The sequence below is a fragment of the Streptomyces sp. TAA040 genome, assembly GCF_000424845.1.
In genome coordinates this window covers 1-191752 of record NZ_AUKR01000013.1, presented here as the reverse complement: position 1 = coordinate 191752, position 191752 = coordinate 1, and the positions used below count along the sequence as shown (strand labels likewise).

General features: G+C 72.4%; 175 protein-coding genes, 3 tRNA genes, 2 pseudogenes and 1 riboswitch. Of the genes and pseudogenes, 85 read left to right on the top strand and 95 right to left on the bottom strand.

The window, feature by feature from the left end:
• Positions 1-142 precede the first annotated feature (142 nt).
• Genes H300_RS0113945 through H300_RS31065 form a run of 3 tightly spaced genes read left to right on the top strand, consistent with a single transcriptional unit; the run spans position 143 to position 1168 of the window.
• Positions 143-550 (top strand): hypothetical protein, encoded by a 408-nt coding sequence (locus H300_RS0113945; RefSeq protein WP_486583814.1) that lies wholly within the window; start codon positions 143-145, stop codon positions 548-550.
• Positions 540-827, top strand: a complete 288-nt coding sequence (locus H300_RS26815; protein ID WP_051270032.1) for a hypothetical protein — start codon at positions 540-542, stop codon at positions 825-827. The genes H300_RS0113945 and H300_RS26815 overlap by 11 nt, the downstream gene beginning before the upstream one ends.
• Positions 824-1168 (top strand): hypothetical protein, encoded by a 345-nt coding sequence (locus tag H300_RS31065; RefSeq protein WP_078515976.1) that lies wholly within the window; start codon positions 824-826, stop codon positions 1166-1168. Before H300_RS26815 ends, H300_RS31065 begins: the two co-directional genes overlap by 4 nt.
• 379 nt (positions 1169-1547) lie before the next feature.
• Here H300_RS31065 and H300_RS31510 read toward each other — a convergent pair whose 3' ends face one another.
• From H300_RS31510 to H300_RS0113930, 3 genes are all read right to left on the bottom strand, one after another.
• Complete coding sequence (locus H300_RS31510) at positions 1548-2999, bottom strand: P-loop ATPase, Sll1717 family (protein ID WP_158678368.1); 1452 nt, start codon at positions 2997-2999, stop codon at positions 1548-1550.
• A 73-nt stretch (positions 3000-3072) separates the two neighbouring features.
• Entirely contained in the window at positions 3073-3465 is a 393-nt protein-coding gene (locus H300_RS30170; protein ID WP_199779184.1) for a DUF4145 domain-containing protein, read from the bottom strand.
• Between the two features lie 460 nt (positions 3466-3925).
• Positions 3926-4666, bottom strand: a complete 741-nt coding sequence (locus H300_RS0113930) for a GntR family transcriptional regulator (protein WP_028427926.1) — start codon at positions 4664-4666, stop codon at positions 3926-3928.
• 205 nt (positions 4667-4871) lie between these two features.
• On the opposite strand from H300_RS0113930, the gene H300_RS0113925 reads away from it, so the two are divergent.
• The 6 genes from H300_RS0113925 (at position 4872) to H300_RS0113895 (ending at position 10154) form a co-directional block, all read left to right on the top strand.
• Positions 4872-5222, top strand: coding sequence for an SCO3933 family regulatory protein (locus H300_RS0113925; RefSeq protein WP_028427925.1), 351 nt, complete (start codon positions 4872-4874; stop codon positions 5220-5222).
• Between the two features lie 272 nt (positions 5223-5494).
• Complete coding sequence (locus H300_RS0113920) at positions 5495-6613, top strand: FtsK/SpoIIIE domain-containing protein (RefSeq protein WP_486583811.1); 1119 nt, start codon at positions 5495-5497, stop codon at positions 6611-6613.
• Positions 6604-6798, top strand: a complete 195-nt coding sequence (locus H300_RS0113915; protein ID WP_028427923.1) for a hypothetical protein — start codon at positions 6604-6606, stop codon at positions 6796-6798. The genes H300_RS0113920 and H300_RS0113915 overlap by 10 nt, the downstream gene beginning before the upstream one ends.
• A 422-nt stretch (positions 6799-7220) precedes the next feature.
• Positions 7221-8582 (top strand): replication initiator, encoded by a 1362-nt coding sequence (locus H300_RS0113905; RefSeq protein WP_028427921.1) that lies wholly within the window; start codon positions 7221-7223, stop codon positions 8580-8582.
• Positions 8572-8772, top strand: a complete 201-nt coding sequence (locus tag H300_RS0113900) for a helix-turn-helix domain-containing protein (protein WP_028427920.1) — start codon at positions 8572-8574, stop codon at positions 8770-8772. The genes H300_RS0113905 and H300_RS0113900 overlap by 11 nt, the downstream gene beginning before the upstream one ends.
• Positions 8769-10154, top strand: coding sequence for a site-specific integrase (locus H300_RS0113895; protein ID WP_028427919.1), 1386 nt, complete (start codon positions 8769-8771; stop codon positions 10152-10154). The genes H300_RS0113900 and H300_RS0113895 overlap by 4 nt, the downstream gene beginning before the upstream one ends.
• 251 nt (positions 10155-10405) lie before the next feature.
• On the opposite strand, the gene H300_RS0113890 is transcribed toward H300_RS0113895, so the two are convergent.
• Positions 10406-10477 (bottom strand) — tRNA-Arg (locus H300_RS0113890).
• A 443-nt stretch (positions 10478-10920) separates the two neighbouring features.
• Between H300_RS0113890 and H300_RS0113885 the strand changes: the two genes are divergently transcribed.
• From H300_RS0113885 to H300_RS26805, 4 genes are all read left to right on the top strand, one after another.
• Positions 10921-11886: an AurF N-oxygenase family protein gene (locus H300_RS0113885; protein WP_028427918.1), complete on the top strand. Its 966-nt coding sequence runs from the start codon at positions 10921-10923 to the stop codon at positions 11884-11886.
• A gap of 114 nt (positions 11887-12000) precedes the next feature.
• Positions 12001-12714, top strand: coding sequence for a TetR/AcrR family transcriptional regulator (locus H300_RS0113880; RefSeq protein ID WP_028427917.1), 714 nt, complete (start codon positions 12001-12003; stop codon positions 12712-12714).
• 103 nt (positions 12715-12817) lie between these two features.
• Positions 12818-13096: a hypothetical protein gene (locus tag H300_RS0113875; RefSeq protein WP_028427916.1), complete on the top strand. Its 279-nt coding sequence runs from the start codon at positions 12818-12820 to the stop codon at positions 13094-13096.
• Positions 13097-13829: 733 nt separating this feature from the next.
• Positions 13830-15050, top strand: coding sequence for a C40 family peptidase (locus H300_RS26805; RefSeq protein ID WP_158678367.1), 1221 nt, complete (start codon positions 13830-13832; stop codon positions 15048-15050).
• Positions 15051-15253: 203 nt separating this feature from the next.
• On the opposite strand, the gene H300_RS29310 is transcribed toward H300_RS26805, so the two are convergent.
• The 6 genes from H300_RS29310 to H300_RS26795 all read right to left on the bottom strand — a co-directional run bounded on the left by H300_RS29310 (position 15254) and on the right by H300_RS26795 (position 21939).
• Positions 15254-15697: a peptidoglycan-binding domain-containing protein gene (locus tag H300_RS29310; protein ID WP_028427915.1), complete on the bottom strand. Its 444-nt coding sequence runs from the start codon at positions 15695-15697 to the stop codon at positions 15254-15256.
• Positions 15698-16047: 350 nt separating this feature from the next.
• Complete coding sequence (locus H300_RS0113860; protein ID WP_028427914.1) at positions 16048-17280, bottom strand: styrene monooxygenase/indole monooxygenase family protein; 1233 nt, start codon at positions 17278-17280, stop codon at positions 16048-16050.
• A gap of 52 nt (positions 17281-17332) precedes the next feature.
• A complete protein-coding gene (locus tag H300_RS0113855; protein ID WP_028427913.1) occupies positions 17333-17938 on the bottom strand; it encodes a GTP-binding protein in 606 nt (201 codons plus the stop codon).
• Positions 17919-18347, bottom strand: coding sequence for a DUF742 domain-containing protein (locus H300_RS0113850; RefSeq protein WP_028427912.1), 429 nt, complete (start codon positions 18345-18347; stop codon positions 17919-17921). Before H300_RS0113850 ends, H300_RS0113855 begins: the two co-directional genes overlap by 20 nt.
• A complete protein-coding gene (locus H300_RS0113845; protein WP_028427911.1) occupies positions 18344-18853 on the bottom strand; it encodes a roadblock/LC7 domain-containing protein in 510 nt (169 codons plus the stop codon). Before H300_RS0113845 ends, H300_RS0113850 begins: the two co-directional genes overlap by 4 nt.
• Complete coding sequence (locus H300_RS26795) at positions 18850-21939, bottom strand: nitrate- and nitrite sensing domain-containing protein (RefSeq protein WP_051270030.1); 3090 nt, start codon at positions 21937-21939, stop codon at positions 18850-18852. The genes H300_RS0113845 and H300_RS26795 overlap by 4 nt, the downstream gene beginning before the upstream one ends.
• 1033 nt (positions 21940-22972) lie before the next feature.
• Between H300_RS26795 and H300_RS32390 the strand changes: the two genes are divergently transcribed.
• Positions 22973-23455, top strand: coding sequence for a hypothetical protein (locus H300_RS32390; protein ID WP_486583807.1), 483 nt, complete (start codon positions 22973-22975; stop codon positions 23453-23455).
• 133 nt (positions 23456-23588) lie between these two features.
• Here the strand turns inward: H300_RS32390 and H300_RS26790 are convergent, their stop codons facing one another.
• The 3 genes from H300_RS26790 to H300_RS26785 all read right to left on the bottom strand — a co-directional run bounded on the left by H300_RS26790 (position 23589) and on the right by H300_RS26785 (position 27792).
• Entirely contained in the window at positions 23589-24005 is a 417-nt protein-coding gene (locus tag H300_RS26790) for a MarR family transcriptional regulator (RefSeq protein ID WP_037980318.1), read from the bottom strand.
• Between the two features lie 307 nt (positions 24006-24312).
• Positions 24313-26874, bottom strand: coding sequence for an endopeptidase La (lon, locus tag H300_RS0113825; RefSeq protein WP_028427908.1), 2562 nt, complete (start codon positions 26872-26874; stop codon positions 24313-24315).
• A gap of 270 nt (positions 26875-27144) precedes the next feature.
• Positions 27145-27792, bottom strand: a complete 648-nt coding sequence (locus tag H300_RS26785) for a rhomboid-like protein (protein WP_051270029.1) — start codon at positions 27790-27792, stop codon at positions 27145-27147.
• A 270-nt stretch (positions 27793-28062) separates the two neighbouring features.
• Here H300_RS26785 and H300_RS0113815 point away from each other — a divergent pair, with 270 nt between their 5' ends.
• The 7 genes from H300_RS0113815 to H300_RS0113785 all read left to right on the top strand — a co-directional run bounded on the left by H300_RS0113815 (position 28063) and on the right by H300_RS0113785 (position 37403).
• Complete coding sequence (locus tag H300_RS0113815; RefSeq protein ID WP_028427907.1) at positions 28063-28791, top strand: spermidine synthase; 729 nt, start codon at positions 28063-28065, stop codon at positions 28789-28791.
• A gap of 65 nt (positions 28792-28856) precedes the next feature.
• Entirely contained in the window at positions 28857-29615 is a 759-nt protein-coding gene (locus H300_RS0113810) for a response regulator transcription factor (protein ID WP_028427906.1), read from the top strand.
• A gap of 61 nt (positions 29616-29676) precedes the next feature.
• A complete protein-coding gene (locus H300_RS26780) occupies positions 29677-30726 on the top strand; it encodes an ATP-binding protein (protein WP_037980313.1) in 1050 nt (349 codons plus the stop codon).
• A 271-nt stretch (positions 30727-30997) separates the two neighbouring features.
• A complete protein-coding gene (locus H300_RS0113800) occupies positions 30998-34879 on the top strand; it encodes a multifunctional oxoglutarate decarboxylase/oxoglutarate dehydrogenase thiamine pyrophosphate-binding subunit/dihydrolipoyllysine-residue succinyltransferase subunit (RefSeq protein ID WP_028427905.1) in 3882 nt (1293 codons plus the stop codon).
• Between the two features lie 161 nt (positions 34880-35040).
• The gene (locus H300_RS0113795; RefSeq protein ID WP_028427904.1) at positions 35041-35220 is read left to right on the top strand and encodes a DUF6104 family protein; all 180 of its coding nucleotides are present in this window, start codon (positions 35041-35043) and stop codon (positions 35218-35220) included.
• A 145-nt stretch (positions 35221-35365) separates the two neighbouring features.
• Entirely contained in the window at positions 35366-36256 is an 891-nt protein-coding gene (locus H300_RS0113790; protein ID WP_037980242.1) for a hypothetical protein, read from the top strand.
• Position 36257: 1 nt separating this feature from the next.
• The gene (locus H300_RS0113785; protein WP_028427902.1) at positions 36258-37403 is read left to right on the top strand and encodes a PadR family transcriptional regulator; all 1146 of its coding nucleotides are present in this window, start codon (positions 36258-36260) and stop codon (positions 37401-37403) included.
• Between the two features lie 93 nt (positions 37404-37496).
• Here H300_RS0113785 and H300_RS0113780 read toward each other — a convergent pair whose 3' ends face one another.
• The 4 genes from H300_RS0113780 to H300_RS0113765 form a co-directional block, all read right to left on the bottom strand.
• On the bottom strand, positions 37497-38459 hold the full coding sequence (locus H300_RS0113780) for a zinc-binding dehydrogenase (protein ID WP_028427901.1): 963 nt from the start codon (positions 38457-38459) through the stop codon (positions 37497-37499).
• Between the two features lie 118 nt (positions 38460-38577).
• The gene (locus H300_RS0113775) at positions 38578-39339 is read right to left on the bottom strand and encodes an amino acid ABC transporter ATP-binding protein (protein ID WP_028427900.1); all 762 of its coding nucleotides are present in this window, start codon (positions 39337-39339) and stop codon (positions 38578-38580) included.
• Positions 39336-40328, bottom strand: coding sequence for an amino acid ABC transporter permease (locus H300_RS26775; RefSeq protein ID WP_078515974.1), 993 nt, complete (start codon positions 40326-40328; stop codon positions 39336-39338). Before H300_RS26775 ends, H300_RS0113775 begins: the two co-directional genes overlap by 4 nt.
• Positions 40329-40420: 92 nt before the next feature.
• Positions 40421-41368 carry an ABC transporter substrate-binding protein gene (locus tag H300_RS0113765; protein ID WP_028427899.1) on the bottom strand — a complete coding sequence of 316 codons (948 nt, stop codon included), beginning with the start codon at positions 41366-41368 and terminating at the stop codon, positions 40421-40423.
• 554 nt (positions 41369-41922) lie between these two features.
• On the opposite strand from H300_RS0113765, the gene H300_RS0113760 reads away from it, so the two are divergent.
• Positions 41923-43119, top strand: a complete 1197-nt coding sequence (locus tag H300_RS0113760; protein ID WP_028427898.1) for an NAD(P)-dependent malic enzyme — start codon at positions 41923-41925, stop codon at positions 43117-43119.
• Positions 43120-43192: 73 nt separating this feature from the next.
• Here the strand turns inward: H300_RS0113760 and H300_RS0113755 are convergent, their stop codons facing one another.
• Complete coding sequence (locus tag H300_RS0113755) at positions 43193-43987, bottom strand: class I SAM-dependent methyltransferase (RefSeq protein WP_051270027.1); 795 nt, start codon at positions 43985-43987, stop codon at positions 43193-43195.
• Positions 43988-44086: 99 nt separating this feature from the next.
• Between H300_RS0113755 and H300_RS0113750 the strand changes: the two genes are divergently transcribed.
• Entirely contained in the window at positions 44087-44698 is a 612-nt protein-coding gene (locus tag H300_RS0113750) for a CGNR zinc finger domain-containing protein (protein WP_028427896.1), read from the top strand.
• Here the strand turns inward: H300_RS0113750 and sodX are convergent.
• Positions 44620-45006 (bottom strand): nickel-type superoxide dismutase maturation protease, encoded by a 387-nt coding sequence (gene sodX / locus H300_RS0113745; protein ID WP_028427895.1) that lies wholly within the window; start codon positions 45004-45006, stop codon positions 44620-44622. The genes H300_RS0113750 and sodX overlap by 79 nt on opposite strands.
• 140 nt (positions 45007-45146) lie before the next feature.
• Here sodX and sodN point away from each other — a divergent pair, with 140 nt between their 5' ends.
• Positions 45147-45542: a superoxide dismutase, Ni gene (gene sodN / locus H300_RS0113740; protein WP_028427894.1), complete on the top strand. Its 396-nt coding sequence runs from the start codon at positions 45147-45149 to the stop codon at positions 45540-45542.
• Positions 45543-45549: 7 nt separating this feature from the next.
• On the opposite strand, the gene H300_RS0113735 is transcribed toward sodN, so the two are convergent.
• Complete coding sequence (locus H300_RS0113735; protein ID WP_028427893.1) at positions 45550-46704, bottom strand: site-specific integrase; 1155 nt, start codon at positions 46702-46704, stop codon at positions 45550-45552.
• Positions 46705-46725: 21 nt separating this feature from the next.
• The gene (locus H300_RS0113730) at positions 46726-47229 is read right to left on the bottom strand and encodes a helix-turn-helix domain-containing protein (protein WP_028427892.1); all 504 of its coding nucleotides are present in this window, start codon (positions 47227-47229) and stop codon (positions 46726-46728) included.
• Between the two features lie 118 nt (positions 47230-47347).
• Here H300_RS0113730 and H300_RS0113725 point away from each other — a divergent pair, with 118 nt between their 5' ends.
• From H300_RS0113725 to H300_RS26770, 4 genes are all read left to right on the top strand, one after another.
• Positions 47348-47542: a helix-turn-helix domain-containing protein gene (locus tag H300_RS0113725; RefSeq protein ID WP_028427891.1), complete on the top strand. Its 195-nt coding sequence runs from the start codon at positions 47348-47350 to the stop codon at positions 47540-47542.
• A gap of 444 nt (positions 47543-47986) precedes the next feature.
• Positions 47987-49345 carry a DUF3631 domain-containing protein gene (locus H300_RS0113715; protein WP_078515982.1) on the top strand — a complete coding sequence of 453 codons (1359 nt, stop codon included), beginning with the start codon at positions 47987-47989 and terminating at the stop codon, positions 49343-49345.
• Positions 49346-49534: 189 nt separating this feature from the next.
• Positions 49535-50233, top strand: a complete 699-nt coding sequence (locus H300_RS32385) for a hypothetical protein (RefSeq protein WP_028427889.1) — start codon at positions 49535-49537, stop codon at positions 50231-50233.
• Complete coding sequence (locus H300_RS26770) at positions 50223-51938, top strand: relaxase/mobilization nuclease domain-containing protein (RefSeq protein ID WP_051270026.1); 1716 nt, start codon at positions 50223-50225, stop codon at positions 51936-51938. The genes H300_RS32385 and H300_RS26770 overlap by 11 nt, the downstream gene beginning before the upstream one ends.
• A 46-nt stretch (positions 51939-51984) precedes the next feature.
• Here the strand turns inward: H300_RS26770 and H300_RS0113700 are convergent, their stop codons facing one another.
• Entirely contained in the window at positions 51985-52350 is a 366-nt protein-coding gene (locus H300_RS0113700) for a hypothetical protein (protein WP_028427888.1), read from the bottom strand.
• Positions 52351-52487: 137 nt separating this feature from the next.
• On the opposite strand from H300_RS0113700, the gene H300_RS26765 reads away from it, so the two are divergent.
• From H300_RS26765 to H300_RS29300, 6 genes are all read left to right on the top strand, one after another.
• Positions 52488-53123, top strand: a complete 636-nt coding sequence (locus tag H300_RS26765) for an aldo-keto reductase family protein (RefSeq protein WP_486583799.1) — start codon at positions 52488-52490, stop codon at positions 53121-53123.
• Positions 53124-53139: 16 nt separating this feature from the next.
• On the top strand, positions 53140-53958 hold the full coding sequence (locus tag H300_RS0113685) for a hypothetical protein (RefSeq protein ID WP_486583797.1): 819 nt from the start codon (positions 53140-53142) through the stop codon (positions 53956-53958).
• Between the two features lie 276 nt (positions 53959-54234).
• Positions 54235-55320, top strand: coding sequence for a hypothetical protein (locus H300_RS0113680; RefSeq protein ID WP_028427886.1), 1086 nt, complete (start codon positions 54235-54237; stop codon positions 55318-55320).
• Between the two features lie 89 nt (positions 55321-55409).
• On the top strand, positions 55410-56099 hold the full coding sequence (locus H300_RS26760) for a hypothetical protein (RefSeq protein ID WP_158678366.1): 690 nt from the start codon (positions 55410-55412) through the stop codon (positions 56097-56099).
• Positions 56092-57216 (top strand): DNA glycosylase AlkZ-like family protein, encoded by a 1125-nt coding sequence (locus H300_RS26755; RefSeq protein WP_051270023.1) that lies wholly within the window; start codon positions 56092-56094, stop codon positions 57214-57216. The genes H300_RS26760 and H300_RS26755 overlap by 8 nt, the downstream gene beginning before the upstream one ends.
• Positions 57213-58472, top strand: a complete 1260-nt coding sequence (locus H300_RS29300) for an MFS transporter (RefSeq protein WP_028427885.1) — start codon at positions 57213-57215, stop codon at positions 58470-58472. The genes H300_RS26755 and H300_RS29300 overlap by 4 nt, the downstream gene beginning before the upstream one ends.
• Positions 58473-58877: 405 nt before the next feature.
• On the opposite strand, the gene H300_RS0113660 is transcribed toward H300_RS29300, so the two are convergent.
• Entirely contained in the window at positions 58878-59609 is a 732-nt protein-coding gene (locus H300_RS0113660) for an SDR family oxidoreductase (RefSeq protein WP_028427884.1), read from the bottom strand.
• Positions 59610-59779: 170 nt separating this feature from the next.
• Here H300_RS0113660 and H300_RS0113655 point away from each other — a divergent pair, with 170 nt between their 5' ends.
• A complete protein-coding gene (locus H300_RS0113655; RefSeq protein WP_037980236.1) occupies positions 59780-60262 on the top strand; it encodes an RrF2 family transcriptional regulator in 483 nt (160 codons plus the stop codon).
• A 149-nt stretch (positions 60263-60411) separates the two neighbouring features.
• The gene (locus tag H300_RS26745) at positions 60412-60906 is read left to right on the top strand and encodes an SRPBCC family protein (protein WP_051270022.1); all 495 of its coding nucleotides are present in this window, start codon (positions 60412-60414) and stop codon (positions 60904-60906) included.
• A gap of 10 nt (positions 60907-60916) precedes the next feature.
• On the opposite strand, the gene H300_RS0113645 is transcribed toward H300_RS26745, so the two are convergent.
• Positions 60917-61930 (bottom strand): LysR family transcriptional regulator, encoded by a 1014-nt coding sequence (locus H300_RS0113645; RefSeq protein ID WP_028427882.1) that lies wholly within the window; start codon positions 61928-61930, stop codon positions 60917-60919.
• A gap of 227 nt (positions 61931-62157) precedes the next feature.
• Between H300_RS0113645 and snpA the strand changes: the two genes are divergently transcribed.
• Positions 62158-62829, top strand: a complete 672-nt coding sequence (snpA, locus tag H300_RS0113640) for a snapalysin (protein WP_028427881.1) — start codon at positions 62158-62160, stop codon at positions 62827-62829.
• A 271-nt stretch (positions 62830-63100) separates the two neighbouring features.
• Positions 63101-63568 (top strand): NUDIX domain-containing protein, encoded by a 468-nt coding sequence (locus tag H300_RS0113635; RefSeq protein ID WP_028427880.1) that lies wholly within the window; start codon positions 63101-63103, stop codon positions 63566-63568.
• Between the two features lie 120 nt (positions 63569-63688).
• On the opposite strand, the gene H300_RS26740 is transcribed toward H300_RS0113635, so the two are convergent.
• Positions 63689-64945 carry a N5-glutamine methyltransferase family protein gene (locus H300_RS26740; RefSeq protein ID WP_078515972.1) on the bottom strand — a complete coding sequence of 419 codons (1257 nt, stop codon included), beginning with the start codon at positions 64943-64945 and terminating at the stop codon, positions 63689-63691.
• A 160-nt stretch (positions 64946-65105) separates the two neighbouring features.
• Between H300_RS26740 and H300_RS0113625 the strand changes: the two genes are divergently transcribed.
• The 5 genes from H300_RS0113625 (at position 65106) to H300_RS0113605 (ending at position 68947) form a co-directional block, all read left to right on the top strand.
• Positions 65106-65696: a peptidoglycan recognition protein family protein gene (locus H300_RS0113625; RefSeq protein ID WP_078515971.1), complete on the top strand. Its 591-nt coding sequence runs from the start codon at positions 65106-65108 to the stop codon at positions 65694-65696.
• Positions 65697-65730: 34 nt separating this feature from the next.
• Positions 65731-66636 carry a pyridoxal-phosphate dependent enzyme gene (locus tag H300_RS0113620; RefSeq protein WP_028427878.1) on the top strand — a complete coding sequence of 302 codons (906 nt, stop codon included), beginning with the start codon at positions 65731-65733 and terminating at the stop codon, positions 66634-66636.
• An 86-nt stretch (positions 66637-66722) separates the two neighbouring features.
• A complete protein-coding gene (locus H300_RS0113615; protein ID WP_028427877.1) occupies positions 66723-67298 on the top strand; it encodes a GNAT family N-acetyltransferase in 576 nt (191 codons plus the stop codon).
• 234 nt (positions 67299-67532) lie between these two features.
• Positions 67533-67940 carry an anti-sigma regulatory factor gene (locus H300_RS0113610; RefSeq protein ID WP_028427876.1) on the top strand — a complete coding sequence of 136 codons (408 nt, stop codon included), beginning with the start codon at positions 67533-67535 and terminating at the stop codon, positions 67938-67940.
• A gap of 38 nt (positions 67941-67978) precedes the next feature.
• A complete protein-coding gene (locus H300_RS0113605; protein ID WP_078515970.1) occupies positions 67979-68947 on the top strand; it encodes an RNA polymerase sigma factor SigF in 969 nt (322 codons plus the stop codon).
• Positions 68948-69002: 55 nt separating this feature from the next.
• Here H300_RS0113605 and H300_RS26735 read toward each other — a convergent pair whose 3' ends face one another.
• On the bottom strand, positions 69003-69503 hold the full coding sequence (locus H300_RS26735) for a hypothetical protein (protein ID WP_037980234.1): 501 nt from the start codon (positions 69501-69503) through the stop codon (positions 69003-69005).
• Between the two features lie 118 nt (positions 69504-69621).
• Between H300_RS26735 and H300_RS0113595 the strand changes: the two genes are divergently transcribed.
• Entirely contained in the window at positions 69622-70590 is a 969-nt protein-coding gene (locus tag H300_RS0113595; RefSeq protein ID WP_028427874.1) for a diacylglycerol kinase family protein, read from the top strand.
• Positions 70591-70907: 317 nt separating this feature from the next.
• Positions 70908-71165, top strand: a complete 258-nt coding sequence (locus H300_RS0113590; RefSeq protein ID WP_028427873.1) for a WhiB family transcriptional regulator — start codon at positions 70908-70910, stop codon at positions 71163-71165.
• A gap of 195 nt (positions 71166-71360) precedes the next feature.
• On the opposite strand, the gene H300_RS0113585 is transcribed toward H300_RS0113590, so the two are convergent.
• Together H300_RS0113585 and H300_RS0113580 are read right to left on the bottom strand one after the other, a co-directional pair.
• Complete coding sequence (locus tag H300_RS0113585; RefSeq protein ID WP_051270021.1) at positions 71361-72440, bottom strand: NAD(P)/FAD-dependent oxidoreductase; 1080 nt, start codon at positions 72438-72440, stop codon at positions 71361-71363.
• 96 nt (positions 72441-72536) lie between these two features.
• Entirely contained in the window at positions 72537-74021 is a 1485-nt protein-coding gene (locus H300_RS0113580) for a PAS domain-containing sensor histidine kinase (RefSeq protein WP_028427871.1), read from the bottom strand.
• Between the two features lie 292 nt (positions 74022-74313).
• On the opposite strand from H300_RS0113580, the gene H300_RS0113575 reads away from it, so the two are divergent.
• Positions 74314-75111 (top strand): putative protein N(5)-glutamine methyltransferase, encoded by a 798-nt coding sequence (locus tag H300_RS0113575; RefSeq protein WP_028427870.1) that lies wholly within the window; start codon positions 74314-74316, stop codon positions 75109-75111.
• Between the two features lie 507 nt (positions 75112-75618).
• On the opposite strand, the gene H300_RS0113570 is transcribed toward H300_RS0113575, so the two are convergent.
• The 5 genes from H300_RS0113570 to H300_RS0113550 form a co-directional block, all read right to left on the bottom strand.
• Positions 75619-76668, bottom strand: coding sequence for an SIS domain-containing protein (locus H300_RS0113570; RefSeq protein WP_028427869.1), 1050 nt, complete (start codon positions 76666-76668; stop codon positions 75619-75621).
• Between the two features lie 42 nt (positions 76669-76710).
• Positions 76711-78273 (bottom strand): glycoside hydrolase family 3 protein, encoded by a 1563-nt coding sequence (locus tag H300_RS0113565; protein WP_028427868.1) that lies wholly within the window; start codon positions 78271-78273, stop codon positions 76711-76713.
• A 7-nt stretch (positions 78274-78280) separates the two neighbouring features.
• Complete coding sequence (locus H300_RS0113560) at positions 78281-79144, bottom strand: carbohydrate ABC transporter permease (protein ID WP_106966835.1); 864 nt, start codon at positions 79142-79144, stop codon at positions 78281-78283.
• A 38-nt stretch (positions 79145-79182) separates the two neighbouring features.
• Positions 79183-80196 (bottom strand): carbohydrate ABC transporter permease, encoded by a 1014-nt coding sequence (locus tag H300_RS0113555; RefSeq protein WP_028427866.1) that lies wholly within the window; start codon positions 80194-80196, stop codon positions 79183-79185.
• Between the two features lie 91 nt (positions 80197-80287).
• A complete protein-coding gene (locus H300_RS0113550; protein ID WP_028427865.1) occupies positions 80288-81586 on the bottom strand; it encodes a sugar ABC transporter substrate-binding protein in 1299 nt (432 codons plus the stop codon).
• 312 nt (positions 81587-81898) lie between these two features.
• Between H300_RS0113550 and H300_RS0113545 the strand changes: the two genes are divergently transcribed.
• The 9 genes from H300_RS0113545 to H300_RS0113505 all read left to right on the top strand — a co-directional run bounded on the left by H300_RS0113545 (position 81899) and on the right by H300_RS0113505 (position 92500).
• Positions 81899-82675: a GntR family transcriptional regulator gene (locus tag H300_RS0113545; protein WP_028427864.1), complete on the top strand. Its 777-nt coding sequence runs from the start codon at positions 81899-81901 to the stop codon at positions 82673-82675.
• Between the two features lie 196 nt (positions 82676-82871).
• The gene (locus tag H300_RS0113540) at positions 82872-85160 is read left to right on the top strand and encodes a carbon starvation CstA family protein (protein WP_078515969.1); all 2289 of its coding nucleotides are present in this window, start codon (positions 82872-82874) and stop codon (positions 85158-85160) included.
• The gene (locus H300_RS0113535) at positions 85157-85372 is read left to right on the top strand and encodes a YbdD/YjiX family protein (protein ID WP_037980233.1); all 216 of its coding nucleotides are present in this window, start codon (positions 85157-85159) and stop codon (positions 85370-85372) included. The genes H300_RS0113540 and H300_RS0113535 overlap by 4 nt, the downstream gene beginning before the upstream one ends.
• 60 nt (positions 85373-85432) lie before the next feature.
• A complete protein-coding gene (locus tag H300_RS0113530) occupies positions 85433-85933 on the top strand; it encodes a GNAT family N-acetyltransferase (RefSeq protein WP_028427861.1) in 501 nt (166 codons plus the stop codon).
• 62 nt (positions 85934-85995) lie between these two features.
• Positions 85996-86970, top strand: coding sequence for a sulfotransferase family protein (locus tag H300_RS31860; RefSeq protein ID WP_051270020.1), 975 nt, complete (start codon positions 85996-85998; stop codon positions 86968-86970).
• A complete protein-coding gene (locus tag H300_RS31855; protein WP_199779183.1) occupies positions 86967-87497 on the top strand; it encodes a hypothetical protein in 531 nt (176 codons plus the stop codon). Before H300_RS31860 ends, H300_RS31855 begins: the two co-directional genes overlap by 4 nt.
• Entirely contained in the window at positions 87494-88660 is a 1167-nt protein-coding gene (locus tag H300_RS0113515; RefSeq protein ID WP_028427859.1) for a glycosyltransferase family 4 protein, read from the top strand. The genes H300_RS31855 and H300_RS0113515 overlap by 4 nt, the downstream gene beginning before the upstream one ends.
• Positions 88661-88793: 133 nt before the next feature.
• A riboswitch (cobalamin riboswitch) is annotated at positions 88794-88928 on the top strand.
• A gap of 123 nt (positions 88929-89051) precedes the next feature.
• Positions 89052-91457, top strand: a complete 2406-nt coding sequence (locus H300_RS0113510; protein ID WP_028427858.1) for a ribonucleoside-diphosphate reductase subunit alpha — start codon at positions 89052-89054, stop codon at positions 91455-91457.
• A complete protein-coding gene (locus H300_RS0113505) occupies positions 91448-92500 on the top strand; it encodes a ribonucleotide-diphosphate reductase subunit beta (protein WP_051270019.1) in 1053 nt (350 codons plus the stop codon). Before H300_RS0113510 ends, H300_RS0113505 begins: the two co-directional genes overlap by 10 nt.
• Before the next feature lie 70 nt (positions 92501-92570).
• Here the strand turns inward: H300_RS0113505 and H300_RS0113500 are convergent, their stop codons facing one another.
• The 9 genes from H300_RS0113500 to H300_RS0113460 all read right to left on the bottom strand — a co-directional run bounded on the left by H300_RS0113500 (position 92571) and on the right by H300_RS0113460 (position 101453).
• The gene (locus tag H300_RS0113500; RefSeq protein WP_037980231.1) at positions 92571-93308 is read right to left on the bottom strand and encodes a D-Ala-D-Ala carboxypeptidase family metallohydrolase; all 738 of its coding nucleotides are present in this window, start codon (positions 93306-93308) and stop codon (positions 92571-92573) included.
• 173 nt (positions 93309-93481) lie between these two features.
• Positions 93482-94114, bottom strand: a complete 633-nt coding sequence (def, locus tag H300_RS0113495) for a peptide deformylase (protein WP_028427855.1) — start codon at positions 94112-94114, stop codon at positions 93482-93484.
• 226 nt (positions 94115-94340) lie between these two features.
• Positions 94341-95369 (bottom strand): hypothetical protein, encoded by a 1029-nt coding sequence (locus H300_RS0113490; RefSeq protein WP_028427854.1) that lies wholly within the window; start codon positions 95367-95369, stop codon positions 94341-94343.
• A gap of 179 nt (positions 95370-95548) precedes the next feature.
• Positions 95549-96790, bottom strand: coding sequence for an HD-GYP domain-containing protein (locus H300_RS0113485; RefSeq protein ID WP_486583786.1), 1242 nt, complete (start codon positions 96788-96790; stop codon positions 95549-95551).
• 8 nt (positions 96791-96798) lie between these two features.
• Positions 96799-98277: an HD domain-containing phosphohydrolase gene (locus H300_RS26725; RefSeq protein WP_078515968.1), complete on the bottom strand. Its 1479-nt coding sequence runs from the start codon at positions 98275-98277 to the stop codon at positions 96799-96801.
• Positions 98278-98489: 212 nt separating this feature from the next.
• Positions 98490-98882, bottom strand: coding sequence for a mycothiol system anti-sigma-R factor (rsrA, locus tag H300_RS0113475; RefSeq protein ID WP_028427852.1), 393 nt, complete (start codon positions 98880-98882; stop codon positions 98490-98492).
• Positions 98879-99712: a sigma-70 family RNA polymerase sigma factor gene (locus H300_RS0113470; RefSeq protein ID WP_078515967.1), complete on the bottom strand. Its 834-nt coding sequence runs from the start codon at positions 99710-99712 to the stop codon at positions 98879-98881. Before H300_RS0113470 ends, rsrA begins: the two co-directional genes overlap by 4 nt.
• Before the next feature lie 225 nt (positions 99713-99937).
• The gene (locus H300_RS0113465; RefSeq protein WP_486583784.1) at positions 99938-100624 is read right to left on the bottom strand and encodes an alpha/beta hydrolase family protein; all 687 of its coding nucleotides are present in this window, start codon (positions 100622-100624) and stop codon (positions 99938-99940) included.
• A gap of 13 nt (positions 100625-100637) precedes the next feature.
• The gene (locus H300_RS0113460; protein ID WP_028427849.1) at positions 100638-101453 is read right to left on the bottom strand and encodes an SOS response-associated peptidase; all 816 of its coding nucleotides are present in this window, start codon (positions 101451-101453) and stop codon (positions 100638-100640) included.
• A gap of 175 nt (positions 101454-101628) precedes the next feature.
• Between H300_RS0113460 and H300_RS0113455 the strand changes: the two genes are divergently transcribed.
• Complete coding sequence (locus H300_RS0113455; protein WP_028427848.1) at positions 101629-102342, top strand: M50 family metallopeptidase; 714 nt, start codon at positions 101629-101631, stop codon at positions 102340-102342.
• A 52-nt stretch (positions 102343-102394) separates the two neighbouring features.
• On the opposite strand, the gene H300_RS31505 is transcribed toward H300_RS0113455, so the two are convergent.
• Positions 102395-102757: a hypothetical protein gene (locus tag H300_RS31505; protein WP_028427847.1), complete on the bottom strand. Its 363-nt coding sequence runs from the start codon at positions 102755-102757 to the stop codon at positions 102395-102397.
• Between the two features lie 457 nt (positions 102758-103214).
• Between H300_RS31505 and aroA the strand changes: the two genes are divergently transcribed.
• The 4 genes from aroA to H300_RS0113425 all read left to right on the top strand — a co-directional run bounded on the left by aroA (position 103215) and on the right by H300_RS0113425 (position 107469).
• On the top strand, positions 103215-104528 hold the full coding sequence (aroA, locus tag H300_RS0113440; RefSeq protein ID WP_028427845.1) for a 3-phosphoshikimate 1-carboxyvinyltransferase: 1314 nt from the start codon (positions 103215-103217) through the stop codon (positions 104526-104528).
• 10 nt (positions 104529-104538) lie between these two features.
• Positions 104539-105531 (top strand): ribosome small subunit-dependent GTPase A, encoded by a 993-nt coding sequence (gene rsgA / locus H300_RS0113435; RefSeq protein ID WP_028427844.1) that lies wholly within the window; start codon positions 104539-104541, stop codon positions 105529-105531.
• Positions 105532-105951: 420 nt separating this feature from the next.
• Positions 105952-106752, top strand: a complete 801-nt coding sequence (gene hisN, locus H300_RS0113430) for a histidinol-phosphatase (protein ID WP_028427843.1) — start codon at positions 105952-105954, stop codon at positions 106750-106752.
• Positions 106753-107049: 297 nt separating this feature from the next.
• On the top strand, positions 107050-107469 hold the full coding sequence (locus H300_RS0113425) for a CBS domain-containing protein (RefSeq protein WP_028427842.1): 420 nt from the start codon (positions 107050-107052) through the stop codon (positions 107467-107469).
• Between the two features lie 108 nt (positions 107470-107577).
• Here H300_RS0113425 and H300_RS0113420 read toward each other — a convergent pair whose 3' ends face one another.
• Positions 107578-109044 carry a catalase gene (locus H300_RS0113420; protein ID WP_028427841.1) on the bottom strand — a complete coding sequence of 489 codons (1467 nt, stop codon included), beginning with the start codon at positions 109042-109044 and terminating at the stop codon, positions 107578-107580.
• Between the two features lie 158 nt (positions 109045-109202).
• Between H300_RS0113420 and H300_RS0113415 the strand changes: the two genes are divergently transcribed.
• Positions 109203-109619 (top strand): Fur family transcriptional regulator, encoded by a 417-nt coding sequence (locus H300_RS0113415; RefSeq protein ID WP_028427840.1) that lies wholly within the window; start codon positions 109203-109205, stop codon positions 109617-109619.
• Positions 109620-109797: 178 nt separating this feature from the next.
• On the opposite strand, the gene H300_RS0113410 is transcribed toward H300_RS0113415, so the two are convergent.
• The 4 genes from H300_RS0113410 to H300_RS26715 form a co-directional block, all read right to left on the bottom strand.
• Positions 109798-109871 (bottom strand) — tRNA-Met (locus H300_RS0113410).
• Between the two features lie 94 nt (positions 109872-109965).
• A complete protein-coding gene (locus H300_RS26720; protein ID WP_051270018.1) occupies positions 109966-111651 on the bottom strand; it encodes a tetratricopeptide repeat protein in 1686 nt (561 codons plus the stop codon).
• 278 nt (positions 111652-111929) lie between these two features.
• Positions 111930-112003: transfer RNA gene (locus H300_RS0113400), tRNA-Met, on the bottom strand.
• 59 nt (positions 112004-112062) lie between these two features.
• Positions 112063-114981, bottom strand: a complete 2919-nt coding sequence (locus tag H300_RS26715; protein ID WP_486583780.1) for a UPF0182 family membrane protein — start codon at positions 114979-114981, stop codon at positions 112063-112065.
• Between the two features lie 112 nt (positions 114982-115093).
• Between H300_RS26715 and H300_RS0113390 the strand changes: the two genes are divergently transcribed.
• Complete coding sequence (locus H300_RS0113390; RefSeq protein WP_028427839.1) at positions 115094-115672, top strand: PPA1309 family protein; 579 nt, start codon at positions 115094-115096, stop codon at positions 115670-115672.
• Between the two features lie 37 nt (positions 115673-115709).
• On the opposite strand, the gene H300_RS0113385 is transcribed toward H300_RS0113390, so the two are convergent.
• The 4 genes from H300_RS0113385 to H300_RS0113370 form a co-directional block, all read right to left on the bottom strand.
• On the bottom strand, positions 115710-116804 hold the full coding sequence (locus tag H300_RS0113385) for a PDZ domain-containing protein (protein ID WP_028427838.1): 1095 nt from the start codon (positions 116802-116804) through the stop codon (positions 115710-115712).
• 25 nt (positions 116805-116829) lie between these two features.
• On the bottom strand, positions 116830-117045 hold the full coding sequence (locus tag H300_RS0113380; RefSeq protein WP_028427837.1) for a hypothetical protein: 216 nt from the start codon (positions 117043-117045) through the stop codon (positions 116830-116832).
• Positions 117046-117235: 190 nt separating this feature from the next.
• Positions 117236-117697: a molybdopterin synthase catalytic subunit gene (locus H300_RS0113375; protein ID WP_028427836.1), complete on the bottom strand. Its 462-nt coding sequence runs from the start codon at positions 117695-117697 to the stop codon at positions 117236-117238.
• A 97-nt stretch (positions 117698-117794) separates the two neighbouring features.
• Entirely contained in the window at positions 117795-118904 is a 1110-nt protein-coding gene (locus H300_RS0113370) for an SDR family oxidoreductase (protein ID WP_028427835.1), read from the bottom strand.
• A 214-nt stretch (positions 118905-119118) separates the two neighbouring features.
• Between H300_RS0113370 and H300_RS0113365 the strand changes: the two genes are divergently transcribed.
• On the top strand, positions 119119-120600 hold the full coding sequence (locus tag H300_RS0113365) for a zinc-dependent metalloprotease (protein WP_028427834.1): 1482 nt from the start codon (positions 119119-119121) through the stop codon (positions 120598-120600).
• On the top strand, positions 120597-121127 hold the full coding sequence (locus tag H300_RS0113360) for an NUDIX hydrolase (protein ID WP_028427833.1): 531 nt from the start codon (positions 120597-120599) through the stop codon (positions 121125-121127). Before H300_RS0113365 ends, H300_RS0113360 begins: the two co-directional genes overlap by 4 nt.
• A gap of 41 nt (positions 121128-121168) precedes the next feature.
• Here the strand turns inward: H300_RS0113360 and H300_RS0113355 are convergent, their stop codons facing one another.
• The 4 genes from H300_RS0113355 to H300_RS0113340 form a co-directional block, all read right to left on the bottom strand.
• Entirely contained in the window at positions 121169-121915 is a 747-nt protein-coding gene (locus H300_RS0113355) for an AIM24 family protein (protein ID WP_028427832.1), read from the bottom strand.
• A 15-nt stretch (positions 121916-121930) separates the two neighbouring features.
• On the bottom strand, positions 121931-122614 hold the full coding sequence (locus H300_RS0113350) for an AIM24 family protein (RefSeq protein ID WP_028427831.1): 684 nt from the start codon (positions 122612-122614) through the stop codon (positions 121931-121933).
• A gap of 10 nt (positions 122615-122624) precedes the next feature.
• Positions 122625-124211, bottom strand: a complete 1587-nt coding sequence (locus H300_RS0113345) for a TerD family protein (protein WP_028427830.1) — start codon at positions 124209-124211, stop codon at positions 122625-122627.
• Positions 124212-124317: 106 nt separating this feature from the next.
• Complete coding sequence (locus H300_RS0113340) at positions 124318-124908, bottom strand: M48 metallopeptidase family protein (RefSeq protein ID WP_028427829.1); 591 nt, start codon at positions 124906-124908, stop codon at positions 124318-124320.
• A 286-nt stretch (positions 124909-125194) separates the two neighbouring features.
• Here H300_RS0113340 and H300_RS0113335 point away from each other — a divergent pair, with 286 nt between their 5' ends.
• Positions 125195-126301 (top strand): ThiF family adenylyltransferase, encoded by a 1107-nt coding sequence (locus H300_RS0113335; RefSeq protein ID WP_106966833.1) that lies wholly within the window; start codon positions 125195-125197, stop codon positions 126299-126301.
• A gap of 33 nt (positions 126302-126334) precedes the next feature.
• Positions 126335-127654, top strand: a pseudogene (locus tag H300_RS26710) (ABC1 kinase family protein); the annotation flags it as partial.
• A gap of 496 nt (positions 127655-128150) precedes the next feature.
• On the opposite strand, the gene H300_RS0113320 reads toward H300_RS26710, so the two are convergent.
• From H300_RS0113320 to H300_RS26705, 4 genes are all read right to left on the bottom strand, one after another.
• Positions 128151-128405 (bottom strand): hypothetical protein, encoded by a 255-nt coding sequence (locus tag H300_RS0113320; RefSeq protein WP_486583818.1) that lies wholly within the window; start codon positions 128403-128405, stop codon positions 128151-128153.
• Positions 128406-128461: 56 nt separating this feature from the next.
• Complete coding sequence (locus H300_RS0113315) at positions 128462-128821, bottom strand: WhiB family transcriptional regulator (RefSeq protein ID WP_028427826.1); 360 nt, start codon at positions 128819-128821, stop codon at positions 128462-128464.
• A gap of 127 nt (positions 128822-128948) precedes the next feature.
• Positions 128949-129221, bottom strand: a complete 273-nt coding sequence (locus H300_RS0113310) for a hypothetical protein (protein ID WP_028427825.1) — start codon at positions 129219-129221, stop codon at positions 128949-128951.
• A gap of 201 nt (positions 129222-129422) precedes the next feature.
• Positions 129423-131606: an ATP-dependent DNA helicase UvrD2 gene (locus H300_RS26705; RefSeq protein WP_051270015.1), complete on the bottom strand. Its 2184-nt coding sequence runs from the start codon at positions 131604-131606 to the stop codon at positions 129423-129425.
• 257 nt (positions 131607-131863) lie between these two features.
• Here H300_RS26705 and H300_RS26700 point away from each other — a divergent pair, with 257 nt between their 5' ends.
• Entirely contained in the window at positions 131864-132121 is a 258-nt protein-coding gene (locus tag H300_RS26700) for an NrdH-redoxin (RefSeq protein ID WP_037980227.1), read from the top strand.
• A 132-nt stretch (positions 132122-132253) separates the two neighbouring features.
• Here H300_RS26700 and nudC read toward each other — a convergent pair whose 3' ends face one another.
• From nudC to H300_RS0113280, 4 genes are all read right to left on the bottom strand, one after another.
• Positions 132254-133195, bottom strand: a complete 942-nt coding sequence (gene nudC / locus H300_RS0113295; RefSeq protein ID WP_028427824.1) for an NAD(+) diphosphatase — start codon at positions 133193-133195, stop codon at positions 132254-132256.
• Positions 133196-133537: 342 nt separating this feature from the next.
• A complete protein-coding gene (locus tag H300_RS26695; RefSeq protein WP_078515964.1) occupies positions 133538-137011 on the bottom strand; it encodes a UvrD-helicase domain-containing protein in 3474 nt (1157 codons plus the stop codon).
• Between the two features lie 60 nt (positions 137012-137071).
• Entirely contained in the window at positions 137072-140485 is a 3414-nt protein-coding gene (locus tag H300_RS0113285) for an ATP-dependent DNA helicase (RefSeq protein WP_051270033.1), read from the bottom strand.
• Between the two features lie 242 nt (positions 140486-140727).
• On the bottom strand, positions 140728-141129 hold the full coding sequence (locus H300_RS0113280; RefSeq protein WP_037980225.1) for an MGMT family protein: 402 nt from the start codon (positions 141127-141129) through the stop codon (positions 140728-140730).
• Positions 141130-141248: 119 nt separating this feature from the next.
• Here H300_RS0113280 and H300_RS26690 point away from each other — a divergent pair, with 119 nt between their 5' ends.
• Complete coding sequence (locus tag H300_RS26690; protein ID WP_051270014.1) at positions 141249-143936, top strand: lysylphosphatidylglycerol synthetase family protein; 2688 nt, start codon at positions 141249-141251, stop codon at positions 143934-143936.
• Between the two features lie 111 nt (positions 143937-144047).
• Here H300_RS26690 and moeZ read toward each other — a convergent pair whose 3' ends face one another.
• The 7 genes from moeZ to H300_RS26670 form a co-directional block, all read right to left on the bottom strand.
• Positions 144048-145226, bottom strand: coding sequence for an adenylyltransferase/sulfurtransferase MoeZ (gene moeZ / locus H300_RS0113270; protein ID WP_028427821.1), 1179 nt, complete (start codon positions 145224-145226; stop codon positions 144048-144050).
• 67 nt (positions 145227-145293) lie between these two features.
• Positions 145294-146046, bottom strand: coding sequence for a spherulation-specific family 4 protein (locus H300_RS0113265; protein ID WP_028427820.1), 753 nt, complete (start codon positions 146044-146046; stop codon positions 145294-145296).
• Positions 146034-146951 (bottom strand): NAD-dependent epimerase/dehydratase family protein, encoded by a 918-nt coding sequence (locus H300_RS0113260; protein WP_028427819.1) that lies wholly within the window; start codon positions 146949-146951, stop codon positions 146034-146036. The genes H300_RS0113265 and H300_RS0113260 overlap by 13 nt, the downstream gene beginning before the upstream one ends.
• 253 nt (positions 146952-147204) lie before the next feature.
• Positions 147205-148452 carry a hypothetical protein gene (locus tag H300_RS26685; protein WP_051270013.1) on the bottom strand — a complete coding sequence of 416 codons (1248 nt, stop codon included), beginning with the start codon at positions 148450-148452 and terminating at the stop codon, positions 147205-147207.
• Complete coding sequence (locus H300_RS26680; protein WP_078515962.1) at positions 148449-150353, bottom strand: DUF3492 domain-containing protein; 1905 nt, start codon at positions 150351-150353, stop codon at positions 148449-148451. The genes H300_RS26685 and H300_RS26680 overlap by 4 nt, the downstream gene beginning before the upstream one ends.
• Positions 150354-150605: 252 nt before the next feature.
• Positions 150606-151793 carry a DUF3152 domain-containing protein gene (locus H300_RS26675; protein ID WP_051270012.1) on the bottom strand — a complete coding sequence of 396 codons (1188 nt, stop codon included), beginning with the start codon at positions 151791-151793 and terminating at the stop codon, positions 150606-150608.
• 184 nt (positions 151794-151977) lie between these two features.
• Complete coding sequence (locus tag H300_RS26670; protein ID WP_051270011.1) at positions 151978-152982, bottom strand: alpha/beta hydrolase; 1005 nt, start codon at positions 152980-152982, stop codon at positions 151978-151980.
• Between the two features lie 148 nt (positions 152983-153130).
• Between H300_RS26670 and H300_RS0113235 the strand changes: the two genes are divergently transcribed.
• From H300_RS0113235 to H300_RS0113220, 4 genes are all read left to right on the top strand, one after another.
• Positions 153131-153394 (top strand): hypothetical protein, encoded by a 264-nt coding sequence (locus H300_RS0113235; RefSeq protein ID WP_028427818.1) that lies wholly within the window; start codon positions 153131-153133, stop codon positions 153392-153394.
• A gap of 119 nt (positions 153395-153513) precedes the next feature.
• Positions 153514-154140, top strand: a complete 627-nt coding sequence (locus H300_RS0113230; protein WP_028427817.1) for a TetR/AcrR family transcriptional regulator — start codon at positions 153514-153516, stop codon at positions 154138-154140.
• A gap of 132 nt (positions 154141-154272) precedes the next feature.
• Positions 154273-154500: a DUF3107 domain-containing protein gene (locus H300_RS0113225; protein WP_028427816.1), complete on the top strand. Its 228-nt coding sequence runs from the start codon at positions 154273-154275 to the stop codon at positions 154498-154500.
• A gap of 157 nt (positions 154501-154657) precedes the next feature.
• A complete protein-coding gene (locus H300_RS0113220; protein ID WP_486583778.1) occupies positions 154658-154906 on the top strand; it encodes a hypothetical protein in 249 nt (82 codons plus the stop codon).
• 31 nt (positions 154907-154937) lie between these two features.
• Here H300_RS0113220 and H300_RS0113215 read toward each other — a convergent pair whose 3' ends face one another.
• Positions 154938-155738, bottom strand: coding sequence for a ferritin-like fold-containing protein (locus H300_RS0113215; protein WP_028427814.1), 801 nt, complete (start codon positions 155736-155738; stop codon positions 154938-154940).
• A 467-nt stretch (positions 155739-156205) separates the two neighbouring features.
• On the opposite strand from H300_RS0113215, the gene H300_RS26665 reads away from it, so the two are divergent.
• Complete coding sequence (locus H300_RS26665; protein ID WP_486583816.1) at positions 156206-157774, top strand: DEAD/DEAH box helicase; 1569 nt, start codon at positions 156206-156208, stop codon at positions 157772-157774.
• Positions 157775-157964: 190 nt separating this feature from the next.
• The gene (locus H300_RS0113205; RefSeq protein WP_028427813.1) at positions 157965-158816 is read left to right on the top strand and encodes an alpha/beta fold hydrolase; all 852 of its coding nucleotides are present in this window, start codon (positions 157965-157967) and stop codon (positions 158814-158816) included.
• A gap of 119 nt (positions 158817-158935) precedes the next feature.
• Here the strand turns inward: H300_RS0113205 and H300_RS0113200 are convergent, their stop codons facing one another.
• From H300_RS0113200 to H300_RS0113185, 4 genes are all read right to left on the bottom strand, one after another.
• Complete coding sequence (locus H300_RS0113200; protein ID WP_028427812.1) at positions 158936-159541, bottom strand: MarC family protein; 606 nt, start codon at positions 159539-159541, stop codon at positions 158936-158938.
• Positions 159542-159705: 164 nt separating this feature from the next.
• Positions 159706-160551 carry a PHP domain-containing protein gene (locus tag H300_RS0113195; protein WP_028427811.1) on the bottom strand — a complete coding sequence of 282 codons (846 nt, stop codon included), beginning with the start codon at positions 160549-160551 and terminating at the stop codon, positions 159706-159708.
• A 148-nt stretch (positions 160552-160699) separates the two neighbouring features.
• Entirely contained in the window at positions 160700-161338 is a 639-nt protein-coding gene (locus H300_RS0113190; protein ID WP_028427810.1) for a DUF6758 family protein, read from the bottom strand.
• 43 nt (positions 161339-161381) lie between these two features.
• Positions 161382-161990: a suppressor of fused domain protein gene (locus H300_RS0113185; protein ID WP_028427809.1), complete on the bottom strand. Its 609-nt coding sequence runs from the start codon at positions 161988-161990 to the stop codon at positions 161382-161384.
• A 354-nt stretch (positions 161991-162344) separates the two neighbouring features.
• On the opposite strand from H300_RS0113185, the gene H300_RS0113180 reads away from it, so the two are divergent.
• Positions 162345-163466 (top strand): magnesium and cobalt transport protein CorA, encoded by a 1122-nt coding sequence (locus H300_RS0113180; protein ID WP_028427808.1) that lies wholly within the window; start codon positions 162345-162347, stop codon positions 163464-163466.
• A gap of 87 nt (positions 163467-163553) precedes the next feature.
• Here H300_RS0113180 and H300_RS26660 read toward each other — a convergent pair whose 3' ends face one another.
• A complete protein-coding gene (locus H300_RS26660) occupies positions 163554-164591 on the bottom strand; it encodes a DMT family transporter (protein ID WP_486583776.1) in 1038 nt (345 codons plus the stop codon).
• A 144-nt stretch (positions 164592-164735) separates the two neighbouring features.
• On the opposite strand from H300_RS26660, the gene H300_RS0113170 reads away from it, so the two are divergent.
• Positions 164736-165317 (top strand): hypothetical protein, encoded by a 582-nt coding sequence (locus tag H300_RS0113170; protein ID WP_028427807.1) that lies wholly within the window; start codon positions 164736-164738, stop codon positions 165315-165317.
• Between the two features lie 60 nt (positions 165318-165377).
• Here the strand turns inward: H300_RS0113170 and H300_RS0113165 are convergent, their stop codons facing one another.
• Positions 165378-166127, bottom strand: coding sequence for a hypothetical protein (locus H300_RS0113165; RefSeq protein WP_028427806.1), 750 nt, complete (start codon positions 166125-166127; stop codon positions 165378-165380).
• Between the two features lie 126 nt (positions 166128-166253).
• On the opposite strand from H300_RS0113165, the gene H300_RS0113160 reads away from it, so the two are divergent.
• Positions 166254-167411: an Mrp/NBP35 family ATP-binding protein gene (locus H300_RS0113160; protein WP_078515957.1), complete on the top strand. Its 1158-nt coding sequence runs from the start codon at positions 166254-166256 to the stop codon at positions 167409-167411.
• Between the two features lie 137 nt (positions 167412-167548).
• Here H300_RS0113160 and H300_RS0113155 read toward each other — a convergent pair whose 3' ends face one another.
• The 5 genes from H300_RS0113155 to sigE form a co-directional block, all read right to left on the bottom strand.
• Entirely contained in the window at positions 167549-168196 is a 648-nt protein-coding gene (locus H300_RS0113155) for a hypothetical protein (RefSeq protein ID WP_028427804.1), read from the bottom strand.
• A 160-nt stretch (positions 168197-168356) separates the two neighbouring features.
• The gene (locus H300_RS0113150) at positions 168357-168806 is read right to left on the bottom strand and encodes a sec-independent translocase (RefSeq protein WP_028427803.1); all 450 of its coding nucleotides are present in this window, start codon (positions 168804-168806) and stop codon (positions 168357-168359) included.
• Positions 168807-168975: 169 nt separating this feature from the next.
• A complete protein-coding gene (locus H300_RS0113145; protein WP_028427802.1) occupies positions 168976-170619 on the bottom strand; it encodes a trypsin-like peptidase domain-containing protein in 1644 nt (547 codons plus the stop codon).
• A gap of 205 nt (positions 170620-170824) precedes the next feature.
• The gene (locus H300_RS0113140) at positions 170825-171661 is read right to left on the bottom strand and encodes a zf-HC2 domain-containing protein (RefSeq protein WP_028427801.1); all 837 of its coding nucleotides are present in this window, start codon (positions 171659-171661) and stop codon (positions 170825-170827) included.
• A complete protein-coding gene (gene sigE, locus H300_RS0113135; protein WP_078515956.1) occupies positions 171658-172452 on the bottom strand; it encodes an RNA polymerase sigma factor SigE in 795 nt (264 codons plus the stop codon). The genes H300_RS0113140 and sigE overlap by 4 nt, the downstream gene beginning before the upstream one ends.
• A gap of 163 nt (positions 172453-172615) precedes the next feature.
• Here sigE and H300_RS0113130 point away from each other — a divergent pair.
• Positions 172616-173304: pseudogene (locus tag H300_RS0113130) on the top strand (O-methyltransferase).
• A gap of 96 nt (positions 173305-173400) precedes the next feature.
• On the opposite strand, the gene H300_RS30160 reads toward H300_RS0113130, so the two are convergent.
• A complete protein-coding gene (locus H300_RS30160; RefSeq protein ID WP_199779182.1) occupies positions 173401-173568 on the bottom strand; it encodes a DUF3117 domain-containing protein in 168 nt (55 codons plus the stop codon).
• A gap of 277 nt (positions 173569-173845) precedes the next feature.
• Here H300_RS30160 and H300_RS0113120 point away from each other — a divergent pair, with 277 nt between their 5' ends.
• Entirely contained in the window at positions 173846-174634 is a 789-nt protein-coding gene (locus H300_RS0113120; RefSeq protein ID WP_028427798.1) for an enoyl-CoA hydratase-related protein, read from the top strand.
• A gap of 72 nt (positions 174635-174706) precedes the next feature.
• Here the strand turns inward: H300_RS0113120 and H300_RS0113115 are convergent, their stop codons facing one another.
• Positions 174707-175318 carry a DNA-3-methyladenine glycosylase I gene (locus H300_RS0113115; protein WP_028427797.1) on the bottom strand — a complete coding sequence of 204 codons (612 nt, stop codon included), beginning with the start codon at positions 175316-175318 and terminating at the stop codon, positions 174707-174709.
• Positions 175315-175899: a cell division protein DivIVA gene (locus H300_RS32380; protein ID WP_486583772.1), complete on the bottom strand. Its 585-nt coding sequence runs from the start codon at positions 175897-175899 to the stop codon at positions 175315-175317. The genes H300_RS0113115 and H300_RS32380 overlap by 4 nt, the downstream gene beginning before the upstream one ends.
• Positions 175900-176147: 248 nt before the next feature.
• Between H300_RS32380 and folP the strand changes: the two genes are divergently transcribed.
• Positions 176148-177008, top strand: a complete 861-nt coding sequence (gene folP / locus H300_RS0113105) for a dihydropteroate synthase (RefSeq protein ID WP_028427796.1) — start codon at positions 176148-176150, stop codon at positions 177006-177008.
• Between the two features lie 43 nt (positions 177009-177051).
• Here folP and H300_RS0113100 read toward each other — a convergent pair whose 3' ends face one another.
• Complete coding sequence (locus tag H300_RS0113100) at positions 177052-177789, bottom strand: LOG family protein (RefSeq protein ID WP_028427795.1); 738 nt, start codon at positions 177787-177789, stop codon at positions 177052-177054.
• A gap of 96 nt (positions 177790-177885) precedes the next feature.
• Positions 177886-178980: a succinyl-diaminopimelate desuccinylase gene (dapE, locus tag H300_RS0113095; RefSeq protein ID WP_028427794.1), complete on the bottom strand. Its 1095-nt coding sequence runs from the start codon at positions 178978-178980 to the stop codon at positions 177886-177888.
• An 82-nt stretch (positions 178981-179062) separates the two neighbouring features.
• Between dapE and H300_RS0113090 the strand changes: the two genes are divergently transcribed.
• Together H300_RS0113090 and H300_RS0113080 are read left to right on the top strand one after the other, a co-directional pair.
• Positions 179063-179974 (top strand): hypothetical protein, encoded by a 912-nt coding sequence (locus H300_RS0113090; protein ID WP_028427793.1) that lies wholly within the window; start codon positions 179063-179065, stop codon positions 179972-179974.
• Between the two features lie 362 nt (positions 179975-180336).
• The gene (locus H300_RS0113080) at positions 180337-180810 is read left to right on the top strand and encodes a hypothetical protein (RefSeq protein ID WP_037980221.1); all 474 of its coding nucleotides are present in this window, start codon (positions 180337-180339) and stop codon (positions 180808-180810) included.
• A gap of 76 nt (positions 180811-180886) precedes the next feature.
• Here the strand turns inward: H300_RS0113080 and dapC are convergent, their stop codons facing one another.
• Together dapC and fdxA are read right to left on the bottom strand one after the other, a co-directional pair.
• Positions 180887-181984: a succinyldiaminopimelate transaminase gene (dapC, locus tag H300_RS0113075; RefSeq protein WP_028427791.1), complete on the bottom strand. Its 1098-nt coding sequence runs from the start codon at positions 181982-181984 to the stop codon at positions 180887-180889.
• 191 nt (positions 181985-182175) lie between these two features.
• The gene (gene fdxA / locus H300_RS0113070; protein ID WP_028427790.1) at positions 182176-182502 is read right to left on the bottom strand and encodes a ferredoxin; all 327 of its coding nucleotides are present in this window, start codon (positions 182500-182502) and stop codon (positions 182176-182178) included.
• A gap of 114 nt (positions 182503-182616) precedes the next feature.
• Between fdxA and H300_RS0113065 the strand changes: the two genes are divergently transcribed.
• Entirely contained in the window at positions 182617-183624 is a 1008-nt protein-coding gene (locus tag H300_RS0113065) for a GNAT family N-acetyltransferase (RefSeq protein ID WP_028427789.1), read from the top strand.
• A gap of 33 nt (positions 183625-183657) precedes the next feature.
• Positions 183658-184554 (top strand): transglutaminase-like and tetratricopeptide repeat-containing protein, encoded by an 897-nt coding sequence (locus H300_RS0113060; protein ID WP_028427788.1) that lies wholly within the window; start codon positions 183658-183660, stop codon positions 184552-184554.
• A 78-nt stretch (positions 184555-184632) separates the two neighbouring features.
• Here the strand turns inward: H300_RS0113060 and H300_RS26650 are convergent, their stop codons facing one another.
• The 4 genes from H300_RS26650 to H300_RS0113040 form a co-directional block, all read right to left on the bottom strand.
• Positions 184633-186351 carry a hypothetical protein gene (locus H300_RS26650; protein WP_199779181.1) on the bottom strand — a complete coding sequence of 573 codons (1719 nt, stop codon included), beginning with the start codon at positions 186349-186351 and terminating at the stop codon, positions 184633-184635.
• Positions 186352-186576: 225 nt separating this feature from the next.
• The gene (locus H300_RS26645; RefSeq protein WP_051270008.1) at positions 186577-186960 is read right to left on the bottom strand and encodes a DUF6113 family protein; all 384 of its coding nucleotides are present in this window, start codon (positions 186958-186960) and stop codon (positions 186577-186579) included.
• On the bottom strand, positions 186957-187865 hold the full coding sequence (gene mshB / locus H300_RS0113045; RefSeq protein ID WP_037980219.1) for an N-acetyl-1-D-myo-inositol-2-amino-2-deoxy-alpha-D-glucopyranoside deacetylase: 909 nt from the start codon (positions 187863-187865) through the stop codon (positions 186957-186959). Before mshB ends, H300_RS26645 begins: the two co-directional genes overlap by 4 nt.
• A 27-nt stretch (positions 187866-187892) precedes the next feature.
• Entirely contained in the window at positions 187893-188087 is a 195-nt protein-coding gene (locus H300_RS0113040; RefSeq protein ID WP_028427786.1) for a hypothetical protein, read from the bottom strand.
• Between the two features lie 462 nt (positions 188088-188549).
• Between H300_RS0113040 and H300_RS0113035 the strand changes: the two genes are divergently transcribed.
• Positions 188550-190721, top strand: a complete 2172-nt coding sequence (locus H300_RS0113035) for an alpha/beta fold hydrolase (RefSeq protein ID WP_028427785.1) — start codon at positions 188550-188552, stop codon at positions 190719-190721.
• A gap of 118 nt (positions 190722-190839) precedes the next feature.
• Here H300_RS0113035 and H300_RS26640 read toward each other — a convergent pair.
• Positions 190840-191752: oligopeptide/dipeptide ABC transporter ATP-binding protein (locus H300_RS26640; RefSeq protein WP_037980216.1), on the bottom strand; the 913-nt coding region annotated here is incomplete at its 5' end.

The following is a 191752-nucleotide window of genomic DNA, read 5'->3' as shown; positions in this document are numbered from 1 at the left end:
CTCCGGCACACCGGCCGCGACCACCGGCGGCCTCTGACAGCTCTGGGCCTTACGTGATCAACCCGGACAGATCGCGATCACGCAATGACCTTGCCGCCGCCCCTACACGCTGCCGACCGGACGGCTATTTGATGTCGTGGTCGTGGAACAGCGCGTCGGCCTGGAGACGTTCGACCAGCTCGACCGACGCAGCATGCCTCTGGGCCCGGTGGCAGTCGACTGGGGATCACGATGCGTCGGATTCTTCCTGCCGTCCAAGTCCCTGGGCAGGTTCCGAGGCATGGTCCAAGGGGAGACCCACGACCCCCCGCAGTACCGCTACCTCACCGAGGGATCCTTCCTCGTCGTGCCGGGACCGATGCCGCTGAACGGAGACCGACACACCTGGCTGCGGGCCCCGATGCGCCGACCGGAGGCCAACCCCGCGCGTGTTGCCGCCCTGGCAGCCATGTTCGTGGCAGCTTCCGCCCTTGTCTCCCGCGCTGACCGGTACGGGCAGGAACACGCGCGACCCGAGTACCTCGGGCCGGAGGCGACCCGTGCCCGGTGATCACGAGCCAACGTCGGATGCCGCAAGCTGGTCCCCCATCGACAGCCGCGAATGGTACGCAGCGCGCAACGCCGTCGTCTCCCTGCGGAACGTCCTGACGGCAGCCGGCCTGCAAGACCAGTTCCCGTACCTGCGGGCAGATCTCAACGCCTTCGGACAGGGCTTCATCGACCTCGGCCGCGTGTCACCGGACACGGCAGAACGACTCGCAGAACTGCTCCGCTTCGCCCTGACGAAAGCACTCAACGAGATCCCCCCGGAGAGTGAGTCACCATGACGGACCCCCGCGGCGTCTGCCGCAAGCGCGCCGAACACCTTTCCCCCGACGTGCCGTACGTACGAGGCTGGGCGGAAGGCAGGCGAGCAGCGTCCACACTCGCGGCCACGCTCGAAGATCTGGGTCTCGCGGCCGACTTCCCCGCCCTCCGGGCAGACGTCAACGTCGATGGTGAGGGAGTCGTCACGCTCGGCACGATCACCAACGAAGCCGCCGCCCTCCTCGCCCGGCTCGTCGCAACAGGCCTGGTGGCAGAACTACGGGCGGAGGTACCGGGAGCGCGGGTGCCACATCGTGCAGCGATTTCCAGCGATCAGCCCTGCGACCGAGCACCGCTTTAGGAGAGCGGCTGGGGAGGAGTGCCGCTGAGCTGGCGCTTCAATGACTGGTGAGCTGCCCACCAACTCGAACATCAGTCACCCTCGTTGACCGTGGCTAACCGCTGCATCTGGCACGGTAATGGCACGAACCTCGTCCGACGACAGCCAGCCACAACGGCGGGTGCGCTGGCAAACCAGGCGCGCGTATGCCCCGCTGTACCCCCACCGGCCTCAGCCACGCTACTGGCTTCTGGGCCACGACCAAGGCTGGACGTGTCGGCTGATCCGTAACGAGAGTGTCGGACGTGCGGCGCATATCTGGAGCTTGGAAGCAAGAGACAGCCTCGTTCCGGGCTGTCGACTGGCTATCGAATCCTGACACAACTTCGGAGAGTGGCGATTAAGCTACGTTGAAGGTCTTCCAAAGACCTGGATGCAGCTGCATTCCATCGTCATAGACCAAGGCGGCTTGAGGGTTACGGAATTTGAACCTAAAGTATTGCTCATATCCACCCGCGGGACCGCCGGAAGTTACGTTTCCCAGAAACCCGCTATCGAACATGGCGGACAGAGTCTTCTCCGGGTCAATTTTCCCCCTGAAACGATGATCTCGCTCCACCACTCCGGTGAGTTCTTGATGCGAGAATTGCCGCTTTCGCAATGTTCCGAGCAATTCTTCGATGCGCCGAATCTCTTCCTGTTGAAAGTAGGTAGAGAGCGCATCCCGCATCTCTCCGATGAAGTAACTGCCGGAATATTCGGCGACGCCTGCCAAGACAACAGCATTCGGAATTTTTCCAGCCTGCTCTACGTGGCCCTGGATAACCTTCAGAAGCTGGAGGAGATCCCTCGGAGTGTGGCGTGTCTGAAGCAATAGAAATTCAGTTGCGGCCCTGCCGGAGATTCGTTCGGGAAAAAACGCATCGAAAACATTGGAGCAGCTAGGGTCGACTAGCCTTGCCCTCAGATTCGCTAGTCGTACGAGGTGCGTCGCTCGAAAATCTCGCGTGTTCTGGTACCAGTTCAATTCTAGCCCATCATCCCGCCGGATCTTTCCTGCTCGTGGAAGGGATAGGCGGGTGTAGAGATCGGTCCGGCAGCAGACAATGATCTTGACTGGGCTCTCGGTTGAAACGAACGAATCGTTTAGGTCGGCTGCGGCCTGAATTAGACCACCAAGCAGTGCCGACCTGCCTTCCTGGACAATGGATACGTCATCCAGCCCGTCAATAAAGATGTAATGCTGACGCGAACTTCTGAAGGATGAAACTTCGTGCTTTAGATACAAGATCCAGTCTTCGAGCCTGCTCGCATCGGTACTTCGGGTGGTACCGGAAGATTGCAGGGAACTATCAAGAGTTTCGACATTGCTCATGCGCAGCCGTTTCATGGCTGCGGGACTTTGGGGTGTGACTCCTGCTCTCTGGAGCTGCTCATGTGCGGCGCTGATACTTTCTCTGCGTACCTTATCCGCCTGGGCATCTCGCGCCAATTGGGAGACGATATGAATCAGTAGGTGGAGCTCCCAGACCCATTGATGGCGAATATGAGGATCAATGGCCTCCGGGATGATCCCCCGGAATTCTTTCAAAGAAAGTCGATCTACATGAATAGGGGCTGGAGCGGAGTAGCACCCTGGGGAGTCCTGTGCGATCAACTGTAGCCGTCCGCCAATAGCAGATTTCCCGGATCCCTTATAGCCGAGAATCAAAAACTCGTGCGAACTGAGTACACTTTCTTCGATCCTGCCGAGATCGTAGAATCCTTCCCGCAGTAGCCGCGGGGATCGAGTGTACTCGCGCCCTGAATCAGAGTATCCGAAGTCGAATTTACGAAAGTCGCCGGTTACCATGACAAGATGCTCCTGGGTGGACTGTATGGAGTAAGGATGCATAGTGATTGAGGCCTGCGGATCGACTCCAGGTTTACGGATTTACCGAGCCCTGTTGGCGATTGAGGCGTTGCTGGCGGGCGCGTTCTACGCGGGCTGGCGATTGATAGACTTCAAGAAGCACTTCGTCCATCAGTGTTAGAATTTCTGCCGTTTCCTCGTAAGAGAACGGGCCGCTCAGGATGTCGCCATGCGCCACGTCATTTCCGCCCAATCGAACCTCATGCGCTGCCTCTTTTATGTGCTCTCGAATAAGCCCGTTAGTATGCAGCTGGTCGATCTTTGCGTAAAGGTTCCCACTCGTAATTCCCTTGTCCTTGGCTGTGGCCTCAATCACCGCGCGGGCAAGAATCACTGCGCCTCTTCCTGCATTTACAGACAGGCTGTCGTGCGCCTCAATGGCGAGCGATGCGATCTCGACAGGCACGTCGGGGAATTCTTTCTGAGCCCCTGCTCTAGGAAGCCATTGCTCAGGTTCCTCTTCGTATCCGTAGCGGATAAGAAGCTTTCCACAGTGATCGCATCGGTGCGCTTGAGAGTACGCTTCTCGCTCAAAGTCTCCTCCTCCCTGGAAGGCGGTTTCGCTCCACCGACTCATGTTGGCCACTCGGCCGCACCATCCACACGTCGTGCTCGTCATGGAATGAGGCTATCGACCTGTGTCGAATGGGACCTGGCATATGTCGAAAGTTTCGCCGACCGCCGTAGCCACGACGCAGTTCTTCTCGGCCAACAGGCGTCTGTGCCGTGAGCGCGGCCCGGGCACCGGCCGGGCTGGAGCGGGGCGGAGACAGGAGCGCAGGCCCGGCCGGGGGCCGGGCCTGCGCGGTGAGCGAAGCGAGCCGCCTTGAAGACGTAGAGAAGGTTTGAGCCAGGAAGCCCGGCTGTCACAGGGGGTACGAGAGCTCCAGGTCGTCGCCCGGTACGCGGAACTCCTCCAGGGCGAGCGGCCTGTCGTCCGCGTTGAGCGTGACGCGGAGAATGTGCAGGAGCGGGACGCCGTCCGGTAGGCGAAGGGCCTGGGCCTGGTCCGGGAGGGGCATCCGAGTGCGGACGTACTCCGTGAAGTGCAGCTCGTGGCCGAGGTCGCTCAGGGCCTCGTAGAGGAACGGGGCTGCCGGCGGGGCCTTCTCCTCGAACGGCGTGTCGATGAGCACCGAGAACGGGATGTAGGTGCGCCGGAGTTGGCGTAGGCGTCCGCGGTCGGCTGTCTGGAGCGCGTCGTAGGTGTACATCGGTTCGCCTGGTGGGATGCGCAGCAGGTCAGCCAGTGCGAGTGGCGCGTCTGTACGCGTCGCAACGGGCTCTTCGGCGTCCTCCCAGCGCATGCCGTCCGCCTCGGTGTAGCGCCCATCTGCTGCCCGGCGTACACCGCGTCGCTGGGTGAGGCTGGGCCGCCCGTGGGGCGACCGGACGAACATGCCGCGCCCCATCATCACTTCGACCAGACCACTCGCCCGGAGTTCCGCGATGCCCTGGCGCACGGTGGGGCGTGTGACGCCGAACCGCTTGGCCAACGACTCTTCGGACGGGAGCGGCTGCCCTGTGGGATACGTGCCGTCCAGGATGCCTTGGCGCAAGCTCTCCGCGATCTGCCTGTATCGGGGCTTGGGCTTGTCGATGGGCATCGCGTGGCCTCCGTGACGCGCTGACGGCTTTGCCTGGCCGGACTTGGCCAGTCTGTCCACCCTCGTGGACAGCTCACAGCGTCCCCCACTTCAAGGCGCTTGACAACCCGTACTTCGGGACTCACTCTTGGACGCACCCGTACTACGGGTGGAAGCCAGTCCGTAGGAGGTGCCTACGGGCTCACAGACACAGAGGAGTTCATCAGTGGTAGCCCTACCGATCGACACCGCGAAGTTCACCGGGATCATCTGCGCAGTGCCGCCCAAGCCGCGTGTCGCGAACCGGGAGACCGGCCAACTGCGCATCGACCGTGAGACCGGCCAGACTCTCTACCAGGTTGGCCTGTGCTTGATGGCCGGTACGTCGGCGGACGTGGTCACCGTCAGCGTTCCGGGCGAGCCGGTCGGCGTGCAGAACGGCATGCCGGTCCAGGTTCGCGACCTGTACGCCACCCCGTGGGAGACGGACGGACGGCATGGCGTCGCCTTCCGCGCCACCGAGATCAAGCCGCTTTCCGCTCCGCCGTCGTCCGGTGGCAAGGGAGTCGGCCAGTGATACCGGCGGCGTCCGCTTCCTCTACCGGGGCACCCTGGCTCGGCTGGACACTGCTGCTGCTGGTTGCGGCGGTGTCCAACCTGATGCTGGCAGGCCCTGCGCTGCGGCGACGCTCACCGCTTCTCTGGTGGCGCTGGCTCGGCTTTCCGATCGCCTGCTTACGTGTCCTTCGTACCTGGCGGCCTCTCATGGCCGGCTGCGGTCTGGCCATGAGTCGAAAGGCGGCGCTGACCGTCGTTTCCAGGCTCGCCCTCAACGGCTCCCCTCCTCCGATGCCTCGCGTCCCGAGACGCGGCGCGATGCGGCGAACTCGGCACGGCTTCTGGTTGCCGGTTCGGCTGCTGCCCGGCCAAGTCCCGCAGGACTTCGTTGACGCGGCGACTGCGTTGGCACAGGAGTGGGGCGCACACGCCGTCCGGATCACGCTCGTGAAGCCCGGCACGGTTCGCGTCACCGCTCTGGTCCTGGATCCGCTCCAGCAGCAGACCGCTCCGCGTCGCCTACATCCGCCACGCCTGCTCGCCACGTCCGTGGGCGTTCTGGAGTCTGGTGCCCGTTGGGTCGTCGACCTGCGACGCGTCCCGCACTGGCTGATCGTCGGGGCGACACGTTCCGGTAAGTCGACGCTGCTGAACGCGCTCGTCGCCGGACTCGCTCCGCAACGCGTCGCGCTGGTTGGCATCGACTGCAAGGGCGGGATGGAACTGTCCCTGTACGGGCCGCGCCTGTCCGCCCTCGCCACCGACCGCGTTGGTGCAGTACGCCTTCTCAACGCGTTGATGGATCTCACGCTCGACCGGATGGCGGTGTGCCGACGCAATCGTGTCCGCAACGTGTGGGCCCTGCCGGAGGAACTGCGGCCGGTACCCATCGTCGTCCTGGTGGACGAGATCGCGGAACTGTTCCTCGTCGCCAACCGGGCTGAGCGTGACGAAGTGCAGGCTGCGGCAACGGCTCTTGTACGGCTCGCTCAACTCGGTGCGGCACTGGGCGTCCACCTGGTCGTGGCCGGCCAGCGGGTCGGCTCGGATCTCGGAACCGGCGTGACCACCCTGCGAGCCCAACTGGGAGGACGCGTCTGCCACCGCGTCGCGGATTCCGGAACGGCGGAGATGGCGCTCGGCGATCTGAATCCCGACGCGACGGAAGCCGCACAGACGATCTCCCCGGACCAGGCGGGCACAGCCGTCCTCGCCTCCGCTGACGGCTGGGAGCTGGCCCGCTCGCACCTGATCACCGAGCAGCGGGCTGAGGAGATCGCGGCGGCCTTCGCACACCTCACGCCGGACCTGCCGACGCTGGCAGAGGCGGCCTACGACCCGTCGGGGCCAGCACGGGTGCACCTCGAACGCCTCGACGGCACGCCCAGGGAGGAACCGCCGTGCTCGTGACCGTATCCGCCGTACTGCTGCTGGGCCTGCTGATCGGCTTCCTGCTCAAGATCCGCTACCTGCGGTGGCTGGAAGCCCTGCTCTGCGGAGCCTTCGGGTTCCTCATCGCACAGACCGCCGCAGCACCGTTCGTACAGACCGCGATCGACGGCGTGAACGCGCTGCTCGGTCAACTGCGCTTCTGATCCACATCCGGAGAGGAGATGCCTCACATGCCCGCTCGACGCACCAGGGGCCAACCCGAAAGCGCCCGATCGACGGGCATCCAGCGGGGCGCGAAGTCGCCAAACCCGACCCCGCCGGAGCCCTACTCCATCCGCCACATCAGCAGTGAAAGGAGCAAGCCCACCTTGTCGAACGCGTCCCGCACGCGCAAATCACCACGGCCGGACTGTGAACTTCATGAGGAGTCCCGACCCACTTGCTCTGGCCGAGAACACGTCGTGCTCGTCAACTCGGACGGCCGTGAACAGCATGTCTGTCCCGGTCACGGAGCCGCGCTCTGGTTGACGGATCCGACGCTCCGCTTCAGCGCCAAGACCCGGACGGAAGCCATCGCCGCGGTGATGAGCGAGGCGTTCGGAGGCGGCCGGTGAGCAACTCGCAGATTCCCACCGTGCTGCCGCCGGGCGTCAGCACCCTCGTAGAGCGCGGATCGCGCCCGGACTTCCATTCCTGGCAGCGCCGCATCGTCCGACTCGGAGGATGTACGAACCCGGTGCGCCTCATCGGCACCACTGCTCTGGTCGACGGTGCCACCGGTGAAGTGCTGCATAGCCACGGTTCGGAGCAGGCCGGTGATCGGCTGCTGGTCGCCTGTGGAAACCGGCGCCACGTCGTTTGTCCGTCCTGCTCGGCGGTCTACCGCGCGGACACCTTCCAACTCCTGCGGGCCGGGCTCGTCGGCGGTAAGGGAGTGAGTCAGCGCGTCGTCACTCATCCGCAAGTGTTCGCGACGCTCACCGCCCCGGGCTTCGGCCCGGTGCACACCCGGCGCGAACGGTCCGGGCAGGTCCAGCCCTGCCGCCCCCGAAAGGGCGGCGAGTCCTGTCCTCACGGCGTCGCGCTCGGCTGCCACCTGCGGCACCTCCGCGACGATCCGCGGCTCGGTGAGCCGCTCTGCCCGCACTGCTACGACTACGCGGGAGCGGTCCTGTGGCAGGCGCAGTCGGGTCAGCTCTGGCACCGGTTCACCCTGGAACTGCGCAGGGAGCTGGCCCGCCGCATCGGACTGAGCCGCGCCGGGTTCTCCGAGGCTGCCCGACTGAGCTTCGCCAAGGTTGCCGAGTACCAGCGTCGCGGCCTGGTTCACTTCCATGCCGTCATCCGCCTCGACGGCCCGGAGGGGCCGGCCACGCCTCCCCCGTGCTGGGCGACTCCGTCGCTGTTGGCTGACGCTGTCATCCGTGCAGCAGGTCTCGTCGCTGTCCAGGCGGCGGGGGAAGACATCCTGGGCCCTCGGGTGCTGTGCTTCGGGCGGCAGGTGGATGTGCGACCGATCGCAGGAGCGGACGACGTTGACCTGGTCACCTCGCAAGCCGTAGCGGCGTACATCGCCAAGTACGCGACCAAGGGAGCAGAGGCAGCCGGCGCGTCCTCCGTACGGCTTCGGCACGGTTCGGACCTCGCTCTGCTTCCCGTCCGGAGGCATACGCTTCGCATGCTCGCCACATGTTGGTGGCTCGGCGGGCTCCCGCCCTTCGGGCATCTGCGACTGCGGCGCTGGGCCCACATGCTCGGCTACCGCGGCCACTTCTCCACCAAGTCACGGCGGTGCTCGACCACACTCACCGCTCTGCGCAACGCCCGCACGGAGCACCAGGCCGCCCAGCTGCGCGACTCCCTCGGCCTCGACGGTCGACCCACCTTCGCGGTCGGCCAGTGGCGCTACGCCGGGCGTGGATACACCCCTGCCGAAGCACTGATCGCCGCATCCGTACGGGAAGGTGGTGAGCACCGTGGCGCGTAGTCGTACCGAACTGCTCACCGTGCGCCAAGTGCTCGACGAGCTCGGCGGCGTCTCCCGGCGCACCTTCTACCGCTGGCGAGAACTGCGCCTCGCACCGGCCTGCATCCGGTTGCCGAACGGTGAGCTGCGGGTCAGGCGTGACGTGCTCAACGACTGGTTGGAGGACCGGGCGGAGGAGCCGGCCTCATGAAGTCCTACAAGGTCTCCGTCTGGAAGCTGTCGGTCAACAGAACTACCAAGAAGCCGACGTACCTTGTGCGCTGGGTGGTCGACGGTCAGCCCTTCAGCGAGTCGCACAAGACCAAAGCGCTGGCCGACCGGTTCCGCGCCAAGCTCATGCGGGCGCTCGACAAGGGCGAATCGTTCGACACCGTGACGGGTCTGCCTGACTCCCTGCGCGGTGGGAAGGCGGCGCTGTCCTTTCTCGACCTGGCCGTCAAGTACGTCGATGCCCGCTGGCCGGAGGCGTCAGCCAAGCAGCGGGACAGCATGACGGATGCCCTGGCGACGGTCGTGCCTGTCCTCGTCAAGCCCGGACGGGGGCGACCCGACCCGCAGGTACTGCGTCGGGCCCTGCGCTCCCACATCCTGCCCGTCCCGCGCAGGGAGCAGGAGCGGCCAGCGGACATCGGCTCTGCCGTGCAGTGGATCGAGAAAGCCTCCCTTCCGGTGGGCGAGCTACAGGAGATCGCTCGTGTGCATGAGCTGATCGACGGGCTGGGGAGGAAGCTGGACGGCAAGCCAGCCGCCACTCAGACCTACCGGCGTCGACGGGCGGTTGTCTTCAACGCTCTCGACTTCGCCGTGGAGTTGGAGCACCTCACGTCCAACCCACTCAGCCGGGTCCGGCGCAAGCGGGGCAAACGGGCGGTGCAGGAGGTCGACCGCCGGGTGGTGGTCAACCCGCGGCAGGCTCGGGAGCTGCTGACCGCGCTCACCTACGTGGGCGGCTATGAGCGGGCAAGCGGTCGACGGCTGCGGGCCTTCTTCGGGTGCCTGTACTACGCGGCCATGCGGCCGGGTGAGGCACTCGGCCTTCGCCGCTCCGACTGCACCCTTCCGGCCGCGGGCTGGGGCCGCATCGACTTGGCGGAGACCCGTCCCACGGCCGGGAAGGCGTGGACCGACTCCGGTGAGGCGCACGACCGGCGCGGGCTGAAGCAGCGGGCTCAGGGGGAGGTCCGCATCGTTCCCGTCCCGCCTCCGCTCGTGAAGCTGCTCCGAGACCACCTGGTCGAGTTCGGTACGGCGACGGACGGGCGGCTGTTCTCCAGCGAACGGGGCAACGTGATCGCGGCCTCGTCGTACTCGCGGGCGTGGAAGCAGGCTCGGGAACTCGCGCTCACCCCGGCTCAGGTGTCGTCGGTCCTCGCCCTCCGACCGTACGACCTCCGTCATGCCGGCGTCTCCCAATGGCTCAACTCGGGAGTGCCGGCCCCGGAGGTCGCCGCTCGCGCGGGCCACTCGGTGGACGTCCTCCTGAAGATCTACGCCAAGTGCATAGACGGCCAGGAGCAGGAGATGAACGACCGCATCATGCTGGGGCTCGGGGAGGGCGACACCGCTAGCTGAAGAGAGCCACACGGACGGACGGAGGCCCCGTATCTCGCTGGGCCTCCGTCCGTCCGCGCATGCTCCGGGGCATCGCTGAGGCCCGGTGAAAACGCCTGGTGACCTGCTGCGGAGCCCTCCAAGATCAACACGCTATTACAACGTGATCACTGGCAAACGCCCGCTTAGAGCGGCACCCGCCTGCACATACGCGAAGACCCCGACCACAGCGTTTCCGCTGGTGACGGGGTCTTTGGGCACCTCATACAGGGTGCCCCCGGCAGGATTCGAACCTGCGCACACGGCTCCGGAGGCCGTTGCTCTATCCCCTGAGCTACGGGGGCGCGTCCGCCACTCTCGGTGGCGACGAGTAGAACACTACCAGCTCTCCAGGGGTGTCTCGGAACGGGTTTCCCGCCCCGGGGCAACCGGGGCGGTGAAAGTACCCGCGGACCTCCGTGAGCAGCGCAGACGTCGCCACGCCGAGCGCTTGGATCATGGAGCGGGACAGGCCCGAAGCGCCGCGTGGACGCACTGCGAGCAGGCGCCCGGAGCCGACGCCGGGTGAGGCCCCCGGGCGGCCCGCTGCGGACAGGGAGGGCCCACACGTCCGGCCCGGAACACCCCCGGGCGGGCACGGGGGCGACAAGGGGCGCGGGGCGATGCGACGTTACCGGTGGGTCAAGTTCTCCCCCACAGGGGATTGACTACCTTGCTGACACAGAGTCCCATAAGTGGGGTGCTCCCTGTGACCACCGGTAACCCCCAGCAGCGAGGTACCTCAGCCATGACGACGACCCCCGCGACCGGCACCCCCTCCGCAGACTCGTCCGCCACCGAGGAAGCGGCCCTCCGGGATGCGCTCGGACTCCTCAAGGACCGCGAGCAGGTGGCCGAGCGGCTGCTCGCCTCGTCGCGCAAGCATTCCTTCGACCCCGACACCGAGCTGGACTGGGACGCGCCCTTCGAGGAGGGCAAGTGGTTCTGGCCGCCGGAGCTGGTCTCGCTCTACGACACGCCGATGTGGAAGCGCATGTCGGAGGAGCAGCGGATGGACCTGGCCCGGCACGAGGCAGCCTCGCTCGCCTCGCTGGGCATCTGGTTCGAGATCATCCTGATGCAGCTGCTGGTCCGGCACATCTACGACAAGTCGCTGACCAGCTCGCACGTCCGGTACGCGCTCACCGAGATCGCCGACGAGTGCCGGCACTCGATGATGTTCGCGCGGATGATCAGTACCGGCGGCACCCCCGCATACCCGGTCACGCGGTTCCACCACAACCTGGCACGGGTCCTCAAGACCGTCTCGACCACCCCGGGGTCGTTCGCCGCCACTCTCCTCGGCGAGGAGATCCTGGACTGGATGCAGCGGCTCACCTTCCCCGACGAGCGCGTCCAGCCGCTGGTGCGCGGCGTGACGCGCATCCACGTCATCGAGGAGGCGCGTCATGTGCGCTACGCCCGGGAGGAGTTGCGCCGTCAGATGAAGACGGCGCCGCGCTGGGAGCGACAACTGACGAGGATCAGCTCGGGTGAGGCCGCCCGGGTCTTCTCGGTCTCGTTCGTGAACCCGGACGTGTACACCAACGTCGGGCTGGATCGCCGGGAGGCGGTGGCGCAGGTCAAGGCGAGCGGTCACCGGCGCGAGGTGATGCAGAGCGGCGCCAGGCGGCTCACCGACTTCTTCGACGAGATCGGTGTGCTCGAGGGCGTCGGGCGCCGGTTGTGGCGCAGTTCGGGCCTGCTGGCCTGACACGCTCCACCCCGCGACACCCCCGGCGGCCCGGTGGCCCGGTGGCCCCCGCCCCGCCAGCCCGGCCACCGGCGGCTTGGGGCACGGGGCGGGTCGGCGGCTACGCTGCCACACATGACTGCCCCGGCGTACCGACGACTGAGCGTGGAAGCACGCCGCAGCCAACTGATCGCCAGCGCCCTCGGGCTGTTCGCCCGGCGGGCGCCCGAGGACGTGTCGCTGGACGACGTGGCGACGGCCGCCGGGGTGTCACGGCCGCTGGTCTACCGCTACTTCCCGGGGGGAAAGCAGCAGCTCTACGAGACGGCACTGCGGGCGGCGGCGGACGAGTTGGAGCGCTGCTTCGCCGAACCGCGCTCCGGTCCGCTGACTGTCCGGCTGTCGCACGCCCTCGACCGCTACCTGGCTTTCGTCGACGAGCACGACGCCGGGTTCACCGCGCTGCTGCGCGGCGGTCGCGTGGTGGGCACCTCGCGCACCACGGCGATCGTGGACGGGGTCCGCAGCGCCGCCGCCGACCGGATCCTGTCGCACCTCGGGGTGGCGGAACCGGGGCTGCGGCTGCGCATGACCATCCGTACCTGGATCTCGGCCGTGGAGGCCGGTTCGCTGATCTGGCTGGACGAGGGCAAGCAGCCCGCGTTGGACGAGTTGCGGGACGGGATGCTGGACCACTTCATCGCGATGCTGACCGCCACCGCAGCCCGGGACCCGGACGCCGCCGCGGCGCTGCGCGGCGCGCTGGAGCTGGAGGAGGCGGACGGCCCGGCGGGGCGGCTGGCCCGCGGGGTGGCACCGGTGGTGAGCGGGGCCGGCCACCTCCTGTGACGCGATGCCCACCGGCGCCACGGTGTCCGCCGGGTGCGGAGCCCAGGGGCTCCGACGACCCCGCGCGCGGCCCCGGGGTGGGAGCCTGCGCGACACTGGACGGGTGAGAAGCGAAGAGACGCCGTTCGTGGGCGGCCCGATGGACGGCCGGTCGCTGCCGGTGCTGCTGGGCCCGACCGGCCGCCCCCCGAAGCGCTACGAGATCCCCGTACCGGACGCGGACGGCGGCGCGCCGCTGGTGTACGTGTACGTACTGGAGCCCGCCGGGATGAACCGGCTCGGGCTGCCGCGCGGGTGGAAGTACGTGTACGACCCGGACGGCGCTCCACGGCGCGGCGTCAAGTGGCCCTGGAGCCGGCCCACTCCCCCGCAGCCGCGCTGAGGAGGAACAGGGCCGCCCCGGTCAGGGCCCGGGCCCTCGCGCCGTCACGCACCCGTCGGGACTGGTCCGGACTATTGACAGCACTGGTCTAGTCCTCTCTACTTTCCCCTGAGGGTGATCTCCTGCGCCCTGGCGGTCGTCCGGTCCTCCCTGCCGGCGACCCGCCCCCACGCCCGGGGAGAGACCCGCGCCCGACACGCGGCGTCGCACGGACCGGAGACCCGCGGTCCGGCAGCGGTGCGTACGGCACGTCAGCCGCTGCCCGCTCGCCCCGGTGGACGGTCTTCCGGTACGGGGCCCGCATGCACTGCGGAGCTCCGGGGCTGTACGGGCAGCCCCCGCAGCACCTGCCCCCCGGGCCCTGGAGAGCGCGTCGGGGGGCAGGCCTCCACTCCGTCTGCCCCGATCAGGCCCGGCGACGGCCCCGAGGCCCGCCCGGTCGCAACCTCGCCGCCTCACGACCCCACAGTCCAGCCGACCCCAACGCCTTGCGGCCGGGCTGCCCCGTGGCCGGGCGGAACGGCGACGGGCGGAACGGCGACGGGCGGCGCACGCTCCGGCACCTGCGCGGGGCCCGGCCCCCACACACGGGCGGGTGGGAGGCGAGCCCCCACGCCGAACGGTGGGAGATCGGCCACCTGCGAGTGAGCTTGTTGGGCGATTCCGCCCAACACCACTCGTACCATACGACCGCACGCTGTCACGATCACCTGGACCGACAGGAGGTGATGGTGTGTCAGCTCGATCGAGCGGGCAGTACGGTGAACCGGAACCCGGAGCGCTGCGCCCGGGCCCCTCGGCGCCACTCGGTGGTGCCGCACGGCAGGGTGCGCCGTACGAGGCGCCGCGACGGACACCGCACCGCAGCCGCGGGGCCGGGAGCAACCGCACCGGGGGGCGGGGGCGTTGGTGCGCCGGGGCGGCGACGGCGGTGGTCCTGGCGCTGGCGGCTCCGTCGGCCGCGGGGGCGCCGCTGCCGCCGCGGCAGCGGCCGGTGGGCGAGCTGCTCACCGAACTGCGCGGGCTCTACCGGGACGCGGGCGCGGCGACGCAGGCGTTCAACGCCGCCGACGAGAAACTCGCCCGGCAGCGGGCGACGGTGGCCGCGCTCGACGCGCGGCTGGCCGGCGCCCGGACCCGGCTGGACGCGGAACGGGTGGACGCCGGCCGGCTGGCCCGTCGGCAGTACCGGGACGGCAGCAGCGCCTCGCTCACGCCGTTCCTGCGGCTGCTGCTGCACCGTGATCCGCAGCGGGCGCTGGCGCAGCAGCGGCTGCTCGAGCGGACGGCGGGCGGTCAGGCACTGACCGTGCGCCGGCTCGCGGGCGGCGAACGGCGGTTGGACCGGACGACGGCCCGGGCGCAGCGTGCCGTGGACCGGCAGCGCGAGCTCACCGAGGAGCGGAAGGAGCAGCAGGACACCGTCCGGGCACGGATGGACGAGGTGGCCGGGCTGCTGGCCTCCCTGGACGAGGAGGAGCTCCTCCGGCTGCGGCGGATGGAGGAGCGGGAGACGGAGGCGTCCCAGCGCAGGTTCCTCGCGACGGAGACGCTGAACGGCACCCTGACGGCGTCCGAGCCCGGGGACCGGGCGCTGCGGTACGCGCTGGACCAGGTGGGCAAGCCCTACCGCTGGGGCGCGGAGGGGCCCGACTCCTTCGACTGCTCGGGGCTGACGCAGCAGGCCTGGCGACGGGCGGGGCGCGCGCTGCCGCGGACCAGCCAGGAGCAGTGGCGGCAGCTCCCCCGGGTGCCGATGGACGAGCTGCGGCCGGGCGACCTGGTGGTCTACTTCGAGGAGGCCACCCATGTGGCGGTCTACCTCGGTGACGGCCGGGTGGTGCACGCCCCGCGGCCGGGAACACGGGTGAAGGTGTCGCCGATCGCGGCCAACCCGGTGCTGGGAGCCGTCCGTCCCGACCCGTCGGAGCGGACGGCCGCCGACCCGGCCTGAGCGCCGGGCAGGCGGCGTGCCCCCGCGCGGCCCCCTTCGCCCCCTTCCCCGGGGGGCCCGGCGAAGGGGGCGAAGGGGGCGGAACGGTTCAGGCCGAACCGCCGTAGGTGCAGCCGGCGGCACCGTTCGTCGCGCCGTACATGTGACATACCGGGGCCGGGACCGTGCGGCCGCGCCAGGGGCGGTGCGGACGGGTGTGCCGTTCAGCCGCGGCAGGCGTAGCCGCCGGCGCTGCCGTAGTTCTGCGACCACCAGCGCATGGCGTCCCGGGTGTCGGGGCCGTAGACGCCGTCCACCGCGGACCCGTACGTGGCCTGGGCGTACCGCACGGCCTGCGCGGTCTTCGGCCCGTAGATGCCGTCCACCGCCACGTTGTTCCGCGTCCAGCCGTTCACGCACTGCTTCAGCGACCGCTGGAGGGCCTCCACCGCGAAGCCCTGATTGCCCTGCGCGAGGACGCAGTTCGTCGACCAGCTGTTGGTCGACGGCTGCTGCCCGTAGTAGTGGCTGCCCATGTTCACCGACACCGCGGTGGTGCAGGTCGCGGCGGCGTGCGCCTGGGGCGCGGTGACCAGATCCGCGCCGAGCAGCCCCGCGGACACCGCGAGGACGCCGGCGGCACCGGTGAGCTTCTTCCTGAGGTTCATCGTCTCTCCCGTTTCCTGGACCGATTCGGTCGGGCCCGACCGAATCGTGGTCCTGCCGACGGCCTGGTCCGGCCTTGCGACATCGATCCTGTGCCCGCGCCGGCGGAAGGGCGAGGTCTGCGGGACGTCCCGGGAAGACCTGGGGCGTCCCACCCGCTTGCCTGCATGGACGGACTCGGAGCTGGGATGGCGGGAAGGCCTTGCGGTCACGGTGCCCTCGTCGGGGCCGTACCGCGCACCAACGCCCCGGTCCGGGCGCCCCGGGAGGGGCGCGCCCGGACCGGGGCGTCCTGGCCGGCGAGCGGAGTCCGGGGGCGCGGGGAACGCGGCCCTCGGGCGCGCCCGAGGGGTCAGCCGGTGAGCTGCGCCAGGTAGGCGGCGGCCATCTCCGGTTCGTAGAACCAGTGCGCGAAGTCGGACGGGTCGTCGAAGCCGTTGGCGAACCGGTCCGCGACGGGCTGGAGCTCCCCGCCCGCACCGATCAGGTCGAGCACGTGCGCGGGCGGCGGGGCCAGCATGGCGTTGGTCCACTTCGTGGTGTGCTGGACGGTGTCCCAGTAGCGGTCGAAGGCACCCTGCATCCACTCCTCGTCGAAGGGCAGGCCGCCGCGCTCGACGATCGCGTCGAGGTAGGCCGCTGCGCACTTGGACGCGGAGTTGGAACCCTGCCCGGTGATCGGGTCGTTCGCGACGACGACGTCGGCCACCCCCAGCACCGCAGCGCCACCGGGCAGCCGGCCGACCGGCTTGCGGACGGTGGGGGCGTAGCGGCCCGCGAGAGTCGCGTTGTCGTCGGTGAGTTCGACGTTGGTCGCGCGGGCGTACTCCCAGGGCGTGAACCGCTCCATCAGCTCCAGCGTCTTCGCCAGGTGCTCCGCGGGGTCCTTGATGCCCCGGAAGGCGTCCACCGGCCCCCCGGGCACGCCCTCCCAGAAGAGGATGTCGCAGCGTCCGGTCGTGGTCAGGCCGGGGATGACGAACAGTTCGCCGACACCGGGGACGAGGTTGCAGCGAACGGCGTCGGTCTCCGGGTGCTCGGGACGCGGCGCGAGGCCGTGCACGTAGGAGACGGCGAGGGCGCGCTGCGGGGTGTCGTAGGGCGAGCGGGAGGCGTCCCGCTCGAACATGGAGACGAGTTCGCCCTTGCCCGCCGAGACCAGGACGAGGTCGTAGGTGCGGGCGAAGAAGTCCAGGTCGGAGACCGCCGCGCCGTGTATGACCAGTTGGCCGCCGCGCTGGGCGAAGGTCTCCATCCACCCGGCCATCTTGACCCGCTGGTCGACCGACTGGGCATAGCCGTCGAGCGTGCCGAGCCAGTCGACGGCCCGTCCGCCGTCCGGGCCCGCCACCGAGACGCCGAGGCCCTCGCAGCGCGGTGCCTGGTTCTCCCAGAAGTTGAGCTCGAGGTCCCGCTCGTGCTGCAGCGCCCGGTCGAACATGCACTGGGTGGACATCACCCGGCCGCCGCGGATCTCGTCGGCGGTCCGGTTGGACATCACAGTGACCTCGTACCCGCGGGACTGGAGTCCGAGGGCGAGTTGCAGGCCGGACTGGCCGGCCCCGACGACGAGTATCTTCCGCACGGCGGATCTCCTCAGGGATTGATCGGGCGGGTTGCGGGCAGGGGCGGGCGGTTCAGGCCGGGGTGAGGTCGACGGCGTGCCGGACCAGCGACATCAGCGCGTCCACCACGGTGGCCCGTCGCCGCGCGTCGATGACCACCACGGGGACCCGCTCGGGGACGGACAGCGCGTCCCGGACGTCCTCGGCGTCGTAGGGGGTGGTGCCCTCGAAGTGGTTGACCGCCACGACGTAGGGCAGTCCGCAGCTCTCGAAGTAGTCGAGCGCCGGGAAGCAGTCCTCCAGCCGTCCGGTGTCGGCCATCACGATCGCGCCGATGGCGCCGCGCACCAGGTCGTCCCACATGAACCAGAAGCGCCGCTGCCCGGGCGTGCCGAAGAGGTACAGCACGAGGTCGGCGTCGAGAGTGATCCGCCCGAAGTCCATGGCGACGGTGGTGGTGGTCTTGTCCGGGGTGGCGCTGAGGTCGTCGGTCTCCTCGCTCGCCCGCGTCATCAGCGCCTCGGTGGTGAGCGGCTCGATCTCCGAGACCGCGCCCACAAAGGTCGTCTTGCCGACACCGAAGCCGCCGGCCACCACGATCTTCGTCGCGATCGGCGCTCGACCGGTGTCCTTCTGCCATTCCTGGAGCGTTTCGGTGTCAGAGCCTGCGAAGTCCACCCAGCACCCTTTCCAACAGCGCGTGGTCGGGTCGTGCGGCCGTCTCGCGGCCGGTTCCGTAGACGCGGATCCTGCCCTGGTCCGCCAGATCGCTCAGCAGCACCCGGACCACCCCGAGCGGCATCCGCAGCAGGGCGGCGACCTCGGCGACCGAGCGCATCCGCCGGCACACGTCGACGATGGCCCGCATCTCCGGCATCACCCGGTCCCGCAGACCGGTGCCGTTGCCCGGCAACTCGCGGCGGTCGTCCGGGCCTGCGAGAGCCTGCGGTTCCACGGCTGCCACGAAGGTTTCCACGAGCAGCACGTGTCCGAAGTGGGTCCGGCCCCCGGTGAGCGAGTACGGGCGGACCCGCGCGGGTTTGCGGTCGCCCGCGGAGCGGAAGGGCAGCGGCGGAGGGGAGGTCACTGGGCCGGCTCCATCGACTTGCGCAGTTCGGTGCGGAGTTCGGGGGTGAGCACGTGTCCGGCGCGGCCGACGAACAGGGCCATGTGGTAGCCGACGACGCTCATGTCGCTGTCCGGCGCGGCGTACACGCCGAGCAGCGAGCCGTCGCTGATGGCCATGACGAAGGCCGAGCCGTGCTCCATGGCGACGACGGTCTGCTTGATCCTGCCGCCGTCCATGACCTTGGCGGCACCCGCGGTCAGCGAGCCGATGCCGGAGACGATCGTCGCGAGGTCGGCGCTCGACCCCTTCGGTCCGCCTCTGGGCCGGGCGGCGGGTTCTCCCTGCGGTGCGTCGGCGTCCTGCTCCGCGGTGAGCGCCGGGTCGGAGGAGAGCAGCAGCAGGCCGTCCGAGGAGACCACGGCGACGGAGCGCACACCGGGCACCTCCTCGACCAGGTTGGCGAGCAGCCACTGGAGGTTCCGGGCCTCGCTGCTGATGGTGTGGTCGGTGGTGGACGCGTTCACTGACGTGCCTCCTCGGCGGTACCGCCGTTGTCTTCCGCCCCCGGTTGCCGCTGCCGTCCCGCGTCCGCCGCGGAGTTGCCCGCCAGGGCGTCGTCGGTCGGGGCGCCCGCCCGCGCGACCGGTTCCGCCCTTGCCCTTTGCGCGGCCTGCTGCGTCCCGGAGCCGGGGTGCGAAGGCACGCTCCGGGTCGTCGCGGCATCGCGGTCCGGGTCGTCGTCCCGGGGCGGGGTGTCCTCCTCACGGGGCGGGGCGTCCCCGCGGGACGGCGGGGCCACGTGATCGCTGCGCGCGGGCTGCTGCTCACCGTCCGGAACGCTGCCGTGGGCCGGGAGCACCTCGGCGGTGCCCTGCTCGGGCTCCTCCGCGGACCGGGCCTCCGGGAACGTCTCGGGCACGCCCGCCGGAGCGTCGGTCGACGCCGGGCCGGATATCGCGGCCTCGACCTCCAGGTGCCCCTTGCGGGAACCCTGCTGGAACCCGCCGAGACGGCGGCGCAGTTCCTCCGCGTGCGCGCTGCGGGGCCGGTCGGGGCCGGCCGGTGGCGACACCTCGGCCGGCTCGGTGAGGTGCGGAGTGCGCTTCGGCAGCCCCTTGCCGGTGACCCGCGGTGCCGGGACGCCGGGTGACGTCCCGGCACCGGCGGCCTCGTCGGCGGCCGCTGCCGCGTCGTCCTCCCCTGCGGTGCCGCCGGGACCGGAGTCCGCCAGTGCCGACACCTCGGGCGTGGCGGTCCCGGCGCTCCCGCGACCCGAGGCGAGGACGGTCTCCGCCTTCGCCTTCGCCTTCGCCTCCTCGGGTTCCGCCACCGGTGCGTGGGCCGGTCCGGCGGAGCCGGAAGCAGCCGGGACATCCTCGGCGGCACCCGGGCCGCCGGCGGCCTCGGACGCACCGGCGGCCTGGGCCACGGCCGGGTCGACGACGTCGACGGGGCCAGGGGCAGCTGCGTCGTCGTTGCCCCGGCGGGCGGGCAGGCTGGGGGAGTTCACCTCCGCCATCGAGCCCGGGAGCGCGGAGACGGTGCCGCCGGAGGTACCGGCTGCCGGAGTGGGCGCGGGGCGGTCCGGGAGCAGTGTCCGCGGCAGGACGACCACGGCCGCGACACCACCGTGCTTCTGCTCGCGCAACTGGACGCGCATACCGTGGCGGACAGCGAGCCGGGCGACCACGTACAGGCCCATGCCGAGCCCGCCCTCGCTCTCGGCGGCGGGCGGCTCCTGGGCCGCCGGGTCGTCCAGCCGCTGGTTGAGCTCGGCGAGGCGCTCCTGCGTCATGCCGATGCCCTCGTCCTGCACGGAGAGCATCACTTCACCGTTCTCCAGCATCCAGCCGGACACCCGCACTTCGGAGTCGGGCGGTGAGAATGCCGTCGCGTTGTCGAGGAGCTCGGCGACGAGATGGCTGACGTCATCGGCAGCGAACCCGGCGACCTGGGCGTGCGGCGGCAGGGAGGCCAACTCCACCCGCTCGTACCGCTCGATCTCGCTGACCGCCGCGCGCAGAACGTCCAGCAGCGGCACCCGGCCCTGATGGTGGCCGGTCGCGGCGTGCTCCGCCCCGGCCATCAGAAGCAGGTTCTCGCCGTGCCGCCGCATCCGGGTGGCCATGTGGTCGAGCCGGAACAGGGTGGCCAACTGCTCGGGTTCGGGCTCCTTCTGCTCCAGCGACTCGATGAGGGCGAGCTGCCGCTCTACGAGTCCGAGGTTGCGGAGCGCGAGTTGCACGCAGGTCCCGTGCACGGCACCGTTCAGCGACTTCAGTTCGGCACTGAGGGACTGCTGCTCCTCGCGGAGGCGTTCCCGCTCGCCGCTCAGGGTCTTCTTCGCCGAGGCCAGTTGCACGCTGTCGGTCTCCGCCTCCCCGGCCCGCTGGTCGAGACGCAGGGAGGTCTCGCGGAGGGCGTTCACGGCCCGGATGACGTCGGCGTACTCGTCGTTGCGGCCGGTGAACCGCACCGGCTCCTGGTTCACCGGGTCGGCGGCCACCCGCTGCGCGCCCAGGCGCAGCGCGGCCAGCGGCCGGGCCATCGACCGGGCCGCGTGCACACTCGCTCCCAGGGAGAGGAGGAGCGCGGCGCCGAGCAGGGCGAGGGCCAACTGGAGCTCGGTGACGGCCTCGTTGCGCAGTTGCTCCATGCGCGCGAGTTCGGCTTCGGCCAGCGAGGACTGCACCCCGCGCATCCGGTCGATCCGTGCGGAGAGGGCGGAATCGACCCGCTCCTGGTTCACCGACTGTGCTTCCGGGCTCAGCTCGGGCCGGGCGGCGAGCAGGTCGAGGTACTGCTCCGCGGTGTCGACCTCGCCGCCGGTGACGGTCGTGTCGTACGACTCGCGCGCTGTGTCACCGGCGAGTTGCTCGAAGTCGGCGAGGGCGGCCTGCTCCCGGGCGCGCACCTGCTGGGCGGTGGAGGTCAGTTCGGTCTGCGGCCCGCCGGCGGCCAGGGCGGCGAGCAGCAGTCCGCGCTCGGCGGCGGCGAATCCGGCGGCGCGACCGAGGAAGGGCAGCGCGGCGGCGGTCTCGGGGTCGGCGGTACCGGTGGTGAGCTCGGCGGACCGGGAGGGCAGCGCACGGGCGTTCGCCTCGGCGACGCCGCCGAGTGCATGGACGACGGCGGTGTACGCGGTGTAGGCCCCCAACGCGGTGCTGTCGCCGGTCAGCGCCTCCTGCCGGGTGACAGGCACGTTGTCCAGCAGTCGGCGCACGTCGGTGGGCAGTCGGTCGCGGAGTTCGGACGCCTTGCGGTCGACCCGGGACATCACGGCCTCGTCCTCGGGACCGGTGGAGCCCTCCGTGTCCGCCGCGGACCCGCCGCCCTCCGGGTCGGTGAGGTCGGCGGCCGGGTCGTTCGGATCGGTCGACTGTCCCGCCGGGGCGGTGGGTTGTGCGACGGGGTCGGCGGGTTGTGCGACGGGGGCGGCGGCCGAGCCGTTCGTCCCGGCGAGGTGGCGGACCATCAGGTCGCGCTCCTCGGCCACCGCGTGCGCGAGCGACACCGCTTCGCGGCTCGTGCCGGCGCCGTCGGCGAGGTCCTGCGATGCGGAGAGGTCCCGGGAGACCGCCAGCACGCCGGGGGCGCCTGCGGCGAGCACCGCCGCCGCGCACAGGACGACGGAGACCAGGAGTCGGTTGCGTACTCTCGCCCGGCGTCGCGGGGAACCAGCGGTGGCTTCCGGCTCTTGCCCACCGGCGCCCCGAAGTCGCTTCTTGCCCACCCGCACTCGCAATCTCGCTCCGGCGCCCGGAAGATTGCCCGGACGGCGCCTCCAACCTGCCCGACAGAAGACCTGCCCCGACCCGTTCCCATGACGGCCACCGACCCTCTCAGTGCCGTGTGGGGACGGACGGTGATCCTCCGCCGGGCCACTCGAAGGAGTGAACAACACTCGGTAGTCCGGGAACAACTCCGGGAGCACGGCGCCCCGCCCGGCCGCAGAGCCGGGGGGTTGGAAACGACGGCCACCGCGTGGAATGATGCCGACCCGCAACGATCACGGACAGGCGTATTCCGGCAGAACCCGGCCCACTCCGTGCGCTTTCGTTCCGTCGGCCGTTTCCACGTCTCTCCGACACCTCCCGCCCATCCCGCTCGGCGCCGCTCGCGTCCGTCCGGAGCGGGGCCGCTCGACCCCCCGGACCGCCCCGCCGCCCGCCGCTCCGCGCCCACCTGCGCATGCGACCGACGGCCGCCGGTCCACGTCCCGCGGTCCGTGCCGCGGCCGGCGGGCCCGGTCGGTGTTCCGCTTCCACCGGTCCGCGGTCGGCGCACCGGGACGGCGTTCGCACGGGTCCTCGGGCAGACTCGGCGGCATGCGCATCGAGCTCGTTTCGGTTCCGGGCGACCCCCGGAAAGCCAATGAGGACTTCGCCTCGGCGGCCGTACCGGCCTCCGGGGCCGGCGGAGCGCTCGTCGTCCTCGACGGGGTGACACCGCCAGCGGGACCGGACGGGTGCGAGCACGGGCTCCCCTGGTTCGTGGCACGGCTGGGCGGCACGCTACTCGAACACTGCGGCGCACACAGGGAACTGACGCTGTGTCAGTGCCTGGCGGAGTCCCTCTCCCTTACCTCTGCGACTCACTCCTCAATCTGTGATCTTTCTCACCCTCGAACGCCGCAGGCAACCGTGGTGCTCGCCCGGTGGGACGAGGAGTCGGTCGAGCACCTGGTGCTCTCCGATTCGGTGTTGCTCCTGGAGTCCCCCACCGGCTCGGTGACTGCGGTGCGGGACACCCGGCTGGACCTGGCACGCGCCTCCCTGGACGGCTGCCCGCCCGGCGAACGCCGTCCGCGCATCGAGGCGCTGCGCAACACCGAGGGCGGCTTCCACACCGCGGCCGCCGATCCGGCGGTGGCCGCGCTGGCGGTCACCGGGCGCACCCCCCGGGAGGAGGTCCGCGGCCTCGCCGCACTGACCGACGGCGCCACCCGCTGGACGGAGATCTTCCGGCTGGGCGGCTGGGCGGAGCTGAGTGCACTGCTGCGCAGGGAAGGCGCCGATGCGCTCGTCGCGCGCGTACGCGGCGCGGAGGACGCCGATCCGTCGGGGACCGCGTTCCCGCGCGGCAAGCAGCACGACGACGCATCGGTGGTGCTGGTGGAGCTCTGACCCGGCCCCGGACCACGGCCCACGCCCCGGGCCGCACCGCGAGGTCCGGCCCCGACGGTGTCCAGCCGCGCGAGCGGCTCCGGCCGGGACGGCCCGGCCACACCAAGAAACCCGGCCACGACGACGTTCCGGGTCAGCCGCCCGCGGGGTTGTTCAGTCGGTGGAGCAAGCGGGCGAGTTCGGCGACCTCCTCACGGTCCCAGTCGGCAAGGTTCCGTACGTACCGGGCGCGGCGGGCCCGGCGGACCCGGGCGAAGCGCGCGTGCCCCTCCTCGGTGAGCTCCACCAGCCACGCCCGGCCGTCGTCCGGGTCCGGGCACCGGGTGAGGAGCCCGAGCGACTCCAGGGTGCGCAGCTGGCGGCTCACCGTGGCCTTGCCGACCCCGAAGTACGCCGCGAGGACGGTGGCCCGCTGCGGTCCACCGTCCTCCAGGCGGAGCATCAGGCCGTAGGCGGCGGGTTCGAGGTCCGGGTGCACCGCGCGCGCAAGCTCCCCCGAGAAGGCCCGGGCCCGGCGCAGGAAGACAGCCACCTCGCGCTCCAGCGCCAGGACCTCGGGGCCGGCGGCCGAGAGGTCCGGCCCGGCGGGGTCCGCGCCGTCGGCCGCACCCTGCTCCACTTCCCCGGAGCCGTCCGGTCCGGTCCCGCTCTCCTGCACGTGCCTGCCCCTCTCGACGGAGTGTGGCGCGGGGCCCTTCTCCCGCGTCCTCGCCCGGTCGACAGTATTTCGCAGCGGTGCCCGGACACGCCCCACCGGCTCCGGCGCTCCGCCCCGCGAAGGGGGCCGGTGCCGGAGCCGGTGGGGCGTCCGCCGTTCGGGCCGTGCCGCCCCGCGCCGGGGCGGCACGGCGCGGCCCTCACGCGGCCAGCGGCACCTCCGGGGAGGCGGCCGCGGACGCCGGGGTCAGGGCCAGCTCCAGCACGGTCCGCACGTCGGAGACCGGGTGCACGTCGAGGGCGCCGAGCACCTCTTCGGGCACGTCGTCCAGGTCGGGCTCGTTGCGCTTGGGGATGACCACCGTGGTGATCCCCGCGCGGTGCGCGGCGAGCAGCTTCTGCTTCACCCCGCCGACCGGAAGCACCCGCCCGGTGAGCGAGACCTCGCCCGTCATCGCCACGTCGGGACGCACCTGACGTCCGCTGAGCAGCGAGGCCAGCGCCGTCGTCATGGTGACGCCCGCGCTGGGGCCGTCCTTGGGCACCGCCCCGGCCGGCACGTGCAGGTGGATGGCGCGGTCCTTGAGGTCGCCGACCGGGAGTTCCAGTTCGGCACCGCGGGAGCGCAGGTAGGAGAGGGCGATCCGGCCCGACTCCTTCATCACGTCCCCCAGCTGGCCGGTCAGGTGCAGCCCGGCCCCGCCGGTCTCCGGATCGGCGAGGGACGCCTCAACGTGGAGCACGTCACCACCCACCCCCGTCACGGCCAGTCCGGTGGCCACACCGGGCACCGCCGTGCGCCGCTCCGCCGGGTCCTGGGCGGACTCCGGGGTGTGGTGCGGACGTCCGATCAGCTCCCGCAGGCGGTCGGGGCCGATGGTGTACGGCAGACCGCCGCCGTCCGGTGCGTCGCCCAGTTCCGTACGGGCGACGACCTTCCGCAGCACCCGTGCCACGGTCCGCTCCAGGGACCGCACGCCCGCCTCGCGGGTGTACTCCGCCGCCAGCTTGCGCAGGGCGTCGTCGGTGACGGCGACCTCGTCGGCGGTGAGCCCGGCGTGTTCCAGCTGGCGGGGCAGCAGGTGGTCACGGGCGATGGTGATCTTCTCGTCCTCGGTGTAGCCGTCGAGCTGGACCACCTCCATGCGGTCCAGCAGCGGCTGCGGCACGGAGTCCAGGACGTTGGCGGTGGCCAGGAAGACCACGTCGCTCAGGTCGAGCTCGATCTCCAGGTAGTGGTCGCGGAAGGTGTGGTTCTGCGCCGGGTCGAGGACTTCGAGGAGGGCCGCCGCGGGGTCGCCGCGGAAGTCGGATCCGACCTTGTCCACCTCGTCGAGGAGGACGACCGGGTTCATCGACCCGGCCTCCTTGACCGCCCGGACGATCCGGCCGGGCAGCGCGCCGACGTAGGTGCGCCGGTGCCCGCGGATCTCGGCCTCGTCCCGGACACCGCCGAGAGCGACCCGGACGAACCGGCGCCCCATGGCCCGGGCGACGCTCTCGCCGAGCGAGGTCTTCCCGACACCGGGCGGCCCGACCAGGGCCAGCACCGCGCCGCCGGCGCGGCGTCCCGAGGAGGGCGTACCGGCGGTGCCGGGGCGTCCGTCGCCGTCCTCCTCCGCGTCCGCCGCGGCCCCGTCTCCGGCCCCGCGTCCGGCACCGGCCTCGGCGAGGCCGCGGTCGATGCGGCGCTTGCGCACCGCCAGGTACTCGGTGATGCGCTCCTTGACGTCCCCGAGGCCGGCGTGGTCGGCGTCCAGGATCTCCTTGGCGCCCGGGATGTCGTACGCGTCCTGGGTCCGGACGCTCCAGGGCAGTTCCAGGACGGTGTCCAACCAGGTCCGGATCCAGCTCCCCTCGGGGTTCTGGTCGGAGGACCGCTCCAGCTTGTCGACCTCCTTGAGCGCGGCCCTGCGGACCTCCGCCGGGAGGTCGGCCGCCTCCACGCGGGCGCGGTAGTCGTCGCCCTCGTCCCCCGGCTCCCCGGAGAGCTCGGCCAGCTCCTTGCGCACCGCCTCCAGCTGCCGGCGGAGCAGGAACTCGCGCTGCTGCTTGTCCACACCCTCCTGCACGTCCTTGGCGATGGACTCGGCGACGTCCTGCTCGGCGAGGTGCTCGCCCAGCCGGCGCACCGCGAGGCGCAGCCGGGCCACCGGGTCGGTGGTCTCCAGGAGTTCGAGCCGCTGGGCGGCGGTGAGGAACGGCGAGTACCCGGCGTTGTCGGCGAGTGCGCCGACCCCCTCGATCTGCTGGACCCGGTCGACGACCTCCCAGGCTCCGCGCTTGCGCAGCCAGTCGGTGGCCAGCGCCTTGTACTCCCTGACGAGCTCGGCCACCGCGCCGGGCAGCGGGTCGGGGTCCTCCTCGGCGACCCGGGTGCCCTCCACCCACAGCGCGGCACCGGGCCCGCCGGTTCCGGCGCCGATGCGGACCCGGGCCAGGCCGCGGATGAGCGCACCGGGATCGCCGTCGGCGAGCCGCCCGACCTGCTCCACCCGGCCGATGACACCGAGGGAGGCGTACTTGCCGTCCACGCGCGGCACCAGCAGCACCTGCGGCTTCTCGGCGGCCCCCGACACCCCGGAGGTGCCGGACGGCCGGACGTTCTTCTCGGGGACCGGGCGCGCCGCTGACCTGGCGGCCTCGACCGCAGCACGGACCTCGGACTCCGACAGGTCGAGCGGGACCACCATGCCCGGTAGTACCACCTCGTCGTCCAGCGGCAGCACGGGCAGGGTGAACGTTTCCTGCAACACAGCCATGACGTCTCCCTCGGCAAGCAAGTTGAGTCGCGCTGACTCAATACGTATGCCGGGTTCAATGCGCGAACGGCCGCCGATGTTCCCGCCGCACCGCCCGTTCGCTGTGAGCGAGACCCGGCGGGCAGGTCACGCCGAGACCGAGGGCAGGAGGACACCCGTCGGCCGGGGCAGGGGGGACGGGGCCGCCACAGGAAAAAGCGAAGCCCCGGCCGTCCGGCGGCCCGGCCGGAGACCGCAGAGGCCCGCGGGACGAGTGGCAGGATTCGGCGTCTACGCCTTGCGCGGAGCCGCGGAGCCGCGTTCCTGGTAGCGGCGGAGCAGCGGCCAGAGCGCGACGCCGATGAGCAGGGCCAGGAAGTGCCCCCAGTTGGTCACCGGGTCCTTGAGGGAGACCAGGTCGGAGACGACGAAGGTGGCCAGGGCAGCGAGCAGCGTCCAGCGCAGCCAGGTGACCCGCAGGACGCCGGCGAGGGCTGCCGCGCAGGCGAGCACCCCGTAGCTGATGCCGTAGTCGAAGCGGCTGAGGGAGGACTCGGGCAGGTGGCCCAGCGCCACCGCTGCCGCCACCGTCAGCTGCGTGGCCAGGGTGGCGACCACGTGACCGGCTGTGAAGACCGCCGCGGTGCGCCAGCCGCCGATCCGGCGCTCCAGCGCGGTGAGCACCAGGACGAAACCGATCGCGAACGGGGAGAGCAGCGGACCCGAGTAGAAGAGCGCGCTGGCCACCAGTACGAACAGCGGCTCGTCCGCGAGGTTCGCGGCGTCCGCGCTGGAGCCCGCCAGCAGCCGGGTCACCACGGTGGGGTCGCCGAACTGGATGAGCAGGGTGGTGGCCACCAGCAGCAGCCCGAAGCAGAACGTGAACGGGGTACCGAACGGGGTTGGCAGCAGACGCAGCAGGTGGGTGTGCGGGGGCATGTGCTCCGTTGCCTGCCGGCGGGCGGCAGGGGATGCGGGTTGCCGGGGGACGGCGGGGCGCGCCGCCGCAGGTGCTGCCGGTCCGACCGACCGTGCCCGGGTACGCATGCGCGCCTCCTTCCCTGCTCGGACGGGGTTCGCCCGACGCGGTCGGGCCACGCCCGTGTTCCGCGGCCTTACGATGCGAAACGCCCCTTCATTGAACCACCCGGAGCAGCTCGGTGTCAGTGCGGCAACGGGCGGCCGTCGCGGCTGCGCAAGGATGGGGGCATGCACGACTTGTTCGACACGCACACACCGGAGGTCCTCGACCGCCGGGACGGCCCCTTCGGCGAAGTGGTGCTGCGGCGCCACGGGGAACTGCTCCAGATCGTCGCCAACGGCTGCTTCCTGATGGACACCTCGGACGGCAGGTCGGAGCGCCGGCTGGTCCGCGCGGCCCTGGACGCGCTGGAACCCCCGAAGACGGCGCGGCCGGCGGAGCGCGGGGCCGCGACCGGATCGCACGGCGGGCCCTCGGTGCTCATCGGCGGGCTCGGCGTCGGCTTCTCGCTGGCCGAGGCGGCGGCGGAACCGCGGTGGGGCCGGATCACCGTGGTGGAGCGGGAGCCCGCGATCGTCGAGTGGCACCGGTCGGGCCCGCTGGGTCCGCTGTCCGCCGGGGCGCGGTCCGATCCCCGTACCGAGCTCGTCGGGGACGACCTCCTGGCCCACCTGCGGCGGCCCGGTCGGCAGTACGACGCCCTGTGCCTCGACATCGACAACGGCCCCGACTGGACGGTCACCGAGGACAACGACTCGCTCTACTCCCCCGCCGGTCTTGCGCTGTGCGCCGGCCGACTGGCGCCGGGCGGAGTGTTCGCGGTGTGGTCCGCCCGGCCCTCCGCCGCGTTCGAGACGGCGCTGGAGGCGGCCGGCTTCTCCTCGGTGCGCACCGAGGAGATCCCCGTGGCGCGCGGCGTGCCCGACGTGGTGCATCTCGCGGTCCGGCCGACGTAGCCGCTGCGGACACCGGCCCTCTACGCTGCTGCCAGTCAATGGCGTGGATGGCACAGGGCGGGCGTATGGAGCACAGGAGCACGGCGCGGACCCACAACGGCGCGGGATCGGCGACCCCGGGTGCGCAGCGGCGGATCCTGGTGGTCGAGGACGACCCCACCATCGTCGAGGCCCTCGCCGCCCGGCTGCGGGCGGAGGGTTTCGTGGTGCAGACCGCCGGGGACGGCCCCGCGGCCGTCCAGGCGGCGGAGAGCTGGCATCCGGAGCTGCTGGTGCTGGACGTGATGCTGCCCGGCTTCGACGGGCTGGAGGTCTGCCGCCGGGTGCAGGCCAGGCGGCCGGTGCCGGTGCTGATGCTGACCGCGCGCGACGACGAGACGGACATGCTGGTCGGGCTCGGGGTCGGGGCGGACGACTACATGACGAAGCCCTTCTCCATGCGCGAGGTGGTGGCCCGGGTGCACGTGCTGCTGCGCCGGGTGGAGCGGGCCGCGATGGCCGCCGCCTCACCGGAGGCGGGCTCGCTGCGGTTCGGCGAGCTGGAGGTGGACCACGCGCAGCGGCGGGTGCGGGTCGCCGGCCAGGACGTGCATCTGACGCCGACCGAGTTCGACCTGCTGGTGTGCCTGGCGAACTCGCCGCGGGCGGTGCTCTCCCGCGAGCAGTTGCTGGCGGAGGTGTGGGACTGGGCGGACGCCTCCGGGACCCGCACGGTGGACAGCCACATCAAGGCACTCCGGCGGAAGATCGGCGCCGAGCGCATCCGCACCGTGCACGGGGTGGGCTACGCACTGGAGACGCCGGCCACCGCCGACGGCGGGTGAGGGCGGCGTGACCTCCGGGGCGGGCCGCGGGCCGGGGCCGTGGTGGAGGTTCGCGGTACGGCTGCGGAAGCGGGCCTGGGACGGTCTGCGGCCGATCGACCCGTACCGTTCGGTGAAGGCGGCCCTGGGGGCGCTGGTGATCGCCTCGGTGGGCATCACCACCTTCCTGATCCTCGTGGCGTTCCACTCGGCGATCGAGTTGCAGCTGATCGCGGTGTTCGCGGTGATCTCCTCGCTGCTGGTGACCCAGTTCGTGGCACACGGCCTGGTGGCGCCGCTGGACGAGCTGACGGACGCGGCGCGCGGGATGGCCGCCGGCGACTACACCCGCCGGGTGCGTTTCGACCGCCGGGACGAGCTGGGCGAGCTGGGGTCGACCTTCAATCGGATGGCGGCGGACCTGGAGGCGGTGGAGCGGCACCGCAAGGAGCTGGTCGCGAACGTCTCGCACGAGCTGCGGACGCCCATCGCGGCCCTGAGGGCGGTGATGGAGAACGTCGTGGACGGCGTGTCGGAGCCGGACCCGGAGACGATGCGCACCGCGCTGCGGCAGACGGAGCGGCTGAGCGGGCTGGTCGCGCACCTGCTGGACCTCTCGCGCCTGGACCACGGCGCGGTACCGCTGCACGCGCAGCGGTTCGAGGTGTGGCCGTATCTGGCCAACGTCCTCAAGGAGGCGAACATCAGCAAGGGGCCGGGGCACAGCCGTACGGACGTCCATCTGCACCTGGACGTGTCGCCGCCCGAGCTGACCGCCCACGCGGACGTGGAGCGGCTGCACCAGGTGGTGGCGAACCTGATCGACAACGCGGTGAAGCACAGCCCTCCGCACGGCCGGGTCACCCTGCGGGCGCGGGGCGGCGGCGGTGCGGAATCGTTGGTGCTGGAGGTGCAGGACGAGGGTCCCGGGATACCGGAGGGTGACCGGGCGCGGGTGTTCGAGCGGTTCAGCCGGACGGCGGACTCCGCCCAGGACGGCGGAACCGGTCTGGGGCTCGCGATCGCCAGCTGGGCGGTGGAACTGCACGGCGGGCGGATCGGGATGGCCGAATCGACTCAAGGCTGCCACATGCGTGTCACTCTTCCGGGGCTGGGAAGAGTGACCGATTGACGTAGGGTCGAAGGTGCAGGCCACCGGTCCGTCGGGTGACAGCCCGATGAACTGGGAACGACTGCGGCACCCGGTCGCCGCAGTCGCGCTGCCGCGAACCCGGACGGCGCGGAACCTGGGTTGTTTCCCGCCAAACTGTGTGCTGAAACACCCGCTTGGATGTGACTTGCGCGACGACAAGCGGGTGCGGACTGCAATGAACGGCTTGGGGGGCGTAGCCTTTATTCCCGCTGTCCACCACCATGTGAAGCGGAAGAGGGCGGTTGCCGCCGTGTCGTCACAGTCCCCGAACACCTCGAGCGTCTCTGCAGACCAGGACGGCCAAGGGAGCACTCCCGCGGCCGGCTTCGGACCCAATGAGTGGCTCGTCGACGAGATCTACCAGCAGTACCTCCAGGACCCGAACTCGGTAGACCGGGCCTGGTGGGATTTCTTCGCCGACTACAAGCCCGGGGAGACAACGAGCGCCGCGCCGCCGATGCCCGCCGCGGAGTCGACGGGTTCCCCCGGGCGGGCTGCGCCGCGAACCGGCACGGCCGCGCCGGAGGCGCCCGCGGAGTCCGGCGCCGAGGCTGTTCCGCGGTCCCTCGCCGAGCAGCCGGAGGCCGGCAAGCCCGCCGCAGCGCCGGCGAAGCCGCAGCCCAAGCCCGCCGCGAAGGCCGCTCCGAAGCCGGAGCCCGCCCCGCAGACCGCGCCCGCCAAGGCCAAGCCGAAGCCGGCGCAGGCCGAGGCGCCCGCGAAGCAGACGGACGCGGAAGCCACGGACGCGGGGCCGGAGTACGTGGCGCTGCGCGGCCCGGGTGCCGCGGTGGCCAAGAACATGAACGCCTCGCTGGAGCTGCCCACCGCCACCTCGGTGCGCGCGGTCCCGGTGAAGCTGCTGTTCGACAACCGCATCGTCATCAACAACCACCTCAAGCGCGCCCGCGGCGGCAAGGTCTCCTTCACGCACCTCATCGGCTACGCCATGGTGCAGGCGCTGAAGGCCATGCCGACGATGAACCACTCGTTCACGGAGAAGGACGGCAAGCCGACGCTGGTCAAGCCGGACCACGTGAACCTGGGCCTGGCGATCGACCTGGTGAAGTCCAACGGTGACCGGCAGCTCGTCGTCGCGGCGATCAAGAAAGCCGAGACCCTCAGCTTCTTCGAGTTCTGGCAGGCCTACGAGGACATCGTCCGGCGGGCCCGCAACGGCAAGCTGACGATGGACGACTTCTCCGGTGTCACCGCCTCGCTCACCAACCCGGGCGGGATCGGCACCGTGCACTCGGTGCCGCGGCTGATGCCCGGCCAGGGCCTGATCGTCGGCGTCGGCGCGATGGAGTACCCGGCGGAGTTCCAGGGCACCTCGCAGGACACCCTGAACAAGCTCGGCATCGCCAAGGTCATGACGCTGACCAGCACCTACGACCACCGGGTCATCCAGGGCGCGGCGTCCGGCGAGTTCCTGCGCCGGATGCACCAGCTCCTGCTCGGCGCGAACGGCTTCTACGACGAGATCTTCGAAGCCCTGCGCATCCCCTACGAGCCGGTGCGCTGGAACCAGGACATCGACGTCAGCCACGACGACGAGGTCACCAAGGCCGCCCGGGTCTTCGACCTGATCCACTCCTACCGGGTCCGCGGCCACGTCATGGCCGACACGGACCCGCTGGAGTACAAGCAGCGCAAGCACCCCGACCTGGACATCGCCTCGCACGGCCTCACCCTGTGGGACCTGGAGCGGGAGTTCGCGGTCGGCGGCTTCGCCGGCAAGTCGATGCTGAAGCTGCGGGACATCCTCGGCGTGCTGCGCGACTCGTACTGCCGCACCACCGGCATCGAGTACATGCACATCCAGGACCCCAAGCAGCGTCGCTGGATCCAGGACCGGGTGGAGCGTCCGCACTCCAACCCGGAGCGCGAGGAGCAGCTGCGCATCCTGCGCCGGCTGAACTCCGCCGAGGCCTTCGAAACCTTCCTGCAGACGAAGTACGTCGGCCAGAAGCGCTTCTCGCTGGAGGGCAGCGAGTCGGTGATCCCGCTGCTGGACGCGGTCATCGACTCCGCCGCCGAGTCCCGGCTGGACGAGGTCGTCATCGGGATGGCGCACCGCGGCCGGCTGAACGTGCTGGCCAACATCGTCGGCAAGTCGTACGCGCAGATCTTCCGGGAGTTCGAGGGCAACCTCGACCCGAAGTCGATGCACGGCTCCGGCGACGTGAAGTACCACCTGGGCGCCGAGGGCACCTTCACCGGGCTGGACGGCGAGCAGATCAAGGTCTCGCTCACCGCCAACCCCTCGCACCTGGAGGCCGTCGACCCGGTCGTCGAGGGCGTGGCGCGGGCGAAGCAGGACATCATCGGCAAGGGCGGCACCGACTTCACGGTGCTCCCGCTCCAGTTGCACGGCGACGCGGCGTTCGCGGGCCAGGGCGTGGTGGCGGAGACGCTGAACATGTCCCAGCTGCGCGGCTACCGCACCGGCGGCACCGTGCACATCGTGATCAACAACCAGGTCGGGTTCACGGCGGCCCCCGAGTCGGCGCGCTCGTCGATGTACTCCACCGACGTGGCGCGGATGATCGAGGCCCCGATCTTCCACGTCAACGGCGACGACCCCGAAGCCGTGGTGCGTGTCGCCCGGCTGGCCTTCGAGTTCCGCCAGGCGTTCAACAAGGACGTCGTGATCGACCTCGTCTGCTACCGCCGCCGCGGCCACAACGAGACGGACAACCCGTCCTTCACCCAGCCCCGGATGTACAACCTGATCGACAAGAAGCGCTCGGTGCGCAAGCTCTACACCGAGTCGCTGATCGGTCGCGGTGACATCACCATGGAGGAGGCGGAGCAGGCGCTCCAGGACTTCCAGGGGCAGCTGGAGAAGGTGTTCACCGAGGTCCGCGAGGTGACGGTCGCCCCGACACCCGCCGAGGTGCCGGCCCCGACCGCGGAGTTCCCGGTCGCCCTGGACACCGCGGTGAGCCAGGAGGTCGTCAAGCGGATCGCCGAGTCGCAGGTGAACATCCCCGACCGGATCACCGTGCACCCGCGTCTGCTGCCGCAGTTGCAGCGCCGGGCCGCGATGATCGAGGACGGCACCATCGACTGGGGCATGGGCGAGACCCTCGCGGTCGGCTCGCTGCTGATGGAGGGCACCCCGGTGCGGCTCGCCGGCCAGGACTCCCGGCGCGGCACCTTCGGGCAGCGGCACGCGGTGCTCATCGACCAGGACACCGGCAACGACTACACCCCGCTGCTGTACCTCTCCGACGACCAGGCCCGCTACAACGTCTACGACTCGCTGCTCAGCGAGTACGCGGCGATGGGCTTCGAGTACGGCTACTCGCTGGCCCGCCCCGAGGCGCTGGTGATGTGGGAGGCGCAGTTCGGCGACTTCGTCAACGGTGCGCAGACGGTCGTGGACGAGTTCATCTCCTCCGCCGAGCAGAAGTGGGACCAGACCTCCGGGGTCACCCTGCTCCTGCCGCACGGCTACGAGGGCCAGGGCCCGGACCACTCCTCGGCCCGGATCGAGCGCTTCCTCCAGCTGTGCGCGCAGAACAGCATGACCGTGGCCGCGCCGTCGCTGCCGTCGAACTACTTCCACCTGCTGCGCTGGCAGGTGCACAACCCGCACCACAAGCCGCTGATCGTCTTCACCCCGAAGTCGATGCTCCGGCTCAAGGCCGCGGCGTCCACGGTGGACGAGTTCACCACCGGCGGCTTCCGGCCGGTCATCGGCGACGCGCTCGTCGAGTCCGGCGAGGTGGAGCCCTCGCAGATCCGCAAGGTGGTCTTCTGCTCCGGCAAGGTCTACTACGACTTGGACGCCGAGCGGGTCAAGCGCGGGCTCAAGGACACCGCGATCGTCCGGCTGGAGCGGCTCTACCCGCTGCCCAGCAAGGAGATCCAGGCCGAGATGGCCAAGTACGGCGGTGCCGAGAAGTTCGTCTGGGCCCAGGAGGAGCCGGCGAACCAGGGCGCGTGGCCGTTCATCGCCCTGAACCTGGTGGACCACCTGGACCTGATCATCGGTTCGGAGCCGGTGCCGAACGCGGACCGGCTGCGCCGGGTCTCGCGTCCGTCGTCCTCCTCGCCGGCGGTCGGTTCGGCCAAGCGCCACCAGGCCGAGCAGCAGGGGCTGATCAGCGAGGTCTTCGACCTCTGACCGCCCCGACCCGACGCACGTGACCCGACGTGACGTCCTGACGGCCCCGGGCCCCCGCCGGAACCCTCTTCCGGCGGGGGCCCGACGCCGTCCCCGGCGGGCGAGCCAGGGGCCGGACTTATCCTGAGCGGCACCGAACGAGACCCCCGACGGAGTGCACCGTGTATTTCACCGACCGCGGTATCGAGGAACTGGAGAACCGGCGCGGAGAGGAGGAGGTGTCCCTCGCCTGGCTGGCCGAGCAGTTGCGCGCCTTCGTGGACCTCAACCCCGACTTCGAGGTGCCGGTGGAGCGGCTGGCGACCTGGCTGGCCCGCCTGGAGGACGAGGACGAGGAGTGAACCGCCGGGCCGGTGCCGCGGCACCGGCCCGGAACGGCCGTCCCGGGCTCTTTGACGGACCCCACTCGCGATGTATCGTGTTCAGGGAACGCGATACACAGTGTCGTGCGCCCAGCGGGGGCGCGCGAACGATCGGGAGGCCGTTGTGCCCAACAGGTCCGAATGGCCCGTCGGGGAGCCGCAGGAACTCGACTTCGACCCCGTCACCCACCTGGAGGTCCGGGTGGTGAGCGGCACGGTCAACATCGTCGGCACCGATCCCGCCGCCGGCACCGGCGCCCGGCTGGAGGTGACCGCGATCAAGGGGCCGCCGCTGCGGGTCACCCTGGCGGACGGCGCTCTCACCGTGGCCTACGAGGACCTCGGGTGGCAGGGCTTCCGGGAGTGGCTGGACCACGGCCGGCCGTCTCGCAGCGTCGACCTCACCCTCGCCGTCCCGGCGGGCACCGAGGTGGCGGTCGGCTCGGTCGCCGCGGCGACGGTGGTCTCCGGCGTCGAGGGCGGCACCCGGGTACGCGGGGTCACCGGCGACACCACCCTCGTCGGCCTCGCCGGCCCGGTGCGGACGGACACCGTCTCGGGCAGCGTGGAGGCCCAGGGCGTCACCGGGACGCTCCGCTTCACCTCCGTCTCCGGCGATCTGACGGTCGTCGACGGCGGCCCGGCGGTCAGCGGCAACTCGGTCAGCGGCAGCATGGTCGTCGACCTCGCGGCACCGGACGCGTCGTCCCCCGCCGGACCGCCCACCGCTCTCACCCTGAACAGCGTCTCGGGGGACCTCGCGGTCCGGATCCCCGAACCCGCCGACACGACCGTCGAGGTCAACACCACCGGCGGGGCGGTGTCCTGCGCCTTCGACGGCCTCCGGCGCCACCGCCGGTGGGGCGCCAACCGCCTCACCGGCAGCCTCGGACCGGGCAGCGGCAGCCTGCGGGCCACCACCGTCTCCGGAGCGGTCGCCCTGCTGCGCAGGCCTCCGGCACCGGACGGGACCACCGCCCCGGCCGAAGCCACTTCGCTGCGTAAGGACGTCTGACATGCCTCCGGTCTTCGCCCACGGCCGCCTGCGGCTGTACCTTCTCACCCTCCTCGACGAGGCACCGCGCCACGGATACGAGGTGATCAGGCTCCTGGAGGAGCGTTTCCAGGGTCTGTACGCGCCCTCCGCCGGCACCGTCTACCCGCGGCTGGCGAAGCTCGCCGCCGAGGGGCTGGTCGACCACACCACCGAGGGCGGCCGCAAGGTCTACTCGATCACCGAGGAGGGCCGCGCGGAGCTCGCCCGTCGCCAGGAGGAACTGACCGCGCTGGAGCAGGAGATCCACCGGTCGCTGGCCGCCCTCGCCACCGAGATCCGGGAGAACGTCCGGGGCTCCGCCGACGAGTTGCGCAAGGAGATGCGCGAGGAGATGCGCGAGACCGCCCAGCGCGCCGACGACGGCTCCTCCGGGCCCGCGGACGGCTGCGGCACCGGGGAGGAGCACGCCCGCCCCGGAACGGGCTGGGGCGGTCCCGGCTGGGAAGGCGTCCCGTGGGGCGACCGGGACTCCTGGCGCAAGGCCAAGGAGGAGATGCGCCGGGCGAAGCAGCAGTGGCGGGAGCAGGCCCAGCACGCCAGGGACGAGAGCCGCCGCGCCGAGCAGGCCAGGAAGGACGCCGCACGGGCGCAGGAGCGTGCACAGCGCGAGGCGCAGGAGGCGGCCCAGGAAGAAGTGCGGCGCATCGCGCGGCAGGTGCAGGAACAGGTCCAGTCCCGCGCCCAGGCGGGCGACTGGCAGGGAGCGGTGCGCGAGGGCATGGCCGAACTCGCCAAGGAGATGGGCACCCTCGGACGACTCACCGGCCAGGCCGGCGTCTGGCCGCCGCACTTCCGGCCCGCCCCTCCCTCCGCGACCGAGGACGGCGCCGAGGGCGCCGCGCGGACCGGAGCGACGGACACCGGGGCCGCGCACGACGACCCGGCCGCAGCGGCGTCCGAGGTGCCCGCGTGGGCCGCCGAGCCCGCCGAGGAGCCGCAGGACGGGGCACGGGAGCTGGAGCGGCTGCTCGACCGGTTCCGGGACGACCTCCGGGACGCGGCGCGGGACGGCGGCGTCACCCGGGAGCAGTTGCGGGAGGTCCGCACCCTGCTGGGCACGGCCGCCGCGCGGGCCGGTGCCGTGCTGCGCCCGCCGCACGGCTGACGCGCCGGGTGCCGCGTCCCCGGGCGGCCGCCTCCGGCCGGGCCGCCCGGGGACGCGGCTGACTCGGTCCCGGCCCGGCTCAGGCCGTCCGGCTCAGACGGTGAGGACGACCTTGCCGAAGAGGCTTCCCCCGGCCATCCGCGCGAAGCCCTCGCGCGCCCGGTCGAGCGGCAGTGTGGAGTCGATGACCGGCCGGACACCCTTGGCCGCGCACAGGCTCAGCAGTCCGGCCAGCTCCTCCTTCGTCCCCATGGTCGCGCCGACCACGTTGAGTTCCAGGAAGAAGATCCGGTTCAACTCGGTGGCCGGAGGGTTCGGACCGCTGGTGGCTCCGGAGAGCACCAGGGTCCCGCCCGGCTTGAGCGACTTCAGCGAGTGCGACCAGGTGGCGGCGCCCACCGTCTCGACGACCGCGTCCACCCGGTGCGGAAGCCGCTCCCCGCTCTCGAACACGCCCTCGGCGCCCAGTTCCCGCGCCCGCGCCCGCTTGGCCGCGTCCCGGCTGGTCGCGAAGACGCGCAGGCCGGCCGCCGCGCCCAGCACGATCGCCGCGGTGGCGACGCCGCCACCCGCACCCTGCACCAGCACGCTGTCCCCCGGCCGCACGCCGGCCTTGGTGAACAGCATCCGGTAGGCGGTGAGCCAGGCGGTGGGCAGGCAGGCGGCCTCCGCGAAGGACAGCTCGGGGGGCTTGGGGAGCACGTTCCACTGCGGCACGGCCACCCGCTCGGCGAAGGTGCCCTGGTACTTCTCGGTGAGGATCGACGGACGCTCGCGCGGGCCGACGCCGTGGCCGGTCTGCCCGACGACGGAGTAGAGCACCACCTCGTTGCCGTCGGCGTCCACTCCGGCCGCGTCGCAGCCCAGGATCATCGGCAGCGACTCCTCGCCCAGGCCGATGCCGCGCAGCGACCACAGGTCGTGGTGGTTCAGCGAGGCGGCCCTGACGTCCACCGTCATCCAGCCGGGCGGTACGTCCGGCTCCGGCCGTTCCCCCAGCTCCAGTCCGTTCAGCGGCTCTTCCCGGTCGATGCGGGCGGCGTAGGCAGCAAACATGATCCTCAAGCTACGCCGCCCGTCCGCCGGGGGGAACCGCGCCGCGCTGTGACACGCGCCGCGGTTACCCGCCGGTATCCGCTCGGCCCGCGAACGCCCCCGCACCGGGCGAGGGGCGCTAGAGCACCTTGGAGAGGAAGCCCCGGGTGCGCTCGTGCTGCGGGTTGCCCAGCACCTCGCGCGGGCTCCCCGACTCGACGACCACGCCGTCGTCCATGAAGACGAGGGAGTCGCCGACCTCGCGGGCGAAGCCCATCTCGTGGGTGACGACGATCATCGTCATCCCGGACTCCGCGAGGTCCCGCATCACGTCCAGCACCTCGCCCACCAGCTCGGGGTCGAGTGCGGAGGTCGGCTCGTCGAAGAGCATCAGCTTGGGCTCCATGGCCAGCGCCCGGGCGATCGCCACCCGCTGCTGCTGGCCGCCGGAGAGCTGGGCGGGGTAGCTGTTCTTCTTGCCCCCCAGCCCGACCCGGTCGAGCAGCTTCGCCGCGCGCTCCCTGGCCGCCGAGCGCGCCTCGCGCTTGACCTGGACCGGCGCCTCCATGACGTTCTCGACCGCGGTCATGTGGGGGAAGAGGTTGAAGCGCTGGAACACCATGCCGATGTCCTTGCGCTGCTCGGCGACCTCACGGTCCTTCAGCTCGTAGAGCCGGTCGCCCTTCTCCCGGTAGCCGACCAGACGGCCGTCCACCGAGAGCCGGCCCGCGTTGATCTGCTCCAGGTGGTTGATGCACCGCAGGAAGGTCGACTTGCCCGAGCCGGACGGTCCGACCAGGCAGAACACCTCGCGCGGCGCCACCTCCAGGTCGATGCCCTTCAGCACCTCGACGTGGCCGAAGGACTTGTGGACGGCCTCCGCCTTCACCATGGGGGTCATACGACCTTCCCTCCGACCTTGCTCGGGTTGCGCAGCGAGAGCACCTGCGCCCGGATCTTCTGGAGCGGCGTCGGCGGCAGGTTCCGGGACGCACCGCGGGCGAAGTGCCGCTCCAGGTAGTACTGGCCGATGCTGAACACCGTGGTGAGGATCAGATACCAGATGGTCGCCACCAGCAGCAGCTCCATGACGGCCAGGTTTCTGGAGTAGATGGTCACCGAGGCGTTCATCAGCTCCCCGAAGGTGATCGCGTACGCCAGCGACGAGGTCTTGAGCATGTTGATGAACTCGTTGCCGGTCGGCGGGATGATCACCCGCATGGCCTGCGGCAGCACGATACGGCGCATCGTGCGGGAGCTGGACATGCCCAGCGCGTGCGCCGCCTCGGTCTGCCCCTCGTCGACCGACTGGATGCCGGCCCGGCTGATCTCCGCCATGTAGGCGGCCTCGTTCAGCCCGAGGCCGAGCAGCGCCGCCAGGAACGGCGTCATCACGTCCGTCATCTCGTCCCGGTAGAACCCGAGGTTCAGGATCGGGAAGAGGTAGGCGAGGTTGTACCAGAGGAAGAGCTGCACCAGCACCGGCGTACCGCGGAAGAACCAGATGTAGCCCCAGGAGACGGTGCTGAGCACCGGGTTCCTCGACAGCCGCATCACCGCCAGCACCGTGCCGAGGGCCACACCGATGACCATGGACAGCAGGGTGATCCACAGGGTGTTGGCGGCGCCCTTCAGGATCGTCTCGAAGGTGAGGTACTCACCCACGGTCCCCCAGGTGAAGTCGCCGTTGACGAAGGCGAGTACGAGCACGGCGAGGAGGGCGAGGACCACCGCGGCACCCGCCCACCGCCCGTAGTGCCGGACCGGGATCGCCTTGATGGCCTCGGGCGGGAGCTTCCCGCCGCCAGCCGCCCCCTTGCGGAGGGAGGCCGGCAGCGGGACCCGGTCCTCGGGCGCGTGGCTGTCGCGAGGGTCGCGGGGATCGGACACGGAGAACTACCTTTGCTGAGGGGAGGCGGGCCCGGCGTTGCGGTCGCTGCACGACCGGGACTGCTCCGGCCGGTTTCGGGTACCGGTCCGCGTCAGGTGCCGGCGTTGACGGTGGCCTCCTCGACGGCCCCGTCCTCGGAGTTCCACTTTGCCAGCACCTTCTCGTACTCGCCGTTGTCGATGATCGCCTGGAGCGCGGCCTGGAGCGCGTCCCGCAGTTCGGTGTTCTCCTTGTTCACCGCGATCCCGTACGGCGCGGCGTCGATCTGCTCGCCGACGACCTCGAAGTCCCCGCCGCCGCCCGCGGTCTTCGCGTTGTACGCCGCCACCGGGTAGTCGTTGATGTCGGCGACCGCGCGGCCCTGCTTGAGCTGGGTCAGCGCGTCGGAGTCCTTGTCGAAGGGGAGTACCTCGATCGGCTCGTCGCACTCCTCGTTCTGCGCCTTGGCCAGGTCCTCGTTGGCGGTCCCCCGCTGGAGCGCGATCGTCCGGCCGCAGAGGTCGTCCAGGCCCTGGAGGTCCTCCGGGTTGCCCTTCTGGACCAGGATCGCCGAGCCGGCCTGGAAGTAGTTGACGAAGTCCGCGCCGTCACCGACCTTCTTGCCGTCGTCGCGTCCCTCCTGGCGGTCCTTGGTGTCGGTCATCGCCGACATGATGATGTCGTGGCGGCCGGAGTTCATGCCCAGGACGAGGCCGTCGAAGGTGCCGTTCTCGAACGCGAACTCCACGCCGAGCTGCTCGCCCATGGCGTCGGCGATGTCCGGGTCGATGCCCGCGACCTCGTTGTTCTCGTCCATGAACTCGACCGGCGCGTAGGCGATGTCCGAGCCCACCTTGATGACGCCGGCGTCCTGGATCTTCTTCGGCAGCTGGTCGAAGAGCGGCGCGTCGGAGCTCGCCGACTCCTTCGTGTCCTCGTCGCCCCCGCCGTCGGTCTGGTCGCCACAGGCGGTCAACAGCAGCGCGCCCGCGACCGCCACGGTTCCGGCTGCGCCCAGCCGGCGACGAGCAGACGGACGGCGGGTGGTACGTGCGGTCATGGTGGGTCCTCCTGCGGATGCGGGGCCGGCCGGTGGGTCAAGCACGCGCCTTCGAGTGTCGCGACCCTGTGTAATGGGGGAATCCTGCCATCCGGACACCCCTTCTCAGGGCGTCAACGATGTCAAAATCGGATAACGGAGAACGCTGAACGAACATCCGGCGACCGAAGAGCGCCGTTCGGCACCCCGCTTGCGGCGGCTGCGAGAGCTTGGTCGCCCTGCCTTCGCGGCCTGTCGCCCGGCCTGCCCCCGGCCCGGCGCCCGGGAGCGGCGCACCGGCGATCCGCGCGGCCCGGCCCGGGTGCCCGGACGCGCCTGCCGGCCTGCCGTCGCACGAGGTGGCGAAAGCGACTCGTACGCGGCGGCCACCATCCGGTACAAAGGTCAGTTACACCCCTCACCCGGGGACACAGGGCGCGTGTGCGGCGCGCCCGGCGTTCGAACCTGCCCCTGCCGGTGGCCATCCGCCGGCAGACCAGCGAACGCGGTGCCCGCCCGCTCCGCAACCAGGCAGCGGTAACCCTCGGCATACACACGAATAAGGGGTCAAAAAAGTGGCAGCGGAGATCGTCAATCCGCAGAGCGAACTGGACGAGGAGGCCCTGGATCCGGCCTTCGCCCTCCACCGGGGCGGCAAGATGGCGGTCCGTTCGACCGTCCCCGTCCGGAACGAGGAAGACCTGTCCCTGGCCTACACGCCAGGGGTGGCCAAGGTGTGCAGCGCGATCGCGGACCGGCCGGAGCTGGTCCATGACTACACCTGGAAGTCGCAGGTGGTCGCCGTCGTGACGGACGGCAGCGCGGTCCTCGGCCTGGGCGACATCGGCCCGGAGGCCTCCCTCCCGGTGATGGAGGGCAAGGCCATCCTCTTCAAGCAGTTCGGCGGGGTGGACGCCGTCCCGATCGCACTGAGCACCCAGGACACCGACGAGATCGTCGAGACCGTGGTCCGGATGGCGCCGTCCTTCGGCGGCATCAACCTGGAGGACATCTCCGCCCCGCGCTGCTTCGAGATCGAGCGCAGGCTCCAGGAGCGGCTCGACATCCCGATCTTCCACGACGACCAGCACGGCACCGCCGTGGTCACGCTGGCCGCGCTGCGCAACGCCGCCCTGCTCTCCGGGCGGTCGCTCGGCGAGCTGCGCGCGGTGATCTCCGGGGCGGGGGCGGCCGGCGTGGCGATCGCCCGGATCCTGGTCGAGGCCGGCATCGGGGACGTGGCGGTCGGCGACCGCAAGGGCATCGTCTCCGCGGACCGCGGGGACCTCACCGACGTCAAGCGCCAGCTGGCCGGATTCACCAACAAGACGGGGCTCAGCGGCTCGCTGGAGTCCGCGATGGACGGGGCGGACGTGTTCATCGGCGTCAGCGGCGGCACCGTGGCCGACGCGGCGGTCTCGCGGATGGCTCCCGGCGCGTTCGTCTTCGCCATGGCCAACCCGACGCCGGAGATCGACCCCGAGGTGGCGCGCAAGCACGCCGCGGTGGTCGCCACCGGCCGGAGCGACTACCCGAACCAGATCAACAACGTGCTGGCCTTCCCCGGCATCTTCGCCGGCGCGCTCCAGGTCAGGGCCTCGCGGATCACCGAGGGGATGAAGATCGCCGCCGCCGAGGCGCTGGCCGCCGTGGTGGCCGACGAGCTGAGCGCGGACAAGGTGATCCCCTCGCCGTTCGACGAGCGGGTCGCCCCCGCGGTGACCGCCGCGGTGGCCGCCGCGGCCCGCGCCGAGGGCGTCGCCCGGCGCTGACCGCCTCGTGGCGCCGCCCAGCGCGGAGGGCGGCGCCACGGGCCGCGCGTTCCGGCCGGCAAACAGGGCGCGTTCAGCGCAGCCCGAGGACCATCGCGTCCTGCGGGGAGGCCCAGATCGCGCGGGCCTCGGCGAAGCCGGCCTCCCGCAGCGACCGCACGTGCCACCCGACCGGCTGGGTCTGCCCGTCGCTGTGGTCACCCCGGGCCGGGTCGCCGAAGATGCGGTAGCGCTCGGTGACCGCGTCGGCCATCACCGGGTCGGCGGCGAGCTGCTGCCACCAGTCGACCCAGTCCTGGGTACCCGCGGCCTTCTCCCGGCTGCGGCGCTCCTTGTCGAAGGCGTGCAGCGCCTCGTCGATCCGCGGCGTTCCGGCGTCGGGCATGTGGTCGGCGTTGAGGAAGACCCCGCCCTCCCCGAGCACCCCGGCGAGTCGGCCGTGCAGTTCCCCGTGCTCCTCGGTGCGCAGCCAGTGCAGGGCCGTCGCGGTGAGCACGGCGTCGTAGGAACGGTGCGGCAGCGACTCCGTCCAGCGCGCGTCGCGCAGGTCGGCGGAGACGAACTCCGCCCGCCGGTCCTCGGCGAAGTACCCGCGCGCGATGGTCAGCAGCGCCGGGTCGAGGTCGACACCGGTGGTGCGCGCACCCGGGAAGCGGGTCAGGACCCGGTCGGAGATGCTGCCGGTGCCGCAGGCCAGGTCGAGCACCCGGGGCTCGTCGCCGACCAGGGCCTCGACGGTGTCGAGCATGACGCGGAACCGCTCCTCGCGGTCGGGCAGGTACCACTCCTGCTGCCGGTCCCAGCTCCGCTGGAGGCTGCGGAAGTGCCCCCCGGCTGCCCCGTCCGTCCGTCGCACGGCCTCGGTCATCACGCTCTCCCCTTGTACGCCAGTAATAGACTCGTTTCGAAAACGACCCTTACCTCTCTTTCGCGACCGAGCCTAGCCCCGGGCACGTAAGGATCACAAGTGGAACTGACCTATTACGCAGATTTCGCCGTCCGCCTGGTCAACACCGAGCAGCCCGCCCGCTCCCAGGACGCGCTGACCACCGTCGACGCCGTCCGGGAACTCTTCGGTGAGAGCAGGCAGGCCGCGAGGAAGGCGGGCGAGTCCGACGTGGCGCGGCTGCGTGCGGTCCGCACCCGACTGCGCGCCGTCTTCGTCGCCGCGGCCGAGGGCGACGAGGTACGGGCGGTCGACCTGCTGAACGCTCTGCTGATGGAGTACCCCGCGAGTCCGCAGATCGCCGGCCACGAGTTCCGCGACGACGTGGGCAACCCGAAGTGGCACATGCACCTCGCCGAGTCCCCGGCCAACGCCGGAGCCGGCTACGCGGCCATCGCCTGCATGGGGCTCGCCTTCAGCCTGACCGACCTCGGCGTCGAGCGCCTGGGCGTCTGCGAGTCCGGCTCCTGCCGCAACGCCTACCTGGACACCTCGACGAACCGCTCCCGGCGCTACTGCTCGGACCGGTGCGCGACCCGGGCCAACGTCGCCGCCTACCGGGCACGCAAACGGCGCGGCAGCATCCGTACCGCCCCCAGCGCCCAGCGCAGCACCGCAACCGGCGAGGACTGAAGCTCCCGTGGGGGGCGCAGCCGCAGCGCCGCTCTGGCCATCACCAGCTCGTCGGGCACGGCCCCGAACTCGCGGCTGTCGTTGCCCGCGTACGGGTTGTCGCCCCGCACCCACCAGCCGTCCGCCCCGTGCCGCACCGCCCGCTTCACGATCAGCAGGTCGCGCTGGAACGGGTGGCGCACCACCACGACATGCCCGGCACGCACCGGCACGTCGTACCGGAGGAGCAGCCGGTCCCCGGGGCGCAGCGTCGGCAGCATCGACGGGTTGTACACCTCGGCCAGCCCGAACCTGCCCAGCACCCGCACCGGCCCTCCGAGTCTCCCGCGGCGCCCGAGCCGAAACGGCCTCGGACTTTGGTCCTCATCACCCGGGCCCGTCCACGAAATGCGGGCCCGCAAGGAGTAATGTCGCACGTGAGAAGACGATCACGAGGAAGGACTGCACTATGCTTTCCCGCCTGTTCGCCCCGAAGGTGGAGGTCAGCGCGCACTGCGACCTTCCCTGCGGTGTCTACGACCCGGCACAGGCCCGTATCGAGGCCGAGTCGGTCAAGGCCGTCCAGGAGAAGTACCAGGCCAACGAGGACCCGCAGTTCCGCGCCCGCGCCATCGTCATCAAGGAGCAGCGCGCGGAGCTGGCCAAGCACCACGTCTCGGTGCTGTGGAGCGACTACTTCAAGCCGCCGCACTTCGAGAAGTACCCGGAGCTGCACCAGCTGGTCAACGACACGCTGAAGGCCCTCTCGGCGGCCAAGGGCTCCTCCGACCCGGCCACCGGGCAGAAGGCGCTCGACCACATCGCTCGCATCGACGAGATCTTCTGGGAGACCAAGAAGGGTTGATCTTCGATCAAGCCTTTTGACCTGCGATTTCCTTGATCGTTTGGTCATCCTGTCCGCACCCGGTCCGCAGGCCGCCGAGCACGGCGTCCATGACGGATCGGGTGCGGTCTTCTTCGCCCGGCCACAGGTGCGCGTAGATCCGCAGCGTGATGACAGCGGACGCGTGGCCGAGTACGAGCTGCACCTGCTTGACGCTGGCTCCGCCGGCTATGAGCGCGGAGGCGTAGAAGTGCCGCAGGTCGTGGGTCACCATGTGCGGTAGCTCGACGGACTTGCGCCCCGCTCGCTCGGCCGCCTCGTCCTCCTCCGCTTGCAGCGTCCTGCGAGCGCAGTTCCACTCCGTCTTCCAGCGGGTGTACTTGAGCGGTTCACCCTCCTCCATGGTGAACAACCACTCCTTGGACGGACGCGCGGCGAGGTGCGCCAGGAGCGCGTCGGTGACGACCTCGCCGACGGGAACGGTGCGCCGGGACTTCGCTGTCTTGGGCGGGCCGATCTTCCGGGACTGCAGGCGCTGACGCTCGACGCGAAGACCGCCCGCCTTGAAGTCGACGTCCGACACCTTGAGTCCCAGCAGCTCGCCAACGCGCAACCCGGAGCCGGCGAGCGTCACGATGGCCGCCCGCAGGTACGGCGGCATGACGCGAGACATGGCCTCGACCTGATCGACCGTGGGCGGGGCGACCTCCTCTTCCGCCATGGGCGGGAGGGTGATCCGGCGGCACGGGCTGGCGGCTATGACCTTGTCCTCGACAGCCGCGGTCATGACGCGCACGAGGACGTCGTAGACGTTGCGCACGCTGCCGGGGCCGAGCTGTTCGGACAGGCTCTTGAAGAGCACCTGTATGTCGTTGCGACGTATCGCTGCCATGGCGCGGGAGCCCAGCGCCGGGACGAGGTGCAGCCTCAGCGCGTTGTCGGTGATGCGCTCGGCCGCCTCGCCTGCGATCAGCGACTCCTCCCACCGCCTCGCGTACTTCTCGAACGACGTCCGCCCGGCGCGTGGATCGACGTACTGGCCGGTGACGATGCTCGTCGTGACCTCATCGAGCCAGCGTTGGGCATCGAGCTTGCGGTCGAAGTGCCGGGCGTGCTCCTTGCCGTCGAGGTCTCGGTAGCGCGCCCGCCACCTGCCGTTGGGGCGCTTCTGAACGTTGGCCAAGTGACTTCGCCTCTGGCTCGGTTATCGGTAGTAGCCGCCGCCCTCGATGTCCTCGCTGAGGGCGCGGGCGTCGCGTTCATCGCCCATGAGGCGGAGGGCCTGCTCGTGGATGGCGCGAGCGCTGTCCGGGTGGGTCTGGATGTGGTCGGCGATGCCCGTGACGGCATGATGCAGGCGGTCCTGCGCCTCGCGCGCCTCGTAGAACGCCTCGACGGCCTCCTGTACGAGCCGTCGGCCGTCGACGTCGAGACCCTCCAGGGGCGGGGCCATCAACTCCTCGAGGGGCAACTCGAAGACACGCGCGAAGGCGAGGGCTTCATCGAGGTTGATGCGCCGACGAGGGGAGCCGTTCTCGATGCGCCAAATCGCCGTCTGGTTCATCTTCACGCCGGCCCCGGTCACTCGGTCCGCCAGCTCGGTCGTACTCCACCCCCTGACCTCACGCTCCAGGGCCACGCGCGCAGCCGCGTTCCCCTCGCTGTAGAGCAGCGGCACTTCGCCGCCGCCCGTCCTGTCGCCTGTCATCGGTCCTCCATCACGACACTCGCTATCCCAATTGAAACACACACTATCCGTTTTGGTTGACCGGCGATCGTCGTACTACTTATGCGGATCGAATCGCCACCTAGCCGAAACGGAACGTATGCGATACCTGACGACCTCCGAGGTAGCCGAGCGCTACCGCACCGCCGAGAGCACCGTCCGCTACTGGCGCCAGATCAAGAAGGGGCCGCGCGGCATCAAGGTCGGCAAGAGGGTGCTGTACCCCGAGGCCGAGCTGCTGCGCTACGAGCGCGCGCTGACCGAAGGCCGGGATGAGTGGGGCCTGGCGTCGTGACACGCCGACTGCGCCGGATACGGCAGCGGCCCCCGGCGAACAACCGCCGAGGGCCGAGGATCCCCCAACTCGTCGCCCATACCTGAACGTCAAGTCGGTGGAGCGGGCTCTAGCCCAGCCCGCTCCACCGGGAGAGGAACGTCTATGACGGACTCTACGTCCTCACATACTTCACGTGCATCGGACAGTCTGGCGTCACGGCTCAAGGACGCCTGGCCTCCGGTGGCGGTCCCCGGCCAGATGTCACTGCCAAGCGAATCTGACCGGGCTGGGGACCGTCCCGGGGGCCAGGCCGATCACGCCGGGACCGGTCCCCGAGAACAGGTCGGTCCCCACGTGCCAGGGGACGGGGACTGGTCCCCTGAGATGGCGGGGACCGAGGCCCTGTCCGCCGACCAGATATCCCCACCGCCCGGGGATGATGCGCAGGTCAGCGCGGTCAAGATGGACCCCGGGGACGGGGACGGTCCCCAGAGCGGGGACGCAGTCGGGGACCGGCTCCGCCGTGTAGTGGCAGGGGACCGTGGCGCAAAGGTCGGGGACCCTCCTACCGGGACTGCCCCGGGGACCGGCGGTGCAGCGCCGGCTGCTGGGGACCGGGAGACCGACGAAGGAGCGGGACTGCTGGATGACCTGCGGGCGGCAGTCGGCAAGTACGTCGTACTACCGAGCCCCGAAGCGCTGACGGCAGTGACGTTGTGGGTGGCGGCCTCCCACACCCAGCCCGCGCTGCAGCACGCGCCGCGTCTGGCGGTGGTGGGGCCGACCAAGGGCTGTGGCAAGTCGCGCGTCCTGGATGTGCTCCACGAGACCGTGCATCAGCCGATGATGACGGTGAACACCTCCCCCTCGGTGGTCTTCCGCGTCATCGGCAAGAAACCACCGACGCTACTGGTAGACGAGGCCGACACCATCTTCGGCCCCAAGGCGGGCGACAAGGAGGACCTGCGCGGCCTGCTCAACGCCGGACACCAGCGCAACCGGCCCGCCTGGCGGATCTCCGGCCCCGAACACAAGCCGACGGCGTTCCCGACCTTCGCGATGGCCGCGTTGGCCGGGATCGGCGACCTTCCCGACACGATCATGGACCGGGCGGTCGTCCTCCGTATGCAGAAGCGCAAGCCCGGCGAGCGGATCGCCCAGTTCCGCTCGCGGTACTCCGTGCCCGAACTGAACGCGCTGCGCGACCGGCTGACCGCCTGGCTGGGCCCGCTCCACCGCGCGGCCGCCGGTCTGGTGCCGAGCATGCCGGTCGAGGACCGCGCCGCAGACACGTGGGAGCCGCTGGTCATCGTCGCCGACCTGGCCGGCGGCCACTGGCCCGACAGCGCCCGCGCCGCCTGCCGGGCGATGACCGGGCACGAGGCCGTCCAGGACGAGCAGACGACCCTGAAGACGCGGCTGCTGCGCGACATCCGCCGTGTCTTCGAACAGGAGGACAACAGAGAGGCCCTGCGCACACAGGACCTGCTCGCCGCCCTCCTGGCGGACGCCGAATCGCCGTGGCCGGACTACGGCACCAAAGGGCTCAACGCCTACCACCTGTCGGCGCTGCTCAGGGACTTCGATATCCGCCCGGCCAACTACCGCTTCGAGCAGGGCCGCCAGGCCAAGGCGTACATGCGCAACCAATTCCTCGACGCCTGGGCCCGCTACTGCCCCGAACCCGCCCAGCCGACCCCCGCAGCAGGGCACGAGAACGCGCCCGCACCTCCCACCCAGGGCAAGCCGCCCTCCCCCCTCACCAGGTCACTGCCTGTCGGCCCGCCCGGCGCCGCCGCCGGCCCCACACGCACCCGCTGACCACTTCCCCCTGGGTCCGTATCAGTGCGTCGCATCCGTCCCGGTGCAGGTCAGCGCAGGGACGGACTTCCCGGCCGGGACGGAGTCATCCGTACCTGCGCACCCATCCGTACCTGTTCTGACCAGCCACGGGACGGATGCGACGGACGTGACGAAGTCCTGCCCCACACACACAGTCGGAGCACCACCATGCACGACAACAAAGCGGGCAACGCCCGCTCCCACCGCCGCAAGGGCTTGTTCGGCCTGGCCCGTCGAACAGCAGCAAGCTGGAGCGAACGAGCCTCTAACGAGGCTTCGTCCGCGCTTCCCCCCGCCCCAGGGGCGGCGGCGGAGGAGGAGGCCGGGCGCCAGGGGGCGCCCGAGCCGGGGGTAGGGGCGACCGCCGCACACGCGGCCGCCGCTGTCCCGTACGCCGAGCCACGCGTCGAGACGCAAGTACCGGTCGAGCAGCCTTCCTGGCGCGAACTGGACGACCCAGCGCTGCCCGCCCTGCTGAACCGCAAGCGCACCCGGGAGACGCGCGACCAGGTCAAGAACATCCGCTTCACCCCGACCGCGGTCCGCGTCATCGCCCAGGCGGCCGAGCAGCGTGGTCAGAAGTTCGCTGGGTTCGTCGGCGACGCCGCGCTCGCCGTCGCGCTCGGCAGGGGCCTCGTCGGCAGCCCGGAGGACGACCCTGTCCGCCCGCTCGTCGAGGCCATCGAGGAGCACACCGTGGCGTTGAACCGAGTAGGCCGCAACCTCAACCAGATCACCGGAGCCATCCACCGGGGCACAATCCCTGACCACGCTGAACTCGTACTCGACCGCGTCGACCAGGCCGCCGAGCACAGTTACCGGCTGATGGACCAGCTCCTGGCGGAAGGTCTCCCTCATGGTGCCTGACGTCTCCACCGGCTCCGACACCCGTGGCCTGATCACCTACCTCTTCGGCCCCGGCCGCCGCGACGAGCACACCAACCCGCACATCGTCGCCGCCTGGGACATGGCCGGCGCCCCCGACCCCGGCCGCAACCCGGACGCCACCTACACACAGCTCGCCAAGCGCCTCGACCACCACGTCGACCTCCGCACCCGCGAACTGGGCGGCAAGAAGCCACCCCAGCACGTCTGGCACTGCCCAGTCCGCACCGCACCCGGCGACCGCTACCTCACCGACACCGAGTGGGCCGAAGTCGCCCGCCGCATCGTTCACACCACCGGCATCGCCCCCGACGGCGACGAGAAGGCATGCCGGTGGATCGCCGTACGGCACGCCGACGACCACATCCACATCCTCGCCACCACCATCCGCGCCGACGGCCGCCGCCCCCGCACCCGCCGCGACGGCCAGCGAGCCCAAGCCGAATGCCGAGAAATCGAAGCCGAATACGGGCTGCGCCGCCTGAAACCCGGCGACCACACTGCACCACGCACCCCCACCGGCGCCGAACGCGCCAAAGCCCAGCGCCCGGGCCAGCAGGTCGCCGCCCGCCGGTGGCTGCGCGAACAGGCATACGCGGTCGCCGCCGCGGTAAGCACTGAAACCGACTACTTCACCGTGCTGCAGTCCCTGGGAATCAAGGTCAAGACCCGGCTCGGCCCCGAGACCGGCGAAGTGATCGGCTACAGCCTCGCCGCCCCTGGCGACACCAACGCAGCAGGCGAGCCCGTCCGGTACGGCGGCTCCAAGCTCGCCCCCGACCTGTCCATCAACCGCCTCCGCGAACGACTCCCCACTCAGGACATCGCCGACCGCACCACGCATGTGGCGGACTCCGCCCAACCGTGGCGCCACACCGCCACCGCACTGGACACAGCCCGCAAAGTCCTCAACTCCGGTGACGAGGCCACCGCCCAGGGATACCTCGCTGCATTCGGCGACACCCTCTACAACATCGCCACCGCCACCTCCAGCCCGCACCACGACGAACTACAGGCGGCAGCGACGGCATTCAACCGTGCCCGCCGCTCCAGCGTCCGCGCCGACCACCAGGCCGCCAACGCCCTTCGAAAAGCCGCCAAGGAACTCGCCTACGCCCCCAATGACCCGGGCGGGCTCGCCATTGCGGTGCTCTTCGCGACCCTGCACGTGGCCCGCGCCGCCGCCAAGTGGCACGAGCAACGCGGCCACCAGCAGCAGGCGGCGGCAGCCGAGGAATCCTTCCGCCACCTGCAGACGGGCTACCAGCAGGCGGCCGAGCCGGTCCTGTCAGACCTCGCCCGCCGCGCACCACGCGCCGCAACCGCCAACCGATTCGAGCAGGACCTTCGCGCGGCCCTGCCCGACGACGCCGACCGGGTCCTCGCCGATCCCGCATGGGCTGCCCTGACAACCATGCTCGCCCGCGCCGAGGCGGCCGGCCACAACCCCCGGCGCCTCCTCACCGAGGTCGGCGCCCAGCGGGAACTCGACAGCGCCGAGCGCCCCGCCGAGGTCCTGACCTGGCGCATCACCGCTCAACCGAACAGGCGTGTTCAGGCTGCGCGCAGGCGAAGCGCAGTCAACAGTGCTTCCACTCCGGCGTCCGTGCCACACTCCGGACCAGCCGTGGCTCATCCCGAACGAGCCCGAGGCCACACGCGTGGCGGCTCGGGCTCAGCTCGGTGACGACGCGCCGGGCGCCGTGGGCCCCGGGGGCACGTTGGGCTCCTGCTCAGCTCAACGCCTTCTCGATCGCCTCGAAGATGTCGGCGTCGGTCTCCTGCTGCCATGCCGGAAGGTCAGGCCAGTCGGCCACGTAGCCCGGTTTCGGGTCTTCGAAGTGCTTGAACATCTGCACCGTCCAGCAGGTCGCGACGAAGCGGCTCTTCTGCTCGCGGGACAGCCTCGATGTGTGACCGCCGCTGACCTCGATGAGCTGGCGTACTTGCTCGTAGACGGAGCCTGCGGCCTCGCGCTCCCACTGCGGCGTGTCGTCCCACGGAGTGACGTACCCGGGCTTGGGCTCTCCGGGGAAGTGCTGGTGCACCCCTGCGATCCAGGTCTCTCGGAACAGTCGTGCACCTTCGGTCTGCGACATGCCAACCTCTCTCGTCACGGCGCGTTCAACGTGGCGATCTCCGAGCCCAGCTCCGCCACGCGCTGATCGCGGCTCAACGGGCCGAAGTCGCTGCACAGAGATTTGAGTCTACGGGCGACGTACCCCGAAGATGAGGCTTGGGCCAGCTGGAAGGCTTCCCGGCCGTAGCTGTGACCCTGCTCGGCAGGGCGGACGTAGTGTTCGTACACAATCCCGAACGAGCCGGCCACGAATCCGACAGGGCAACGCTGCACCGGAGGTTGCGAGAGGCTTTCACGGTTCTGGAAGAGCTGGTGCAGCGGCGTCGGATCGGTGGTTACGGCGTCGCCACCTGGTCCGGCCTCACCGAGGGAGCGTTCCAGGTGCCCGAGCTGGTGACGCTCGCCAGGGAAGCGGCCGGCTCGGATGGTCACCACCTGATTGGCCTCCAGATGCCCGTCAGCCTGATCATGGACACCCCGATCAGGCAGGCACTCCAGGACACCGGCCCGCTGGTACAGGCGAAAGACGCCGGAATGATCACCTACGGCTCGGCGCCACTGCACGGCGGCGAGCTGTTGAGTGCCATGACACCCGAACTGGTGAACTTCATCCGGCCCGGGGCGTCGGCTGCCGCCGCGGCGCTCCTGGCCGCCGGGGCATGCCCGGCTCTGGACGTCGTACTGACATCGGCCAGCAGCCGTGAGCACTGGGAAGATGACGCCAAAGTCCTTACCTCGCCACTCGCCCCCGCCCAGCTCAGAAGGGTGACTGATGCACTCGCCACCGGATGAAGCCACGCGGACCCTGATGGAAGCTGCGCACGAACACGCCGCCAAGGCCCTCGGGCTGACCTGCACCGGGCCGCCCGCATGGGGATTCGCCGGCTTCACCCTGGGCCGCCAGTCGGGCCGACACTGGCTCCGGGTCAGCCGCAGCAAGGCGAAGAACGCCGGACGGAAGAACGGGGAAGGCACCGTCGGAGCCTCGGTCCTGGTGCCACACGAGGTGCCGCGCCCTGCCCTGCACCGGGTCTACGACTGGGTCGAAGGCGAGTGGTCATTCGAATCGGAGTTGTCGGACCTCGTGCCGCGACCCGTGATCTCCCCTACGCAGCCGGACCTTACCCAGAACCCGGACCTCCCGGACGAGTGGTGGGAACGTCTACGGCACGCTCTCGACCAACTGACCAGTGTGGAGGGCGTCAAGGAGACCGTGCGGGACACATGGATCGACCGGGCCTTCCCCCAGTTCCTCGGCATTCCCGCTCCGGCCAAGATCGAGCGTGCCACCAGCCACGGTGACCTCCACTGGGGCAACATCACCGGGCCACCCCTGACCCTCCTGGACTGGGAGCGCTGGGGCCGCGTCCCTGTCGGCTACGACCCAGGGCTCCTCCACGCCAACAGCCTGCTCGTCCCCGATGTCGCGGCACGCGTCCGCATCGAGTTCGCCTCCGTCCTCGCCACGCCAGCCGGCAGAATCGGTGAGCTGTGTGCCCTCGCCGAGATGCTCCAGGCCGTCGCGCGGGGCCACTACCCGCAACTCGCCCCGCGCCTATTGGACCGCAGCGAAGAACTGACCGGGGTGCGTCCTCCCGCCTCCTCCCCGGCCGAGATCACTGCCTGACGTTCTTCGGCTTCGGGCCAGGTGCATGGCCACGCACCGGGCCTCGCGGTCCGCACAGCCCCCAGGGGCCCAACGCCCCGCGGGCTTCGTCGCTGTGGACCCGCCCGCCCGCGCTGAAGGCCACTGGGCGGGTCGCCCGCTTGCGCCCTGTCAAGATCACCTTCTCAGCCAACTTGAACGTCAGGCATAGACCGCACGCACATGCGTTGCATAGCGTCGGTTGAGTAACGCAGCCGCCACGGAAGGTGACGGAAGCCGACAGTTGGAGACAACAACGTGAGCGTTGAGATCTACTCGACCGACACCGACTCCGGACAGATCACCGTCATCCGCAAGGACGGGCCGTCTTCCCACACCGTCCACAAGGAGATCTCCGTCGGCAACGCTCCGCGCGGTAGCGTGAAGTTCACCCGTGATGGTCGCGGATTCGTGTCCAACACCAGCACCAACACCGTCTCCGAGCTCGACGCCCTGACGCGTCGAGAGGTGGCGCGGATCACGGTCGGCTCGGGCCCTCGTGGCCTTGGCATCGTGGCCGGCGAGCGGTACATGCTGGTGTCCAACTCGGGTTCGAACACCGTGTCCGTCGTGGACCTGGAGTCGCGTACGGAGGTCACCCAGGTCGCAGTGGCTCGCGACCCGCGACACATGGCCATCAGCAAGGACGGCCGGTCTGCGTACGTGTGCATCTGGGGATCGGGCTACGTTTCTAAGCTCGACCTAAGCGGCCTTGTGGACGGGGGGCGTCCGGAGTCTATCCGTGAGGTCGCCCGCATCCACATCGGCGAAGACTCCTTCCCCTACAGCCTGAACATCGACCGCGCCGGCAAGCGCGCCTACGTGGCGTGCAACGCCATCGCGGCGATGCCCGTCATCGACCTGGAGACGGACAAGGTCATAGCCAAGGTGCCGGTCATGGGGGATGGTGGTCGGGCGGTCGCCTTCACCACCGACGACCAGTACGCCCTGCTCACCCTGGAGCGCAACTCCGTGGTGGCGGTGATCGACACCGAGGAGCTGAAGGCGACGCGCTACATCCCCGTGGGCCCGGGCCCGCGCGGCATCGCGGTCGACGAGCAGGACAACACCGTCTATTGCGGCCTCTTCGCCCGGACCGTGCCCGACGACGACGACAAGATCGAGTTCAAGTTCAGCCCTCACAGCCTGTCTGTCGTCCACCTCGACGGTGTCGACCTCTCCCTGCCCGCGGAGGAAGGCGGAGACGTGCAGTACGACCAGATCAGGGTCGGCTACGGCCCCTGCAGCGTCTCGGTGTTCGACTCTTCGCAGGTCTCCTACGAGGACAGCAAGCTCAATCAGGCCGCAGCACAGCTGAGCGCCAGCACCAAGGCCAGCGCGTAGCCAGCCTGTAGCTACAGATCGTCCACTAGGCCCCCGCGAGCAGCAGCCCGCGGGGGCCGCCCCCCGTCATGAAAGGTGCAGGTCCTCCCTTGCCCATTGAAGTGCCGTTCCGCCAGATCCACCCATGGGCAGTCATGCCGAGCAAGTACCAGGTCGACCGCGCTCACAGCAGAAAAGACGCGGCAGTTTACCGGGAGCACTTCCGCTTCGTCCGGGCCGAGAGGCGCCCCGAGCACTGTGCTCCCTGGGTGATGGGGCGTGAACTGGGCTGGCAAGTGCACAGCCCGATAGACGTCACCTTCTCCCCGCTGGACCAGATCGAACTTGACGGGGCATCGGAACCAGAGGCAGCCGGGCGGGCGGCGAATCGTACAGAGTTGTGGCAGCGGGAGAAGACGCACCTAGCAGTGGAGAAGAGTAGCTGGCTCCACCTGCACCAGTTCCGTACCACGCGTGGCTGGGAGAACATGTTCCTGGTCAACGGCGCAGGAACGGTCGAGTGGCGCATGGGCTGGACGGCGGACGTGCCCCGCGGCTACTTTCTTCTCATCCTGCCCCTGGAGGGCACCACGGGCCTAGAAGTCCCAGTCGGGATCTTGAGCAGCTCCATCACAGCCCGCATGGCCAAGGACGACGGCTTGAGCATCGCGGTGCGACCCACCGCCACCACCACCGTGCACCGCGGCCAGCCGATCGCCCGCATCGTCTTGCTGCACGCCGACTCACTCCAGGCACGCGGAACATTCGAAGAAACCACGTCGGAGGAAGGCGTTGATTGAGCTGTCGGCGGAGCAGGCCCGCTCCATCGCAGTGGCCGCCCAAGGGCTACACACCGCTGACAGCCCCCGCCATCCCACCGACATTCTCCGCCACCTGGGCTGCATCCAACTCGACACGATCAACGTAATACGCCGCTCCCACGAACTAGTACAGCTAGCCCGCGGTGCCACTCCTGAAGACGCCCGTCACCTGATCGACGAGTCGGCACCGCCCATACTGTTCGAGTACTGGGCGCACGCGGCGTCACTGGTTCCTCTCGCCCTCTGGCCGCTGTTCGCGTTCCGCCGGCGCGCCTTCGCCACAAAGGGATGGAGGGGCCCAACGGTCGACTCAAAAGCAGTAGACCATGTGCGCACCGTCATCGCCGACCAGGAAACTGTCACCATCAGCGACCTCGGTGGTGCCCAGGGCAGTGGCTGGGAACGCTCCTCGGCTAACAAGTGGGCTCTGGAGTGGCTGTTGGCCACCGGCGAACTGGTCTGTGTACACCGGCGAAGCTGGCAGCGCGTGTACCAAGCGGCGCAAAGCGTGCTTCCGGATCATCTACTCAGCAACGCTCTCACCGATGACGAGTGTCTCCGTGCGCTCACCCGCCTCGCGATTGAAGCGCTCGGCATCGGCACTGCAGGAGACGTCGCTGACTACTTCCGTCTCCCGCCCCGCGCGGTCACCTCATTTCTGAGGGAACTCGACAACGCGGAAGAATGCCATGTTGAGGGCTGGCGAGAACCCACATGGGTCGCCAACTCCGCGATGGACGGGCCGCAACCGAACCAGGAGGCGTGCACCCCTCTTTCTCCGTTCGACTCGCTGGTGTGGCACCGGCCACGCATGAAGCGGCTATTCGGCGTCGAGTACCTGCTGGAGGCATACAAGCCGGCGGCCAGGCGAGAGTGCGGCTACTTCGGCATGCCCGTGCTCGTGGGAACCGCCCTCGCTGGACGCATCGCAGCACGAGTCAGCAAAGGCACTGCCACGCTCGAAGGGCATCAACTCCTCGACGGCCACGACCCGGCATGCCTCGACAGCGCCCTGGCGACCGTGTGCCGATGGGCCGAAGCCACGCACACCCTCAGCATTTCTCGACCGAACCTCCACACGGGAGCTACCACTTGAGCGACACCGCCGCCCCCGGCTACCGCACCACGCTCACCACGCCGAGAGCCAAAACGGGCCTTGCCCTCGGTGTCCTGAGCCGGCTCCCGGCTGGCCTCATACCCTTCGCGGTGCTCATCTCCTTCGCCCAGCACTATGGAATCGGCATCGCCGGCCTGGCCTCCGGAGCCTTGATGCTCGCCATTGCCGTGCCCGGCCCGGCACGCGCACGCTGGTGCGAGCACCGCGGACCGGTGGCCCTGATCCTTATGGCAGCGCTCAGCGTCCTGCTGTTCGGTGCAGCCGCCACCGCGACCGGCATGAAGTACTGGCAGGTGCCGCTGGCACTCACAGCGGCAGCGGGCGCCTTCTTCCCACCGCTCTCGCCCAGTCTGAGAGCTCTCTGGTCCCGCGTAATGCCAGACAAGCAACACCTTCAGAGCATCCACGCGCTCGATTCGACGATTGAAGAACTGACCTTCGTAGCCACCCCGCTGCTGGGGTCCGCAGCCATGGCGCTGATCGACACTCGCTGGGTAACCGTCGGCGGAGCCGTCATCCTCCTACCCGCCGCGGTGGGTCTCGTGGCAGTGCTTCGCACTCTCCCGGCCGCCGAGGACACTGAGAGCGACACCTCCGATGCCGCCAAGACCGCGCGGAGGCGTTCGCTGATACTCACCCGCGACGGGCGAGGCATCACCGTCCCAGTGATCGTCCTTGGCCTCTGCGGCGGCGGACTCACGGTCATCATCCCGGCGGCCACCGCCAACTTCGCCGACATCATCTCGTCCGGCTATGCCTTCGCGTCCTTCTCTCTCGGCGGCGCAGTCGGCGGCCTGGCCTATGGGCGCAAGAAGTGGAACTCTTCCCTGCGGACGCGCTACGCCGTCGCCACCGCCGCGCTTGTCGTCGGCGCCCTCCTCGTGGCCGCCCTCTCTTCCTCCCCCTGGCTGATTCTTGCCGTCTTCTGCTTCGGCGTGCCCATGACGCCGATATTCGTCATCGCATACCTGCTCGTCGACGAACGCATCGCCGCGCCGCGACACACGGAAGCCAACGCCTGGCTCGGCTCCGGGTTCAACCTTGGGTCCGCGGCCGGCTCAGCGCTCGGCGGCCCGCTGCTGGCACTCACAGGCCCTCGTGTAGTCGGCCTCGCGCTTGCTGGCGTCGCAGCGATCGCCGCAGTCATCGCTCAACGGCTGCCCACCACTCCCTCACTCTCTGACAAGGCCGCCACGCCGAACGCGACCGCTGACGACGCCGAAGTCGCCACATAGCTGTACAGGATTCACACGGCTCGAACCCACGCCAGTACGAGGCAGAGTGTGCTCGACCGCCGCAGCTGAAGCGCCGAGGCAGCCCCGCGCGGCTCACAGCGGAGCAGTCCGCACACAGTCCGCAGGACACCCGATGACGACCATCACGCACCATCGCTGGTCAACCGGAAAAGGCCAGGTCAGCGGCCCGCAGCGAACGACTCCGCAGGTCACCGACCTGGCCGGTTACTAGGAGACCAAGAAGGCCTGATCTCCGGTCAGGCCTTCTGACCTGCGGTCTTCTTGATCGCTTGGCCGTTCCCCCGCACCCGGCCCGCAGGCCGCCGCCCCAGCGGCGGCCTCCGCGGCCGGGCGCGGTCGCGTGGAGCCGCCGCCCGGGCTCCACGGGATGCGGACGGGAAGAGGTCAGGAGAGCCAGTCCCGGTAGTGGGTGGGGGCGATCCGGGCGCCGTCCTTCGCGATGAGCGCGTCGCCGCGGACGGCGGCGAACAGACCGGCGGAGTCGTCCGTGACGACGGTGCGGGCGTCGGCCCGCGCGGCGAGGGCGATCCGGCCGAGCTCGTCCAACGGGTACACCTCCGGACCTGCGAGGTCGAGGGTGCCGTTCAGCGGGGCACCCGCCGCGACCTCGGCGACGAGGGCCGCGACGTCCGCCACCGCGATCGGCTGGATCGGAGTGGCGGGCAGCCGGACGGTGTCCCCGTCCGCCGTCCAGGACAGGACGTCTTCGACGAACTCCATGAACTGGGTGGCCCGGACGATCGAGTACGGCAGCGGACCCGCTTTGAGGACATCCTCCTGGAGCACCTTGGCGCGGTAGTAGTCCAGCTCGGGCACCCGGTCGACGCCGACGATCGAGAGTGCGACGACGTGGCGCACCGCGGCCTTGCGCGCGGCGGTCAGCAAGGCGTCCGTCGCGGCGCGGAAGAAAGCGAGGGAAGCCTCGTCGGAGGTCGGCGAGTTGGTCACGTCGACCACCACCTCGGCACCCACCAGCGCTTCGTCCAGGCCCTTGCCGGTGGCGACGTCGACGCCGGTGGAGCGGGAATGGGGCGTCGCCTCGTGGCCCGCCGCGTTCAGCGCCTCGACGACCCGGGCACCGGCCAGTCCGGTGCCGCCGACTACCGAGATCCTCATGTCATGCCTTCCGTCCGGGGGCGGCGTCCGTCCCGACGGGGAGGGGCGGGGCGGGCTGGACGGCCCGCCCGACCGTCCAGCCGACCATCACGGGAACTCGGACACTCGACATCCGGGATAATACCCGGATACTCGGCATCCGAGTCAAGGTCCGGCGTTAGAGTGTCCGGGTGAGGCTGTCCGGAGGAGTGGAGTGGGCGCTGCACTGCTGTGTCGTGCTCACCTCGGTCGACGAACCGGTTCCGGCGGCCCGGCTGGCGGAGTTGCACGACGTCTCCCCCAGCTACCTCGCCAAGCAGCTCCAGGCCCTCTCGCGTGCCGGGCTCGTCCACTCCGTACAGGGGAAGGCCGGCGGCTACGCACTGACCCGGGACCCGGCGGCCGTCACCGTGCTCGACGTGGTCCGCGCCGTCGACGGGAGCGGTCCCGCCTTCGTGTGCACGGAGATCCGCCAACGCGGCCCGCTGGCCACGCCGCCCGAGTCCTGCACCGCCGCCTGCGGCATCGCCCGCGTGATGGCGGACGCGGAGACCGCCTGGCGCGAGTCGCTGCGCGCCGTCTCGATCGCCGACCTCGCGCGGAGCCTCGGCTCCAACGGCCCACCGGGCGCGCTGGACGCGTTCAGGGCGTGGCTCACCGCCCCGGGGGACTGAACGTCCGCGGCCACCGGAGGGACCGGGGCCCCGGGAGGTCGGTTCCGACTCCTTCCGGCCCGGCGACCTGGACGTCCGTGCTTCCCGGCGGGTCGCGCACGGCGGGTTAGGCTGATCGACCGACCGCACCGGAGACAGAGAGAGGGAACGTGGCGACGACGACCCTGCACAGTAAAGGCGACCGGCACACGCTGCGCTTCGAGCGCACCTACCGGCACCCGGTGACGGAGGTCTGGGCCGCTCTCACCGAACCGGACCGGATGGCCGGCTGGTTCCCGGCCCGGGTCGACTACCGGGGGCCGTCCACCGGTGCGGAGATGACGTTCACCTTCGAGGGCGACGACGATCCCCCGACGAAGGGCGAGGTGACCGAGGCGGTCCCGGAGCGGGTGTTCGCCTTCGTCTGGGACGGCGACCCGATCCGGATCGAGCTGGCGCCCGACGAGGAGAAGCCGGACCGGACCGCGCTGGTCCTCACCAGCATCTTCGAGGGACGCGACTGGGCGGTGCGGAACGCGGCGGGCTGGCACATCTGCCTGGACATGCTGAAGTCCGCGCTGGCCGGCGAGTCCCCGAAGACACCGGTGGGCAAGCGCCAGTCGCAACTGCTGAAGGAGTACGCCGCCCAGTTCGACCGGAGCTGAGCCCGGGGGTTCAGGCGACCAGCGGGCTGTCGTTCCGGTGCAGCCACCGGAGGTAGACCGTGTTCGCGCGGGCGATCCGTTCGTACGCGGTGCGCAGGTCGGTGAAGACGGCCTCCATCTCGGCGTCCGCACCGGCGTCCGCACCCTCCGGCGCCGATTCCCCGCCCTCCGGTCCGGGGGCACCGTCCCCGGCGCGGGAGGCCATCAGCAGCCGCACCGCCAGCGGGTCCCCGCGCAGGGGGCGGATGACCATACCGGGCCTGGGGTGCGCGGTCGGCTGGCACGGCAGCACCACCTCGCCCGCGGTGACCAGTTCGGCCGCGGTCAGGTAGTCCCCGAGCACCATCCGGGGATCGACCCCGGCCGCGGCGAACACCCGCCGCAGCCCGTCCCATTCACCGTCGGCCGCGGGGTCCACCATCCAGCGGTCCCCGGCCAGGTCGGCGATGTCGAGCACCGGCTTGCGCGCGGCGGGGTGGGCCGCCGCCACGGCGACGAACTGGGGTTCGCGCGCGACGAGTACCCGGGTGCCGACCCCGGGCGGCAGGCGCAGCGGCGAGCCCACCACCTCGTGGACGAAGGCCGCGTCGAGCTGGTCGGCGGCGAGCATCTGGAGCAGGGCGTTCGCGGAGACGTCGATGTGGATGGTGGTGTCCCGGTCCGGGTAGCGCAGGTGCAGCAGTTGGAGCCAGCCGGCGACCGCCCGGCTTCCGGTGCTGCCGGTGCTGCCGATCCGCAGCCCGGTCCCGGCTGTGCGGCGTGCGGTGCTCCTGGCCTCGCTCACCAGGGCGGTCATCTCGGCCACAAGCGGCCGGGCGCGGCTGAGCACGGTGCATCCCAGCGGGGTCGGCCGGCTCCCGCTGCGGGCGCGGACGAAGAGCGGGCCGCCCACCGCGTTCTCGATCCGCCGCAACTGGGTGGTCAACGAGGGCTGGGTCATGCCGAGTTGGCGGGCGGCTTTGCGCACGCTGCCGGTGTCGGCGATGGCGCACAGTGCCCGGAGGTGCCTGACTTCGAGCTCCACGCCCGGAGCATAGACGCAGGCCTGTCATGTACACCAGGGCGCGGATTCCCGGTGAACCGGGCGTTTCCGACGGGGGTATGGGCCGAAGCTATCGCCGACTGACATCATCCGCCGCCCCCGTTCCGTCCCGGAGACTCGGCTCGACCGAACGTTCAGCCGGTTCACTCCGGCCGCCGCCCCACTCCCGGCGGACCGGCAGTCACCCGGCGGAAGGGAAGGAACCCCCCATGCAGCACAACAAGTCGGCACTCTCGGCCGTCCTCGGCCTCGGCCTCGCCGCCGCACTCGCGGCCGTCCCCACCACCTCGGCCTCGGCCACCCCCGCGCCGGACACCGCCGGGTTCAGCACCCTCGCCTACTCCGGGTCCCCCGCCGAGGACGCAGCCGGCAACCGGGCGTTCTTCCGCGCCGTGATGAAGTCCGCGCTGGAGAAACAGGCGGACAACCCGCAGGCGGCGGCCGTCACCGTGACCTACGACGCCGGCGGCGCACCCAGCTTCCGCAGCGAGATAGCGGCGAGCACCCGGATCTGGAACTCGTCCGTCAGCAACGTGCGGCTCCAGGAGGGAGGCAACGCGGACTTCCGGTACTACGAGGGCGACGACCCGCGCGGTTCGTTCGCCTACACCGACGGGCGGGGCAACGGCTACATATTCCTCGACTACCAGCAGAACCTGACCTACGACTCCACCCGGGTCACCACGCACGAGACCGGCCACGTGCTGGGCCTGCCGGACAACTACCTGGGGCCGTGCAGCGAGTTGATGTCCGGTGGCGGCCCCGGCCCCTCGTGCACCAACGCCAACCCGAACCGGACGGAGATCAACCGGGTGAACCAGCTCTGGGCGAACGGGCTGAGCGCCTTCGAGAAGCAGGACGCGCTGACCAAGGTCCGCTGACCGGCGCCCGCACGACTGACGGACCGTCGCGCCCCCACACGGCTCCCGGTCCGTCGGTACCCGCATCGACAGGCTGCGCAGGCGTACGTCGGTGCAGGAGCCCCGTTGCCCGTCCGCCGTTCGGCGGACGGGCAACGGCGTGCGGGACGGGGAAAGCGGGTGCAGGGCCGGAGGCCGGGATGGGACACTGTCCGGGCACGCCCGCAACGGGCGCACCCGCCGGGGTCCGCCGGGGTCCGCCGGGGCCGAACGATCCGAGAGGTGCCGCCGCGTGCCACCGTCCACCGCCCATGCTTCCGCGCTGCTCGTCGCCGCCGTCCTCGTGCACGACCCCGCGACCGACCGGGTGGTGCTGCTGCAACGTGGCCCGGAGTCCCGTTTCTCACCGGGCTGTTGGGACCTCCCGGTCGGCAAGTGCGAGGCGGGCGAACCGCTGCCGTCCGCGGCCGTGCGCGAGCTGCGCGAGGAGACGGGGCTCGTGGTCGAGCCCGACGACCTGCACCTGGCGCACGTGGTGCACGGCGCCCACGGCGTGGACGCGCCAAACGGTTTCCTCACGGTCGTCCTCGCCACCCGGCGCTGGTCCGGAACCCTGCGCAACGCAGAACCGGCGAAGCACTCCGCTGTCCGCTGGACACCGGTCGACAGCCTGCCCGCAGACACTGTGCCACCTGCGGCCGAGGCGCTGGCCCACTACCGGGAGGGACGCTCGCGAGTGCTGCTGACCGGCTGGACGTGACCTCCGGACCCCCTGACCGCCCCGGCCTCCGCGAACTCCTCGGACCCCCTGGCTGCCCCGGCCCCCTCCGGACTCCCCCGGACGAGCGGCGGGGCGGTGCAGTGGCGGGGCGGCAGGCGGTCAGACCGCGGCGAGCCGCCAGAGCGAGGTCACCTCGGCGGCGCGGGCCTTGTACAGCGGGTCCTCGGTGTCGCTCGCCCGCGGGTGCGTGGGACGGGCGTCGTGCCGCTCCAGCACCCGCAGTCCCGACGCGGCGAACAGATCCAGCAGTTCGGTCCGAGTCCGCAGTCCCAGGTGCTCCGCGAGGTCGGAAAGGACGAGCCAGCCCTCTCCCCCGGGTGTCAGCCGCGCCGGCAGTCCGACCAGGAACCCGCGGAGCATCCGGCTGCCGGGGTCGTAGACGGACCGCTCCAGCGCGGAGGCGGGCTTGGCCGGTACCCAGGGCGGGTTGCAGACGACGAGCGGCGCGCGTCCCGCCGGGAAGAGGTCGGCGGACTCCACCACGACCCGGTCGGCCGCCCCGAGCCGTTCGACGTTCTCCGTCGCACAGGCCAGTGCCCGCGCGTCGAGGTCGGTCGCCACCACGCGCCCGACGCCGCGGCGGGCCAGCAGGACCGCGAGCACCCCGGTCCCGGTGCCGATGTCGAAGGCCGAGGAGCGGTCCTCGGGCAGCGGCGCCCCGGCGACCAGGTCCACGTACTCGCCGCGCACCGGCGCGAAGACCCCGTGGTGCGGGTGGACGCGGTCGCTGTCGAGCGCGGGCACCGGCACGCCCTTGCGCCGCCACTCGTACGCGCCGACGACTCCCGTCAGTTCGCGCAGCGGAACGCACAGCGGACCGCCGTGGGCGGGGTAGGGCCCGTACGCCGCCTCGCAGGCCTCCCGCACCTCGGGGGCGCGACCCAGCGGGACGCGGTAGCCGTCCTCCAGCGGCACCAGCAGCATGCCGAGCAGCCGCGCCCGGCGGCCCTGTGCGCGACGGTGCAGGTGGAAGGCCTCCCGCGCGGCCCCGGCCGGTGCGGGGCGGCTGCGGTCGGCCCGCCGGCCCATCGCGGTCAGCAACTGCCGGGCACCGGGGTGGTCGCCGCGCCAGAGCAGCGCCGTCCCCTCGCAGACCAGCTTGAAGGCGGCGTCCGCCGTCAGCCGGTCGTCCACCTCGACCAGCCGCTTCGGCACCGGCGCGGCCGAGGCGGGGTGGAGCGCGGGCAGGGGCCCGGCCGCGTTCCCCGCCGACACGGCCAGGCGCTCGGGGTCCGCGTCCGCGCCCTCGGCACCGGAAGCCGGTACGGGGGGAGCGGGGTGCGCTGCGGTTCCCGAAGGCTTCGCGGGTCCTGCGGGGCGGGGCGCGTCGGACGCGCCGGGCGGCAGGACATCCATACCAGGCATGTCGCCAAACCTACTCCCCCGTGCGCACCCTCCCGGCCCGTGAGTCCGTCCGGCGCGCGGCGACCGCACGCGCCGTTCGGCGCACCCCGGCGCGCACATCGAGGATGACTACCCCCTGTCATTCCATGGTCGCACTGGGTAAAAGTAGAGTATGGCACCACCGATCACCGCGAAGAGTCTGCTGTCCGCGTTGAACCGAGAAGACCTGACCGTCGTCCAGTACGACGGCTGGCGCACCCACAACCGCAACCGGCAGGGAGCCTGGGGCCCCCTGAACGGTGTGATGATCCACCACACCGTCACCAGCGGGTCGCGGCACACCGTCGAGCTGTGCCGCAACGGCTACCCGGGACTGCCGGGCCCACTGTGCCACGGCGTGATCACCAAGGACGGCCGCGTGCACCTGATCGGACACGGCCGGGCCAACCACGCCGGGCTGGGCGACTCCGACGTACTGCGGGCGGTCATCGCCGAGCGGCGGACCCCGCCTCCCAACGATCACAACACCGACGGCAACAGCCGGTTCTACGGCTTCGAGTGCGAGAACCTCGGCAACGGCCGCGACCCGTGGCCCGAGGTCCAGCTGGAGGCCATCGAGCGCGCCGCCGCGGCGATCTGCCGGCACCACGGGTGGAACGAGCGCTCGGTGATCGGCCATCTGGAGTGGACGAACCGCAAGATCGATCCGCGTGGCTTCTCCATGGACGCGATGCGGGAGCGCATCGGCAAGCGGCTGAGGTGAGCACCGGCCGCCGCGGGCGGCGACAATCGCGGGCATGACCACACGTCCCGGCCCGCCGTCGCACCCGGCGCTCCCTCCGCCACGGCTCCCCTCTCCGCTCCAGGAGGCGTCCGACGCGCGGTTCACCGCACGTGGACTGCGGCTGCTGCTCAAACGGGACGACCTGATCCACCCCGCGCTCCCCGGGAACAAGTGGCGCAAGCTCGTGCCGAACCTGCGGGACGCGGGGGCAGCCGGGCACCGCACCCTGCTCACCTTCGGCGGTGCGTACTCCAACCACCTGCGCGCGACGGCCGCGGCCGGGCGGTTGCTGGGGCTGCGCACGATCGGCGTGGTCCGGGGCGAGGAACTGGCCGACCGGCCGCTGAACCCCTCGCTGGCGCGCTGCCGGGCGGACGGCATGCGGTTGCACTTCGTCTCCCGGGCGCAGTACCGGCGCAGGTCGGGGCCTGGACGGACAGCCTGGGAGGACGAGTTGCGGAAACGGTTCGGGCCGTTCTTCGCCGTGCCGGAGGGCGGCAGCAACGCGGCCGCGGTGCGGGGCTGCGCGGAGCTGGGACGTGAGCTGCACGGCCGGGCCGACCTGGTCGCGGTGGCCTGCGGCACCGGCGGGACCCTGGCCGGGGCGGCGGCCGAGGGGCCCGAGGTGCTCGGCTTCCCGGTGGTGAGGGGCGGCTTCCTGGCCGCGGAGATCGTGCGCCTGCAACGGGAGGCCTTCGGCGGCCCCCGGGGCACCTGGTCGCTGGAGGAGCGCTTCCACGGCGGCGGTTACGGGCGGCGGACCGAGGAGCTGGACCGCTTCGCCGCGGACTTCGCCCGGCGCCACGCGGTGGCGCCGGAGCCGGTGCACGTCGCGAAGATGCTGCTCGGGTTGACGGTGCTCGCCGAGGAGGGCGCGTTCCGGCCCGGTAGCGTGCTCGCCGCCGTCATCACCGGCTGAACCCGCTCCCGCCCACCAGGCACGGGCGTGCCGCACGCGCGGCGGGCGGGCGCCATGGGCGCCGGGGCGGGCCGTAGGCTCTCCCCATGATCCGAGCCGCCACCCCGGCCGACGTGCCGGTCCTCAGTGCCATGATCCGCGAACTCGCCGCGTACGAACGCGCGGAGGAGGAGGCAAGGGCGACCGAGGAGCAACTGCACGAGGCCCTGTTCGGGCCGCAGCCAGCCGTCTTCGCCCTGCTCGCCGAGGCGCCGGCCGGGGCCGCGGAGACAGGAGCCGACGAGGGTGCGGAGGCAGCGGTGGAGCCGGTGGGGTTCGCCCTGTGGTTCCGGAACTTCTCCACCTGGACCGGGGCGCACGGCATCTACCTGGAGGACCTCTACGTGCGTCCGGCCGCACGCGGCGGCGGCCACGGCCGCGCCCTGCTCGCGGCGCTGGCCCGGATCTGTGTGGAGCGGGGGTACGCGCGGTTCGAGTGGTCGGTCCTCGACTGGAACGAGCCGTCGATCGGGTTCTACCGGGCACTGGGGGCCGAGTCGATGGACGGATGGACCGTGCAGCGGATGACGGGGGAACCGCTGCACCTACTGGCCCGCACGGCCGACGGCGGGCCGGGGACCGACGGCGCGTCCGAGGGCGACAGCCGAAGCAACGCTGCGTAATATTCTCGGAATTGATGCCGGACAGACCCTAGCCACGGACAGTACCCATGTGTTTACTATGGGTTACGTTCGCAGTGTGAGACGCCCCGCCCCATCCGGGCGACAGCATGCCACAGATCGCGATAGCGTCGCAGATGAACCGACTGCCGCGCCGACACCCGCCGCCCGCCGAGGGCGGGCCCCGGGAAGGCGGTTCCGGCAGCCAGACCGGATTGTGTCACCTTGGAGGTGAGGGTGTCCCAGATCGTAGGTGGGGAGCAGGACTTCGTCGAGGTCCGACTGCCCGCGGCGGGTGCCTATCTGTCGGTGCTGCGGACGGCTACGGCCGGCCTCGCGGCCCGCTTGGACTTCACCCTCGACGAGATCGAGGATCTGCGCATCGCGGTCGACGAGGCCTGCGCGATCCTTCTCCAGCAAGCCGTTCCCGGGAGTGTGCTCAGTTGCGTCTTCAAGCTCGTCGGTGACTCACTGAGAGTGACGGTGTCGGCGCCCACCACGGACGGACGTGCGCCGGAACGCGACACCTTCGCCTGGACGGTGCTCTCCGCGCTGGCCGGCGAGGTCGACTCCACGGTGGCCGACGACCGCACGGTCAGCATCAGCCTGCACAAGAAGCGTGGCGCTGATCCCGGAGCATCGTGACGGATGCCGACGGGCCAGCACGGGAGGAGGGGGCCGGTATGAACGACCTGGAGCGCGACACACCGGTCGGCCGCCACGAAATGGCGGCGGACGCGGCTATCCCGGAACAGCATGCCCGGCCCCACCCGGCCGACCCGGACCACCCGGCGGACCCCGCCCCATCGGCCGAGCACGGCCGGACGGCGGAGCGGGCCGGGAGGCAGGAGGGGCCCGTGGAGACCGCGCACCAGCAAGGCCGGCACGCCGCCGACCCGCACGATCGCAGTGGCGCCCGTGCGCTCTTCGTCGAACTGCGCGGGCTCCCCGACGGTTCCCCGGAGCGTGCCGAGCTCCGCAACGCGCTGGTGCGCATGCACCTGCCGCTGGTCGAGCACCTGGCCCGCCGTTTCCGCAACCGCGGCGAGCCGCTGGACGACCTCACCCAGGTCGCCACCATCGGCCTGATCAAGTCGGTGGATCGCTTCGACCCGGAGCGCGGCGTCGAGTTCTCCACCTACGCGACACCGACGGTGGTCGGCGAGATCAAACGTCACTTCCGCGACAAGGGCTGGGCGGTCCGGGTGCCGCGGCGGCTCCAGGAGCTGCGGCTCTCGCTCTCCACCGCGACGGCCGAACTGTCCCAGCAGCACGGCCGCGCCCCGACGGTGCACGAGCTCGCGCAGCGGCTCTCCGTCTCGGAGGAGGACGTGCTGGAGGGCCTGGAGTCAGCCAACGCCTACAGCACTCTCTCGCTGGACGTGCCGGACACCGACGACGAGTCGCCGGCCGTCGCGGACACCCTGGGCGCCGAGGACGACGCCCTGGCGGGGGTGGAGTACCGCGAGTCGCTGAAACCGCTGCTGGAAGAGCTGCCACCGCGGGAGAAGAAGATCCTGCTGCTCCGTTTCTTCGGCAACATGACCCAGTCGCAGATCGCCGAGGAGGTCGGCATCTCGCAGATGCACGTCTCCCGGCTGCTCGCCCGCACGCTGGCCCAGTTGCGGGCCCGTCTGCTCGTCGAGGAGTGAGCCCGCGGGGAGCGGGCCGGGCCGCTGCGGGGCCCGGCCGCCGACGCCTCGGTGGTCAGGCGTCGTCCGCGCCCGGGCGCCCGGTGGCCGGCCGCGCCGCCTCCGGCCGCCCCACGTCCAGGGCGGCGTGGGTGCGCGGGTGGAAGAGGCAGACCAGCACCGTCACGGCGACGGCGGCCAGCGTGAGCCCGGCCGCCACCCACCATCCCTGGCTGCTGCCCATCTGCCATCCCACGGGGAGGGCGAGGAGCTGCACCAGCACGGCCGGACTGCGGCTCCAGCGGCGCGACCGCCACAGCCCCCGGGCCGTGACGAGGGGCAGCACCGCGAGGAGCAGGACGGTCACCGCTCCGGCGACCGCCTGCGTCATACTGTCCGGCCGGTCGCCGAAGGCGAGCAGCACCAGCATCCCGGCGCCGCCGGCCGCCACCACCAGGCCCTCCAGTCCGACCAGTGCGGCCGCCAGCGCGACCCGGCGGGGACGCGGGTGCCGCGCTTCGGGAGCGGCGGCGCCGGAGGTGTGCTCGGGCGAGGGGCCACGGGAGTCCGTACTCACCCGGCCAGGGTAGCCGTGGCGGCGCGGGCGGCACGGGGGCGCAGGGACGCGTTTCTGCCGTGCCCGGGCAGCGGGACGGGTTACGTCCGCACTCGTTCCGGTCTGTACTCTGCACAGCATGCGCGCGCTTCTCGTGGTCAACCCCAAGGCAACCACCACCAGTGCCCGCACCCGGGACGTCCTCGCCCACGCGCTGGCCAGCGACCTCAAGCTGGAGGTCGCCACCACCGAGAGGCGCGGCCACGCCCGCGAGCTCGCCCGGGAGGCCGCGCAGGACGGAGGGACCGAGCTGGTGATCGCCCTCGGCGGTGACGGCACGGTGAACGAGATCGTCAACGGCCTGCTGCACGACGGGCCCGATCCGGAGGGGCTGCCGAGCATGGCGGTGGTCCCCGGCGGCTCCACCAACGTCTTCGCTCGGGCGCTCGGGATGCCGAACCACGCGGTGGAGGCCACCGGTGCACTGCTGGACGCGCTCGCCGCCGGCCGGAGCCGCACGGTGGGCCTCGGCCGCGCCAGGGGTGCGCCGGGGACCGAGGACGAGGCCCTGCCGGCCCGCTGGTTCACCTTCTGCGCCGGGTTCGGTTTCGACGCCGGTGTCGTCGGCCGGGTCGAACAGCAGCGGGAACTCGGGCGGCGTTCCACCCACGCGCTGTACGTGCGGCAGGCGATGCGCCAGTTCTTCGGTGACTCCCACCGCAGGGAGGGCACCATCACACTGGAGCGCCCCGGTGCGGACCCGCTCACCGGCATGGTGCTCTCCATAGTCTGCAACACCTCGCCGTGGACCTACCTGGGCAATCGTCCGGTGTACGCCACCCCGCGGGCGTCCTTCGACACCGCGCTCGACGTGCTGGGCCTGGCCCGGCTCTCACCGGCCGCGGTGACCCGCTACGGCACCCAGCTGCTCACCTCGGGGCCGCGTCGGGGACCGCACGGCAAGCACGCGGTCACGCTCCATGACGAAACCGACTTCACCTTGCATTCGCAGGTTCCGCTGCCGTTTCAGATGGATGGTGACCACCTGGGACTGCGTTTTGGTGTGGCCTTCACAGGCGTACGGCGTGCACTGCGTGTGATTGTGTAAGCGGAACGGCCGAAAGTCCTTCCAGTCGAACGTTTAGGCCAGCCTCCACCCACTAGAAGTACGGCTGTGAGTGAGTAGACACCAAGGATTCAAAAAAAACTTGGCGGAAGGGGTTGTATCCGCCGCCCAGGTTTGCGAGTCTCTTCATGGCGATCGGGACAGCCCTTCAATGGGCCCCTTGAGAGCCGGAACCCCCTCCGCATCCTCATGCGACCCGCATCACATTTTCAGGGTCAGCCCTTCAGTTGCGGAGGGATTCGTGAAAGCGTTCACATTCACAAGCAACAAGCCCGAAACGCGTAGGAGATGGAGCAGCCATGGACTGGCGTCACAACGCCGTTTGCCGCGAGGAAGACCCCGAGCTCTTCTTCCCCATCGGCAACACCGGTCCTGCGCTGCTGCAGATCGAGGAAGCCAAGGCCGTCTGTCGCCGCTGCCCCGTCATGGAGCAGTGCCTGCAGTGGGCCCTGGAGTCCGGCCAGGACTCCGGTGTATGGGGTGGCCTCAGCGAGGATGAGCGCCGCGCGATGAAGCGCCGTGCCGCCCGCAACCGTGCCCGCAAGGCCACCGCCTGACGCCCAGCCAGCCGAGCTGAACCGAGCCGCAGCGCGCAGTTCCCCCGGTGCGCACTCGCACACTGTCAACAACGAGCCCCGTTTATTCACTCTCAAGTGGTGAGTAAACGGGGCTCGTTGCGTGCTACGCAGGAGGAAGTCCGTCCGCCGGGCCGTGCGTTCTGCGGGGGCGCGCTACCGGAACGCGAGCGGGGCTCACATTCCGTGCCGGCGCTCGCCGAGAACCGCTGCGCTCACCTCGCTCTCCTGTTCCGGGGAGAAGGCCGGAGCGCCGGCCCGGGGAATCCGCCGGGCGGCAACCGAGCGCGCCGCGTCCTCGGCGATCAGTTCCGCGTTGAGCGCCCCGGCCACCCGTACCCCGGCCGCGGCCGCACCGATCAGCGTCTCCGTCAGGCTGGTGGCGTTGCCCGCGGCACGGACGCCGGGCACCCCGGTCGCCCCGGCGGCATCCGCGTCGATGCGGCTGCCCAGCACGTGGCCGCCGCTCTCCTCCGCCACCACACGGAGCCCGAGGCCGGCCAGGTGGCCGACCCCGGCGACGGCGCGCGGCAGGACGACGAGCGCATCGCAGGGCAGCGTCCGCCCCCCGGCGAGCACCACACCCGTCAGCCGGTCCCCGGTGACGGCGAGCCGGGCCACCTCGCCGTCCACCACCGCGACGTCCAGCGCGGCCAGCTGCTCGTACTCCTCGTCGCCCGGCTCGGGCGCGGTGTGCAGGAAGAGGGCCACCCGCGGGGTCCACTGCCGCCACAGCAGCGCCTGATGTGCGGCGAGCGGGCCCGTGGCCAGGACGCCGACGGCCTGGTCGCGGAACTCCCAGCCGTGGCAGTACGGGCAATGCAGGACGTCCCGACCCCATCGCTCGGCGACCCCGGGCACGGCCGGCAGCTCGTCGGCCAGCCCGGTCGTCACCAGAAGCCGCCGCCCCCGGACGGCGGACCCGTCGGCGAGGCGCACCCGGAAGCCGTCCCCGGCCGGCGCGGGCTCGGCCCCGACGACCTCCGCGTCGAGGAACGCACCGCCGTAGCCGGCGACCTCGGTACGGCCGGTCGCGAGCAGCCGCTCCGGCGGGGTGCCCTCGGCTGCCAGGTAGTTGTGGACGTGCGAGGCGGGCGCGTTGCGCGGGCTGCCGCTGTCGACCACAAGCACCGTGCGCCGGGCCCGCGAGAGGGTCAGCGCCGCGCTCAGTCCCGCCGCCCCGCCCCCGATGACGACCACGTCGTAGTGCCGCTCGGCGGGGGCCGCCGGATTCCGTTCCGTGTTCCGTGCTGTCATGCGAAGCACCTCCGTTCACGGCGATACTCCGCCCGCCCGCACCGTGCGGCAAGTTGCCTTGCTGATTCAGCAAGCCCCGAGCGCTCGCGCAGGAGGTCAGCGCTTCTGCGGGACGACGGGGAGGTCCAGCACCACCTTGGTGCCCCCCGCCTCGACCGGGAGCATGTCGAAGGTGCCGCCCAGCTCACCCTCCACCAGGGTGCGGACGATCTGGAGGCCGAGATTGCCCGCGGTACGCGGGTCGAAGCCCTCCGGCAGCCCCCGCCCGTCGTCCGACACGGTGACCAGCAGCCGCGGCGCCTGCCCGCCCACTCCCCCGCCCCGGACGGCCCCCACCTCCACCGAGCCGCGCTCTCCCGGGCCGAAGCCGTGCTCCAGCGCGTTCTGGAGCACCTCCGTCAACACCATCGACAGCGGAGTGGCGACCTCGGCGTCCAGAATCCCGAACCGGCCGGTGCGCCGGCCGGTCACCCGGCCGGGCGAGATCTCCGCGACCATGGCCAGCACCCGGTCGGCGATCTCGTCGAACTCGACCCGCTCGTCGAGGTTCTGGGACAGAGTCTCGTGGACGATGGCGATCGAGCCGACCCGACGGACGGCCTCCTCCAGCGCCTCCCGGGCGCTGCTCTCCCCTGCGGCGCCGATCCGGCGGGCCTGGAGGCGCAGCAGCGCCGCCACCGTCTGGAGGTTGTTCTTCACCCGGTGGTGGATCTCCCGGATGGTGGCGTCCTTGGTGATCAGCTCGCGTTCCCTGCGGCGCAGTTCGGTGACGTCCCGGAGCAGCACGAGCGAACCGATGCGCGTGCCCTTCGGTTTGAGGGGGATGGCCCGCAACTGCACCACGCAGTCGTTGCCCTCGATCTCCGCCTCCCGGGGGGCCCAGCCGCTGGCCAGCTTGACCAGCGACTCGTCCACCGCTCCGCGGGTGGGGGCCAGTTCGGCGGTCGCATGACCGAGGTGCATGCCCACCAGGTCGGCGGCGAGTCCGAGCCGGTGGTACGCGGAGAGCGCGTTGGGGCTCGCGTACTGGACCAGGCCGTCCACGTCGAGCCGGAGCAGCCCGTCCCCCACCCGGGGAGAGGCGTCCATGTCCACCTGCTGGCCCAGAAACGGAAAGGTCCCGGCGGCGATCATCTGGGCCAGGTCGGAGGCGCTCTGCAGGTAGGTCAGCTCCAGCCGGCTGGGTGTGCGCACGGTCAGCAGGTTGGTGTTCCGGGCGATGACGCCCAGCACCCGGCTCTCGCGCCGGACGGGGATCGACTCCACCCGCACCGGCACCTCCTCGCGCCACTCGGGATCGCCCTCGCGGACGATCCGGCCCTCGTCGAGCGCGGCGTCGAGCAGCGGACGCCGCCCGCGCGGCACCAGGTGCCCGACCATGTCGTTCTGGTAGGAGGTCGGCCCGGTGTTGGGACGCATCTGGGCGACCGAGACGTACCGGGTGCCGTCCCGGGTGGGCACCCAGAGCACCAGGTCAGCGAAGGAGAGGTCCGACAGCAGTTGCCACTCGGAGACCAGCAGGTGCAGCCATTCGAGGTCGCTCTCCCCGAGGGCGGTGTGCTGGCGTACGAGATCGTTCATGGAGGGCACCCGGGGAGCCTAACCGGCGCGGGCACCCCGGTACCGGGGCGGACCTGCCCGAAGGGCACCGCGCCTCCGGTCACCGAGCCCCGCCACCTGCGGAGAGCCGTTCGGTAGGGTGGCCGGGTCGACCGGTCCGGACCCGTGGCGTCCGGGCCCCGATGGTCCCGGACGCCGAAGGAGGTGGCCCGATGTCCGCGGTGTCAGGTCGGGCGTCCTCTCCGCACCGCCGGGCGGCTCCGTCCCGGGGCCGAGCGCGGGAGCGCCCGTCGGTGCTCCCGAAAGGCTCGCCATGTGCCCCTCCCCCGCTCCGCCACCCCCCGACGTCGTCGCCGCGCTGCGCGCCGCCGGCTGCGTCTTCGCCGAGGACGAGGCCCGGTTGCTCGTCGCCGAGGCCCCCTCCCCGTCCCGCCTGACCACCATGGTCGAGCGCCGCGCCGCCGGCCTCCCGCTGGAGCACGTCCTGGGCTGGGCCGCGTTCCACGGGCTGCGGATCGGCGTCGAGGAAGGGGTCTTCGTACCCCGCCGCCGCACCGAGTTCCTGGTCCGGCAGGCCGCGCTGCTCGCGGACCCCGCCCCGGTGGTGGTGGACCTCTGCTGCGGCTCGGGGGCGCTCGGCGCCGCACTGGCCGCAGCCCTCGGCCCGGAGCGGCCGCCCGCCGCCCTGCACGCCGCCGACATCGATCCGGTCGCGGTGCGCTGCGCCCGGCGCAACCTCGCCGCCGCCGGTGGCGAGGTGCACGAGGGCGACCTCTACGCGGCGCTCCCCGGCGGGCTGCGCGGCCGGGTCGGACTGCTGCTGGCGAACGTGCCGTACGTGCCCAGCGACGAGGTGGAGCTGCTCCCGGCCGAGGCCAGGGTGCACGAGCCACGGGTGGCGCTCGACGGCGGAGCGGACGGGCTCGACGTCCTGCGCAGGGTGACGTCCGGTGCCGGCGGCTGGCTGGCGTCCGGCGGGTCGCTGCTGTTCGAGACGAGCGGGCGCCAGGCCCGGGCCGCCGTCGCGGCCGTCACCGCGGGCGGCCTGGTGCCCCGGCTGGTCACCTGCGAGGAGGCGGACGCGACGGTCGTCGTGGGCACTGCCCGCTGAGCACACCCCGGCGGCTCGGGGCCGCCGCGGGTCCGTCGCCGGGCCGGGGACGGACCCGCGGCGGCGGGCTCCGTGCCGGACGCGTCGGTGCGCGGCTCTGTCCCTGCGGCGCGTGGTGCGCGAGAATCGACGGCACCTCGGCATCACCGCCCCCGCGCCGAGAAGTTCCTTCGGGGCATGGACAGACAGATTGGTCTAGTCCACAATGGAGGCAGCTAACTTCTGCTCTCCCCGCACAGGAGGGCGGAACCGGGACCCGAGGCGCTCTCTGCCCTGACTGCGCCGGGGTCTTCGATCGCTCCGGGCTGCGGTGTCGGACGGGCTGAGGGTCCCGTCCCGGCGCCGCGGCCCGAAGTGCTCTCCGCCCCCGTGAGCCGGCGCCCCACCCGCGTGAGCCCCTCCCCTGCCCCTTGCCGCTGTCCTGCTCCTGCTCCTGCTCCTGCTCCGACGAACGGGCCGGCTGCCGCAACGCGCGTTGCGGCAGCCGGCCCGTCGGCCGTGACGTCGTCAACGGGTCTCGGTGACCTTCGCCAGCGCCCGGGGCGCGTCCGGGTCCTGGCCGCGGGCGATGGTGACCTCGTAGGCCAGCATCTGGAGCGGGAGGATCTCCAGGATCGGCTGCAGCTCCTCGGTCACGCCCTCCACCGGGAGGACGAAACCCGCGGAGGCCCCGTCGACCTGCGGCTTGGGACCGATCACCACCAGGTCGGCCCCGCGGTCCCGAAGTCGGTCCAGCACCGGCTGGAGCGCCTCGCCGCCCTTGCCCTCGGTGACGATCGCGATCACCGGGGAGACGTTGTCGACCATGGCCAGCGGTCCGTGCAGCAGGTCCGCGCCGGAGTAGGACAGTGCCGGGATGTAGCTGGTCTCCATCAGCTTCAGCGCGGCCTCCTTGGCGGTCGGGTAACCGTAGCCGCGCGAGGTGAGCACCATCCGCTCCGCGAACCGGTAACGGCCGGCCAGCTCCTTGACCTCGGCCTGCCGGGCCAGGATCTGCTCGGCCAGCTCCGGCAGTGCCCGCGCCCGTGCGGCCCCGTCCACCCCGCGCAGCCCCTCGACGAAGAGGTACAGCGCGAGCAGCTCGGCAGTGTACGTCTTCGTGGCCGGAAGCGCCTTCTCCGAACCGGCGAGCACGTCGATGTGGAACTCGCTGACCTCCGCGAGCGGGGAGTCGGAGTTGTTCGTCACCGCCAGGGTGATCGCACCGGCCTCCCGGGCGGCGCGGGTGCTGGCGACGAGGTCGGGCGAGCCGCCGGACTGGCTGACCGTGACGACCAGGCAGTCGGTGAGGTCGGGCGTGGCACCGTAGGCGGTCGTGGTGGACATGGAGGTGAGGCCGCAGGGCTTGCCCAGCAGGATCTCCAGCAGGTACTTCGCGTACAGCGCCGCGTTGTCGGACGTGCCGCGCGCGGTGAGCAGGACGAAGCGGGGGTTCCGCGCCGCGACCTGCTCGGCGACCTCGCGGATTCTCGGTGCCCCCTCGTCGAGGATGCGGCGCAGAACGGCGGGCTGCTCGGCCATTTCGCCGGACATGATCCGACCGGTCGTGGCGGACATGCTGGGTGCCTCCAGTTGGCTTGCTGTGCTTCTGTGCGGCGGTCAGGCCCCGGCGCCCTTGCCGGCCCCGGCCTCCGCCCTGCCGGCGATGATCTCCGCGGCGGCCCGACCGCAGACGCGGGCGGCGCCGTGGGTGGCGATGTGCAGGGCTCCGGCGGGCGGCGCCTGCGGGACGCCCATCTCGACGACGGCCGTATCCGGCCGCGCGGCGACGAGGGCGTCCAGCGCGTCGGCCATCCAGCGGTGCCGGTGGACGTCGCGCACCACCGCGACGATCCTACGGCCGGCCGAGGCTTCGAGCACGTTTGCGATCAGTGCTCCGGTTCCGTCCGCTTCCGCCTGCTGCCGGCCGAAGGACCCGGTGCCGCTGCCGGGCAGCAGCGCCTCCAGCTCCGGCCCCAGGCCCCACGGGGTCTCGTCCCCGACGGCGATGTTGGCGACCGGGGTGAAGGCGGCCGTGTAGACCGGCTCGGTAACCGGCCGGAGTGCGACGGCACCGGTGACGGACAGGGCCCGGCGGGCGGCGGTCAGCCCGATGTCGCGGGCGGGGGCACCGCCGTCGACGGGAGCGCCCGGTCCGGCGGCCGTCCACTGGGCCAGGGACCTGACCCGGCCCGCCGCGGAGGCCAGCCGTTCCTCGGTCAGTTCGCCGTCCCGGACGGCCCGCACCAGCGCGTCGCGGAGCAGCAGCACGGTCTCCTCGTCGGCGAGTCCGCCGCCGACGCAGATCGCGTCGGCACCCGCGGCGAGCGCCAGCACGGTGCCGCGCTCGATCCCGTGGGTGCCGGCGATGGCCTGCATCTCCACGGCGTCGGTGACGATCAGGCCGTCGAAGCCGAGACCGCCCTCCTCCGCCGGGGCGCGGAGCAGCCCGGTGAGCGCGGAGGGGCTCAGGGTGGCGGGCAACGCGGCGTCGAGCGCGGGCAGCAGGATGTGCGCGCTCATGATCACCTTGGTGCCGGCCATGACCGCGGCGCGGAACGGCACCAGTTCGCGCGAGCTGAGGGTGCCGAGGTCGGCGTCGATGCGCGGCAGCGCGTGGTGCGAGTCGACGTTGGTGTCGCCGTGGCCGGGGAAGTGCTTGGTGCAGGCGGCCACGCCCGCCGCCTGCATCCCCTCGACGTAGGCGGCGGTGTGCCGGGCCACCAGCGCCGGGTCGGCTCCGAAGGAGCGGACGCCGATGACCGGGTTGCCGGGGTTGGAGTTGACGTCGGCGGACGGCGCCCAGTTCAGGTTCACACCGCAGTCGGCGAGCCGCCGGCCGAGTTCCGCGGCCACCTCGCGCGTCAGTGCGGGGTCGTCGATCGCGCCGAGGGCCAGGTTGCCGGGGAAGGAGGAGCCGTTCCGCGCCTCCAGGCGCGTGACGTCCCCGCCCTCCTCGTCGATGGCGACCAGGACGTCCGGGCGTGCCTCGCGCAGTTGCGCGGTGAGCGCGGCCAGCTGGCCGGCCGACTCGATGTTGCGGCCGAAGAGGCCCACCGAGGTGAGGCCCTCGCGGAGCCGGCGCAGCAGCCAGTCGGGCGCGGTGGTGCCGGTGAAGCCCGGCTGGAGCACGGCCAGTGCGTCCCGGGTGACCGTGTCGGTCTCGTGCACGAGTGTCGTCATGCGTGCGCTATCCCTTCACTGCGCCGGAGGTGAGGCCGGCCGCCATCTTCTTCTGCACGATCATGAAGAAGATGACCACGGGTACCGAGATCATCACCGATCCGGCCATCAGTCCGCCGTAGTCGGTGCCGCGGTCGGTGGTGAAGTTCATCAGCCACACGTTGAGCGTGTACTTGTCGTTGTCCTGCATCAGGATGTAGGCGAACAGGTACTCGTTCCAGGCGGTGATCAGGGCGAAGATGGAGGCCGCGGCGAGGCCGGGGGCGAGCAGCGGGAAGATCACCCGCCAGAACGCGCCCATCCGGGTGCAGCCGTCCACCATGGCGGACTCCTCCAGCTCCCGCGGCACGTTGATCACGAAACCGCGGATCATCCAGGTGGTGAACGGCAGCACCGACACCAGGTAGACGACGATGACGCCCCAGTACTCGTTGAGCGCGCCCATCGCGTTGAGCTGCACGTAGATCGGGATGAGCATGGCCGTCGGAGGCAGCATCTGCACCATGATCAGGACCATCATGAACGCCTTGCGGCCGGCGAAGTTGAACCGTCCGATGGCGAAGGCCGCGATGGTGCCGATGATCATCGCACCCAGCACCGAGGTGACGCAGATGATCAGGCTGGACTTGATGGCGGTCCAGAAGAAGCCGGTCTCGGTCGCTCGTACGAAGTTGTCGAAGGTGAACGAGGTCGGCAGCAGCGACTGGTCGTAGCTGCGGATCTCGTGGTTCGGCCGGAAGGCGCTGACGAGCAGCCAGTAGACCGGGAAGGCCATCACGACGAAGGCGGCGAGGCCGACGATGTCGTAGCCGAGCGGGCTCTTCTTCCGGTCCCGTCGGAGCTTGGGCTGTCCGTCCGGCGCGGCGGCGATGCCCGCCCGGTCGTCCGGGGCGGTGGGGGCGGAGGTCGTCACTCGACTTCTCCCGTCTTGAGAAGCTGGCGCAGGTAGTACAGGGCCACACCCGAGAGCATCAGCACGGTGATGAGGGCGATGGCGGTGCCCTGACTGAACGAGGAGCTCGAGAAGGCCTTCTGGAAGGAGTAGATGCCCAGCAGCTCGTACTCCGGCTCCGGCTTGTTGCCGCGCATCAGGAAGACCTGGCCGAAGATGTTGAAGTCCCAGATGATCGAGAGCGTGGCGACCATCTGGAAGACCGGTTTGATGACCGGGAAGACCACGTGCTGGAAGACGCCGAAGGAGTTGGCGCCGTCCAGCTGGGCCGCCTCCTCCAGTTCCTTGGGCACCTGGGTGAGCGCCGCGTAGAGCGTGACGACCACGAAGGGGATGGCGCCCCAGATGACGACCGCGCCGACGACGCTGAAGCCCTGTGCGGTGTCGAGGAACCAGTTGTGGCCCTGGAAGTCCACGCCGGGGATCTTGCTGAGGGTGCTGTTGGCGACGCCGTAGTCGGAGTCGGCGAACCAGCGGAAGATCGAGGTGGCGACCAGCAGCGGCATCGACCAGGCCGCGACCAGGGCGCCGGTGAGCAGCAGCCGCACCCAGGTGGACATCCGCTGCATCATCATGGCCAGCAGTAGCCCGAAGCCCATGGTGAGGGTGACGCAGGCGACCATGAAGAGCACGGTCCGGTAGGTCACGGCCCAGAACTGCGGGTCGGTCAGGATGTTGCTGAACTGCTCGAAACCGACCCACGGCGGAGTCTCCCCCGTCCACAGCTCGCGTCTGCCCATGTCCTGGAAGGACATGAGCACGGTCTGGACGAGAGGCCAGGCGAACACCGCGCCGATGGCGACGATCGCCGGGCCGATCAGCAGGTACGGGAGCAGGTTCACGGGACGCTTGCGTCCCGGCTGCTTGCCCGGGACGGGGCCGTGCGCCGGTGGGGGTTCGGAGCCGGGGCCCCCGGGCCGGCGTGGCGCGGTGACCGGCGGGTCGGCTGGTTTCGTGTCGGCGGCAGTCACAGTGCTGACCTTCCGTTAGTTCTGGGCGCCAGAAGGGCGCACGGGCGGGGACCTGCGGCCGAGCCCCCGCCCGTGCATGTCAACCCGTGGGTCAGGCTTCGCTGTTGATCAGCTCGTCGATCTGCTCGTCGGCCTTCTTCGTGGCGTCCTCGACCGAGGTGCCCTTGATGATGTCCAGGAGCATGTTCGGCAGGATGAGCTGCTTCTCGATCGCGGTCCAGCCCGGGGCGATCGGGGTGAACCAGGCGTCCGGCACCGCGTTGGCGATCGGCGCGGTCTCCGGCTTCTCCTTCAACGGTTCGAGCTGCTTGGTGTTGTTGGGGAGGATGTTCTTGGAGGCGAGCACCTCCATGGACTTCTCGCTGGTGAAGAGCGAGATCCACTCCTCGCCCAGGTCCCTGACCTCGGACTTCTCGATCACCGCGAGGTCGGACCCGCCGATGAAGGAGGGCAGTGCCTCACCGTTCGGGCCGGGCATGCCGGCCGTGGCGATCTTGCCCTCCAGCTCCGGGTTGCCGCTCTCGCCCTCGACGACCGAGCCGGCCTCCCAGCCGTTGCCGTAGAGGAGGGCGGCCTTCTCGTTCGCCATGACGTTGGCGTGGTCCTGCTCGTCCTTGGTCTTGTCCGCGTTGTTGTACTCGTCGACCAGGTCGACGAAGTGCTGGACACCCTTCTGGGCCTCCGGCGTGCTCAGCGTGGACTTCCACTCCTCGCTGTCCTCGTTGTACTCGGCGATCTGGCCGCCGTATGCGGCGACGTAGGACATCGCGGCGTACCAGTACTTGCCGGGGAGGTAGAGGGAGGAGAAGGCCTTGTCGGAGCCGTACTCGTCGCCGACCCGGTCGAGCGCCTCCTTGAGGTCGTCCTCGGTCTGCGGCAGCTCCGCGGAGCCGGTGGCCTTCTCGAACATCTCGGTGTTGTAGACGGCGACGCGGGCGCCGGCGTAGTAGGGCACGCAGTACTGGGCGCCCTCGAAGGTGCAGGTGTCCTTCAGGCCGCCGATCCAGGTGTCCGAGTTCTCGTACTTCGCGGGGTCGATCTCGGCGAGGGCGCCGTTGAGGATGTAGGTCATGGTCTCGGTGTTGCCGAGTTCCACCACGTCCGGGAACTTGGTGCCACCGAGGGCGGTGTCCAGCTTCTTGGCCTTGTCGCCCCACTGCTGGAACTGCACCTTGACGTCGACCTTGGGGTACTTCTTCTTGAACTGCGCGTTGACGTCCTCGACCAACTCCGGCCAGGTGCTCTCGGCGTCGTTCATCAGCCAGACGGTCAGTGTCTCGCTGCGCTCCTTCGGGTCCTGCGAAGAGCTGTCGCTCTCCGACGAACCGCAGGCCGCGACTCCGGCCATCATCGCTGTGACACCAACAGCTGCTATGAGCTTGCGCTTCACGTCACCCTCCTCGGGGTTGGCAGAAACCCCCCGCCCACCGCGAGGACATACGACGAGGTACTGCCCGTGGGGCTGGGATTGGTCTTTAATGGTTTAGACCAGTGCCCAGAGCTTGGCCTAGACCTATAGGGGTGTCAAGGGTGTACAAGAAGGGCAGTACGGCCCGTTACCGGAACGACACCTGAGCCGCGCGCACCCGTCGAGCGGGGCTCGTGCCACGATGTGAGCAGCAACGTACACAGTCGGAGGAAGCCGGTGACGGCAGCAGCGGGACAGGAGCCGGAAGGGCGTGCGACAGGGGGTGGAGGGGGCGTGACCCGGCCGGTCACGGTCGGGCACGGCGGCGGCACCAGGGCGTCGAATCCCGCCGCGCGGACCGCGCGCGTCCCCAAGTATTACCGCTTGAAGCGGCACCTGCTGGAGATGACGGAGACCATGCCCCCCGGCACCCCGGTGCCCCCCGAGCGGACCCTCGCCGCGGAGTTCGACACCTCCCGGACCACCGTCAGGCAGGCCCTGCAGGAACTGGTGGTGGAGGGCCGGCTGGAACGGATCCAGGGCAAGGGCACCTTCGTCGCCAAGCCCAAGGTCTCGCAGGCGCTGCAACTGACCTCCTACACCGAGGACATGCGCGCCCAGGGGCTGGAGCCCGCCTCCCAACTGCTGGACATCGGCTACATCACCGCGGACGACCGGCTGGCCGACCTGCTGGACGTCGAGGCCGGCGCCCGGGTGCTGCGCATCGAACGCCTGCGGCTCGCCAGCGGTGAGCCGATGGCGATCGAGACGACCCACCTGTCCCAGCAACGGTTCCCCGCGCTGCGCCGCAGCCTCGCCAAGTACACCTCGCTCTACACCGCGCTCGCCGAGGTCTACGACGTCCGTCTCGCGGAGGCCGAGGAGACGATCGAGACCTCCCTCGCCTCGCCCCGGGAGGCGGGCCTGCTCGGCAGCGACGTCGGCCTGCCGATGCTGATGCTCTCCCGCCACTCCTTCGACCGGCAGGGCGAGCCCGTGGAGTGGGTGCGCTCCGTCTACCGCGGCGACCGCTACAAGTTCGTCGCCAGGCTCCGGCGCCCCGAGGAGTGAGACCCGCCGCGGCCCGAGCCCCACGGGCCGCGCAACGACCCGTCACCCGGGCCCCCGCCCGGCCGCGCCGACCGTTCACCGCACAGGACGACCGTTCCCCGCCCGTGCGCGGCACCGGTTGGTGACGGGCCCGGCCCGCTGTCCTAGATTTCCTGCGCGTCACCCACGGCGATCTCGCGCAGGATGGAGCCGCAGCATGACCGAGCCGGCCGCACCCCCCACCTCCGCCGCCTCCGGTCGCGGCAGCCCCTCTCCTCGATCCATCGCGCTGTGGACAGCCGTCGCCCTGGCCGGCGCGCTCGGCTGGACGATGCTCGCCGTCTCCCGGGACGAGGAAGTCTCCGCCGCGTGGATGGTGGCCGCCGCCCTCGGGTCCTACGCGATCGGCTACCGCTTCTACTCCCGGTTCATCGCCCGCCGGGTGCTGCGGGTGGACCGCGGCCGGGCCACTCCGGCGGAACGGCTGAACGACGGCATCGACTTCCACCCCACCGACCGCCGGGTGCTGCTCGGCCACCACTTCGCGGCGATCTCCGGAGCCGGGCCGCTCGTCGGGCCGGTGCTCGCCGCGCAGATGGGGTACCTGCCCGGCACCATCTGGATCATCGTCGGGGTGATCTTCGCGGGTGCGGTGCAGGACATGGTCGTCCTGTTCTTCTCCGTTCGCCGCGACGGCAAGTCGCTGGGCCGGATCGCCCGCGAGGAGATCGGACCGATCGGCGGGATCGCCGCCCTGGTCGCGGTCTTCGCGATCATGATCATCCTCATCGCGGTGCTCTCACTGGTGGTGCTCAACGCCCTGGCCGAGTCGCCCTGGGGCACCTTCTCCACCGCCATGTCGATCCCGATCGCGCTGTTCATGGGCGTCTACCTGCGGTGGATGCGGCCGGGCCGGGTCGCCGAGGTCTCGCTGATCGGGGTGGGCCTGCTGCTGCTCGCCATCACCGCGGGCAGTTGGGTGGCCGACTCCGGCCTGGCCGACGCCTTCACCCTGGACAAGAGCACTCTGGTGGTCTGGCTGGTGGTCTACGGCTTCGTCGCCTCGGTGCTGCCGGTCTGGATGCTGCTCGCACCTCGTGACTACCTGTCCACCTTCATGAAGATCGGCACCATCGGCCTGCTCGCGATCGGCATCCTCGTCACCCTGCCCACCCTCCGGATGGACCCGGTGACGGAGTTCGCCACCCGCGGCGACGGGCCCGTCTTCGCCGGCTCGCTGTTCCCGTTCGTCTTCATCACCATCGCCTGCGGCGCCCTCTCCGGGTTCCACGCGCTGATCTCCTCCGGGACCACCCCGAAGATGATCCAGACCGAGCCGCAGGTCCGGATGATCGGCTACGGCGGCATGCTCATGGAGTCCTCGGTGGCGGTGATGGCCATGACGGCCGCCTGCATCCTGGACCCCGGCCTGTTCTTCGCGATGAACGCGCCGCCGGCCGTCATCGGCGACACCCTCCAGTCGGCCTCCGAGACCATCACCGGCTGGGGCTACGCGATCACACCCGACCAGTTGGCGGCGGCGGCCCGGGAGGTCGAGGAGGGCTCCATCCTCTCCCGCACCGGCGGTGCGCCCACCTTCGCGCTGGGAGTGGCGTACATCTTCGCCGGCGCCATCGGGGGCTCCGGGATGGTCGCCTTCTGGTACCACTTCGCCATCATGTTCGAGGTGCTGTTCATCCTCACCGCCATCGACTCCGGTACCCGGGTCGGACGCTTCATGCTCCAGGAGATGGTCGGCAACACCCAGCCCGCGCTCGGGCGGCTCCGGCGTGCCTCCTGGATGCCCGCCGGACCGGGTCGGCTCCTGGGCCGGATCGAACCGGTCGTCGGCCGGTTCCGCGAGGTCGGCTGGCTGCCCGGCGTCTGGCTCACCAGCGCCGTCGTCGTGCTGGCCTGGGGCTACTTCCTCTGGGTCGGCGTGCACGACCCGCTGGGCGGCATCAACCAGCTCTTCCCGATCTTCGGCATCTCCAACCAGTTGCTCGCCGCCGTGGCACTGACCGTCTGCACCGTCCTGCTGATCAAGTCCGGACGACTCAAGTGGGCCTGGGTCACCGGCGTGCCGCTCGCCTGGGACGCGGTCGTCACCCTGACGGCGAGCTGGCAGAAGGTGTTCTCCGGCGACCCGCGGGTGGGCTTCTTCAGCCAGCGCGCCCAGGCGCAGGAGCAGATCGACTCCGGCGAGTTCAGCGGGCAGGAACTGACGGACCTGGAGACCATCGTCACCAACACCACCGTCCAGGGCACGCTCTCGGCCGTCTTCGCCGTGCTGATCGTGATCGTGATCGCGGACGCCGCCCGGGTGTGTGTGAGGGCCGCCCGGGACCCGGAGGGGGCCCGGTTGCAGGAGGCACCCGTCGTCCCGTCCCGGATCGTCGCACCCGACGGTCTGCTGCCCACCCGGGCCGAGAAGGCGGAGCTGCGCGCCGCGGGGCTGGGCCCCGGCGGCGGCGTTCCCGAGGAGCACCGGGAGGCCCGGCCGTGACCGCACCGAGGACGCGGGGCGTACCGCGGACGCTGCTCTCCCGCATGTGGTGGTACCTGCGGGAGTTCACCGGCGAACACGCCTACGACCGCTACGCGCAGCGGCTGCTCCGCGAGCACCCCGGCACCGCGCCGCTCAGCCGCGGCGAGTTCGAGCGGCGCCGCACGGACGCCCGCGCGGGGGACCCGCGCGACGGCTTCCGCTGCTGCTGAGACCGGACGCCGACGGGTACCGGCGGCACACCGCCGCCACCCGTCGGCGACACTGGCGGTATGGACATCGACATCAGACCGGCCCGGCCCGAGGAACTGGACGGCATCGGCGACCTGACCGCCGAGGTGTACCTCGGCGACGGCCTGCTCGACCTCGCGGAGGCCGATCCGTACCTCGACGAACTGCGCGACGCCCGGCGCCGCTCGGACCACGCCGAGGTGCTGGTGGCGGCCGACCTGCGCACGGGGGACGTGCTCGGCGCGGTGGCCTTCGTCGGGGACGGCGGTGCGTACGCCGACATCGCGGGCCCGGGCGAGGGAGAGTTCCGGATGCTCGCCGTCCGTCCGGAGGGACGCGGACGCGGCGCCGGCGAGGCCCTGGTGCGGGCGTGCATGCAGCGTGGCCGGGAGCGCGGGCTCACCCGGATGGTGCTGTCCAGCCAGCAGGAGATGCGGGCGGCGCACCGACTCTACGGCCGGCTCGGATTCGTGCGGACGCCGGAGCGCGACTGGGAACCCGTGCCCGGGTTCCGGCTGCTCACGTTCACCGCGGGACTGTGATTCACCACATTCTCACCTGCACGGCTGGCGCTGAACGTAAACGGAAACTAGCGTCGCCGTGTATGAATCTTCGACGGTCCCTGAACAAGCAACTCGCCTCGCGCCTCGGCTACGAAATCCGCCGTGTGCGCAGGTCCGAAACCTCTGCCCCCTCGGGCAGCACCACCCCGGGAGGGAAGAAGGCAGGGTCCGGGAAGACCAAGGCGGCGCCCGCGCCCGCGCCGCGCAAGAAGCGCGAGTTCCGTGCACCGGCCGACCCGGAGACCGACCGCCTGCTGCGGCGCCCCGTGTTCATCATGGCCCCGGTCCGCTCCGGTTCCACGATGCTGCGCCTGCTGCTGAACGGCCACTCCGCACTGCACTCGCCGCACGAGCTGCACTTCCGCCGGCTGGAGGTCGAGTACTCCTCCCGGCTGGCCGAGCGGGCGATGAAGGAGCTGGACCTGGAGCAGGGGGACCTGGAGCACCTGCTCTGGGACCGGGTGCTGCACCGGGAGTTGACAAGGTCCGGCAAGTCGGTGCTGGTGGAGAAGACACCGAGCAACGCCTTCGCCTGGAAGCGTCTCGCGGCTTGCTGGCCGGACGCCCGTTTCGTCTTCCTGCTCCGGCACCCGGCGTCGATCGCCGCGTCCTGGCACGAGGCCGACCCCGAGAAGCGGGACAAGGAGGCCGCGGCCGCCGACGCACTCCGCTACATGCAGGCGGTCGAGCGCGCTCGCAAGGGTCTGGACGGGCACACCGTGCACTACGAGGACATCGTTGCCGACCCGGTCTCCGAGCTGAAGCGGCTGTGCGGCTTCCTGGAGATCGAGTGGGAGCCGGGGATGCTGGAGTTCGGCGACGCGGTCGGCGGGCTCCAGAAGGGACTCGGTGACTGGAAGGACAAGATCCGGTCCGGCACGGTGCAGTCCGGCCGTCCGCTGCCCTCCGCGGACACGGTGCCCGAGGTGCTGGGCCCGATCTGCTCCGCCTGGGGCTACGAGGTGGCGCCGGCCGCCGAGCCGGTCCCGAACGAGGGCGGTACGCAACGCGTATGAGACCCCATGCCGAAGTGATACAGGTGTGGCCCCGGGACCAGCGGGTCCGCCTCGTGGGTGAGACGTACTCGGTGCTGGACACGCCCGAGGGCGGCCCGCCGGAACTGGTGCTCGTGCTGCGGGACGCGCCGGAGCACGAGCGGCGCTACCCGGTCGAGCGGCATGGGGCGCGCTTCGAGGCGACCGTACCGGCCACGGACCTGGTACCGCCGCGCCGGGACGCGGGCGCCGCGGAACCGGAGAAGTGGGACCTCTACCTGGCGGTCGGCCGCGGCGCGAGCTCCCCGGCCGGCGGGGAGGCAGCGGACCGCCCGGACGGCGACCGTCCCGGGGAGGAGCGACTGCGCATCGGCCGCGTCCTCGACGGCATCGAGGACAAGAAGCGGGTGATGCCGTTCCCGGCGCTCTCCGTACCGGCCGAGGACGGCGGGACGCACCTGCTCCGGCCCTTCTACACGGTGAAGAACAACCTCTCCGTGCTGTGCCGGACGGAGCCCGCCGCGGGCGGGGAGGGCGAGGGCTCATGAGGATCCGTTACCTGCTGCTCAACGCCTACGGCACCGGCGGAACGATTCGCACGGTCCTGAACCAGGCCAACTTCCTCGCCGCTGCCGGGCACGAGGTCGAGCTGATCAGCGTGCTCCGCACCGGGGAGGCGCCCCGCTTCACCATCGACCCGCGCATCCGGCTGCGAGCGCTGGTGGACCGCAGGGCGGATGCGGACACCCAGTGGTCCTGGGCGCGGTCCCGGCTGGCCGACCGTCCGGCGCAGGAGATCCCGGCCGGGGAGTTCGGGTACCACATCTTCGACCGCTACGTGGAGCGCGAGATCATCCGGTGCGTGAGCCGGATAAGGGACGGCATCGTGGTGACGACGCGTCCGGCGCTGAACCTCCTGGTGGCGCGTCACACGCCCGAGGGGCCGGTGCTGGTGGCGCAGGAGCACATGAACCTGGGCACCCACCGCAAGGACGTGCAGAAGGCCATCGCCCGCGGATACCGCAGGTTCGACACGGTCGCCGTCCTCACCGAGGGCGACCGGGAGGACTACGAGAAGCTGCTCCCCGGCGTCCGCATCGAGACGGTGCCCAACGCCCTCCAGCAGATCGAGCAGGTCCCGTCGACCACCGCCGGCCACACGGTGGTCGCGGCCGGCCGGCTGGTCAACCAGAAGGGCTTCGACATGCTGATCGAGGCCTTCGGCAAGACGGTGGACGAGGAATCGCCGTGGCAACTGCGGATCTACGGCACGGGCGAGAAGCGCGCCGAGCTGCGGGCGCAGATCGAGGAACTCCACCTGTACAACCACGTGTTCCTCATGGGCTACACCGACCGGCTGGACGAGAAGTTCGCCCAGGCCTCGCTGTACGCGCTCTCCTCGCGGTTCGAGGGGCTGCCCATGGTGATGATCGAGGCGATGTCGCACGCCCTGCCGGTGGTGGCCTTCGACTGCCCGACCGGGCCCGGCGAGGTGCTCACGGACGGCCGTGAGGGCTTCCTCGTGCCCCCTCGCGACGTGGACGGGCTGGCGGAGGCGCTCCGGGAGCTGATGGAGGACCCGGACCGGCGGATGGAAGCGGGCGACGCTGCGCTCCAGACCGCCCGGTCCTTCGCACCGGAGGAGGTGCTGCCGCGCTGGGCGGAGCTCTTCGAGGAGTTGAGCACCGCCCGCACGGCCGCGGGCCGCTGAGGACGCTCCCCCGCCTGCGCCTGTGGACCGGAGGGCGGCGGCACCGGAACCCGGTGCCGCCGCCCTCCGGCTTTCCCGCGCACTGTTGCGGACCCGACACGCCCTCACCACAAGATGTGGGGCTGACCGAAGAACCTCACCACAAGATGTATGCTCGTCCCGCTGTCATCAGGAGAATCCGGTGCGAGTCCGGAACTGTCCCGCAACGGTGAGCGCACCGCGGTACGCGTGCGCGAGTCCGATCACCTGCTGACTGCTTGCACACGTCCGGGCCTCGTGGGTTGGGCCGACGGACGCTGAGCGGCACGCCCTGTTCTGCCCGGGCGCCGCCGCGTACGCGCTTCCGCTCCATGCCCTCGAAGGCCCCCGCCGAGCGAGGGAGAGCACTCCTGTGACCACCGCCCCCACCCGACCCCGGTCGGCGTCGCTGCTCGACGCCCTGGCCGGTCCCGCCGCCGGGCTGCCCGCCACGGACCCCCAGCGGGTGGCCGATGCCGCACTGCGCGGCGCGAACGCCGGATCAGACGAGGCGGAACTGCGCACCCTGGCCATCGAGGCCGCTGCCGGGATGATCGGTGACGAGCCGCAGTACTCCGCCCTGGCCGCACGGCTCCTGACCCGGGCCGTCGCCGACGAGGCGGCCGCGCAGGGTGCCGGATCGTTCACCGCGTCGGTGGCCACGGGCCACCGGCTGGGCCTGATCGCCGACGGCACCGCCGCCTTCGCCGCCCGCCACGGTCAGGCCCCTGACGCGCTCGTGGAACGCGCGTTCGCGGACGGCGTCGACGACCGGCTGGGGTATTTCGGGCTCCGTACGCTGCACTCGCGCTACCTGCTGCGCCACCCGACGACCCGCAAAGTGATCGAGACGCCGCAGCACTTCCTGCTCCGGGTGGCCTGCGGACTCGCCGGCGGCACCGGCGAGGAGGCGCTCGCGGAGGTCGCCGAGCTGTACCGGCTCACCTCCTCGCTGGCCTACCTGCCCTCCTCCCCCACGCTCTTCAACTCGGGCACCCGCCGCCCGCAGATGTCCTCGTGCTACCTCCTCGACTCGCCCGTCGACGAGCTCGACTCGCTCTACGAGCGCTACCACCAGGTGGCTCGGCTGTCGAAGCACGCCGGCGGGATCGGCCTGCCGTTCTCCCGCGTCCGTTCCCGCGGCTCACTGATCCGGGGTACCAACGGTCACTCGAACGGGATCGTCCCCTTCCTGCGCACCCTGGACGCCTCGGTGGCCGCGGTGAACCAGGGCGGCCGGCGCAAGGGCGCCGCCTGTGTCTACCTGGAGACCTGGCACGCCGACATCGAGGAGTTCCTGGAGCTGCGGGACAACACCGGCGAGGAGGCCCGTCGCACCCACAACCTGAACCTCGCGCACTGGATCCCGGACGAGTTCATGCGCCGGGTGCAGCGCGGCGCCGACTGGTCGCTCTTCTCGCCCTCGGACGTCCCGGAACTCGTCGACCTGTGGGGCGAGGAGTTCGACACCGCCTACCGGGCGGCCGAGGCGGCGGGCCTGGCCCGTGCGACGGTGCCCGCGCAGCGGCTCTGCTCCCGCATGATGCGGACGTTGGCCCAGACCGGCAACGGCTGGATGACCTTCAAGGACACGGCCAACCGGACGGCGAACCAGACCGCGCGCCGCGGCGCGGTGGTCCACTCCTCGAACCTGTGCACCGAGATCCTGGAGGTGTCGGACGACACCGAGACGGCCGTGTGCAACCTGGGATCGGTCAATCTGGCGGCCCATCTCGCGGCAGAACCCAGCGGGGCCCCCGCCCCGGAGGGCTCGGGCCCCGGGGATACGGGACTGCGGATGGACTGGGAACGTCTGGACGCCACCGTGCGCACCGCCGTGACCTTCCTCGACCGGGTGGTGGACATCAACCACTATCCCACCGGGCAGGCCGCCCGCTCCAACGCCCGCTGGCGCCCGGTCGGTCTGGGGCTGATGGGGCTCCAGGACGTCTTCTTCCGCTTGCGGCTGCCCTTCGACTCACCGGCGGCCCGTGAACTCTCCACCAGGATCTCCGAGCGCATCATGCTCGCCGCCTACGAGACCTCCGCCGACCTTGCCGAGCGGTCCGGCCCGCACCCCGGTTGGGAGGCGACCCGGACCGCCTCGGGCGTGCTGCACCCCGACCACTACCCGTCGGCCCGGCCTGCCTGGCCGCAGCGGTGGGCAGCGCTGCGCGAGCGGATCGCGGAGACCGGCATGCGCAACGCGCTGCTCCTGGCGATCGCACCGACCGCCACCATCGCCTCCGTCGCCGGGGTCTACGAGTGCGTCGAACCGCAGGTGTCGAACCTGTTCAAACGGGAGACCCTGAGCGGGGAATTCCTCCAGGTGAACGCGTACCTGGTGGAGGAGCTCAAGCAGCTGGGCCGCTGGGACGGGCCGACGCGGGAGGCGCTGCGGGAGGCGAACGGCTCGGTGCAGGCGCTACCGGACCTGCCGAACGAGGTGCGGGAGCTGTACCGCACCGCCTGGGAGCTGCCGCAGCGTGCGCTGATCGACATGGCGGCGGCCCGCACGCCGTACCTGGACCAGAGCCAGTCGCTCAACCTGTTCATGGCCGCGCCGACCATCGGCAAGCTCAGCTCGATGTACGCCCACGCCTGGCGCAGCGGCCTCAAGACCACCTACTACCTGCGTTCCCGGCCGGCCACCCGCATCGCCCGGTCCGCCCGCGGCGCGGCCGAGGAGTCCGGCCGGATTCCGAACCCGGCCGGCCCCGCGGCGGACACGGCCACCTGCTCCCTGGAGAACCCCGAGACCTGCGAGGCATGCCAGTGACCACCGATTCCGCTCCTCGCCCCGAAGCGGCCCGCCGTCCGGCCGGGAGGCTGCTCGACCCCGGCTTCGAACTGACCCTGCGACCGATGCGCTACCCGGACTTCTACGAGCGCTACCGGGACGCGATCCGGAATACCTGGAGCGTCGAGGAGGTGGACCTCCACTCGGACGTCGCGGACCTGGCCGGGTTGTCCCCGGGCGAGCAGCACATGATCGGACGCCTGGTGGCGTTCTTCGCGACGGGCGACTCCATCGTCGCGAACAACCTGGTGCTGACCCTGTACAAGCACCTCAACTCGCCGGAGGCGCGGCTCTACCTGTCCCGCCAGCTGTTCGAGGAGGCGGTGCACGTCCAGTTCTATCTGACGCTGCTGGACACCTACCTGCCCGATCCGGACGAGCGGGCCGAGGCGTTCGCCGCCGTCGAGCACATCCCGTCCATCCGGGCGAAGGCGGAGTTCTGCTTCCGCTGGATGGACTCGGTGGAGCACCTGGACCGGCTGGAGAGCCGCGCGGACCGGCGGCGGTTCCTGCTGAACCTGATCTGCTTCGCGGCCTGCATCGAGGGGCTCTTCTTCTACGGCGCCTTCGCCTACGTGTACTGGTTCCGCTCCCGCGGACTCCTCCACGGGCTTGCCACCGGCACCAACTGGGTGTTCCGGGACGAGAGCTGCCACATGGACTTCGCCTTCCACATCGTCGACACCGTCCGCACGGAGGAGCCGGAGCTCTTCGACGCGGAGCTTGCGGAGGAGGTCACGGCCATGCTCCGCGAGGCCGTGGAGGCCGAGTTCCGGTTCGCCCACGACCTCTGCGGGGACGGGCTGCCCGGGATGAACGCCGCGTCGATGCGGGAATACCTCCAGTGCGTGGCCGACCAGCGGCTGCGGCGGCTCGGGCTGGAACCGGTCTTCGGTTCGCAGAACCCGTTCCCCTGGATGGAGTTGCAGGACGTGCAGGAGCTGACGAACTTCTTCGAGCGACGGGCGTCCGCGTACCAGGTCGCGGTGGAGGGCTCGGTCTCCTTCGACGACGAGTTCTGACACCCGTTCCCGCCGGACCGCACCCGGCTCACCGACGCCCCACCCACCGGCCGGGTGGGGGAGAGGATGGTCAGATGCCGCAGGTGGAGGCGGACCAGAACCGCGAGGAGCGGTGGTCGAGGTGGGTGTGGTCGTTGTGCCCGGGGTAGCCGGGGCCGAGGATGCCCCGGAAGCCGTGGTTCCGGGCTTGTTTCGCGAAGGTGCACAGCGAGTGCGCGCCGACGCCGAGATCCGCCGCGTCACCGTGGAGGTGCCTGCTGGTGGAGGAGCCGCCGACCGCGTTGTTGCAGGCCTTGGAGCGGAAGCCGCTGGTCACCCGGATCGGCTGGTCGCCGAGAGCGTGCCGCAGGGCCTCCAGCTTCCACATGGTCCGCTTGGCGTTCTCCTTGGCGCGGGCCGCGCTGACGTTGCCACCGCTCCAGGTGGAGTTGCAGTTGTTCAGCTCGGAGAAGGAGAAGTGCGCCGGGGAGCAGTCGGCGTCCTGGAGGGCGTAGATCCGGTTGAAGGTGTTCGGGCCGGCGACGCCGTCGGAGGCGAGTCCGTAGGCGGACTGGAAGCGTCTGACCGCGGCGGCGGTGGCCGGGCCGTACTGGCCGTCGATGGCGAGCACGTTGCCGTACCCGGGGTAGCCGGCCACCCGGATCTGGAGCTGGGTGACGTCGGCGCCGGAGGCGCCCTGGGAAAGAGTGCGGTTCCAGGTGTAGCAGGAGTCGGCCTGCGCCGTCCCCGCGGTCGCCACGGAGAGGGTCACCAAAGATGCCGCAAACATGACAATTGAGAGAAGGGTTCTGGCAGCTCGTCCACGCATGGCAACGAGCCTGACCCAGAGCCCTGTACACGTCAACAACTGCCGGCCTCCGCCAGTGGGCGAGCCAGTGAAAACCGCATCCGGCGCACCCGCCTCGCCGGCCCCGGTGCCGCGCCGCCTCCGTCGGTCGGGACCGGCTGTCCGCCTCAGTCGCGGACCACCGGCCGTCCGCGTCAGTCGTTCGGGACCGTCTCGTAGCGCGGCGTGCCCTCGGCCATCTGTTTCAACACGTCCTTGCGCTCCCGCTTGGCCAGCCGGTCGATGTAGAGCCGACCGTAGAGGTGGTCAGTCTCGTGCTGGAGGCAGCGGGCGAAGTAACCGGTGCCGCGGACCGCGATCGGACGGCCCTGCGGATCCTGTCCCCGGGCCACCGCCAGGTCCGGGCGGGCCAACGCGGCGTAGGCCCCCGGCACCGAGAGGCAGCCCTCGTTGCTGTCGTCCAGCTCCCGGCGCTCGGCCGGGAGTTCGTCCAGCACCGGGTTGCAGAGGACTCCGACGTGGCGGTTGCCGTCGTCGTCCGGGCAGTCGTAGACGAACACCTTCAGGTCGACCCCGATCTGGTTCGCGGCCAGGCCGACCCCCTCCGCGGCCCGCTGCGAGGCGAACATGTCGTCGACCAGCGACGCGAGTTCGTCACCGAACTCGGTGACGTCCCGGCACTCCCGGTGCAGTACGGGGTTGCCCACGACGGTGATCGGCCGGGCCGTGCCGCGGGAACGGTGTGCGGCCTCGCGCTCCTCGGCGTCCGCGATGTCGTCGACGAACTCCCCGGCCGACTCCGACCTGGTCTCCTGCTGCTGGGCCATCTCCGCCGTACGCCTTCCTCGCTGCCTGTGCACCCGCGTACCGTCTCGGGGTCCCGGGTGGCTGGGTCGCCCTACAGGGTACGGGGCTCTGCGGACTGCCCCACCCGGTTCCGCGGACCCGGGACGTGCCGAGGCGGCCCGGGAACGTTTCGACGCGGACCCGGGACGTGCCGGGCGGCCCGGGACGGTCGCCGCCCGGCGCAGGGGGCCGCCCCCGGCCGTCTGCTCAGCAGACCTCTTCGAGGTCCCGCCACTCCCGGGTGTCCGGGCTGTCGGCGACCCAGCTGTCGAGCAGTCCGCGCACCAGGCCCTCCGGAGCGGCCAGACCGCACTCCCGCTCCGGGACCCAGAGGGCACCCGGCCCGCCCGGAGCCATGTGTCCCAGCGGTCCCGGATGGCCCGGGGCGCTGTGGTCGTGCGGGTCCTGGCGGATGGTGCCGTCGCCCTCGTCGCTCGGCATCCGCGACTCCGAGCAGGACCGGCACAGCAGCCTGACCGAGGACGACCAGTCCTCGGCGGCGTAGCCGGCCTCGGCCGCCAGCAGCTCCAGGGCGTCCCGGTCGGCCTCGGTGGCGGCCTCCAGGAGCACCACCCAGGTGGGCACCGGGGAGGGCGCCCAGAGCTCTATCTCGTCGAAGACCGGATACGCCGAGAGCGCGCTGCCGACCGCCAGGGTGCGCTCGCCGTGCGGGACGCCGTCATGCAGGACGACCTCGCCCCAGCGACGTCCGGAGGACGGCAGCGGGATCGACTGCACCTCCAGTCGCGCCGGATCCAGCCTGCGTCCCCAGACCACCTCGGCCTCGCCCTCCGGGGAGAGCCGCACCGCCGCACTGCCCAGCTCCAGGTCCGGCGGGTCCGAGGGAGCGGGGCCGTCCCCCGCCGCACCCGGCCGGCCCGGGGCGCCCGGCAGCCGCAGCCCGTAGGCCTGCCAGGCGCGGCGCGCCAGCGGCCAGTCCTGAAGGGCGGTGGCCGCGATGCCGACGTTCCACCAGTCCGGGGCGCCGGAGGCGCGGTCGAGCAGGGCCACGGCCCGCAGGCCCGTAGTCCTCGCCTGCTCCCAGTCGTGGCGGAACTTGTGCAGCAGCGCCAGGTTGAACCAGGACTCGGAGAGCCAGGGCTCCAGGTCGGCGGCACGGGTCAGCAGCGCGCCCGCGTCCTCGTAGTGGCCGTCCCCGATGAGCGTGAACGCACGGTCCGTCGCCAGCCGCCAGTCGGTTGACGGCCGGTGCCGTGCCCTGCCGAAGATCCTCACGATGCTTCCCGTCTGATTCCCGCCTGTGGGTGGTGCTGCCGCCGGTAGCGGTCGCTGCGCGCGTCCGTGCTTCTCGCTCCTCCTCGCATCCAACCATGCCCGCCCGGGGCACCGCTCATTACCCTTTCACCGGACCTTCGCGGGGTGCACAGCACCCGCACCCGGAGGGTCATCGTGCGTCACCGCACCGCACCGCGCGAGACGGCGCAGGCCAGTGCCTCGACCACCCGGGGGTCGAGTTCGTGCGCGGTGGCCAGCCGGAGCCGCTCCAGCGCACCCAGGGGTCCGCCCACCGGATCCGCCCGGCCGCCCGAACCGCCCGCCAGCTCCTCGTAGGCGTTGACCGCCCGCACGACCCGCGCCGCGACCGGCTGGTCGCGGTAGCGGCCCGCCTGCTGCTCGACGATCAGAGCCACCTCCTCCGGCACCCCGCTCTGCCGGACCACCGCGCCGCCGAGCGCCGCGATCCGGCGCCGGACCCGCGGATCGAGCGGCTCGGTGGCCCCGCCCGGCACGGGGTCCAGCAGGGAGAGCTGCCCGATGTCGTGCATCAGCGCCGCGTACTCCAGGACCAGCAGCTCGCTCTCCCGCAGGCCGAGCCGGCGTCCGACCTCCCGGCTGAGCGCCGCCACCCGGTGGGAATGCCCCGCCACGGTGTGTCCGGCGACCTCCGTAGCCCGGGCGAGTGACGCGATGGTCTGCCGGTAGACGGCCTGGCTCGCGGCGTAGCGGCGCAGCGCGAGCTGGGTCGGCAGCAGCGGCACGCAGAACACCGGCAGCGCCCACAGCCCGGCGACCGCGACGGCCGACGCCATCACCGCCGCGGTCGCGCACACCGCCGCGCCGAGTCCGCGCCGGCCGCGCAGCTCCTCCCGGAGCAGCACCCCGTACGGCAGGCCGGAGCCCGGCGTGTCGAGCCCCGCCCCCAGCACCGCGCCGAACAGGCCGGTCGCCAGCAGGACGACGAGCATGGCGGGCACCGCCTGCCCCGGGCCGACCAGCCCCGACCCGTGCAGGGGCTGGAAGCACACCGCCGCGAATCCGACCGTGAGCAGCCGGCGGCAGGCGTGCTCGACCGATGGCGCGGCGCCGGCGAGCACCGCGGGCACCGCGCCGAGCAGCAGGGCCGCGGCGCAGACGGCCACCACCTGGGCCGCGCCCGGTGCGGCCGGGGAGCCCCCGGTCTCGCCCAGCAGTGCGTACCCGAACGCGGCGGCCGCGCCCAGCGGCGCGACGTCCCGGCCCCCGGGCAGTTCGGTGCGGACCGCCTCGCCCAGCACCATCAGGAGCCCGAAGGCGAGTGCCGCGGCGGGCTCCCGCAGCCCCTGCACCGCGGTCCAGCCGACCGCGGTCGCCGCGGCGGCGACCGCTGCGGAGCGGCAGAGGAGGCCAAGGGACCGCAGTCCGTCGAAGCGCCGCACGGGGTGCCTCACCGGAGACGGCGGACCGCGTCGAGGACCCGCACGGTCCCGGGGGCGGGGCCTCCGGCAGCACGGCCCGCGGGGAGCACCCCGGCGGCCGAAGCGGCACGGGGCCCCGGAGCCGGCGCGCCCTCCCGCGCGCTGGGCCCGGGCACAGGCGGTTCCGGCGCCGCCGGGGTCCAGGGGCTGGTCTCCAGCGCCCGCACGAGCGCCCGGACCATGCGGGGGTCGAACTGGCTGCCCGCGCACCTGCGCAGCTCGGCCAGTGCCTCCGGCACCGGACGACCGGACCGGTAGCTACGGGTGGACGTCATGGCGTCGAAGGCGTCGGCGACGGCGACGGCCCGAGCCGGTTCCGGGATCTCCCGTCCGCGCAGGCCGCAGGGGTAACCGCTGCCGTCGAGCCGCTCGTGGTGGTGCAAAATCGCGGACCTGGCCTCGCCGAGGAACGCGATTCCGCGGACCATCTCGTGGCCGTACTCGGGGTGCAGCCTGATGACGGCCCGCTCCTCCTCGGTGAGCGGGCCCTCCTTGCGGAGCACCCGGGTCGGCACCCCCAATTTGCCGATGTCGTGCAGGATCCCGGCGAGGCGGAGGACCTCGGTCCGGTCCGCGTCCATACCGAGTTCGGCGGCGATCAGCGCGGAGGCCCGGCCGACCCGCTCGCTGTGGCCCCGGGTGTACCCGTCCTTGATCTCGACGGCCTGCACCAGCGCCCGGACGGTCGCCTGGTGCGCGGCCCGCTCGCGGTGGTGCTGGGCGAAGATCCAGCAACCGGTGTACATCGGCAGCAGGACGCAGAGCGCTGCGAGCGGTCCGTGGGCGCTCTGCCAGAGCACGGCCATCAGCAGACCGGCCAGGCCCTGGACCAAGTGCGGCAGCAGTCCGGCGAGCATCCTGCCGCGCCAGGCGGCAGGCAGCGGGAGGCGCTCGACGCTCGCGAGCAGGGCGCCGTCCGAGACGGCGAGCAGCAGGCTGAACACGGCAGTGGCCAGGAGGGCGGGCAGCAGGGCGCCGCCCGGAACGTCCCCCTGGGCAGCCGAACCGCCGAGGAGGCGGTACAGGTGGGCGGCCGCGCACACGGCGAGCGCGAGCTGCGCCGCGTGCCACAGGCGCCGCGCGACGGGGTGCGGGCGACGGTCACCGGGCCTGCCCAGCAGCGCCCCGGCGACCGGGACCAGCGCGGCCGCCGCGGGCGGCAGCACGAACGCGGAGGCGAGGAGGACGGGCAGCGACCACTCCGGCGCCGGGCCCCCCGGCGCGGCGGATCCGCGCATCTCCCGGGGGACCGCGTCCCCCAGCAGCGGACACTGCGGGAGCCACTCGCAGGCCGCGTAGAGCCCGATCAGCGCTGCCAGCGCCTGCCAGTGCGGCGGGCCGTCGCCCGGCCAGCGCCCGCCGGCCACCGGCGCGACGAGCAGCAGCATCGCGCCGGCCGCACCGCCGACCTGGAGTCGTGCCCCCCACGGAAGCGGCTGTCCCCGCATCGCACCTCCCCGTGCCCGCGTGGGGAATATAGGAGCGCGGGCGGACATGGCGAGGCGTGTTGGGGGGATTGGCCGACCGGAGCGGGCCCGATTAGCCCGATCGAGTGAACTGCACGGCCGCGCCGACCCGCCCGAAAGCCGCCGGAATGCCCGATCGGGTCCTGGATCGGCCCACTTGAGGCGCGGCGGGCCCGGTTCGGGACCGGATGCGGTCAGTGGGCCTCGCGGCGGCCCGTCCGGGTGGCGTCGGCGGCGCCGTCCGCGAGCTCGGTGTCCCCCGCGCCGGAGCGGCCGGCGGGCCGTCCGGCACCCTCGGCCGGCTCCAGCAGCGCCCGCTCGGGGACGCTCTCGCCGGCCCGGATCATGTCGATCCGGCCCATCACCTTCGACCGCAGGTCGGACGGTACGTCGTCATGGCCGCAGCACCGCTTGACGAGCTTCTTGACCGCCTGCTCCAAGCCGTACTTCTCCAGGCAGGGCGCGCACTCGTCGAAGTGCTCGGCGAGCTTGCCCCGATCCACCTCGGGCATCTCCTGGTCGAGATACTCGTAGAGGTGGTCCAGAACCTCGGAGCAGTCGGTCTCGTGAGGATCTCCGCAGCTCATGAGCCCGAACCCTTCCGGTTGTGCGACTCCTCGGAGGCCGGCCCCCCGGCGGTGGCCCCGGCCAGGCCGCGCTCGCGCGCGTAGCCCTCCAGCATGTCGCGCAACTGACGCCGCCCGCGGTGCAGTCGGGACATGACCGTGCCGATCGGAGTCCCCATGATGTCGGCGATCTCCTTGTAGGCAAACCCCTCGACGTCCGCGAGGTAGACCGCGATGCGGAACTCCTCCGGGATCGCCTGGAGCGCTTCCTTCACGTCCGAGTCCGGCAGGTGGTCGAGCGCCTGCGACTCGGCCGAGCGCAGACCGGTCGACATGTGCGACTCGGCCCGGGCCAACTGCCAGTCCTCGATCTCCTCGGCCGCGCTGCGCTGCGGTTCGCGCTGCTTCTTGCGGTAGGAGTTGATGAAGGTGTTGGTCAGGATGCGGTACAGCCACGCCTTGAGGTTCGTGCCCTCGCGGAACTGGTGGAACGAGCCGTACGCCTTGGCGTACGTCTCCTGCACCAGGTCCTCCGCGTCCGCGGGGTTCCGCGTCATGCGGAGCGCGGCCGAGTACATCTGGTCGAGAAAGCCCAGGGCGTCGCGCTCGAACCGCGCGTTGCGCTCGGCGTCGGTCTCGCGCGGGTCGTCGTCCGTACGGTCTTCGGTCCCGGCGACCGTACCCACCTCCTCCGTGACGGTGGCGAGCCCGAGAGCGGACCCGCTCGAATCGGAGAATAGACGACGATCCGCCTTCGCCGCCGCCTGAGGCTGTCCGGTGCCGGCCAGCGCGAGCGTCGCCCAGTCCAGATCGGCGGCCTGGGGGCGCTGCGGGCAAGCGACTGAACCCATGAGGGGCGCTTCCTCTCCACTGTCGTGTCGTACCGGTACCGCGCACAACAGCGGACGGGCCGGGATTCATTCCACGGTCTCGCCCGGGCGCGGCGGCCGTGTCGCACGTCACCCCGTTGCGGGCGCGGGGGCGGCGGGCTCCCGCCGGTGCCCGTCGCGGACAAGCCCGCGCACGGCGTCGCGTCCGTCGTCGCGGAGGGACGCCCGCGGTCGGGCAGGGCGGGGTCAGCGCGCGGGCAGGGGCAGCCCGGCGAGCCACTCGCGCACGGCCCCGGTGAGCAGTGCGAGGGTCTCGGGGACGCTCGTGGCCGGGTCGGAGGTCCGCTTGGGCACGGCGAAGCCGTGGTCGGCGTGCGGCAGCCCGACCGGACGGATCCCCGACGGGAATTCCGCGGGACGCCCGAACGGATCTCGACCGCCCTGCACCACGAGCGCGGGTACGGGGAGGCCGGCGAGCTCGTCGGCCCGCGAACGCTCCGGCTTTCCCGGTGGGTGCAGCGGAAAGGCCAGCGCCACCACCGCGCGGGCCCCGAGTGCGCCGGCCGTCCGGCAGGCCACGCGTGCGCCGGCGCTGCGGCCCCCGGCGACCACGGGCGGCCCCTCCTCCTCCAGGGCCGGCCACAGTGCCGTCCAGGCCGCGTCCAGCCGGGCGGGCGCGGGAGCCAGCTTGCGTCCCGCCACCCGCCACGGCTGCTCGACCAGGGCGACCGTCACCCCTGCCGCGGGCAGCTCCGCCGCCAGCGCCTGGAGGTCGCGCGCCTCGATCCCGCCACCGGCGCCGTGCCCGAGCGCCAGCACGGCGCGGGCGCCGGTGGCGCGGTACCAGCTGATCCGGGCGTTCCCGGCGGGAGTGGCCGCCGCCACCACCGCACTCGGCGGGACGGGCGCCGGGACCGCGTGCTCCGCCCTCACGCCTCTCCCGCCCTCAGAAGAGGGTCTCTTCCTCGGGAGCGGCCAGTTCCTCCAGCAGCTCCGGTCCGTTGTTGCGCACGTTGCTCACCGCGGTGGCCACCGGGTGGGCGCGGTGCCGGGCGGTCGGGAGGTCGGCGAGCAGCGCGCGGAGTTCGTCGGGATCGGTACGGGCCGGGTCCAGCCAGGCGTCCCAGCGTTCGGGCGGGAGCGCCACCGGCATCCGCGGGTGGATGTCGGCCAGCGCACGCGGGCCGTCCGGCCGCGCCGACGGCAGCGGGGCGTCCTCCGCTTCGGTGGTGACCACCGTGCAGGTCGCCCACCAGGCCTTCGGGTCGCCCTCCGGGGCGGTGGGGTCGCGCCAGAACTCGTACAGCCCGGCCAGCGCCATCACCGAGCCGTCGGCCGGGGTGACGAAGTACGGCTGCTTGCGGCCCCGCTTCCGCCTGCCCTGCTGCTCCAGGTCCAGCTCCGGTTTCGCTGTCACCCACTCGAAGTAGCCGTCGGCCGGCAGCAGGCACCGGCGGGTGGCGAAGGCCCGCCGGTAGGAGGGCTTCTCGTGCACCGTCTCCGCCCTGGCGTTGATCATCTTCGCCGCGACGTCGGGGCTCTTCGCCCAGGAGGGCACCAGGCCCCAGCGCAGGGTGCGCAACTGCCGCACCGGCTCCGGGCTGCCCGACTCCTTCACGGGACGGTCCAGCACCGCGTACACCTCTTTGGTGGGCGCCACGTTGTAGTCGGCCGCGAGAGCCTCGGCGGGCTCCCAGCGGCTGATGTCGAAGATCCCCGCGAGCTCCTCGGGCTGCCTGCTCGCCGCATACCTGCCGCACATGGCACCAAGCCTGCCACGCGGCACCGACAGCGGGCGTCACCGGCCCGCAGACGGCCCAGGGGCCCGCTGGTGGAACCGACTGGCACTCTGATGTGATGGCGCGCGTCGGGCAGTCGGAAGAGCGCGCCGCTCGCACGGTCGGAGAGCGCGCCGTGCACGAGGAGACACAGGACACATGGACATCGACAGCGTCACCGAGGTCTGGGACCGGGTGTTCGGCACCCAGGAGACGCCGGAGCTGTGGCTGGTGATCGTCACGGGCGCGGTGGCCCTCGTGGTCGTGGGCTCCCGGCTGAGCTGGCGGATCGCCCGCAACGCGGTGACGATCGCCCACGAGGGCGGGCACGGCCTGGTGGCACTGCTGACCGGCCGTCAGCTGGAAGGGGTCCGCCTGCACTCGGACACCTCGGGCCTGACGGTCTCCCGCGGCAAGCCGACCGGCATCGGCATGGTGCTCACCGCGGCCTCGGGCTACACCGCCCCCTCGCTCCTCGGCCTCGGCGGTGCCTGGCTGCTGTCGGCGGGCCACATCACGGCCCTGCTGTGGGGCGCCACCGCGCTGCTGCTGGCCCTGCTCGTCATGGTCCGCAACGCCTACGGGGTGCTGACGGTGGTGGCCACGGGCGCCCTGTTCATAACGGTCTCCTGGCTGGCCCCGGCGGAACTCCAGTCCGTCTTCTCCTACGGAGTGGTCTGGTTCCTGCTGCTCGGCGGGGTGCGCCCGGTGTTCGAGCTCCAGTCCAAGCGCCGGCGCGGCGGGGCTCCGGACTCCGACGCCGACCAGTTGCACCGGCTGACCAACGTGCCCGCCGGCGGCTGGCTGCTGCTCTTCCACGCGGTATCGCTCTGCTCCCTCGTCGGCGGCGGGCGCTGGATACTGGAGCTCTGAGCACCCGGCGCCCCGCCGCGCAGCCGAGGGCGGCCGGGCGGTGGGGCCGCGGTCACTGCTTCCGGGTGGTTTCGAAGGCGGTGCGCCCCGCGCCGTGCGCCTGCCCCGGCAACGCGTCCGGGTGTTCCGGGTCCCAGCCGGCGGTGAGGTCGCCCGTCCTGTAACCGGTCGGCCCTTCGATCCAGCGGTCGCCGAACAACCGCAGGACCTCGTCCTGGTAGCCCACCCTCGTGAAGGACCCGGAGGCCGCGTTCGGATTCGACTCCACCGGACGGAAGACGAACACCGCCTCCGCGGAACCATCGCCGTCGACCACCGGCTCCGGCTCCGGCTCCGGCTCCGGCTCCGGCTCCGGCTCCGGCTCCAAGCCGATGACACCCTGGGCGCAGCGGTAGGTCCCCGGCCAGGTTCCCACGACGGAGTCCGGCTCACCCCCGCCCGTCCGCGCCCTCCGTACCACCCGCCGAGACACCGCCGGTGCCGTCGCCGCCGAAGCGGACGAACGCCTGCCAGCCCACCAGGACCAGCACGGCGGCCACGATCGTCAGCAGGTTCCGCCGGCCCGGCGCCGGCGGGACGGGGGGTCCCGTGACCGAGCGGGCCCGTGGGCCCGCCGTGCCCGAGCGGCGTCTGCCCCGGACGGCTGCCACACCCCCTACGGCGCGGACGGCGAGATCCCGGAGTCGATCACTCACGGCCGTCGGCCGCCAGCAAGAGGAGGAGGTGCGGACGTGCGGCCCACCAGCCGACGCCGCACATGCTCCGGACGGCCGCGTCCGCGCCGCGAGGGGGTGCGATGACCGGCGCGTTTCGCGGATTCCACGCTTCTCCGCCGGATTCGCCGTCCGCGGCGAACCACTAAAGTGAGGGACATGACCGACCACACCGCACTCTGGCCGGCGCCGCTCGCCTCCGGCCCCGTCGACGCGACCGTGACCGTGCCCGGATCGAAGTCGGTCACCAACCGCGGGCTCGTCCTGGCTGCGCTCTCCTCCGAGCCGGGCTGGCTGCGGCGCCCGCTGCGCTCCCGCGACACCGTCCTGATGGCGGAGGCCCTGCGCGCCCTGGGGATCGGCATCGAGGAGGGCGTCGGGCCGGACGGCACGGGCGAGGCCTGGCGGATCATCCCGTCCGGACTCCTCGGCCCGGCCACGGTGGACGTCGGCAACGCCGGCACCGTCATGCGCTTCCTGCCGCCGCTCGCCGCCCTCGCGGACGGGCCCGTCCGTTTCGACGGCGACCCCCGCGCGTACGAGCGCCCGCTGCACGGAGTGATCGACGCGCTGCGCGCGCTCGGCGCCCGGATCGACGACGAGGGCCGCGGTGCCCTGCCGATGACGGTGCACGGCGGCGGCTCGGTGACCGGCGGTCCGGTCGAGATCGACGCCTCGTCCTCCAGCCAGTTCGTCAGCGCCCTACTGCTCTCCGGGCCGCGCTTCAACCAGGGCGTGGAGGTGCGTCACACCGGCGGCAGGCTGCCCTCGATGCCGCACATCCGGATGACGGTGGACATGCTGCGGGCCGCGGGTGCCCGGGTCGACACCCCGGAGGCCGGCGGCGCCGCCGGGGTGTGGCGGGTGACCCCCGGCGCGCTGCTGGGGCGCGACCTGGTGGTGGAGCCGGACCTCTCCAACGCGCAGCCGTTCCTGGCCGCGGCTCTGCTGACCGGCGGCCGGGTCACCGTCCCCGACTGGCCGCGGCACACCACCCAGCCGGGTGACGCGCTGCGTGACCTCTTCACCACCATGGGCGGCAGTTGCGAACGAGACGACAGGGGCCTGACGTTCACCGGCACCGGCAAGGTCCAGGGCATCGACGCCGACCTGGGCGAGGTCGGCGAGCTGGCCCCCGGGATCGCCGCCGTGGCGGCGCTGGCCGACTCCGAGTCGGTGCTGCGCGGTGTGGCGCACCTGCGGATGCACGAGACGGATCGGCTGGCCGCGCTGACCAAGGAGATCAACGGGCTCGGCGGCGACGTCACCGAGACCGCCGACGGCCTGCGGATCCGACCCCGCAAGCTGCGGGCCGGTGTGTTCCACAGCTACGAGGACCACCGCCTGGCCACCGCGGGCGCCCTGCTCGGACTGGTGGTACCGGGAGTGGAGGTGGAGAACATCGCCACCACCGCGAAGACGCTGCCCGACTTCCCCGCGATGTGGCGGCAGATGCTCGGTGAAGGCCGCTGAGGGCTCCGCGATGCGCCGCTACGGCAAGCACACTGACGAGGACGACATCCGCTCCCGGCCCAGCCGCCGCGGCAGCAGGCCCCGGACACACACCAGGCCCAAGCACGAGGGGGCCGTCGAGGGCTTCGTGGTGACGGTCGACCGCGGCCGCGTCACCTGCCTGGTGGACGACCGCACGGTCACCGCGATGAAGGCCAGGGAGCTCGGCCGGAAGAGCGTGGTCGTCGGCGACCGGGTCGCGCTGGTCGGGGACCGCTCCGGAGTCAAGGACACCCTGGCCCGGATCGTCCGGGTCGAGGAGCGCGCCTCCGTGCTGCGCCGCACCGCGGACGACGACGACCCGTACGAGCGGGTCGTGGTGGCCAACGCCGAGCAACTGGCGATCGTCACCGCGCTGGCCGACCCCGAACCCCGGCCCCGGATGATCGACCGCTGCCTGGTGGCCGCCTTCGACGCCGGACTGACCCCCCTGCTGGTGCTGACCAAGTCCGACCTGGCGACCGCCGACACGCTCCTCGCCACCTACGCGCCGCTGGGCGTCCGCGCGGTGTCCGTGCACCGCGAGGCTCCGCTGGACGGGGTGCGGGCGCTGCTGACCGGCCGGATCACCGTGCTGGTCGGCCACTCGGGGGTGGGCAAGACCACGCTGGTCAACGCGCTCGTCCCGAAACGGCGCCGGCCGACCGGCGAGGTGAACGCGGTGACCGGGCGCGGCCGGCACACCACGACCTCCGCCTTGGCGCTGCCGCTGCCCGACGACGACGGCTGGGTGGTCGACACCCCCGGCGTGCGCTCCTTCGGCCTGCACCACGTGGACCCGTCCCGGGTGACCGGCGCCTTCCCGGACCTGGAGCCGGGAACCGAGGGGTGCCCGCGCTCGTGCAGCCACGACGAACCGGACTGCGCGCTCGACGCCTGGGTGGCCGGGGGGCACGCGGACCCGGCCCGGCTGGAGTCGCTTCGGAGGCTGCTGGCCACCAGGGAGCGGCACGAGGGCGACTGAGCGGCGCGGGGGCCGGACCCGAACGCCCGGACGCTCCGGCCCGGCCGGGCCGGATGCTCCAGCGCCGCGACCGGAGCCGGGCGTCCTCGGGTTGCGGTCGGCTTCAGCCGAGCCGCGGAACGGCTCGGTGGCGCAGCGGGGCAGCCACCGCCACCCGTGCCGGCGCCTCCGGCTCGTCGGGCGCATGCGCACGGTGGTCCAGGGGCGGGTGTCGAGAGCCGACCGGGCACAGGCCAGCAGGGACTCGCGAGCGCTGGACATGCTCCCCCTCCCGGCCCGGAGGTGGGCCCGCCGCCCACATTGACGGGGCGTCGACAGCTGTCAAGGGTGAGTGAGCGCACGCCCGGACGGCCGTAGGGCCGCTCCCCCGGACGGGCCTGCCGAGTGACCCCGATCGCGGGCACTGGATACTGTTCGGTCATGCCCGACTACCACGATGATCTGCGTCTCGCCCATGTGCTGGCCGACGCCGCCGACGCCACCACGATGGAACGGTTCAAGGCGCTCGACCTGAAGGTGGAGACGAAACCCGACATGACACCGGTCAGCGAGGCGGACAAGGCGACCGAGGAGCTGATCCGCGGCACGCTGCGCCGAGCGCGACCACGGGACGCCGTACTCGGCGAGGAGTTCGGCGCCGAGGGTTCCGGGCCGCGGCGCTGGGTGATCGACCCGATCGACGGCACCAAGAACTACGTCCGCGGTGTGCCCGTGTGGGCCACCCTGATCGCGCTGATGGAATGCGGCGAGGGCGGCGACCACCCGGTGGTCGGACTCGTCTCGGCACCGGCGCTGAACCGCCGCTGGTGGGCGGCGAAGGGCGCGGGCGCCTTCACCGGACGGAGCCTCACGTCGGCGTCCCGGATGCGGGTGTCGCAGGTCTCCCGCATGCGGGACGCCTCCTTCGGCTACTCCTCGCTGGGCGGCTGGGAGGAGCGGGGCCTGCTCGGCGGCTTCCTCGACCTGGGACGCGACTGCTGGCGAACCCGGGCCTACGGGGACTTCTGGCCGTACATGATGGTGGCCGAGGGAGCGCTCGACATCTGCGCCGAGCCGGAGCTGTCACTGTGGGACATGGCCGCCAACGCGGTGATCGTGCAGGAGGCGGGGGGCACGTTCACCGGCCTCGACGGCCGGGTCGGCCCGCACAGCGGCGATGCCGCAGCCTCCAACGGCCTGCTGCACGAGGACCTGCTGGGTTACCTGCGCACCTCCGACTGACCCACGGAGCCCGGCGGGCCACGGGAACACGGCGACGGAACCGGCCGGGGCACGACCGGCGCGGTCGGAACGGCTCCGGGCGCGGGCCGGACTCCGGCGCGCGACGGCGCGAAGATCTGCGGGGCGCGTGCCCGCACTCCCCTTGTCGTGGCGGCGCGGGCATGTGAGCATGAGAATTCACCGCTTGTGAGCTTGTGAATGCACGCGCAAGCGGCCTCGGACGACCCCCACTGACCCCCGGGTCCCTCCGGACATTCCGGAGGCTCCCCGGGTCCGCCAAGGAGGAGGCACCCGATCATGCCCACCCTCGTACGCGACGCCATGAGCACAGTGGTCCTGAGCATCGGACCCTCCCACACCCTGCGCCAGGCGGCCCGGCTGATGGCCGCACGCCGCGTCGGCGCCGCTGTCGTACTGGACCTCGACGACAGCGGGATCGGCATTCTGACCGAGCGCGACATCATCTACGCCCTCGGGTCCGGGCAGGACCCCGACACCGAGAGCGCCGGCGCCCACACCACCACGGAGGTCGTGTTCGCCAACCCGGACCGGACCCTGTCCGACGCGGCAGGCGCCATGACCCGCGGCGGGTTCCGGCACCTGATCGTCCTGGACGACCGCGAGCCGGTCGGCATCGTCTCGGTCCGGGACATCGTCCGCTGCTGGACGGCGCCCGCCCCGGAGGAGACCCGCGCCGCCGGAGCGGTCCCGGCCTGACCGCGGTGCGGTCAGGCGGCCCCCGGGCCGCCCTGTTCCGGAACGCGCCGGAGGGGCCGGAGCTCAGCGGCGTCCGACCCCTCCGGGGCTGTTACGACAAGCGTCCGGTCAGCCGCGCAGGGCCTGGACCGCGGCCTCCAGCCGCTTGCCGTAGTCCGCGTCCGCCTGGCGGAAGTTCTTGATCGCGCGCTGGGCGATGTCGTCCCGCGAAACCCGCGAGATGAAGCCGGCCAGGTTGTCGATCAGCCGCGCCTTCTCCTCCTCCGACATCAGCCGGTAGAGGTTGCCGGCCTGCACGAAGTCGTTGTCCTCGGCGTGCGGGGGCGCCTCGTGGTCACCGGTGGTGCCGGCGACGGAGGTCGGCTCCCAGAGCGGACGGCCGGTCTCGGCGGGGCCGCCGAAGCTGTTCGGCTCGTAGTTCTTCGCACCGCCGTGCCGGCCGTCGTACATCAGGCCGTCCCGGCCGTGGCTGTTGGCCTCGGTGGCGTGCGGCCGGTTCACGGGGAGGTGGTCGGCGTTGATGCCCACCCGGTAGCGGTGCGCGTCGCCGTAGGCGAACAGCCGACCCTGGAGCATCTTGTCCGGCGAGGGGCCGATACCCGGCACGAAGTGGTGCGGGGAGAAGATCGCCTGCTCGACCTCGGCGAAGATGTTCTGCGGGTTGCGGTTCAGCTCCAGCTTGCCGATCTCCATCGGCGGGTAGTCCTCGTGCGGCCACACCTTGGTGAGGTCGAACGGGTTGAACCGGTAGTCCGCCGCGTCGGCGGCGGGCATGATCTGCACCTGCACGGTCCAGGACGGGTACTCCCCGCGCTCGATGGCCTCGCGGAGGTCGCGCTGGTGGCTGTCCGGGTCCTGGCCGGCGAGCACGTCGGCCTCGGCCTGGGGCAGGTTCTTGATGCCCTGGTCCGTCTTGAAGTGGTACTTGACCCAGAAGACCTCGCCCTCGGCGTTGTTCCACTGGAAGGTGTGCGAGCCGTAGCCGTTCATGTGGCGCAGCGTCGCGGGGATGCCGCGGTCGCCGAACAGCCAGGTCACCTGGTGGGTCGACTCCGGCGAGAGCCCCCAGAAGTCCCAGACGTTGTCCGCCTCCTGTGAGCCGGTGTACGGGTCGCGCTTCTGGGTGTGAATGAAGTCCGGGAACTTGATGGCGTCCTTGATGAAGAACACCGGGGTGTTGTTGCCGACGAGGTCGTAGTTGCCGTCCTCGGTGTAGAACTTCAGCGCGAAACCGCGGGGGTCGCGCACCGCATCGGCCGAGCCCAGGTTCCCGGCGACGGTGGAGAAGCGCAGGAAGACCTCGGTCTGCTTGCCGATTTCGGAGAGGAACTTCGCCCGGGTGTACTGGCTGACGTCGGCCGTCAGCGTGAACGTGCCGTACGCGCCGGCACCGCGGGCGTGCACGATCCGCTCCGGGATGCGCTCGCGGTTGAAGTGGGCGAGCTTCTCCAGCAGGAGCTGGTCCTGGATCAGAACCGGCCCGCCGGATCCTGCGGTCTGGCTGTTCTGGTTGTCCGCGACCGGTGCACCGGATTCCGTGGTCAACGGTCCGGTGGCAACACTCTGATCAGTCACTACGCCTCCTGCGCTGTGCGTCCTGTCCTTGGCTTTCGCCGAGGCTGAGCCTACATTAGACTTTGTCCAAGTCAAGATATGCAAGAAGTCCGTACACGGTCCGGCCTGAGTGACGTCCACTGCTAGGCTGGAGCCGACGTGAACGATGGGTGGGACGAATGAGTGACCTGCTGGGAAGGCTCCGCGACCGCGGCTGGCGGCTCACCGCGCAGCGGCGGGTGGTGGCCGAGGTCCTCAACGGGGAGCACGTCCACTACACGGCCGACGAGGTGCACACCCTCGCAGCCGAGCGGCTGCCCGAGATCGCCCGGGCGACCGTGTACAACACGCTGAGCGAGCTCGTCGCCATCGGTGAGATCATCGAGGTGAGCACGGACGGCCGCGCCAAGCGGTACGACCCGAACGCCCACCACACCCATCAGCACCTCGTGTGCTCTCGCTGCGGCACCATTCGGGACGTCCATCCGTCCGAGGACCCACTGGCGGCACTCCCGGAGGGCGAGCGGTTCGGCTTCCACATCGCCGAGGCCACCGTCACCTACCGCGGCCTCTGCCCTGCCTGCGCGGCCAGCTGACCTCCGCTCTCCGCGCGCCCCGGCCCCGCCCGCCCCTCCCCGGGGAGGAAGCGCTGGACAACCCGCCCACGGCCACGAACCGCACACACCGCCCGCACTGCTGCCCGCCTTTGCCGCATCGGCGCACCACGACAGCGAAGGCCCGGAACCTCGTGAGGTTCCGGGCCTTCGTACCGAGTAGCGGGGACAGGATTTGAACCTGCGACCTCTGGGTTATGAGCCCAGCGAGCTACCGAGCTGCTCCACCCCGCGCTGTTGTGTTCCCCACTCTAACCACGCGGTGACGACCAGCGCAAATCGCTGATGCGCCGGGCCCGGGGCCTCGGGAAGCGGCGCACCACCGCAGTCACGCGCTGAGCTCGTCATGGAGTGCCTCACTCAGCCGCGACGCCCGGTCCGCCACCTCCTGCGGTCCCAGCTCGACGGCTTGGGCACACCAGTGCCGCCCCTCCGCCAGCTCACCGCGCCGCGCCGCGAGCAGTGCCAGCCGCAGGGCCGCCCGGCCGTGCCCCGCCTCCGCCGCGCGGTGCCACCAGACGCCCGCCTCCGGCTCGCTCCCCTCCCGGGCCAGCAGCAGCCCGAGGTTGAAGGCGCCGTTGCTGCTGCCCGCCTCGGCAGCCGTCCGGTACCAGTGCGCGGCCTCCACGACGTCGCCGCGGGCCGCCGCGCACATGCCCAGCCGGACCTGCGCCCGGCGGTGACCCTGGCGGGCCGCCGTCCCGTACCACTGCTCGTACTCGGGAGGCCCGCTCGCGGCCGGCCGCGCGTCGGCCTGCTCCCGGCGCTCCAACAGACCGGCGAGCCGGAAGGCCCCCTCGACACTGCCTCCCTCAGCGGCCACCCGCAGCAGACGGTCGGCGGACCGGCGGTCGCCGCGCCGCTGAAGAGCGATCGCCACCTGGAGCGCCGCCTCCGCGTGCCCGGCGTCCGCCGCGCGTCCGTACCACCTGAGCGACTCCGCGTCCGCTCCCCGGCCGGCGTAGAGGATGCCGAGGTTGAACGCGGCGTCCACGCTGCTGCCCTCGGCGGCCTTGGAGAACCACGGTTCCGCCCCGTCCGCGTCGCCGCGCTGGAGCAGCAGCACCGCCAGCGCGTTGGCGGCCTCGACGTGCCCGGTGTAGGCAGCACGCCGGTACCACTGCTCGGCCTGCGCGGTGCGCGCCTGGCCCGCGCAGAGCAGACCGAGGTTGTAGGCGCCGTTGCTGTCCCCCGCGTCCAGCGCGGAGCGGTACCAGCGCTCGGCGGCCCGCAGCTCACCCCGGCCGGCGTGCAACGCACCCAGTGCGTTGGCGGCGTTGGCGTCGCCGTCGGCCGCCGCGCGGCGCCACCACTCCTCCGCGGCCTCCTCGTTGCCGGCGTCGCGCAGCAGGAAGCCGAGCGCGCACGCGGCCTGCGGTTCGCCGTCGTTCGCCGCGATCAGGTACCAGCGGCCGGCCTCGCGCCGCTCGCCCCGCTCCTCCAGCAGAGTGCCGAGGCGCAGCGCGGCCCGGCAGTGACCCCGGGCCGCGGCCTGACGGAACCACTCCTCCGCGTCCGCAGCAGGCGCGGACCGCTGAGCGGAACGCTCGGTGACGGACTCCGCGGTCTTGAGCAGCGCCGTCCCGACCCGGTAGGCCGCTTCCCGGTGCCCGTGCTCGGCGGCGGCACGGAACCACCGCTCGGCCTCCGGCTCACCGCAGTGGTCCAGCAGGTCTCCCAGGGCGTACGCGCCGAGGGTGTGCCCGGACTCGGCGGACTGCCGCAGCCAGTAGCCGGCCGCGGGCTCGTCGCCGCGCTCCCGGTGGTAGCGGCCGAGTGCGTGCGCCGCGGCCGCGGAGCCCGCCACCGCAGCACTGCGCCACCAGCTCACCGCCTCGTCCGGATAGCCCCGCTGGTGCAGCAGCACCCCGAGGTTGTTGGCCGCGGCTCGATCACCGGAGGCAGCCGCGGTCCGCAACTGCGGTTCTGCGGCGTCCAGTTCACCGCGACGCAGGAGTTCCGCACCGAGCACACTCGGCGCGGCGCCCGTACCGGGCACCGCCGCTTCGGGCATGGCAAGGGCAGACGCGGCCTCCTGGACATCGCGTGCGTCCGGGCAACCTTTCTCGTCAAGCCTTGCCATATCCCCCATAAGGTCCATCGTCGCACCACCCGCAACCTCGGTACACCTGGTATACCGCAGCCATTGAGGTCACTACAGCGTTTTGTCGACTTCCCGACATGACTGCTCTCCAAACGCCGCGCACCAGAGGACTCACGGGTCTCCGGCACGAGTTGGTCCCAAACACGACGAAGGACCCGGAGTCGATGAGACTCCGGGTCCTTCCGCAGTAGCGGGGACAGGATTTGAACCTGCGACCTCTGGGTTATGAGCCCAGCGAGCTACCGAGCTGCTCCACCCCGCGCCGTTGCAGTGCTGACACTACCACGGCGCGGGAGTCGCTCCATACACCCTGACCAGCGGCTATCCGCCGTCGCCCGAGGCCTCCTCGGCCCTCCGGAGCGCGTCCTGCAGGTCGGTCTGAGCCTGACCGTAGGCCTCCCAGTCGCCTTCCTGCAGGGCTTCCTGGCCGGCGTCGTAGGCCTCCTGGGCGTCCTGGAGGGCTTCCGCGGCGCTGCCTTCGGGCGCGTTCGGCACCTCCGGGGTGCCCTCCTCCTCGTCGGCCGGCTGCTCCGGCTCCTCCGGTTGCTCCTCGCCGTCGGAGGAACCGGGATCGATGTCGAACACCTTGTCCAGCGCCTGGTCGAGGGTGTCCTCGAAGGCGAGACGCTCCCCGTAGGTGACCAGGACCTTCCGCATCCGCGGGTAGTTGGTCCCCGCGCCGCGGACGTAGACCGGCTCCACGTAGAGGAGACCGCCGTCCAACGGGACGGTGAGCAGGTTGCCGTACTCGACCTCGGAGTCGCCGCGCTTGAGGAGGTTGATCGACTCCGCGATGGTCGGATCGGAGTTGAACTTGCTCTGCACCTGCTGCGGACCGGCCACGGTGGTGTTCGCCGGCAGTTTCAGGATTCTGATCTTGCCGTACTCGTCACTTCTGGCGTCCGCGTCCACCGCCATGAACGCACCGAGGGTCTCACGGCGGTTCGGGTTGAACGTGGTGGTCAGCGAGAAGGTCTTGGCCTCCTGGTCCGGCATCTTCATGCTGAGGTAGTACGGCGGAACCGGGTTGCCCTTGTGGGTCGGGTCGTCCGGGATCTGCCAGCGCTCACTGCCGCTGTAGAACTGCCCGGCGCTGGTGACGTGGTAACGCTGAAGCAGCTCGCGCTGGACCTTGAAGAGGTCCTGCGGGTAGCGCAGGTGGTTCATCAGCTCGTCGCTGATCTCGCTGCGCGGCTCGACGGTGCCGGGGAAGGCCTTCATCCAGGTCTTCAGCACCGGGTCCTCGGTGTCCCACTCGTAGAGGGAGACGTCACCGGTGTAGGCGTCCACCGTCGCCTTCACCGAGTTGCGGATGTAGTTGACCCGGTCCTGCTGGGCGATGACCGCCCGCTGGCCGTCGGTCAGCGAGTCCTGGGTGGTGTCCCCCAGCGTCGTGCGGGAGGAGTAGGGGTAGCCGTCCGAGGTGGTGTAGGCGTCGACGATCCACTGGATCTTGCCGTCCACCAGGGAGGGGTACGGGTCGCCGTCGATCGTCAGCCAGGGGGCGACCGCCTCGACGCGCTCCTTGGGGGTGCGGTTGTAGAGCACCCGCGAGCCCTCGCCGATGGCGCCGGAGTACAGGATCTGCGGCTCGCCGAAGGTCAGCGCGTAGGCCGCCCGGTTCACCGTGTTGGAGAGGTCCACACCGCTCTTGCCGGTGTAGGTGTAGGTCTTCTCGCCCTCGTCGTCCGCGTAGTCGAGCTCCTGTTGCGGACCGCCGACGATGGAGTACTGGTCGGTCTGCTCGCCGTAATAGACCCGGGGCTGGTAGTCGCCCGCGAGCTGCTCCTCCGGCGGCAGGTTCTTCTCGGTGAACACCGGGGTGCCGTCCGAGCGGATCTCGGTGCCACTGCCCGCCACCATGCCGAAGCCGTGGGTGTACTTGAAGTGGTCGTTGATCCAGTTGCGCTCAGGGACACCGTCGATGTTGATCTCGCGGAGACCGACCACGGTGTCCTGCTCCGCGCCGTCCTCGTCCTCGTAGCGGTCCACGTCGAGCGTGTCCGGGAAGGTGTAGTAGCCGCGCACCTGCTGGAGCTGGCGGTAGGTCGGGGAGACGACCGACGGATCGAGGAGTCGCATGCTGGCCGTGACGTCCGCGGCCTCGCGCAGGCTCTCGTTGCGTTCGTCGGTGTCGGGTGTGACTCCGTCGTAGTCCGTGAGATCCGCGTCATCGATGTCGTAGGCCTCTCTGGTGGCCTCGATGTTCTTCTCGATGTACGGCGTCTCCTTGGCCTGCTCGTTCGGCTCCACCTGGAACTTCTGGACGATGGCCGGGTAGAGGCCGCCGATCAGGATGGCGGAGAGCACCATCAGGCCGAAGCCGATGACCGGGAGCTGCCAGGTGCGGCGCCACAGCGTGGCGAAGAAGAGCACCGCGCAGATGGCGGCGATGAAGAAGAGGATCGTCTTCGCGGGCAGGTAGGCGTTGGCGTCGGTGTAGCGCAGGCCCGTCCAGTCGTCGGCGCTGCGGATCTCACTGGATTTCAGCGCCAGGCCGTAGCGGTCGAGCCAGTAGGCCACCGCCTTCAGGGCCACGAAGACGCCCAGCAGCACCGAGAGGTGCCCGGTGGCCTGCGAGGTCGCCTTGGCCCCGGGCGTCGAGATGCGCAGCCCGCCGTAGAGGTAGTGCACCAGGGCGGCGGCCAGCAGCGAGAGGACCGCGGCGGCGAAGGCGAAGCTCAGCAGGAAGCGGTAGAAGGGCAGGTCGAAGGCGAAGAACGAGATGTCCTTGCCGAACTGCGCGTCCGTCTTGCCGAAGGGCGTGCCGTTCACCCACATCAGCCAGGTGCGCCACTGGCCCGCGGCGGAGGCCCCGGAGATCAGGCCGACGAGCACGGTGACGGCGAGCAGGGCCCACTTCTTGTACGGGGCGATCCCCATGCGGTAGCGGTCCAGGCTCTGCTGCTCCAGCGACATCGCGCTGAGCGGCGGGCGCAGTCGGTGGGCCAGCCAGACGTTGATCCCGACGACCACGGCCATCAGCAGACCGAACACGGCGAACAGGCCGATCCTGGTCCAGAGGGTCGTGGTGAAGACGTCCGTGTACTGGACGGAGCGGTACCAGAGCCAGTCCGTCCAGAAGCCGGCAAACATGATGAAGAGCATGGCCAGCACTGCCAGTACGCCTACTGTGATCAGCAGGGTCTTGGCGCGCCCGGAGGGCTGGCCGACTCTGATCCGTGGTCCGGAGGGACCGCCTGAGCCCCGGTCCGGCATCTGGAAAGCCAAGGTGCGCACCTCGAAGATCGCAATGGATGTGGCTGGCCCCGCATAGTAGGGCTCACCCAGTCAACTTACTCAAGCTTTACTCAGTTCCCGTTTCCGGGGTCGTGGAAGGCACGATAAGGGAATGAGCAATCTCCCCGACAACGGCACTCCCCTGGCCGCATCGCCCCTCACCCGTGCAGTTCTGGACATCGACGAGTACACCGCCGGGCTCGGCTGGGACCAGCCGGCCCGGCTGTTCGCCCTGGTGGACACCGAGCAGCTGCGCATCGAGGAGCCCGGACTGGCCACCCAACTGGGCCTCGACGAGACCCGCGACGAGCCGGAAGGGCTGCCCCAGCAGCCCGCGATCACCCCGGTCGAGCAGGACGAGCTGCCCGCCGGTGTGCCGCTGGACGAGTTCCTCGGCACCATCGCCTGGCCGGAGGCCGTGATCGGCTGCGCCATGACGGTGGAGCGGTTGATGCTTCCGCCGTCCGTGGAGGAGTCCGTGCCGGACGACCTCGACGAGCAGGAACTGGCCGCCTGGGTGGCCGACCACCCCGAGCGGCAGGAGGTCCGCATGACGGTGGCGGTGCTCCGCGACGGCACCCGCGAGTCGGCGGTGCGGCTGCACGAGAAGGACACCGCCACCGAGGTACTGACCGGGGCGAACCTGGTGCCCGGTCTGGCCGACGCGCTGGGCGCCACCTTCGAGAGCTGACCGGTCCGCACGCGGGCGGTGCGCCTCCGGCCAAGGATCAGCCGGCGGCGCACCGCTCCAGCTCGTCCGCGTCGCCCTCGCGGATCTGTTCCAGGGCAGTGACCGCGTCGTCCATCGTCCCGACCTTCACCAGCGTCAGCCCGTCCGGGCGGGCGCCCGCGGCCGCGGGGCAGTTCGCCTCCGGAGTCAGGAAGTAGGAGGCACCGGCGTCCCGGGCGGCGCGGATCTTCATTGTCACTCCGCCGATCGGGCCGACGCTCCCCGCCTCGTCGATCGTGCCCGTACCGGCCACGAACTCGCCGCCGGTGAGTTCGGCAGGGGTCAGCTTGTCCACGATGCCGAGGGCGAACATCAGCCCGGCGCTCGGTCCGCCGACGTCGGCCAGTTCGATGTCGATCTCGAACGGGAAGGTGTGGGCCGTCCCCGCCTGGATGCCCACGATGGCCCGCTCGTCCTCCTCCGCCGGGACGGTCTCGATCGTGCGCTCCTCGGCCGGGCGGTCGGCGGGGTCCTCCCCCGCCTTCTCCGCAGCCTCCGCGGTCTTGACCGGAACCACGGTGAAGACGACCTCCTCACCGGCGTCCCGCCGGGTGACCAGTTCCGCGACGTCCGCGGGCTCGTCCACCGCCTCGCCGTCCACCGACTTGATCACGTCCCCGGCGCGCAGCACTCCCTCGGCCGGGCTGTCCTTGACCACCGCGGCGACGACCGTCCGGGTGGTGACCGGGACGTCCAGCTCGCGCAGCGCGGCGACCTTGGCGCTCTTCTGCGACTGGCTGAACTCCTCGGCGTTCTCCTCCTCGGCCTGCTCCGCCGTGGTCCCCTCGGGGTAGAGGGTTTCCCGCGGAACGACCGCGGCGTCGTCCTTGAGCCAGCCGTACATCGCTTCCACCAGGCTCATCCGGTACGCGGCGCTGGTGACCCGGACCGTCGTCATGTTCAGGTTGCCGGAGGTGTCGTACGTCTCACGGTCCTTGATGTTGAGCACCGGATCGTCGTCGTGCTCGCCGAGGGTGTTCACCGTCGGGCCGGGCGAGAGCTCCGCGTAGGGCACGGGCATCAGGACCACTGCGCAGAGCATTCCTATGAGCAGGAGCGCGGCGGTGAGGATCGTCGTGTGACGGCGTGGCATGGCACGACAGTACGGGACGGGCTGGTCAGTCGGCCGCTCGGGACGGTCCGTCCGTGGCTATTCGGCCCCCGGCCGAGGGGGTCCTCGGGGTCTCCATCGCGCTGCGGAACGCCGCGTACCCGGCGACCCCGGCGACGTCGCCGACACTGCCGTCCGCACGCTGGCGGGCGGCCCACACGGACCAGATGCCGGCGGATATCGCAGCCGCCAGGGGTATCAGGAGCCAGATCAGCGCATCCATGGGTCCTCCCGTTCCTTCCCCTGCGCCGCGGACCCGGAGCCGCCGCGGTTGAAGGGGGTGCTTCCGCCGTTGTGGACTCCAACGCTCCGGCCGCCGCGAAGATTCCGCAACCGGAGGGTCCCGGACGGCCGTTCGGGACCCTCACCGCACCGGACGGCACCCCGGGGGCGCTCACCCGGGGGAGCAGCGCTCAGCATGCCCCGACCCACTCGTCCGTCCCGTCGGAGAAGGTCTGGTGCTTCCAGATCGGCACCTCGTGCTTGAGATCGTCGATCAGCCGGCGGCAGGCCTCGAAGGCCTCGCCGCGGTGCGGGCAGGACACCGCCACGATCACCGCGGGGTCGCCGACGCCGAGGGCCCCCACCCGGTGGACGGCCGCGAGCGCCCGCACGGGGAAGTCGGCCGCGACCTTCTCCGCGACCCGCCGCAGCTCCTCCTCGGCCGAGGGGTGGCAGGAGTAGCCCAGCGCCGTCACGTCGGCACCCCCGTCGTGGTTGCGCACCGTGCCCACGAACAGGGCCGTGCCACCGGCCGCGTCCTCTCCGACGGCGCGGAAGACTTCGTCGAGCGAGAGCGGGGAGTCCCGCACCGCCAGCAGCCGGATCGGGTCGGCGGCGGCCAGTTCGCCGGGGTGCCGGTGCGTGTGTGCCATGGGTTCATGCTGCCGCACCGGTCCCGGTTCCGGAAGCCGCCGGGTGGCGCGCGGCGCGGACGGCCCGCGTCCCCGGCACGCGCTGCTCCGGCCGCCGCTACAGGCCCCGGCGCTTGCGGACCCTGCGGACGAGCGCCGCGGTGCCGACGAGCGCCACAGTCGCGCCGGCGGCGCCGAGGGTGGTGGCGGCGTCCTTCCGGCCGAGTCGGCGGCCGGCCACGGCGTGCCGGCCGGAGGCTTCGGCGAGCAGTTCGGCCAGCACCTCCTCGTTCGTCCAGTCCGGCCGCCAGCCCGCGTCGTGCAGCCGGCTGCCGCTCACCACCCAGGGGTGCATCGTGTAGGCCAGGTCTCCGGCGGGCGACGGGGTCAGCCCCAGCCGGTGCAGCCGCGACGCGGCACCCAGCGCCACCGCCGACGGCAGCTCCATCCGCCGCACTCCGGTCAGCTCCTCGATCTCCTCCTGCTCCAGCCAGCCGTCGCAGCCGACGGACAGCACACCGTCCACCTTCTCCAGTGCCGCGAACTCCAGCGCGCTCGCCAGGTCCTCGACGTGGCAGAACTGCCAGCAGGGCCGGGAGCCCGCGACGACCAGCAGTCGCGGCGACTCGAAGTAGCGGGTCAAGGCCGTGTCCGTGCCGCCCACCAGCACGGTCGGGCGCAGCACCGTGACACTCAGGCCCGGGTGCGCCCGGGGCGCGCGTTCGGCCAGCCGCTCGATCTCCAGCAGGTCCCCGAGGCCGGTGGCCTCCTCCGTCGCCCGGAGCTCCGCGTCCTCGGCGAGCGGCACGTCGTTCTCGGGAAGCGCTCCGTAGACCATCGCCGAGGTGCACAGGACAACCCGCCGCACTCCCGCGGCTGCGGCCGCGGTCAGCACGGTCTGGGTCCCGCGGACGTTGTAGGCCGTCCGGGCGGTGGCATCGGTACCGAGGTCGAGATCCAGCGCCAGGTGCACCACGACGTCGACCGGGTCGCCGTCCCGCCGCAGGCGGTCGGCGATCGCCGGGTCACGCACGTCGAGCACGTGCCACTCCGCCTCGCTCACCTCCCCGCGGCGCTCGTCCAGCGCGACGACCCGGCTGATCTCCGGATTGGTGGCGAGCCGCCTGGTCAGCAGCTCACCGACTCCGGAGGCGGCGCCGGTGACCGCGATGACGGGGCGCTCGGCGCGGTTTCGCGCTGCGCGAACGTTGGGCTCCTGGGAACTCACCGGGCTTCTCCAGCGGTTGTTTCTCGTACGGGGTGCGCGGAACCCCCATCCTGCCTGACTCGTGTCTAGGCTGGGGGCAGTGCCGTTTCCCGCGCACGTCATCACGTACGTCCGCGCACGTCACGCGCAGCAGCACGGCACCGACCGGCACGCCCGCCGCGGCGGCCGATGCGGCGCCCGCCCATCGTCCCAGCGCACAGATCCGAGGAACCCCGTGAGCGACACCCCATTCGGATTCGGCCTTCCGCCGGAGGAGCCGGAGGACGGCGACGAGGACCGGAAGAAGCGCGGCCAGGAGCCCGGACCCCTGGGGTTCGGCAGCGGCCAGGGCGGCGCCGACAACCCGCTGGCGGCCATGTTCGGCTCGCTCGGCGGCGGCGACCCGGGAGACCTGGGCGCCGCCTTCCAGCGGCTGGGCCAGATGCTGAGCTACGAGGGCGGCCCGGTCAACTGGGACATGGCCAAGGACATCGCCCGGCAGACCGTCGCCCAGGGCGCGCCGGACGGATCGACGGACAGCAGCGTCGGCCCCCAGGAGCGCGCCGCGGTCGAGGAGGCCGTCCGACTCGCCGACCTCTGGCTGGACGGCACGACCTCCCTCCCGTCCGGCTCCGGCACGGCCGTGGCCTGGAGCCGCGCCGAGTGGGTGGAGGCGACCCTCCCGGTCTGGCGCGACCTGGTGGACCCGGTCGCCGAGCGGGTCGGCGTGGCGATGGGCGATGTCCTGCCGCAGGAGATGCAGGCGGTGGCCGGTCCGCTGCTGGGCATGATGCGCTCGATGGGCGGTGCGATGTTCGGCACCCAGATCGGCCAGGCCGTCGGTGTGCTCGCGGGCGAGGTCACCGGCTCCACCGACATCGGGCTGCCGCTCGGGCCGGCCGGCAAGGCCGCGCTCGTCCCGGTGAACGTCGAGGCGCTCGGTTCCGGCCTGGGCGTCCCGCGGGACGAGGTGCGCCTCTACCTGGCCCTGCGCGAGGCGGCGCACCAGCGGCTCTTCGCCCACGTGCCGTGGCTGCGCTCGCACCTCTTCGGCGCCGTCGAGGGATACGCCCGCGGTATCAAGGTGGACACCGAGAAGCTCGAGGACGTCGTCGGGCAGCTCGACCCGTCCCGTCCCGAGGAGATCCAGGAGAAGCTCCAGCAGGGCATGTTCCAGCCGGAGGACACCCCGGAGCAGCAGGCCGCGCTCGCCCGGCTGGAGACGGCGCTGGCACTCGTCGAGGGCTGGGTGGACGCGGTGGTGCACGCCGCGGCCGAACCGCACCTGCCGGCCGCCGGCGCCCTCCGGGAGACGCTGCGCCGGCGTCGGGCCTCCGGCGGTCCCGCGGAGCAGACCTTCGCCACCCTGATCGGGCTGGAGCTGCGCCCCCGGCGGCTGCGGGACGCGGCGCGGCTGTGGGCGACCCTTGCCGACGCCAGGGGCGCCGACGGCAGGGACGCGCTCTGGGAGCACCCGGACATGCTGCCCACCGCCGCCGACCTGGACGACCCGGACGGCTTCGTGCATCGGGAACAGGCGGACTTCTCCGAGCTGGACCGCATGCTCGGGGACGCCGCCGAGCAGCACGGCAGCACGGGTGCCCCGGAAGCGCCGCCGGCCGACGGCACCCCGGGGCCGGCTGCCGGGGCCGGCCCGGGCAGCCCAGGCGGCCCGGACCCGGACGACACCCCCGGCCGGGAGGACGACGGCAGGTGAACCCGCTGTACGAGGACGCGGTCCGCACCCTCGGCGGCTGGTCCGCACCCGACGCCGAGCAGGAGCGGCTCCGGCTCTCCTATCTGGAGCACCTCGCGGCACACCCGGACGGGATGTGGAAGTCCTGCTCCGAGGGGCATCTGACGGCGAGCGCCCTGGTGGTCGAGCCGTCCGGCGGCCGGGTCCTCCTGACGCTCCACCGCAAGCTCCGCATGTGGCTGCAGCTGGGCGGCCACTGCGAGCCGGCGGACACCGCTCTGGCGGACACCGCGCTGCGGGAGGCGCGCGAGGAGTCCGGCATCGCGGACCTCAGGCTGCTGCCCGGCGGTCCGGTGCGGCTGGACAGCCACCCGACCCCGTGCGCCCGGCACCTCGACGTGCAGTTCACGGCACTCGCCCCGGCAGGCGCCAGAGAGGCCCTGAGCGAGGAGTCGCTGGAGCTCCGCTGGTTCGGCTACGACGAGGTGGCCTCGGTGGCCGACTCCTCGGTGGTACGCCTGACGGACCGGGCCCGCTCCCTGGTGTGAGCGACGCGCCCCGGGCGGTCGGTGCCGGGCCCCGGCAGCCGTCAGTTGGTGAAGATGTTGCCCTGGCCGCCCTGGGCGCCCACGCCGTACTGGCCGCGGACCCCGGGGCCGACCACGGCCGCCTGGGGCGGGAGCAGCTCGCTGGGCTGGACGAGGGCGAACCCCTCGCCCATGAAGCTCAGCTCCCAGCCCTCCCCGGTCTGCCCTCGGCGCCGCCACACCCCGGACGAGCTGGTCTGCGCCTGCATCTGCACCCGCAGCGAGGTCGACCAGGCGACCACCGCGTCGGAGTCGGCGTTGACGTAGGTGTGCGGGGTGACCCGCAGCATCAGCGGATGGCCCGAGGTCATCAGCGCGACCTTCCCCTGCCCGGAGATGGCCAGGTTGTACTTGCCCGAACCCGAGACGCCGTACTGGCTGTCGACGCTGATGACGTCCCAGTGCAGGTGCGAGTCGAGCGCCAGCACATAGGCACCGTCGACGGTGAGGCCCTCCTGATCGACGTCGACGATGTGCACCGTCTGCGCGAGGTTGGCCAGAAAGACCGATCCCTGCCCCGAGCAGCGCATCAGGTCCAGTCCCTCGCCGGTACGCGCCCGGGAGCGGCGCTGCCCCTGGCTGCGGTACTCCCCGTCGAACTCGACCATGCCCTGGTAGGCGACCATGCTGCCCTTGCGGGCCAGTACGTCCTGTTGTCCTGTGAGGGCGACCCTCAGCAGCTTGTCGTTCTGGAGCGCGTAGCGGTCCGCGGTCTGGACCTCGGTGTAGGCGAAAAGCGGGCTCTGCATCTCTGTACGCTCCTCTCAGCCACGCGCCCGGAGGCGATCGGCGCTGTCCTCGCTGGGCTGTACGACGACGAACCCCTGGCCGGAAAAGCCCAGCTGATAGGCCTCGCCGCTGCCGCGCCCGATCAGGGCGGACGCCTTGAAGCTGCGCTTGCCCTTCACCTTCAGGTTCGTGGACCAGGCCACGAGCGCGTCCGGATCGACGCAGGTCTCGTCGGCACCGCGCCCGCAGTCCACCACGACCGGGGTGCCGCGGGAGGTGAGCGCGACCCAGCCGGTCCCGGAGATCTGGACATTGGACAAACCCTGCCCGGCGAACTTCGCCATGCCCTTCACCCGCTCCACGCCCCACTGCAGACGGGCGTCGAACGCGAGGACGTTGGTGCCGTTCACCGACAGGCTGTCGTCCGCGAGGTTGAGCACCACCACGTCCGCACCGTAGTCGGCCAGGTAGAGCAGCCCGTCGCCGTGGCAGCGCATCAGCGGCGCGCCCTCGCCGGTGAGCCACTGCGAGGCCATCCGGCGCACGGCGGGCGGGTTCGCCTCGTACTGGACGAAGCCCTCGTAGGCCACCATCGAGCCGGTGCGGGCGAAGAGGTCGTGGCCGCTCGCCATCGCGACCTTCAGCATGCTGCTGCCGTGGTTCTCCATACGGGCAGCCGGCTCGGTGGGGGAGAAGCCCGTGATCGTCTGCTGGTTCATGGCGGCCCCTTCAGACCTCGTAGGGCTGGACGACGATGAAGTTGCCCGGGGCGCCGCGGAACTGGAGGTTTACGCTCTCCCCGCTGTGGCCCGGGTAGGCCTGCCTCCGCAGCCGCACCTGGCTGGAGACGACGACCTGCGCGGCGGCCGACCAGGCGACGACCGCGTCGGCGTCGGCGAACGTGGTCGGGGTGACGGGGAGCACGACCGGCGTCCCGTGCGTCTTCACCACGACGGTGCCGGTGCCCTGGAACTGCATGGTGAACAGCGCGCCGCCGGGGATCCCGTGACCCTCGATCCGGCGCACCTCGTACTGGAGCGACTCGTCAAAGGCGAGCACCCGCTCGGCGGAGACGCAGATCGCGTCGCCCTGGAGTTCGATCGGATGCAGGTAGGAGGCGTCCTCGGCGAGGAACACCTGACCGCTGCCGGTGCAGCGCATGAGCTGCATCTCCTGACCGGTGGCATTGCCCACGATCCTGCCCGTGAAGCCGGCGCTCTTGTAGCCGAAGTCGACCTTGCCCTGGTAGAGCACCATACTGCCCTGGCGCGCGAGGACCGGTTGCGGATCGACTCCGAGGTCGACCCGGGCGAGCTGCCCGTTCTGAAGGGTCCACCGTTGGCCGGTGGGGGCCTCCCGGTACTTCTCCAGAGTCACCGCGAGGCCGGTGGGCCCGCCCTGCGGGACCCCGGCGCTCCCGTGCGCCTGCCGGCCGGGCGGCATCGGATAGCCGGACGGCGGGCCGGGGGGAGCCGGGTAGCCAGGTGGCGCCTGCATGCCGGACTGTCCCGGCGGGGCGGCGTACTGCGCACCCGGCCCCGGCTGCTGCAGGACGAGCGCAGGCGAGACGGGCGGCCCGGGGGGCGCATGCGGCGCCGGCGGGCTCAGCGGAGCGGCCATGGTGGGGGCCGCGTGGTGCGGTACCGCCGGCTGGGGCGACGGGAAAGCCTGGGGCGCCGCGGGCGGCGGTACCGCCTGTGCGGGCGGGGCGAAGCCGGGTGCCGGGCCGCTCGGCGGGGCGAAGCCGGGCGCCGCGGCGGGTTCCGGTGCCTCCGGCTCCCCCTGCTCCTCCGCCACCTCGCCGCCGAAGTTCTTCAGCAGCGCGTCGAGGCCGCCGTCGAAGCCCTGCCCGACCGCGGCGAAGCGCCAGACGTCCTTGAGGTAGAGGTCACCGAGCATCACCGCTCGCTCAGTGCTGAACTCGGACCCGTCGAAGGCGTAGCGGGCCACCTCCTCTCCGCCGGCGACGATCCGCAGATACCCCGGGGCCACCTGGGACATCTGCCCGTCGCCGTCGATGGTCGCGGTGAACGACAGGCGCTGCACCGCCTCGGGGACGCGGTCCAGGGTCACCCGGAACGACTCGGTGTCGCCCGCCTGCGGGCCGAGCTGCTGGATCGCCTCCTCGGGCGACTTCGGCTGGTTGAAGAAGATGAAGTACCGGTCGTCGGAGAGCCGCTCCTGGCCGTCCAGGCCGAAGCAGCTGATGTCGAAGGTCAGCCCGGGAGCGTCGATACGCACGCCCACATAGAGGTCGGTGCCGGCTGTCAGGTCGCTGAGCTTGGTCTTGTGACCGCGCTGGAATTCCCTGCCCATACGTAACGCCGTCCCCCATCCCGTGGCTGAAAACTGTCCAGCGTCAGGCTAGCGGGTGCCGGCGGCGGTGTGGTGGCCGTGGGATTCGGGAGCGCCGGACGGCGCGTCAGGGGGCGCGCGGCCCGCGGTCACCCGCGGCGGCGCCCTCCAGGAAACCGCGGGCCCGCTCGGTGCGCGGGTAGCTCTCCAGCAGGCGCCAGAAGCGGGCGCCGTGCCCGGGGACCAGCAGATGGGCCAGCTCGTGCAGCAGTACGTAGTCGATGACGTACTCCGGCATGCCCTGGAGGCGGTGCGAGAGGCGGATGCTGCCCTCCGCGGGAGTGCAGGAACCCCAACGGGTGTTCTGGTTGGTGACCCAGCGCACGGAGGCGGGGACGGCGCGACCCTCCAGGTACTGCGCGGAGAGCCTGGCGGCCCGCTCGACGAGCTCGCCCTCGGCCGGCTTGCGGCGGCTCTCCTGGGCAGCCAGCCGATCGAGCATCACACCGATCCAGCGCTGCTCCTCCTCCGCGCTCATCCGGGCCGGCAGCAGCACCACGGTGCGGTCGCCGTCGCGGTAGGCGGACACCGTGCGGCGGCGCCGGGCGCTGCGGCGCACCTCGACACCGTTCGGCAGCGCGGCGCCCTGCCCCGGTGGAGCCGCCGGCGGTCGGGCGCGACGCCGGCGGCCGGTGCTGTTCAGCGGTTCGGCGGGCACGCTCCGACGTTACCCGCTGCCCGGCGGAAGTAGTCCGCTCCGGACGACCGCGCACGGAAATCCCTGGCCCCCCGCGCCGGGGCCACGCCGTGCCCGACAGCACAAATAGGATGATGACCCACCACTTGTGGACAACTTTCCGCACGGAGCGACCGCCTCGCGCATGCTGGCCGAAGACCGGGGTGCGTGCGGCGGCGCACCCCCGGCACACCGTGCAGACCGGAACACCGGGCAAGCCCTCCGGGCGGGACCCGGGGCAGTGAGGGGAAGGGCCACCGTGCACCCGATGATCAAGCCCGCGCTCCGGCGCAGTTGGCGGGACCGCCACACCGTGCAATACGGCGTGGCCCCGGCACACGCGGTCGTGCTGCACCCGGTCGACACCGCGACCGGCAGCTTCCTGGAGTTGCTGGACGGCACCCGCAGCCTCCCGCAGCTCCGCGAAGCGGCCCGCGGCATGGGACTCGCCCGGGACACCGCGGACCGCCTGGTCGAGCGCCTCACCCGCGCGGGAGTGCTGGACGATCCCACGGCGGAGCGGCGAGCGGCTGCCGTGGTGAACGAGCGGCTGCGCCCCGACCTGGCGTCCTTGTCGGTCCTGCATCCGGAGCCCGGCGGGGCCGTGCGGCGTCTGGCTGCCCGCAGGTCCGCGCGAGTGCAGGTACGCGGCGGCGGGCGGGTGGGGGCGACACTGGCCGCGTTGCTCTCGGCGGCGGGCGTCGGACACGTCGACGCCACCGACGGCGGCTGCGTCACCCCTTGGGACGCCGCCCCGGGCGGAGTGGCGGCCGCGCAGACCGGCCAGCGGCGGCTGGCGGCACTGCGCCACGCCGTCCGGCAGGCCTCGCCCTGGGCGAGGCCGCCGAGGGAGGAGGGCGGGTCGCTGGGGCCGGGGCTGGGTCTCGTCGTGCTCGCCCCACGGGACGGCCTGGCCTCCTACGCCCCCGATCCGGCGGCAGCACGGGAACTGCTCGCCGCAGGGCGGCCTCATCTCTACACCGGAGTGGTCGAGGGAACGGGCTTCGTCGGCCCCCTGGTCCTGCCCGGGTCCACGGCCTGCGCGGAATGCCTCCTGCTCGACCGGGCCGAGCGGGAACCCGCCTGGCCCCTGGTGGTGGGGCAGTGGCGCTCCGCCCGGCGGACCGGCGTGCCGGCCTGCGACACCGCGCTGTCCTCGGTCGTCGCCGGGGCGGCCGCGGCACACGCCCTCGCCTTCCTCGACGGCGACGGCACCCCCGGCGCGGGCGTACGCACCTCGTTCGTCCTTCCGGATCTGCGGCGGGAGCAGGGGAAACTGAGACCGCACCGCGAGTGCCCCTGCGGCGCCGCGGCGGCTCGGGCCGCCCCCACCACGTCCGCAACGGATCCGCAACAGGTCACAATGGCGTCGTAGCAGCTTCTTGCTGCCGGCGAGTTGGAGGGGCGCATGTCAGATCTTCCGCGCAAGGCCGTCACCCGCACCGCCAGACTGGCGGCCCTGCCGCTGGGTTTCGCGGGGCGGGCCACCTGGGGACTCGGCAAGCGAATCGGCGGCTACTCCGCGGATCTCGTGAGCAACGAGGTGCAGCAACGCACCGCCGATCAGCTCTTCCGGGTCCTGGGCGAGCTGAAGGGAGGGGCGATGAAGCTCGGGCAGGCGCTGTCCGTCTTCGAATCCGCGCTGCCCGAGGACATGGCCGGTCCCTACCGCGCCGCTCTCACCAAACTCCAGGAAGCCGCTCCCCCGATGCCGGTCGGAACCGTGCACGGCGTGCTCGCCGAGCAACTGGGTGAGGACTGGCATGCGCTCTTCGAGGAGTTCGACGACAAGCCGGCGGCGGCCGCCTCCATCGGCCAGGTGCACCGCGCGGTGTGGCACGACGGCCGGGAGGTCGCTGTCAAGGTGCAGTACCCGGGCGCCGGCAAGGCACTGATCTCCGATCTCAACCAGTTGGGGCGGTTCGCCCGGCTCCTGGGGCCGCTCGTGCCCGGTATGGACGTCAAGCCCCTGATCTCCGAGCTGCGCGACCGAGTCTCGGAGGAACTCGACTACTCCCTGGAGGCGGCGGCCCAGCGGGCCCACGCCGTGGAGTTCGCCGACGATCCGGACGTCCGGGTCCCGGACGTGGTGCACCAGTGCGAGCAGCTCCTCGTGACGGAGTGGATGGCGGGCCGCCCGCTCTCCGAGATCATTCGGGAGGGCAGCACGGAGGACCGCGACCGGGCAGGACAACTGCTGGCCCGCTTCCTCTTCGCCGGTACCGCACGGACCGGGCTGCTGCACGCCGATCCCCACCCCGGCAACTTCCGTCTGCTGGCCGACGGCCGGCTCGGCGTGATGGACTTCGGCACGGTCGACCGGCTGCCGGACGGACTGCCCCCCACCATCGGCCACGCGCTGCGGATGACCTTGGCGGGCGATGCGGCCGGGGTCTACGCACTGCTGCGGGAGGAGGGCTTCGTCCGGGAGGGAATGGACCTCGAAGCGGACGAGGTACTCGACTACCTGCTGCCGATCATCGAGCCGGGCAGAGTGGATGAGTTCACGTTCTCCCGCGGCTGGATACGTGAACAGGCGACCCGGATCGCCGACCCACGCTCGCCCGCGCACCAGTTGGGCAAACAGCTCAACCTGCCGCCGTCCTACCTGCTGATCCACCGCGTCACGCTCAGCACCATCGGTGTCCTCTGCCAGCTCGGAGCCACGGTACGGCTCCGGGAGGAGATGGAGACCTGGCTGCCCGGATTCCTCCCGGAGGAGGAACCGGTCGTTCCGGCGGGGCGGTCGAAGGCGGAGCCGAAGTCGAGGGGGGCTGCGAAGGGCACGGCGACCGGGGCGAAAGCGAAGAAGAAGCCGGTCGGGGCGCCTGCCGAGGCGGCGGCGCGGAAGGCCACCGTCGCGAGGGCCCCGGCCCCAGAGACCGGCTCCCCGAAGAACGGCGGCGAGAAGGCCCCGGCCAAGAGGACCTCTGCCAACAGAACGGCAGCGAAGACGACGGCGAAGAAGACGACGGCGAAGAAGACGGCCGCACGGAGGGCCACTGCGGCGAAGCCGACCGGTGGAGCCACGAAGAGGGGCGCCGGTTCGGGAGCGACGGGAGCGACGGGTGGGGACGCCGGGACCTGAGCCGTACACCGGGGCGCGAACGAACACGGAACGGCACGCACGGCACGTGGCTCCCGACCGAGCTGACCGGCTCCCGCGCGGGGCGAGCCGCACTCCCGCCCCGCGCGGAGGCGGGACGGGAGCGGTCACGGCGGGTTCAGTGCATCAGCGCCGTGGCGAGCGCACGACAGGCGCGGCGTGAGGCCCGCTCGGCCTTGCGCTGCATCCGGCGGGCAGTGATTACCCGGCGGGCGACACGATCCGACTCGGCTTCGGTCAAGTAGTCCTGCATTCGGGTCCTGCTCAGGGTTTCTGGCATGAGTTGCATTTCTCGGGTCCTGTTCCGGGGAGAGGCGGTCTCGTCGGAACGGCCGCGTTCGGAGGTTTTCACGCTGAGGGTGAAGTCGATCATCAGGTCCTGCTTCATGGGTCCGTGGCCGGACGGTCGGTCGAGGGTGCCGGGGGCGTTCATGCCGAGACCGGGTTCTTACGCGGACGGCCGCGGGGCCGCTTGCGGGGAACCACGACGCCCTGGACGAACAGCTCGCCGCCCCAGACACCCCACGGCTCACGACGGTCCTTCGCACCGGTGAGGCAGGCGTCCCGCAGCGGGCAGGTGCCGCAGAGCGACTTGGCGTACTCCACGTCGGCCGGCGCCTCGGCGAAGAAGACCTCCGGGTCGTAGCTGCGGCAGGGCACGGCCACACCGAGTCGGTCGATGGCGTCGTCCAGCTCGGTGAGCGTGGTCAGGGGGGTCAACGGGGCCTCCGTGGTATCAGGCGGATTCAGGTCGGTGGTGCGCGGCGGCGTGTGCGTCGGTGTCTGCACGGGTGCTTTTCTTCCTCGTCCGTCGTCGTCCGGCGGGTGGCCGGACAGGCGGCTGGGCAAAACAGAAGGGCCGCGGAGCCCGATACGGGTTCCGCGGCCCTGGAAGGTGCCGACCTGATCTCGCCGATCAGGTTGATCCTCTCCAGGGGTCAGGCCCACGGAAGGCCCACATCTCGGGGTGCTGCGTCTTCTGGCGACCCGCGCCGGCATCCACTACCGCGAGCGAGGTGGCATAGGCGCTCGCCTGTGCCAGCGCTGCTGCCGCGGATGCCTTGGTCGGCCGGACATTGCCGACGCGGACACCGGCGAACCCGGTGGCACGTGCGGCGGAAACGCCGAGCAGGCAGGGGGCGACGACCGAGCGGTCGGTCATTGTGGTGGTGGCAATGAAGTCGATCACCGGGCTCGCCTCCTCTCGGCGCATCGGGGGGACCGGCCTGAGCCGGCCCCGAGTGTTTTCAGGAGCAAGTACAGCATGGAAAGTGTGCGGCGAGTAGCCCGCGCTCTCCATGACCGGAAGGCTATGAGGGTTTCGGCGCCGGACGCAAACCATTTTTTCGCCCGGGTTTGCGTTCACCTCCGAAACCGATCCTGGAATGATTTATTCCGCTTCTTCCGGAAACTGCTCACCTGCGCAGAGAGCGAGGACATCGGCACCGAAGCGCCGTGTCTTGCGGGCTCCGACACCGGAGATCCGGTGCAGCTCCGCCTCGTCCTCCGGCACCGCCTCGGCGATGGCGAGGAGCGTCTTGTCGGTGAACACGCAATACGCCGGCTGGCCGATCCGCCGGGCCTGCTCCGCGCGCCACTGCGTCAACCGCTCGTGGAGGGCCTCGTCCAGCTCCGAGGGACAACTTTCGCAGCGCATCAGCTTCATCTCGCCGGCGTCCGTCAGCGCCCGGCCGCAGACCCTGCAGCGGACCAGGTGGCGCTTCGCCCTGGGCTCCGGGACGCCGCCGCGTTCCACCGACCCCGCGCTTCCGGGGCTCACCGACGGCCGCGCGACGGAGCCGGCGGAGCCGCCCCGGCGGAGGCCGTCCAGAAAGCGGCTCGGACGGCGCACCGCACGACCGCCCGGCGAGCGGGCCAGCGACCAGGAGAGCGTGAGGTGCCGACGGGCCCTGGTGACCCCCACGTAGAGCAGCCGTCGCTCCTCCTCGACCTGTTCGTCCGTCTTGGCGTAGGTGATCGGCATCATTCCCTCGGTGAGACCGGAGAGGAAGACGGCGTCCCACTCCAGCCCCTTCGCCGAGTGCAGCGAGGCGAGGGTGACGCCCTCGACCGTGGGCGCGTCCTGGGCACCGGCCCGCGCGTCCAGCTCCGCCACCAGCTCGGAGAGGCCGGCTTCCGGCCGGGCCGCGCTCATGTCCTCCGCCAGCCGGACCAGCGCGGCCAGCGACTCCCAGCGGTCCCGCACCGCACCGGACCCGGCGGGCGGCTCGGCCCGCCAGCCCTTGGTCCCGAGCACCGCCCGCACCTGGGAGGGCAGGCCGACCGTGTCGTCGAGCAGGGCGTCGTTGCCGCCCGCCCGGGCCGCCCCGCGCAGCGCCACTCCCGCCTCGCGCACCTCGGGCCGCTCGAAGAAGCGCTCGGCACCGCGCAGTTGGCAGGGCACCCCGAGGTCGGCAAGTGCCTGCTCGTACATCTCGGACTGGGCGTTGATGCGGTAGAGCACCGCGATCTCGCTGGGCGGGGTCCCGGTGTCGATCAAGTGCCGGATACGCCGGGCGATGCCCTCGGCCTCGGTCGGCTCGTCGGCGTACTCGGCCCAGCCGGGCTCGGGGCCCGGCTCCCGCTGCGAGACCAGCTCCAGCCGGCTCTCGGCGGCACGGCCGCGGGCCTGCGACAGCAGGCCGTTCGCGAGGTGCACCACCTGCGGGGTGGAGCGGTAGTCGCGCACCAGCTTCACGACCGTCGCCCGCGGGTGGCGGGCCCGGAAGTTCAGCAGGTGGTCGGGGGTGGCTCCGGTGAACGAGTAGATCGTCTGGCTGGCGTCCCCCACCACGCACAGGCTGTCCCGGTCGCCCAGCCAGAGGTCCAGCAGGCGCTGCTGCAAGGGGCTGACGTCCTGGTACTCGTCGACGACGAAGTGCTGGTACCGGCTGCGCACCTGCTCGGCGATGTCGAAGCGGTCCTGGAGGACCCCCACCGTGAGCAGCAGGACGTCCTCGAAGTCGATCACGGAGCGCTCCCGCTTGAGCGCCTCGTAGCCGGCGTAGACCTCCGAGATCTCGGCGGCGGCGCGCGGCGCTTCCCGGCCGGCCTTCGCGACGGCGGCCGGATAGTCCTCCGGGACGGTCCGGGTGACCTTGCACCACTCGATCTCGCCGGTGACGTCGCGGAGCTCGTTGCGGTCGAGTCGCAGCCGGCTGCGGGCGGCGGCCTCGTTCACCAGCGCGGCCTTGCGCTCCAGCAGCGCCGGGAGTTCGCCGCCGACCGCCTTGGGCCAGAAGTACTGGAGCTGCCGGAGCGCGGCGGAGTGGAAGGTCCGCGCCTGCACACCGGCCGCGCCGAGCCGGCGCAGCCGCCCGCGCATCTCCCCCGCGGCACGCGCGGTGAAGGTGACGGCCAGCACACCGGCCGGCGGGAGGACACCGGCGCGCACACCGTAGGCGATCCGGTGGGTGATCGCGCGGGTCTTGCCCGTGCCCGCCCCGGCGAGCACGCACACCGGCCCGCGCAGCGAGGTGGCCACCTCGCGCTGCTCGGGATCGAGCCCTTCGAGCACCGCGTCCGGGGACTCGGGCACCGGTGGGAACAGGGTGGAGTGCGTTGCTGCTGTCACCCCGCCATGCTGCCAGGTCCGCCGCTGCCGCCGCTCTGCCCGTCCACAGCTCCGGTGCGTTCGTACGACCGCGCCGGTCCGGCCGGTGGTGCGACGGCGACGGAGGGGGCGGGGGACGTACGGGAATGCCGTGGCCGTCCCGTACGTTCGATCCAGTGCCGGGTGTGCGGCCGGCCTCGGGCCGGCCCGGAGCGGACGGGCCCAGCAGCGCCGCGCACGGACCGGGAAGACGATGACAAGAGGGAGCGCGAGAACCCATGGCCGGAACCGTCACGATGTACAGCACCACCTGGTGCGGCTACTGCCGCCGCCTCAAGGGCCAGATGGAGCGCGAGGGCATCGCCTATACCGAGGTCAACATCGAGCACGACCCGGCTTCCGCCGCTTTCGTCGAGACGGCCAACGGTGGGAACCAGACCGTCCCGACGCTCCAGGTGGTCCCCGCAGCCGGTGGCGATCCCGTCGTCATGACGAACCCGAGCCTGGCGCAGGTCAAGCAGGCCCTCGGAGCCTGAGCCACGGCTGACACAGGCGGGCCGGACGTCCGCCGCCCGGACGCCGTTCCGGCGGCGGATGAGCCGCCATCGGGAGCGCCGGGGCCTGGCCCCGGCGCTCCCGATGGCGTTCGGTCGGACGAGACGGACCGGTCAGACGAGCGGCCGGGGCAGCGGCTTGCCGTACCAGAGCTCGACGAGTCGTGCAGCGATGGAGATACCGGACGGGGGCAGTACCTCCCCGGTCTCGATCGCGGTGCGCAGCTCGTCCCGTGAGAACCAGCGGGCTTCCTCGATCTCGTCCCCGTCGACCTGGATCTCCGGCGAGGTCGCCCGGGCCATGAAGCCCAGCATGAGGCTCGACGGGAAGGGCCACGGCTGGCTGGTGACGTACTCCACCTCGCCGATACTGACCCCCGCCTCCTCGAACACCTCCCGGACGACGGTGCGTTCGATGGACTCCCCGGGCTCCACGAACCCGGCCAGCGTGGAGAAACGGCCCTCCGGCCAGTGCACCTGACGTCCCAGCAGTGCGCGGTCCCGCTCATCGGTGACCAGCATGATCACCGCGGGGTCGGTCCGCGGGTAGTGCTCGGCGCCGCAGGCCGGGCAGCGCCGGATGTGCCCCGCGGCGGCGATCACCGTGCGCTGGCCGCAGCGGGAGCAGAAGCGGTGCAACCGCTGCCAGTTCTCCAGCGCCACGGCGTGCGCCATCAGGGCGCAGTCGCGTTCGGAAAGCAGCGCCCCGGCCTCGCGCAGCCCGGCCGGGCGGGCGAGGTCGTCCATCCGGCCGGGCAGGGTGTCCTTCTGGAGCGCGAAGTAGCGCACCCCGTCCGCGTCGGACCCCAGATAGTACCGGTGGGCCTCGGTGAGCGGCGCGTCGAAGGACGGCATCGTCACCAGTTCGGTGCGGTGGTCCTCGGTGTCCAGCACGAGGACCTGCCCGCTGGAGACCACGAAGCACCGGGTCGAGGGATGGCTCCAGGCGGCGGCCAGCCAGACCTCGTCCAGCCGGTGGTGGGCGCCCCGGTCGATACCGCCGTCTCCGGCGAGTGGTACGGGCGGGCGGGTGGCGCGCTCGGTCCAGGTGGTCACTGCTGTTTCCTGCTCCCCTTCGTCGGCTGTGAGGACGCGTCGTCTGCTGTCGGGCACCGCGTCGGCGGTGCGGGCACCGGTGACGGAGGCGCGGGGCGTGCGGGGGCTGCGGGGAGGGCGGCGGCCACCGGGGCGCCGTCCCCGGCACCCGAGGAGGCACGGGCCGTCGGCCGGCCGCCGCCGGGCGTCGGGCGCTGCCGCGGGGCGTGACCTGCGGGGCCCGGCCGAGCCGGGACCGTCCGCGCGTACCACCACCCCGCGCGGCCGGGAAGGCGCGGGACGCGCGCGCTCCGGACGCGATCGTGGACAGCACTGTCCGGGGTGATGCTCATGCATATGAGCCTATCCGCCGCCGGCGGGGTCCGACGCATCCGCACCCCGTGGGCCCCGGGGCGCGGTGGGCCGCGTCGGCGGGCCGGCGTCCGACGCGTCCGCCTCTCCCTCGCCGGTCGTGCCCGGGGCCGTCCCGGCACGGCCGGTGAGCAGCAACCGCTCCAGTCCGGCCCGGTCGGGCAGGTTCCCGGGACGGACCACTTCCCCGGTGCGGACCTGGACGAAGGCCGCCCGCACCGCCGACAGCGGCAGTCCCTCCTGCTCCGCCCAGGCCAGTCGGTACACGGCGAGCTGCAGGGGGTCGGCGCTGTGCGTGCGGCCGGTCTTCCAGTCCACGATCTCGAAGCCGTCGCCGTCCCGGTACACCGCGTCGATCCGGCCGCGGATCATGCGGCCGGCCAGGGGCAGCTGGAACGGCGCCTCCACCCGGTACGGCGTGCGGCGGGCGTACGGGGTGCGGCTGAACGCCTCCTTGAGCGCGCTCAGGTCCCGCTCGTCGGCGATCTCCGCCGGCAGTCCGTCGGCGCCCTCGGCGCCGGGCAGCTCGTCCGGCCCCAGCATCGGCAGGGCAAGGGTCTCGAAGCGCGACTGGACCCAGGCGTGGAACCGGGTGCCGCGGCGGGCGGCGGCAGGTTGCGGCGGCCGGGGCATCGGCCGTGCCAGGTCGCGGGCGAACTGCTGCGGGTCGGCGGCGAGCCGCAGCACCTGCGAGGCGGTGAGCGTCGGAGGGACGGCGACCTCCCGCACCGTCTCCCGGGCCCGGCGCAGCTCGCCCGCCAGCGCGTCGAGGTCGCGGTCCCAGGAGGCGGCCAGCCGCTGCTCCTCGGGGGTGAGCGCCGCCCCCTTCCCCGGCGCTTCCTCGCCCGGAGCCCCCTCCTCCGCCGGTGCGTCGGTTGCGGCGTCCTCGGCCGGACCCTCCGCCGGGCCGTCGGCGGGGTGCCGGGGGCCGGGAAGCTCGGCGGCGGCGCGGAGTTCAGCCATCCGGGTGAGCACCGCGTCGGCGGCGGAGCGGCGGCGGGCCAGCGCGCCGGGGTCCAGCGGCATCGGCCAGGCCCGCTCCTCCTCGGGCTCGGCCAGGGCCGGATTGCCGGCTGCGACGGCCTCCTCGTCCGGTTCCTCCGCCCAGTGCTCGACCTCGCCGGACGCGGGGTCGCGCTCCAGTCGCTCCCGCATCCGCTCCAAGAACGGGGAAGGGCCGCGCGGCTTCTTCTGGCTGGGCCCCCACCAGTGCCCCGAGGCCAGGAGCAGACTGCGGGGGCGGGTGAAGGTGACGTAGCCGAGCCGGAGCTCCTCGGTGGCCTGGTGGCCCTTCAGCTCCGCGTCGTACCGCTTGCGGGCGGCGGGGGTCCAGGCGTCGAGCCCGGGGAGCGTGTCGGCGTCCCCGCGCAGCGGGTGCGGCAGCACCTTGGCGCGGGAGAGCCAGGAACTCTGCCCGCGCTCGCTGGGGAACTGGCCCCTGACCAGGCCGGGCACGGCGACCACGTCCCACTCCAGCCCCTTCGACTTGTGCGCGGTGAGCACCTTCACCGTGTTCTCACCGCCGGGAAGGGAGCTGTCCAGGCCCTTCTCGTACTGCACCGCGGTGCGCAGGAAGCCGAGGAAGGCCAGCATCGTCGTCGAGCCGTCAAGTCCCGCGAACCCGGCGGCCAGGTCCAGGAAGGTGCCGAGGGTCTCCCGGCGACGGGCTGCCAACGCCTGTGGGGAGGCGGAGAGCTCCACCTCCAGTCCGGTGACCGCGAGCACGCGGTGCAGCACGTCCATGAGCGGGTCGGCGAGGTGCCGGCGCAGCTCCCGGATCTCGGCGGCCAGCCGGGCGAACCGCACCCGGGCCGCGGCCGAGAAGGGCAGTCCGTCGTCCGGCCCGGCGGACGCCAGGAAGGTGTCCAGCGCGTCCGCCAAGGAGATCACCTCGGCCGGGTCGGTGCCCTCGACGGCCGCCGCGAGTCTGCGGTCGGGGTCCGCCTCGGGGCCCTCCGGACCCGGCACCAGCAGGCGGGCGCGGCGGCCGAGCAGCGCGAGGTCGCGCGGACCGATCCGCCAGCGCGGGCCGGTGAGCAGCCGGACCAGCGCCGCGTTGGCCGTGGGGTCCTGGAGGACCTCGCAGGTGGCGACGAGGTCCGCGATCTCGGGCAGGTGGAGCAGGCCGGAGAGTCCGACGACCTCGACCGGCAGTTCCCTGGCCGCCAGGGAGCGGTGGATCTCCGCGAAGTCGGACGCACCCCGGCACAGGACGGCGATCTCCCCGGGCGGGGTTCCCGTCCGGACCAGATGGGCGAGCGAGTCGGCGAGCCAGTCGAGTTCCCGGGCGTGGGTGTCCAGGAGCGCGCACCGCATCAGCCCGTCGCGCTCGGCGCCCGGCGCGGGGCGCAGCGCGGCGACGCCCTCGTGCCGGGCGCGCAGGTCGGTGGCCAGCTCGTTGGCGAACGCGAGCAGCCGACCGCCGCTGCGCCGGTTCTCGCTGAGCGAGTACCGGCGGGCGGGGCTGCCGTCCCGCAGCGGGAAGTGCTCGGGGAAGTCGTCGAGGTTGGCGACGGAGGCGCCGCGCCAGCCGTAGATGGCCTGGCAGGGGTCCCCGACCGCGGTGACCGGGTGGCCGGTGCCGCCGCCGAAGAGCCCCGCGAGCAGGATGCGCTGGGCGACCGAGGTGTCCTGGTACTCGTCGAGCAGGACGACGGAGAAGTCCTGCCGCAGCGTGCGGCCCACCTCGGGGACATCGCGGGCGAGGCGGGCGGCGAGAGCGATCTGGTCGCCGAAGTCGAGCAGGTCCAGCCTGCGCTTGCGGGCCCGGTACTCCTCCACGAGGCCGAGCAGCTCCAGACGGCCCTCGGCGGCCTCCGGGACCCTGCGCAGCGCCTCGTTGCTCAGCCGGACCTCGCCGCTGTCCCGCAGGTGCCGCACCAGCCCGGTGTCGTGGCGGCGGAGCCGGTCGGGTGCCACGAGATGCTCGGACAACTCGCCGTCGAGGGCGAGCAGCTCCTCCACCAGAGAGCCGACCGAGGTGGTCAGAGCGTGGAACGGGCCGGGCGCCTCCCGCAGCACGGAGGCCGCGAGCTGGAAACGGGTGGCGTCGGCGAGCAGCCGGGCGCTGGGTTCGAGGCCGATCCGCAGCCCGTGGTCCTTGAGCAGCCGGCCGGCGAAGGCGTGGTAGGTGGAGACGACCGGTTCGCCGGTGTCCTCCTCCTCGCCCGGAAGCGGATCGGTGTCGACCACCCCGGCCCCGACCAACGCCCGCCGGACCCGTTCGGCCAGCTCGCCGGCAGCCTTGTTGGTGAAGGTGAGGCCGAGCACCCGCTCCGGGGCGACCTGGCCCGTTCCGACGAGCCAGACGACGCGGGCCGCCATCACCGTCGTCTTGCCCGAGCCGGCGCCGGCCACGATCACCTGGGGCGCGGTGGGGGCCGTGATGCACGCCAGCTGCTCCGGGGTGAAGGGGACCCCCAGGAGCTCCTTGAGCTGCTCGGGGTCGTCGAGCCGTGCTGCCACAGGTGAGACCGTAGCGGCAGGCACCGACAATGCCCGCATCCGCCTCCGGCCGGCGAACGGTCAGTCCACCACGTGCCGGCCCTCGGGCCGGGCGCTGCACGCCGCGCGAAACGTGCAGAAGGTGCAGTGCTGGCCCGGGGACGGGGTGAACCGCTCGTCCAGGACCCGGCCGGCCGCGGCGCCGAGCAGCGGGCCGACCCAGTCGCCGTCCGGCCGGCCGCTCAGCGGTTCCTGCCGCTGCACCGCGGGCAGTTCCTCGCCGCCGTCCTTCGCGGCTGCCGCCAGTCGCAGGTGGACCAGCTCCGCTCCCCCCAGGAGCGCGACGGTCGGCTCCGCGTCCGCCGCCTCGGCCGCGTCCGGCCCGCCTCGCCCGGGGGGCGGCTCCGCGGCGGGGTCGCGCGGGACGTCTCCGGGCGGGGCGGTGCTCACCGCGAGCTGGTAGACGCCGAGCTGCGGATGGTGTTCCACCTCCCGGGCGGCGGGCTTGTTCCGGCCGGTCTTGAAGTCGACCACGTAGGTGCGTCCCGTCGCGTCCTGCTCGATCCGGTCCACGCTGCCGCGGATGCGCACCTGGAACCCGCCGGCGGGCAGGGTGACGTCGAACTCCTGCTCGGTCGACACCGCGCGGCGCCCGTCGCGCTCCCTCACGTGCCACTGGAGGAAGCGCTCCAGGGCCTCGCGGGCGCTCTCCTTCTCCTGCCGGGACTTCCACGGCGCCTCGAACGCGAGCGCGTCCCACACGGTGTCCAGCCGTTCCCTGAGCACCGCGAGGTCCGCGGGAGTGGTGCCGGTGGCGACCTCGTCGGCCAGGACGTGCAGGACGTTGCCGAAGACCTGCGCGGTGCCGGCCGGCTCCTCCGCCCTGACCTCGCGGCCCAGGAACCACTGGAGCGAGCAGGTGCCCAGCTGGCCGAGCGCGCTGCCGGACAGGGCGAGCGGCTGCGCGCGGTCGCGCAGCGGCACCTCGCTGCGGGTCGGCTCGTACAGCCCCCACCACCGCTGCGGATGGGCCACCGGTACGAGCGCGGCGCCCTCCTCGTCCCGCAGCGCGCCGAGCCGGGCGAGCCGCTCCACGGCCGCCTCGCGCAGCGCCGGGGAGGACGCCGGGTCAACGGTCGCGGCCCGCAGTTCGGCGACCAGGGCGGCGACGGACAGCGGGCGGGGCGGACGGCCGGCGACGTCGATCGCCTCCACGCCGAGTTCGGTGAGGAAGCGGGACGGCTGGTCGCCGTCGTCGGCCGCCGCCCGCACCGCCGTCACCACCAGACGGTCCCGGGCGCGGGTGGCCGCCACGTAGAACAGCCGGCGCTCCTCGGCGAGCATCGCCCCCGGCGTGAGCGGCTCGGCGAGCCCGTCCCGGCCGATGCGGTCGGCCTCCAGCAGCGAACCCCGCCGGCGCAGGTCCGGCCACAGGCCCTCCTGGAGACCGGCCACCACGACGAGCCGCCACTCCAGCCCCTTGGCCCGGTGGGCGGTCATCAGCCGCACCGCGTCGGGACGGACGGTGCGGGCGGCGAGGGTGTCCGCGGCGATGTCCTGGGCGTCGAGCTCCTCCAGGAAGTTCAGTGCGCCGCGCCCCCCGCTCCGCTCCTCGGCGCGTCCGGCCACCTCGAACAGTGCGCACACGGCGTCGAGGTCGCGGTCCGCGTTGCGCCCGGCTGCTCCGCCGCGCCGGGCCGCGCGCTCCAGCCGCTGCGGCCAGGGCGTCCCGTCCCACAGCTCCCACAGTGCCTGTTCCGCGGTGCCGCCCCCGGCCAGCAGCTCGCGCGCCTTGCGCAACAGCCTGCCGAGCCGCTGCGCGCCCCTGGCGTACGCGGGGTCGTGCGCCACGAGGCGCTCCGGTTCGGCCAGGGCGAGAGCGAGCAGCTCGTCGGACGACCGCGGGACCCGACGCCCGGCGGTCCGATCCTCCTCGCGCAGCGCCCGGCCGAGCTTGCGCAGGTCGGCGGCGTCCATGCCGCCGAGCGGCGAGGAGAGCAGGGTGAGCGCCGTCCCGATGTCCGGCACCCCCGGGGCGGCCCCGGAGCCGACGGTCGGCTCCTCGGGCCCCCCGACCGGTTCCCGTTCCGCTTCACCGGACGGCGGGTCGGCGGCCGGGGGCGGGCTGCCGCCGGCCGACGGTCCCGCGTCCCGCCCGCCGTCGACCGCGGCCCCGGCGACGGCCCGGAGGGCGGTCAGCAGCGGGGCGACGGCGGGTTCCAGGCGCAGCGGCAGGTCGTCCCCGGCCACCTCGACCGGGACGCCGGCCGAGGTCAGCGCACGACGCAGAACGGGCAGACTACGGCCGCCCGCGCGGACGAGCACCGCCATCTCGGACCACGGCGTCCCCTCCTCCAGGTGGGCACGGCGCAGGAGGTCGGCGATGTGGTCGAGCTCGGCTCCCGGCGTGGGACAGGTGAACGCCTGGACCCGGCCGCCGGGCCTGGTGGCCGTCAGCGCGCGGTGCGCCCGTACGTCCGCGGCGGGCAGCCGACCGAGCGGCATCCGCGCCGTGACCCTGCGGGTGGCGTCCAACAGCCGGCCGGCCGAGCGGCGGTGCGTGGTGAGGACGGCCAGCTTCGCGCCGGGGAAGGTCTCACGGAAGTCGAGGATGCCGTTCACGTCCGCGCCGCGGAAGGCGTAGATCGACTGGTCCGGGTCGCCGAACGCGACCAGGGAGGCGGAGCCGGTCAGGGCCCGCAGCAGCCGCACCTGCGCGGGGTCGGTGTCCTGGTACTCGTCGACGTAGATGACGTCGTACGCCCCGGCCAGCCGACCGGCCGCTCCGTGCGGCTCCGGCCGCTCGGCGAGCAGCACCGCCCGGTGCACCAGCTCCGCGTAGTCGAGCACGCCCTGCATGTCGAGGACGTCGAGGTACTCGGCGAGGAAGGCCGCGGCGGCGGACCAGTCGGGCCGGCCGGTCCTGCGGGCGAACCCGGCCAGTTCCCGCGGGCCCAGACCCAGCTCCCTGGTGCGGGCCAGCACAGCCCGCACCTCGTCGGCGAAGCCCCTGGTGGTCAGGCAGGCGCGCAGGTCGTCCGGCCAGCCGGCCCGGCCGCGTCCGTCGCCGGCCAGCTCCTGCTGGCCGGCGAGCAGCTCGCGGATGTAGAGGTCCTGCTCGGGGCCGGACAGCAGCCGGAGCGGCTCGGCGAACAGCTCCGCGTCCTGGTGGGCGCGGACGAGGGCGTAGCAGTAGGAGTGGAAGGTGGTCGCCTGCGGCGCTCCGCCGGGCATCCGCGCCGCCATCCGGTCGCGCAGCTCGACGGCGGCCCGGCGGCTGAAGGTGAGCACCAGCAGGCGCTCCGGGTCGGCGCCGCGCCGCACCCGTTCGGAGACCGACTCCACCAGCGTGGTCGTCTTGCCGGTGCCCGGACCGGCCAGGACCAGCAGCGGTCCGGGGTCGTGGTCAACCACCGCGCGCTGGCTTGCGTCCAGATCAGGGACACCCGCCCGACCCGGCGGCGTACGCACCAGACGGTACGCATCGGACTTGATGGAGGAACTCACGTGGATCGCCGGCCCTGGGGTCTGTGCTTGGTGATACCGACGGTACGCCAGACGGCACCCGAGTCGCAGCGCCTCCCGGTTGTACTCCGTACGGACCGGTCGCTGCGTTTCGCGCGCCCCGATGACGGAAGCTGGTGTCTGTGAACCGCTCACTCCCCGTCCGCGCCGCGGTGCCCCGGACGGTCACCGCCCCGCGCCCGGCGGCCACCGTGCCGTGCCGCTCCCGCGCCTCAGTCCGCGGGGCCGTCGGCGCCGGGCCCGCAGCCGTCCCAGCGCGCCCGGCGCATGTCGAGCCGCCGCGGTCCGCCCTCGCGCGCCGCGGCGCGCAGCGGGGTGCCCTCGGCGCGATAGCGGGCCAGCGCGCGCTGCTCGCTGCCCGGGAGGGGGCGACCGTCGGCCCGCACCACCCGCCACCAGGGGACGGCCGAACCGTAGCGGGACATCACCCCGCCGACCTGGCGGGGTCCGCCCTCCTCCAGCCACTCGGCGACGTCCCCGTAGGTCAGCACCCGGCCGGGCGGGATCCGCTCCACCGCCTCCAGCACCCGTTCCGCGTACTCCGGCAACCCGGGCGGTCCCTGCGGGGGCGACGTACTGCCGGAGGCGTCCGGCCGTTCCGTGGGGGAAGTCATAGGGGGCATGCTGCCGCACGGCGCCGACAGCCGGCCGCGGGGGGCGCGCCGCGACCGGAGGCACCCCTGATGCCGCGTCCACCGCGGGACGCATGCCACCATCTTTCGGGCGGTGAGGCGTGATAGGGGACAGAAGAGAAGAAGCCGGGGAGCAGTTTTGGGCGTCCGGAGGGCCGGAGTCCGACCCGCCGGCGCCGGCAGGTCCGGACGAGGACGGTTCCGAGCGGCTGGACGGCGACGAGCCGCTACTGTCGGCCCGCGCGCACCGGCCCTCGGACCTGCTGCGGTTCCTGCTCGGCGCGCTCGGCATCGCCGTGCTCCTGGGCATCGCCTACGTCGCCCACGGCACCACCGCGGGCATCGAGCAGGACATCGACAAGGGCGCCGGGCAGGCGCCGCCCCTGGTGATCAGCATCGGGGCGTTCGTGTCCAGCATCGCGGTGCTGATCGTGCCGGTGGCGTTCGCCGTGGAGCGGCTGATCAAACGGGACGGGCTGCGGATCGCGGACGGGGTGCTCGCAGCCGTCCTGGCGCACGGGATCTCGCTGGCCACCTCGCTGTGGGTGGCGGACGGGGCGCCCGCCGCGATCCAGGAGGCGCTGATCAAGACGTCCCCCTCCGGGGGGCTGACCGACCCGGTGCACAACTACCTCGGTCCGGTCATCGCGTACATGACGGCCGTCGGGATGGCCCGCCGCCCGCACTGGCGGGTGCTGCTCTGGGTGGTGCTGCTCGCCGACGCGCTCTCCGTCCTGGTCAGCGGCTACATGACGACGGTGGCCATCCTGCTGACCGTGCTGCTGGGCTGGACGGTGGCCTACGGCACGCTGTACGCCGTCGGCACCCCCAACGTCCGCCCCACGGGGCAGAACCTGCTCGCCGGCCTCCGCAGGGTCGGCTTCCGCCCGGTCAGCGCGCTGCGCGCCGAGGAGCCCGGCACCGCGGAGCGGGCGGACAACGACCGCGGCCGCCGGTACCTGGTGACCCTGGAGGAGGGGGCGCCCCTCGACGTGACGATCGTGGACCGGGAACAGCAGGCGCACGGGTACTTCTACCGCGCCTGGCGCCGGCTGGCACTGCGCGGGATCGCCCAGCGGCACAGCCTCCAGTCGCTGCGCCAGGCGCTGGAGCAGGAGGCCCTGCTCGCGTACGCGGCCATCGCCGCGGGGGCCAACGCCCCGAAGCTCATCGCCGCGTCCGAGCTGGGCCCGGACGCGGTGATCCTGGTCTACGAGCACGTCGGCGGCCGCCCACTGGACGCCCTGCCGGACGACGAGATCACCGACGCGCTGATGCTGACCGGCTGGAAGCAGGTCAGCGCGCTCCAGTCCCGTCGGATCGCGCACCGGCGGCTGAGCGGCGACGCGCTGGTGGTGGATCGTTCCGGCGCCGTGTTCCTGACCGACCTGCGGGCCGGCGAGATCGCCGCCGGCGATCTCAGCCTGCGGATGGACATCGCCCAACTGCTGACCACCTTCGGGCTGCGCGTGGGTGCCCGGCGGGCGGTGCGCGCGGCCGTGGAGGCACTCGGCCCGGACGCGGTGGCGGACAGCCTGCCGCTGCTCCAGCCGATCGCGCTCAGCCGCACCACCCGGGCGACCCTGCGCCGGCTCGGCAAGGAGCGGGCCACCCGGGAACGCGAGCGGGTGCTGGCCGCGTCCCGTGCCCGCAAGGAGGAGCGGGAGCAGACGTCCCCCGCCGCCAGCGGGGACGCGGGGCGCACCCTGGCCGCGAAGCGGGACGAGAAGGCGGCGCGGCACGCCGACAAGCGCGCCCTGGACGAGGCGATGTCCGAGGCACGCGAGGAGGACCTGCTCACCCAGATCCGGCACCAGGTGCTCCGGATCCGGCCGCAGGCGGCCGTAGAGCCGGCCAGGCTGGAGCGGATCCGGCCCCGCACCCTGATCACCTTCATCGCCGGCGCGCTGGCCGCCTACTTCCTGCTGTCCCAGCTCAGCCACGTGAACCTGGGCGATCTGGTGCGGGACGCCGAGGGTGGCTGGGTCATGGCGGCGATGCTCTTCTCCGCCCTCTCCTACTTCGCCGCCGCGCTGAGCCTGCTCGGCTTCGTGCCGGAGAAGGTCCCCTTCCTACGGACGGTCGCCGCGCAGGTCGCCGGCTCCTTCGTGAAGCTGGTCGCCCCCGCGGCGATCGGCGGCGTGGCGCTCAACACCCGCTTCCTCCAGCGGGCCGGGGTGCGTCCCGGGCACGCAGTGGCCAGCGTGGGGGCCTCCCAGCTCTTCGGACTGGCCAGCCACATCACACTGTTGCTGATCTTCGGCTATCTGACCGGCAAGGAACAGGCCCCGTCCATCCCGCCCTCCCGCACGGTCATCGCAGGACTGCTGACGGCCGCGGTGCTGGCCCTGGTCGTCACGGCGGTCCCGGCGCTGCGGAAGTTCGTCTCCACCCGGGTGCGCTCCCTCTTCGCCGGCGTGGTGCCGCGGATGCTCGACGTGGTGCAGCGCCCGCGCAAGCTGCTCAGCGGAATCGGCGGCATGCTGCTGATGACGCTGGCGTTCGTGATGTGCCTGGACGCCTCGATCCGGGCCTTCGGCGGCAGCGCCAGTTTCGTGGTGGTGGCGATGGTGTTCCTCGCCGGGAACGCGCTGGGGTCGGCGGCCCCGACGCCGGGCGGGCTCGGGGCGGTGGAGGGCGCGCTGATCGTCGGGCTTACCACCATCGCCGGGCTCGGCACCGCCACCGCCACCTCGGCGGTGCTGCTCTACCGGGTGCTGACCTTCTGGCTGCCGGTCCTGCCGGGATGGCTGGCCTTCACTCGCCTGACTCAGCGCAAGGCGCTGTAGGCGGGGCGGAAGCGGGCCGGAGCGGAGAGCGCCCCGACCCGTGCGGGGGGGCACGGAAAGGGGCCGGGGCGCAGCACGCACCCCGGCCCATCCGCACGCTCACCGTACGGTTCAGTAGATCGGCTTGTCCGGTTCGATCTGGTTCACCCAGCCGACGACTCCGCCACCGACGTGGACGGCGTCGGAGAAGCCCGCGTTCTTCAGCACGGCGAGGACTTCCGCGGATCGGACACCCGTCTTGCAATGCAGGACGATCTTCTTGTCCTGCGGAAGGTCCTGGAGCGCGGCGCCCATCAGGAAGTCGTCCTTCGGGACGAGCCGCGCTCCCGGAATCGAGACGATCTCGTACTCGTTGGGTTCGCGCACGTCGATGACGTCGATGTCCTCCCCGGCGTCCATCCACTCCTTGAGCTGGGTCGGAGTGATGGTGGCACCCGCCGCGGCCTCCTGCGCCTCGTCGGACACCACGCCGCAGAACGCCTCGTAGTCGATCAGCTCGGTGACGGAGGGGTCCTTGCCGCACACCGCGCACTCCGGGTCCTTGCGGACCTTGACCTGGCGGTAGGTCATCTCCAGCGCGTCGTAGATCATCAACCGGCCGAGCAGCGGGTCTCCGATGCCGATCAGCAGCTTGATCGCCTCGTTTACCTGGATCGACCCGACCGAGGCGCAGAGCACACCGAGCACGCCGCCCTCGGCGCACGAGGGGACCATGCCGGGGGGCGGGGGCTCCGGGTAGAGGCAGCGGTAGCAGGGGCCGTGCTCGCTCCAGAACACCGAGGCCTGGCCGTCGAAGCGGTAGATCGAGCCCCAGACGTACGGCTTGTTCAGCAGCACGCAGGCGTCGTTGACCAGGTAGCGGGTGGCGAAGTTGTCCGTGCCGTCCACGATCAGGTCGTACTCGGCGAACAGCTCCATCACGTTGGTGGAGTCCAGCCGGTCCCGGTGGATGTTGACCGTCGTGTAGGGGTTGATCCCCAGCACGGTGTCCCGGGCGGACTCGGCCTTGTGCCGACCGATGTCCGCCTGGCTGTGGATGATCTGGCGTTGCAGGTTCGACTCGTCGACCTCGTCGAACTCGACGATGCCGAGCGTGCCGACGCCCGCGGCCGCGAGGTACATCAGCGCGGGCGAACCCAGGCCGCCCGCACCGACGCAGAGGACCTTGGCGTTCTTCAGCCGCTTCTGCCCCTCCATCCCCACGTCCGGGATGATCAGATGGCGGGAGTACCTGCGGACCTCGTCGACGGTGAGCTCGGCAGCCGGCTCGACCAGGGGTGGCAACGACACGGAGACCTCAGCAGTGGGTTGGTAGGAACGTACGGTTGTCCTCCGCTCAACACTGCCACGCCCCGTCTCATTCCGAGACACCCGGTCCGATCTTCGAGACGACAGCGTCCCAGTGACCGGGCAGCCCCTCCCAGGGGTCGAGGCCGGCCCGAGGGGTCCGGTCGGTGAAGTACACGGTCCCCGCCCCCTGGAGGCGGGCGACGTGCAGCGCTTCGTCCAGGCACCCACGCGGGACCCCGTGCACCTGGTGGCAGAACCTGTCCGGTGGGTGGTCGGCTGTCCACGGAGCGGTCGGCGACCGACGGTAGTCCGTCCAGGACCCGCGGAAGGTGACGAGCTGGTCGGCGAGTTCCGCGTACCCCGGGTGCGGAGGGTGGCCGCCGTGCGCCAGCACCAGACGGGGCACGGGACGCCCGCTGCCACCCAGGCCCCGCAGGGCGGACAGGACCCGGCCGGTGCCCGCGCGGCCGGCCCGGTCGCCGGGCGGGCGGGCCAGGTAGAAGCCGTCCACCCGGTACCAGTCCAGGAAACGGCGGGCGTCCGCGACGAGTTCGCCGGCCGGACGGGCGCCGGTCCGCAGATCGAGGTGGCCCAGCACCCGTACGCCAGCCTCCCGCAGTCGGGCGGCGACCGTGAGGCAGCGCGGGTCCGGCATCCCGCCCGGCCCCCGTGCCACGTCGAGCACCACCCAGTGCAGCGGCAGACCGGGCCGGGACAGCTCCGCCCACTCCACCGGCGCGACCAGCGGGTGTGCCCATCCGGGGACCCCGACGCCGAGTCGGCCGGCGAGCGGGGCCCCGGCCGGTGTCAGATACGGCACGCGGCCTCCATCCAGATGTCCGCCAGCGACTCCTCCAGACCCGTCCGCGGCCGCCAGCCCAACCGGTCCCGGGCGGTCCGCACGTCCGCCTGCTGCCACGTCCCGCAACCGTCCGGGTAGGGAGCCACCGGCGGTCCGCCGCCGAGGTGCGGCTCGTCCAGTTCGTGGATGGAGCCGCTGTACCCGGCCACCCTCGCCAGCACCGACGCCGCGTCGCGCAGCCGGACGGCGCGCCCGGTGCCGATGTTGACGACCCCCTGGGCCGCCGAGAGCGAGGCGGCGTGCACCGCGCGGGCGACGTCCCGGACGTCCACGAAATCCCGCTGCACCCCGAGACCGGCCAGCTTCAGCTCGTGGTCACCGTGCTGCATGGCCCGGCGCATCGACTCGGCGAGCCGGCCCAGCGGCGAGCCGGCCGGAGTGCCGGGGCCGGCCAGTGAGAACACCCGGAGCACGAGGGCGTCCAGTCCGGACCCCAGCACCAGCTCCGTCCCGGCCAGCTTGCTGACCCCGTACGGACCGCCCGGCCGGGGCACGGCGTCCTCCGCCGTGGACGAACCCGGCTGCGACGGCCCGTACTCCGCGGCGCAGCCCAGGTGCACCAGCCGGGCATTGCACCTGCTGCGCCGCAGCGACTCGCAGACGGTGGCGGCGGCGACGGTGTTGTGCCGGGTCAACTCGCGCGCACCGCCGCGGATCGCGCCGGCGCAGTTGATCACCACGCCCGGGTGCACCGCGTCCAGGAACCGGGCCAGCGCGCCCGGGCTGCCGGTCGAGAGGTCGAACCGTACGTCGGCGTCGTCCCGCCGGCCCAGGGCGGTGAGCTGCACCGCCGGGTCGGCGAGCAGCCGGTCGGCCACGTAGCGGCCGAGGAAGCCGTTGGCTCCGAGTAGCAGAACCCTCATCGTGCCTCCTCCGTCGTTGCCGAAGTGCCGGCGTCGATTCGAGCGGTCATCGGTCTTGCTCCTTCACGGGATCTCCTCCCGCGCGGGTGCGCGGGATCGGTCGGGGTCGGGGCCCGGGTGGGGTCCGGGGGTTGGGTGGGGTCGGCGCGCGGGCACGGACGGGAGCGGTCGGCGCGCGGCAGCGGTCGGCGGCCGGGCGCGAAGGCGCCGCGGGTGCGGCGGCGGGGGCGCGCGACGGGCGGCCGGGTTCCTCTCACCGGGGCCCCCGGCGATGGGCGGAGGCTCGGGTCGGCCGGACCGCGGCCGGGACGAGGACCAGAACCGCCGCGACGGCACAGGCCGCGGCGGACACTCCGGTGGGGCCGTACGCGACGAGCAGCCACCGGACGGGGGCACCGAGCGGTTCAAGTCCGGACAGCCTCCCGGCCGCCACCGAGGCGGTGGCCAGAACCTGCACCGCGCAGCCGGCCGCCAGGCCGGCCGCGGCCGCGGGCCGGCCGCCGTGCGCGACGAGCAGCAGTACCCCGAACAGCGCCGCGGCCAGGGCGGTGACCAGCACGACGGTGGCCGGGAGGCTCCGCACGGGCGGCTGTCCGGCCGTGCGGAGGGCCGCGTGCACGGCCCCCTGGACGGCGAGCAGTCCGCCCAGCAGGAGCAGCACCGCGCCGGCGAGCAGCGGCCGGGCCGCCGCGGTGAACTCGTCCAGGCTCCGGCTGCCCGCGAGCCTGCGACGGACCCGGTGTCCGAACCAGTGGGCTCCCCAGGCGGCGGGAACGCTCGCGGACGCGGCCCCCAGCAGTACGGCCGGGTCGCCGGGCGGCCCGAATGAGTCGGCCGGACCGGCGGACGCGGTGGCCAGCAGCGCCGGGCCGAAGAGCACCGCGCCGAACAGCGCGCCGCAGGCGAGGGAGACCGGGACGCCGAGCCGCGCGCCGGGCGTGCGCCGGCGGAGGCAGAGCGGAACGAGTACGGCGACCAGCACGGCCGCCACCACTGTCAGTACCGTCCCGGCGACCGGCGCGACGCGGGAGGCTGCGCAGGCGGCGGTGAGCGCGGCGGCGCAGAGCAGGCCGGGCAGCAGCAGGCCCGCGGCGCGTCCCCGCCGTACCCGCGCGGGTACGGCGGGGACGGACGCGGTCGGAGCCGCGACCCCCGGGACCCGGGCATACAGCTCCTCCGCCAGGGCGAAGACGTCGCGGTGCCGGAAACGGGCCGCCGTGCGGTCGGTGACGCCGGAGGCCTCCAGGCCCGCGGCGATCTCCAGCGGGTCCACGGCTCGTTCGCACAGCCCCCGGTGCCGGTGCATCAGCTCCCGCACGGGGTCGGCCGGCCGTCCCGGGGCCGCGGTGCGGCCGGGGGTGCCGGGACGGCCGGGGGGACGGCCGGCCCTGTCCGCACCGCCGCCCCGCGCGGGCGGCGGTGCGGACAGGGCCCCCGAGGAGCGGGTGTCCCGGGCGCCCGGGCTCGCCGGAGTGCGCGGACGGTGTTCGGCGGGCTTCAACGACCGTCCCCCTCCCCGGCGACGGCCCCGACCGGGGCGGGAGGCACCGGCCCTCGGGTGGGCGGACCGGACCCGGCCCAGCCGGGGCGGTGGCTGCCCGGGGCGCGGGCTTCCGTACGGCCCCCGGCCCAGCGGCCGGGCACGTGGGCCTCGGCCGGTCGGGAGAAGGGGCGCGGCCGGGCGGCCCCCGGGGCCCGCGGTGGCGCCTGCGCCGGGGAGCGGGAGATCAGCTCCAGGTAGATGCCATGAAAAGCCGCGAGATTCTGTTCGACGGTGAAGAGCTCGTGCGCCCTGGTCCGACCGGCCGCGGCGAGCAACGCCCGGCGCCCGGGGTCGCGGAGCAGGGCGAGGCACGCGTCCGCCAGCGCCCGCGGATTGCCCGGCGGGACCACGAGTCCGGTGCCGCCGACGACCTCACCGACCGCGCCCACGTCGGTGGCGACTGTGGCCCGGCCGCTGAGCATCGCCTCGACCAGCGGCAAGGGGAAGCCCTCCACCGTGCTGGAGAGGACCACGAGCGCGGCGGGCGTGTGGACGTCCGCCGGGGCGGGCACGACGGAGCTCCCGAGGTCGGTGAAGACGACCGGGTTGTCCCCGGGGCTCGCGGGGTCGGGGGCCTCGTCGGGGAACAGGTGCGCGGCGAGCGCCCGGCAGTGCGCCCAGTACGCGTCGGCCGGCCCCGTGCCGTGCTCGACCCCGGGGCCCGCGCTGCCCCCGAGGGGGGCCGCGGTGCTGTCACCGGGGGACGTCCGTCCGCCCGCTGTGCTCCGGCGGGAGCGCACGCCGGCGTCCGGCAGCGGCGGCGCGGGGTGGTCCGCGGCGGTGTTCACCAGGAGCAGCCGCGCCCCCGGTTCGCTCCGGCGGACCTCCCGGAAGGCGTGCAGCAGGGCGACCAGGTCCTTGCCGGGGCCGGGGCGGCCGGCCCAGACGAGCGTCGGCTCCCGCTGCGCCTGGCCGGTGTCCTCCGGGACGTCCGCGAAGGGAGCGGTCTGCACGCCGGGGTGGACGGTACGCAACCGGCGCCGGTCGGCGCCGCAGCGCTCCTGCCAGCGCCTGGTGTGGAGGTCCCCCGGTGTGATCACGTCGGCCTGCCGGTAGGTCTCCGCGGCCAGTCGGCCCTGGAAGGACGCCAGCAGTGCCCTGACCGGGGCGCCGGCCGCGGCGGGCGGCACCGCGTGGGCCGCCTCGGCGGAGCTGCCGAGGTGGTGCTCGCGCAACCGTGCGCCGTACTCGGTGACCAGCAGCGGTGTGCCGAAGGCGCGCTTGGCGACCAGCCCGGGCAGGGCCGCGGGCCCGCCGCCCACGACGTGGCAGAGGTCCGCGCCGGCGAGCGCCGGGTCGTGCGCTCCGGCGCCGGATGCCGCGGCGTGCGCGCCGTACCAGTCCAGCGACAGCGGACGCAGCGCCCGTTCCAGGCGCTCGGCCATCAGCAGCAGGTCGGCGACGCGGGCCGAGCGCACGGCGCGCAGTGTGCCGGGAGCGCGGCAGGCGCTCTCCAGCATGCGGATGGCGTCCTCCGAGCGGAGCCGTTCGGTCAGGTCCCACTGCTCTCCGGCCGGGGGGACGAGCGCGTGCAGGCCGTTGGCGAAACGGTCCGCCTGGGCGTCCTCGGCGCACAGCGCGGACGCGAACTCCGCGAAGTTCTCCGCGAAGGCGCGGCGCTCCCGACGGCCCGGGCTCCGGCCTCCCTCGGCACCCGGGCCCCACAGCGGGGCCGTCCGCACCCGTCGCACGTGCGCGGGCAGCGGCCGGCGGTCGCCCTCCTCCTGACGGCGGCTCCGGCTGAGCGCGTACACCTCGAACTCGTGTCCGGGAAACCCGTGCACGAGCCGGTCGCACCACGCCGCGGACTGACCGCGCGCGAACGGGTAGCCACCCTCGGTAAGTATCGCGATACGCATGAACGCACCCCCCGATCATCCTTCGCCGCTCCGCTGGGCCACTGGCGTGGCGTCGCGGGAAGAAGGTATGCGGGTGACGCGGTGCCGTGATGGACGGTTGTCCGCCGCGCCACCGAAAGGGGTGAAGAAGCGTGACTTTTCCGCCGGTAGAGCGTTCGCTCGGACGGAGGACGTGCCGGGCGCGGTCCCCGCGCTCCGTCGGGGACGCCGCCGCGCACCGGCCCCCGCGTCGCCGGCCGGTGCGGGGCGGCCTCAGGCGTCGGGGAACGGCCAGGCGTTCGGCCGGCAGGTGGCGCCACCGACCTCCAGGAACTTGGTCTGCTGCATCATCACCGGCGCCAGGGCACCGTCCTTCGGGCAGTCGACATGCCCGAAACCGAGCCGATGGCCCACCTCGTGGTTGACGAGCATCTGCCGGTACTCCCGCAGGCGCGTGTCACCGAAGGTCTCGGAGCCCTGCCCCCAGCGATAGGCGTTGATCATGATGCGCTCGGTGGAGGCCGAGTCACAGGACACGTTGTCCTCGGTGGTGTCCAGACCCGACTTCGCACACCACTCCGCGGTCGTGCCGGGGCTGGCCAGCGTGATCACGAAGTCCACCGAGCCCGAGGGGACGCGCTCGAAGGTCCGCGCGCCCTCGTGGGCCCAACTGCGTGCGTCGTTGAGCGTCTCGTGCACCGCCCGGGTGAACATCCCGGCGTCCAGGTCGAGCCCCTGCTCCACGTCGACGCGGTAGGTCACGCGGGTGCCCTCGCCCGCCCCCTTGTCGCGGCCGGCCGAGGCGGTGAACTTCCCCGAACCGGTCAGCTCGGGATCCACCGGCGCCGGCTCGGCCAGCAGTTCCTCGTAGGTCAGCGGGGGCGGCTCCGGCGTCGCCGTGACCTCGGGGCCGCGCCCGTCCGACCGGGAGGCCTGCTCCTCGCCGGCACGGGCCCCGTCCTCCGCGAGGGCCGGACCGCCGTTGCTGCGCTCCTCGGCGACCTGCCCCGCGACCAGGAGCGCCAGTACCGTCGTGAGCGCGGCGGCCCCCACCCCGGTCACCGTCCGGCCCGCCCGGCCGCGGCTGAAGTCGCCGGGCTCGTCCAGCCGCGTCCACGGGTCATCGCCGGGCCCCGTGTCAGAGCCGTCCGACCCGTCGCCGGGCTCCGCGCCGCGCGCCGCCTCCGGGTCGTGACCGCCGGCGAAGCCGTCGAACGACCCGTCGTGCGGTACGGCGGCCGGCCGGGTGCCCCGGCGCGCCGCGCCGCCGGGCCCGCCGTACGGCGGGCGTTCGCCGCCGGTCGAGTGCCCGTCGAACGCGTCCAGATAGTCCTGCCGCGGGCCGCCGCGGTGCCCCGGGGTACCGGGCCCGGGGCCTCCTGGCCCGGGGCCCCGCCGGGGGTTGCCGTACGGCCCGGAGCCCGGCTCGGGGTGCTGCGGATGGCCGCCACGCGCCGGCACACTGCCGGGCGGCGTACCGGCGCCGGCACGCGGGTACTGCGGTGGTATCAGCGGGCCCAGCGGCCGGGGGCTGCCGTGGGCGGGGGTGGACGGCTCCCCGGAGGGGCCGCGTCCTGCGGCGGCATCGCGCTCACCGGGGGGGGACGGCGTCCCGGTGGCACCGTCCCCCGGTCGCCGCGGGCGGCTATGGCGTCCCACGATGCGCCTCAACTCCTGCCGTCTCGGATGCCTCACCCGCGGTGCCGGCCATGTCCAGGAAAGCCCCCGCCACTGTCTTGGGGTGCTCCATCATCGCCACGTGCCCGGCCTCCGGCAGGAACAGCAACCGGGAGTCCCGGAAGGCTCTGCTCGCCCGGCCCGCCATCCGGGGCGCGACCAGCCGGTCACGCCCGCCGTAGACCAGCAGGGTCGGAGCGATCACCCGTTCCGCCTGGCGCCACAGGGAATGCTGACCGCCCACCGTATAGGCATTGACGACTCCTCGGGCCGAGTGCGCCATGACTTCCCAGAAGTAGGGCAGGCCCAACCGGCGCTCGTACTCCGCGACAGCGCGGGCGAAGCCCTCGGGCCGCACCCCTCCGGGATCGCCGTAGCACAGCGCCATCACCTCGCGGGTGCGCCGCTCGGCCGTCCAGCCGCGGGTGAGGCGGGCGTACAGCCGGGGGGCACCGGGGACCGCGAGCAGCGCGGTCGGCAGCGCCGACCGCTGCGGACGCAGCTCCGGCAGCGCCGGGGAGACCAACGAGAGGGTGCGGACCAGGTCGGGGCGGAGCGCCGCGACCCGGGTGGCGACCGCTCCGCCCAGCGAGTTCCCGAAGAGGTGGACCGGACCGCGGCCGGACGCCTCCAGGTAGCGGATGACGGCCCGGGCGTGGCCCGTCACCGAGTAGTCGCCGTCCGCCGGCGGCTCGGAGTGGCCGAACCCCGGCAGATCGAGCGCCTCGCCGTACACACGGTCGGCGAGCACCTCCATCAGCTCGGACCAGTTCTGCGAAGATCCGCCGAGGCCGTGCACGTACAGCGCCGGCGGCAGGCCCTCCGGCTGCTCCACGCGACTGCGCACCGCGAGGCGCCGACCGGCCACCTCCACCGTGCGCAGCGTCTCGCCGGCCTCGTCCACCGATCCGGTCGGCGGTTCCATGACATGCGGCACGGCACGCGGGGTACCCGACTCGTCAGTAGAAGCCATGGCCGCAATATTACGGGGCGATCACGCCCGGACTCACGTGTTCGCCGTCACAGCCTCCGCGGCGGCCGCGGAGGCAGGCCGTACGAACGGACGACCACCGCTCCGGCACTGCCGCGAGCGGTCGGACCGTCCGGAAAGGGGAGCCCCCATGACCGTCGACCCCACCGACCCGAACACCACCCTCGACGCCGGCTCCGCGCTGCGGACGCCCGCCGACGAGGAGGCCGCGCGGCCCGGCCTGGAGGTGCCCGAGGCGGACGCCGCCGAGCAGTACGCCGAGGTCGGCCCAGCGGAGGACGCGACCATGCAGAGGGTGGGCGGCGACCCGGACGCCCCGGTCGCCGCGGTGGACCCCGCGGACGCCGCCGAGCAGGCCAGGACCGTGGAGGTCGATGAGGAGGATTATCGCTGAATCCTCTCCGGGGCGGCCGCGGAGTGGAAAACTGCCGCTCCGTGGCGCACAGTCCGGTTACCCAAAAGTACGATGGCCCGTGCGGGCACTTCGCGCGCAGAACGATCCAGGGAGGCGGCGTGACAGCCATCGAGCAGACCGAGGCACGCCCCAGGGGTACGCGCCTGCCGCGCCGGGCACGGCGCAACCAGTTGCTCGGAGCCGCGCAGGAGGTCTTCGTCGCGCAGGGGTACCACGCTGCGGCGATGGACGACATCGCCGACCGCGCCGGGGTCAGCAAACCGGTGCTCTACCAGCACTTCCCCGGAAAACTCGACCTCTACATGGCGCTGCTGGACCAGCACTGCGAGGCGCTGCTCCAGGACGTGCGCGCCGCGCTGAGCTCCACCACGGACAACAAGCTCCGCGTCACGGCGACCATGGAAGCCTACTTCGCGTTCGTGGAGAACGAAGGCGGCGCCTTCCGGCTGGTCTTCGAGTCCGACCTGACGAACGAGCCGGCCGTGCGGGAGCGGGTCGACCGGGTGAGCCTGGAGTGCGCGGAGGCGGTCACCGCGGTGATCGCTGAGGACACCGACCTCCCGGCGGACGAGTCCGAGCTCCTGGCGGTCGGCCTGTGCGGACTGGCGCAGATCACGGCCCGCTACTGGCTCGGTTCCGGGCGCAAGATCCCGCGCGACACCGCCGCGGAACTCATCTCCTCGCTGGCCTGGCGGGGCATCGCGGGTTTCCCCCTGCACGAGTGAGCGGCCGCCCCGGGCCGGTGTTCGCTTCCGGCGTGGCGGGAGCCGCGCCGACCGGCACCGGATGCGGGCTAGTGTGGGCCGGGTACAGCGCGGCTGACCGCGCACCCCACTGACCGTCGGAAGGACATAGGCGTGGAGGTCAAGATCGGCGTGCAGCACGCGCCCCGCGAGCTCACCTTGGAGAGCACGCAGTCTCCCGAGGAGATCGAGAGCACCGTGGCCGAGGCGCTGACCGGGAAGACCGGTCTGCTCAGCCTGGTGGACGCGCACGGACGCAAGGTACTCGTGCCGGCAGACCGGCTGGCGTACGTCGACATCGGCGAGTCGACGGCCCGGAGGGTGGGGTTCGGCGCGGGCTGACGCAAGCGCACAGCACCGAACAGCCCCGCGGACGGCGACCGGGAGATGATTCCTCCCGGCCGCCGTTTCGTACGCCGGGCGGGTTGGGTAGACCGGGAACGTCCTGCTTTGCCCACCGGATCGGGAGGCCGCCATGCTCGCGGAGACACTCAGTTCCGTGACCCTCGGACTGGTGGTGGCAGTGGCCGCCCTGCGCTGGCTGCCACACCGGTTCGGCAGCCGTCCACTGCTGCTGGCCACCGGCGCCGGCGCCGGCGCGCTGGGCGGCCTGGTGACCCGCGCGGTGCTCGGCCCGGGGAACCTGCTGCTCGCCTCGCTCCTGGCGGTGGCGGTAGCGGTCGCGCTGACCTCGCTCCTGCTGGACGTCCGGCGGCCCGCGCCGACCACCGCTCCGCTGGGGGGCTGACGCCCCGGCCCGGTCAAACGGTCAGGTCCGGTCAGGCGGCCAGACCGAGGGCCGCCATCCGCTTGGTGTGCGCCTCGGTGATCCGGGAGAACATCCGCCCCACCTCGGCCAGGTCGAAGCCGCCCGCCACACCGCCGACGAGCATGGTGGACAGCGCGTCCCGCTCGGCGACGACCCGCTGGGCCTGGGAGAGCGCCTCCCCCATCAGCCGCCGCCCCCACAGGGCGAGCCGGCCGCCCACCCGCGGGTCGGCCTCGATCGCGGCCCGCACCCGCTCCACCGCGAAGCTGGAATGCCCGGTGTCGGCGAGCACCCGCAGCACGAGCGCCCGGGTGTCGGAATCCAGCCGGACGGCCACCTCGCGATAGAAGTCCGAGGCGATGGAGTCCCCGACGTAGGCCTTGATCAGCCCTTCCAGCCAGTCCGAGGGCGCCGTCTGCCGGTGGAACTCGTCGAGCGAGGCCACGAAGGGCTCCATGGCCCGCGTCGGGTCGGCGTCGATGGCCGTCAGTCGTTCCCGCAGGGTGTCGAAGTGGTGGAACTCGGCGGACGCCATCGCGGCCAGTCTGCCCTTGTCCGCCAGCGAGGGGGCCAGCTTGGCGTCCTCGGCGAGCCGCTCGAAGGCCGCCAGCTCGCCGTAGGCGAGGACTCCCAGCAGGTCGACCACGGCCTCGCGGTACTGCGGTTCGCGTGCGGCGGTCTCCCAGTCCTGCTCGGCGATCGCAACCGGTACGGAGGCCGCGGAGGGCGTGGGCCGCGGCCCACCGGCCGCGGCGGATTGCGACTCGGTCCCGGACGGGTCCGGGACCCCTGAGGTGTCAGACGTCTCCATGCTGCGCACGATATCCCCCTCACCTGCTGCGAAACCCCATCGGAGCACACCTCTGTCTGCTTTCGTGCCGCCTGCGGAACAATCGCCCCGGTACAGCCGCGAGGATTCGGGGTACAGTGATATGGAGTCCGCCTGTTGCGACGGGCGTGCTCACGAATGCGGATGCCCGGTCGGTGGCACGATCGGCTCCGACCAGACCGCCCTCCCCTCCGGCTGAGGGGCCGCTCGCGCGGTGCAAGCGCTTGAGCGAGAGCTAGTGGTCCTGCGCTGCGCCGAAGAGCGCGCGGGCGCGGTACGACCCGCCTCGCCGCCTGGTGCCGCGTCTCACAGAAGAGGCAAGCATCCTGTCCACCACCACGTTCCGAGACCTCGGAATCCTCCCCGAAACCGCCGAGGCACTTGAAGCCGTCGGCATTCTGACCCCCTTCCCCATCCAGGAACTGACTCTTCCGGTGGCCCTCACCGGAATGGACGTCATCGGCCAGGCCAAGACCGGCACCGGCAAGACCCTGGGCTTCGGGCTCCCGCTGCTGGAGGCCGTCACCGTCCCAGCGGACGTCGAGGCGGGCCGGGCGACGCCCGAGCAGCTCACCGTGGCCCCGCAGGCACTCGTGGTCGTCCCCACCCGCGAGCTCTGCCAGCAGGTCACCAACGACCTGCTCACCGCGGGCAAGGTCCGCAACGTGCGGGTCCTGCCGATCTACGGCGGCCGGGCCTACGAGCCCCAGGTCGAGGCCCTCCTGAAGGGCGTGGACGTCGTCGTCGGCACCCCCGGCCGCCTGCTCGATCTTGCCGGTCAGCGCAAGCTGGACCTCTCCCACGTCAGGTCGCTCGTCCTCGACGAGGCGGACGAGATGCTGGACCTCGGCTTCCTGCCGGACGTCGAGAAGATCATCCAGCACCTCCCCGGGAAGCGGCAGACGATGCTGTTCTCGGCGACGATGCCCGGCCAGGTGATCTCACTGGCCCGCCGCTACATGGCGCAGCCCACCCATATCAGGGCGACGGCCCCGGACGACCTGGGCGCCACGGTTGCCAACACCAAGCAGCACGTCTTCCGCGCGCACAACATGGACAAGCCGGAGATGGTCGCCCGAATCCTCCAGGCCGAGGGCCGCGGGCTCGCCATGGTGTTCACCCGCACCAAGCGCACCGCCGCCGACGTCGCCGACCAGCTCGCGCGCCGGGGCTTCGCCTCCGGGGCCGTGCACGGCGACCTCGGCCAGGGCGCTCGCGAGCAGGCGCTGCGCGCCTTCCGCAACGGCAAGGTGGACGTCCTCGTCTGCACTGACGTCGCTGCCCGCGGGATCGACGTCGAGGGGGTCACCCACGTGATCAACTACCAGACCCCCGAGGACGAGAAGACCTACCTGCACCGCATCGGCCGCACCGGTCGGGCCGGCAACTCCGGCATCGCGATCACGCTCGTCGACTGGGACGACCTGCCGCGCTGGCAGCTGATCAACAAGGCGCTGGAGCTGAACCTCTCCGACCCGGAGGAGACCTACTCCACCTCGCCGCACCTCTACGAGCAGCTCAGCATCCCGGCCGGCACCAAGGGCGTACTGCCCAGGACCGACCGGACCAGGGCCGGTCTCTCCGCCGAGGAAGTAGAGGACCTGGGCGAGTCGCCCCGCGGCCGCGGCGGACGCGGCGCGACGGCAGCCGTCGAGGAGCGGCCGGCACGCACCCGGGCCCCGCGGCAGCGCCGCCGCACCCGCGGCGGGCAGTCCGCGGAGGGCGGCGGCACCCCGGCCGCCGAGACCCCCGCCGCCGAGAGCGGCGCCGAGAGTGCCTCCGCTCCGGCGAAGCCCCGGCGCCGCCGGCGTTCGCGTTCCGGGTCCTCCGGCGCCCCCGCGCCCGCCGGAGCGGCCCCCGCGGCCTCCGCCCCCGCAGCGGCGGCAGCCGACACCCCGGCGGCGTCACCCGGACCCGAGGCGGGCTCCGGGGACGAGGCCCGCAAACCGCGGCGCCGCCGTCGCACCCGTTCGGCCGGCGCCGCCGCCTCGGCCCCGGGTGACGCTGCCACCGCCTGAACGAGGACGGGACACCGGCGGCAGGGGCCCACGGGCCCCGTAGGCAGGGCGCCACCCCACGGCGACGCGGCGCACCTCGCACAGCACCACCAGAAGAGGCCGGCCCGCGATGGGCCGGCCTCTTCGCGTGCGCCGGCACGCCGCCGGGCCGGTCGACGGACCGTCCGGCGCGAGCGGTAGCGTCCCCGGTATGAGCAAGCCGCCGTCTCTGAGACTGCCGCCCGGCGCACGGTCCGGTCGGCTGCCCACCGCGCGCGGGGACTTCGCCGTACTGGACGCGGGCTCCGCCCGACGGGGCACCGCCCTGCTGGTACCGGGGTTCACCGGCAGCAAGGAGGACTTCCTCGCGGTCCTCGGCCCGCTCGCCGACGCCGGTTTCCGGGTCGTCGCGGTGGACGGCCGCGGTCAGTACGAGTCCGGGGGGCCGGACGAGGAGGCCGCCTACGCGCTGCACGAGCTCGCCGCGGACCTGCTGGCGCAGGCGGCGGCGCTCGGCGGGTCGGTACATCTGGTCGGCCACTCGTTCGGCGGGCTGATCGCCCGGGCCGCGGTACTGCGGGACCACGCCCCGTTCCGTTCGCTCACACTGATGAGCAGCGGCCCGGCGGCCGTCGGCCCGGGCCAGCGCGAGCGGCTGCGGCTGCTGATCGCGGCGCTGGGCGCGATGGGCATGCCCGAGGTGTGGCAGGCCATGCGGCAGCTCGACCCGCCGGAGGCGGCCGACGAGGCCACTCTCTCCGAGGTGAACGACTTCCTGCGCGAGCGGTGGCTGGCCACCGCGCCGGCGCAGTTGCTGGCGACGGGACGCCGACTGAGCGAGGAGCCCGACCGGGTGGACGCCCTGGCCGAGGTGCCGCTGCGCGTGCTGGTGCTGTCGGGCGCGGTCGACTACGCCTGGCCCGTCGAGGAGATGGACACGATGGCCGCACGGCTGGGGGCGCGGCGCGGGATCGTCGCGGGGGCCGAGCACTCCCCCGCCGCCCAGCAGCCGGAGGCCACCGCGTCGGCGCTGGAGGCGTTCTGGCTCGACCGCCCGGAATGACGCCTCAGCCGCGCCGACCGGCTCCGTGCGGGCGGCGCCCCGCGGAGCGGCGGGGAACGCGGCCTCCCCTCCGTCACGGACGACGGGCGGCGCCCCGGGGCGGCGGGTCCGGCGGCGGTTCAGCCGCCCTGGACGAACCGGGTGACGCCGTTGGCGATCTGCTGCACAGCGATGGCCGAGAGCAGCATGCCGGAAAGCCGGGTGACCAGCACCACTCCGCCCTCCTTGATCAGCCGGACGATCACCAGCGAGTAGCGCATCGTCAGCCACAGCACCAGATGCATCGCGACGATGGCAGCCCAGACGGCCGCCTGGCCTTCGACGCCGTCGGCCCGCTGGACGGCCAGGATCACCGAGACGATCGCTCCCGGCCCGGCGAGCAGCGGCATGCCGAGCGGCACCAGGGCGACGTTGACCTCCTTGGTCTGCTGCGGCTCGTCCGTCTTGCCGGTGAGCAGATCGAGTGCCACGAGCAGCAGCAGGAGACCGCCGGCGACCATCAGGGCGGGCATCGAAACGTGCAGGTAGTCCAGGATCTGCTTGCCGAACAGCCCGAACAGCGCGATGACGCCGAACGCGACGAGCGCCGCCTGCCAGGCCATCCGGCGCTGCACCTTCACCGGCCGTCCGGAGGTGAGGGCCAGGAAGATCGGGGTGACGCCCGGCGGGTCCATGATCACGAAGAGGGTGAGGAAGAGCGAGCCGAATACGGCGAAGTCGATCATGGCGGTGCCTTGGGTGAGGGAAGCGGAGCGGACGGCGGGCAGTGGGGCACCGCGTGCCGCAAGGGATCGGGGCCGCCGCGCACGCGGTCGGCCGGGGCCGCGGGGGGCCGGGGAGAAGGCACGGGAAGGGGGCGGGCGTCGGGCGCCCGACGGCGAGCGGCGGTTCAGCCGGTCAGCGGGGCGGCGCCGGAGCCCCGGGCCGCGATCTCCGCGTAGACCTCGGGGGCGGTGGTGTGCTCGCCCAGGACACAGGTCTTCCGGCTGCCGTGGTAGTCGCTGGACCCGGTGGCGAGCAGCCCCAGGTCCGCGGCCATCGCGTGCATCCGCGTCCGGGTCGCCGGGTCGTGGTCCATGTGGTCGGCTTCCAGGCCGTCCAGACCGGCTTCGGCGAGCTTGCCGATCGCCTCCTCCGGAACGCACTCGCCGCGCTTGACCGCCTGCGGATGGGCGAAGACGGCCACACCCCCGGCTCCCTTGACCAGCCGGAGCGCGTCGAAGGGGTCGAGTTCGTGCTTGTCCACGTAGGCGCGGCCGTCGTTGGCGATCCACTCCGGAGTGAAGGCGTCCGAGACAGAGGTGACGACACCGGCCTCGACCATCGCCGTGGCGATGTGCGGGCGCCCGATGGCGCCGTCGCCAGCGATCTCCCGCACCCGCTCCCAGGTGACGGGGACGCCGAGTTCCCGAAGCCTGGCCACCATGCCGCGGGCGCGCGGGACCCGGTCGTCGCGCACCAGCTCGCGCTCGGCCGCCAGCGCGGGCTCCTCCGGGTCGAAGAGGTACGCCAGCATGTGCAGGCTGACCCCGTCCAGCCGGCAGGACAGTTCCGCTCCGGTGACGAGGGTGAGGCCGGGCGGCAGGGCCTCGGCTGCCTCGCGGTGGCCGGCCACCGTGTCGTGGTCGGTGAGCGCCACCACGTCCAGTCCGGCGGCTGCGGCGTTGCGCACCAGCTCGGCCGGGCTGTCGGTGCCGTCGGAAGCGGTGGAGTGGGTGTGCAGGTCGATGCGCACGGCGGTGCTCCAGCGGCGTGGGACGGCGGATGGTCGGTCGGCGGGCGCTCCCGGCGGCCGGAGGGGCCGGGCCGGTTGCCGGTCCCAGGGTAGAGCAACCGCCGTCCCCGCCGTCCGGCGCCCGCCCCGGGCGCGGGGACGGGCCGGTTCAGCCGAGGATGCGCGGCGAGAGGGCGCCGCAAGGCAGCAGGTCTCTCTCTGCCCCGGCGTCCCGCAGGTCGGTGAGCACCAGTTCGTCGTACATCAGCAGCCCGGACTCGGCGGGCCAGACGACCGCCCACAGCCAGAGACCGCACGCCTCCCCGGCGAAGACCGCCCGATCGTCGGGGACGCCCCGGACGTTCCACAGGGGCGTGGGTCGGCCGGCGGCGAGCACCTTGGCGTGCGGCGGCTTGTCGACCTCCAGGTACGGACCGGGGTCGGGCCCGGGGAGGCCCGCGTACCGGGCTCCGAGGCCGACGCCGAGTTCCTCCGCGACGAGGATCAGCTCGCCCGGCCCGCCGAGCGGGGCGGGGCCGGAGCAGGCGACAGCCGTGGCGCGTCCGCCGCTGCGGTCGTCACCGGCGCAGACCACACCGCTGAACAGCCAGCCGACCGGGAGCGGCCACGGCATCCACACCGGGACGCGGGTGCGGTTGACGACGACGCCCAGTGCGTCGACGCTCGGCGGTATCACGGGCTGGAGCGGGTGCACCGTGCCGTGCACGTCGCACTGCCAGGCGTCGGAGAAGAGACCGGGCGCCCTGACCCGGCCACCGCACTTCGGGCAACTGGGTTCGCCCCTCATGAAGCACCACGGTCCTACCCCGGGGCGGCTTCGTCAAGGACGATCACCCGGCCAGGGGTACCGATCGGCGCACCGGGTCGCGCAGGTCCGTGCCGTGCGCGAGCCAGCGCTCCCGGAGGGCCTCGGCACCCCTGGCACGCTTCCACGCAGCCTCGTTGCCGGTCATCGGCAGGAGTGGCAGGAAGCGCACCGGCTCCAGCGGCTCCGTCAGGGCGAGGTCGGGCACCACTCCGCCGGGCTCCGCGACCAGGACGGAGCTGAAGGGCGCTCCGGGCCACAGCGGCCCACCGAGGTCGAGGGACGCCCCGGGCGCCACGACGACGCCCTCGACCTGGGGGGACGCCGCGAGCACCGCCAGCCCCCGCAGCACCTTGTCGGTGTCGGCGGTCTCGGTGGGCACCGCCCGCACGGAGAGCAGGAGTTCGGCCCGCGGGCCGCGCTCCGGATCGGCCAGCGCCGCGACGGGGTCGGCCATCGGGGCTGCGGACATGCCGAGCGTGACGTAGCGGACGACCGGGCCGTCCGGGCCGTCGTGGCCGAAGCGCAGTACCTCGACGCGGTCGGTTCCGACGAAGGTGACGGCGGCCCTGGCGTCGGGTTCGCCGAGCACCGCTCCCAGCCGGGCCTCGACCAGTTCGAGAACTTTTGTCATGTGGCGAGTTTAGGTCCTGTGAGTTTTGGGAAAAGAAGCGGCCGCAACAGGCCGGAATCAGTCATTCCGGCAGGATGACGGTGTTACCGTGAACCGTCTGTCAAGGCTGGCGCACATCATCCCCCAACGGGGATCGACCGGAGGAGGTGGGGACTCACATGGATCCAAGTCGACCGTGCAATAGCAGTCACCCCTCACTCCGGCAGCGGCGCTGAGTCCGCGGTGCCCGCTTTGAGGACTTCCGGCCCCGGACGCCTGCGCCCGGCACTGCCGTAGGCCCTCAATCCGGACAGTGCAGTACCCCTCCCGCCGCTGACGGCTCGTTTCCGCGCGACCTTCGCGAAGGAGCCCAGCATGTCGATGATCCGTGACCTGCGTGCCGCCGTCCGCCCCGCCCGCCGCCGGGGGCGCGGACGTCCGTACGACTCCTGCGACGCCGGACGTGGCGGGCACGCCGTCCCCAGCGCCGTGGTGGACTGCGCCGTCTACCGGGCGGGCCGGCGCTGCGAGGAGCAACTCTCCCCGGCCGACGCCCTGGACCGGGTCCGGGCCGGCGGCGGGCAGGAGTTCGTCTGGATAGGGCTGCACGAGCCCACCGAGCACGAGTTCTCCGGCATCGCCCAGGAGTTCGGACTGCACCCGCTGGCCGTGGAGGACGCCGTCCAGGCACACCAGCGGCCGAAGCTGGAGCGGTACGACGACTCCGTCTTCACCGTGATCAAGACGCTGCACTACGTCGAGCACGCCGAACTGACCGCCAGCAGCCAGGTGGTGGAGACCGGCGAGGTGATGTGCTTCACCGGCCGCGACTACATCATCACCGTCCGGCACGGCGTACAGGGCTCGCTGCGGGCCCTGCGGCACCGGATGGAGGACGACCCGGAGCTGCTGGCCAAGGGCCCGTCCGCGGTCCTGCACGCCATCGCGGACCAGGTGGTGGACGGCTACCTCGCCGTCGCCGACGCCGTGCAGACCGACATCGACGAGGTGGAGACGGACGTCTTCTCGCCGCCGGGCGGCAAGTCCGCCCGAGGCGGTGACGCGGGCCGCATCTACCAGCTCAAGCGCGAGGTGCTGGGCTTCAAGCGGGCGGTCTCGCCGCTGCTGCGCCCGATGCAGTTGCTCAGCGAGCGCCCGATGCGGGTGATCGACCCGGACATCCAGAACTACTTCCGGGACGTCGCCGACCACCTGACCCGGGTCAACGAGCAGGTGCTCTCCTTCGACGACCTGCTCAACTCGATCCTCCAGGCGAACCTGGCACAGGCGACCGTCGCGCAGAACGAGGACATGCGGAAGATCACTGCATGGGCGGCCATCTTCGCCGTCCCGACCATGATCGCGGGCGTCTACGGGATGAACTTCGACTACATGCCGGAGCTGCGCTGGAGGTACGGCTACCCGGTGGTGCTCTGCTCCATCGTGGTCATCTGCTACACGATCCACCGCGGGTTCCGGCGCAACGGCTGGCTCTGATCCCGCGGAACCGGGGCTGTCGGCGAGGGCCGCCCGACCACGCACGGACGCGGGCGGCTGCCGGCACGGGCCGCGTCCGTGCAGGGGTCACGTGCGGTCGGCGCTCCCGGTGCGCTGCCGCCGTCCCTCGGCCGGTGCCTCCGCCGGTGCCACCGGTACCGGGACAGCGGCCCGCGGTGCGGTGCCCCGGGCCGATCCGCGCAGCACCACGAGCAGACCGACCATGATCACCGCGAGTGCCGGGTAGGCGACCGCGGGCGGCGTCTGCCCGAGCCAGAGAGCCGCGATGACGGCCGCACCCGGCGTCTCCAGCAGGATGGCCGTCGAGGTCACCGAGGGACCGAGCCCGCGCACCACCCGGTTCATCAGCGAGTGGCCGAGCAACTGCGCTGCCAGCGTCAGCACGGCCAGCTTCAGCCAGGTCTCGCCGCTGTAGCCGGCCCCGAGGTCCGCTCCGGACAACAAGCAGGCGACGAGCAGGAGCAGGGCAGTCGTCGTGTAGCAGACGAAGGTGTACGTCGTGGTGGAGACCGTCCGCCGCACCTCCGCGCCGAGCAGCACGTACCCGGCCGCCGCCATCCCGCCGGCGAGGGCGAGGGCGTCGCCGGCGAGGGCGCGCGGCGAGAGCGAGAGGTCGACGCCGGTCAGCAGCAGCACCCCGGCGAAGGCGACGGCGGTGCCGGCCCAGACCATCGACGGCGGCCGGTGCCCGCGCAGCCGGAGCAGCACCGTGGTCCAGATCGGGGTGGTGGTCACCAGCGCGGTGGAGGAGGCGACCGAGGTCATGTGCAGACTCGGCAGCCACAGGGCGAAGTGCAGGGCCAGCAGGGCACCGGCGGCGCCGGCGAGCAGCAGGGTGCGGCGGCTCAGCCCGCGCAGCTCGGCGCGGTGCCGGAGGAGGGCCACGGGCGCGAGCACCCCCACGGCCATGGCGTTCCGCCAGAAGGCGATGGCCAGGGCCGGGGCCGCGGTCGCCGCGATGAGCGGGGCGGAGAGCGAGATACCGGAGACGGCGACCGCGAGCAGGAAGAGGTCCACGCCCGTGCCGGGAGTGCCGGGCGCGGCTCCGCCGGTGCGGCCGGACGGCCTGCGCGCGCCGGGGTCGCGCTGCTCGACGGATGGCACGGGTGCTCCTCTCGGGGATCTTCTTCGAACGTCCGCCCCGAACGTCTGGCCCGGGGTTTTCGCAGAGCCCAGCGTAAGGCGCATACCGGGTTCGCGGTACTGACCGTCCGCGGTCCGGGACGGCCCGCGCGATAGGCTCGCCCCATGACCGAGTCAGCCGCGCTGCCGCTCTTCGCACGGGCGCTCATCGAGGAGTCCGCCAAGAAGTCCGCGATGGTCTGGGTCCGCGGCCCACAGGGACCGGCCCGGCCCCTGTGGCACGTGTGGCAGGACGGCGCGGTGTGCCTGGTGGGAGCCGCGGGCGGGGAGTCCGAGTCCGGGGGCCCCGGCGCCGCCGGGGTGCGCGAGCAGCCGCTGACCGGTCTGGGACTGGTGGACGGCGGCGCCGCGACGGTCTCGGTGCGCAGCAAGGACAAGGGCGGGCGGCTGGTGGTCTGGCCCGCGCGGGTGGCCGAGCCGCAGCCGCACAGCACGTCGTGGACGGCCGCGGTCGAGGAGCTGCGGGGCAAGCGGCTCAACGCGCCGGACACCGAAACGCTGCCCGAGCGGTGGGCGCGCGAGTGCCGCGTGCTGCGGCTGGAACCTGCCGGCGACCTGGTCGAGCAGCCCGGCGCGGTTCCGGACACCCCCTCGCACGCGGTCCCGCTGCCCACCCCGGCGACGACCCGCGAGCCCGCGCCCGCCGCCCTGCCCGCACTGCTGTTCCGCCGCCGCAAGCACTCCTGAGGCTGGTGCGGACGGGGCCCGTGCGGACGGGGCCCGTGCGGACGGGGTCCGCCGCACCGGTCAGTCGTCCGCGGTGATGCTCTTGCCGTAGTCGACCACCTGATCGCTCTCTGGTGCGCGCAGCGTGAACTCCTTGTTCCACTCGCCCAGTTCCACCACGCCGCCGTTTCCGCCGCGCTCCAGCCGCAGCGGGTACGGGGTGCCCATGAGCGACACGTCGAGCTTCCCGCCCGCCCCCTCGCCGGCCACCACCCGGATGGTCCGCTTCCCGTCCACCTCGGTGCGCTCCCCGGTCTCGCGCTTGCCGTCGAGGACGAGCAGGCCGTCCATCATGACGCCCAGCTCCGTGAAACCGCTCAACTGGTCGTAGGCCGGATCGCCGGACGGGACCTTCACGTACTTCCCCTCCAGCTTCCCCGCGGCGGCCCGGTCGCTCTCGGAGAGCTCCTCGCCGTCCTTCTCCTGGTGCACCCAGAAGTCCGCGTCCGCCCTGAGGAAGAGGTCCTTCTCCACCCGGAGCAGCTCGAACCGGGAACCGCCCTCGGCGGCGACCTCGCCCACCCCGCCGCCGGTGCCCAGCCGCATGTCGAGCCGGTAGGTGCGCCCCTGGCTGGTCACACTGCCGGAGAGCCGGACCGCCTCCGCCGACTCGGCGGCCTTCAGCGCCCGCTGCTCGATCTTCTCGGCGGGGAGCTTCCCGACCCCGTTCGTCCCGGCGTCCGGATCCTCCCCGGCACAGCCGCTCAGCACGAGCCCCGCACAGGCGGCTCCCGCCAGAACCGCACGCCGGGTGCGAGCACTTGCTGTCACGTCGGCTGTTCCTCCTGGTGTGACGAGGCCGGAGCACCCGCACCCTATCCCCTGCCGCGGCCACTGGGCGCGGCAGGCCGCCCCGGGGCTTTCGGCACGGCGGCACCGGCGCCGTACCATCGTCGTATGGCTACCGACACGTACGGATCAGCGCCCACCGAGGACGCGGTGCGCAGCGCGCTCGCGACGGTGGACGACCCGGAAATCCACCGGCCGATCACCGATCTGGGCATGGTGAAATCCGTCGACATCGCGGCCGACGGCGCGGTCGCCGTCGGCATCTACCTCACCGTCTCGGGCTGCCCGATGCGGGAGACCATCACCTCCCGGGTGACCGAGGCCGTCCAGGGCGTGCCCGGGGTGACCGGCGTCGAGGTCGAGCTGGACGTGATGAGCGACGAGCAGCGCAAGGAGCTGCGGAACTCGCTGCGTGGCGGCCAGGCCGAGCGCGAGGTGCCCTTCGCCCAGCCGAACTCGCTGACCCGCGTGTACTGCGTGGCCTCGGGCAAGGGCGGCGTCGGCAAGTCCTCGGTCACGGTCAACGTGGCAGCGGCGATGGCCGCCGACGGCCTCAAGGTCGGAGTGGTGGACGCCGACATCTACGGCCACTCCGTGCCCCGGATGCTGGGCGCGGAAGGCCGCCCCACCCAGGTGGACGACATGATCATGCCGCCCTCGGCGAACGGGGTGAAGGTCATCTCGATCGGCATGTTCACTCCCGGCAACGCCCCCGTGGTGTGGCGCGGGCCGATGCTGCACCGTGCGCTCCAGCAGTTCCTCGCCGATGTCTACTGGGGTGACCTGGACGTCCTGCTCCTCGACCTGCCGCCCGGTACGGGCGACATCGCCATCTCGGTGGCGCAGTTGATCCCGAACGCCGAGATCCTCGTGGTCACCACGCCGCAGCAGGCGGCGGCCGAGGTCGCCGAACGCGCGGGGTCGATCGCGGTGCAGACGCACCAGAAGATCGTCGGCGTGGTGGAGAACATGTCCGGCCTGCCGTGCCCGCACTGCGACGAGATGATCGACGTCTTCGGCACCGGCGGCGGCCAGCGGGTCGCCGAGGGGCTGACCAGGACCACCGGGTCCCAGGTGCCGGTGCTCGGTGCCATCCCGATCGACGTACGACTGCGGGAGGGCGGTGACGAGGGCAAGCCGGTCGTGCTCACCGACCCGGAGTCGCCGGCCGGAGCGGCGATTCGCTCGGTCGCGGGGAAGCTCGGCGGCCGCGAGCGCGGTCTGACCGGGATGTCGCTGGGGCTCACCCCGACCAACAAGTTCTGAGGGCCGCGCCCCTCCGGCGCCCCGGGGTCCGGCTGACGTCCGGGCGAGCGGCGGCGGGGCCCGTCCCGCCGCTCCGACGGGCGGGGACGGTCGCCCCCGCCCGGACCGTCCCGGCGGGGGCACCGCCGGGGCCGTTTTCACCGCGCGTACGCCGCGAGGTCCTCGATCACCGAGAAGCCGAGCCCGTAGGCGCTCAGACCCCGGCCGTAGGCGCCCAGGTGCACGTCCGTGCCCGCCGCGCCCGCCAGCACCCAGCCGTACTCCGACTCCCGGTAGCGGAAGTCGGTCGGCACGCCGTCCACCGGCAGCGAGAGGGTGGACCAGCCGTCGCCGTCGAGGTGGTCGGCGAGGTCCCAGGCGATGTCGGTCTGCTGGTCGAGCCAGTCCTGCCGCAGCGCCCGCTCCATCTGGGAGGGCCAGGTGCAGGACAGCAGCCCCGAACCCGCCAGCCACGCCGAGGACGACACGGAGGTCGCCTCCAGCACCCCGGTGCCGTCGGCGCTGCGTCTGACCGGCCGGCTCGCCACCGTCACCACCACGGCGAACCGCTGCTCCTCGGGGCTGGTCTCCGCCCGCCAGGACGGTTCCTCGCCGTGTCCGGTGGCGCCGTGCTCCACGGTGCCGTCCGCGCCCGCGCCGACCTGCATCAGCCAGCGGGGCCCGGTGTACGCGTCATCCAGGCCGTACCACGGGAATCCGGCCGCTCGGTAGCCGTCCACCGTGCGCCCCGGAGCGGGCGCGGCGGTCACGCGCTGCGGCGCGTCCGTCCGACTGGTCGTCTCCATCTGCGCGAAGCCTCCTTGTTGCCCTGCGTCGTGGGCGGCCTGCCCCCCTCGGACGGCCCGACCCCGGACACAGGGAGGATAGCCACCCGGAAGGGTTGTGTCGGGCATGCCGCAGGATGAGAGGAATCACAACGGGTGGCGGGGGGCGTACAAACAGGCGTCAGGTGGCATCCGCATCGAACGGAGGCGGCTCCACCGCGGCCCGCGGTTCCTTCTTGCGCAACCGGTCCGAGAGGTCGGCCGCGGCGCCGGTCCCGGCCGCGTTCCCCGCGGCGGAGCCGTTCTTCTTGATGTCCACGGCGTCGCCGACCTCGGCCAGCTCCTTGCGCATGTCGAAACTGTTGCGGATCTCCCTGAGCCCCAGCTCCTCGTTCTCCATCAGGTGCTTCTGCGCGAAGCGCTTGGGGTGCAGGTCCTGGAACTCGAAGTCCTTGAACTCGGGACCGAGCTCGCTGCGGATGTCGTCCCGCGCGCTGTCGGAGAACTGGCGCACCTTGCGGATGAACGACGCGGCGTCCTGGATCACCTTCGGCAGCTTCTCGGGTCCGAAGACGAGCACGGCGAGCACGATGAGCACGATCAGCTCAAGCGCTCCAATGTCGAAGAACACCCTGCCGCTCCTTCACTGGTCCATGACCCCGGCGCGACGCCGACGGGACCCCGTCAGCCTCACGGTACCTGGCCCACCGGCAACGGCGGGAGACACCCGTGCGAACACCGCCGCCCGGCCGCCCCCGGTGGCACCCGGGGTGCGGCCGGGTCGCGGCCGCGGCATGCGGTCAGCCGCCCCCGGAGCTGCCGAGCGTGACGTCGAGGGAGAGTTCCTCGCCGTCCCGCCGCACGGTCAGCTCTAGCAGGTCGCCGGGGCGGTGGCTGCGGATCTTCACGATCAGCTCCTCCCCCGTCCGCACCCGGGCGCCGTCCACCGCGGTGACCACGTCGCCCTCCCGCACACCCGCCTCGTCGGCCGGGCCCCCGGGCACGACGGCCGTCCCGGAACCGTCCCGGGTTCCGACCCGGGCGCCGTCCTCCGCCGCGGAGACGTCGACGCTGACGCCGATCACCGGATGGGTGGCCCGACCGGTGTTGATCAGCTCCTCGGCCACCCGGGTGGCCTGGTTGACCGGGATGGCGAAGCCGAGCCCGATGGAGCCGCTCTGCTGCTCTCCCGGGGAGCCGATGCCCTGGTCGGCGGCGCGGATGGCGCTGTTCACCCCGATCACCCGGCCGCCCGCGTCCATCAGCGGGCCGCCGGAGTTGCCGGGGTTTATCGGCGCGTCGGTCTGGAGGGCGTCCACGTAGCTGACGTCGCTGCCGTCCTGCCGCCCTCCGGCGGTGATCGGCCGCTCCTTCGCGCTGATGATCCCGGAGGTGACCGTGCCGGCCAGGTCGAAGGGCGCGCCGATGGCCACCACCGGGTCCCCCACCCGCACGGAGTCGGAGTCACCCAGCGGCAGCGGGCTGAGGTTCGCGACGCTGTCCACCTTGACGACGGCGAGGTCGTACCCGCCGTCGCCGCCGACCAGCCGGGCCCCCGCGGTCTCGCCGCTGCTGAAGGTGACGCGTATCCGGCCGTCGGAGCCCGCAGGTCCCACCACGTGCTGGTTGGTGAGAATGTGGCCGCGGTCGTCGAGCACGAAGCCCGTCCCGGTGCCCTGCTCGCCACCGCCGTCCACATGCAGGGTGACCACTCCGGGCAGCGCGGCGGCGGCTATGCCGGCGACGCTGTCGTCGGCCCGCTCGACCGTGCCCGGCTGCGCCTGCGGCAGGGTGACGTCACCGAATCCCCCGCTGCGCTCCAGGGCCATCCCGACCCAGCTGCCGACCGCACCGGCTAGCAGCGCCAGAGCCAGTGCCCCTACGGCGAGGGAGCGGCGCCTCGACCGCGGTCCCGGCGGTGCCACCAGCTCGGGCTCCGGCCCGCCCGCCCACGGGTCGTATCCGGGCCACGCCGACCCTGGCTGCGCGACGGGCGGAGCGGTGGGCGGGGGCGCCTGCGGCGGCGGGACCGAGGCGGGCGGACCGGGCGGGGGCTCGGCGGCGGGCGCCTCCGGGACGGGGTCACCCGCCTTTGGGACGGGGGCGGGGGCGTCCGGGCCCGGCGCTGCGGGCTCTCCGTCCTCGGCGGCGGCCGAGGGCGCCGTGAAAGGCGTACCGGACGGCGGGGTGGGGTCCGCCGGAGGCCGCTGCACCGGCGGCGCGGGCGCCCACGGACCCGGACCGCCGTACGGCGGGGTTCCGTACGGGTCCTCGCCGTGCAGCGGCCGCTGCACGGCGCGAGGCGACCCCGCCTGGGCCGGCAGCCCTCCGGCCACCGGGTCGGCGGTGGCTCGGGCGCCCGCGTGTCCGGCGGACGCGTCCGCCGGTCCCTGCGGGCGCTTCCACCACCTCGGCCTCATACCGCCGACCCTTGCCTCGTCCATGCTCTCCCCACACCTCGCCCTTCCCCCGCTGCTGTGCCGGCGACGGGCGCTGCGCCGACACCCGTGGGCGGGTGGCCACCGGACGCCGCCCGAAGAGCCGTCCCGTGGCCACCGCCGCACCGGGCCGAGCCGGCGATCCGTACGAACCGTGACAAGGCATTGAACCAGGTGTGCGCCGGGCCGCGCAGCGAGCACCCGGTGTCGATCAGCGCTCCTGGGAGGCCGCTATCGGTGAGCTGCTGCCGGCCGGGTCCGGGAGCGGCACGGGCTGGGGCTGGGGCCGGGGCAGTTGTGTCGCCCGGCCGAACGGCACCATCAGCGACGGCGGCGTCAGCAGCCCGGCGGACCGGAACAGGCTCGTACGCCCGGCGGAGACCGGCCCGAGGGCCAGGCCGTCCGGGTTGCGGACCTCGCGCGGCGAGGGGGCGATCGTCGGGCCGTTCGCCACGGAGAGCAACGCGGGCCCGGAGTCGCCGAGACGGCCGCCGGCACGGCGTTCGGTGCTTCGCTCCACGCCGGGTGGCGCGGTGCGCAGCGGGACCGCTCCCGGGCCGCTCTGGACACCGCCCGAGCCGCTGGGCGCGGCCGTCCCCACTGCTCCGCCGATGGCGACGGCCGCGAGGGAGACGGCTCCGGCCGCGGCGAAGGCGAACCTCCTGCCGCGTGAGGCGGCGCGCCCGGCCTCGCCGGTGCGGTGGACGCGGAAGCCGCGGTGCGGGGTGAGCACGCTCCCGGCCTCTCCGGCGGGGAGGTAGGAGAAGTCCAGACCGCCCCGCGGCGGCTCGACGGGGGTGTCCTCACCGGTGAGCGGCAGGCACTGCAGGCGGGCCAGGAGGCCGTCGGAGGGCATCGGCGGGGCGGTGTCCGCGAAGACGTTCTTGACCCTGCGCTGGGCGTCGGCCTCGGCCTTGCATCCGTGGCAGGTCGCCAGGTGCGCCAGCACTCGTTCCCGCGCCTCGTGGTCGAGCTCACCGTCGATCAACGCGGCGAGTCGGTCCCCCAGGTGCTGCTCGGCCACGGTGGGCTCGGGTGCGCCGTTCACGCGACCCCGCCTCCCTCCGGTTCGGGGACGAGGGCCCCGACGGAGGTCCCGGCCATGGCCCGCTGGTCGGCACGCCGCTCCGGCGAGCGGTGCTGGAGGGCCTTGCGCAGGTGCGAGCGGCCGCGGTGGATGCGGCTGCGGACCGTGCCGAGCTTGACGCCGAGAGTGGCGGCGATCTCCTCGTAGGAGAGCCCCTCGATGTCGCAGAGCACCACGGCGGCCCGGAACTCCGGCGCCAGGGTGTCGAGCGCCTGCTGGACGTCGGCGTCGAAGTGGGTGTCGTTGAAGTGCTGCTGCGGGGAGGGCTCCCGGCTGGGCAGCCGCTCCGCGGCGTCGTCCCCGAGGGAGTCGAAGCGGATCCGCTGCTTGCGGCGCACCATGTCCAGGAAGAGGTTGGTGGTGATGCGGTGGAGCCAGCCCTCGAAGGTGCCCGGGGTGTAGGTGGACAGCGACCGGAACACCCGGACGAAGACCTCCTGGGTGAGGTCCTCGGCGTCGTGCTGGTTGCCGGTGAGCCGGTAGGCGAGGCGGTAGACCCGCGCGCTGTGCGTGCTGACGATCTCCTCCCAGGAGGGAGGGGTCCACGCCGCGCTGTCCGCACCGGTGGCGAAGGTCGCAGTCGTGGCCGGTGCGGAGGGCGCGGGATCGGTGGCGTGACGACGGTCAGCGGTGTAGGTCACGGATGTTGGCTCGGCGGTCGACCGTCGGAGACGCCTCAGCATCCCCCGGCCCCCGCCCGGAGCCGCACCTCCCCTGTTTGCTCTGGTGGTGTCCAGTGGAGCACCTACCATAGCCACCTCGCCCGTTAGCTCCGGATAAGTATTTTTGGCCAGCATTTGGTCCCGTCCCCTTCCACCGGCTCCCGAGAATCGGCCACCGACACGGTCCGCTGTCTTCCCGCTTCAACGTGCGGTCCCATCTGCGGGTTCCCGCCGCCAACGGCTACAGTCACGGATGCGTGGTCCACGGGGACAGGGAGAGTTGACATTACCGGCAACCGGCAGACGAGCTGGGCCTTCGCCGACGCGTACGGCGTGGAGGCCGTCGACAGCGCCGCGAACGTGGCGCTGAGCTGGGCGCACGACCGGGCCGAGGACGCGGGACTGCGCGCCGTCTCCGACGGCACCGGGGCCGCGCTGCGACTGCTGGCCGCCGCGACGGACGCCCGCGCCGTCGCCGAGATCGGGACCGGCACCGGCGTGTCGGGGATCCACCTGCTGCGCGGGATGCGCCCCGACGGGGTCTTCACCACCGTGGACGTCGAGCCGGAGCGGCAGCAGTTCGCCCGGCAGGCCTTCCGGGCAGCCGGCTTCGCCGGCAACCGGGCCCGCTTCATCCCCGGGCGCGCACTGGACGTGCTCCCCCGCCTCGCCGACGGCGGCTACGACCTCGTCTTCTGCGACGGCGACCGCACCGAGTGCCTGGAGTACCTCGACGAGGCGCTGCGGCTGCTGCGTCCCGGCGGTCTCGTCTGCTTCGAAGGGGTGTTCGCGGACGGCCGAACCGTCGATTCGGCGGCCCAGCCCGCCGAGGTGCTGACCCTGCGCGAACTGCTGCGCACCGTACGGGACAGCGAGGAGCTGCTGCCCTCTCTGCTGCCGGTGGGCGACGGCCTGCTCTGCGCCGTCAAACGCAGCGACTGAAGACCGGCGGACGCGGGAACGAGCGCTGCCCCCGGAGCGGGAGCGCTCCGGGGGCAGCGGGGGGAAAACAGCGCCGGTCTGCGCGCTCCAGCACGCTCAGTCGCAGATCTTCTTGATTTCCTCACCAAGTGCGACCGCTTCGTCCGGGGTCAGCTCGACGACGAGTCGTCCGCCACCCTCGAGCGGAACGCGCATGATGATGCCCCGCCCCTCCTTGGTCACCTCGAGCGGGCCGTCGCCCGTTCGCGGCTTCATGGCCGCCATGCTCGTTCCCCTTCCTGAAACCAGCTCATCGCAGCCGGCGGCCCAGGAACAGGCACGTGTCACCGGCATTGAACACATTGCTTCTCCGCCATTATCCCGCATGCCGCGACCCGATGACCAACAGCGGTGGTGATCCCCCGGCCGACCGCCGCGCGCAAAACCGCATATTTGGATACTCCGGCTGCGATACCGACCCCTTTCCGTAGGCGGTCGGCTTGACGCAGCTCACATCCCCGGCGGTATGTCGCAGTCGGCCGGCGTCGGCCATGCTGTGCCCATGGCCGACCACGTTCTGTACGACCTGACCGACGGTCTCGCGACCGTCACACTGAACCGCCCCGAGGCGATGAACGCCCTCGACACCGCGACGAAGGAGGCACTGCGGGACGCCCTGCGGGAGGCGGCCTCGGACGCCGCCGTGCGGGCGGTCCTGCTCACCGGCAGCGGCCGGGCCTTCTGCGTGGGGCAGGACCTCAAGGAGCACGTCCGCTCGCTGGAGTCGCACGGCGGTGACGCGCTGACGACGGTCGAGGAGCACTACAACCCGATCGCCCGCACACTGGCCGGCATGGCGAAGCCGGTGGTGGCCGCGCTGAACGGGGTGGCCGCGGGCGCCGGGCTCGGGTTCGCCCTCGCCGCCGACTACCGGGTGATGGCCGACACCGCCGCGCTCAACACCTCCTTCGCCGGCGTGGCGCTCTCCACCGACTCCGGTATGGCGTGGACGCTGCCCCGCCTCGTCGGGCCGGGACGGGCGACCGAGCTGCTGCTGTTCCCGCGCAGCGTGCCCGCGCCCGAGGCGCTGGAGCTGGGGCTGGTCCACCGGGTCGTGCCGGTGGACGAACTGCCCGGCGAGGGCCTCCGGGTCGCCCGCGCCCTGGCCGCCGGCCCCACCGTGGCCTACGCCGGGATCAAGGAGGCCCTCGCCCACGGCGCCTCGCACGCGTTCGAGGAAACCCTCACCAAGGAGTCGGAGCTCCAACTCCGCGCCGGTTCCTCGGCGGACCACCGGATCGCGGTGGCCGCGTTCGTCGGCAAGGAGAAGCCCCTCTTCACCGGGCGCTGAACGCCGCGCCGGTCCGCCGCTCACCGCGGCGCGCCGGGTCCGCCGCTCACCGCGGCGCGCCGGGTCCGCCGCTCACCGCGGCGGCGGGGAGCTGCCCGTCCCGCGGCGCCAGCAGCACGCGAGGTGGTCGTCGACCAGCCCGCAGGCCTGCATCAGCGCGTACGCGGTGGTCGGGCCGACGAACCGGAGCCCGCGCTTCTTGAGCGACGCCGCGAGCGCGCGGGACTCCGCGGTGACGGCCGGTACGTCCGCGGTGGTGACGGGCGCCGGCCCGGCAGCCGGGGCGAAGGACCAGACAAGGGCGTCCAGCTCACCGGCACGCCAGGTGTCCAGCAGCCGCGCGTTGGCCAGGACGGCGTCGATCTTGGTCCGGTTGCGGATGATGCCGGCGTCGGCCAGCAGGCGCTCCCGGTCGGCCCCGGTGAAGGCCGCGACCTCGGCGATCCCGAAGCCCGCGAACGCGGACCGGAACCCCTCGCGCCGGCGCAGCACCGTCAGCCAGGAGAGGCCGGACTGGAACGCCTCCAGACTCAGCCGCTCGAACAGCGCGTCGTCCCCGCGCACCGGCAGCCCCCACTCGGTGTCGTGGTAGGCGCGGTACTCCCGGTCGGCCTCCGCGTCACGCGCACCCGCGCCCCAGGGGCAGCGGAGCCGTCCGTCGGTCCCGGCCACCGGGCCGCTCACCGGTGCGGCCCCTGTCCGGGCTCCGCGCGGCGTTCCCGGTCCTCCACCCCCGCGGCCCCGGGAAACGGCCCCGAGCCGTCCCCGGGCGGCCCCGAGCCGTCCCCGGGCGGGGCCAGGTCGTCCCCGTACCGGCTCGGGTCGTCCCCGTACCGGCCGACGGCGTCGTCCGGCGCCGCGGCCGGTACGGAGGGGTCGGGGGCGGCGCGGCGGTCAGCGCGCCCCGGCCTCCGGAAGAGGTCGGAACGGCCCATCGCCGCGGCCTGCGCACCAGCGAGGGCCGACTCCAGTTCGGCGATCCGGGCGTCCCGCTCGGCCAGCTCCGCCCCCAGCCGGTCCAGCGCGTCGTCCGTCTCGGCCATCCGGTAGCCGCGCAGCGCCAGCGGCAGCCGCAGCGCCACCACGTCGGGTCTGCTCACCGGCCGGTCGACCGGCAGCGGAGCCGAGAGGCGGTCGGGGGCCGCGTCCCGGAGGCCGCCCGCGGACCCGCCCGCCGCCGCACCCTCACCACCGGCGACGGAGAGCGCGACCACCGCGACCACCACCACCATCGCGGCCAGCAGGAACCAGAACACGGCGATCACCCCGAAGTCGATCCGTCGGAAAACTCCCCCGATCGTGCCACGTCCGCCCGGTCCGGCGCCGCCGACCGCCCGTCCGGTCCACCGGACACCCCCGGCGGGTCGGGCGGGGCGGGCCCGCACGCGGGTCGACACGTACGGCTCCCAGCAGGCCGGGAGCACCCCCGGCCTGTCGCGGGGAGCCGCCCGGCGGGAAGGACGGGGCAGCCCTTAGGGTCGGCAGCGGGACAACGCGGGAAGAGGGAGCATCCATGCTGCGGCTGGGACGGCGGGAGTTCGGCGAGCACGAGCCCGTGCTGATGGCCATCGTGAACCGGACGCCCGACTCGTTCTACGACCGGGGCGCCACCTTCGGCGACGAGCCCGCGCTCGCCCGGGTGGAGCAGGCGGTGAGGGAGGGGGCCGCGATCATCGACGTCGGCGGGGTGAAGGCGGGCCCCGGCGAGGAGGTGGACGCCGCAGAGGAGATCCGCCGGACGGCCGGGTTCGTCGCGGAGGTGCGGCGCCGCCACCCCGACGTGGTGATCAGCGTCGACACCTGGCGGCACGAAGTGGGCGAGGCGGTCTGCGAGGCGGGCGCCGATCTGCTCAACGACGCCTGGGGCGGTGTGGACCCGCACCTGGCCGAGGTCGCCGCCCGGTACGGAGCCGGGTTGGTGTGCACCCACGCGGGCGGCGCACGGCCGCGCACCCGGCCGCACCGGGTGGAGTACCGGGACGTGATGGCCGACGTGCTGCGGGTGACGCTCGGGCTGGCGGAGCGCGCGGTGGAGCTGGGCGTCCGGCCGGACGGCATCATGATCGACCCGGGCCACGACTTCGGGAAGTCCACCCGCCACTCGCTGGAGGCCACCCGCCGGTTGGACGAGATGACCGCCACCGGGTGGCCGGTGCTGGTCTCGCTCTCCAACAAGGACTTCGTCGGCGAGACGCTGGACCGGCCGGTCAAGGAGCGGCTGATCGGCACCCTGGCGAGCACCGCCGTCTCGGCCTGGCTCGGAGCCCGGGTCTACCGGGTGCACGAGGTCGCCGAGACGCGGCAGGTGCTGGAGATGGTCGCGGCCGTCCAGGGCCGGCGGCCCCCGGCGGTGGCCCGCCGCGGCCTGGTCTGACGACGGCCGCCCCTGCTGCCGTCCCGCCGGACCGCGGCCGGGACTACTTCGTCACCAGCGTGACGGCCTCGTCGACGTCGTCGGTGATCTGGAGCAGGTCGAGGTCGGCCGGTGCGATCTTGCCCTCCACCCCGACGGTGTCCCGGAGCCAGGCCAGCAGCCCCTCCCAGTACCGCGAGCCGTAGAGGACGATCGGGAAGCGGGTGATCTTCCCGGTCTGCACCAGCGTGATGGCCTCGAACAGCTCGTCGAAGGTCCCCATGCCGCCCGGCAGCACCACGAAGCCCTGCGAGTACTTCACGAAGCAGGTCTTGCGCACGAAGAAGTAGCGGAAGTTCACCCCGAGGTCGACGTACTGGTTGAGGCCCTGCTCGAAGGGCAACTCGATGCCCAGCCCGACCGAGGTGCCGCCGGCCTCGGAGGCACCTCGGTTGGCGGCCTCCATCGCCCCGGGACCGCCGCCGGTGATCACTGCGAGTCCGGCCTCGGCCAGCGCCCGGCCGATATTGACACCCGCCTCGTACTCGGGGGACCCCTCGCGGATGCGTGCGGAGCCGAAGACGCTCACCGCGGGACCCAGTTCGGCCAGGGCCCCGAAGCCCTCCACGAACTCCGACTGAATCCGCATCACCCGCCAGGGGTCCTTGTGCACGAAGTCGGTCGGCCCCGTGGCCTCCAGCAACCGTTGGTCGGTGGTGCCCTGCTGCATCTGGCCCCGACGGCGTACCACCGGGCCCAGGCGCTGCTCCCGCGGCGCCCGCTCATCCGCTGAGCTGCTCATGTCGTGCTCCCTCCGGCTTCGAACCTTGCGCAAGGGTACGCAGGCCGAGGTGGCCTGCAACGGAATTCCGGGGGACGCCGGACCGCCCTGCCGCCGTCAGCCGGTCAGCCAGGCGCGCAGCCGCTCCTCGCAGTGCAGGATCCGGTCGGTCTCGACCCGCTCGTCCCGCTTGTGCGCCAGGTTGGGATCGCCGGGGCCGTAGTTGACGGCCGGGACGCCGAGGGCGCTGAACCGGGAGACGTCCGTCCACCCGAACTTCGGCCGGGCGACCCCGCCGACCGCGTCCATGAAGGCGGCGGCGGCCGGGTGGCCGAGGCCGGGCAGCGCGGCCCCGCTGTGGTCGTCCACGGTGAACTCCGCCACGCCGCAGCCCTCGAACACCTCGTGCACGTGCCGCAGTGCCTGGTCCCCGTCGAGGTCGGGCGCGTACCGGTAGTTGACGGTGACGGTGCAGGCGTCCGGGATCACGTTGCCGGCCACCCCGCCCTCGATCGCGACCGCGTTGAGGCCCTCGCGGTACTCCAGGCCGTCGATCACCACCCGTCGGGGGCGGTAGCCGGCGAGCCGGCCGAGCACCTCGGCCGCGCCGTGGATCGCGTTCTCGCCCCTCCACCCGCGGGCCGAGTGCGCACGCTGCCCGGTGGTCGTGAGCTTCACCCGGAGCGTGCCCTGGCAGCCGCCCTCGACCTCGCCGCTGGACGGTTCGAGCAGGACGGCGAAGTCCCCGGCGAGCCAGTCGGGATGGGCCTCGGCGACCTTGCCGAGGCCGTTGAGGTGGGCGGCGACCTCCTCGTTGTCGTAGAACACGAAGGTCAGGTCCCGGTTGGGCGCGGGCACGGTGGCAGCGATCCGGAGCTGGACGGCGACGCCGGACTTCATGTCCGAGGTCCCGCAGCCCCACAGCACGTCCGAGCCGCCGTCCGCACCCGGTTCGAGCCGCGAGGGGACGTTGTCCGCGATCGGGACCGTGTCGAGGTGCCCGGCGAGCACCACCCGCTCGGCGCGGCCCAGTCCGGTGCGTGCCAGGACGTTGTTGCCGTGCCGCAGCACGGTCACCTGCGGCAGGGCCCGCAGGGCGTGCTCCACCGCGTCGGCCAGCGCCGCCTCGTCCCCGCTCACCGAGGGGATGTCGACGAGCTGGGCGGTGAGCCGGGCGGCGTTCTGTTGCAGGTCGAGCGTGATCGGCGCCATGCGCCCGACCCTACCGGGAGGCGCCGGCCGCTCCCTGCCACCAGGCGACGGAGCGACCGCGGGGCGGCGCTAGGCTGGCCGCATGGGTGACGGGCAGTCGAAGAAGCGCGGACGAGGCTGGCGTCTCGTCGCGGCGGGCACGGCCCTGCTGGGGGTCGGCGGCTATCTGTTCCTCCAGTACGAGTCGACCGAGCGCGGTCCGGCACGCTGCACCGTGGCGGGCCAGGACGGCGCACAGGCCTTCGAGCTGGAGCCGCAGATGGCGCGGAACGCCGCGAGCATCCAGGCCGTGGCCGCCACCCGCGACCTGCCCGAACGGGCGGTGACGATAGCCCTGGCGACGGCGATGCAGGAGTCGTCGCTGCGCAACATCGACCACGGCGACCGGGATTCGGTGGGCCTCTTCCAGCAGCGGCCCTCGCAGGGCTGGGGGACGGTCGAGGAGATCATGGACCCGGTCTACTCCGCGGGGCGGTTCTACGAGGGGCTGGTGGAGGTCCCGGGCTACACCCGGCTGCCGCTGACCGTCGCGGCGCAGAACGTGCAGCGCAGCGGGTTCCCGCAGGCCTACGCCAAGCACGAGCCGGACGCCTCGGCACTGGCGGCGGCGCTGACCGGGCGCAGGCCGGCGGCGCTGAGCTGCCGGATGGGCACCGCGGAGCCCGTACCCGGCATCGGGTCGGCGATCCGGGAGAAGTTGGTCAGGGAGTTCGGCGAGGAGGTGGACGCCTCCGGCGGCTCCGCCGGCACCGGCCGGGGCGCCGCGTCCTCCGCGCTGACGATCCGGGTGCCCGCCGCCGACGGCGCGGGCGTGGAGGAGATCGAGCGCCGCGGCTGGGAACTGGCGCATTGGTCGGTCGCGAACGCCTCCGAGATGGGCATCGGCCGCGTCGAGTTCGGCGACCGGTACTGGGACGCGTCGCATTCCGCGGACGGCTGGCAGGAGAACGAGAAGGAAAGCGGCACAGAGGTGCGACTGACGCTCGTGCAGTAGTACGGTCCGCAGCCCCGAAAGGACCATCCGCCGCGGCGCGGTGCTGACGCCGCGGCGGGGCGGGACGGCGCCCGCCCGGCAGCCTTGTGAATCCTTGCCGCCACTGGGATCTCCGCGCTCGGCCACCCTCCGCACCGGACCGGAATGCACACGTTGCCCGGCCCGCGCCGCGGGGCGCGTTACCAATCCTTTACCCGAGTCGACCGCAACTTTCCGGTGCCCCCGTGCGATAGGCACTGCGTCTGACCGGGCACGAACCTGCGGAGTCCGCCGGACGCACGCATCGCGGCGCACGCGGATCCAGTGGAGTCCGCGCCGTCGCGACAGACCCGAAGAAAAACTCCCTCCGCCAAAGGAGCATCATGTCCTTCACGCGCCGGATCGCCAAGAGCGCACTGCTGACGGCCGCAGGCGCGGCCTCCGTCGTCGGCGCAGCCGCCGGCTCCGCGAACGCCGTGGACCTGCCCGAGGGGCCCAACCTCGGCGGGCTCAGCAACCTGGACGGCGAGAACCTCGGCGACGGGCTCGACAGCACTGCCCAGAACGTGACCGGCCTCGCCGGCGAAGCCGGCGGGGAGGCGGTCAAGTCCGCCGTCCCGGCCGCCGGCAAGGCCGTCGGCAGCTTCGGCAAGTCCGCCGTCCCGGCTGCGCAGCCGGCCGGGGGGCACAGCACCGGTGACTCCGCGAAGGGGCTCGGCAAGGCGCTGACCACCGTCACCGAGGGCGGCCTGCCCACCGAGGCGCTCACCGAGACCGGCCTGCCGACCGACACACTGCCGGTCAGCACCGGTTCGCTCGGCGGCGGCTCCATCGGCGGCATCCCGCTGGGCGGCTGAGCCGGACCACCCGCACCCACGTCACGTCCGTACCCCGCACGGCGCGCGGGCGGGGCGGCTGCTCCGGGCGGTGCCTTCAGCCGGCCAGCCGGCGCACCGCGGCAGCGATCCGCTCGTCGGTCGCTGTGAGGGCCACCCGGACGAAGCGGTCGCCGGCCGGCCCGTAGAAGTCCCCCGGGGCGACCAGGACGCCCAGCTCCGCCAGCGCCGCCACGGTGTCCCAGCAGGGCTCGTCCCGCGTCGCCCACAGGTACAGCGAGGCCTCGCTGTGCTCGATGCGGAAGCCACGCTCCAGCAGGCCGTCGCGCAGCGTGGAGCGCCGGGCCGCGTACCGCGCCCGCTGCTCGTGCACATGGATGTCGTCACCCAGCGCGGCCACCGCGGCAGCCTGCACCGGCGCGGGAACCATCATGCCGCCGTGCTTGCGGACCTTCAGCAGTTCTCCGAGCACCGCCGCGTCCCCGGCGAGGAACGCCGCCCGGTAGCCCGCCAGGTTGGAGCGCTTCGACAGCGAGTGCACCGCCACCACGCCCTCGAAGCTGTCACCGCACACCTGGGGGTGGAGCACGGACACCGGCTCGGCCTCCCAGCCGAGTTCGAGGTAGCACTCGTCGCTGAACAGCAGCACGCCGTGCCGGCGCGCCCAGGCGACGGTCTCGCGCAGTTTTCCCGGCGCGAGGACCCGGCCGGTGGGGTTGGACGGGGAGTTCAGCCACAGCAGCGCCAGCCCCTGCGGGTCGAGCGCGGTCGGGTCGTCGTACACCACCGGCTCGGCACCGGCCAGCCGCGCGCCCACCTCGTAGGTGGGGTAGGCGAGCCGGGGGAAGGCGACCCGGTCGCCGGGCCCGAGCCCCAACTGCGTCGGCAACCAGGCGACCAGCTCCTTCGATCCCACCACCGGAAGCACCTCGGAGTGCCGGACACCGCGGGCCCCGAGCCGGCGTCCGCACCAGCCCACGAGCGCGTCCCGCAGCTCCGGGGTCCCCCACACGGTGGGGTAGCCCGGGCTGTCCGCCGCCTCCGCCAGGGCCTGCCGGACCAGCGCGGGAACGGGGTCGACGGGGGTGCCCACCGAGAGGTCGACCGGGCCGTCCGGGTGAGCCGCCACGACGGCCTTGAACGGCTCCAACCGGTCCCAGGGGAACTCCGGCAGGCGGGAGGAGAAAGTGGGCACGGACCGACTCGCTTTCTGGTGCGTGATCCCGCGGCGCGGGGCGGGAGCTGGGCGGTTTCGGGGGCGGACCGTCCCCGGGGGCGGCGCCCCGGCCGGCGCCGGTGCGCAAACGCCGCGGTCCCGCACGGGGCGAACCGTACGGGACCGCGGGAGGCACAGGGCCGGACGGCGTCAGGGCCGACGCCGACGGTTCACTCGTCGTGCTCCTGCGGGGGCAGGGCGGAGATCACCGGATGGTCGCGCTCGATGAGGCCGAGCTTGCTGGCCCCGCCGGGGGAGCCGAGCTCGTCGAAGAACTCGACGTTGGCCTTGTAGAAGTCCTTCCACTCCTCCGGGGTGTCGTCCTCGTAGAAGATGGCTTCCACCGGGCAGACCGGCTCACAGGCCCCGCAGTCGACGCATTCGTCCGGGTGGATGTACAAGGACCGCTGGCCCTCGTAGATGCAGTCGACGGGGCACTCCTCGATGCAGGCCTTGTCCTTCAGGTCGACACAAGGCTGCGCGATGACGTAGGTCACGCTGTCGTTCCTCCTCGGTAGGGCTCATATCGCGCGGGAGCGCGGCGTCGTCGATGCCCACGTCTAGTATCGCCGTTCCCGGTCCCGAGGCGAACAAGAGGGTGGAGCAGAAAAGTGGAATTCACCGCGAGCGGACGCCTGACAGTCAGGGTGACCGCCGCCGACGTGGGGAAACGTGTCTCGGTGCGAAGTTTGACCGGGGCGCCGGACAGCGAGGGAAAGTTCACCGACACCGTCGGCGTGCTCACATCGTGGACAGCGGATGTGCTGCGCCTCACACGGCGGGACGGCCGCTCCGTCACACTGGACCGCGCCTCGGTGGTGGCGGCCAAGGTCGTGCCGCCCGCTCCCGCCCGGCGGCGCGGCCTGCCGTCCGCGGGTACGGCGGAGCTGACCCGGGCGGCCGCCCGCGGCTGGCCCGCGGTGGAGACCGGGCACCTGGGCGACTGGCTGCTCCAAGCCTCCGGCGGCTTCACCCGCCGGGCCAACTCCGTCATACCCACGGGTGAACCGCGACTCCCGCTCGACGAGGCACTCTCCCGGGTGAACTACTGGTACCGGACACGGGAGCTGACCCCGCGGCTGCAGCTCGCGCTGGGCGCGGAGGGCACGGACGAGGTGCTGGCCGCCCGGCTCGCCGACCGGGGGTGGTCCCCCGAGGTCACGGCCGAGCTGCAGGTCGCCGGGCTGGCCCAGGTGGCCGACCGGTCCGGCGGCGAGGACGTGGTGCTGAGCCGGACGGTGGACGCCGGCTGGCTCCTGCGCTACCGCGGACTGACCGATCCCCGCTCCGAGGTGCTCCGGGTCCTGCACGGCGGGCCCTCCGTGTGGTTCGCGACCGTCCCCGGTCCCGCTCCCGACGAGGCGCCCGCCGCCACGGGACGGGTCGTGGTGGACGGGCGCTGGGCGGGCTTCTCCGCGGTCGAGGTCGCCCCCGAGGCCCGCCGCCGGGGGGTGGCGACCGCAGTGATGGCCGCGCTGGCCCGGCGGGCGCTGGAGGAGGGCGCCTCGGCCGCCTGGCTCCAGGTGGAGGCCGACAATGGGGGTGCGCGGAGCCTCTACAGCGCGATGGGCTTCGCCACCCACCACTCCTACCAGCACTGGTGCGCGCCGCGGAGCTGAGCGGCACCGCCGGGGAACCACCGGGGAACCCACGTGGACGAGAACGGCGAGAGCGCAGAGGACGGCACCAACGACCGGCGGAGCGCCAGGACGCGGTTCGCCGAGGCCGCGCGCAGCCCGCGCATCGACCTGGCGCGGCTGTGCCTGCTGATCGGTGAGGTGTTACGGCCCGCGCCGGACACCCGCCCCGCGGACGGCGGACCTCCGGCGGGCAGCCTGGTGGACGAGGCGGAGATCGAGCTCGACCGGCTGGCCGGACTGCTGCCCTTCGTGTCCGGCCGCACCCCGGCCGCCTGGGCCGAGGCCCTGGCGGCGCTCCTCGGCGGCCGGGAGGGCTTCGGCGGCGTCGCGGCCGACTACCGGCGGCTGGAGTCCTCGCTGCTGGACGAGGTGCTGCGCAGGCGGCGCGGCCTGCCGATCACGCTGTCGGTGGTGTGGATGGAGGTGGCCAGGAGGGCCGGGGCGCCGGTCCACGGGGTGGCGCTGCCCGGGCACTTCGTGGTCGGGTTCGGCGACCCGCAGGGCGAGCACGTCCTCGCCGACCCGTTCGCCGGCGGCGCCCCGCTGACCGAGGAGGACGCGGGCGCCCTGGTGGCCGGTTCGACCGGCGGCCGGTATTCGGAGGCGGCGTTCGGGCCCGCGTCGCCACTGGAGATCGTGCTGCGAATCCTGAACAACATCCGGCGGTGGGCGTCCGCCCGTCCGGAGCGCAGCGACGTGGCGCTGTGGGCCGTGGAGCTGTCGCTGCTGCTGCCACACCACCCGGTGGAGCTGCGGCACGAGCACGCCCGGCTGATGGTCCGGCGTGGGGACTTCCTCGCCGGAGCCGAGCAGTTGGACGCCTACGCCGAACTGATCGACGACATGGAGCCGACCGCCGCCGAGAGCGCGCGCCGGGAGGCGCAGGCGGCCCGGGCCCGTCTGAACTGAACGACGGCCGGGCGTACGCCCGTGGGACGTACGCCCGGCCGTCGCCGCGTGAGCGGGCCGCCCTGAGCGGGCGAGGGCCTAGCCGGCGTTCTGCTCGATCACGGCGACGCGCTCGGCCGGGTCGGTCTCCGTGAGGACCCCCCTCAGCGCGGCAGCGACGTCCTCCGGGGTGACGGGCGTCTGCTCGCCGTTGCCCCGGGTGATGAGGACGCCGTCGAACGTGGTGCCGTACAGGTTCTCCAGCGCCTTCAGGTCGTAGTGGTCGACCAGGGTGCCGTCCCCGGTCGGGCGCATCGACAGGAACTGCGGGAGCGACCGCTCCGGGCTGAAGCTGATCTCCGCGGCCCCCACCCGGACCGTCACCAGGCCCGACATCGCGGGTTCGCCGAACTCCGCGATGGCCCGGTCCAGTTCCTGTTGGGTGACCTTGGGCTCCTGCTCGGTGGCGGCGAGGCTGATCGTGGCGTTCGAGCCGGTGGCAGCGCGGGTGCGGAAGGCCGACTCGACCGTCTCGGCCGACTTTTGCGGGTCGACGGCCGTGTAAGCCTTCCCCTGGACGGCGACCGGCTCGCCCCCCTCGAAGGTGACCATGCCGTCCTTGCTGCCGCCGCTGCCGCCGGTGAGGCCCTCCAGGGCCGCACGCAGCTTCTCTTCGTCCACGGTGAAGACGGGGTCGGCCTGACGGCTGCCGCCGACCAGCGAGCCGATCACCGAGATCGGGTTGTAGTCGCGTCCGGCTGCCTGCCTGACCGTCTCCTCGGTGTCCAGACTCAGTCCGGCGACGCTCGGCTTGAGCTGTTCCTCCTTTCCGTCCGCCTCGATCTTGAGCGGCGCCGAGGCACGCTCGCCGAGCGTGCCGTCCAGCGTGCGGACGGCCTCGCGGGTGTCCGTGCCGCCGATGTCCACCCCGAGCACGGTGGTGCCGTTGGGCACGTCGGCGTGGTCCAACAGCAGCCCGGCGCCGTAGGCCACGCCGAGGACGCCGGTCACCGCCACGCCCAGGAGCACCAGCTTGGAGCGGGCCTTGGGCCTTGCCGGTTCGGCGGGCGCGGGCGCGGCGGCCGGGCGCGGCTCCGCGGCCGACCGCGGCCCGTCCTCGGGGAAGAGGTCGGCGTGGTCGCGCCGGCTGCTCGGCGGCACCACCGGGATGCCGCCGACCACGGTGTCGCCGACCTCGCTCCCGGAGTTCTCGGACGCACCGCCCGGCGGTGGAGCGAAGCCGGTCGGCGGGGCAGGACGCCGGGCGGAGTCGTCGAGCTGGAACTCCGGCGGCAGCAGCGGCAGCCCGTCACCATTGCCGGACGGCTCCTCGGCCGTGCCCGTTCCCGGCGCACCGGCGCCCGCGGGCAGCCCGTACGGCGACGCGGACCCGGCGGGTCCCGGGTCGGCGCGGTCCTCGCCCGGCGGCCGGCCACCGAACCCGGGGGCAGGCTGGGCCCGACCGTCCGCGGGCCAGTCGTCGAAACGCACCGGTTCCTCGGCGTGCGGTTCCGGTGCGCCCGGTCCGGGCGCACCGGAACCGTAGCCGGCCGGGGGCTGCCCGTAAGGAGTCGGTGCGTCGCCGAACGGCGGGGCACTGCCGGGGACGGGGGCGCCCGCCTCCGGGGTGCCGCCCGGCGGGGTCTCCCCGGGGCCCCCGGCCGGGGCCGGCGGCGGTTTGCGTGGCGCGAACCACGAGCTCGGTTCAGGGGTTCCGCCCTTGCCGGAGGCCGACGCACCGGAGGCGGCCGTACCGCCTTCGGGCGCGGCGGGCTGCGGGTTCGGCGGCTCCGGCGCGGCGGAGTCCTTCCCACTCACGGGCGTGCGCATGACGACCGGGGGGATGGGCCGCGAACCGGGGATGTTGATGCGAATCCGAGTGGTGAGAGTCGTCTCGGTCTTCGGCTCGTCCGGTTCGCTCCCCGGTGCTCCCGGTGCGTCGGAACTGTCGTTTTCACGGCTCAAAGCAGGATCTCCCGGTTGGATGCACCGCACTCATCGTGGCGATGGTGCTGCGAGTACGGCTCGCCGGCGCGCCCCACCTTACTCGGGGCGTCCGGCAGGGTCCCCGAGACCACCCGATCGTGGTTTGCCCGGAGGAGCCAGGGTGGCGCAGATCACGGCCGCCAACATCCCGACCAGGAGGAAGATATCGGAACCGGTTCCGGCCGCCATCAGGAAGTCCCCCTCCGTGGGCGGGAAGAAGACGAGCGAGAGTACCGCAACCGCCCAGGCGGCGGCTGCCGCGACGGCTCCGCTCCGGCTGCGCGTCAGCAGGGCGCCGCCCCAGAACAGGCCCGCGGAGGCGGCCAGGGACAGCAGCAGACCGCCCGGGAACCAGCCGCCCTGGACCAGCACCGCCGCGGTACCGACGAGGAGGCCCAGCACGGCCAGGAACAGGTGCGCGAGCACCCGGGGAACCGTCACGGCCGCACCCCCGCGAACAGGTCGTCCGCCACCGCGTCCCCGGACGCCACGGCGGCGTCCGGGGACGCGTCCGCGGTGGCGTCCGGCAGCCGGTAGCACTCGGCGCCGAGCAGCGGCTGCCCCAGCCCGTTGGAGAGGGCGAAGAACCCGCCGTCGACGCTGATCTGGGTGGCGTGGGCGCGCATCGCCGCATCGCGGGCGGCGAGCTGCGCCGGACCGCCGGTGATCCGGACGGCCACCCGCTCGTCCCCCACCACCCCCGGGATGTCCCCGGGTTCGGCCGCGGCGGGGAAGGGGTTGCCGCGCAGCGCGGCTCCCGTCACCGCGGAACGCGGTACGCAGTTCCAGTACGTCCGGGAGATCCGGTGCGCGGGACCGGCCTCGGGCCGGAACGCCTCCCGCGCGGCGAGTTCGGCGGCCCGGACGGCCACCCGGTGGGCCTTGATGTGGTCCGGGTGCCCGTAGCCGCCCTGCGGGTCGTAGGTGACCAGCACCTGCGGACGGACCTCCCGGATGACGTCCACCAGCAGCGCGGCCGCCTCGTCGAGCGGCGCCCGCCAGAAGCAGTCGGCCCGCTCGTTCGGCGCGGTGCCCAGCATCCCGGAGTCCCGGTAGCGTCCCGCACCGCCCAGAAAACGGTGGTCCCCGACACCCAACGCACTCATCGCGGCAGCGAGTTCGCCGACCCGGTAGGCACCCAGGGCGTCGTCCCGGTCGGACGCCAGGTGCGCCGCCCCGGGCGGGATCACCTCGCCCTCCTCGCCACGGGTGCAGGTGACGAGGACGACCCGGGCACCCTCGGCCGTGTACCTGGCCATGGTGACGCCGTTGTTGATGGTCTCGTCGTCCGGGTGGGCGTGGACGAACAGCAGACGGCGCACGGGCCGTGCGGAGGACGTGCTCATGCCGCCGAGCCTACGCGGCGGACCCGGTCAGAACTTGAGGCCACCCACCATGTTGGCGACGCTGGTGGTCAGATCACTGATCGTGGGGGCCATCGAGGAACTGGCGAGGAAGAACCCGAACAGCACACAGACAACCGCGTGCATGGCCTTCAGACCTGACTTCTTGACCAGCAAGAAGACGATGATCGCCAGCAGCACCACCGCCGAAATCGAGAGTGCCACGGCGGTTCACCTCCCAGTACGTGCAGTCGGAGCGGACGGGTACGCGCGACACAGGACAGCACGGGTTGCATACCCGCTCCCCCACCGCGCGCAACTGATCATAACTATCGGTGAGACGTCATCGTGCGGTGCACGGGAGCAGACGGGGCGCATAGTCACCCGGCATCCTCCGGCCGCCGCGCGTTCGCGCACCTCAGCAGCGGGGCGCATGCCACACCCGCCGCAACGGGCGGACCGGTCCGCCCGCCTCCCGCCTTTCGCGCTGCCCATCCGGCCCTCTCCGACATGCTGTCCCACCACACGGCATCGCCACCGCGCGACCGCCTCCCGCAGCGCCTCGGGGGCCGCGGCGGGGGCGTCGTTCGCGCGCTACCCCGCGACCCCCGTCCGGCAAACCTCCGGACGGGCACGAGAGGGCCGGCACACCGGCACGGGCGGGCCGGGAGCCCGTACGCTCGGCCCATGCCGACCGATTCCCCGTCCTTCCCACGCCAGTACGCGCGCACCCAGCGCTTCACGCTCGGTGCGCCGAAGTCGTTCGTCCTCTCGCCCGACGGCAGCCGGGCGGTCTTCCTCCGCTCCCCCGGCGGTACCGAGCGCGCGCAGCAACTGTGGGTGCACGACCTCACCGCACCGGCGGATTCCAGCCGCCGCGAGTACGTGGCCGCCGACCCGCGCACCCTGCTCAGCGGGGACGCGGAGCACTTGTCGGTGCAGGAGCGCGCCCGCCGCGAACGCAGCCGGGAGGGCGGGTCCGGCGTCGTCGGCTACGCCACCGACGAGACGTGCGAGATCGCGGCCTTCGCACTCTCCGGACGGCTGTTCACCGCCGAGCTGCGGGCCGGCACCGCCCGCGAACTCCCCGTCCCGGGGCCTGTCGTGGACCCGCGGCCGTCCCCGGACGGGCGGCGGATCGGCTACGTCGCCGACCGCACGCTGCGGGTCGTCGACGCGGACGGCGGCCGGGACCGCGCGCTCGCGGTGCCGGAGGGCGAGGACATCGGCTACGGGCTGGCCGAGTTCATCGCAGCCGAGGAGATGCATCGCAGCCGCGGCTTCTGGTGGTCCCCGGACAGCACGCGGCTGCTCGTCGCCCGGGTCGACGAGTCGCCGGTGCAGCGGTGGTGGATCGCCGACCCGGCGAACCCCGGCGCGGCCCCGGTGGAAGTGGCCTACCCAGCGGCCGGCACCCCCAACGCGGAGGTGACGCTGCTGCTCCTGGACGCGGAGAGCGAACGGCGGGGCGGTGACGCGGACCCGGGCGGGACCGCCGTGGAGTGGGACCGGGCGGCGTACCCCTACCTCGCGGCGGTGCACTGGTCGGCGGCGGGGCCGCCACTGCTCCTCGTACAGGCGCGGGACCAGCGCAGCCAGCGGTACCTCACGGTGAACGTGGCGACCGGGCGGACCGAGGTGCACCGCACCGAGCACGACCCGGTCTGGCTCGATCTTTTCCCCGGCGTCCCGGCCTGGTCGCCCGACGGGGAGCTGGTGCGGATCTCCGACGAGAGCGGCGCCCGTGCGGTGGCCGTCGGCGACCGCACGCTGACCGCGGCGCCGCTCCACGTCCGTGCGGTGCTGGACGTCGGCGCGGAGGACATCCTGTTCAGCGCCTCCGGCGAGGCGGTCGGCGAGATCGGCGTGCACCGGGTGCGCTACGACGGCACGGACTGCGCACCGGTCCTGCCGGCCGGCGGCCCGGCGTGCGTGTCCGCGCTGCGGTCCGGGGCGGTGCTGCTGCGCAGCAGCACCGCCCCGGACCGGCCCGGAACGGTCGTCGAGGTGCACTCGCCCGAGGGAGTGGTGCGGATCCGCAGCCGGGCGGAGACACCGTCCCTCACCGCCCGCCCGCGGTTGCTGCGCTCCGGCTCCCGCGGCATCCCCACCGCCGTCCTGCTGCCCAGCGGTCACCGGGCGGGCGACGGCCCGCTGCCCGTGCTCATGGACCCTTACGGCGGCCCGCACGGCCAGCGCGTCGTCGCCGCGCACAATCCGCACCTGACCTCGCAGTGGTTCGCCGACCAGGGCTTCGCGGTTCTCGTCGCCGACGGCCGCGGCAGCCCCGGCCACTCGCCGGCCTGGGAGAAGGCCGTCGCCGGCAAGCTGGCCCACGTCACGCTGGACGACCAGGTGCACGCCCTGCACGGACTCGCCGGCGAACTGCCGCTCGACCTCGACCGGGTGGCCATCCGCGGCTGGAGCTACGGCGGCTACCTCGCGGCCCTCGCCGCGCTGCGCCGTCCCGACGTCTTCCACGCCGCCGTCGTCGGGGCGCCGGTCACCGACCAGCGGCTGTACGACACCCACTACACGGAGCGCTATCTGGGCACCCCGCAGGAGAACCCGGCGGGCTACGCGGCCAATTCGCTGATCACCGGCGAGGGCCTGTCCTCGCCCGCCGAACCGCACCGCCCGATGCTGCTCGTCCACGGCCTGGCCGACGACAACGTGGTGGCGGCGCACACCCTGCGGTTGTCCTCGGCGCTGCTGGCCGCCGGCCGTCCGCACGAGGTGCTGCCGCTCTCCGGGGTGACGCACATGACCCCGCAGGAGCAGGTGGCGGAGAACCTGCTCCTGCTCCAGGTCGCCTTCCTCAAGCGCTCCCTCGGCATGCCTGACCCGCGGGCCCGTTAACAGGCGGGCAACCAGGCGGACCTCACTCCGATATACGGACGGCGCACGATGAAGAACGTACGGCCGTGCGGGTGCCGTAGTACCGGCCGGGGCGGCGCGACCGCCCCGGCCGGGCACGTCAGGTCCCAGCCGAGCCCACCTCACCGGGATCGGGACCGCTGCCCCGCCGTTCGTCCTGCCCAGGGCTGGCAGACGCCTGTCCGGTCGGCTCCTCACGCGAGCTTCCCCGACGGTCCGGGTGGGTCAGGTCGGGCTTGTCGTCCGCGAAGAAGCAGGCCGAATCGTGGTGGGCCGGGCCCGTCAGGTAGCGGTATCCCGCGGGGACCGCCAGCGGCGGGATTTCCAGCGCACAGCGCTCCTGCGCCTTCCAGCAGCGGGTGCGGAACCGGCAGCCGGAGGGCGGATCGGCGGGAGAGGGGACGTCACCGGTCAGGATGATCCGCTCGCGCTCCCTGCTCAGTGCCGGGTCGGGCACGGGGACGGCGGAGAGCAGCGCCTGGGTGTACGGGTGGGTGGGGTGGTCGTAGATCTGGGTGTCGGTTCCCATCTCCACCAGACGGCCCAGGTACATGACGCCGACGCGGTCGGAGATGTGCCGGACGATCGACAGGTCGTGCGCGATGAACAGGTAGGACAGGTTGAACTCGTCCTGGAGCTTGTCCATCAGGTTGATCACCTGCGCCTGCACCGACACGTCCAGCGCCGACACCGGCTCGTCGCACACGATGATCTCCGGATTCAGCGCCAGACCCCGCGCGATCCCGATACGCTGCCGCTGACCACCGGAGAACTGGTGCGGGTACCGGTTGATGTACTCGGGATTCAACCCGACCACGTCCAGCAGTTCCTGCACCTTCCGACGCCGATCCCCCTTCGGCGCCACCTCCGGATGAATCTCGAACGGCTCACCGATGATGTCCGCCACCGTCATCCGCGGATTCAACGACGTGTACGGATCCTGGAACACCATCTGGATGTTCCGCCGCACCGCCTTCAACGCCCGACCCGACAACCGCGAGATGTCCTCGCCC

What these genes read in the sequence shown, in the direction of transcription:
- H300_RS0113815 (WP_028427907.1), top strand. Translation starts at nt 28,063, where the DNA reads ATGCACGACTTGTTCGACACGCACACACCGGAGGTCCTCGACCGCCGG.
- H300_RS0113145 (WP_028427802.1), bottom strand. Translation starts at nt 170,619, where the DNA reads ATGGACGAGGCAAGGGTCGGCGGTATGAGGCCGAGGTGGTGGAAGCGC.
- H300_RS0113625 (WP_078515971.1), top strand. Translation starts at nt 65,106, where the DNA reads ATGGCACCACCGATCACCGCGAAGAGTCTGCTGTCCGCGTTGAACCGA.
- H300_RS0113090 (WP_028427793.1), top strand. Translation starts at nt 179,063, where the DNA reads ATGGGTGACGGGCAGTCGAAGAAGCGCGGACGAGGCTGGCGTCTCGTC.
- rsrA (WP_028427852.1), bottom strand. Translation starts at nt 98,882, where the DNA reads ATGAGCTGCGGAGATCCTCACGAGACCGACTGCTCCGAGGTTCTGGAC.
- dapE (WP_028427794.1), bottom strand. Translation starts at nt 178,980, where the DNA reads ATGGCGCCGATCACGCTCGACCTGCAACAGAACGCCGCCCGGCTCACC.
- H300_RS0113460 (WP_028427849.1), bottom strand. Translation starts at nt 101,453, where the DNA reads ATGTGCGGCAGGTATGCGGCGAGCAGGCAGCCCGAGGAGCTCGCGGGG.
- H300_RS0113280 (WP_037980225.1), bottom strand. Translation starts at nt 141,129, where the DNA reads ATGACTTCCCCCACGGAACGGCCGGACGCCTCCGGCAGTACGTCGCCC.
- H300_RS0113605 (WP_078515970.1), top strand. Translation starts at nt 67,979, where the DNA reads ATGAACGACCTGGAGCGCGACACACCGGTCGGCCGCCACGAAATGGCG.
- sodN (WP_028427894.1), top strand. Translation starts at nt 45,147, where the DNA reads ATGCTTTCCCGCCTGTTCGCCCCGAAGGTGGAGGTCAGCGCGCACTGC.
- H300_RS0113780 (WP_028427901.1), bottom strand. Translation starts at nt 38,459, where the DNA reads ATGTTTGCTGCCTACGCCGCCCGCATCGACCGGGAAGAGCCGCTGAAC.
- H300_RS26680 (WP_078515962.1), bottom strand. Translation starts at nt 150,353, where the DNA reads ATGCGTATCGCGATACTTACCGAGGGTGGCTACCCGTTCGCGCGCGGT.
- H300_RS0113785 (WP_028427902.1), top strand. Translation starts at nt 36,258, where the DNA reads ATGCCTCCGGTCTTCGCCCACGGCCGCCTGCGGCTGTACCTTCTCACC.
- H300_RS0113415 (WP_028427840.1), top strand. Translation starts at nt 109,203, where the DNA reads ATGAGTGACCTGCTGGGAAGGCTCCGCGACCGCGGCTGGCGGCTCACC.
- H300_RS0113215 (WP_028427814.1), bottom strand. Translation starts at nt 155,738, where the DNA reads ATGGAGACGTCTGACACCTCAGGGGTCCCGGACCCGTCCGGGACCGAG.
- sigE (WP_078515956.1), bottom strand. Translation starts at nt 172,452, where the DNA reads ATGGTAGGTGCTCCACTGGACACCACCAGAGCAAACAGGGGAGGTGCG.
- snpA (WP_028427881.1), top strand. Translation starts at nt 62,158, where the DNA reads ATGCAGCACAACAAGTCGGCACTCTCGGCCGTCCTCGGCCTCGGCCTC.
- H300_RS29310 (WP_028427915.1), bottom strand. Translation starts at nt 15,697, where the DNA reads ATGAACCTCAGGAAGAAGCTCACCGGTGCCGCCGGCGTCCTCGCGGTG.
- H300_RS0113320 (WP_486583818.1), bottom strand. Translation starts at nt 128,405, where the DNA reads ATGATCGACTTCACCCTCAGCGTGAAAACCTCCGAACGCGGCCGTTCC.
- H300_RS26720 (WP_051270018.1), bottom strand. Translation starts at nt 111,651, where the DNA reads ATGCCCGAAGCGGCGGTGCCCGGTACGGGCGCCGCGCCGAGTGTGCTC.
- H300_RS0113725 (WP_028427891.1), top strand. Translation starts at nt 47,348, where the DNA reads ATGCGATACCTGACGACCTCCGAGGTAGCCGAGCGCTACCGCACCGCC.
- H300_RS0113895 (WP_028427919.1), top strand. Translation starts at nt 8,769, where the DNA reads ATGAAGTCCTACAAGGTCTCCGTCTGGAAGCTGTCGGTCAACAGAACT.
- H300_RS0113620 (WP_028427878.1), top strand. Translation starts at nt 65,731, where the DNA reads ATGACCACACGTCCCGGCCCGCCGTCGCACCCGGCGCTCCCTCCGCCA.
- H300_RS0113755 (WP_051270027.1), bottom strand. Translation starts at nt 43,987, where the DNA reads ATGACCGAGGCCGTGCGACGGACGGACGGGGCAGCCGGGGGGCACTTC.
- H300_RS31860 (WP_051270020.1), top strand. Translation starts at nt 85,996, where the DNA reads ATGAATCTTCGACGGTCCCTGAACAAGCAACTCGCCTCGCGCCTCGGC.
- H300_RS0113120 (WP_028427798.1), top strand. Translation starts at nt 173,846, where the DNA reads ATGGCCGACCACGTTCTGTACGACCTGACCGACGGTCTCGCGACCGTC.
- H300_RS26725 (WP_078515968.1), bottom strand. Translation starts at nt 98,277, where the DNA reads ATGCGGGGACAGCCGCTTCCGTGGGGGGCACGACTCCAGGTCGGCGGT.
- H300_RS0113170 (WP_028427807.1), top strand. Translation starts at nt 164,736, where the DNA reads ATGACCGAGTCAGCCGCGCTGCCGCTCTTCGCACGGGCGCTCATCGAG.
- H300_RS0113350 (WP_028427831.1), bottom strand. Translation starts at nt 122,614, where the DNA reads ATGAACCAGCAGACGATCACGGGCTTCTCCCCCACCGAGCCGGCTGCC.
- H300_RS0113035 (WP_028427785.1), top strand. Translation starts at nt 188,550, where the DNA reads ATGCCGACCGATTCCCCGTCCTTCCCACGCCAGTACGCGCGCACCCAG.
- H300_RS0113570 (WP_028427869.1), bottom strand. Translation starts at nt 76,668, where the DNA reads ATGTCCGCCACGACCGGTCGGATCATGTCCGGCGAAATGGCCGAGCAG.
- H300_RS0113660 (WP_028427884.1), bottom strand. Translation starts at nt 59,609, where the DNA reads ATGAGGATCTCGGTAGTCGGCGGCACCGGACTGGCCGGTGCCCGGGTC.
- mshB (WP_037980219.1), bottom strand. Translation starts at nt 187,865, where the DNA reads ATGAGCACGTCCTCCGCACGGCCCGTGCGCCGTCTGCTGTTCGTCCAC.
- H300_RS0113390 (WP_028427839.1), top strand. Translation starts at nt 115,094, where the DNA reads ATGAGCAATCTCCCCGACAACGGCACTCCCCTGGCCGCATCGCCCCTC.
- H300_RS0113590 (WP_028427873.1), top strand. Translation starts at nt 70,908, where the DNA reads ATGGACTGGCGTCACAACGCCGTTTGCCGCGAGGAAGACCCCGAGCTC.
- hisN (WP_028427843.1), top strand. Translation starts at nt 105,952, where the DNA reads ATGCCCGACTACCACGATGATCTGCGTCTCGCCCATGTGCTGGCCGAC.
- H300_RS0113260 (WP_028427819.1), bottom strand. Translation starts at nt 146,951, where the DNA reads ATGAGGGTTCTGCTACTCGGAGCCAACGGCTTCCTCGGCCGCTACGTG.
- H300_RS0113180 (WP_028427808.1), top strand. Translation starts at nt 162,345, where the DNA reads ATGTCGATGATCCGTGACCTGCGTGCCGCCGTCCGCCCCGCCCGCCGC.
- H300_RS0113080 (WP_037980221.1), top strand. Translation starts at nt 180,337, where the DNA reads ATGTCCTTCACGCGCCGGATCGCCAAGAGCGCACTGCTGACGGCCGCA.
- H300_RS0113810 (WP_028427906.1), top strand. Translation starts at nt 28,857, where the DNA reads ATGGAGCACAGGAGCACGGCGCGGACCCACAACGGCGCGGGATCGGCG.
- H300_RS0113425 (WP_028427842.1), top strand. Translation starts at nt 107,050, where the DNA reads ATGCCCACCCTCGTACGCGACGCCATGAGCACAGTGGTCCTGAGCATC.
- folP (WP_028427796.1), top strand. Translation starts at nt 176,148, where the DNA reads ATGCTGCGGCTGGGACGGCGGGAGTTCGGCGAGCACGAGCCCGTGCTG.
- H300_RS0113380 (WP_028427837.1), bottom strand. Translation starts at nt 117,045, where the DNA reads ATGGATGCGCTGATCTGGCTCCTGATACCCCTGGCGGCTGCGATATCC.
- H300_RS32385 (WP_028427889.1), top strand. Translation starts at nt 49,535, where the DNA reads ATGCACGACAACAAAGCGGGCAACGCCCGCTCCCACCGCCGCAAGGGC.
- H300_RS0113515 (WP_028427859.1), top strand. Translation starts at nt 87,494, where the DNA reads ATGAGGATCCGTTACCTGCTGCTCAACGCCTACGGCACCGGCGGAACG.
- H300_RS0113155 (WP_028427804.1), bottom strand. Translation starts at nt 168,196, where the DNA reads ATGGAGACGACCAGTCGGACGGACGCGCCGCAGCGCGTGACCGCCGCG.
- H300_RS26785 (WP_051270029.1), bottom strand. Translation starts at nt 27,792, where the DNA reads ATGCCCCCGCACACCCACCTGCTGCGTCTGCTGCCAACCCCGTTCGGT.
- H300_RS0113190 (WP_028427810.1), bottom strand. Translation starts at nt 161,338, where the DNA reads ATGAGGGGCGAACCCAGTTGCCCGAAGTGCGGTGGCCGGGTCAGGGCG.
- H300_RS0113235 (WP_028427818.1), top strand. Translation starts at nt 153,131, where the DNA reads ATGACCGTCGACCCCACCGACCCGAACACCACCCTCGACGCCGGCTCC.
- H300_RS26670 (WP_051270011.1), bottom strand. Translation starts at nt 152,982, where the DNA reads ATGGCTTCTACTGACGAGTCGGGTACCCCGCGTGCCGTGCCGCATGTC.
- H300_RS31065 (WP_078515976.1), top strand. Translation starts at nt 824, where the DNA reads ATGACGGACCCCCGCGGCGTCTGCCGCAAGCGCGCCGAACACCTTTCC.
- H300_RS0113205 (WP_028427813.1), top strand. Translation starts at nt 157,965, where the DNA reads ATGAGCAAGCCGCCGTCTCTGAGACTGCCGCCCGGCGCACGGTCCGGT.
- H300_RS0113500 (WP_037980231.1), bottom strand. Translation starts at nt 93,308, where the DNA reads ATGCGTGGACGAGCTGCCAGAACCCTTCTCTCAATTGTCATGTTTGCG.
- H300_RS0113540 (WP_078515969.1), top strand. Translation starts at nt 82,872, where the DNA reads ATGACCGAGCCGGCCGCACCCCCCACCTCCGCCGCCTCCGGTCGCGGC.
- H300_RS0113580 (WP_028427871.1), bottom strand. Translation starts at nt 74,021, where the DNA reads ATGAACGATCTCGTACGCCAGCACACCGCCCTCGGGGAGAGCGACCTC.
- H300_RS0113375 (WP_028427836.1), bottom strand. Translation starts at nt 117,697, where the DNA reads ATGGCACACACGCACCGGCACCCCGGCGAACTGGCCGCCGCCGACCCG.
- H300_RS0113765 (WP_028427899.1), bottom strand. Translation starts at nt 41,368, where the DNA reads ATGACCGCACGTACCACCCGCCGTCCGTCTGCTCGTCGCCGGCTGGGC.
- H300_RS0113775 (WP_028427900.1), bottom strand. Translation starts at nt 39,339, where the DNA reads ATGACCCCCATGGTGAAGGCGGAGGCCGTCCACAAGTCCTTCGGCCAC.
- H300_RS0113930 (WP_028427926.1), bottom strand. Translation starts at nt 4,666, where the DNA reads ATGCCCATCGACAAGCCCAAGCCCCGATACAGGCAGATCGCGGAGAGC.
- H300_RS0113565 (WP_028427868.1), bottom strand. Translation starts at nt 78,273, where the DNA reads ATGACGACACTCGTGCACGAGACCGACACGGTCACCCGGGACGCACTG.
- H300_RS0113455 (WP_028427848.1), top strand. Translation starts at nt 101,629, where the DNA reads ATGGACATCGACAGCGTCACCGAGGTCTGGGACCGGGTGTTCGGCACC.
- H300_RS0113335 (WP_106966833.1), top strand. Translation starts at nt 125,195, where the DNA reads ATGATCAAGCCCGCGCTCCGGCGCAGTTGGCGGGACCGCCACACCGTG.
- H300_RS26770 (WP_051270026.1), top strand. Translation starts at nt 50,223, where the DNA reads ATGGTGCCTGACGTCTCCACCGGCTCCGACACCCGTGGCCTGATCACC.
- H300_RS0113700 (WP_028427888.1), bottom strand. Translation starts at nt 52,350, where the DNA reads ATGTCGCAGACCGAAGGTGCACGACTGTTCCGAGAGACCTGGATCGCA.
- H300_RS30160 (WP_199779182.1), bottom strand. Translation starts at nt 173,568, where the DNA reads ATGGCGGCCATGAAGCCGCGAACGGGCGACGGCCCGCTCGAGGTGACC.
- H300_RS0113185 (WP_028427809.1), bottom strand. Translation starts at nt 161,990, where the DNA reads ATGACAAAAGTTCTCGAACTGGTCGAGGCCCGGCTGGGAGCGGTGCTC.
- def (WP_028427855.1), bottom strand. Translation starts at nt 94,114, where the DNA reads ATGGCCCAGCAGCAGGAGACCAGGTCGGAGTCGGCCGGGGAGTTCGTC.
- H300_RS0113100 (WP_028427795.1), bottom strand. Translation starts at nt 177,789, where the DNA reads ATGAGCAGCTCAGCGGATGAGCGGGCGCCGCGGGAGCAGCGCCTGGGC.
- rsgA (WP_028427844.1), top strand. Translation starts at nt 104,539, where the DNA reads ATGCGCCGCTACGGCAAGCACACTGACGAGGACGACATCCGCTCCCGG.
- H300_RS0113355 (WP_028427832.1), bottom strand. Translation starts at nt 121,915, where the DNA reads ATGCAGAGCCCGCTTTTCGCCTACACCGAGGTCCAGACCGCGGACCGC.
- H300_RS0113715 (WP_078515982.1), top strand. Translation starts at nt 47,987, where the DNA reads ATGGACCCCGGGGACGGGGACGGTCCCCAGAGCGGGGACGCAGTCGGG.
- H300_RS0113530 (WP_028427861.1), top strand. Translation starts at nt 85,433, where the DNA reads ATGGACATCGACATCAGACCGGCCCGGCCCGAGGAACTGGACGGCATC.
- H300_RS31510 (WP_158678368.1), bottom strand. Translation starts at nt 2,999, where the DNA reads ATGGTAACCGGCGACTTTCGTAAATTCGACTTCGGATACTCTGATTCA.
- H300_RS0113575 (WP_028427870.1), top strand. Translation starts at nt 74,314, where the DNA reads ATGTGCCCCTCCCCCGCTCCGCCACCCCCCGACGTCGTCGCCGCGCTG.
- H300_RS31855 (WP_199779183.1), top strand. Translation starts at nt 86,967, where the DNA reads ATGAGACCCCATGCCGAAGTGATACAGGTGTGGCCCCGGGACCAGCGG.
- H300_RS0113585 (WP_051270021.1), bottom strand. Translation starts at nt 72,440, where the DNA reads ATGACAGCACGGAACACGGAACGGAATCCGGCGGCCCCCGCCGAGCGG.
- H300_RS0113470 (WP_078515967.1), bottom strand. Translation starts at nt 99,712, where the DNA reads ATGGGTTCAGTCGCTTGCCCGCAGCGCCCCCAGGCCGCCGATCTGGAC.
- H300_RS0113920 (WP_486583811.1), top strand. Translation starts at nt 5,495, where the DNA reads ATGCCTCGCGTCCCGAGACGCGGCGCGATGCGGCGAACTCGGCACGGC.
- H300_RS0113385 (WP_028427838.1), bottom strand. Translation starts at nt 116,804, where the DNA reads ATGCCACGCCGTCACACGACGATCCTCACCGCCGCGCTCCTGCTCATA.
- H300_RS0113615 (WP_028427877.1), top strand. Translation starts at nt 66,723, where the DNA reads ATGATCCGAGCCGCCACCCCGGCCGACGTGCCGGTCCTCAGTGCCATG.
- lon (WP_028427908.1), bottom strand. Translation starts at nt 26,874, where the DNA reads ATGGCTGTGTTGCAGGAAACGTTCACCCTGCCCGTGCTGCCGCTGGAC.
- H300_RS0113200 (WP_028427812.1), bottom strand. Translation starts at nt 159,541, where the DNA reads ATGATCGACTTCGCCGTATTCGGCTCGCTCTTCCTCACCCTCTTCGTG.
- H300_RS0113505 (WP_051270019.1), top strand. Translation starts at nt 91,448, where the DNA reads ATGCCAGTGACCACCGATTCCGCTCCTCGCCCCGAAGCGGCCCGCCGT.
- H300_RS0113160 (WP_078515957.1), top strand. Translation starts at nt 166,254, where the DNA reads ATGGCTACCGACACGTACGGATCAGCGCCCACCGAGGACGCGGTGCGC.
- aroA (WP_028427845.1), top strand. Translation starts at nt 103,215, where the DNA reads ATGACCGACCACACCGCACTCTGGCCGGCGCCGCTCGCCTCCGGCCCC.
- H300_RS0113730 (WP_028427892.1), bottom strand. Translation starts at nt 47,229, where the DNA reads ATGACAGGCGACAGGACGGGCGGCGGCGAAGTGCCGCTGCTCTACAGC.
- H300_RS26665 (WP_486583816.1), top strand. Translation starts at nt 156,206, where the DNA reads ATGGACGTCATCGGCCAGGCCAAGACCGGCACCGGCAAGACCCTGGGC.
- H300_RS0113880 (WP_028427917.1), top strand. Translation starts at nt 12,001, where the DNA reads ATGACTGCCCCGGCGTACCGACGACTGAGCGTGGAAGCACGCCGCAGC.
- H300_RS26700 (WP_037980227.1), top strand. Translation starts at nt 131,864, where the DNA reads ATGGCCGGAACCGTCACGATGTACAGCACCACCTGGTGCGGCTACTGC.
- H300_RS0113595 (WP_028427874.1), top strand. Translation starts at nt 69,622, where the DNA reads ATGCGCGCGCTTCTCGTGGTCAACCCCAAGGCAACCACCACCAGTGCC.
- H300_RS0113345 (WP_028427830.1), bottom strand. Translation starts at nt 124,211, where the DNA reads ATGGGCAGGGAATTCCAGCGCGGTCACAAGACCAAGCTCAGCGACCTG.
- H300_RS0113685 (WP_486583797.1), top strand. Translation starts at nt 53,140, where the DNA reads ATGGAAGCTGCGCACGAACACGCCGCCAAGGCCCTCGGGCTGACCTGC.
- H300_RS0113885 (WP_028427918.1), top strand. Translation starts at nt 10,921, where the DNA reads ATGACGACGACCCCCGCGACCGGCACCCCCTCCGCAGACTCGTCCGCC.
- H300_RS26740 (WP_078515972.1), bottom strand. Translation starts at nt 64,945, where the DNA reads ATGGATGTCCTGCCGCCCGGCGCGTCCGACGCGCCCCGCCCCGCAGGA.